The following is a 230,686-nucleotide window of genomic DNA, read 5'->3' as shown; positions in this document are numbered from 1 at the left end:
AGTTCCCATACGTCTTCGCCCCGCTTGCGTCAATCGGCCGTTTTTGGTTTTGTCGGCGGCGAAAAAAGGATGAAGGCATGGCGCGCGACACGGGCATTCTGGCGGATAGCGCAATCGCTTCGCTGTTCGACGACGGCCGCCTTCTCAGCGAAGGGCCGCTGGACGAGGACCAGATCCAGCCGGCGAGCCTCGACCTGCGGCTCGGTGCCCGGGCCTTCCGCGTGCGCGCGAGCTTCATGCCCGGCCCCGGACATCTCGTCGCCGACAAGCTGGATCGCCTCAAGCTGCATGTCATCGACCTCAGCGAAGGCGCGGTTCTCGAAACCGGGTGCGTCTACATCGTGCCCCTGATGGAAAGCCTCGACCTGCCGGCCGCCATGTCGGCCTCCGCCAATCCGAAAAGCTCGACCGGCCGGCTCGATATCTTCACCCGTGTCATCACCGACCGCGCGCAGGAGTTCGACAAGATCCCCGCCGGCTATCGTGGTCCGCTCTATCTGGAAATCAGCCCGCGTACCTTCCCGGTCATCGTGCGTCGCGGCTCGCGCCTGTCGCAGATCCGCTTCCGCATCGGCCATGCGCTGCTGACCGAGAGCGAGGTTCTGGACCTTCACCGCACGGACACGCTGGTCGCCAGCGATACGCCGAACGTGTCGGGCGCCGGCATCGCGCTGTCGATCGATCTGAAGGGAACCGGCGCCGATGGCCTGATCGGCTACCGCGGCAAGCATCACACCGCCGTGGTGGATGTCGATCGCAAGAACGCGCACGGGATATATGATTTCTGGGAGCCGCTCTACAGCCGCGGCGCCGATGAGCTCATTCTCGATCCCGACGAATTCTATATCCTCGTCTCCCGCGAGGCGGTCCACGTGCCGCCGCTGTTTGCCGCGGAGATGACGCCCTTCGATCCCCTGGTCGGCGAATTCCGCGTCCATTATGCCGGTTTCTTCGATCCCGGCTTCGGCCATGCGCAATCCGGCGGCACCGGCAGCCGTGCCGTGCTGGAGGTGCGAAGCCATGAGGTGCCCTTCATCCTCGAACATGGCCAGATCGTCGGGCGTCTCGTCTACGAGCACATGATGGAGCGACCGAAGGGCCTCTATGGTCTGGGCGTCGGATCGAACTATCAGGCGCAGGGCCTGAAGCTGTCCAAGCATTTTCGCGGCTGAGACGCGCCTTTCGCCGCCCCTGAGCCTTGCTGAAGGATTGACACGCGGCCGCTTCTGTTGGAAGTCTGGCGCATCGGCGGGTGTAGCTCAATGGTAGAGCAGCAGCTTCCCAAGCTGAATACGAGGGTTCGATTCCCTTCACCCGCTCCAGCAAATTCGATGTTCCCAATACGTCGGCGGCTCACGCGAGCCGATTGAGGCCGTCGTGCGACGGCAGCAAATCGGGCGCGGAACAGATTGTGCCTGCTGACCGGACGAACTTTGCCATCGCGTTATAGCAGGCTGCGAGAAGGCAGAGCCTTTCGGATAATCTCAGAACAACATGCATGCCGCGCCGCAGCATTCGCGTGCCGAAATCTCTGCGGATCGTGGAGAGCCAATCATCAATGCTTGTTCGACGAAGATGAATTGCGAACGCCTTGGGCAAGCTACTCCGTTTACGTCATCTGACATAGAGCTCTAGCACACGTGCCACGAAAGGCCAGGACTTCGATGGATAAGGCGACATTGGAAAACCCGGAATTCATGCAATTCCTGCTTCTGGTCTATGATCACGCTCTGGCAAATCCGCGAGGAGATGCTTTTGATCTCGATAAGGTCGCGAAACTGTCCGCCGCTGTGTCCTCGTCGCAATATCTCTACTCGCACATGCTGGGCGCCAAGCGCTTCGAGACCTCGGGCGACGTCCTCGATTACGCGGTTTCCTGCGCGACGGTCGAAGGCCTCTCGCTCGAATTTGGCGTCTTCTCCGGCCGCTCGATCAACCGGACGGCCGCAGCACGGCCGGCCGACACGATTTACGGATTCGACAGCTTCGAGGGTCTGCCGGAAAGCTGGCGCGACGGCTACGACAAGAGCGCCTTTGCGCGGGACGATCTTCCGGCGGTGGCCGACAATGTCGAGCTGGTCGTCGGCTGGTTCGACCGGACGCTGCCCGGCTTTCTGGATGCCCATCCCGGCCCGGTCTCGTTCCTGCACGTCGATTGCGATCTCTACAGCTCGACGCAGACAGTGCTGACGCAGCTGCGAGAACGCCTCGTGCCTGGAACGATCATCCTCTTCGACGAATATTTCAACTATCCCGGCTGGGAGATGCACGAGTTCAAGGCGTTTCGGGAGTTCGTGGAAAGCACCGGCCTGCAGTACGAATACATTGCCCTGCACCCCAAGCACCAGCAGGTCGCCGTCCGGGTGACGGGCATCTACAATCGACGGCACCACGTCTGAGATGTTCCGTTGAGCCGATATCGGCGCAGAATGATTTCTCAAAAGAAATGCGGCTTCGACTTGAAGCCGTCACATTCGGCTCCTATATCTCTCTCATCGGCAACCGGTCGAGCCTGTCTGAAAAGATAAGTTCTCGGGTCCGATACAAGCTTTCGTCGATTTGACCACGGATGTACTGGCAAACTGATAAAAGCGAATGAGGAAGGTCGGTGCGGTTTCGCCCCGGCCTTTTTTATGTCTTGGCTGACGGGCACGGCGTGCGCCGCGAACCCGGCGACTACACCAGGGTCACGCCATGCAGACGCGAAAGCTCGTCGCGCACGTTTGCGATTTCCCGTTCGATCGTCTCCTCGGTCCAGCCGAGCGCCTGTCCGGCAATCTCCGAGATGCGACGCAGAAGGCGCACCGTCAGCGTTCCCGTCACGGCAAGAGCGGTGCGGCGAAGCACGATATCCCCCAGCCGCCCGACCTGCTCGTTGCGAACGAGATAATCGATTTCGCCTTCAAAATAGTCCGGCGCATCGGGAAGCGGGGCGGTGCTCGTTGCGCCGATGTGGCGCGCGACGGCGCGCGCCGTCGTTCCATAGCGGGCAAGCAGGCTTGCCGCCTGCGCCTCGGCAAGTCCTGATGTCGCGGCAAGGTCGGCCACCAGCCGCAGGCGGCCGGCCTCATCGCCGGGATAGTCCCGGCCACCGCCGATCGGCATCGCCACCGTCGACACCTTGCGGGACTGGCCGAGACGCGTGAGAACCGTCTCGGCGACCTCTTCCGCATAGCCGCGAAACGTCGTCCATTTGCCGCCGACCAGCGACAAGACGGGGAAGGGGCGGTCCACCGTCGGTTCAAGAACCGGCGTCACGTGGTCGCGGCTGATCAGGCCGGGATCGCTGGCATTGTTAGCCGGCAAAGGACGAATGCCGCTATAGGTATAGACGATCTGGCTGCGGTCGAACTGCATCTTCGGCAGGAGCTTGCTGAGGCTGTCCAGAAGATAGTCGATTTCATCGTCCTCGCAGCGCACGCTGTCCGGCTGGTCGGCCTTGATGTCGGTGGAGCCGACCATGGCGCGGCCGAGATAGTCGAAGACGAGGCAGATGCGCCCGTCGTCCGCCTCGAAGTAGATCATCCGACCATCGAGTTCCCGCAACAGCGCATCGTGGCGCAGCAGGATATGCGAGCCTTTGGTGCCGCCGATCATGCGCGACGTCTCGCCAAGCGTCGCGTTCACCGTATCGATCCACGGACCGCCGGCATTCACCACCAGGCGCGGCTTGACGCGCAACGTCGCCCCATTGAGCAGGCTGGAGACGACGAGCGTATCGCCGTCGCGGCCTTCGAGGCGGACATGGTTGACGGCGGCCGAGGCCGGGCTTGTCGCAAGGCCGTCCCAAACGAGTTCGGCCACCAGCCGCTCGGGATGCGTCACGGTTGCGTCGTAATAAGTGCCGGTCGCAACGATGCGCGGCGTCAGCGCCGGCAGGCTGCGCAGCGATGCGGCCTTGCCGGCCATCGTGTGACGCGGCATCACCCGCTGGCGCGCACCATAGGCATCATACATCGAAAGCCCGGTCTTGATCAGCAGCGCACCCCGGCTGCGCGGCGTTCCCTTGGCGCCGAACAGCGTGCGCACGGCCGAGAAGACCCCCTTCGTCCAGGAAAAGATGGGAATGACCGTTGCCAGCGGCTTCACATAATGCGGCGCGTTGCGCAGCAGCAGGTTCCGCTCGTAGGTCGATTGCGCCACCAGCCGAAGCTCGCCCGTTTCCAGATATTTCAGACCTCCATGGATCAGGCGCGAGGGGGCGGCACTGGTACCGGAGCCGTAATCCGACTTGTCGAGGATGAGGCAGGTCAGCCCCTGTGCGCAGAGATCGCGAAACAGCCCGGCACCGTTGACGCCCGCGCCGATAATGACGACATCGACGGTCTCGGTTCTGGCGATCGCATCCATGCGCTCCGCCATATCGCCCGGCCACTGCATCTCGTTGACGGTCTCGCTCATGATGTCCTGCCTGTTCTGGTGATGCTGAGGGGAACGCCGCGCGCCAGAAGATCCGCGCGGACGGTGTCGGCCAGCCGGTCCGTGGCTAGGACGGCATCGAAGGCCGTGAGGTCGGCAAAAACGTTCAACGCCACCTTGCCGAACTTGGAAGCGTCGAGCAGCAGGATACGGCGCGAGGATGCGGCCATCATCGCCTGCTTGACCTTGGTCACCTGCGCATCCTGAATGAACGCGGTGCCGCCCTCGACAGCAGAGGCCGAACAGAAGAAGACATTGGCCCGCAAGGCCGTAACGGCGCGCTCGGTCGTCAGCCCGATAAAGGCATTGAACGTGCGATGATAGGTGCCGCCGAGGCAGAGCACCTCGATCTCGTCGATGTCGATCAGCCTGTTCGTGGAAACCAGCCCGTTGGTGATCACCGTCAGCGGTCGGACCCCGGCCAGGAGGTCGGCAAGGGCAGCGCCGGTCGTACTGTCGTCCAGCATGACGGCCTGTCCCGGTTCCACATGGGCAAGGGCTGCGCGCGCCAGTGCCGCCTTTTCCGCCTTGCCCACGGTCTCGCGGTAGCGGAAGGCGCTTTCGTAAAGGCCGGACGGCTGAACCGTCACAGTACCGTGCAGCTTGCGCAGCACGCCCTGGTGGGCGAGCCGATCGACATGGCGGTGGATGGTCATGCGCGACACGCCGAAATGCGCGACGAGATCCTCGATGCGCGCCTGTCCGGCCTGCATGATGTAGTCGGCGATCTCGTCCCGGCGCGCGTCGCCCTTCATGGGGAGATCGCCCCTCGAGACCCTTCCGCCAGCCGCTCGATCGCCTGCCAATGCGGCTGCATCGCCTCGGCCATGTCGCGGTAGAGCGTGTAGCGCGCCGCAAGCGCCGCTTTCCGCTCCGGGTCCGGCACGTGGCTGCGCAGGATCGTCGTGGTTTCCCGGGCGCCGGCCTGCGGGCTCTCGTAGAGACCGATCGCGGCCCCGGCCGTCAGCGCCGCGCCCCAGGCGGCGGCCTCGTCCGCCGAGGTCACATGCACCGGCAGGTCCAGCGCGTCGGCAAACATCTGCGACAGCGCGGGATTTCGCGCGCCGCCGCCCGAAATCCGCGCCTCGGTCACCGGCATCACGCTTCGCAGATCGTCCACATGGGCCTTGTGGTTGAAGACGATGCCTTCCAGCACGGCCTTCAGCATATCGCCGCGATCGTGCCATCCGTGAACGCCGAAGAAGCCGGCGCTGGCCGAACTGCCATAGGGAGAGCCGAACAGATAGGGGTGAAAGAGAATGTCGGACGGCCGGCTGAATGCGGCATCGAGCTCCGGCTTCAGAAGCTCATGGACGCCCGTGCCGCTTCTCGCGGCTTCGGCCTGCTCGGCGCGGCAGAACTGGTCGAGAAACCAATCGTAATTCGCCGTCGATGCCGGGGACACCGCCATGTTGTTCCAGTGTCCGGGCGCGATGCCGCTGCGGCAGTGCCATCGCGGATCGGTGACGGGCTTGTCCGTCACCACCTCGTTGATCGAATAGGTACCGGCAACGATCGACAGCAAGCCGGTCTCATGTCCACCGATTCCCAAAGCGGAGGCTGTCACGTCGTGCAGGCCGGCCGCAACCGGCGTTCCCTCCAGAAGGCCGGTGAGCGCCGAGGCCGACGCGGTAACACCACCAACGATCGCGGCGGAAGCGGCCATGTCGGGGAGCGCGTCCCACAAGGACTCCAGGCCGAAAAGCGCCAGTGCGTCGCGGTCGAAGGCCTGTGTCGCGACATTCGTGAAAGAGATGCTCGCTTCGGTCCGGTCGGTGCCGATCGTGCCCGTCAGGCAGAACCGGAGCCAATCCTTGCAGGCGATCACATGGCCGATGCGGGCAAACCGCTCCGGCTGATGGTCGCGCATCCAGGCGAGGATGGCCGATGGTGCCGAGGCGTGGGGGGACTGTCCGGTGAGCGCCAGCGCCTTCGCGGCAATATCGGTCGCGTTCCACGCATCGGACAGGGCGCCTGCGCGGCTGTCGAGCGACAAGATCCCGGGTCCGAGCGGCCGGCCACCGCGGTCGAGCACGTACACGCCGTCGCCATGAGCCGTCGCAGCGACGGCCTTGATGTCGGAAGGGCGACAGCCGGCCGTCGTGATCGCTTCCCGAATGGCCTCGGCCGTCGCCGTCCAGAGGCCGTCCATATCACGCTCCACCCATCGCGGGTGTGGAAGGGATTGTGCCACCCGGCGACGCGCCACCGAGATCGGCGTTCCATCGCGCCGGAAGACCACGGCCTTGGTCACCGTCAGCCCATTGTCGATGCCGAGCAGGCAATCCATCGGTTCGTCCTCCCATCCTCGCGCCGAAGGCCTGCGGCTATCGGTTGGTCGGTAACGTACCGTTGTGTGATATTCCCGTCAATCGGTGGGACGAATGGGGATGGCAGTGTCGTTGCGCCGGGCTCAGCAGGCCGTCGGCATGTGCGGCGTCTTGTTCCAGGCGAAAGGCTTGCGGTAGAGCTCGATGATGGCCGCCCAGGCGGCAGCCGAGATCATCAACCAGTAGAGAGGCACGGCGCGCCACTTGCTGCCCACGGCACGCCGCTCATCAGCCTGCATCGGCTTGCAGCCGAGCTGGATCATGATCGCGTAGCTGCCGACGAGGTTGAGGACGTCGAGAAGCAGAAGGCCGGAAGCGAGGGCCGTATCCCCGGTCGAAAGGTCTCCCGCTGTCAGTGTCCAGCCGAGATAGGCGAGGAAGGCGATGATCAGCGGATGGCTGAGCGCCGACAGGATCAGGCCGGCCACGAGGATCTGGACGGTCGCGAAAGCCTTCCATCCCATCTGCCGCGCGAGACGCGACGGTTCGCGCATCAGCACGAGCCAGGTCTGCATCCAGCCCTTGTACCATCGCGTCCGTTGCGCAAACCAGACGCGCGTCTCCGTCGGCGCATCCTCGAAGGTCGGCCGGTGGATCATCTGCGACAGGTAGCCGAGGCGCGCGAGCCGCATGCCGAGATCCGCATCCTCCGTCGTGTTGTAAGGATCCCAGCCGCCGACGGCTTTCAGGACATCGACGCGAAAATGGTTCGAGGTGCCGCCGAGCGGCAGTGGCAGGCCGCGCGATGCGAGATAGGGCAGGAGGCCACGGAACAGGCTGGAATATTCGAGTGCGAACATCGTGCTTAGCCATCCCGCACCGGCATTGGTGACGACGAGCGGCGCCTGAAGGCAGGCGACGCGCGGGTCTGCTGTCAGGAAGGCGGCATGGGCCTCGCGCAACTGGCCGGGGTCCGGCCGGTCTTCCGCGTCATAGATCGTGAGGAACCTGCCGCGCGCGCCGGGAAGTGCGTAGCTCAACGCCTTGGGCTTGGTGCGCGGTAAGGCGGCGGGAACGCGCACGATCTCGTATTCGGATGAGAGCGGCAGCGCTTCCAGCGCCGCGAGCGTCTCCCCGTCGTCTTCCTCGCAGATGAGCTTGATGTCGAGGCGCGACCGGGGCCAGTCAAGTCGATCGAGGGCATGGATCAGTTGCGAAACGACCTCCGCCTCCCGGTAGAGCGCGACGAAGACCGAATAGACCGGTAAAGGCGCGGACGGGTCTGCGGCACGCGGTGGAGGCAGGGCCGGTGCGATCGCCGGTCTCTTCAAGCGCAGGAGCGCGCGTGCGCGCAGAAACAGCTGGCAGAAATAGAGGCCGGTCAGGAGGAGATGCGTGACGAGAAGCCAGGCGAAGGGTGCGAGGAGGGCGGAGGTCACGAAGAGGGACACGCCAAGGCCGGTATAAAACCCTTGCTTGCCCCAGAAGACGATGCGGGCACTGTGTATCGGCGCCGCGTCGAAGAGACGCGCGAGGGTGTCGCGCACCCGCCGTTGCCGGCCGGCGGCCCAGGTCGCCTTTCGCACGGCCGCCGGCGTCGAAACAGCGAGCATCTGGCGAAGTGCGGGCCGTTGATCGAGCGTCGATGCGATGTCGCCAAGGCGCTCGAGCGTCGGGACGATGACTGTGATCGGCGAACGGCTGGAGTGGTAGAGGCGCAGCATCTGCGGGAACACCAGCTGCGTATCCAGCCTCTCGGCATCATGGACCTGATCCGCGTCGATCTCGGCCTGAAACGGGAGCCCGAGAAGGTCGGCCATCGCTTCGAAATAGAGGCGATCGACGATTTCACCGGATGCGAGCAGTTCCTCCTCGACCGTCGTTCCGTTTTCGTCCGCCTGCAGCATCATCCGTGCGATCGTCGGTTTGCCGATGCCGAGCTTCAGAAGCAGGCGGCCTTCCCGCAACAGATCGACGGAAAAGGCTGGCAAAGGCGATTTTTCCGAAACGGTCCGCTCGTGTCGAGTAGCCAATCCGGGTGGTGACAGATAGTCTGGCTGGCGCATCAACACCTCGTCGCAAACAGCGTCGGCCCTTGCAGACCGGAACTCGAAATCTGATGAGAACGATACGGATGTTTTCGATCCAGCCGATCATTAGGAATATCTTAAGCATCTTTGCGGTGGCTTGGATAGGTGGTTCTTCGGTGCAGGCGGCAGAGCCCGTGCGGGAGCTTCCGCTTGCCTTCGATGTGCGCGAGCGCATTGCAAAGCCGGACCTTGGCGGTCTCGCACGGCTGCGATTTCTGACGACGGTGGACTTTCCGCCCTTCAACTTCATCGACCAGTCGCAAAAGCTCTCCGGCTTTCATATCGATCTCGCCCGCGAGATCTGCCGAATTCTGGACATCGAGGCGAAGTGCCAGATCCAGGCCGTGACGTTCGAGGAATTGCAGCCGGCATTGGAGGACGGGCAGGGCGAGGCCGTCATCGCAGGCGTCGCGATGACCGACGAGCTTCGCCAGCGTTTTGCTTTCACGCGGCCCTTCCTGCGCCTTCCAGCCCGCTTTGCCACGAGACTATCGCCGGGTGTAGGCGGTGGCGCCGGCGGGAAGGCAGAACTGTCAGCCGTCCTCGCAAAACCGATCGGCGTCGTCGCGGGCACAACCCATGAAGCCATGCTGAAGGCGTTCTTCCCGGCGACGACAGCGCAGGTCTTTCCCGCTCGCGCGGCGATGCTTCAGGCGTTGAAGGCCGGCGAGGTGAACGCGGTGTTCTCCGACGGCCTGCAGCTTTCCTTCTGGGCTGCTTCCCCCGATGCGGCGGCGTGCTGCAGGCTGGTCGATGGCGCCTATGTCTCCGAACATTTTCTCGGCGAAGGCTTGGCGATCATGAACCGGAAAGGCGATCCGGCGCTGACGCAGGCTCTGGATCACGCCCTGCTGGAGTTGACCCGCAGCGGGCGCCTGAATGAAATTTACCTCCGATATTTCCCGACCGGGATCTACTGAGCCGACCTTCTGGCGCCCTTCAGTGGCGCATGCGGGCCTGAGCACCGCGCTCGATGGCGGCGCAGACAAGCTTGTCAAGGCCGAGCCGGTCGCGCAGCAGGGCAAGGAGCCTCAGTTCTTCGGTTCGGACGCTGCGGTCGACCGCGGCGATATCGACGGCCAGCGCATAGGCGGTCTCGAACAAGCGCTGTGGCAGGGCCTCGCGCACCAGTTCCAACAGGATGTCGAGCCCTTCCGGCGCCGAGAGCAAGGTCGCGCTGCTGCGTGCCACGGGCACGAGGCTCTCCGGATCGAAATCGTCGAAAACGGGCAGAATGCGGGAAAGCTTGCCGATCCGCTCCATCTCCTCGTCGCTCATGGCACGGTCCACGGCCGACATCATCACCATCACATGGATCAGGGCTTCCTGGTGGGTCAAAGCTTTGGGCATACGTTCTCCGGGGTTCATCCGTCCCGCAGGTATGGTCTCAGGCGCATCGTTGCAAGGCACCGGCTCAAGCTGCCGCGACCGAAAGAGAGGAGCCCTGCCGGCGCGTCAGATCAAGGTGCCGGACCGGGCGAGGGTGGAGTGGCCTCGGAGCCGGCGCGGTAAAAACCCTTGGCCGTCGCCTTGGCCGCTTCCAGTGCTGCGGTCAGGTCGGGATCGTTTCCATCCACCTCCGCCCATCCGTTGCGGGCAAGCCAGAGCGCAGGATCGTCGGTGCCGACCCTGCAGCTTGCCGTCACCGTGTCGTTCGCGTCACCTGCCGGCACCTGACAGGTAAAGGCGCGTGCGCGGATGAAATTGCGGAAGGCGGTGCGGGCGACGGTGCCGCACGGCCAGTCGCCTCTTGTCGATGTGCAGATCCGGTCGGCCGATTGCGGCTTGATGCCCGCAAGCTGGATCGTCCGTCCGTCGAACTGGATCAGGCCTGCCGACAGCGCCACGGGATGCCGAAGAATAGCCTCCGTGAGAGGTGCTGGGGAAGGCGCCGGATCGGCTGGCGCAGCACTTGGCGGCGCAAGCGGTGCGGTATCGACGGCGGGCGGTTCCGGAGCGACCTTAGGGCTCACGCCACCATTCGCCGTCGGCGCATCGGGCGAAAACGGCATCGCCTCCATGCCGGGATCGGCGGGCACGTCTGCGCTCCCGGCGGGCTCTTCGCCGATCGTGGGAACGTCGCTGAGGTCGGGCGTTTCCAGCGCCATGTCGGGCACGGCCGCACTCTCCACGCCCGTGATGGCCGATTTGCCGGCCAGAAGCAGGCCGATGGTCAGGATGACGCAGAGCGTAGGGCCGCCGATGCGGAGCAGGGAAGCGTGCATGAGGAAAACGGTCCTACTGGCTCGCCCAGATGATCCGGGCGATCCACTCCACCTCGGAAAGGTCGAAGCTGCGGTTCGGATGCTCGGGGTTGAGGGAGTGAAGATCGATGCTGCGCGCGCTCTGGCGCATCAGCACCTTGGCCATGACCTCGCCTTCGGTGGTCTTGACCACGACACGGTCTCCGCGACGGACCTGCGCGCCAGGCTCCACGATCAGAACGTCGCCGTCCCGATAAAGCGGCTGCATGCTGTCGCCCTGGATTTCCAGCGCATAGACGCCCGCCTTCGTGCCGGCTGCAGGAAAATCGACCACATCCCAGCCCTGGCCTGCGGGAAAGCCGCCATCGTCGAAAAAGCCGCCGGCACCCGCCTGGGCAAAGCCGAGAAGCGGAATGGCGCTCGACGGCGCCAGCGTCTCCACGCCGTTTACTCTCTTGTCGCCCTCCGGGCGCAGGAATTCCATGAACTGACTGATCGTCGAGCCGGTGGCGTCGAGAACCTTGGCAATGGATTCGGTGGACGGCCAGCGCTCGCGTCCATCGGCGGACTGGCGCTTGGATTTGTTGAACGATGTCGGATCAAGGCCGGCACGGCGGGCAAGTCCCGAGGGCGACATCTGGTGCCGCTCCGCCAAGGCGTCTATCGCATGCCAGATACGCTCATGTGACAGCATCGACCCGATGTCCTGGTGGAAGGTCCGGATGCTCGATCCGGGGAAGCGGAACCTCTCCTCTATCCGGAAGGACACTAGCCAAAAATCAGCATCAAGTAAAGAATGCGAGGAAAATAATCCTTGATCGCTGCGCAGGGTGGTTTCGTTGAAATGCCGGTCGTGGCACCTATACTTGCATTTTCAGACCATTGAAGGCCGTTCGGGCCGCATCAGCATCCAGACGAGCGAGGCGCCGTGCTTTCCACCCTCATCCGCTCAGAGCGGCTTATTCTCGTTGCGATCGCGGCCGGTATCGCCGGATTTTCGGCCGAACACAGCCTGATCGGCATGGGGCAGGCCGCTTCTCTCGCCGGTGCCGTGTTCCTCATCGCCGCCATCATCCTTGCATCGATGCGGGTCGCGCACCATGCGGAACGGCTGGCGACCAAGGTCGGAGATCCCTATGGCACGATGATCCTGACACTGTCGGCGGTGCTGGTCGAAGTGGTCATTCTCGCGATCATGATGAGCTCGTCGGAAAGCTCGCCGACGCTGGTGCGCGACACGATCTATTCCGCCGTCATGCTCGACATCAACGGCATTCTCGGCATCGCAGCGCTCCTCGGTGGACTGAAGCATGGCGAACAGCCCTATAACGACGACTCCAGCCGCACCTATTGCGTGATGATCCTCACGGCCATGGGCATTTCCATGATCGTGCCCGAGTTCATTCCGCAGGCGAAATGGCACTTCTATTCCGCCTTCACCATCGTCGCCATGATCATGCTCTACACCGTGTTCCTGCGCATGCAGGTCGGCGCGCACAGCTATTTCTTCAGTTACAGCTATCCGAAGACACGCCGCGAAAGTGCTGCCGGTCATGTCGATGAGCCCCAGAGCACGACGCTCTCGATCGGCATTCTCGTCTTCGGCATCGTCGTCATCGGCGTCCTCGCCGAAATCATGTCGACGCTGTTGAATACCGGGCTGGAGGGAACGGGCGCGCCGCCGGTGCTCGCCGCCATCGTCGTTGCCGCCATTTCGGCCGCGCCCGAGATCATGACGGCCATGCGCTCGGCGCTTGCCAATCACATGCAGTCGGTGGTCAACATCGCCCTCGGCGCCTCGCTCTCCACGGTCATCCTCACCGTTCCGGTCATGGAGGCGATCGCCCTCTATACCGGCCAGCCCTTCATTATGGCGATGACCCCGGTGCAGACGGTGATGATCACCATCACGCTGATCGTCGCCGCGATCAATCTCAACGACGGCGAGACCAATGCCATCGAGGGCATGACGCATTTCGTGCTGTTCGCCACCTTCATCATGCTGTCCTGCCTGGGGCTCTAGAGCCTTCCAGCCGAAGCGGGATCGCTTCGGCGTCGGACCATGCGGCAAAAACAAAGATCGCGGAAATGTCCTAGGACCGGTCGGCGATCAGCCGGCGAAAGGCGGCGAGCGTCTCGTCGCTGACATGGTGCTCGATGCCTTCGGCATCCACGCGGGCCGTTTCCGGGCTGACCCCGAGACAACGCAGAAACTGTTCCACGGTCTGGTGCCGCTCGCGGCTTTCGGCGGCCATCTTCTGCCCGGCCTCCGTCAGGAAGACACCGCGATAGGGCTTTCGCGAGACGAGACCATCGGCCGCGAGCCGCGCCAGCATCTTGGCGACGGTCGGCTGCGCCACGCCGAGGCGGGCGGCGATATCGACCTGCCGGGCTTCGTTGCCGTCATCGATCAGGTCGGCAATCAGCTCGACATAATCCTCGACAAGGGCGCCGCGCAGCGCCTGCCGCGTCTGGCGGAAGCCTTCGGAGTGCGTGTCCGCGTCGGGAAGGGGATCCGCGCGGGGAATGGTTCTGCGCGCCACGTATTCCTGATCCTTCGAGTTCGCATGTCAAACGTCACATGCATCCGGTTTTCGCGTGTCTAGCATGCAAGCCGGGATTTGCCGAATGGGTTTCTGCGCGCCTCCACAATCGGGCGAGGGTCTGCCGTGCGAGGGGCAACAGAGATTGACGCTGCACTGCGGAAAAAAGCAAGGTCGATGAAATATAGCCTATTGCATAATGTTGGGGCCTGCCCTAGTTTTGGCCTATTGACGCCGATCCGCATCCGGAGACTGCCCCGATGGCCACCCCCGAAATTCTTCTGAACCAGCGCGAAACCCGCCCCAGCTGGCGTTTCAATCATTCGGAAGAAGAGGGGCGGCAGAGCCTCGCCGACGTGCATTCGACCATAGCGGTGCCGACAGGCGGTACGTGGTTCCGGCGGTTCCTTGCCTTCGTCGGCCCGGGCTACATGGTGTCCGTCGGCTATATGGACCCGGGCAACTGGGCGACCGACATCGCCGGTGGCGCCCAGTTCGGCTACACGCTGCTCACGGTCATTCTTCTCTCCAATCTCATGGCCATCCTGCTGCAGGCGCTGGCCGCGCGTCTCGGCATCGCCACCGGCCGCGATCTGGCACAGGCCTGTCGCGATGCCTATCCGAAGCCCGTCGGCTTCGTCCTCTGGATCGCCTGCGAACTCGCCATCATCGCCTGCGATCTTGCCGAGGTCATCGGCACGGCGATCGCGCTGAAGCTACTGTTCGGCATACCCCTGATCGCCGGCGCGCTGATCACCGCTCTCGACGCGATCCTGCTTCTCTATCTGATGCAGAAGGGCTTTCGCTTCCTGGAAGCCTTCGTCATGGCACTGCTCGGCATCATCGCCCTCTGCTTCGTCGTCCAGATCGCAGCGGCGGCACCGCCGGTCGCGGCCGTTCTCCAGGGCTTCCTGCCGTCGACGGAGGTCGTCACCAATCCGGCCATGCTCTACATCGCCATCGGCATCATCGGCGCGACCGTCATGCCGCACAATCTCTACCTCCACTCGTCCATCGTCCAGACGCGCAAGTTCGAGCGCACCGAACCGGGCAAGCGCGAGGCTATCAAGTGGGCAACGCTCGACAGCACGATCGCCCTCATGCTGGCACTGTTCATCAATGCCGCCATTCTCATCGTCGCGGCCTCCGTCTTTCATGCCAACGGCCGCACCGATGTCGCGGAAATCGAGCAGGCCTATGAGCTTCTCTCGCCGCTGCTCGGTCTCGGCATCGCCTCGACGCTCTTTGCCGTGGCACTTCTCGCCTCCGGCCTCAACTCGACGGTGACCGCAACGCTCGCCGGCCAGATCGTCATGGAAGGGTTTCTGCGGCTGACCATCCCCAATTGGGCCCGCCGTCTGATCACCCGCGGCATCGCGATCGTGCCGGTCGTCGTCATCACCTATCTCTATGGTGAAAGCGGCACGGCAGAGCTGCTGGTGCTGAGCCAGGTCGTGCTTTCCATGCAACTGCCCTTCGCCGTCATCCCGCTCGTCAGCTTCGTCACCGACCGCGAGAAGATGGGCACCTTCGTCGTCTCTCGCTGGGTCGGCGCGCTCGCCTGGATCGTCGCCAGCATCATCGTCGTGCTCAATCTCAAGCTGCTCTACGAGACGTTTCTCGCCTGAATCGGGTCTCGCCCGAATAAGGTCTCGCCTGAATCCGAGCCGCGACTGACGGGGATGTGACGGAACGCCGTGCGGCTGCGCGGCGTTCCGTGTTTAAAGGAGATCACCGATGATCCGCATTCTGAAGGCAACAGCCCTTGCCATTCTCGTTGCCGGTGGCCCGTTCCCCGCCGTCGCTGCCGGTCTGGATGCCTTCGGCTGGAAGAACCGTGTCCTGATCGTCTTCGCAAACCCCGGAAATTCCGATGCCGCCGAGCAGAGACGCCTGCTCCTCAAGGATCGACCCGCCCTCTCGGAACGTGACATGGTCATCATCGAGGTCAGCGGCGACGCGGTGAAGCCCATCTTCGGCGCAGCCGGCACCGCGACGGCGGCAGAGCTGCGCAAGGACGCCGGCATCGAGGAGGACACCCGCTTCGCCGCGATCCTCATCGGCAAGGACGGCGGCATCAAGCTCCGCGCCGACAGACCAGTGGCCCCGGACCAGCTGTTCGGCCTGATCGACAGCATGCCGATGCGGGCAAACGAGGCGTCCCGATAGACTGAGGCCAAAGCGCGGTCTGCAGCAACCCGGCAGACTTCATGCTCCCGTCATCGCAGCTTCACGGCGCTGTCACGGCCGGATTCTAAGCCCAGCGGACCCGCAACCGTCCAAAGGGCTTGCACGATGCGCTGGACCGGTGTCCTTCTTTCCGCAGTCGCCTGCTGCGTCGCCGTCGTCGCCACCTGGCCAGCTCGGGCGGTCGATAATACGCGGACCATCCAGATCCTCGACCGGCTGCAGAATGCCAACGCTTGGCGCAGCCATATCCTGGTGGTCGCGCACCGGACGGGCTGGAAGGAAAACGGCCGCATGATCCGGGCGGAGAATTCGCTTGATGCGATTCGCAACGCCATCGCGCTCGGTGCCGAGATGATCGAACTCGACATTCGCAAGTCATCCGACGGCACGCTCGTTCTCATGCATGACGACTTTCTCGATCGCACGACGACCTGTCGCGGCGAAACCCGCAAGACGCCGCTGGCGACGCTCCGGACCTGCCGCCTCGTGGTCGAAGCCGATGGTCGCGCGACGGAGGAGACGGTCCCGACCCTGGAGGAGGCCCTGCTGGCGACCCGCGGCCGCATCCTTGTCAACATCGACAACAAGCTGACGCCGGACATCCTGCCCGAGGTCGCCATGCTCGCCCGTAAGCTGGGCATGGCGGAGCAGATCCTCGTCAAGGAAAACCTCTGGAACGACAAGCGGATCGCCGAGGCAAAAGCGGTGATGACCGCGATCGGTCCCGATGTGACCTTCCTGCCGATCCTGGCGGACGACGCCGTGCACGATGCGGATTTCATGGCGAAGGCAACGGCGAGCTTTGGCGCGCCGGCGGCGGAACTGGTCAACTGGCACGCCGACGACGCACCGCAGACGACCGATGGCGGCGTTCTCTTCTCCGCAAAGGCCCGCGCCGCCGCGATCCGGGGAAACTGGCACCAATGGGTCAACACCTATACGATCATCAACCGGGCGCCGGGCATGCAGGCGGGCGGCCGCGGCGACGAGCGGGCCGTGATTGAGGGCAAGCCGTTGGAAAGCTGGGGCTTCTGGATCGACCGCGGCGCCACCATCATTCAGACGGATGAGCCGAAAGCCCTGATCGCCTGGCTGGAGACGAACGGCTACCGCGTTCCTTACGACCTCACGAACTGACAACGGCGTGGAGGGACGGAAGGCGCAGCCCGCGTGCGAACGCCGGGATCGTGACGGGAAACCCTCTCACGGGCGATGCCGTTTTCGTGAACGCGGCGCAAAACCCTTTCAAGACGCCGTGCTTATGCCCATATATCCAGCATGCGGGTCTCTCGACCCGGTTGAACGATAATGGGGATGAGGCATGTCAGGATTGAAGAAGTTTGCGGTTTTGTCGGCGGTTGCGATGACGCTCGTCATCACGGCGACGGATTTCGCCGAAGCGCGCCGAGCAGGTGGCGGCTTTGGTAGCCGCGGCACGCGCACCTTCTCTGCACCGCCCGTCACCCGCACGGCGCCGAATACCACGGCGCCGATCGACCGCACCATGACGCCGCAGGCAACGCGCCCGAATGCTGCCCAGAACCAGCCGGGTGCTGCCCAGACTGCGCCGGCGCGTCGTCCCGGCGGCTTCTTCGGCGGCTTCGGTGGTTCGCTGCTCGGCGGTCTCGCGCTCGGCGGTCTGCTCGGCATGATGATGGGCAACGGCTTTGGCGGTGCGGCTGGCTTCCTCGGCATGCTGCTGCAGCTGGCGCTGATCGCCGGTGCCGCGATGCTGCTGATGCGTTTCCTGCGCAATCGCCAGCAGCAGCCCGCGACCGGTCGTGCCGGTGCCGGTGCTGGCGCTGCCGGCGGCAATCCGAACAACAACGGCTATAACGGCTATGCCCGCGAGGCGGCAAACGATCCGCAGCGCGGCAATGCACAGGCCGCGCGCGGTCCCGGTTTTGCCATCCCGCGGATCGGCGGCGGTGCCGTACCGCAGGCGCAGCCGGCCCGCTCCGCCGCCGTCTCGGACGAACTCGGCATCGGTCAGGCCGATTTGGAACGTTTCGAGACCATGCTCAAGGATGTTCAGACAGCCTATGGCGCGGAAGACTATGGTGCGCTGCGCCGCCTGACGACACCGGAAGCCATGTCCTGGCTCGCGGAAGAACTGAGCGAGAATGCCACGAAGGGTCTGCGCAACGAGGTTCGCGATGTCCGTCTTCTCCAGGGCGATCTGTCCGAATCCTGGAGAGAGGACGCCGGCGAGTTCGCAACGGTTGCGATGCGCTACGAGAGCATCGACGTGACCCGCGACCGCGACACCGGCAAGGTCGTCGAAGGCGACCCGGATCGCCCGACCGAAGCTACGGAAGTCTGGACCTTCTTCCGCCGCCCCAACACGCAGTGGCAGGTCTCGGCCATCCAGGCAGCTTGAAACTGATCGACTGAATAACTGAATAACGGAAAAGCCGGCGCAGGTGATGCGCCGGCTTTTTCATGCGGTCGGGTGTTGGGAGGCGTCGGCGGCGCAGGCAGCGAAACGATGAAACCCCAGGTAATGATGCCTGGGGTTCGATAGCGTTGCGAGCGATGCGAAGGGTCGCTGTCAGCCCGATCAGGCTGCCGCCGCGATCTTCACATAGGGATCGAAGCGGCCGTAGAACGTCTCGCCCTTGGCCGCCATGTCCTTGAGCAGGGCTGTGGGCGCGAAGTGGTCGCCATAGTTTGCGGCAAGCTTTTCGCAGAGCGCGACGAAGGCTTTGGCGCCCATGCCGTCGATGTAGGACAGCGTTCCCCCGGTATAGGGCGCAAAGCCGAAGCCGAGGATGGAGCCGACATCGGCTTCCCGCGGATCGGTGACGATGCCTTCTTCGACGGTACGAGCGGCTTCGAGCGCGATGGTCACGAGGAAGCGGTCTTTCAGTGTCTGCACGTCGATACCGTCCGCCGGCTTCTGCGGATAGAGATCCTTCAGCCCGGCCCAGATGTGCTTCTTTGCCGGCTTTGCGGGATAATCGTAAAAACCTCTGCCGTTCTTGCGTCCGCGCCGGTCGAGATCGTCGACCAGTTTGTTGACGAGCGACAGATGCGCCGGATCGACGGCCTGCTCGCCGAGATCGGCAACGGTCGCCTTCAGGATCTTCTGCGACAGGTCGATCGCCACCTCGTCGTTGAGCGACAGCGGGCCGACCGGCATGCCGGCCATCTTGGCAACGTTCTCGATCATCACGGCCGGAACGCCTTCGATCAGCATGTCATAGGCTTCGTGGATATAGCGGAAGACGCAGCGGTTGACGTAGAAGCCGCGCGTGTCGTTGACGACGATTGGGGTCTTCTTGATCGCCGCGACGTAATCGAGTGCCCGGGCAAGCGCCGCATCGCCGGTTTCCTTGCCCAGAATGACCTCGGTCAGCATCATCTTCTCGACCGGCGAGAAGAAGTGGACGCCGATGAACTGGGCGGGACGCTTGGAATTGCCGGCCAGACCTGTGATCGGCAGCGTCGAGGTGTTGGATGCGAAGATCGCATCGGGCGACAGCACGGCTTCGACGGCTTCGATCACGTCCTTCTTGACCTTGCGGTCTTCGAACACGGCCTCGACCACGAAGTCGGCGGTCTTCAGGTCCGCGTAATCGGCCGACGGGGTGATCAGCGCCAGAAGCTGCTCGCCCTTTTCCTGCGTCATCCGGCCCTTGGCCACGCCGTCCTTCACGAGACCTTCGGAATGCGCCTTGCCCTTGGTGGCCGCTTCGATATCGCGGTCGATCAGCGTGACGGGAATGCCGGCAGCGGCCGTGACATAGGCGATGGAGGCGCCCATGAACCCTGCGCCGACGACACCCACATGCTTGAAATCCGCTTTCGGAACGCCGATCGGCCGGCGTGCGCCCTTGCCGAGTTCCTGCGTGGAAATGAACAGCGAGCGGATCATCGAGAAGGCCTCGGTGGTCTGCAGGATCTGCGTGAAGTAGCGCTGCTCGATCCTCAGGCCCGTGTCGAAGGGAACCTGGAGGCCTTCATAGACGCATTTCACGATGGCGAGCGCGCCTGGGTAGTTGCCGGAGGTCTCGCGGCGCAGAATGCCGGAGGCCGCAGGCCAGAGCTGCGCACCCGCCGGGCTCCAGATGGAGCCGCCCGGCGCCTTGAAGCCTTTTTCGTCCCAGGGTTGGACCGGCTTCAATCCGTTCTTGATCATCGCTTTGGCGGCATCGATCAGCGCCTGCGGGTCCGCAAGCTCGTGCACCAGGCCCATCGCCTTGGCACGTTGCGGTGTCAGCGTCTGCCCGGTCGTCATCATCTGCAGCGCATCCTGCGCATTCGTCAGGCGCGGCACACGCTGCGTGCCGCCGGCGCCGGGAAAGATCCCGACCTTGACCTCGGGCAGGGCGATCTTCACCGCCTTGGAATTGGACGCGACGCGACCGTGGCAGGCGAGTGCCAGCTCGAAGGCACCGCCCATGCAGGTGCCATTGATGGCAGCAACCCATGGCTTGCCCGAGGTTTCGATCGTGCGGAACAGGCCGGACATCTCGCCGCAGAGGTCGAACAGCTTCCGGGCCGCCGCGTCGGGGTCCTTCTTTCTCTCTTCCGCCTGAAAGGTGAACATGCCTTTGATCATCGAGAGATCGGCGCCGCCCGAAAAGGCCGACTTGCCCGAGGTGAAGACGACGCCCTTCACGGCCTCGTCCTTGACGATCTCCGCGTTGACGGCAGTGAGTTCCCTGAGGACGTCGGGGGTAAAGACGTTCATCGACTTGTCGGGCATGTTCCAGGTGACGAGAGCAATGCCGTCGGCGTCCGTTTCGATGGTGAAATTGGTGTAAGTCATGATTGTCTCCCCCTCAGACGCGTTCGATGATCGTGGCGGTGCCCATGCCCGCGCCGATGCAGAGCGTGACGAGGGCTGTGTTGAGGTCGCGGCGCTCCAGTTCGTCGAGCACCGTACCGAGGATCATTGCGCCGGTCGCGCCAAGCGGGTGGCCGAGCGCGATCGCGCCGCCGTTGACGTTGATCGTGTCGTGCGAAATGTCGAAGGCCTGCATGTAGCGCAGCACGACGGCGGCAAAGGCCTCGTTCAGCTCGAACAGGTCGATATCGCCGATGCTCATGCCGGCCCGCTTCAGGAGCTTTTCCGTCACGTCCACGGGGCCGGTCAGCATCAGTGCCGGGTCGGAACCGATATTCGCGAAGGCCTTGATGCGCGCGCGGGGCTTGGCGCCCATGCTGTCGCCGCCGGCTTTGGAGCCGAGCAGGACGAGGCCGGCGCCATCCACGATGCCCGAGGAGTTGCCGGCATGGTGGACATAGTTGATCTTCTCGATTTCCGGATGCGCCTGGATGCCGACGGCTTCGAAGCCGCCCATCTCTCCGGGCATCTGGAAGGAGGGATTGAGCCCTGCCAGGTTCTGCATCGTCGTCGTCGGACGCATATGCTCGTCCTTGGCGAGGATGACGATACCGTTCTGGTCCTTCACCGGAACGACGGACCGGTCGAAGTAACCCTTCTCCCATGCGACACCGGCGCGGCGCTGGCTCTCGACGGCATAGGCATCGACATCGTCGCGCGAGAAACCGTATTTCGTTGCGATCAGATCGGCGGAAACGCCCTGCGGCATGAAATAGCCGGGGAAATTAACGGACGGGTCCATGTACCAGGCGCCGCCCGACATGCCCATGCCGACGCGCGACATGCTCTCGACCCCGCCGGCGATGACGATGTCGTCCGCGCCTTGCGAGATCTTGCCGGCGGCGAGATTGACGGCATCGAGACCGGACGCGCAGAAACGCGAGATCTGCATCCCGGGCGCCCGGGTCGAATAGCCCGCTTCGAAGGCCGCAGCCTTGGGGATGACGGCACCGGCTTCGTACACCGGATCGACGCAACCCATGATGATGTCGTCGACGGTGCTGGTGTCGATGCCGTTGCGATCGCGCAGCGCCTCCAGCATGCGGGCGGCAAGGCGCGGCGTCGGCACCTCATGCAGGGCACCGTCCTTCTTGCCGCGACCCCGTGGCGTGCGCACATGGTCGTAAATGAATACGTCAGTCATGATCCCGTTCTCCCAGTCGGCCCGAAGCCGTCGATGTCTTCGTCGAGGCAATGAAATGTGAGGTTGCGGCAGCGTATCAGAATGCAGCGGCGTCGAGCGCCATCAGCGTATCCGATCCCGCCTCGATGCGCGAGCGGCGCAGAGCCGTCTCGGGCAGGATGCGGTCCATGTAGAACGTCGCCGTCACCAGCTTGTTCTTCAGGTAGGCCTCGCGGTCGCCGGCACCCGAAGCCAGGAGGCCCTGTGCCGTTTTCGCCATCTTCGCCCACATATAGCCGAGGATGACGAGGCCGCTGAGGTGCATGAAGTCGGTCGAGCCGGCGCCGGCATTGTCGGGCTTCGCCATCGCGTTGGACATGAACCACATGGAGGCCGACTGCAGGTCGTTGAGGCTCTTCTTGAGCGCCTTGGTGTAGGCGGTCATCTGCTCGTCGCTGCGGTTCTCGTCGCAGAAGTCGCCGATTTCCTTGAACAGCGTCATGATGGCGCGTCCGCCGTTCAGGCCAAGCTTGCGGCCGACGAGGTCGAGCGCCTGGATACCGTTTGCGCCCTCGTAGATCATGGCGATACGCGCATCGCGCACATACTGGCTCATGCCGTGCTCTTCGATATAGCCGTGCCCGCCATAGACCTGCTGCGCCATGACGGCATGGTCGAAGCCGCGATCCGTCAGCACGCCTTTCAGGATGGGCGTCACGAGGCCGAGCAGATCGTCCGCCGTCTGGCGTTCCGCCTCGTCCTGCGAGCGATGCGCAATGTCCGACTTCAGCGCGGTCCACAGCGTGAACGCTCGGCTTGCCTCGTTGAAGGCGCGGATCGTCATCAGCACGCGACGAATGTCGGGGTGGACGATCAGCGGATCGGCCTTCTTGTCCGGCGCCTTGATGCCCGACAGCGAGCGGCCCTGAAGGCGCTCGCGCGCATAGGCGACGGCATTCTGGTAGGCGACTTCCGAGACGGAGAGACCCTGCAGGCCGACGCCGAGACGGGCTTCGTTCATCATCACGAACATGGCGTTCAGGCCGCGGTTGGCGGCGCCGATCAGGTAGCCCGTCGCGTCGTCATAGTTCATGACGCAGGTCGAATTGCCGTGGATGCCCATCTTGTGCTCGATGGCGCCACAGGTCGCGCCGTTGCGCGCGCCGGGCGTGCCGTCTGTTCCCACAAGGAATTTTGGGACGATGAAGAGCGAGATGCCCTTGATTCCCTCGGGCGCACCTTCGATGCGGGCGAGAACGAGATGGATGATGTTGTCCGCGAGGTCGTGTTCGCCGGCGGAGATGAAGATCTTCTGGCCGGAAATCTTGTAGCTGCCATCTGCCTGCGGCACGGCCTTGGTGCGCAGAAGCCCGAGATCAGTGCCGCAATGCGGCTCCGTCAGGTTCATCGTTCCCGTCCAGTCGCCGGCGATCATCTTCGGCAGATAGGTGGCCCGCTGCTCGTCCGTGCCATGCTCGATGATGGCGGCGATGGCGCCCTGCGTCAGGCCCGGATACATGATGAGCGACATGTTGGCCGAGGACATATATTCGCCGATGGCCGTATGGAGCGTATAGGGCAGGCCCTGGCCGCCGAATTCTTCAGGCGCGGCCAAGCCCAGCCAGCCGCTTTCGCGGTAGAGATCATAGGCGTGCTTGAAGCCTTTGGGCGTGGTGACCGAGCCGTCGGGATGGCGGACACAGCCTTCCTGGTCGCCCGAGAGGTTCAGCGGAAACAGTACTTCCTCGGCAAGCTTGGCCGCTTCGCCGGCAATGGCGTCCAGCATGTCCGGCGTCACGTCCGAGAAGCCGGGGAGGTTATTGTAGCGCTCGATGCCGAGCACGTCGTTGAGAATGAAAAGCGTATCCTCGACCGGAGCCTTGTAGATGGGCATCGACTGTCTTCCTCCCTGCGGACCTCATAAAGGCCATTCATGAGGGCACTCTATTAAAAACTGACGTGCGCGTAAACGTCAAATTTAACGGCCCTGATATTTTGGCCGAGAAATCGGACGATAACCGATCCCGTAACGTTGGTAGACGCTAACCTTTTTGCGGCTCACTCCGGAAATCGGGTCAGAGGTTAACGGCTTGTTTACCACGTTCCGTGAAAGTGGCGCGAGAGGTCAATGCTGCTTGTTCCGTTCTGAGTCGTCCGCAGCCTTGTCCACCGGCTCAAGGGGCCTGACCCTTCGGCCGCGTTCGGGGAATGCCAGGCAAGAGGCGAAAGCACACATGAACGGATCGCGATCAACTCCTCCCCGGATGGGCACCCCGGCCGATGACCGCCTCGACGGTCGCCACGGCGAGCGCTCCTCGCTGGAAGCCCTGAACCGCACGATCGAAGGGCTGGAAGCCCGCATCGAAGGCCTGATCGCGCCGGCCAAGCGCGAAACCCGCCCGCCGGAAGCCGCCCGTATCGAAGCCGGTCCCGCGGCCGAACGCCCGGTCTCCCGGGCCGACGCCATTTCCGAGATCCTGCAGCGCCAGCGCGCCCTGAGCGCCACCCGCCTCGAAAAGGCGACCGAGCGCCATCGCATCCAGACCCGTGCGCCGTCTGCGGATGCACCTGCCTATTCCGAACCGGCTCCTTTCCTGGTGCCGCCGTCGAGCCCCGCCGTCTCGCGCACTGTCGACCGCAATGTCATGCCGGCCTATGACGACGACGCGTCCCTGCGGAGCGCCCGCGAGCCTGCCCGCGCCGCGCCGCGCCCCGTTCCACAGCCCGCACCCTCCGCCATGCCGGATGCAGCCGTCCGCGATATCGCCACGGCTCTGGTCGGCCTTCGCCAGGACCTGAAGCGCGACATCGAGCAGGGTCTTTCGCGCGAAATGTCGTCGCTGCGCAACGAGATGCACGGCATCGCGGCTGCCGCCACCCAGGGCGATGCGCTGGCGCAGGATATCCGGAAGGACCTGCAGCGCCTGTCGCTCTCGCTCGGCAATCTCGGTCGCCAGCCCACGACGTCCGAGAGCCACGCCCTGCGGGCCGATCTCGACGAGATGCGCGCGATGATCGACGGTCTCGCCCGCGAGGACAGCGTCCGCCGGATGGAGAGCCGCTGGACCGGCGTCGAGGACCGGCTGAACGTGTTCGATGCCGCCCGCGACGACGAACTCGTGGCGCTCGCCTACCGTTTGGATGAGATCAAGTCGCAGCTCGGCACCATGAACAACGGCCCGGCGCTTTACGCGCTGGAAGACAAGCTCGTGGCCGTTGCCCAGGCGATCGACCTCATCGGCCGGCACATGCAGCCGGACGACCGACGCTTCCAGGAACAGTTCGCCGATCTCGATGCGCGTCTCGACGAGATCAGCCGCGCGATCGTCGCGAGCGGCCGCACGGCCTCGGCCTCCGACAGCCCGGGCGTCACCCGCGTCGAGACCCGGCTCGTCGACCTGTCGCGCCAGATCGAAGATCTTGCCTATCCCGCCGATCACGGCCTTGCCGCGCGCATCGAGGCGCTGTCCGCGCGTGTGGAAGACCTCGTCACCGCGGAAGCCGCCGCCCGCCTCGAAGAGCGGCTCGATCATCTCTCCGCCATGATGGAACGCGCCGAGCGCGCCTCCGCCCAGCCCGACCTCACCGGCCACCTGGCCGATATCTCCGCCAAGATCGACGCGCTCGACACCGGCGATGTCAGCGATACGCTCGCCCGCCGCTTCGACGATCTCGCGCGCCGGATCGACAATCTCGATGGCCCCGCGCCCCTGTCGGACGATCGCTTCCTGCGGCTCGAAGGCCAGCTGTCGGGCATCGCGCAGCGTCTCGACGAGACCCATGCGGCGCCTTACGACGATGGCGAGGTGCTGCGCAGCCTGCAGGACCAGATCGCCAATCTCTCCTTCCTCATCAGCCAGCCCCGCGAGACGGCACCCGCCGTGCCCGCAGAGGTCGAGGGGCGCATGAATGCGCTGGAGGATTATCTCGCCTCCAGCGACGAATACATCATCGAAGCGGCCCGTCAGGCGGCCGAAGCCGTGATGGAAGCCTATACGCGCAACGGCATGACGCAGTCGGCGTCCCCGGCCATCGCCGATATCGCCGCCATCTCGGCGCTTGCCGATGACCTGAAGACGCTCGAAGACCTGAGCCGCTCCAGCGACGAGCGCACCGCCCGCACCTTCGAAGCCCTGCACGAAACGCTCGTGCACATCGCCGACAAGCTGGAGCGCATCGAGGAGCGCGCCTTGGCGACGGCGCTCCGCGACGAGCCTGCGCCCGCCTTCGGTCGCCGCGACACGGGTGCCCCGATGCCGCGCGCCGAAACGCCGGCCTTTCTGGAGCGCGACGAGGGTGACGACAGCTACGCCGACCTGACGCGCACCATGCGCGCCACCGTCGCGATGCCCGCCGACATGTCGGCGCGGATGCCGATGGACCTTCGCGACCACGACCCGCGCGTCTCCGAAAATGCTGGCGCGGAAGCCCCGCATTTCGGCGTTGCCGAGTTGCGCGAGCCCGCAGATCTGGTGCCGGCCGACGCCCCCCACGCCGATGCGCCTGCTGCGCGCACCGGCCTTCTCTCCGGTCTCACCAGCCGCTTTTCGGCCAAGCGTGCCAAGCAGGCAGCTCCCGTCGAGCGCCGCTTCGTCGACCCGACGCCGTCGATCGATGCGCTTGAGACCATCAATCCCGATGCCGCCAATCAGCTCCTGGAGCCGGGCTCCGGCACGCCGGATGTCAAGAAAATCCTGGAGCGCGTGCGCGCGGGCCAGGCGGTGCGCCCGCCTGTCGCAAGCGAAAGCGACAAGTCGGATTTCATCGCGGCAGCCCGGCGCGCGGCCCAGCAGGCAGCCCAGGAAGTCGATACCGGCAATCGCACGGCGGCGCGTCCGGGGGCGGCTCCGAGCGCTCTTGCCCGTCATCGTCGTCCGATCCTCATGGCCGTCGGCGCCGTGCTGCTCGCCATCCTTTCCTATCCGCTCGTCAGCACGCTGATGAAGAACGAGCAGGCCGCAGCGCCGGTCACCGCCATCGAAACGCTGGCTGATCGCGATGCGGCTTCCGCTGAACAGGCCCCTATCGAACAAGCACCAGCCGAGCCGTCACCGAACGGCGCCTCCGAAACGGCGCCGGCGCTCGCCGCGCCCACGAACGATGCCGCTCCCGAGGCCAGGGATGAAGGCGTCGCGCCGCTCAGTTCGTTGCAGCCGCAGGGCGAAGCGTCGGAGGACGCAGCCTCCATGACCGCGCAGCCCGAGACTGAGGCGATGGCACCGGCCGCAGAAGCCTCAACTCCCGGAGCCTCTTCGACGGAGGCACCCGCGGCAGCAACCAGCATCGACGTCCCCGCCGAGATCGTACCGGCAGCACTCGCCGATGCGGCCCGCGCCGGTGATCCCAAGGCCTATTTCGAAATCGGCGCGGTCTATACCGAAGGCCGCGGCGTCAAGGCCGACTTCGCCAAGGCTGCGGAATGGTACCAGCGCGCGGCGGATGCCGGCGTGATTCCCGCGCAGTATCGCCTCGGCAGCCTTTACGAAAAGGGCACCGGCGTTCCCCGCGATCCCGCCAAGGCCCGCGCGCTCTATCAGCAGGCGGCCGAAAGCGGCAACGCGAATGCCATGCACAATCTCGCAGTCATGCTGGCCAGCGGCAACGGGACCAATCCGGACTTCACGCTTGCCAGCATGTGGTTTGCAAAGGCCGCCGATCTCGGCGTGCGCGACAGCCAGTTCAACCTCGCCATCCTCTACGCCCGTGGCAATGGCGTCGCCAAGGACCTCGTGGAATCCTACAAATGGTTTGCGGTCGCGGCTGCCGATGGCGATACGGACGCGGCGCAGAAGCGCGATCAGGTCGAAAAGGAACTGTCGCCCGACCAGATGACGGCCGCCAAGGCCAAGGTCGCCGCCTGGAAGCCCGCCGCGCTCGATCCGAAGGGCAACGATACGACCGTTCCCGATACCTGGGTTGGCAAGGGCACCAAGACGTCCTCGGTCGATATGAAGAAGGCCGTCCGCAACATCCAGGCGATCCTCAACAATAACGGCTTCGATGCCGGCACGCCGGACGGGGCGCTCGGCGCCAAGACGGTCACCGCCATCAAGGCGTTCCAGACATCGATCGGCCAGGAGCCGAACGGCCGCATCACCGACGCGCTCGTCAAGGAACTGTTGAAGCGCAACGGCTGAAGCAAAGTCTGAAAATCGGCCGTCGTTTAGACATTATCCAGCAGCCCGGTGCATAGTGAGGCAAACGGCGCGACCTCTGAGCGGTCGCGCTGCCGCGTTTGCGAACTGTTTGATGCTTGAGGTCCGGCCGTGACGATCTACCTGCCCATTGCGGAACTGTCGGTGAACGTGCTGATCATCCTCGGCATGGGGGCGGCCGTCGGCTTTCTCTCCGGCATGTTCGGCGTCGGCGGCGGATTTCTGATCACGCCTCTCCTGATCTTCTACAATATACCGCCGGTCGTTGCCGTCGCCACCGGCGCAAACCAGGTCGTCGCCTCCTCCATCTCCGGCGCCATCACCCATTTCCGCCGCGGCACCATCGATATCAAGCTCGGGACCGTTCTCCTGCTCGGGGGTCTGGCTGGCGCCACCCTCGGCATCTGGATCTTCGCCGCATTGCGTCGTATCGGTCAGCTCGATCTGGTGATCTCGCTTGCCTATGTGCTGCTGCTCGGCTCCGTCGGCTCGCTGATGCTGGCCGAAAGCATCAATGCGCTGCGGCGCGCCAAGCGCAACGAGGCCATGCCGCTCCGCCGTCCCGGCCACCACGGCTGGATCCACCGGCTGCCGCTCAAGGTCCGGTTCAAGAAATCGAAGATCTATCTCAGCATCATTCCGGTGGCCGGTCTCGGCTTCTGCATCGGCATCCTCACCTCCGTGATGGGGGTCGGCGGCGGCTTCATCATGGTGCCCGCCATGATCTATCTCCTGCGCATTCCGACCAACGTCGTCGTGGGGACGTCGCTGTTCCAGATCATCTTCGTCTCTGCCTACACCGTCATCGTCCAGGCGACGGCCAACTACACGGTCGATATCGTGCTCGCGTTCGTGCTGATGATCGCCGGGGTCATCGGGGCGCAATATGGCGTACGCGTCGGCCAGAAGCTGCGCGGCGAACAGCTGCGCGCGCTTCTCGCCCTGCTGGTCCTTGCCGTCGGTATCCGCCTTGCGGTCGAACTCGTCCTGCCGCCCGCCGATATCTATTCGGTCATCTCGTCGGGGACCGGCTTCTGATGCGCCCCCTTCTCGCAGGCCTTTTCGCAATCCTCATGCTCTCAGTCCCCGCAGCGGCGCAAACCGGTGCCGAGGAATTCGCGGAAAAGCTCGATATCGGTATCTCCACCGACGAGATCGCCATCACCTCCGACTTCCGCGGTGCCGACCTGACCATCTTCGGGGCGATCGACGGTTTCGCACCCGATCTCCTGGCGCAGGGGAAATACAATATCGTCGTCTCGCTGGAGGGGCCCAAGGAGAGCGCGACCGTCCGCAAGAAACGCCGCGTCTTCGGCATCTGGGTCAACACGCAGTCGATGACCTTCGAACTCGTGCCGGAGTCCTATTCCCTGTCGAGCACGCGCGACATCGATGCCATCGCCCCCGCCAATGAGATGAACAATATGGGCATCGGCGTCTCGCACATGACGCTGAGCCCGATCGGCTATATCGGCGATGGCAGCAGCGTCACCGAGTTTCGCAGCGCCTTCCGCCGCCTGCGCGAAACGAGCGGCGTCTATCAGCGCGATCCCGGCGGTGTGCAGTTCATCTCCGCCAGCCTGTTCAAGGCCTCCGTGCGCCTGCCGGCCGACGTGCCCAACGGCGTTCACGTCGTGCGCGCCTACCTGTTTCGCGATGGCGTGTTCGTGGCCGCCAAGGCCCTGCCGCTTCGGGTCGTCAAGACCGGTCTCGAAGCCGCGATCACCGAAGCCGCCCACAAGCAGCCCTTCTTCTACGGTCTTTTCGCCGTCCTCCTCGCCGTCGTCACCGGCTGGGCCGCCAGCGTGGCGTTCCGGCGCGATTGAGACGAGACGGTTGTCTCTTCTCCTGCGGGCCGGATGCTTCAGGCATGAGGCACGGTTCCATAGGCCGCGATTCTGCCCTATGTCGTCCGAAACATCTCAAGGACCAGCCACCATGAAGCCGATCTTCGTTCAGCTGCAATGCGCCCCCGGCAAGACCTACGAGGTCGCCGACGCGATCTACCGCAAGGAAATCGTCTCGGAAATGTACTCCACATCCGGCGACTACGATTTGATCATCAAGGTCTATATCGAGGAGGGCCAGGACATCGGCAAATTCATCAACGACAACATCGCCACCGTCCCCGGCATCACCCGCTCGCTGACGACGCTGACGTTCAATGCCTTCTAGGTTCGTAAACGGCGGAAGCCCCTCTGCCGCACATCCCTTCGCCCCGCCTGGCGGGGAAAAGGTCGCGGCAACGGGATGAGAGGCGTCCGCGCCCGCTGCCTTCGCCGAACTTACCCCCGCAAATTCGCAAACCGCACCGAATAGATCCGGTCGCGGCCGAGCATATGCGCGGTCAGTCTCGTCTGGTCGAACAGGCCGCAGATATTGGGGTGGGCGAGGTCCATGCCGCCGGTGGTGACGCCGAAGGCGGGCATGACGAGGCGGGTGCCGTCGGTGGCGAAACAGGCGCGGCGCACGGATTTCTCGCGGCGGCGGACGATGGCGGCGGGGTGAAGATGTCCGGCGATCTCGCCCGGCACCGCATCGGGGCTCGGCTCGTGCCGGAAGGTGAGCCCACCCAGCCGCAGCTCGTCGAGGGATGCGCCCGGCAGGGTCGCGGCACCGTCCGGATCGTGGTTGCCGTTGATCCAGATCCATTCCCGACCGCGCGCCATGTCCACGATCATCTGGCGAAACATTTCCGGCATCAGTGCCGAGCCGACGCGATCGTGAAAATTGTCGCCGAGGCTGATCACGGTCTTCGGATTGTGGCGCGCGATGATCGCCTGCAGGATCCTGAGTGTCGAGAGCGTGTCATAGGGCGGCAGCATCATGCCGCGCCGGGCGAAGGCCGAGCCTTTTTCCAGGTGCAGGTCGGAAACGACGAGCACGTCGTCGTCGGGCAGGTGCAGGCCGCCGAGCGGATCGCAGACGGCGGCAACGCCGTTGATGGCGATGCGCTCGGACAGGGCAGGATAGGCATCGGCCGCGGTGCGGCCGGCATGGTAAAGGCGGTGCATCAGTGCGTCGTTCCCACCGGTCAAGATCCCGGCTTGTCAGAGTCGTCCGAAAGAGCCGGCATGCCGAGCCCCCGCGAGAGGCCCTGGATATCGGCATGTTCGCCCATCGCCTCGGAGATCAGCTCGTCTGCGGCTTCCGCCAGCAGCGCATCCGGTGCCTGGCCCGGCACGGATTCCCGGCCGATTTCCAGCATGATCGGAACGGCGAGCGGGGAGACCTTTTCGAGCGGCCTGTGAACGATGTGGCTCTTGATTCGCACCAGCATATCGCCAAGCCGCCCGATATCCAAAAGCCCTGTTGCCGCATCGTTGCGGGTCGCTTCCAAAAGAATGTGATCCGGCTCGTGGCTGCGCAGCACGTCGTAGATCAGGTCGCTGGATACGGTCACCTGCCGGCCGGTCTTCTCCTTGCCGGGGTGGCGGGGTTCGATCAGCCCGGCGATGATGGCGCAGTTGCGGAACGTGCGCTTCAGCAGATAGCTCTCGTCCAGCCAGGCCTCCAGGTCGTCGCCCAGCATGTCCTCGTCGAACAGGTCGGCAAGCGACGGATGACCCGCCTGAAACGCCTGCGTCATATCCTCCATGCCCCAGATCGCCAGCGAATAATCCGTCGCGACGAAGCCCATCGGGTTCAGCCCCGCCCGGTCGAGCCGGCGCGTCAGCAGCATGCCGAGCGTCTGGTGCGCGAGCCGTCCCTCGAAGGCATAGGCGACCATGAAGTAGCGGTTGCCATAGGGGAAGGTCTCGATCAGCAGCTCGTCCTCGCGCGGCAGCATGGAGAGGTCGCGCTGGATCGCCAGCCAGTCGCGCACCTGCTCCGGCAGGTCGGCATGGGCTTCGGGGTCGGCGAGCATCCGGCGAACCTGGGCCGCGAGATAGGTCGAGAGCGGGAATTTGCCGCCGGCATAGGAGGGGATCTTGGGGTCGAGCTTGTAGCCCTGCGTCACAAGGCACTCGTTTTCATGAATGCCCTCGAAGCGGATGACCTTGCCGCCGAACAGAAACGTGTCGCCGGGCGAGAGCATCTCCAGGAAGAATTCCTCGACCTTGCCGAGCGACAGGCCGCCGCGTCCCAGGCGCGCCTTGCTCGCCATCTTGCCGACCAGCCGCACGTTCAGCATCGGCGATTCGATGATGGTGCCGATGTTCAGCCGGTATTGCTGCGCGACCTTGCCGTTCGAGACCCGCCACAGCCCGTCCTCCGTCTTGCGAATGCGGGCATAGCGCTCATAGGTGCGCAGCGCATAGCCGCCGGTCGCCACGAAATCGATGATGCGCTCGAAGGTTTCCCATGGGAGTTCGGCATAGGGCGAGGCGCTGGTGATCTCGTCATAGAGTTCGAGCGGATCGAACGGCGCGGCGCAGGCCATGCCGAGCACATGCTGGGCCAGCACATCGAGCGCTCCCTGGCCGACCGGCGGCGTGTCCTGCGCGCCCAGATAATTGGCGTCGAGCGCCGCCTGGCACTCCATCACCTCGAAACGATTGGCCGGCACGAGGATCGCCTGGCTCGGCTCGTCCATGCGGTGGTTGGAGCGGCCGATCCGCTGGGCGAGGCGGCTCGCCCCCTTCGGCGCGCCCACATGGATGACGAGATCGACATCGCCCCAGTCGATGCCGAGATCGAGCGTCGAGGTGGCGACCACGGCGCGCAGGCGGTTCTCCGCCATGGCCGCCTCCACCTTGCGCCGCTGACCGACATCGAGCGAGCCGTGGTGCAGGGCGATCGGCAGGTTGTCGTCGTTGATGGTCCAGAGCGCCTGGAAAAGACGCTCCGCCTGATTGCGCGTGTTGACGAAGAGGAGGGCGGTGCGGTGCCGCTTGATCGCCTCGTAGACCTCCGGCATGGCATAGCTCGCCGTATGCCCGGACCACGGCACGCGCACCTCGCTTGCGAGGATGGAGATGTCGGGTTTCGCTCCGCCCGCAACGGTGATCAGACCCGCGGCCGCCTGCTCATCGGGGGATTGCGCCACGAGCCAGCGCTGGAGGTCCATCGGGTCGGCCACCGTTGCAGACAGGCCGATCGTCTTCAGCGCCGGGGCAAGCCGTCTCAGCCGCGCGAGACCGAGCGCCAGAAGATGGCCGCGCTTGGAGGTCACCAGCGAATGCAGCTCGTCGAAGATGACATATTCGAGGTTCTTGAAGAACCGCTCGGCCTCGCCATTGGCGATCAGGAGCGCCAGCTGCTCGGGCGTCGTCAGGAGGATATCCGGCGGATCGAGCTTCTGGCGCTGGCGCTTGGATTGAGGCGTATCGCCGGTCCGGTTCTCGACCCGGATCGGCAGGCCCATCTCGCCCACGGGCGTCATCAGGTTGCGCTCGATATCGACGGCCAGCGCCTTCAGCGGTGAAATATAGAGCGTGTGGATGCCGTGAAACCCGGAGCCGGGTGGGATGCGGCCGCGTTCGGTGAGCGACACGAGCGAGGGCAGAAAGCCCGCAAGCGTCTTGCCGGCCCCGGTCGGCGCGATCAGCAGCATGCTCTCGCCACCGCGCATCCGCGCGAGCAGATCGAGCTGATGCGCACGGGGCTGCCATCCCTTGCGCGAGAACCAGCGCAGGAACGGTTCGGGCAGGGCAAAGGCCGGCGATGCGGACTGGACGGACGGGATCTGTTTCACGGGTACGAATGTAGAACGCAGGCACCGCTCTTTCCAGACAGGCGTTCAGCTTTGCATGGGAAAGGGACGGTCCGAAACCGTTCAAGGAACCATCGAATTCACCGCTCGTTTCTCTTGGTCGCCAGAAAACTGGTGGGGAGACGTGGAGAGGACGGCATCATGGACCAGAGAGACAAGACACCGACCGACGACAAGATCCTTCAGGAGCCGGCGGAAGGCGACCGCGCCACGATCGATCGCGAACTGGCGCGCAAGGATGGCGGCAATGCGGCGCATCACGATGGCGAGACGGATCCTGAAAAGGACGCCGACATTCATGAGACGGTGCGCAAGGCCATGGACGAAGCGGCGCCGCAGACAGGCGTTCGGCCCGGTCCTTGAAATGCAGAAACATATTTCACGAATATATGATAGAAGAGGGCAACCTGAACATTAACCGAAAAGGAGAGAGCCGATGACATTCGTTGTGTCAGGCAGTGTGCCGGAATCGCGCGCAGACGCGACCCTCCCGCGGATCGACGAAAAGCGGGCGCCGCCCGTTCTGGCGACCTTGCGCAGGATCGAGGCGAAACTGAAGGAAGGCCTGCCGAAGCCGGACGATACGGCAGACGTCGAGCCGACGCTGACGCCGGACGATGCGGCCCGTCTGCGATGCGAGGGGCGCAATGCGGCATTTGCTGGGCTGTCGGCGCGCTCATGCCCCTATGCCACGTCCAGCCGCGCAAAGCGCGAGGCCTGGCTGGAGGGCTACCACACGTCGAAATGAAGCCGTACGGCGTTTCCCGCCGGCTTCGATCCTCATGGCATCTTACAAGGCGATGTAGCGGTCGGCCCGGTGATTGATCGTGAGGAACAGATTGAGCGCGACGGCGCCAAGCACGGAGTAGAACACCACCGAGGGCAGGGTGACGAAAAAGGCAGCGGTGAGGACGCAGAGATCGATGGCAAGCTGGACCAGCCCGGCGCGGATGCCGAAACGTTCCTGCAGGTAGATCCCGAGAATGCCGACGCCGCCGAGACTGGCGCGGTGGCGATAAAGCGCCAGCAGCCCGTAGCCGAGCAGGAGCCCGCCGAGGAGGGCGGCCCAGGCCGGATGAATGCTTGAAATCACGAAGAAGCGCGACTGCATGTCGGCGATGACCGACGTCAGGCCGATGGCGATGAAGGTCTTGATGGTGAAGGCCCAGCCCAGCCGCTTGAGCGAGAGATAGAAGAACGGCAGGTTGAGCAGGAAGAAGGCGACACCGAAGTTCACGTCCAGCGCATAATGCAACAGGAAGGCGATGCCTGCCGTGCTGCCTGTCAGAAGCCCGGCGCTGGCGAGGATGTAAAGCCCGAGCGCCGAGATCAGGCTGCCGGTAAATACCCCCTGCACATCCTCGATCGGCGTATGGCGTGCTGCATTGGTATTCCAGAACCCGAGGGCGGAAATCAAGGACATGGCATTCGCTCCGAAAAGGCATTGAGGTCGATGTCGACAGGCTTTGTGCCTGATCCGGGGTCAGAAATGCTTGTCGTTTCGACGGGACAGCCACTGTGCTCCGTGTCCTGGAAACACCGATATCATCGGCCTTTCCAAAGACTTTGCAAGGCAAATACGTAAGGGATACTGACCTATCTCAACTTCGCAACAAAGCGTCGTTCAGAGGCCCCTGCGCGAAAGAAACAGGATGCCGGCGACATCTTGCGCGCCATCTTTGCGAATGACGGCGCGCGCCATGTCCAGCACCTCCAGGCCGGCAGTCCGGCAGAGGTTGCGGACGTAGCCTTCGGAATGGGCGTAGCGGAGCGAGGGACGCAGCACGAAGCCCTCGGACGCACCACCGGGTACGACCTCCGGCACGGATGCCTCCGCATCCTCGACGGAGAAGGCAAAAAGCCCGTCTGCCTTCAAAAGAGCCGGCACGATGGCAAAGACCGCCAGGAGATCGCCGAGATACATCAGCACGTCGGCAGCGACAGCCAGATCCGCGCGACCTTCCGGGAAGTCCGGGGTGACCAGACCGGAGGTGTCGAGAGGCCGGGAAAGGTCGGCGTCTCCGAGATGGTCGTAGAGATGTTTCTCCGCCGCCTTGGCCAGCATGTTGGAGGAGAGGTCGTAACCCTCCAGCATGCCCACGCGATGCCGGATTTCCGCACCGAACAGGCCGGTGCCGCAGCCAAGATCGATCGCTCGCTCCAGCGTCGCGCCGCCTGTGAAGCGCTCGACCATGGCGGCCAGCCGGCCGGGAACCGTATAGTCCAGCCGCTCGACGAGGGCGGCATCGAACCGGTCGGCATAGTCGTCGAAAAGCCTTGCCACATAGGCGCTTGGGGCCTGTCCGGGCACCGCGTCGGCACCCAGCACGGCGCGTTTCAGGCGGGCGCCGAACATGTCCTCCGGATTGAGCTCGAGAACGCGGGCGAGCGAGGAGGCCGCCGCCTCGCGCTCTCCGGCCTTCTCCTCGTGTTCGGCAAGCCGGAACCAGCCGGCGGCCCAGTCGGGCACCCGCTCCAGCGCCTGGCGCATGAGATCGGCGGCCTCCGCATGGTCGCCGCTTGCCGCCAGCATTTGGGCATATTCGGCGCGCCGGTCGGCGAGAAGATCGCCGGAGGACAATTGATGCGGGTTCATGGGCGGGCTCCAGCGCGAGAGGGCGCGCGATCACATAGGCTCTCGCCGAAAGACTGAAAAGCGATTTCGCGTCCTGGCGCGCAGACGCCGCGATTCCGCCCACAATGCTTGCGACAGGAGGCCTTGGCCGCTACATGCGGATGAAGGCCGTGAGCACGGCGCTGGAACATGTCGCGCGAGACCGCCCGAGGAGACGCTTGAGTATGGCTGATGGATTGAACAGGTTTCTCGGCGATTCGCCCGGTCGGGTGATCGTGAAGCTCTTGGTCCTGTCGCTGGTCGTCGGCTTCGTGATGACCGTGTTCGGCTGGACGCCCTATGGCATCTTCCGCAGCATCCGCGATTTCTTCCTCGAGCTCTGGTATACCGGCTTCGATGCGCTGGGCGATGTCGGCGAGTATCTGCTGATCGGCGCGGCGGTGGTCATTCCAATCTTCATCGTGCTTCGGCTCCTGAGTTTCCGTCGATAGAGATGCCGTTTCCCTCACCGCAGAACCGCCGCACGTTTCTGACGGCCGCGAGCCTCCTCGCGCTTGGCGGGCTCGCCGGCTGCAATACGACCTCCGTGCTCTCACCGCCCGGCGACGGCAGCGACGAAACCGAAGCGACGCTCGGCCTCATCAATAGTCTGCGCAAGGCGCGCGGGTTGAGCCCCCTGTCGCGTGACCCGGCAGCCGCAAGTGCCGCCCTTTCGCAGGCCGGGCGCATGGCGAAAGCCGGCAAGATGGCTCATCTGATCGGCATCACCGACAGTTTTGGCGCACGCATGAAAAGCCAGTCGGTCAGCCTGCCCGCGGCCGAGAATATCGCGGTCGGTCAGGCGGACGCGCAGAAGGCTTATCTTGCCTGGCTGAACTCGCCGAAACATCTCGAAAACATGCTCGGACCCGGCTATTCAGGTCTGGGCGTTGCCGTCATGCGCAATCCCGCCTCCGGCAACCGGCCCTATTGGGCCATGGTGCTCTCCTCCGGCACCTGAGCGGCCGGAGATGTCGCTGCGTGACGTCGGGAGAGGATGGACATGCAGGCAGAAATTCCCGGGCATGACGGTGTGGCCATCGGCGAAGCCGCAGGCCCGTTCCGGGTCACCCACCGGCTCATTCTCTCCATCGCCGTTCCCATGACGCTCGGCTTTCTCACGACGCCGCTCCTCGGTCTCGTCGATACCGCCGTCGTCGGGCGCCTCGGCGATGCGACGCTGCTGGCGGGGCTCGCGGTCGGGGCCGTCGTCTTCGACCTCATCTTCGTCACCTTCAACTTCCTGCGGTCGGCAACCACGGGACTGGTGGCGCAGGCTTTCGGGCGCGGCGACCGGCGGGAGGAGCAGACCGTCTTCTGGCGCTCGATGATCATCGCGCTCACGGCGGGTTTCGCGACCATCGCCCTGTCGCCGCTTCTTCTCTGGGCGGGGCTGGCCTTGCTCGACCCCGGCCAGGCGGTGGCCGATGTCACGCGGACGTACTTCCTCTGGCGCATCCTCGCCGCCCCGGCATCGCTCGCCAATTACGCCATCCTCGGCTACGTCCTCGGGCGCGGGCAGGCGACGCTCGGCCTTCTGCTGCAGACGCTGATCAATGGCGTCAACATCGTGCTGTCGATCACGCTCGGGCTTTATGTCGGCTGGGGCGTGGCCGGCGTCGCCATCGCGACGCTGACCGGCGAAGGGGTCGGCGCCCTCGTCGGCTTTGCGATCGTCGTGTCCCGCTTCGACCCGATGGCGAAGCCCACCTGGCGCGCGATCGCCGAGCGCAGCGGGCTGACACGCCTCTTCGCGCTGAACCGCGATATCATGATTCGGTCCTTCGTCCTCCTTGCCGTCTTTCTGGTGATCACGCGGGTCGGCACGTCCTTCGGGCCGGTGACCCTTGCGGCCAATGCCGTGCTGATGACGATCTTCCTCGTCGCCGGCTACTACCTCGACGGCCTGGCCAATGCGGCCGAACAGTTGACCGGTCGCGCCATCGGTGCGGGCTATCGCCCTGCCTTCGACCGCGCCTTGAAGATGACGGCGCTCTGGTCCTTCGCGCTCGCCGCGCTGACGACGCTCGCCTTCTTCGTGTTCGGAGACGACATCGTCGATCTCCTGACCACGGCGCCCGACGTGCGCAGCGTCGCCCATGCCTATACGCCGTGGGCGGCCCTGACCGCGATGACGGGCGCGCTCGCCTTTCTCATGGATGGCGTCTTCATCGGCGCGACGTGGTCGCGCGACATGCGCAACATGATGCTGGCCGCCTTCGTGATCTATATCGCAGCGCTCCTCGCCTTCGTGCCGGTCTTCGGCAATCACGGCCTTTGGGCGGCGCTGAACCTGTTCCTGCTCTGCCGCGGCCTGCTGCTCTTGTCGCGCGTGCCCCGGCGGTCGGCTCAGACCTTCGCGGCCCAGTAGGCGGTGCGCGAATTCCGGATGTCGCGGATCGAGCTCAGGCCCTCGCGGTCGCAGAGGCGCGAGAGGCCGCTCACGATACGGCTCGGCAGCCCGGGCCCCTCGAAGATCATGCCGGAATAGAGTTGGACCAGATCGGCCCCCGCCCGGATCTTCTCGGCCGCCGTCTCGGCCGAATGGATGCCGCCGACACCGATGATCGGCAGATCGGGACCGACGCGCTGGCGCATTTTCGCCAGAACCACCGTGGAGGCATCGAACAGCGGCTTGCCGGAAAGACCGCCGGCCTCCGCCGCCTGTCGCGTGTCGGTCAACCCGGCTCGCGAGAGCGTCGTGTTGGAGACGATCAGCCCGTCGAGCGGGTGGGCCAGCGCTTCCGCGGCGATATCGTCCAGACCCTCCTCGCTGAGATCGGGCGCGATCTTCAGGAACACCGGCAGCTTGCGTTTCAGCTTGCGCGCCTCGATGTCGCGCGCCTCCAGCACCGCCGTCAGCAGAGCGGACAGGCTGCCGCGGGCCTGCAGGTCGCGCAGGCCGGGTGTGTTGGGCGAGGAGATATTGGCGGTAAAATACCGGGCGACCGGCGCAAAGCAGCGAATGCCGAGCACATAGTCGTTCACCCGGTCGGTGCTGTCCTTGTTGGCGCCGATGTTCACGCCGATCAGCGGATCGGCCCGGCAGGCTTTCAGGCGATCGAGAGCCGCGGCATGCCCCTCATTGTTGAAGCCCAGCCGGTTAATGACGGCCTCGTCGCGGACCAGCCGGAAGATGCGCGGCCGGTCGTTGCCCGCCTGCGGGCGGGGGGTGACGGTGCCGATCTCGGTAAAGCCGAAGCCGAGGCGCAGAAGCGATTCCGGCACCTCGGCGTTCTTGTCGTATCCGGCGGCCATGCCCAGCGGATTGGGAAAGCGGATGCCGGCGACCGACTGGTGCAGCCGTGCATCCGCGGGTGCCGCATGCGACGGCACGAGGCCCGAGCGCAGGGCCTTGATGGAAAGCCCATGCGCCATTTCCGGATCGGTGAGAAACAGTGCGCGCCGCGCGAGGGCTTCGAGATGCGCTTTCATGCTTCGAGCTCCGGAAAGAGGTGGCGGCCATCCGGCGACAGCGGCAAAGCCTGCTCGAACAGGACGGCGGTCATGGGAAGCGGACCGTAGAGATGCGGAAACAGCGCGCCGCCGCGGGAGGTCTCGTAGACCAGCGCTTCGCCCAGCCTGTCTCCGTCGATGCCGACCAGCAGCAGGTCGTCCTGTCCGGCAAAGTGCCGCCGTGCGGTCTCCGCGACCTGGTCCGCCGTCGAGAAGTGGATGAAGCCGTCGGCAAGATCGACCGGCGCGCCTTCGAACGTTCCGGCAGCCTGTGCGTTTCGCCACAGAGACGTTGGTACGATTTTGTAGATGATGCCGGACATGGTGCTTGCTCCTCGTCGCTCTGATACACTGCAACGCTGGGCGGAGAGATGATCCGCAACATGCGTGCAGCGCTTCGGGTCCCGTCCTTGGGGCCGGTCTCGGGTCGCAAGGCTCTCGTCGATGGACCGACCGGCGCTGCGACGAGACGGGCCCGGGAACCGGTCGCCTCCGATGTCGTGGACTTGCCGCAAAGCGCCGTAAAAGTCCACCACTCGTGCGACACGCGTCTCACATGACGTGTCCGAACGCCAACCGCGCCCGACGATGACCGATCAAGGAGCCTGCCGCCATGTCCAACCCCGTACCCATCCGTCGCCTTACGCCGCAGGGTCTGCCGCTTGCCGTCGTCGCACTTTTGATCGGCGTTACCCCGGCCCTGTCGCAGGCGCCGGCGCCCGGTCGCTACAGCATGCAGAAGACCGATACCGGCATCGCGCGACTGGACACGCAGACGGGCGAGGTCACGCTCTGCCAGGAAAAAGCCGGCGATCTCGTCTGCCGGATGGCCGCCGACGAGCGGACGGCCTACGATCTGGAGCTCGATCTGCTCGAAAAGCGCGTCGAAACGCTGGAAAAAGCCGTGAAGGATGCGCCGGAAGGCTTCTCGCCGCGGCTCCCGACGCAGGAAGAGATTGACCAGACCATGGGCATTATGGATAGAATGTTGCGCAGCTTCATGGGGATCGCCCGGGACTTCGGACGCGAATGGCAGGGTGAGGAGAAAACCCCGCCGGCGCCTGACCCTGACGGCGACCTGCGAAAGACGTGATCCGGGCGACTGCCGGAACGGCAAGGACGGCCGGAAGGTTTGCGGGAAAGACGAGACATGACGCCGGCTGACGGGTTGGAGGACCTGACGGCCGGTCGCTCGAGGAGGGAGCATCATGGCACAGGGTATGACCATCATCGTTGCGGACGACCATCCGCTCTTTCGCGGGGCGATGCGGCAGGCGCTGGCGGCCATGCCGGGGGCGCCGGATATCGTGGAAGCCGGCGACTTCGGTGCCGTGCGCGTTGCGGCGGCACTGCATCCCGATGCCGATCTCCTGATGCTCGATCTCACCATGCCCGGCGTCAGCGGCTTTTCCGGCCTGATGGTCCTTCGGACCGAGTTTCCCTCGCTGCCGATCCTGATCGTCTCCGCCCATGACGAGCCGGCCACCATCACCCGCGCGATTGATCTCGGCGCCTGCGGCTTCCTGTCGAAATCGGCCGGAATCGAGGATATCCGCGGCGCGATCGATACGGTGATCGCCGGCAATCTCTATACGCCGGCGGGTTTCCGGCGCGGCATGAGTCATGAGCCCGACGTGGCCGACCTCATCCAGCGGCTGAACACGCTGACACCGCAGCAGTCGCGCGTTCTCGCCATGCTGGCCGAGGGCCTGCTCAACAAGCAGATCGCCTATGAGCTCGGCGTCTCCGAGGCGACCATCAAGGCGCACGTCTCGGCGATTCTCCTGAAGCTCAATGTCGACAGCCGCACGCAGGCGGTCATCCAGCTCGGCAAGGTCATGGCCGTCGCGGCGTGATCTCACGCCGCCGCCGCGTGAGGATCACGCCACCGCAACCTGATCATTCGGCTGCCGCCTTCGGCATGGCCGCCGAGCGGGTCAGCCAGGCCCGCAGCGCTGCCGGCCGCACCGGCTTGTTCTGAAGCGCGATGCCGTCGCGCTCCGCGGCGGCCCGAACCTCGACCGATCGATCCGCCGTGATCAAAAGCGCCGGCACGTCGCGGCCACAGGCTGCGCGGATGTCGCGGATCGCATCGATCCCCGTGGTGTGATCGAGATGGTAATCGGCGATGATGGTATCCGGCATGTCGCGGATCTTGGCCGACAGCCAGAGTTCGGCCGAGGCCGCCGTCATCACGCGGCATCCCCAATTCTCCAGAAGGCTGCGCATGCCTTCGAGAATCCGCGGCTCATTGTCGATGCAGAGAACGGCGAGCCCGTTCATCGGCATTGCAGGTCCGGCATTGGCGATATCCCCCACGGAAGCAGGCTTCGCAAGCGCCCCCGCCTCGATCGGCAGCGTGACCCGAAACCGGGTGCCCTTGCCCGGTCGCGACTGAAGATCGACGGCATGGTGCAGGACGCGCGAGATCCGGTCGACGATCGAGAGGCCCAGCCCGAGCCCGGAGGCCGTTCGCGCACCTTCCTCCAGCCGCGCGAATTCCTTGAAGACGGTGCGGAATTTCGAGGCGGGAATGCCGATACCGGAATCGATCACCTCGATCACGGCCTCCGCCCCCCGGCGCCTGACCCCCACGAGCACGCGCCCATGCGGCGTGTATTTCACCGCATTCGACACGAGGTTCTGCACCAGGCGTCTGAGCAGGTTCGGATCGGTGCGGACATGGAGCGAGGTCGGCATGACGGTCAGCTTCAGGCCGCTCGCCTTGGCGACGGGCGCAAAATCGGTCTCGATGCGCCGCAGGAAATCGTCGAGCGGAACGGTCTGCAGTCGTGCCTTCATGGCGCCTGTGTCCAGCCGGGAGATATCGAGCACTGCGCCGAGAATGGCCTCGACGGACTCGAGCGAGGAATCGATGTTCTGGACCAGAAGCCGGTTTTCGGATGCCCCCAGACGCTCGACCAGGGATGAGGAATAGAGCCGCGCCGCATTCAGCGGCTGCAGGATGTCATGGCCGGCCGCGGCGAAGAAGCGTGTCTTCCCGTTGTTGGCCTCCTCGGCCGCGGCGCGCGCCTCCGCCACCTCGCGGTTGACCCGCGTCAGTTCGGCCGTGCGCTCGGCCACGCGGGCCTCCAGCGTCTCGTTGGCCTGCAGCAGCGCGATATCGGCCGCCACCCGCTGGGTGATGTCGGTATAGGTCGTGACCAGGCCCTTGTCCGGCATGGCATTGCTGCGCACCTCGATGATTCGCTCGCCGCCCGACAGCACCAGCTGGAACGGCTTGTCGAGGGCGAGGAAGCTCGTGAGCAAGGCCGGTTCGCCGTCGCGCACCCGGTCGCCGCGCTGCGTCAGGATCGCGACGATCTCCGACAGGGGAAAGCCGACCTGCCCGGACGCCTCGGGCAGATCGAGCAATTGCCGGAAACGGCGGTTCCAGATGATCAGATGGTTGGAACTGTCGAAGACGGCGATGCCCTGGTCCATCTGCGACAAGGCGGTCTGCAGCATATCCTGATTGTATTGCAGCGCTTCGCTGGCCTGATCGAGCAGGATGGCCGTATCCGGCGAGGTATCATCGAGCCGCTGCAGCACCAGCGACAGCACGAGCCGCGCCGAAGACGAGCCAATGGCGCTGCCGAGGATCTGTTCGGAGAAATGGATGAGCGCCATGTCGGCCGGCTGCCCGTCCTCGAGCCGTCGTCCGCTTTTCTTCGCATAGGTCTCGAACGACCGTTGCATTCGCTCTTCGCCGAGATAGCGGGCGATGGTGCTCTTCAGGTCGAGCACGGTAATCTTGGTCTTGCGGCCACGAAAGGCGCGCTCCGTGCGCGATGCCCGGCGGATGAACAGCCCGGCCTGCAGCCGTTCCAGCGGTTTTGGCGCGCGCGACAGGGAGAAGACCACATAGGCTATGGTGTTGAACAGGAGGCTGAGCGCCGTTGCATTCACGAGGGGATCGGCGGTCTCGGCCGTGAACATGTTGGCAAAGGGAAACAGGAAGCCGAGAATGGTCGCCGCCACCTGCGAATTGTCGGGGCCGCCGAGGCTCGGCAGGAACAGCAGATAGGCCCAGACGAAGAAACCGATGGTCATGCCGGCGATGGCGCCGCGCGCATTCGCCTGCCGCCAGACGAGCCCCCCGAACATGGCCGGCGCCATCTGGGCGATCGCGGCAAAGGACAAGAGCCCGAGCGATGCGAGCCCTGCGGTGATGTCGGCCGCCCGATAATAGCCGTAGCCGAGCAGCAGCACCGCGAAGATCGCCATGCGGCGAACGTTCAGAAGCGTGGCGCCGACATCCTTGGAGCGGCCTCGACCCGTCAGGTTTCGCCGCAGGAAGATCGGCATGACGATGTCGTTCGACAGCATGATCGACAGGGCGACGGAGGCGACGATGACCATGGCGGTCGCAGCCGAGAAGCCGCCGATGAAGGCGACGAGAGTGAGGATCGGCAGGTCGTGCGACAGCGGCAGCGTCAGGAGATAGAGATCCGCGACGCCGTTTCCCTGAAATGTCAGCATGCCGGCGATTGCGACCGGCAGCACGAAGAGATTGATGCCGATGAGATAGAGCGGAAAGAGAATGCCCGCCGTCCGCAGTTCGCCGGCCGTGCGATTTTCCACCACCGTCACATGAAACTGGCGCGGCAGCAGGATGATGGAAACGGCCGAGAGAACGGTCAGCACGATCCAGCGCGCCATGGGCGTCTGGTAGGTCAGGGCGTCCATGACGGCGCTGTTGTCCCGGGCGCGGGTCAGCATGTCGGTCGGGCCGTCGAACAGGAAGAAGACGACGTAGAGCCCGACGGTGACGAGCGCCACGAGCTTGACGACCGATTCCATGGCGATGGCGAGGATCAGCCCGTCCTGATGCTCGGTCGCATCCGTGTGGCGGGTGCCGAACACGATGGCGAAGCAGGCGAGAAACAGCGTGACCAGCAGGGGAAGATCGATGAAGGCCGCTCCGCCGTCGAGCCCATAGGGCCGGGTATCGACCAGCACGGCCATCGAACTCGACACGGCCTTGAGCTGCAAAGCGATGTAGGGAATGGCCCCCACCAGCGAAATCAGCGCCACGATGCCGGCAACCGTCGGGTTCTTGCCGTAACGTGCCGCGATGAAATCGGCCACCGATGTGAGCTTCTGCGATTTGGCGAGCGTCGTGATGCGGCGGATGATCGGCAGTCCCAGCGTGAACATGAGGATCGGGCCGATATAGATTCCGGTAAACTCCAGCCCGCGTTCTGCGGCAAGGCCGACGCCGCCGAAATAGGTCCAGCTGGTGCAGTAGATCGCGAGGCTGAACGCATAGACGACGGGGCGGCCACGCGCAGCCACGCCGCTCGACGCCGCCTTGCGCGCCGCCCGGTCGCCATAGCTGGCAACGGCGAAAAGCAGCAGCAGGTAGGTGAAAGCGGCCGCAAACACGACCGTGCCGGATAGCATGGTTTCCTCCTCCACCCTGCGCTCGATCCGGATCATAGGTGAAAGACGCGACCAAGAGAATTGCCTTGGGTTTGGTCTTAAGTCGAAGCCGCCCCTGCATGAGAAAGCGCCGGATCACGAAAGCGTATCGTTGCGGCTTTCCTTTCTACCGAAAGGCGATAGGTTCCAGTCGGGGATCGGCGCGTCTGGCGCACGTCAAAGGAGAGTTGGGATGTTGAACGAGTTCAAGCAATTTATCGCCCGCGGCAATGTGATGGATCTGGCCGTCGGTGTGATCATCGGTGCCGCCTTCAGCAAGATCGTCGATTCCGTCGTGAACGATCTCGTCATGCCGGTCGTCGGCGCGCTGACGGGCGGCGGCTTCGATTTCTCCAACTACTTCTTCGTGCTCAGTGGCAACGTGACAGCCACGACGCTCGCCCAGGCCCGCGAGCAGGGCGCCATCTTCGCCTATGGCAATTTCATCACCGTCTTCATCAACTTCCTCATCCTCGCCTGGATCATCTTCATGATGATCAAGGGCGTGAACAAGCTGCGGGCATCCGTCGAGCGCGACAAGCGCGAGGGCAAGGAAGAAGAGGCTCCGCCGCCGGCAGACGTTCAGCTGCTGACCGAAATCCGCGATCTGCTGCGCGCACCGCGCGTCTGAGGCGACACATCACGAAAATCGATCGGACGGCCAGCGATTATCGCGTGATCATCCGGTCGAAAGGCGTTAGGAGGTCGGTGTCGCCAACCGGACCCTAGCCAGCCATGTCGTCATCCTCGTCGCAGTCCCCATCTGACACCTCCGCATCGACAGGCCCAGCATCATCTGGCCCCATGGCCGGCTCCATGCCTGGCCTCAGCGCCCGCGCGCTTGCCGCGCCGCAGAGCGGCATCGTCGAGGTCGTGAACTATGCGCGGGGTCGCGAAGGGCTCATTCCGCTCTGGGTGGGCGAGGGCGACCTGCCGACGCCGGATTTCATTTCGCGGGCGGCGCGGGACTCCCTGACGGCGGGCGAGACCTTCTACACCTGGCAGCGCGGCATTCCGCAGCTTCGCCAGGCGATCGTCCGCTATTACGACCGGCATTTCCACAAGACGCTCGGCATCGACAACGTCTTCGTCACCGGCTCCGGCATGCAGTCGATCAAGCTGTCGGTCGAAGCGGTGGCGTCCCCGGGCGACGAACTTCTCTTCCTCACGCCGGCCTGGCCGAACTTCGCGGCCTCCGCGGAGCTTTCGGGCGCGCGCGCCGTGGGCGTGCCCCTGTCGTTTACGGATGGAAAATGGCAGCTCGATCTCGACCGGATCGCGGCGGCGATCACCCCGCGGACCAAGGCGATCTTCGTCAACACGCCGTCGAACCCGACCGGCTGGACGGCGACGCAGTCCGATCTCGTCGCCCTTCTCGATCTCGCCCGCCGCCATGGGCTCTGGATCATCGCCGACGAAATCTATGCGCTCTATTTCTACGCCGATGCGCGCGCGCCGTCCTTCCTCGACGTCATGGAGGATGAGGACCGGATCATTTTCGTCAACTCCTTTTCCAAGAACTGGTCGATGACCGGCTGGCGGGCGGGCTGGATCGTTGCCCCGGCCGAAATCGGGCAAGCGCTCGAGAATCTCATCCAGTACTCGACCTCGGGCGTGGCACCGTTCATTCAGGCCGGCGCCTGTGCGGCGCTCGACCATGGCGATGAATTCGCCCGCCAGAACGTCGTCAAGGCGACCATGTCGCGCGATATCCTCTGCGACGCGCTGATTGCGACGAACCGGGTCGAGACGCTGCGCCCTGATGGCGCCATCTACGCCTTCCTGAAGATCGACGGCATCACCGACGTGCGCGCGGCAGCGCTCGACATCGTCGATCGGACGCTGGTCGGTCTTGCGCCCGGCACGGCGTTCGGACAGGGCGGTGCGGGCTTCATGCGGGCCTGCTTCCTGCGCGACCCGCTCCACATCCGCACGGCGGCGGACCGGCTGGCGAGTTACATCGCGGCCCTGCTTCCTGCGCGACCCGCTCCACATCCGCACGGCGGCGGACCGGCTGGCGAGTTACATCGCGGCCCTCTGATATTTGACCGCATCGCACCGCGCTCTACCTCCCATCTCACAATGACGGAGGTCGGAAGACGATGCGTTCGATAAGAGATGCCGCACACGGTGCGAAGCGCGCCGCGCCATTGGCCGGAGGTGTCCGGTGAAGGCCGTGATCCTGGCGGATGGCCCGGACCTTCGTTTTCCCGGCCCTGGCAATATCTCGAAATCCATGGTGGAGATCGGCGGGCGACCGCTGATCTGGCACATCATGAAGATCTATGCGGCGCACGGCATCAGCGACTTCGTCCTATGCTGCGGCGCGAACGCGGCTGAGATCAAGACCTTCTTCGCCGGCTATGCACTGCACACCGCCGACGTGACCTTCGACCTGTCGCTCAAAAGCACCGACATCCATCTTGCCAGCGTCGAAGACTGGCGGGTGACCGTGATCGACACGGGCGACGCGGTCTCGAGCGACCAGAGACGGCAAAAGATTGCGGCTCACCTCGAGGGCGAGGAGGCCTTCTGCCTCGCCTATGGCGATAGTCTCGCAAGCATCGACATCGGCGCAAGCCTCGCTTTTCATCGCGCGCACGGCCAAGGAATGACGGTTGCGGCCGTTTATCCCCCGGCACGCTACGGTGCGCTTCACCTGGAAGGTGTCGAGGTGCGCGCACTTTCTGCCAAGCCGGAATCCGGCTTTGTCAACGGCGGCTTCCTCGTTCTGTCGCCGTCGTCTCTGAGCGCGATCGCGGACGTGTTCCTCTCGGATCGCACAGCGGAGCTGGACGCACTTGCCCAGACGGGTCAGTTGCGCGCCTACCTGCATGAGGGTTTCTGGCAACCTGTCGATACGCGCCACGATGTTGTTCGCCTCGAAAGCCTCTGGAAAGAGGGTATGCCGCCCTGGAAGGTCTGGTAGAGCCCGGCCGCCTCAGGCGGTCCGGCCTGTCTCCTGCGGCCCGAGAATTTCTTCTTCCCGCACGATGCTGTGGCGGATCAGTTGCGCCCAGACAGAATCGTAGAACGCGGGGTCGAGGCCGAGATCGGCCGCATGACGTCGGATATTGGCGCGAACCTCATCGACGCGGCTCGGGATATCGGCCGGCAGGCCGGCTTCCGTCTTGATCTCCGCCGCACGGCCGATATAGCTCCAGCGCTCAGCCAGAAGCCGCATGATCGTCTCGTCCAGCCGGTCTATCTCCGTCCGGATATCCGCCATCGATTGGCATTCCGCCGCCGTTTTCATTGCTGCCATCCTTCCCGCCATCCGGGCAAGCGTCCGCCGCGCCTTATGCCGTGGTCGCGCTCTGTCATTTCAGACTGCAGTAGCGCATGTCGCGCGACACTTGAACCGTGATGCCGGGAAAATGATCGCTGGAGGGCAGGCGATGGGGGGAGATGCCGGCGGGCGGATCGGGTATCCGCATGGTGCGGACATGCTGGACGCCCGATGCCCGCCGGCATGCGAGGAAAGCTATCGTCGCAATCTTGAGCCAGGCTGCAGCGGTCGGCGTGAAAGCCCGCACTCGATAAAATTGTCCCGATCCGCTTAAAGTTCCGCACACGGGCGGTCGTTAAAGTGCGGCGATCGATGCCGTACCCCCGGTGTCGATTGATAGACTGTCCCGATTTTTTGAGCCGCAGGAACGTCCCGTCCTGCGGCTTTTTTTTCGAGGTCTTGCCGCCGTCCGGATCCTGCCTATGATCGCCGCCGCGCCGCCGGGCGCTTTGATCGGCAAGGAGTGACCATGGCGGAATTCGGCGTTCGAGATATGTCGTCCCCTCTCAAACAGGCTCTGATGCGCCGCCCGGGAAAGAGCCTGATGGCTGCCGACGCCGCGGCCTGGCACTATGGCGCGGGGTTCGATGCCGAAAAGGCGATCGGGCAATATTCCGGTTTTACATCGCTCATTGAGCAATCCGGCACCGAGATCCTCTGGATCGAGGATAAGGGGGATGGTCTTGCGGATGCGATGTTCACGCAGGATCCGCTGCTGATGACGCCGCAGGGGGCCGTGCTTTTGCGGCCGGGCAAGGACGGGCGGCGCAAGGAAGTGGCGCTGCATGAAGCCGCCTGCAAGAAGGCGGGCATTCCGATACTCGGTCGGATCGACGGCTTCGGCGCCGTCGAGGGTGGCGACACCATCTGGCTGGATGCCGAAACGCTGCTGATCGGCCGCGGACTGCGCACCAATGACGAGGGTATCGCACAGCTCGCGACCATTCTCGCTGCCCAGGGGGTCGATGTTCTCAGCTACGACCTGCCGCTCTGGAACGGGGACGACGCCTGCTTCCACCTGTCCTCGATCGTCAGTCCCGTGCGGCGTGATCTGGCCCTGGTCTACGCGCCGCTTCTGCCCGTGGCGCTCTACCAGATCCTGCAGGAATGGGGCATCAGCCTCATCGAGGCGCCGGCCGACGAGTTCCATGCAAGCAACGGTGCCAGTCTGCAGGTTCTCGCGCTGAAGCCCGGCCAGATCGTGATGATCTCGGGGTATCCGAAGACGCAGGCAGCTCTCGAAGCGGCCGGCTGCACGGTTCAGACGTTCGACGGCGACGCGCTCTGCGTGGCCTGCGAAGGCGGTCCGACGGGCCTGATCTGCGCGCTGCGTCGCAGCGCCGGCTGACGCTGGCGCAATGGCTGCTCGGGCCTCGCCCTGCAGCGGGAGGCAGCGTGATTTGACTTTGCCGGCCGGGAATGATTGTAAGGCCCGCAGGAACGGATCGCCGGGACGCGACCCGCAGGGAAGGACATCCCCGTGAACGACGGGTTCGGCAGAACGAAGCGCCGCCGGCAATGGGACCGGGCCGTGTGGGGAGCCTCGACCAGGCTTCTGGCGCTGCTTTGGCTGTTTGCCGCGGTGCTTGCGATGCCGCTCGTCGCCTCTGCCCAGCTCGTCGCGTCCGGAACCGGCGCGTTCTTGCGACCGGGTGACGTTTCGGGTCGGGAAAACCGGGATGGCCGCGCGGCCGAACCGGCACTCTCGCGGCAAGCGCTGCGCGCCGCCCAGCCGGCCGATGTGCGGTTCACGGCCGAGCGGATCGATGCGAAACCCGTGCCCGGCGGCCCCGATCCCTTGTCTCTCGCGGTGTTCCGTGCACCCGATCTGCTGCGCCCGGCAGCCTTCATCGCGACCGCCGGCCGCAGCCACCGGCTGGACGGCGGCGTCTCCGAGGCGGCGGAAGCCCGCGCGCCGCCGGCTCTTGCGCCATCCCGCCGCTGACGCGCCGGCGCTCTTCGCGTCACATCCTTTCGGCCTTCACGACCCGCCGAGCCCTTTGAGGTTCAGGGCGGACGATATTGGAAAATCTTCATGCGCACATCGAAATGGGCCATTCTGGCCTATGTCGCGATCACCCTCTTCGGGATCATCGCGGCGCTTCCCAACGTTCTCTCGGTGGAAACGCAGCAGCGTTACGCCGCCTATCTCCCGGTCAAGCCGGTCACTCTCGGTCTCGACCTCAAGGGCGGCTCCCACCTCGTGCTCGAGGTGGATGCCGCCGGCCTGCGACAGGCCCGGCTGAACACGCTGCTCGATGACATCCGTGGCGTGCTGCGCACGGAGCGCGTCCCCGTCTCGTCCGCCCGGATTGCAGGCGACGCCATCGTCGTGACGATTGCGGACGCCGCCGCGCGGGATCGCGTTCTTCCCAAGATCAATGCGCTCGCCGCGCCGGCAAGCCCGCTCGGCTTCGGCACGGCCGCATCCGACATCGACATCACCAGTGCCGATGCCGCCATCACGGTTCGCCTGACACAGGCCGGCCTTGACGAGCGCATGACCGCTGCCGTCGACCAGAGCCTCGAGATCATCCGTCGACGCGTCGACCAGGTCGGTGTTGCCGAACCGCTGATCCAGCGCGTCGGCTCGGACCGCATCCTCGTCCAGCTGCCCGGCCTGCAGGATCCGACGCGCCTGCGTCAGCTTCTCGGCTCTACCGCCCAGATGAGCTTCCACATGGTCGATCAGACGGTCGATCCGAACGGTGTCGCGCCGCGCGGCGTCGATATTCTCGTCGGCGCCAACGACCCGGCCAAATATGCGGTGGAGACCCGCGTCGCCATTTCCGGCGAGCGTCTCGCCGACGCCAAGGCCGGTTTCAACCAGCAGACCAACGAGCCGATCGTCTCTTTCTCCTTCGACGCACAGGGCGCCCGCCAGTTTGCCGAAATCACGCGTGACAATGTCGGCAAGCCTTTCGCCATCGTGCTGGACGGCAAGGTCCTGACCGCGCCGGTCATCCGCGAGCCGATCCTCGGCGGACAGGGCCAGATTTCAGGCAACTTCACCGCCCAGGAAGCGACCGTGCTCTCCGCGCTGCTGCGCTCCGGCGCGCTGCCGGCACCGCTCACTATCATCGAGGAACGCTCCGTCGGCCCCAATCTCGGCTCCGACTCGATCCGGATGGGCATCTATACGGGCCTCGCCGGCTTCATCCTCGTCGTCACGCTCATGGTCGTTCTCTACGGCTCCTGGGGCATGATCGCCAATATCGGCCTGCTGCTGCACACGATCCTGACGATCGGCGTGCTCGGCATGCTCGGCTCCACGCTGACGCTGCCCGGCATCGCCGGTATCATTCTCGGCATAGGCATGGCCGTCGATGCCAACATCCTCATCAACGCCCGTATCCGGGAAGAAACCGCAGCCGGCGTCGGCGCCATGAAGGCGCTCGATATCGGCTTCAACAAGGCCTATGCGACCATCATCGACAGCAACGTCACGACGCTTTCGGGCACCGTGCTGCTGTTTGCCTTCGGCTCCGGCCCCGTTCGCGGCTTCGCCGTGACCATGATGCTCGGCATCGTCATCTCCATGTTCACCTCCATCACCGTCGTCCGCCTGATGATGCGGGAAATGGTCGTGCGCCGGAAGATGAAGAAGCTCGACATTCCCTCGCTGTTCGGCAAGGTCCGGCATCTTCCTGCCTTCTCGTTCATGCGCGGCCGCTACATCGCCATCGCGACGTCAGCTTTCCTGTCGATTAGCTCGATCATCCTGTTCTTCACGCCTGGCCTCAATTATGGCATCGACTTCGTCGGCGGCATCCAGGTGGAAACCACGTCCCAGACGAAACTCGACCTGCCGAAGCTGCGGGAAAACCTCGAAGGCCTGAACCTCGGCGAAGTCGCGCTGCAGGAATTCGGCCAGGGCACGTCCGTTCTCATCCGCGTCCAGCGCCAGCCGGGCGGCGAGCAGGAGCAGACGGTCGCGCTGAATGCGATCAAGGGCGCCGTTGCCAGCACGATTCCCGATGCCTCGTTCGAGCGGACCGAAGTGGTGGGTCCGACGATCAGTGCCGAACTCGCACGCTCCGGCTTCCTCGCCGTGTCGCTCGCCATGATCGCGATCCTGATCTACATCTGGTGGCGGTTCGAATGGCACTTCGCGGTGGGCGCCATCGCGGTTCTGCTGCTCGACATCACCAAGACCATCGGCTTCTTCGCGCTGACCGGAATCGACTTCAACCTCACGGCCATCGCCGCCGTGCTGACGATGATCGGCTACTCCGTCAACGACAAGGTCGTGGTCTACGACCGCATGCGAGAGAACATGCGGAAGTACAAGTCGATGCCGTTCTCCGAACTGATCGACATGTCGATCAATCAGGTCCTTGCGCGATGCATCTTCACCTCCATGGCAACGGCCCTGTCTCTGGTGCCCATGGCGATCTGGGGTGGCGATGCCGTGAAAAGCTTCGCCTGGCCGATGATCTTCGGCGTCATCGTCGCGACGACGTCCTCGATCTACATCGGCGGCCCGATCCTGCTGTTCCTCAGCCGCTGGTGGAAGGATCGCGAAACGGCCCGCGGCGCCGGCGCACCCGGCGAACCGGTCAAGGGCTGATGGAATCGGGCTTTCGATCCCGAATCTGAAACGTCATGAAAATTTCATGGGGCGGCCTTACGGGTCGCCCTTTTTTCATGCGAGAAGCACACTAGATCTGCCGCATGCGCCTGACTCGTGGCACTTGGTTGAATCAGCATAATTTTTCGAAAAGTGGCAAAAATCGGAATGAGACGTTCGATAGGGGCGGCATATTGAGTTTTTTTGGAATGAAATTGCGCCGTGATTTAATTTGTATTTGACTTCGGAACTAGACTGCACTAGTTTGAGACCATCCGCAGAGACAGTGTCAGCGGTGTGTTTCAGATCCGCTCCCTTCGGGCGGTTTCAGCCAGAGGAGAAGGCATGTTGCAATTTGACCGTACCGCCTTCCTCTGCGCCTCGCGTTCCCTGTGTCGTGAAGCAGTGGCAGACCGGTGGATGTGTTCGCTTTCGCGAATGTGACCTCGGATTAAACCTCCCCTATTTGCGAAACTGACAGACACTCCCGCCTTCGGCGTGGAAGGAGCGTTGACTATGGAAACCGAAAAGAACAACGCGAATGCGACGCACAAGCAGGTCATCGAGATCAATGGCGAAGCCGTTGGCGTCGTCGTACCCGATGCCGGCACGTTGAAGTTCGTTGCCGTGAAGTATCATGTCTGGGAACTCGACGCACAGCGCTTCGCCAGCGCGGACGCTGCGCGGCACGCTGTCCTGGCGCATCTCGGCGGCGCTTCCGTGCCGCGTGGGCGTCTGTCGGGCCTGGCTGCCTGAAGCCTGTTGCTCGTCCCGAACGGCATTTTGCAGCTGTTCCGGTAAAAACCTCGCTACGAGGTTGCTCACCTATGTCTGAAAGGCATCAAACGTGCTAGGCTGCGACGGCAGCGTGCCTGAATAGGCGGGCATGGTGCCTCTCAGGACGAGCAAGCGGAATGTTGACGAAAAAAGGGAAGTACGGATTGAAGGCGCTGGTCGATCTGGCGCACCTGGATCCGGGTGAGACGGCTTTTATCACCGAGATTGCGACCCGCAACAACATTCCGAAGAAGTTCCTCGACGCCATTCTGCTCGAATTGCGCAATGCCGGCTTCCTGAAATCCAAGAAGGGGCCGGGCGGCGGCTATTCCTTGTCGCGCCCCGCGTCCCAGATCCGCATCGGCCAGGTCGTGCGAACGCTCGACGGCCCTCTCGCGCCCATCCGCTGCGCCAGCCGCACCGCCTATGAGGTCTGCGATGATTGCAACGATCCGGAAACCTGCGAGGTGCGGCGGTCCATGACCATCGTGCGCGACGCCATGGCCGATATCCTCGATTCCATGACGCTCGAGGATTTCATCGCCAATCCCGAAAAACAGCGCGCGGCACTGCCGGACGAAACCATCGTCAAGCGCGTCAGTTGAGCCGCCGCCGGTCTCCGATCTTGCCTGAGGGCCTTGCTCCAGCGACAGCCTCGCTTGGGCCTGTCCGTTTCATGCGTTGATCTTTCTGTGCGCAGGGAGTAACCCGCGGGAAGATTGCCGGGAGAGACAGAATGAGCCTCAGATCCATCGACGCCAGCCTGACCGAGCACAGCGCCGTTCTCGATTCCATCGGGCGGTCGCTTGCCACCACGGTCGACGGCGTAAACGCGCTCGCCACCAGCTTTGCCAATGATGCCGTCTTCGCCCGCAATCTGGCCGATGCCGTCGCGCTGATCGCCGACCGAAACGGCCGCGTGGTCGTCTCCGGCGTCGGCAAGAGCGGGCATATCGGCCGCAAGATCGCGGCTACCATGGCCTCCACGGGAACGTCGGCCTATTTCGTCCATCCGACGGAAGCCAGCCATGGCGACCTCGGCATGATCACGTCGGACGATCTGGTCATCCTCCTGTCGTGGTCGGGCGAAACGGTCGAACTCGGCAATATGCTGGCCTATGCGCAGCGCTTCAAGGTGCCGGTGATCTCGCTGACGTCCAACCGCGACAGTCTTCTCGCCCGTCATTCCACCGTGCCGATCGTCATACCCAAGGTCAACGAGGCCTGCCCGCATGGCTTGGCGCCGACCACATCGGCTTTGCTGCAACTGGCCGTCGGTGATGCTCTCGCGATCGCGCTGCTCGAGCGCCGCGGTTTCTCCGCCGAGGACTTCAAGACGTTCCATCCGGGCGGCAAGCTCGGCGCCCAGCTGCTGCGCGTCGGCGAACTCGCCCATCACGGCGGCGCCCTGCCGCTTCTCCCCGTAGGTGCCCCGATGGGGCAGGCGCTGATCGAGATGTCGTCCAAGGGTTTTGGCGTTGTCGGCGTGGTCGACACGGACGGTCGGCTTGCCGGCGTCATCACCGATGGCGACCTGCGCCGGCACATGTCGGATAATCTTCTGCAGGAGACGGTCGAGGCGATCATGTCGCTCAAGCCGCGGGTCATCTCTCCCCAACTGCTCGCCAGCGCCGCGATGCAGGTCATGCAGTCGAGCAAGGTGACGGTGCTCTTCCTCGTCGATGACACCGAAATGCCGGTCGGCATCCTCCACATTCACGACCTGCTGCGCGCCGGCGTCGCCTGAAGCGCGCCGCGATCTTTCCGCTCAGCGCGTTGCGCTTCGGGTCCGTGACGACCGCATATCGGGCGTCGCAAAAGCGCTGCATACGTTTGCGCGACAGGCACAAGGGCTTGGCTCACCTGCGTGCCCGCTTCTCCGGACGCTTGCGCGGTGGCGGATCGATGAAGGCATCGGGTTCGTTGACGGTGCGCGCATGGAGACGCGCGGCGATCGCATCCGCGCCTGCATCCGTTCCGACCTTCGAGTAGAAATTGCCGCGAACCTGAATGGCAGCGGCCACCAGCCGGAAGAAGGCATCGCAGACGTCCGCATCGGGCAGACGCGGCGCCCGCCAGAACAGATCCAGCGGCTGCCTATCCGTCAGCCTTTCCACATCGAACATCGCGACTCCCAGCACCTTGACAGGCTTGCGCTGCTGCAGCGCATGCAGTCCGACGGTGGAATTGACGGTGACGATCCCTGCGCTCAGGCGGATCAGAGCCGTCAGGTTTCCACCGTCGAGAAACGAGACGCGCGGGCCAATGCCGAGCCGTGTCGCTGTCTCGGCGATCGTGCCGGCCCAGTCGATGAGACCATTGTCGAGCGGATGGACCTTCACCACGAGCCGCGCATCGCGTGGCGCAAAGCGGGAGAACGAGGTCAGCACCTCCTCGATCGCCTGCTGCTGGTCGTGAAAGGGCGAATGGGCCCGAAGCTGGAAGTCCGTCTGCAACTGGAGAGGAAAGATGAACAGCGGCCCCGGGCCCTCTTCCAGCCTGGCGATCGTGGCACGCGCCTCATGACCGCGACGCTTCTCCCGCAGGAGCCGCGGGATCCAGCCGGCATATTCCACCAGCGGATGGTAAAGCGCATGGCGGCGATAATGCGGATAGAGAAACCAGAGGAAGGCGTTGGGCAGATTGTAGAGGAGATCGTAAGCCGCCTCTGCCTGAAACGTCTGAAAATACCGGCGCGTCCAGTCCGGCTCCGGCAGATCGCGGGCAGCCTTCAGGATGTGGTCGGGATCATCCGGAAAATGTGAATTCGTCGACATGCCGTCGCGCTCAAGCGTCAGCCAATCCGGGCGCAGATATCCCATCTCGACCACATAGACGTCGACCGACCGTCGCTTTGCAGCCTCCGTCGCAAGGCGGTGATAGGGACGCTCCTCGCCGAGAAGCACGAGATCGGTCACCTCGTGCCGGGTCAGAAAGTCGCCGATCCAGCGGGGCCAGGCCTCGGGCCGGCCCCGAAACGCGTATCCACCGCGCCGACGCCAGAATATGCTGTCGCCGATGTTGAGGTTGACCCGCAGGCAGACATGCCCCATCGCCTCCAGCCGATCGGCGATCTTCATGAAGAGCGGTGACGAGGGACCTTCGAGAAACAGGAACACCCGTCGTGCTGTTCCGGATGCGGGCGGGCGGGCGCCGGTCATCCCGTCTATTTCAACTCGTCCTTGTGAAGGTTCGCATGCTTCAGCATGGCCTTCAGCAGGTTCCAGGGCTCTTCGTTGCGCGGAAACACCGGCGCCTGCTGCGGGGTGCGGGCGGCACCCAGCGGCGTGATGAAATAGTCGGTTCTCGGGTCGGGAAAGGGATCGGCAAAGGACTTCAACAGGGGCGCATGGTCGCCGTAGAAGACGAGCCAGACCGGCCGGTCAAGCTTGTTCAGATGGTCGATCAGCTGGCCGAGCGCCTTGTCCGATTGTTGCAGGATTTCGAGATATATGCTGACGGGATCGATGTGGCCGGGAACCCGCCCCGGTTCCCACGGGCCGTGATTGGCCATCGACGCGACGAAGATGAAGCTGCCCTTGTCGTCCTTCTGACGATCCACTGCCTCGATCACCTTGCGCGTCAGCGCGGCATCGGAGACATAGGGCCCGTCCCGCGCAGGGTCGTGATCGAACGCGTCCAGCATCGTCATCTCTTCGAAGCCGAGCAGCGGCATCGCCTTGTGGCGCAGAAAGAACGTCCGGTCGTAGGGATGGATGAAATGCGTGCGCCAGCCCGCCTTCTTCAGCTTCGTCGGCCACACCACATCGGTATAGTGCCGCGCACGGAGGTATGGATAGCTCGCATCGACATGGATATCGTCGGGCTGCAGCCCGCTGAGGACCGCGAACTCGGTGCGCAACGTGTAACCGCCTTCAAACACGGTCGCGATGCGTCCCCACTGCGTGGAGAGCTTCTGCAGGCGGTCGATATTGGGGAGGCGGACGGCGTTGACGCCGTAATGCCGCATGTCGAGGAAGGACTCGGACTGCCAGACGACCACCAGCGGGGCCTTGTTTTCGGCATTGTGGCCGATGAGATCGTTGACCGCGGCAAAGAAGGCGCCGGAAAGCTCGCTGACGATCTTCTCCCGCCGGACACCCAGCCAGATGATGAAATGAAAGACGACCGATGAGAAGGTGCCGAACCGGACCGTGCTGATCTTCGCGTTCGGTTTGCCGACGAGCCTCTGCACGAGATCTGCGGTCGGCGCGTTGACCGGACCCCAGAAGAGCGAGATCCAGGGGAAGGCGGCCGCAAAGACCATCAGCACGATGTAGAACGCTTCGGCATGGTCCGGCAGCACGTCCGGCTCGAAATACATATAAAGGCCGGTCACGCCGAAGACATAGCCGAAGGCGACGATCCAAAAGACGATGTTCAGCGAGTTCGCGTAGAAGATCGATTTGTATTTGAACACGTCGGCGACCAGCGCGATGTCGGAAAACACCAGCGGCTCGCGGATGAAGCGAAACTTGGCGCGCGAGATCGCCGTGAAGATGATGAAGAAGCTCATGCAACCGGCAGCACCATAGAGCGGGCGCCAGGAGATCGCGAAGAAGAAGGCATAGATGATGGCGACGACGGGCAGACGGGCCAAGCCGTCGCGCAGGCTGTGCCACAGCGTCCGGCCCTTGGGCATGTTGCGGCGACGCTCGCGCGCCGGCAGCGCGAACCTGTCGGTGAACCACGCGACGAAGAATGAGAGCGCGAAGCAGACGAGGATCAACGAGAGCGGGTAGTCGTGAAGCTGGAGTGATGTCGACGGCAAACGAAACCCTTTGAATCCGCGGCGTGAGCGCCGCCACGTCGCGCCCGAGTTCTAGTGACATTCCCGTGAGGTGACAAGCTGTGTCACGTCGACGTTACCTCTGTACACCCCGAATAAGGCGATCGAAGTACCGATCGACGAACGGCCGGACGAGCGGCGCGAGCCTGCCGAGGGCAAGAAGCGTGAGGCCGAAATAGACCTCGAAACGTCCCTGGTCGAGCGCCCGGACCATCTGGCGCGCCACGGCTTCCGCTTTCCAGGGCTTGACCTGTCCCATGATCACCTCGGCTTCTGCCGGGCGTGCCGCGCGTTCGCGTTCCAGTTGCGGTGTCTGTGTGTCGGGCGGAAAGCAGATGGAGACGACGACTCCTCTCGGCTTTGCTTCCGAGCGCAAGGCCTCGGCAAAGCCGCGAAGCGCGAATTTTGAGGCGCAGTAAGCGGCATAACCGGGAATGCCCATCAGGCCGGCACCGGAGGAGACCAGCATGATGCGCCCCTGGTGACGGGCGAGCATGGACGCATAGACGGCGCGGACGGAATGCATGGAGCCCGAGAGATTGACGGCCACCTGCCGGTCCGCGTCCGCTGCCGTCTGGTCTTCGAACCGGGCAGGCGCGACGATGCCAGCCGAGCAGATCAGGATATCGCAGGGGCCGAACACCGTCTCGCAGGCCCGGATCGCTGCCTGAACGGCGTCCGCATCCGCGACATCGGCCGCGGCAACCTGCACCTGGCCTCCGCCTTCGGTTTCCAGAGAGACCTTCGCCGCGTCGAGAGCCGCCAAACCCCGCGCGATCAGCGAGACCCGATGGCCGCGGCCGACATAGATGCGCGCCACCTCAAGGCCGATGCCGCTCGATCCGCCGGTGATCAAGACATGCGTCATGACGCGGCGCGCCACGTCGCTATGCGCCGGACGAAAAACCGTTGCGCCGGTGTCACCGGGCCGCCAGCATTTTCATCATCTGCTGAAGATCGATGGAGGCCAGCCCGAAGTTCCGGTCGGTCAGATCCTTGAGCTTTGCGGCCGTCAGCGTCACCGTCTTGCGGATCTGCTCTTCCGTATGCTCGCTGGTGATGAAGAAGCGCAGGCGGGCAAGGCCCTCGGGCACGGCGGGATGGATGATCGGCAGGGCATTGACGCCGGCGGCCAGAAGGTCGTTCGACAGCTGCACCGCGCGCAGGCTGTCGCCGACGAGAACCGGCACGACGGAGAAGCCGGCGCTGAGCCCGGTGTCGAGCCCGGCCTCCTGTGCAAGCTTCAGGAACAGCGTACCATTGTGGCGAAGGGCTGCGGCGCGCTCGGGTTCCGCTTCCAATATATCGAGGCTGCCAAGGGCGGCGGCCGTCAGCGCCGGCGCAAGACCGACGCTATAGACGAACCCGCCGGCGGTCGCCTTCAGCACGGATGCGAGGGCCGCATTGCCGGCAATATAGCCGCCACAGCTCGCAGTCGTCTTCGACAGCGTGCCCATCCAGATATCGACCTCCTTCGGATCGACGCCGTAATGCTCGAACGTGCCGCGCCCCCGGCGCCCGAGGATGCCGAGGGAATGGGCCTCGTCCACCATCAGCCAGAACCCGTATTCGGCCTTGAGCTTGAGGATCGCGGGCAGGTTCGCCACGTCGCCATCCATCGAATAGATGCCTTCGACGATCACGAGGATGCGCCGATAGTCGCCGGAGACGGTCCGCAGAACCGTTTCGAGGTCGTGCGCGTCATTGTGCTTGAACAGCCGGCGCGTGGCGCCCGAAAGCTTGATGCCGGCAAGGGCGCTGTTGTGGATGAACTCGTCATGGACGACGAGATCCTTCGGGCCGAGCAGGCAGCTGATCGCCGCGACGTTGGTCAGGTAGCCGCTGACGAAACAGACGGCAGCTTCCACACCGTAGAAATGGGCGATCCGCTCTTCCAGCTCCCCATGAACCGGACGCTCACCGGCCACGAGGCGGCTCGCGGACGCCGAAATGCCATAGGTGCCGATGGCGTCCGCCGCCTTTTCCAGGACATGCGGATGCCGGTTGAGGCCGAGATAGTCGTAGGATGCGAAATTGATCAGCTCGCGACCATTGATGATGGTCGTGGCCCCGGCGGCCGTCGCATGTGCGCGGTAGAACGGATTTTCGATGCCGAGCTGGGCGCTTGCGGCCTCCTGCGTCTGGACCTGCTTGTATTCCGGCAGATCCTCGAACCGCATCTGCGTCCGGCGAACCGGCGTCGGCACATCGCGTTCCGACCGCGCCATCCGGTTGCGTTCGGACGATTGATGCGTGTTGCGCATCCGGTCGAGCAGGTTCTCCCGGATGCTGCTGTTCATTTTCGTCGCGGCGGGCTGCCGGTCGTCACTCATTGGCTTGCAACCTTTTCCGGAGACGTTGCCTTATGGCGCTGTGTCAGTTCGGCCAGGATCTTGTCTTCGGTCGGCGGTTCGTCCTCGCTGCTTCCCTGATCGCGCTTGCTGACCTTTTCGTACAGCTTGTGCGCAACGTCGCCGACGGTCGTATTGTCGGCGACACCGGAGAGCGGCATGTCGAAGCCCGTGTTCTGCTGGAAGCTGATGCCGAGTTCGACCGCCATCAGACTGTCCAGACCGATTTCCTTCAAGACCTTGCTTCGCGAGATCGTATCCTTGGAAACCCGCAGAATTGCGGCGATTTCACTGGCGACAAGCTCATAAAGCAGGTCTTCGCCCTCCTGCGGCGATTTGCCCTCGATCATGGCGACGAGATCGAGCATGCTGCCATCGCTGCTGCCGGTATGCTGGTCGGCCGTGCGCATCACGACCTCGAACAGCGGCTGCCGAACGACAGGAAGGTTGCGCGCGGCAGACCAGTCGAATTCCGCAATCATCGCGGTCGCCGCATTCACCGTGCCGGGGTCGGCCGCGATATAGGCTTCCACCTGGTCGAGCGCGGCCTGCGCCTTCAACGCCGTCTTGCCGATGCGCTTCGACAGGATGTCGTTGACATCGGTGTTTTCGGCGAGATAGCCGGTGTCGGCGATGGCGCCGAAGCCGATCGCAAGCCCTTTCAGGCCCGCTGCCCGGCGTGCCCGTGCGAGCCCTTCCAGATAGCCGTTGGCCGCGACGTAGTTGCCCTGTCCGGGGTTGCCGACCAGCGTCGTTGCCGAGGAGAACAACAGGAAGAGGTTGAGATCGTCGCTCCGGGTCAGGCTGTCGAGCACGGCGGCACCCTTCGCCTTCGTGTCGATGACGGGGCGGTTGCGGGCGCGATCGAGATTGGCGATCAGCGCGTCGTCCAGCACCATTGCAGCATGCACGACGCCCTTCAACGGGCCGTCGGCCCGAAGCGTTGCGAGCATTGCGGCCGTTGCCTTGGCGTCGGTCACGTCGCAGGCATGCAGGCTGGTCACGACCCCCCTGGCGTCCCAGCGCTTGATCGCGTTCAGCGTGTCTTCGCCGGCGATACCGCGACGGGTGACGAGCGCCAGTCTGCGCGCACCCTTCTCGACCAGCCAGTTGGCAGCGGCAAGGCCGAAGCCGCCGATGCCGCCGACCACGATATGCACGCCGTCTTCGGAGATCGTCATGCGCGCGGGCGCGGCGGCCGAGACGGAGTGGCGACCGGAAACCGGCGGCAACACGATGATCTTGCCGATATGCCCGGCATTCTGCATCAGCCGGAAGGCGTTGCCGATCTCGTCATGGGCAAAGGCGCGGTAGGGAAGGGGCACGAACTTGCCCTCTTCGAACAATTGACCGACTTCCGTGAAGATGCGCTTGGTGAGGTCCGGCTGGTTGACGAGCAGCTGGTCGGCATCGATGCCGAAATAGCTGATGTTCCGGCGGAACGGACGAAGTCCGATCTTGCTGTCGGCGAAATAGTCGCGCTTGCCGAGTTCGAGGAACCGGCCGAACGGCTTCACCAGCGACAGGCTCTGTTCCATTGCCTCGGCAAAGAGCGAGTTCAGCACGAGATCGACGCCCTCGCCGTTCGTCACCGCACGGATATCCTCGACGAAGGACAGAGTGCGCGAGTCGAAGACGTGGTCTGCACCGAGCATCGTCAGGAAGTGACGCTTCTCGCGGGTGCCCGCGGTGGCGATCACCTTGGCACCGGCATATTTTGCCACCTGCAATGCGGCAAGGCCGACGCCGCCGGCCGCGCCGTGGATGAGGATGGTTTCACCGGCCCGGATGCGGCCAAGTTCGATCATCGCATAATAGGCCGTCAGGAACGCGACCGGGACCGTTGCGGCGGCAACCGGGCTCACCGTTTCCGGCAGCCTGGCGATGCCGGCACGGGCAACGACGGCATGCGTGGAGAAAGCGGCCGAGGCCATGGCCATGACCGGATCGCCGATCGACAGATCGGTGATCTCGCTGCCGAGGGCGACCACGTGGCCCGAGAGTTCCATGCCGATCGTGGCGCCGGCAAAGCCGTCTTCCAGCGCTTCCTCGGGAAGGAGGCCCATGGCCCACATCACGTCACGGAAGTTGAGGCCGGTGGCGGCGACTTCGACGACGACGTCTGTCGGGCCCGGCTTCGGCAGGCTGGTTGCTTCCCAGGCGATGCTGCCGACCTGCGAGGCGACCCGCTGGCGGATGGTGGCCGCTTCGAAAGACTGCGTCTGGCGGAGCGTGCCTTCGACCGGACCGGGCACGGCCCGGATTTCCTGGGCGAGACCGTCGATCACCGCCCACTCGCGATTGTCAAATCCGCGATCGATCAGCGTTGCGGCGAGGCTCAGAGCGCTTTCCACCTCGGACGCGGTCGATGCCGGAGCATCGATCGCCTGCAGATCGATCAGGTCGTATTCGTTCTGCAGGACGCGGCAGAAGGTCCACACGCCGCTGTTGAGCGCCGAGGTGGCGGAAACCGGTGAGCCGCCCGGGGCGACCAGTGCCAGCCGCGGGCGCTCGTCACCCGAAGGCTCGCGATCCGCATGATGCTCCCGCACCGCTTCGCCGAAGGCGCTGAGCGCGAGGACGATGGTCTGGAGCGTGTCGGAATCGTCGAGCCGGTCTTCAGACGCGGCCGGTGACAGGCAGACGGCGCGAATGGCGCGGTTCTGGAAGGACGTGAAGGCCTTGAGGAGTTCTGCCTTGTCGGAAGGCTCGCCTGTCAGCGTCAGGCCGACGATCGGGCATTCGCCGATGGACGATGGCAGGACGGACGCCGACGCGGATGCCTGGAGCACGAGGATCGGGTGATGCGACACGAGCGCTGCATTGTCCTGGAGCGGTGCGTCGGCCGCGGACCGGGCGGCTCTTGCTTCCAGAGCGACCAGAGCGCCGAACGCGCCTTCGCGGTCTTCCACCACGATATCGGCAAGCCGGAGATCGGCAAGACACTTTTCCCACTGCGACGCGGTTGCAAACCGTCCGACGGGGAATTCCGGCGACTGGCTGCGGGCAAACCAGCCATCCGTCAGACCATAGGCGAAATCGCTGAAGACGGTCGGTGCCGTCGTCGCGGCGATGAAAGCGCCACCCGGGCGCAAAGCATGGCCGAGAATGCCGCGGACGGCGGGATCTTCGTCCACGAGGGCAAACAGCATGTCGGACGCGCTGACGACGATATCGATCGTCGTGACCGACTTGAACGCGTCCTTCTTCAGGACGGAGACGCGGGCATCTTCCTCGAAGGCGATCTCGAGGTTGCGCTGCGCGTTGTCGCGCGGCTCGATGACGGCAAGGCTGGCGCCGTGGCGGATCGCAAGGGTAGCGAGGCGCCGTGTGAAGCTCGCCGATACCGTGCCGAGTTCGATGATGCGGAGGCCGGTTCCGCCCGACGAAAGGGCCTGCTCCAGCGCCTCATAGACCATCTCGGTCCGCTGGCGGGTGGCGAGCGAATGCACGGCCTGGTGATCGAGCGTCGCTTCGCTGATGAGGCCCGGGCTCCGAACCGGGGCGTCGTCACCGATCTTGCCGGACAGTTCCGCGGCATAGAGCGCCGACAGGCGGTCGAGTGCCTCGGTATAGGCGTTGTTGATCAGCACGGCCTCGACGGCGCGGGCGGCATTCTCGGCGTAGATCTCCTTGAGGATCTCGCTGACCGGAGGCAGCGCGAATTCCGCATTGACGGTCCAGCGATTGTCGGTGTGCTCGGCAAGGCCTGCATCCTCGAGAACGACGAGGCAGTTGCTGAGGAAGCAGCGGAACCCGACATCGCCGGGGACCAGCCGCATATCGACCTGGTTGCCGCCGCGCGCGAGTTTCAGCGCGATTTCGTGGCAGGCCCGATAGACCGCGGCGTTGAAGAGCAGCGTCGTGTTGTCGATCCCGTCGCCGCGATCGGCCGGCAGAAGCACGGTCGGCAGTGCGTTCGACGCCGCAGGCCGCAGGTCCGCAAGTGCATCCGAGGGAACGGATTCATAGTGATAGGACAGCATGTCCAGCGTCTTGTGCTGGCGCAAATAGGTGCGGCGGAAGCGGCAGTCGTCGAAGGCCGCGACGAGCTTGCCGTCGTCTCCGTAGAAACGGAACTTGGCCTTGATGGAATTGGCGCTGACCCGCTCAACCTCTGCGATCGCCCGGGTGATCACCTGACCGGAGGCCGCCAGCCGGACGGAGCCGAAGCGGACGGGAATGTAGGGTGCGCCGCCCGCCTCGCCGGTAAACCGGCCGAACAGGGCCACCATGCCGTGGAAGGTCGCATCGACCGAAATCGGGTTGAGGCTGTAGGAGACGAAGGGATGCCCGGCTTCGGCCGGCGTTTTCAACGTGACGTCGATGAACTTGTCGCCGAAGGCAACGGCCTTCGACATCAGCTGGAACCGCGGACCATAATCGAGGCCGAACTGGCGCGCCGTCTCGTAGGCTTTCGCGGAGAGAACGGTTTCCGTCTGTTCGAGCCCCTTGAAGTCCGGCCGGATATGGTCGTTGCGCGCGATGGGCTTGCGGCAGCGGGCCACGGCGTGCACGGCCCAGTCGTCTTCGGTCAGGCGTTCGCGGGAGCGGATTTCGATGTCGCCGGTCTCCGGGGAGAGAATGGTCGACAGCTCCATGATCCTGCTGTCGCCCAGTTCGAGCGGCCGCACGATTTCGAGATTGGTAATCTCGACCTCGCTGGTGCCGTAGAACTGCTGCGCGGCAGAGATCGCGATCTCGATGAATCCGCTGCCGGGCAAGATCGGCTTGCCATCGACGATATGCTCGGCGAGGTCCGGGAAGAGATGCCCGTCGATATGGTTCTTCCAGCTGCTGCCGTTGAGATCGGCGCGCCAGCCGGCGAGGGTATAAGGCACGCGCGAGCCGCGGCCGAAAAGGTCGGCACTGTCGCTGGTCACGGTCGGACGGAGTTCGGTCGGCTCGAACGGCAGGATGGGCAGGCGGACCGAGGCGTTGCGCTTGCCGAAGAGCCGGGCCGAATTGAAGGCGGCTCCATGCGCGATCGCACGCGCCATGGAACGCGAGACCGGATCGATGCCCTTGGCAGACGGGTCCTTGAGCAGGGTGGGAACGACCACGCCCGGCGCGGTAGCCGCTTTGATCGTTTCCTTGAGGTAGGACGACAGGATCGGCCGGGGCGAGACCTCGATGAACAGCGTGCAGCCGAGTTCAATGGCGGCTTCGGTCGCGGCCTGGAAGCGAACCGGTTCGCGCACGTTCTTCCACCAATAGTCAACGTCCAGCTGCGCCCCGTCGAGGCGCTCGCCGGTGACGGTGGAGAGATAGGCGATGTCGGTGGTCCGCGGCGACAGGTCCGGAATGTCGCCCATGAAGGCCGTCTTTGCCTGATCGATGATCGGGTGGTGGAACGGGTAGTTGATGTCGAGGATCTGGACGGGGATCTTCGCCTTGCGGGCGGCATCGCGGAATGCGGTCACCTCGGCTGCCGGACCGGAGATGGTCACCGAATTGCGCGCATTGACGGCGGCAACGCAGACATTGGCGATTCCGTGCTTCTCGGCGAACGTCCGTGCGGCCTCTTCGCCCAGCATGACCGCCGCCATGATGCCTTTGCCGGCCAGAAGGTCCTGATGCAGCGACCGTTTGGCGACGATGGCCACCGCATCGACCAGCGACAAGGCGCCGGCCGCATAAGCTGCCGCGATCTCGCCGACGGAATGTCCGAAGACGGCCGTCGGAGTGATGCCCATGGCGACCAGAGAATCGGACAGCGCCGCCTGAACCGCAAACAGCATCGGCTGGGCGATCTTGGTGTCGGCAAGCTTCTCCGCGAGGTTCGGATCCGTCAGCAAAGCGGCGAGGTCGAGATCCGCATGGAACCGGAACAGGGCGCTGATCGACGTGAAGCACTGGCGGAAATGCAGGTTTTCGCGAAACGCATCCGCACCCATGCCGGCCCATTGCGAGCCGTTGCCGGAAAAGACGAAGGCGACCTTCGCGTCCCGGGTCGCGGCCTCGCCGGTCTCTCCGAGGTCGGAGGCCGGCTTTTCGATATGGCTCGAGATCGCCCGGATGATATCTTCGGGGTTCTCGCTGCGCGCCGCAAACCGGTGACGCATGGGCGTGCGGTTGGCGCCGGACGCGGCAATGATCGCGCGCGCTTCCTCGCGCGAGGCCTTGGCGAACGAGGACTTGTAGGCGCGCAGAAGGTCTTCGAGGCTGCTGGCCGTGTGTGCGCTGGCGATGAACATATGACCGGCGGCTGTATTGCGCTGGCGGTCCTCGGTCACGGGTTCGGGATCCGAAATCACGACATGGGCATTGGCGCCGCCAAAGCCGAAGGAGTTGATGCCGGCCAGGCGCGCACGCTTGCCACGCAGAAGCTCGATCGGATTGGCTGTGACGCGAACGTTCAGCCCATCGAAATCGATATTCTCGTTCGGCGTATCGAAATGCAGCGAGGCGGGGAGATAATTGTTCTCGAGCGCCATGACGGCCTTGAGCATGCCGAAGAGGCCGGAAGCCGGCTCGGTGTGCCCGATGTTCGACTTGATGGAGCCGATCGGCACGGGCGCGCGACGGTTGGTGCCGATGACGGTCCCGATCGACCAGACTTCCGCCGGATCGCCGACCTTGGTGCCGGTTCCATGGCCTTCGACGAAGGCCACCTGGTTGGCGTCGATATTGTTGCCTTCGTAGATCGACCGCAGCAAGGCCGCCTGGGACTCGCGCGATGGCAGCGAGATGCCGTTCGTGCGGCCGGCCGAGTTCGTGCCCGTCGCGACGATGCGTGCGTAGCTGCGATCCTTTTCCTGGCGGGCGCGGTCGGAGCGACGCAGGACGAACACGACGCCGCCTTCGGCGCGCACATAGCCGGCGCCGTCATTGTCATAGGCGCGGCAGAGGCCTTCGGGAGATAGCATGCGCGCCTGCGCAAAACCGACGAAGGGAAGGGGGTGGGCCAGGATGTTGATGCCGCCGACGATCGCGGTGTCGATCTCGCCTGCGTTCAGAGCCCGCATGGCCTGATCGAGAGCGACGATCGAGGACGAACAGGCCGTGTCGATGGTCATCGACGGGCCGCTGAGCCCGAAGATATGGGAGATCCGGTTGGAGATGACGGAAAGCGTGTTGCCGGTCATGAAGTAGGGGCCGGCGGCCGCGGGGTCTTCGACCGTCAGATTGGCATGGTCGAGGCTCGATGCGCCGACATAGACGCCGACATTCTCGCCCTGAAGCGAGGTCAAAGAGATATTGGCATCCTCGATCGCGCGCCAGGCCAGCTGCAGAAGGACGCGCTGCTGCGGATCCATATACATGGCTTCGCGCTGCGACATGCCGAAGGCCGCGGGATCGAAGTCATAGATGTCGTCGATGACGCCGGCCGCGAACGAATAGGTCTTGCCCGGGTTGCCCATTTCCGGGTGCCAGAAGCGCGCAAGATCCCACCGATCCGAAGGAATCCGCGTTACCGCACTTTTGCCTTGGCGCAGGAGCCGGAACAGCGCTTGAGGCGAGTCAGCTCCCGGAGCGACGCAAGCGCGCCCAATTATCTCTGCTGTCATCTTTTATCGCACGCTCTGGAATGTCTGCAATGTGATCTGCTGATTGCATTTGAGGTCCGAAAAATCAATCGGAACTTCTCGCGACCCGCAATCTGTGGTCAAGAAACGGAACGCTACAATGACGAATATGAAAGACGGAGCTAAACCATAATGGAGGAATATAGAACGTGCCGAGCGTTTCGCTTTTCGCATGACACGAAACGAGATTCGCGGGTTGGCATCAGGTTTCCTCGTCTACCGCGCGTCGTCTCTCTCTTCAGTCGTCATGCGCGAAAAGATACAGTTCTGTCATGAACGGAGCCTGAATGTATTCGGGGCCGGTGATCGTCATCGCGAAAGATCGCTGTTTTCTAAGTCTTCCAGAAGCGCCTCAATGGAGCCAATCCTTCGAAGAAAATCCGAGCAGAACGTCGTGCAGCTACAGATTTTCGATCCGAAAACCAACGACAATCGATCGGAATGCGATCATCGGCCATCCTGGATACACCGTTAAAGCGCTTGGGTGCCCCGGTCGTACTGTCCTTAAGAGCGAAAAACCCGGTGATAATCTTTGCGATCAGATCGTCACCTGTTCGCCCAGCTCCACGACACGGTTGGCTGGCAGGCGGAAATAGTCCGAGGGATCGATGCCAATGCCGGCAAGCGCAATGTAGAGGCGGTCCTGCCAGCGGGGCAGTCCCGAATTCGGATCGCTGATCAGGTTGCGCCGACCGACGTAGAACGAGGTCTGCATGATCTCGAACTTGAAGCCTGCCTTCTTGCAGAGCGCCAGTGCCTTGGACACGTTCTGGTCGTCCATGAATCCGAATGTGATCTGGATGCGCAGGAAGCGCTCGGAAATTCGGACCAGTTCGATTCGCGCGGAAGGTGGCACATAGGGCGTATCGGACGTCCGCACGGTCAGGATGACGTTCTGCTCGTGCAGGACATGGTTGTGCTTGATGTTGTGCAGCAATACGGCCGGCGTCTTGTCGGGCACGCTGGTCAGAAACACGGCGGTGCCGGGCACCGCGACCGGGGCGTGATCCGACTTCTTCTCGATGGAGCGGATAAAGGTTTCGAGCGGGATGTCGTTGCGCGCGGTCTTTTCGCGCAGGATCATCGAGCCTTTTCGCCATGTCCACATGATGACCATGATGGTGGCCGCCAGCAGCACCGGCACCCATCCCCCATCGTGGATCTTCAAAAGGTTGGCCGCCAGGAAGACCGTTTCCAGAAGCAGCAGCGGCAGCAGGATGGCGCCGGCCGCAACGGCACTCCACTTCCAGACCGAGCGCAGGAACTGGAACGCCATCAGCGTCGTCACCACCATGGCGCCCGTCACGGAGATGCCATAGGCGGTCGCCAGCGACTCCGAGTCCCCGAAGGTGAAGATGAGCACGAGAACGCCGACGAAGAGGAGCGTGTTGACGGCCGGCACGTAGATCTGTCCGGTATTGGTCTCCGAGGTGAACGTGATCTGCAGGCGCGGGAGGAAGCCGAGATGGACCGCTTGGCGCGCGAGCGAGAAGGCGCCCGTGATGACGGCCTGGCTGGCGATGATGGTGGCGGCTGTCGCCAGAAGCACGATCGGCAGCAGGGCCCAGTCCGGATACATCAGATAGAACGGATTTTCCGCCGCTTCCGGGTTTGCGAGGACGAAGGCGCCCTGGCCGAGATAGTTCAGCGCCAGCGACGGGAAGACGAGGATGAACCAGGCGACCTGGATCGGTTTGCGCCCGAAATGGCCGAGGTCGGCATAGAGCGCTTCGGCACCCGTCACGGTCAGGAACACGGCGCCGAGCACGATGAGCCCGACGAACCCTGCATGGGTGATGAACCACACGGCGTTGACCGGGTTCAGCGCTTCGAGGATCGTGTAATCGTCGCCGATATGCAGGAGGCCGCCCCAGGCCATCGCCAGGAACCAGAGAACCGTGATCGGGCCGAAGAAATTGGAGACGGCCGCGGTGCCGCGCGACTGGACGGCGAAGAGGCCGACCATCATGGCGGCCGAGATTGGCAGGACATAGCCGCCGAGAGCCGGCGTCACGAGCTTCAAACCTTCGACGGCCGACATGACCGACAACGCCGGCGTGATCATGGCGTCCCCAATGAACAGGGCAGCGCCGATGATGCCGGCGAAGAACAGCACGGGCATGTACCGTCCGGTCTTCTTCATCAGCAAGGCGAGAAGCGACAGCGTCCCGCCTTCGCCGTCATTGTCGGCGCGCAGGAGAAAGAGGACATATTTGAAGGTGACGATGATCGTCAGCGTCCACACCATCAACGAGATCAGGCCGATGACCTCGTTATGACTGATTCCGTCATGCGAGAAGGGGCGCAGCGCTTCGCGAAATGCATAAAGCGGACTGGTTCCGATGTCGCCATAGACGACGCCGATGGATCCCATGAGCAGAACGAGGAATTTCTTCGTGCCTGCGGTGTCCTGCGGGGCAGGGCCGTCGGATGCGGTCATGGAATGTCAGACTTTCTTTCACGTCTCGCAGCGGGCGAGACACTATTACACGCTCGAAACCGCCCACTTCGCGGGCGGCGTCCTGCAGCCTCGTGCCCTTCAACGGCGATCTTCCGCTGACACGCATGAGGCAAACACCGAAGGCAACCATCGTGCGGCGGATACGATACGGGCCGTTTCGAACACACCGTTACAATTTTTGCCCGGTCGCGAGCAAGCGCGAAGACGGGGCCGCCGCCGATGGCCTGAAATGTTGCTGCTCCAGTGCTTGCACATTCTGTTGCGCTGCACAAGAATAGGTGAATGCGCCACGCCGATCTCACGATCCTCGTCATTGATGAAAACGCCATCCGCTCCTCGATCATCGAGGAGGGGCTGCGAGAGGCCGGACATCTGAAGGTGACCGTCATCCACGAGGTCAACGGCGTCGCCCGCATCATCGAGACGCTTAAGCCGGATGTCATCATCATCGACCTCGAAAACCCGAACCGGGACATGATGGAGCATCTGTTTCAGCTGACCCGCACCGTCAGCCGTCCCATTGCCATGTTCGTTGATCGGTCGGACACGGCCTCGATTGAGGCGGCCGTCGATGCCGGCGTCTCCGCCTATATCGTCGATGGTCTGCGCAAGGAGCGGGTGAAACCGATCCTCGACATGGCCGTCAGCCGGTTCAATGCCTTTTCCAGACTGCAGCGGGAGTTGGCGGAAGCCAAATCCGCCTTGGAGGAGCGCAAGGTCGTGGAGCGCGCCAAGGGCATCATGATGAAGATGCGCGGTCTTTCTGAGGAGGAAGCGTTCGCTCTTCTGCGGCAGACCGCCATGAACGAGAAGAAGAAGATCGCCGATATCGCGCAGAGCGTCGTGACGGCGGCGGGACTGCTGACATGAGCGAGTCCCTGCGCCGCCACGTCGCCCACCGGAGGAGATGCCGATGACCTCAACGCTTGTGGCGCCTGCCCCCGCGCTCAACGCACCGGCGCAGGGCGCAAGGAGCGAGGGCGCCCGCGTTCTCAGGGCCGGCTTCATTCCGCTGGTCGATGCCTCCGTGCTGATCGTGGCCGCCGAGTGCGGTTTTGCCGCCCGCGAAGGGCTGACGCTCGATCTCGTGCGCGACGTGTCCTGGGCCAATGTGCGCGACCGACTGGCGTTTCGCCAGTTCGACATCGCCCATATGCTCTCGCCGATGCCCGTCGCCTCGATGCTGGGGCTCGGCTCGAACCCGTCCCCGACGATCACGCCGTTTTCGCTCGGGCGCGGCGGCAATGCGATCACGCTGTCCACCCGTCTCTTTGCCCGCATGCGCGATGCGGGCGCCCCGGAGGTCGGCGATGCGTTGACGAATGCCCGGGTGCTCCGCCGCGTCCTCGACGACATGCGCGAGGCCGGCGAAGCGCCACCGACATTCGGCGTGACCTATCCGTTCTCATCACACAATTACGAGTTCCGCTATTGGCTGGCCGCCGGCGGCATCGATCCGGATCGGGACGTCAAGCTGGTCGTCGTCCCCCCGCCCATGACCTCGGACGCGCTGGCCGCGGGTGCCATCGACGGCTTCTGCGTCGGTGCGCCCTGGAATATGGTCGCGTCGGAGCGCGGCGTCGGGCGCATCGTCGCCGCCAAGCAGGACATCTGGCCCTCGGCGCCTGAAAAGGTCGTCGGCATGCGGCCGGATTGGGCGGAAAGCCATCCGGAAACCGTCTCCCGCCTGCTCGTCGCGCTGGATGCGGCCGCACGCTGGTGCGACGGAAGCGAAAATCACGACGACCTCGCAGCGCTTCTCGCGCAGCCGAATTATCTGTCCGCTCCGGTCGATATCATCCGCCGGGTTCTTGCCGGCGAGTTCAGCCTCGACGACACGGGCGAGCGTCGCGTCATTCCCGACTATTTCACCTTCCATGGCGGATTTTCGAACTACCCCCGGCCAAGCCATGCACTCTGGACCTACAGCCAGATGCTCCGCTGGGGGCAGGTCGAGTGGTCGCAGGCGTCTGCGGAGAAAGCCCTGTCGGCTTACCGGCCCGATCTCTATCGCGCGGCACTCGGCACGGGTCCCGAAGATGCCGACCTCCGGACGGAAGGCGTGGTTTACGGCGATCGCTTTATGGATGGCTTCACCTTCGATCCGCGGGCGATTCCGGATTATGTCGCTGCCTTTCCCGTTCGTTACGAGCAGGTTTCAGGTCCGGTCAACGACGATGCCTGACGGCAGCCATGCCGTTTTGCGATGCACGCTTCACGCTGCGCTGCAGGCATGTGGCTAGAAGATAAGCATTCTGGGTGCTGATCGTTTCTGAGGCATTCGAGATTTTATCTCATTAAAACAAGTTCTTGAGACTCCTCAATCCAACTGGCACGCCGTTTGCTTATAAGAAATTGCTCAGTCAACGGCGATTGAAGCGAAAGAGCGCAAGACGCGCTCACCCATGACACCGACGTCGCAAGGTTTTTGCTCCAGAGCTCCAGGCTCTTCGAGATGCATTTTCCGAGCGGCGTTTTTTTGTGCCCGAATTTCTAGCTTCCGCCCGCTTCACCAGAGGATATCTCCGATGACCCGCATTTTGACCCAGTCCCTCAACCGCCGTTCGATCCTGAAGGCCACCGCGACCGCAGCACTCCTCACGGCCGTCAAGTCTGCCTTCCCCGGCGGCGCTTTTGCGCAAGGTGCAGGGCCGGAAACCACCAAGGCGACCCTCGGATTCATCGCGCTGACCGACAGCTCGCCGCTGATCGTCGCCAAGGAAAAGGGCTTCTTCGACAAGCATGGCATGACCGAGGTCAATGTCGTGAAGCAGGCGTCGTGGGGCACGACGCGCGACAATCTGGTGCTCGGCTCGGCCGGCAACGGCATCGACGGCGCGCATATCCTCACCCCCATGCCGTACCTCATCTCGGCCGGCAAGGTGACCCAGAACAACCAGCCGCTGCCCATGTCGATCCTCGCCCGCCTCAATCTCGATGCCCAGGCGATTTCGGTCGGCTCGGCCTATGCGGACCTGAAGGTCGGCCTCGACTCCGGCGTGCTGAAGGAAGCCTTCGCCAAGAAGAAGGCGGACGGCGCGCCGGCCAAGGTGGCGATGACCTTCCCCGGCGGCACACATGATCTCTGGATCCGCTATTGGCTTGCGGCCGGCGGCATCGATCCGGACACGGACGTCGAAACCATCGTCGTTCCCCCGCCGCAGATGGTCGCCAACATGAAGGTCGGCACCATGGACTGTTTCTGCGTCGGCGAGCCTTGGAATGCGCAGCTGGTCAACCAGGGCATCGGCTATACCGCGGTCAACACCGCCGAGATCTGGGACAAGCATCCCGAAAAATCCTTCGCGATGCGCAGCGACTGGGTGGAAGCCAATCCGAACGCCGCAAAGGCGCTCACCATGGCCATCATGGAAGCCCAGCAGTGGTGCGACGAGATGGGCAACAAGGAAGAACTCGCCGCTATCATCGGCAAGCGCGCCTGGTTCAACGTGCCGGCCAAGGACATCGTCGGCCGCCTCAAGGGCGAGTACGACTACGGCAATGGCAAGGTCGTCGTTCAGAGCCCGCACCTCATGAAGTTCTGGGCCGACCACGCCTCCTACCCCTACCAGAGCCACGACACCTGGTTCCTGACCGAAGACATGCGCTGGGGCAAATATGCGGCCGGCACGGACATCAAGGCGCTGGTCTCCAAGGTCAACCGTGAGGATATCTGGCGCGCCGCCGCCAAGGATCTCGGCATCACCGACGTGCCCGCCTCCACGTCGCGCGGCATCGAAACCTTCTTCGACGGCAAGACCTTCGATCCGGCAAACCCGGAAGCCTACCTGCAGAGCCTCTCGATCAAGCGCTTCGCCTGACCGGACCCGATCGGCCGGCGCCGCGCGCTCCGGCCGCAACCCTTAGTTTCAGGAGACCGGCATGTCCGTCACCAATCTCAATACGGCCCCTGCAAAGGCGAAGCCGAGCGCCCAGGTCGTCACCTTCTCAGGCACGGTCAAGCGCCCGGCGCCCACGCCCTTCATGCGCCGCCTGTCCGCCATCGCAAGCGATCTCGTGCCGCCGCTCGTCACGCTGCTCGTGCTGCTCGCCGCCTGGGAGCTGATCTGTTCCTCCCCGACATCCAGCCTGCCATCGCCCACACGGGTCATGGCCGAGAGCTGGGACCTGATCGTCAATCCGTTCTACATCGGCCAGGGCACCGACCAGGGCATGGCCTGGCACATCATGGCGAGCCTCCAGCGTGTCGCGGTCGGCTATGCCATCGCGGCCGTCGTCGGCATCGCGATGGGCGTGCTCGTCGGTCAGAGCCAGTGGGCGATGAAGGGTCTCGACCCGATCTTCCAGATCCTGCGCACCGTACCGCCGCTCGCCTGGCTGCCCCTGTCGCTCGCCGCCTTCCGGGACGGCAATCCCTCGGCCATCTTCGTGATCTTCATCACCGCGGTCTGGCCGATCATCATCAACACCGCCGTCGGCATCCGCAACATCCCGCAGGATTACCAGAACGTCGCCAAGGTGCTGCGTCTCAACCAGCTCGAATACTTCGCCAAGATCATGCTGCCCGCCGCCGCCCCCTACATCTTCACCGGCCTGCGCATCGGCATCGGCCTCTCCTGGCTCGCCATCGTTGCGGCTGAAATGCTCATCGGTGGCGTCGGCATCGGTTTCTTCATCTGGGATGCGTGGAATTCCTCGCTCATCAGCGACATCATCGTCGCCCTCATCTACGTCGGCGTCGTCGGCTTCTTCCTCGATCGTCTCATCGCATTCATTGGCCGCGCGGTCACCCGCGGCACCGCAACGGCCTGAAGGAGGACGTTCCCATGGCAAAAGCCTATCTCTCCATCGAAATGGTCGACAAGTCGTTCGAGCGTAACGGCCAGGTCTCCGAAGTCCTCAAGCAGGTCTCGCTCGGCGTCGAAAAGGGCGAGTTCATCTCGATCATCGGCCATTCCGGCTGCGGCAAGTCCACGCTGCTCAACCTCGTCGCCGGCCTGACCAAGGTCACCAGCGGCGCGGTGCTGCTCGAGAACAAGGAAGTCTCCGAGCCCGGCCCGGAACGCGCCGTGGTGTTCCAGAACCATTCGCTGCTTCCCTGGCTCACCGTCTATGAGAACGTGTCGCTGGCCGTCGACAAGGTGTTCTCCCGCAAGAAAACGAAGGCGGAACGCCACGACTGGGTCATGCGCAATCTCGATCTCGTGCAGATGACGCATGCCAAGGACAAGAAGCCCTCCGAAGTCTCCGGCGGCATGAAGCAGCGCGTCGGCATCGCCCGTGCGCTCGCCATGGAACCCAAGGTCCTGCTGCTCGACGAGCCCTTCGGCGCGCTCGATGCGCTCACCCGCGCCCATCTGCAGGACCAGGTCATGCAGATCCACCAGAAGCTCGGCAACACCGTGCTGATGATTACTCACGACGTGGACGAGGCCGTGCTGCTTTCGGACCGCATCGTCATGATGACCAACGGTCCGGCGGCCCGCATCGGCGAAATTCTCGACGTGCCGATCGCCCGTCCGCGCAACCGCATCGAGCTGGCCACAGACCGCACCTACCTGAAGTGCCGGGAAGCGGTCCTGAAGTTCCTCTACGAGCGCCACCGCCTCGTGGAAGCCGCATAAGGAGAGGATGACATGAAACAGAAACTCGTCATCATCGGCAACGGCATGGCGCCCGGCCGGATGCTGGAAGAGCTCTTCGAGCAGGCCCCCGGTCTCTACGACGTCGTGATCTTCAACGCCGAGCCGCGCGTCAACTACGACCGCATCATGCTGTCGCCCGTTCTCTCGGGCGAGAAGCTCTACGAAGACATCGTCATCCACGGCGATGACTGGTACGCCCGCCACGGCGTGACGCTGCACAAGGGCGCGAAGGTCACCGGCATCGACCGCGCGGCCAAGACCGTGACCTCTGCAAGCGGCGTGACGGAAAGCTACGACAAGCTCGTCATCGCCACGGGCTCGCTGCCCTTCATCATCCCGGTCCCCGGTCACACGCTGCCCGGCGTGCTGGCCTACCGCGATCTCGACGACGTCGAGAAGATGCTGGATGCCACCAAGCGCGGCGGCCGGGCCATCGTCATCGGCGCCGGCCTGCTCGGGCTCGAGGCCGCCTATGGCCTCAAGCGCCAGGGGATGGACGTCACCGTCATCCACATCATGCCGACGATCATGGAGCGCCAGCTCGATCCGCCGGCCGCCTACCTGCTTGAAAAAGCCCTGAACGATCGCGGCATCGAGATCATCACCAAGGCGAACACCAAGCGGATCGTCGGTGAGGACAAGGTCGAGGGCATCGAGCTCGAAGATGGCCGGGTCATCGAGGGCACCATCGTCGTGATGGCCGTCGGCATCCGTCCCGCAGCCCAGCTGGCCAAGGATGCGGGCGTCGTCACCAACCGCGGCATCGTCGTGGACGACGGCATGATGACGTCGGACGGGTCGATCTACGCTCTCGGCGAATGCGCCGAACACCGCGGCGTCTGCTACGGTCTTGTCGCGCCGCTCTACGAAAGCGCAAAGACGCTCGCCGATCGCCTGATCGGCGGCGCCTCGGAATATCGCGGCTCGGTCGTCAATACCAAGCTGAAGGTGACCGGCATCAACCTGTTCTCGGCCGGCGACTTCGCCGAAGGCGAGGATCGCGAGGAGATCGTGCTGCGCGACGCCACCGCCGGCGTCTACAAGCGCCTCGTGCTCAGGGACAACCGCATTGTCGGTGCCGTGCTCTACGGCGAAACGGCAGACGGTGCCTGGTTCTTCGACATGATCAAACGGGGCACCGACATCTCCGAGATGCGCGATACCCTCATTTTCGGCCAGGCCTATCAGGGGGGCAGCCCGCTGGACCCTACGGCGGCCGTTGCAGCCTTGCCGGATGATGCGGAAATCTGCGGCTGCAACGGCGTCTGCAAGAGCAAGATCGTCGGCACGATCACGGCCAAGGGCCTGACATCGCTCGATGATGTGCGCGCCCACACCAAGGCCTCCGCCTCCTGCGGCTCCTGCACCGGCCTTGTCGAGCAGCTGATGGTGCTGACGCTCGGCGACAGCTACAATCCGGCCGCCGTCCAGCCCATGTGCACGTGCACAGAACTCGGCCATGACGACGTGCGCCGCCTGATCGTCGCCAAAGGCCTGAAGACCATTCCCGCCGTCATGCAGGAACTGGAGTGGAAGACCTCCTGCGGCTGCGCCAAGTGCCGCCCGGCGCTCAACTATTACCTCGTCTGCGACTGGCCGGACGAATATGCCGACGACTACCAGTCGCGCTTCATCAACGAGCGCGTCCACGCCAACATCCAGAAGGACGGCACCTATTCCGTCGTTCCCCGGATGTGGGGTGGCGTGACCAATGCCGGCGAGCTGCGGGCCATCGCAGACGTGGTCGACAAGTTCGAAATTCCCATGGTCAAGGTGACCGGCGGCCAGCGCATCGACCTGCTCGGCATCCACAAGGAAGACCTGCCCGCCGTCTGGGCGGATCTCGGCAAGGCCGGCTTCGTCTCGGGTCAGGCGTATGCCAAGGGCCTGCGCACGGTGAAGACCTGCGTCGGCACCGACTGGTGCCGGTTCGGCACGCAGGATTCCACCGGCCTCGGAATCCGGCTCGAGAAGTTCATGTGGGGCTCCTGGACGCCGGCCAAGCTGAAGCTTGCCGTTTCCGGCTGTCCGCGCAATTGCGCGGAAGCGACCTGCAAGGACATCGGCGTCATCTGCGTCGACAGCGGCTACGAGATCCACTTCGCAGGCGCGGCCGGCCTCGACATCAAGGGCACCGAAGTGCTGGGGCTCGTGGCCACGGAAGAGGAGGCGCTCGAACACATCGTGGCGCTGGCGCAGATGTACCGCGAGCAGGGCCGCTATCTCGAACGCATCTACAAATGGGCAAAGCGCGTCGGGCTCGATGAGATCCGCCGCCAGATCATGGGCGATGCCGAGAAGCGCAAGGGCTATTTCGATCGCTTCGTCTTCTCCCAGAAGTTCGCACAGGTCGATCCCTGGTCGGAGCGCGTCTCCGGCAAGGACAAGCACGAGTTCAAGCCCATGGCCGTCGTCGGCATGGCGGAAGCGGCGGAGTGATGGCGTTGGAAACGAAGATCATGAGCAGGAGCGATGCGGACGCCGTCACGAGCGGCTTCGACAGGGACTGGGTGGATATCGGCGTCATCCATGAGATTCCCGTGCGAGGGGCGCGCTGCGTCCGCACACCGCAGGGCCGGATTGCCGTGTTCCGCACGGCGGACGATCAGGTGTTTGCGATCGAGGACCGCTGCCCCCACAAGGCCGGTCCGCTTTCCCAGGGCATCGTCCACGGAACATCGGTCACCTGCCCGCTGCACAACATGGTGTTCTCGCTGGAAACCGGACAGGCGCAGGGTGCCGACGAAGGCGAGGTCCGCACCATCCCGATCCGCAATCGCGACGGCCGACTGTCGATCGCGGTCGACAAGCTCAGCCTGCTGGTCGCCGCCGAATAGCGGCGACCGGTCGCGGGACTGTCCTCACGTCAACCTTGGGAAAAATGCCGATGCCCGTTGAGATCAAGACGACCTGTCCCTATTGCGGCGTCGGCTGCGGCGTCATCGCTCGCGTCGAGGAGGCCGGGGCCGTCTCGGTACGCGGCGATCCCGACCATCCGGCGAACTTTGGCCGGCTCTGCTCGAAGGGCTCGGCGCTGGCCGAAACCATCGATCTCGACGGTCGCCTGCTGGTGCCCCACATCGCCGGCGCGCCGGCGTCCTGGGATACGGCCCTCGATCTCGTGGCCACGACGTTTGCCGACACGATCCGGCAACATGGACCGGATTCGGTGGCCTTCTACGTCTCGGGCCAGCTTCTTACCGAGGACTATTACGTCGCCAACAAGCTGATGAAGGGCTTCATCGGCTCGGCGAACATCGACACCAATTCCCGTCTCTGCATGTCGTCCTCGGTTGCCGGCCATCGGCGCGCCTTCGGGTCGGATACGGTGCCGGGCACCTATGCCGATATCGAGCTTGCCGATCTCGTCGTCCTCACCGGTTCAAACCTCGCCTGGTGCCACCCGGTCATCTATCAGCGCCTCGCCGCGGCCAAGGCTGCCCGACCGCAGATGAAGGTCGTCGTCATCGATCCGCGCCGCACCGCGACGAGCGATATCGCCGACCTCCACCTCTCGATCCTGCCCGACGGAGACACGGCCCTGTTCGGCGGCCTGCTCGCCGATCTCGCCGCGAAAGGCATGCTCGACCGGACCTTTATCGAGGCGCACACGCAAGGCTTCGATGCGGCCCTGTCCCGCGTCGCAAATCTCGGCCTTGCCGAGGTGGCGGAGGCGACCGGCCTCGATAGCGCTGACATCGAGGATTTCTATGCGCTGTTTGCGACCAGCGAGCGCGTCGTCACCTGCTACAGCCAGGGTGTCAACCAGTCCTCCTCCGGCAGCGACAAGGTCAATGCCATCATCAACTGTCATCTCGCCACCGGCCGCATCGGCAGGCCCGGCATGGGCCCGTTCTCGCTGACCGGCCAGCCGAATGCCATGGGCGGACGCGAGGTCGGCGGTCTCGCCAACATGCTCGCGGCCCATATGGCGATCGAGGATGCGCAGGATCGCGACACGGTCCAGCGGTTCTGGCAGTCGCCGGTTATCGCCGGCAAGCCCGGTCTGAAGGCCGTGGATCTCTTCCGCGCGGTCGCCGATGGCCGCGTCAAGGCGATCTGGATCATGGCGACCAACCCGGTCGTCTCGATGCCCGAAGCCGATCTCGTGCGCGCAGCACTTGCCGCCTGTCCCTTCGTCGTCGTCTCCGACGTCATGGCCGAAACCGACACGACGGCGCTTGCCCATGTGCTGCTGCCATCGGTCGGCTGGGGTGAAAAGCAGGGAACGGTGACGAATTCCGAACGCCGCATCTCCCGCCAGCGGACGTTTCTCGACGTGCCGGGCGAGGCAAAAGCCGACTGGTGGCAGATGGCGCAGGTCGCCCGGCGCATGGGCTTTGACGCGGCATTTACCTTCACCGACGCAGCCGCGGTTTTTGCCGAACACGCCGCGCTCTCCGCTTTCGAAAACGACGGTTGCCGCGATTTCGATATCGGCGCGCATGCCGACATGTCTACGGACGCCTATGAAGCGCTCGCGCCCTTCCAGTGGCCGCAGCCGGCCGGCATGGCCCCGCGTGAAACAGACAGCCGGTTCTTCGCGGATGGTCGCTTCTATCATGCGGATGGCCGGGCGCGCTTCGTGCCCGTTACTCCCGCGCGCGATCGCCGGACGACGGAGGCGCATCCCTTCGCGCTCAACACAGGCCGTATCCGCGACCAGTGGCACACGATGACGCGGACGGGCAAGACCGCGCGGCTGACCGCGCACTTCGCCGAACCTTTCGTGGAGATCCACCCGGACGACGCGCGGGCGCTCGATCTGACGCCGGCCGATCTCGTGGTGCTGGAAAGCCCGCAGGGACGCGTCGTGCTGCGCGCCCTCGTCACCCCGCGCCAGAACCCCGGCCACCTCTTTGCGCCCATGCACTGGAACGACCAGTTCGCTTCTGCTGCCCGCATCGATGCGCTGGTGCCGGGGCTGGTGGACCCGGTGTCCGGCCAGCCCGCCTCCAAGCATGTGGCTGTCGCGGCGGCCAAGCTGGACGTCGGGCTTTACGGCTTTGCCATCTCGGTGGAAAAGCCGAAGGTTTCTGGATTGTCCTCCCATCCGCTCGCCTACCATGCGCTGGCACGCGCGTCCGGTGGCTGGCGCATGGAGTTTGCGGCTGCACCCCTGTCTCTTGAGGAGGAGGGTGGGGTGCAGGATCGCGACTGGACCGGGTGGAGTGTCGAGACGCTCGGCATTCCCCCGGGCCTTGAACCCCTCGGCTACCGCGATGCCGTCACCGGCCAGATCCGGATGGCCTTCTTCGACGGCGAGCGTCTGCTCGGCGCCGTCTTCCTCAGCCCGCGCCCGGTCGCGGTCGCCCGAAACTGGGCCATCTCCCAGCTGGGTGACGTCCATTCCGATCTGCGGCGTCGCTTCGCCGTGGTTGCCGGCCGTCCGGGTGCAGAATCGATCGACCCCGGCGCCACGGTCTGTTCCTGCTTCAATGTCGGCATCAACCAGATCGTCACTGCGGCGGCCGGCGGTTGCTGCACGGTCGAGGCCATCGGCAAGGCGCTGAACGCCGGCACCAATTGCGGCTCCTGCCGCGCAGAGATCAGGGAGATCCTCAATGGAACGCGTATCGCTGCTGCGGAGTGACGACAACACGTCCCGCGAGGGATCGACATCGAAGGCGACGGCCCGCGTCGAGGCCCTGGCCAAGCTCCCCGTCTTCTGGGGCCTTGACGGCAAGCGCGTCATCCTTGCCGGCGGCACGGAAGGAGCGTGCTGGAAGGCCGAGCTTCTCGCCGCCTGCGGTGCCGAGGTTCACGTCTATGCGCCCGACGACACGCTCTGCGACGTCTTCGCCGACATGCTCGCGCGCCATGCGGATGAGCGCGCGGCGGGCAGGGCGCGCGGTGCCTTCGTGCAGCATGCACGGGCGTGGTCAGCCGATGTCCTGCTCGGTGCAGCCCTCGCCATTGCCGATTGCGAAGAGGAAGACGAGGCGCGCGCGTTCTACGATGCCGCGATCGCGGCGGGCGTGCCGGTCAACGTCATCGACAAGCCGGCCTTCTGCCAGTTCCAGTTCGGCTCGATCGTCAACCGCTCGCCGGTCGTCGTCGCCATCTCCACCGATGGCGCCGCGCCGATCCTGGCGCAGGCGATCCGCCGCCGCATCGAGACGCTGCTGCCGCAGAGCATCAAGGGTTGGTCGATGCTCGCCCAATCGTTGCGCGATGCGGTCGCCGCGCGGCTGCATCCGGGGCCGGAGCGGCGCGCCTTCTGGGAGCGTTTCGTGGACCGGGCTTTCACCAGCCTGCCGACGCCCGAAAGCGGCGCCGACCTCATCGCCGAGGCCGATCGCCTGGCCGCCGGACGCAAAGGCACGCGGGAGGGGCCCGGCATCGGCAAGGTCACGCTGGTCGGCGCCGGTCCGGGCGATGCGGAACTGCTGACCTTGAAGGCCGTCCGCGCGCTTCAGGCGGCCGACGTCATCCTGTTCGACGACCTCGTTTCCACCGATGTGCTGGAGCTGGCCCGCCGGGAAGCCAAGCGCATGCTGGTCGGCAAGCGCGGTGGGCGGACGAGCTGCAAGCAGGAGGATATCAACGCGATGATGGTCACCTTCGCCAAGGCGGGCAAGACCGTGGTGCGGCTGAAGAGCGGCGATCCCATGGTGTTCGGCCGGGCAGGGGAGGAGATCGCCTGCCTGGAAGCGCATGGCATTCCGGTGGATGTCGTGCCCGGCATCACCGCGGCCAGCGCGCTCGCCTCGCGGCTCGGCGTGTCCCTCACCCATCGCGATCATACCCATGCCGTCCGCTTCATCACCGGCCACTCGCGCAACGGCTGCCTGCCGACCGATATCGACTGGCGCGCCTGCGCCGACCCGCGCACGACCACCGTCTTCTACATGGGCGGACGCACGGCGCCTGCCATCGCCGAGCGCCTGATGGCCGAGGGCATGAGCGGCGATATGCCGGTCGTCATCGCCTCCAACATCAGCCGCGCGGAAGAACGGCGCTGGCATGGCACGCTCTCGACCCTGCATGTCGGGATCGCCGACATCGGCTACGACAATCCCGTTCTGATCGCCGTCGGCAGCGTCTTCCCCGGAGCGGCCATGGAGACCGCATGTTTTCCGCAGGACGCGGAGGCCGCGCTGCCGCGCATGGCTATTTAGCCGGCAACATATCCGGTTCAACAGCCACGGCCAGGCCCTCGCCGCGTGGATCGTGCGCCCCTTCGAGCGTGCCGTCCGCATTTATCCGGATCACGCCCGCCTGTCCGGCAATCGGGCTGAGTGCGGGCAGGGGCGACAGCAGATGGCCCCGGCCGGCCAGCGTTTCGAACACGGTCTCGCCGGCATCCGCCTCAAGCTTCAGGCTGTCGCGGCTGTCGGAAAACGTCTTGCCGAGCAGGAAGCGCGGCCCGACAAGCGCTTGCGCGGGATCCTCGCCGAAATCGATCAGCCGGGTGAGAAGCATCGCCAGCGTCTGCGGCTGCCCATCGGCGCCTTGCGTGCCATAGATCAGTTCCGGACGCCCGTCGCGCAGGCCCATGCCCGGATTGAGCGTGTAGAACGGCCGCTTGCCCGGCGCCAGCACGTTGGGATGGTCGGGTTCGAGCGAGAAGGCCGCGCCCCGGTTCTGCCAGAGAATGCCGGTATCGCCGACGACGACCCCGCTTCCCCAATCGAAATAGGTGCTCTGGAGCACGCTGACGCTGCGCCCTGCCGCATCCGTTGCCCCGAAAAACACGGTATCGCCAGTGCGAAACACATGCGGCCAGGCTTTTGCCTGCGTCCGATCGATGCCCTTTGCCCGGGCGGCGAGGTGCACGACATCGAGAAGCGCGTCGACCGGCTGGGCGCGCGCATCGGGATCGGCAAGCCCGTGCCGATCGAGAAAGGCCTGTTTCACCGCCTCCACGCAGAGATGGAGATGATCGGCGCCTCCGGCCTCAAGCGCGGAGAGATCGAAATGCGAGAGAATCCCCATGATCGCGAGCGTCGTCACGCCCTGCGTCGGCGGGGGCGGCGCCAGCAGTTCCAGACCGCGATAGACGAGGCTCGCCGGCGCCTCTTCCCGCGTTCGCGTTGCCGCCAGATCCGATGCCGTCAGCGGAGATCCGGCCGCGCGCAGACCATCGGCGATCACCTGTGCCAACGGGCCCTCGTAGAACGCACGTGGCCCCTCCGCCGCCAGATGTTCGAGCGTTCGGGCAAGCTGCGGCTGCCGGAAGATCGCGCCGACCTCCGGGGCGACGCCGCCGGGCATGAACAGCGCGGCAAAGCCCGGCCAGCGCACCGCCTCGGCCTTGCGGAAGTCGAGCCAGAAGGCTTGGGACGCCGTCACCGGAAATCCATCGCGCGCAAAGCCGATCGCATCGCCGAGCAAGCTTGAGAAGCTGCGCGTGCCGCCCCAGTGCTTCTCCGAATAGGCGAGCGCATGCCCCCAGCTGTCGACCCCGCAGGCGCTGGTCAGGATCGAGCCGGCGCCACGAAGGGGAATAGCGGTTTCGCCCGCCGCTCGCTCCGGCAACCGACGCGCCGCCTGCCCGATCCCGAGAAAGCAGCGTCGCCGCCCATCCGGATCGGCGACGATCCAGACGGCATCGCCGCCGAGACCGCAGAAATGCGGATAGAGCACGGCAATGGCAGCGCCAGTGGCAATGCAGGCCTCGAGCGCGTTGCCGCCCTCGCGCAGCACACGGGCGCCCGCGTCGCTCGCCAGCGGGTGCGGACTTGTCACCATGCCGCCGCGCCCGCGCGAAAGGCTTGGCCGCGCCGCGCCCGACGTTTCCGTGGATTGCCGTCTGCTCATCGCACCATCGCCATCTCCGGCCTTGCGTTCCCGCAAGAACCCGTTTCAACTTCGCCGACCCCCTGTCCCAGGACTTTAAACCCGCAGGACTGTAAACCCGCAGGGCGGATCAGGGCTCCAGCGATCGCGAGGCAACAATGACCATCGATTTCGTGATCCGCAATGCCCGCCTGCAGGGAAGGGAAGGCCTCGACGACATCGCCTTTGCAGGCGGCCTCATTGCCGGCATCGCCGAAAGTGCGGCAGGCTCCTTCGTCTGCGATGCGCCGGAGCGCGACGCACTGGGCAATCTCCTCTGTCGCGGCCTCGTCGAAACCCATCTCCACCTCGACAAGGCGGGCATTATCGGCCGGTGCACGCTCTGCACCGGCACGCTGGCCGAAGCCGTCGCCGAGACCTCGCGCGCCAAGGCCGCGTTCACGCAGGCCGATGTCTATCAACGGGCCGCCCACGTCGTGGAGCAGGCGATCGTCAATGGCACGAACCGCCTGCGCACCTTCGTGGAGATCGACGGACGCGCCGGCTTCCGCTCCTTCGAGGCGATCAAGCGCTTGCGCGCGGATTATCGAGCCCTGATCGACATCGAAATCTGCGCCTTTGCCCAGGAGGGGCTGACCAACGATCCGGGCACGCTGGAAATGCTGGATGCGGCCTTGCAGTCCGGCGCGGATATGGTCGGCGGTTGCCCCTATACCGATCCCGATCCGCAGGCGCATATTGCCGCCATCTTCGACCTTGCGGAGCGCCACGGCGTCCCGGTCGATTTCCACCTGGATTTCGATCTTGATCCCGAGGGGTCCAATCTCCCGACCGTCATCGCAGAGACCGTGCGGCGCGGCTACCAGGGCCGCGTCTCCATCGGCCACGTCACCAAGCTCTCGGCACTCCCGCTTGAAGCCTTCGCGGTGACCGCCCGAGAGATCGCGGACGCCGGCATCGCCGTCACCGTCCTGCCGGCCACCGACCTTTTCCTCACCGGCCGGGATGCCACGCACCTTGTTCCCCGCGGCGTGGCACCGGCCCACCGGCTCGCAAGCCACGGCGTGCTGACGACGATTTCCACCAACAATGTTCTCAACCCCTTCACGCCCTTCGGCGACATGTCGCTGCTCCGCATGGCAAATCTCTATGCCAACATCGCGCAACTCGGCACGGATCAGGCGCTTGCAGGCGTCTTCGATATGATCACGGTCAATGCAGATCGGCTGCTGGGGCGAAGCGCCCTGCCGCCCGCGATCGGCGATCCCGCCACGCTCGTCCTCCTCTCGGCACCGTCCGCCGCAAACGCCGTCGCAGGCCCGGCAACGGCAACCGCCGCCTGGAAGAACGGCCACCAGACATTCGACCGCCCCCCGCCCCGTCTCTTCCGCAACGAGCCGCCAGGCTGAAACGCAGGCTCAGCCATCAAGGAGAACGCCAAGACAAGGTGACGTACACACCCCTGCGCGCCATGCGTAGCAGCTGAACACGACGCCACCGTCGTCACTGCCTGTGGGTCTGTAAGAGTAACGACTTGTGGAAAAATGGTGCCCGGAGGCGGATTTGAACCACCGACACGCGGATTTTCAATCCGCTGCTCTACCAACTGAGCTATCCGGGCATACCGGCTTCGAAGGCCTTGTGAGGCCGTGGGGCTTTGGTTTTCCCCGGGAAGCGAGCGGGGTTATAACATCTTGTTCGGAGGTGTCCAGCGCCAGATGGCGTTTTTCTGACAGAAAGTTCGTTTGCGGAACAAGCTGTTGATAGAGCTCAGCTTCTCAAGAGGACCGAGAGGCTGGGGAGGGACGGAGTGCCCGATTACGGTCTCCACGAGGCGCCTGCGAGGGCTGCGAGAGGCTTGGAGGTCGTCCGGAGGGATCGAGGACGGGACAGCCTTTGGCGCTGCTGCACGTCTCGCTGTGCGGCGGCCGGCCCTCTCTCCTTCAGTGGTCCCTAGTCGTCGTCGCGCGTGCCGTTCTGGAGCGTGTCGTCGGGGTTGTCCTCGTCCTGGGAGACGGGGATGGCATAGGCGCCGGTGAGCCAGCGGCTGAGGTCGAGGTCGCGGCAGCGATTGGAGCAGAAGGGATAGTGCTCGCGGTGGGACGGGCGGCCGCATTCCGGGCAGGGCACGGTCTTGCGCAGCGGAGCGACGTTCGAGGCGGGCTTGGCCTGTGCGGCGGGGCTGTCGTTCGCAGGATCGTTCGGGGTCTTGCGGCCGCTTGTGGCTTTCGGGGTGTCGTTGCTCATGGTGTCATCCTTCGAGCCAGGCATCGTGCACGTTGAAGCCTTCGCCGGAGAGCAGGGCGACGGTTTCGGTCAGGGGTAGGCCCACGACATTGGTGTAGGAACCGACGAGCTTGACGACGAAGCTTCCGGCAATGCCCTGGATGGCATAGCCGCCCGCCTTGCCGCGCCACTGGCCGGAGGCGAGATAGCTCTCGATATCGTGGGAGGTCAGGCGGCGAAAGCGGACCTTCGTGTCGATCACCTTCTGTCGAACGGAGCCGTCCGGCGTGATGAGGCAGATGCCGGTATAGACCCGGTGGCTGCGGCCGGAGAGAAGCGTCAGGGCGGCCGTGGCCTCTCCAAGGCTTTCCGGTTTTTGCAGGATGCGGCGACCGACGCTGACGACGGTATCGGCTGCCAGAAGATAGGCGCCGCGCGCCTCGTCCATGCCTTTCAGCGTCGCTGCCGCCGCTCGCGCCTTTTCGGCGGAAAGCCGCCAGGCGAGCGAGCGCGGATGCTCCGTGCGCCGCGGGGTCTCGTCGAGATCCATCGGCATCAATCGCCTCGGCTCGATGCCGACCTGCGCGAGGAGCTCGACGCGGCGGGGCGAGCCGGATGCCAGGATAAGCGTCTGATCGTTTGCCATCGTCTGTCGTTCCCGGATCTCTGCGCAAGGATCTCCCGACCGGAACCGGTTTGACGGAACGGGCGCATGCGGCAGCTTGCATGGCGGAGCGGTGTCGGTTCTGGCCATGCCCGCTTGCGCTGCCTTCATGCCGTCCCCGAGCCGAAACGGGTACGATCTCGCAGCGCTGTGATGTGCGGCGGCGCATGACAGGATGCGATGCGTCTCGGCGCGCCGGCCCGGCTTCACCCCGTGCCTGTCTTCGCGCGCCTTACTTGAAGCGGTAGGTGATGCGGCCCTTGGTCAGGTCGTACGGGGTCATTTCCACCAGCACCTTGTCGCCGGCAAGAACGCGGATGCGGTTCTTGCGCATGCGGCCGGCGGTGTGGGCGATGATTTCGTGTTCGTTTTCCAGCTTGACGCGGAACGTCGCATTGGGGAGCAGTTCGGTTACGACGCCCGGGAATTCGAGGACTTCTTCTTTCGCCATTGACGATTTGTCTTTCCGAGTTTCATGAAGGCCCTGGGCCTCTTTAAAAAATTTGCCGGAAACTACACAATCACCGTCCGTTTGTGAACAGCGGCGTTCCGGTTTTCGATCTTTCCGTCAGCGGCCGGGGGTTCGGCAACGGCAAAACGGCGTCTTTCGACGCTGCAGGCCGGGCACGAGGGCGTCGACGAGGGTCCGTGCGGCCACCGGAGAACGCCTGTCCTCGCATGCGCGGCTGCGCGTAACCCGCTCTATGGCATCTTGTTCGGCGATTGTCCAAGCAAACGATGCCGGATGAGACTTTCCAGATGGTCGCGCACATCGCGATAGGCCCCGACGATCTGGTCGCGCGTGCCGATGGCGGCCGTCGGATCTGCCGTCGGCCAATATTCCACATCCACGGCCATCGAGCGGGTCAGCTCCAGCGCGCGGTGATGCGCCTCCGGGGCAAGGGTGACGATCATGTCGAAATAGTCGTCCTCGAGCTGGTCCAGCGTGTGCGGCTCATGGCGTCCGGCGGTCAGGCCCAGCTCGTCCAGCACGACATCGACGAAGGGGTCGCGCTCGCCGGTCTTGACGCCCGCCGAGGCGATGTAGGTCCCGGCCGGCAGCAGCGCCTTTGCCAGCACCTCGGCCATGGGAGAGCGGATGGCATTCATGCCGCACATGAACAGCACCGACCGCGGAGGTCCGGTGCCGTCGTCTCGCGGTTCAAGCCCCGGCGCCATCGCCTACCCCCGCCAGTAGAGCACGCAGACGAGGGTGAAGAGTCGGCGTGCCGTGTCGAAGTCGAGCTTGATCTTGCCGGAAAGGCGATCCATCAGCGTCTGCGAACCCTCGTTGTGAATGCCGCGCCGTCCCATGTCGATCGCTTCGATCTGGCTCGGCGTCGAGCTGCGGATTGCCTCGTAATAGCTCTCGCAGATCATGAAATAATCGCGCACGATGCGGCGGAACGGCGTCAGCGAGAGAATATGGGTGATGACGTCGCCGCCCGCCTCGGTGGTCACGTTGAGCACGAGCTTGCTGTCCATCAGCGACAGTTTCAGCCGGTAGGGGCCACCGTCATGGCCGATCGGCTCGAAGCTGTTTTCCTCGATCAGGTCGAAGATGGCGACGGCCCGCTCATGCTCCACATCGGGCGTCGAGCGGCCGATCGTCTCGTCCAGCACCACGTCGCAGAGGCGAAAAGCGGGCGCCTGGCTCATCCCGTCTCTCCAAGGTTGAGGCGGATCGCCACCGAGCGCGCATGGGCCTCCAGACCCTCCGCACGGGCGAGCGCGATGGCGGCGGGGCCAAGATCGCGCAGCTGTTCGGTGCCGAGCCTGAGGATCGAGGTGCGCTTCACATAGTCGAGCACGCCGAGTCCGGAAGAGAAGCGGGCCGAGCGCGCCGTCGGCAGCACATGGTTGGAGCCGCCGACATAGTCGCCGATGACCTCGGGCGTGTAGCGTCCGATGAAGATCGCCCCCGCATTGCGGATCTTGGGGATCATCGCATCCGGATCGGCCAGGGCCAGTTCCAGGTGCTCGGCTGCGATCCGGTTGGCAAGGTCCGGTGCGCTGGCAAGATCCTCGACGAGAATGATAGCGCCGAAATCGCGCCAGCTGCTGCGCGCCGTCTCCGCGCGGGGAAGCGTGGCGAGCTGCCGCTCGACCGCCCGTTCGACCGCATCGGCAAACGCGGCATCGTCGGTGATGAGGATCGACTGCGAATTGATATCGTGCTCGGCCTGCGCCAGAAGGTCGGCGGCGATCCAGTCCGGGTCGTTGTCCTTGTCGGCGATCACGAGAACTTCGGATGGGCCGGCGATCATGTCGATGCCGACCGTGCCGAACACCTGGCGCTTGGCGGCGGCCACATAGGCGTTGCCCGGACCCATGATCTTGGCGACCGGTGCGATCGTGGCCGTGCCATAGGCAAGGGCCGCGATGGCCTGCGCGCCGCCGATCCGGTAGATCTCGGACACGCCGGCCATGCGGGCTGCGGCGAGAACGGCGGGATTGATGTTGCCGGCCAGCGCCGGCACGACCATGACCACGCGCGGAACGCCGGCGACCTTCGCCGGCAAGGCGTTCATCAGCACGGAGCTGGGATAGCTCGCCGTGCCCCCGGGAACGTAGAGGCCGACCGCATCGATCGGCGTCCATCGCGAGCCGAGGCCGACGCCCATGGCATCGGTATAGATGTCGTCTTTCGGCAGCTGGCGGGCATGGTGCGCCTCGATCCGCACGGCGGCGACCTTCAGGGCGCCCAGCACTTCGGACGGCACGGCTTCGATCGCGGCATCCACCTCCTCGGCCGAGACGGCCATGGCGGTCGTGGCGTGGTCGAGCTTGTCCCATTTCAGCGTATATTCGGACAGGGCGGCGTCACCCCGCTCGCGCACGTCGGCGATGATCCGGCGCACGGTCAGGTCGACATCCTCGGAGACCTCCCGCTTGGTGGTGAGAAAGGCCGCGAATGCGGCCTCGAAATCGGAAGCGCGGTGGTCGAGGCGAATGGCCACTGTGTCGGGATCCTTCGTGTCGGCGGACGTCATAGGGAATTCGGGCATGCCAGACGGAACAGCGCCGTTGGGGTCGCCGGCGTCATTGGCCTCTCCCCGTCAAGCGCCGGCCGGCACCGTCTCAGCTTTCCGGATGGTGAGGCCTGAAAGCGGTTTCCCACGCCCCGCCCGTATCCGCAAGCTGTACCTCGATACATTCCACATTCAGCGCGATCGTCGCATCGCCGGCCAGCACCAGTTCCAGCACGCCGTCCGGGCCCTCGCCCTTGGGCTCGAACCGCAGGGCCAGCAGCGACAGCACGGCGTCCGTGTCCGTCCTCGAAAAGCCGATGGAGCGCACGGACGTCACGCGGTGGAAGCCGATCACGGCGCGGCGGCGCTCATTGGTCTTCTTCTTGGCGGCGGCCGCATCGCCGCCCACCGTCTTTTCCCAGACGAAGCGGTTGACCACCAGCGCGAAGCTGCCGGTCCGGGGCGTGTAGGAGATGCCCTCGACCTTGAAGACCGCATCCTGCACATGTGCGGAGATGATCTCCAGGTCCTGCGCGTCCAGCGCCATGAGCTTCAATGTGTCCATGAGGTCCTGCCTGTGAGATCTGGCCCTTCGGGTTCCGGGGTCCGGAGCAGAGATAGGTCGCGGCGGCGGCTTGCGCAACGGGCCGCGACCCGCCGCGCATCAGTCGGTCACGCGCTCGACGATCGCGCCGCAGCGCGTCAGCTTCTCTTCCAGCCGCTCGAAGCCGCGATCCAGATGATAGACGCGCGACACCATCGTATCGCCTTCGGCCACCAGGCCGGCGATGACCAGCGATACGGAGGCGCGAAGGTCTGTCGCCATGACCGGCGCACCTTTCAGGCGCGGCACGCCCTCGATCTTCGCCGTCTGCCCGGACAGGGTGATGCGCGCGCCGAGCCGGGCGAGCTCCTGCACGTGCATGAAGCGGTTTTCGAAGATCGTCTCGGTGATGTGCGAAACGCCGCTGGAACGCGTCATCAGGCCCATGAACTGCGCCTGCAGGTCGGTCGGGAAGCCCGGAAAGGGGTCGGTGACCACATCGACCGGCTTGATGCCGCCGCCATTGCGATAGACCCGGATGCCGGTTTCCGTCGGCGTGATCTCGGCGCCCGCACGGCGGATCGCTTCGAGCGCCGTGTCGAGCAGGCTCGCATCGGTGCCTTCGAGGATGACATCGCCGCCGGTCATGGCCACGGCCATGGCATAGGTGCCGGTTTCGATGCGATCGGGCAGGACGCGGTGGCGCGCGCCCGAAAGCGAGGTGACGCCCTCGATGGTGATGGTGGAGGTGCCGGCGCCGGTGACCTTCGCGCCCATGGCGTTGAGGCAGTTCGCGAGATCGACCACTTCCGGCTCGCGCGCGGCATTGCCGATCGTGGTCGTGCCATTGGCCAGCGTCGCCGCCATCATCATGACATGCGTCGCCCCGACGGAGACTTTCGGAAACACGTAGCGTGCGCCGATCAGCCCGCCTGCGGGGGCCGTCGCATTGATGTAGCCGCTGTCGATCTCGATATTCGCGCCGAGCGCCGCAAGGCCCTCGATGAAGAGATCGACCGGCCGCGTCCCGATGGCGCAGCCGCCGGGCAGCGACACGCGCGCCTTGCCCTCGCGCGCCAGAAGCGGTCCGATGACCCAGAAGCTGGCGCGCATCTTCGAGACCAGCTCATAGGGCGCCGTGGTATCGACGATGTTGCGGCAGGTGAAGTGGATCGTGCGCGCATAGCTTTCGCCCTGCCGCTCGCGCCGGCCGTTGACCGAGATGTCGGCGCCGTGATTGCCGAGGATGCGGATGAGCTGCTCGACATCGGCGAGATGCGGCACGTTTTCCAGCGTCAGCGTGTCGTCTGTGAGGAGCGATGCGATCATCAGCGGCAGGGCGGCGTTCTTGGCGCCGGAAATCGGGATGATCCCGTGAAGCTCGTTGCCACCGGTAATTCTGATGCGATCCATGATCAGTCCTCGTCGGGGCTGAAACGCCCCTGCATGATAGATATGCCGTTCGTCGGCAGGAAAGCGGCTTCCATAAAGCAAGCCAGGGCAAATGAGAAGCGATCCGCAGGACGCGGCGGCGCGAGCGGTTTGCGTGGGCGATGCTGGCACCCGGAAAGAGGGGCGCCGCGCCGCATTATCTTGAGGATTGGTCCGGATTTGCGGCAGGATGCCGATCGACACCGCCTGCGGGATCGATCTCGCCATCGCTGCGATGCGCGCGCTCGTCGTCCGCAGCCGATTCGGCCTCGGCAGGTTCGGGGTCCGCGGGAAGAGGCGTATCGCCACCGACGTCGACAAGCGCCTCGCCGCTGGCCGCCGGCAATCCCACGGCCTCGTCGGCATCGCCGGCCCGTCGCGCGCGTCCCTGCTGCTTGCGCCGCTGGAGGTTCTCCCGCAACGTCCGCGCCGCCCGTTCCCGCCGCGCCTGTGCCTGCCGTTCCGCCTCGCTCATTTGCCGCTCCCGTCCCTTTAGACCATGGCCGCATCCGAACGATCGCGTGCATCCGACCGTCCGCACCGCACCGCCACGCCGCCTTCCTACAAAATCGCCGCGCCGCGCGAAACCCAAGCCGTGCCCTCGGGCCGCCTCCAAATGCTCCAAACACAAGAAAACCGCTTCCCCTGCCTTGCGCTCCCCGAAAACCTATGGCAATAGGCCCTCGCTCCGACACGGTCGCCTCTGCGCCGCCGCTGTCTTCAGTGCTGCTATAGCTCAGGGGTAGAGCACTCCCTTGGTAAGGGAGAGGCCGAGAGTTCAAATCTCTCTAGCAGCACCATTCTTCTCTCCCTTTTTTCGAAGATTATCCGGGAAAACCGTGATCTCGACCGCGTCCATCGGACTGTCTCGCGCGTGCGATGGACGACCCGTGTTTTCCGCCATCGGCCATCACGAAAAAGAGCCGGCTTTTGGCCGACTCTCGCTTTTCGTTCGATGCTTCGGGCGATCAGAAATCCATATCGCCCATATCGTCGCCACCCATGTCGTCGGCGCCCGTGTCTTCTGCCGGAGCTTCGGCGGGCGTTTCCGCCGCGTTGGCTTCGCCGCCGGAGAACATGCTGCCGATGGCGCTGCCGAGGAGCATGCCGCCGGCGACGCCCATGGCGGTCTGGGCCGCACCTTGCAGAAAGCCGCCACCAGCCCGTTGCCCTTGCTGAACACCGCCCTGGTTACCCCAGGGGCTGTTGGATGGGCTGTTGGGCTGGGCGCCCGGCTGGCCTGCCGGCTGTTGGCCCATGGCGGGGCTGGCCTGAGCATAGCCGCCTTGCGGGGGCTGCTGCCCATAGCTGTTCGCCGGTGCTGCATGGCGGGCAGGGGAGGCCTGGCTTCCGCCACCGAACAGGCTGGAGAACAGCCCGCCGGAAGAGCGACCGGACGACTGGCGCTCCAGTTCCTGGATCCGCTGCTCGGCCGCCGCCAGAGCCTGGTCCTGGACGACGATGGTCTGCGCCATCAGGTAGGCGGCCGTCGGCTGGGCGGCGATTTTCTGGCCGATGAAGGCATTGGCCTCCTGATCGAGCGGGCCGGATTGGCGCTCGACCTCGGCAATGCGGGAAAAGAGCCCGTCGATCGCCTGGCGGTCATTGCTGTCCATGGTGATGTGTCTCCGTGATCTCATGCGCAACGCGACTGTTGCAGGAACGGCTTGAAGGGATCCCCCCGGCCCGCGGGCCGGAAGGAGAAAGACGGGACGTCGGACGCGACTATTCGCGCTCGCCGGTGAAGTTCAGCAGGAGCTGGAAGATGTTGACGAAGTTCAGGTACAGCGACAGGGCGCCGAAGACGGCAAGCTTCTGCTGCGATTCCTGGTCCATGTTCTCGGCAAACTGTTCCTTGATGTTCTGCGTGTCGTAAGCCGTCAGGCCGACGAACACGACGATGCCGATGACCGAGATGGCGAACTGCAGGGCGGACGAGCCGAGGAAGATGTTGACGACCGAGGCGATGACCACGCCGATCAGGCCCATCATCAGGAACGAGCCCATCTTCGACAGGTCGGCCTTGGTCACGTAGCCGTAAAGGCTGGTCGCGCCGAACATGGTCGCGGCGATGAAGAAGGTGCGCGCGATGCTCGTTCCGGTGAACACGAGGAAGACGGAGGCGAGCGACAGGCCCATCACGGCGCAGAACGCCCAGAACATGGCCTGTGCCATGCCCGCCGACATGGTCTGCAGGCGGAACGACATGAACAGCACGAAGCCGACCGGCGCGAGCATGACGACCCACTTCAGCGGCGACTGGAAGATCGGAACGTAGAGCGCCGGCGTCGTGCCGACGATGAAGGCGACGAGGCCGGTGACCACGAGGCCGAGACCCATATAGTTGTAGACGCGCAGCATGTGCTGGCGCAGCGCCTGGTCGAGGAAGGCGCCGCTCTGTGCCGTTGCGCCGTAGCGGGGGCCGGGATTGCTGAAACTCATCGGGGGTCTCCTTTTGGATGAGAAAGTGGGGATGGTTGGATCAGAAACTGTGAAGGACGTCGGCACCGGAAGGCCCAGGGGCCGGTCCGGGGTCAGTCCGGTCCGGGGTCAGTAAAGGGTTTTGGAGAGGCGCTCCGCCGTCTGGGTCAGCTTCGCCTCGCCGGTCGCGGAAACCAGCGCATAGGCGACGTCGCCGATCTGCCAGTCCGCCGCCTCGATGCCGTCGATCGCGTAGGTCTTCACCGGCCGCACCGAAAAAGCGCCCGGTCGAACGGCGAAGAGCGACATCTGCGCCTTGTCCGGCGTGCGGATGGCGAGTTCGACGCTTGGGCCGAAGCGCGAGGGGAACACCTGCACATCGACCACGGTCCAGCTGTCCGGCAGCGCCGGCATGACGATCGCGGTCGCGGCGCGGATGTCCTCGCGGTCGTAGGTGTGCACCTCCGGCTGCGACGACATGGTTTCGCGGATCTCCGCCGTGCGGTGTGCCCGGACGGCTTCCTCGACATGGGCCGGCGGCGGCTCGGAGGCCACGACCTCCGTCACCTGAAAGGGGCCGAAGCTCGTGCTGGCGACCCAGCCGGCACCGACGAGCAGGCTGACGGCGGCCACGCGTTGCAGTTGCTGGCCGAACCGGGGAAAACGCAGACCGCTTTCCAGCCGCCGCGCCGCATCGCGGGTCTGGCGCGTGCCGCCGGGATCGACGGTCGCCTGCAGCGACAGGCGCAGTTCGCCGCGCATGTGCAGATCGCCCATGACGCGGGCGGCGGCCTCCGGGTTCTGCGCCAGATGCGCTTCGACCTGCAGGCGCCGCTTCGGCGTCAGCTGGTTGTCGACATAGGCATCGAGGTCGCTGTCGAGAATCGGGTCAGCCACGGTCATTGTCGGTACCTCCAACGATCTTGAGGTGCGGCGGCGCACGGCCTTCCTCGAAGGCGCGCAGGCGAGCCCGCGCGCGGGAAAGGCGCGACATCAGCGTCCCCACGGGAATATCGAGGACGCGCGCGGCATCCTGGTAGGACATGTCGTCGATGGCGACGAGATGAAGCGCTGCACGTTGCTCTTCCGGAAGGCTGAAGAAGGCTTCGCGCAGCTGTGCGAGACGAACCACATCTTCCGCGTCGCCATGATGCAGCCCTTCCGACAGCAGCGCTGCCTCCTCCACGCGCCGCGCCTGCGAGCGCTTGCGGCGCAGGCTGTCGATATGCGTGTTGTGAAGGACGGACATCAGCCATGTCCGCAGGTTCGCACCCTGGCGAAAGGTCGGCCGGCGTTCGTAGGCGCGCATCAGCGCGTCCTGCACCAGATCCTCCGCATCGTGCGGATTGCGCACGAGCGATCGGGCATAGCGCCGAAGAGCGCCAAGCTGGCCGATGACATCGAAAGGGCTTTTCCTGTCGTCCATGCCTCATATACGCACGGCGACGAAGGTTTATTCCCATACCCCGGAAAAGAATCTTTCTTCACACGAGCGCTTTAAAATTGATATTAGGAATACCTAATATGTGCTAATCCGGTGCAGGTGCCGCGAACTGTTAACGGATGGACGATATGCTCGTTAACGCAAGGGTGAAGACCCCTGACGACGGACCGGCCTTGGAGGAGGCGATCCGCAGATGAGGGGTGATCGGGAACGACGGAACCGTCCGGTGCCGATACCGGACGCACGCGGGGAGGATGTTGATATGGCCGCACACATGATGCGCACGCTGCTGACCACCATGGCATTCCTGACGGTCTCGATGGGTCTCGTGCTCTGGGCTGCCAATTAGGCGGGTCAGCCGGCTTTCGCGTGACCCTCGAAAGATCCTGCGTCAGGGATAGAGATAATGCCGTTCCCAGGCGTCATGCGGGATCTGGCTGCCAATCTCGTATTTGAAGGATTCCACATCGATGTGATCCGGGCCGGTCGTGCAGCGGAATTTCAGCCGATACCACTCGCCTTGGCTCCGAAACACCGCCCCCGGTGCCGTGATCGTGTTCGTGCCCGTCACCGGATCGCCGAAGGCATAGGCGATCACCTTGTCGGGACGGTAATGGTTCTTGTCCTTGTTGATGCGTTCCATCGCTTCGGTATCGCAGCGCTGCTCCAGCCTCGTGGCCGGGTCGAGTTTCTCGAACTGGCGAACGAGCCTCTGATCCATGGCGGCCGTCGAGGTGGCGGCGCCTGCCGCCAGCAAAGCCGACAAGGCTATCCTGTTCATGCGTTGATTCTTTCACTATCGGTCGAAGATCTGCTTCAAGGCGATTTTCTTGTCCATTCAATGGCTGAAAAGAGGCGAGGGCGCCTGAGGCCGAAAAAGTGCGTGTAAACTTACGCCTTCGTTCCGGTCTATCGCCTTGAAAAGAAAGATCGTTTTGAAAAGGCAGCCGATCAGCGGATTTATGACGCTGCCGCCACGTCGATCCACGTCGCACCGGTGATCTCCGCCATGCGCTCGGGCGAAATCCGCACCGCCGCGTTGATCGCTCCGGCTGCGGGCACCACGATGTCGAAGGCGCGCAGCGACACGTCGCAATAGACCGCGATCGGCCGCGGCAGGCCGAAGGGGCAGACTCCGCCGACCGGGTGGCTCGTCTCGGTTTCGACATCGGCAAGGTCGAGCATCCGGGCCTTGGTGCCGAACTGCGCCTTGAACTTCTTGTTGTCGAGGCGCGCTTCGCCGCCGGTGACGATCAGGATCACCTCCTCGCCCGCCCGCAGCGCCAGGGTCTTGGCGATCTGCGCCGGCGCGACGCCATGGGCTGCCGCCGCCATCGCGACGGTCGCCGTGCTCTCGTCGAGAACGATCACGTGAAGATCGGGCGCCGTCTCGGCAAGGAAGGCGGTCACGGAGGAGAGGCTCATCAGGCTATCCGCTTTTCCAATGTTGGTTCGACCCGCGTGCCGACCCCAAGGCCGGTCCATGCAGACATGAAAGGCGGATCGTTCGACCCGCCTTCACACGTCCGGATACCGCGTGGTTCAATCGTCGTTCGTGGCGTCGAGATCTTCGGGACGCGTGCCCGTCTGGCCGTGCGGCAGGTAGCCATGGCTCGTGAACCAGTTCTCGAGAATGGCGGCAATCGCCGCGTCCCGGCTGTCGATCTCCGGATGGTCGGAGATGAACGAGGCGAGTGCGGCTTCGATTTTGGGATCTGTCGTGCGGGTCATGGATGTCGCGTCCTCAGGCTCGCTTGATCACGCGAATGAGCACGAGCAGAATGATCGCGCCGAGGGTGGCATGGATGATCGCGGCGAGAATGCCGCCGCCGATCACGAAGCCGAGACGAGGAAACAGCCAGCCCGCGATGAAGGCGCCGAGAATGCCGACGATGATGTTGCCGAACAGGCCGAAGCCGAAGCCCGAGACGATGAGCCCGGCAAGCCAGCCGGCGACGGCCCCGATCAGCAGAAAGATGAGGATGCTTTCGATACCCATGGATGGTTCCTTTCCGAATGGATGAACCATGAGATAGGGCGGAGCGGGCCCGGGGTTAGATCTTCAGCGACACGAAATATGCCGGAAAGGATCGGTCCCGCAGGACGTCAGAGCACCCGGGATGGGAGCGTGACGCGGCCGTCCTCGATATTGAGAAGAACGGAGACGGCAACGAGCGTCAGGCATGCGATGAGGGTGGCGCTCAGTCCGAGAACAATCATTGCCCGTTTCCTTTTCGCGTCATCGTCATGATGCCCGCTGGATCCTTCCCGTAAGACACGCGACGGTGCCGGAACGACCGGATTGCGTCTCTCATGACGCGGGTCGCTCGGGGCCGGACGTCGTGCCGGAAGCGTCCTCTTTCTATGCGCGCGTGACCACCGCCACAATTGCAAGGATTGGGGGGTGAAAACCTGTATTCACAGGCGTTTGCGGCTTTTGTCCCAGGATCGTTCAGCATTCTGTGGAATAGGGGTCGGCCGTTAACCTTCAAGCAACGAATTAACCATAAACATGGTCCCTACACGTCGAAGTGGGGACCCTTGTCCTCTCCCGGGCATGATGCCGATCCGACGAGCCGGTTCCAACCCGGTATGGGACGTTAACGGGCTTTGTACCGTTTTCGGCCAAATTGGCATCATCGTGCGCCACAGGCGCACATTCTCATATCGTTCGGCAGGCGGTGATGGTCACCGATCCTGACGGGAGACCTACGGGACCGGGGACAAGCGTGGCACAGGAAGCGGTGGCGGACCAGAATCGGAGGGCGCAGGCGGGAAGCCTGGTCGAGCGCCTGCGGTTTGCCGGGCTGGATTCCGGCGAAACGGATATCCTGCGTCGTCACCGTCAGGCCCTTCAGCCCCAGGTCGATCTCGCTTTGCGCGATCTTTTCCAGCGCCTTCAGACTTTCCCGGAAGCCTCGCGCCATTTTTCCAGCGACCGCCAGATCGATCGCCTGCATGACCTCCATGCCTCCCATTGGGGCGTGTTGACGGATGCGCGGTTCGACAGTCTCTATGCCGAGCGCGTCAAGGTTCTGGCCGATGCGGAAAGCCGCATGGGCCTTGATCCCCGCTGGCAGATCGCCGGCCACGGCGTCATTCTCGAACGGCTCATCGTCGCTGCCGTCGAGGCCTTCTGGCCGAAATCCATGCTGTCGACCGGCAAGGGCAAACAGCAGGAATTGACGGAGCTCGTCTCCGCCTTGGTGCGAACCGTGTTCGTCGATACCGAAATCGGCGTCACGCTGCGCTTCAACGAACAGCGCCAGGCCCATCAGCGGCAGATTGCGGAAACGCGCACCGCGTCCGAAACCGAACTTCTCGCAGCCTTCGCCGGCATTGCCGATGCCTTGTCGCTGGGCGATGTCTCGGCCCGCACGCCGGCCGATGTTCCGGATGCCGCCGTTCCGCTCGCCCGCTCGCTGGATGCGGCTCTCGACACGATCGAGGCGAATCTTCGCACGCTCGATGCGGGCATATCCTCCTCCGCCACGGCCGGTGCCGCGCTGGCCGAAGGCACCGAACGCCTGGGATCGTCCGCGCAATCCGAGGCGGCGGCTCTGGACTCGGTTGCGCAACGGCTCGAGGCCCTGGTCGCCCGCGTTCGCGAAAGCGCGCGCGAGAGTGCCGAGGCCGAAAAAGCCGTCGCAGCCACCGGCCATTCGGTCGAGCGCAGCGGCGAGATCGCCGGCCTTGCCATCGCGGCGATGGCCGACATCGAGACCTCCGCCGAAAAGATCGGCCAGATCATCGGCGTCATCGACGAAATCGCCTTCCAGACCAATCTTCTCGCCTTGAATGCCGGGATCGAGGCCGCGCGTGCAGGCGAAAGCGGTCGCGGTTTCGCGGTCGTCGCCCAGGAAGTGCGGGCACTCGCCCAGCGCTCCGGCGATGCGGCCCGGGAAATCAAGCAGCTGGTCACGGGCACCAAGGCCCAGGTCGATGCCGGCGTCGAACGCGTCGGCCGCACCCAGGCCGCGATCGGCAGCATCGTCGAACAGGTCCACGGCATCCAGTCCGCCATCACCGGCATCGCCCGGCAGTCGGGCGAGGATCTGTCGAGCCTTGAGGATCTGCGCACCGAGATCGGCCGTTCCGGCCGCGCGCTTGCCGGCCTCACCAGCGACGCGGAGCGCACCAGCGACGCCGGCCGGACGGCCCGGCTGGTGACGATCGAGCTCGGTGAGACCATTCGCCGCTTCACGCTGCGCCCCGAAGGCACGGGCGCACGTGCGGCAGCCAATACGATGGCCGCCGCCACGCAACCGCGACAGGCCCTGGCCGCGCCGGTGACGAAGGCGGAGGCCTTTCTCGATGACGAGGACGACATGGCCTTCGGGCGTGTGTCGGCATGGGGGCGATCATGATGATGCTCCCGGCTCTGCGTCCATGCCCGTGCCGCCTGCGTGACACCGCCCTTGCGGGCGTTGGCAGACGGGACGGTTTCGTTCGACAGGTCAATCTCCTCCAGGTGACACAAGGAAAGGCGCCGTGATGGCCCCAAAGAAAGCCGCATCGAAGACGCTCAATCTCGCGCCGGTCCTCGACCTCAATGAGGCAAGCGCCCTTCACAGCAAGCTGACGGAGATGCGTGGCAGCAACATCGTCATCGATGCATCGGCCGTCGAGCGGGTCGGAGCGCTCTGCGTGCAGGTCCTGATGGCCGGTGCCAAGAGCTGGGAACAGGACAAACACGCCTTCACCATTTCCAAGGTGTCGGACGCTTTTACCAAAACGACGCAGCTCATCGGGGTCAATGTCGACCACCTGATGGCCAAGGAGATCTGAAAATGAAGAAGAAGGTTCTCACAGTGGACGATAGCCGGACCATCCGGAATATGCTCCTCGTGACGCTCAACAATGCCGGTTTCGAAACCATTCAGGCCGAAGATGGCATCGAAGGTCTCGAAGTCCTCGAAGACTGTAACCCCGACGTCATCGTCACCGACATCAACATGCCCCGCCTCGATGGCTTTGGCTTTATCGAAGGCGTCCGTCGCAACGAGAAGTACCGCGCCATTCCGATCCTGGTCCTGACCACGGAGAGCGACGCGGAAAAGAAGAACCGCGCCCGCCAGGCCGGAGCGACAGGCTGGATCGTCAAGCCCTTCGATCCGACCAAGCTGATCGACGCCATCGAGCGCGTAACCGCTTAAAAAACACCCTCGCCAGGATTCCAGCTATGGATATGAATGAAATCAAAGAGATCTTCTTCCAGGAATGTGAAGAACAGCTCGCAGAACTGGAATCCGGTCTCCTCCGTTTGAATGACGGGGATCGTGATCCGGAAACGGTCAATGCGGTCTTCCGGGCCGTTCACTCCATCAAGGGCGGTGCAGGCGCCTTCGGACTGGATGATCTGGTCTCGTTCGCCCACGTGTTCGAAACGACACTGGATTGCGTGCGCTCCAACAAGCTGGAACCGACGCAGGAGGTTCTGAAGGTCATGCTCAAGTCGGCCGACGTCCTGGCCGACCTGACCAACTGTGCCCGCGACGGCGGCAGCGTGGACGAAGCGCGTTCCAAGCAGCTGATCCGCGAACTCGAAGCTCTGGCGCACGGCACGCCGCTCCCGGGTGCTGCCGAAGCGCCGGCTGCAAAGGCTGCCCCGGCCAAGCCCGCGGCGCCCGCCAAGCCGGCTGCTCCGGCACCCGTCGCTGCGGCGCCGAACGATCAGGGCTTCGTCCCCGTCGCCTTCTCCTTCGACGACTTCGGTGGCGACGCCGCCGCCGAGACGTCCGCGATGCCGACCTTCGAAATCTCCTTCAAGCCGAATGCGGACCTCTACCGCAAGGGCAACGAGGCGACGCTGCTTCTGCGCGACCTCTCGCGCCTCGGTGAGATGAGCATCCTCTGCGACATGGACAGCCTGCCGTCGCTGGAGGCCCTGAACCCGGAAGACGCCTACTTCTCCTGGAAGATCTCGCTGCGCACCGACAAGGGCGAAGATGCGATCCGCGGCGTGTTCGAATTTGCCGAGTGGGATTGCGAACTTGAGATCGCCGAGCTTGCAGAGGGCGAGCAGCCCGTTGCCGTCGACGGCGAAGCCCCGATGCAGGCCGTTCCCTTCGATCTCTCCATTCTCGACGATGAACCAGCGCAGGCCCTCGGCGTGGTCGAGGAAGAGGAACAGATCGCGGCTGCCACCGCTTTGGAAACCGCCAGCAACGTTCTCAATCTCGCCAGCGCCGCTGCCAAGGCAGCGGAAGCAAAGCAGGCGCCGGCCAGTGCCGCCAATGCCGCCAGCGCGCAGCAGGCCGCAGCAGCAGGCCAGACGATCCGTGTCGATCTCGACCGCGTCGACCGCCTGATCAACCTCGTCGGCGAGCTCGTCATCAACCAGGCGATGCTCTCCCAGAGCGTCATCGAAAACGACACCAACGGCACGTCGTCGATCAATATGGGCCTCGAGGAGCTGCAGCAGCTCACCCGCGAGATCCAGGATTCGGTCATGGCCATCCGCGCCCAGCCGGTGAAGCCCGTCTTCCAGCGCATGGCCCGCACGGTGCGCGAAATCGCCGATATCACCGGCAAGTCGGTTCGCCTCATCACCGAGGGTGAAAACACCGAAGTCGACAAGACCGTCATCGACAAGCTCGCCGAGCCGCTGACCCACATGATTCGCAACGCGGTCGATCACGGCCTCGAAATGCCGGAAAAGCGCATCGCCCTCGGCAAGAACCCGGAAGGCACGGTCCGCCTGACCGCCAAGCACCGCTCGGGCCGCATCATCATCGAACTTGCGGACGACGGCGCCGGCATCAACCGCGAGCGCGTTCGCCAGAAGGCGATCGACAACGACCTGATCGCTGCCGATGCCAACCTGTCGGACGAGGAAATCGACAACCTGATCTTCCATGCCGGCTTCTCGACAGCTGAGAAGGTCTCCGACCTTTCCGGCCGCGGCGTGGGCATGGACGTGGTCAAGCGCTCCATCCAGGCGCTCGGCGGACGCATCAACATCTCCTCGAAGCCCGGCCAGGGCTCCGTCTTCACCATGAGCCTGCCGCTGACGCTCGCCGTCCTCGACGGCATGGTCGTCACGGTGGCCAGCCAGACGCTGGTGGTGCCGCTGACCGCCATCGTCGAAACCCTGCAGCCGGATGCCGCCTCGATCCATTCCTTCGGTGCGACGCAGCGCCTGATCTCGATCCGCAACTCCTTCTGCCCGCTGGTCGATGTCGGACGGATCCTCAACTTCCGCGCCACCCAGGCCAATCCGGTCGAAGGCGTTGCCCTGCTGGTGGAATCCGAAGGCGGCGGTCAGCGCGCGCTGATGGTCGATGCGATCCAGGGCCAGCGCCAGGTGGTCATCAAGAGCCTCGAGGCCAACTACACCCATGTGCCCGGCATCGCCGCGGCGACCATTCTGGGTGACGGCCGCGTGGCGCTCATCCTGGATGTCGACGCCGTCGTTGCCGCCTCCCGCGGCCAGCCCCTCAGGCTGGAATCAGCTCTGGCCGCTGTGGGATAAGCCATGACGACGCTCGCAAACACCATGACCAGCGGTGCCCGCGAACTGATCGCCTTCAGGATCGGCGACCAGGAGTTCTGCGTCGATATCATGTCCGTCCGCGAGATCCGCGGGTGGACGCCTGCGACGCAAATGCCACACACGCCGAGCTACATGCTCGGCGTCATTAACCTGCGGGGCGCCGTCCTGCCGATCGTCGATCTGGCCGCGCGCCTCGGAATGAACCCGGCCGAACCCACCGTTCGGCATGTCATCATCGTCGCACAGTCCGGACACACGATCGTCGGACTGCTGGTCGAGGCGGTGTCCGACATATTGAGCGTGACGAACGACAACATACAGCCGACGCCCGATGTCAGTTCCGATTTCGAGCGAACCTTTGCCCGCGGCGTCCTTGCCATCGAGAAGCGCATGATCTGCCTGATCGAACTGGACGCCGTCTTTCCTCATACCGAAAGCGAAGCCGCATGAGCAGAATGGCCGCATTCGACACGAAAGCGTCGCCCGACGAGTGCCTGGCCAGCGGCGAATACCCGCTGACGCGCCGCGATCTTTCCGAGATCGCAGCGATGATCTACGCCGATGCCGGCATCTACCTGAACGAGTCCAAGGCCTCGCTCGTCTATTCGCGCCTGTCGAAACACATCCGCAATCTCGGCCTCGGGGGCTTCCGCGAGTACTGCAGTCTCGTCTCGTCTCCGGCCGGTGCCGCCGAGCGCCGGGACATGCTGTCGCATCTCACGACCAATTTCACGCGCTTCTTCCGCGAGAACCACCATTTCGAGCACCTGCGCGATGCGGTCCTGCCGGGCCTGATCGCCCGTGCCAAGGCCGGCGGTCGCGTCCGCATCTGGTCCGCCGCCTGTTCCGACGGGCAGGAGCCCTATTCGATCGCGCTGACCATTCTGTCGGTCCTGCCCAATGCGGCCGATTTCGACATCCGGATCCTCGCGACCGATATCGATCCGAAGATCCTCGCGATCGCCCGCGCCGGCGCCTATGACGTCAACGCGCTGGAAACGGTGACGCCGCAGATGCGCAAGCAGCATTTCCAGCAGACCTCGATCAACGGTCGCGAGAAGTGGCAGATCGACGACAAGGTCAAGCGTCTGATCACCTTCAACGAGCTGAACCTCATGGCGCAGTGGCCGTTCAAGGGGCCGTTCGACGTGATCTTCTGCCGCAACGTCGTCATCTATTTCGACGAGCCGACCCAGATGAAGATCTGGTCGCGCTTCGCCACGATGCTGGACGGCGGCGGGCACCTCTATATCGGTCACTCCGAGCGCGTGTCCGGCGATGCGAAGGCCGTGTTCGACAATATCGGCATTACCGCCTATCGCTATACCGGCAAGCACGGGGGAGGCCGCTGATGACCGCGCCCGCTCGCGTCCTCGTCGTCGATGACAGCGCCACGATGCGCGGTCTCATCACGGCCATTCTGAATGCCGATCCCGCCGTCAGCGTGGTCGGTCAGGCGGCCGATGCGCTGCAGGCGCGCCAGGCGATCAAGGATCTCGATCCCGACGTCATCACGCTCGACATCGAGATGCCCAACATGAACGGTCTCGATTTTCTCGAGAAGATCATGCGGCTGCGCCCGATGCCCGTCATCATGGTCTCGACGCTGACGCACAAGGGTGCCGAGGCCTCGGTGGCGGCGCTCGAGATCGGCGCGTTCGATTGCGTCGGCAAGCCTCTGCCGGGCGATCCGCACCCCTTCAGCGATCTCGCCGAAAAGGTGAAGGCCGCGGCGCGCTCGCAGCGCAAGTTCATCCTGTCCGGCAACAAGGTTGCGGCACCCAGCGCTGCCAACACCAATGCCACGGCCGTCGACTACCGGGCGGCCCGCCGGATCATCGCCATCGGGTCCTCCACCGGGGGGGTGGAGGCCCTGATCAACGTCTTGCAGAAGTTTCCGAAGAACTGCCCGCCGACGGTGATCACCCAGCACATGCCGGTCACTTTCACGAAAAGCTTCTCGGAGCGTCTCAACCGGCTTTGCGCCCCAACGGTCGAAGAGGCCTTCGACGGGGCAAAGCTCGAGATCGGCAAGATCTATCTCGCCCCCGGGGGAGATCGTCACCTCCAGATCGTCAATCCGTCCGCACCCACGTGCCGGCTGATCGATCGGGAGCCCGTCAACGGACATCGCCCGTCCGTGGACGTTCTGTTCGACTCTGTTGCCGAACTCGCCGGCCGCAATGGTATTGGCGTCATCCTGACGGGCATGGGGCGCGATGGCGCCTCCGGCCTTCTGCGGATGCGTCAGGCCGGAGCCCGGACGTTCGGCCAGAATGAAAAGACCTGCGTGGTCTATGGAATGCCGAGGGTGGCCTACGAGATAGGCGCCGTCGAAATGCAACTGCCCCTCAACTCCATCGGGGAAGAAGTTCTGAAATGCGCTGCGACCCGAAGGGAAGGATCTGAATAATGTCTATCGCCGAAAAAATCAAAGTGCTGATCGTCGACGATCAGGTTACCAGCCGGCTTTTGCTGGGCGAAGCTCTGCAGCAGCTGGGCTTCAAGCAGATCACCGTTGCCGCCGATGGCGAGCAGGGGGCCAAGATCATGGCACAGCAGCCGCATCACCTCGTGATCTCCGACTTCAACATGCCGAAGATGGACGGTCTCGGTCTGCTGCAGGCCGTTCGCACCAACCCGGCAACCAAGAAGGCCGCCTTCATCATGTTGACGGCCCAGGGCGACCGGGCACTCGTCACCAAAGCGGCAGCGCTGGGCGCCAACAACGTCCTGGCAAAGCCCTTCACCATCGAAAAGATGCGGGCGGCGATCGAAGCCGTGTTCGGAGCGCTCAAATGACCTTAGACGCTGCGGTTAAGCGCGTGCATGTTATCCAGGGCGAGTACAAGGTCGTAACGGACCCGGACGTGGTTCTCTCGACCATTCTCGGCTCCTGCGTTGCTGCCTGCATGCGTGATCCCGTGGCAGGCGTGGGCGGCATCAACCATTTCCTGCTGCCCGGTTCCGCCGAAGCGATGTCATCGGGAGGGGACGCCACACGTTATGGCGTCCATCTCATGGAATTGCTGATCAACGGTCTTCTCAAGAAAGGCGCGCGGCGCGATCGGCTCGAGGCCAAGATCTTCGGCGGCGCCAAGACCATTGCGCGCTTTTCCAATGTCGGCGAGCAGAATGCCCTGTTCGCCCGCCGGTTTCTGCAGGACGAAGGCATCCCGATCGTCGGCGAGAGCACCGGCGGCGAGCATGGCCGCAAGCTGGAATACTGGCCGGTGACCGGCCGGGCACGTCAATACGCCCTGACCGGCGTCGAGACGCAGAAGACCGTGGCCCAGGAGCAGCGCCCGGTTCCGGCTCCCAAGCCCGCAGACAATTCGATCGAGTTCTTTTAATCAGCAACCGCGCCGTCCGGCGCGCGGTCAGGGGACACCATATGCAGAGCGAGCGAAAAGAGATCCCCCGGGATATGGACGAGGCCCTTCCGGACGTCATGATGCGTGTCGTTTCGGAATTGCATGACGTCGCCTACCTGATCGAGCGGATCGAGCCGATGCTGGGCGAGCTTGCGGGCGAACCTCAGGCCAATTCGGCCCACCGCATCCAGGTTCTGCAGGGCATCGACCTTGCGGTCCAGAAGACGCGCGGGCTCGCCGAGTTCATCGACACGATCACGGCAGCGCTGCCGGAATCGTGGCTGGTGGATATCTCCACCGCCCTGAACCTCGTGAAGCTGGCGGACATGCAGAAGTCGCTCGCAAACGGCCTGCGCCATGGCCATTCGCAGCCTCTGACCGAAGCCGCCGGCGACTTCGAGGCCTTCTAGCCCACGTCCGTCTTCGAAGGCAGGAATGTACCCCAAAAAACGCACCTCCGGTTTCAGCCGCAGGTGCGTTTTCGCGTGTCGCGACTGGGATCGAGACCGGAGCCCGGCGGGAAACGACAAGTTCGCGCAAGCTTCGCATCCTATTCTCCAAACGGGTCAGATGGATCTGTGCCCGCATGTGCGAAGGTTTTCGCCCAGAGCGGCCGGATCGGACCCTGATGTTGGGACTGCGCAATGAAGCTTTGTCCGTGCAATCTCGCGCGGTGAAGTGCGCTACTGGGTGCGAAACAGAATGAATCTGTTAGATCAACTTTCGTCGGTCACGAAAAATTTGACGAGCCTGGGGCAGGGCAAGCTGATCGCCATGGCGGCGGCGGCCCTCGTAACCATCGGGCTCGTTCTGGCAGCCGGGTTCTATGTCAACAAGCCGGCCTTCGAGACCCTGTACGTCAATCTGGAGTCGGGAGACCTCAACCAGGTCACCATGGCGCTGGCCGAGGGCGGTATCGCCTTCGAGGTCGGCACCGACGGGAAGAGCGTTCAGGTCCCGGTCGGCAATACGAGCAAGGCACGCCTGTTCCTCGCCGAGCGCGGCCTCCCCAACAGCGCCAATGCCGGCTATGAGCTCTTCGACAATGTCGGCTCGCTCGGCCTGACCTCCTTCATGCAGGAAGTCACGCGGGTCCGCGCTCTGGAAGGCGAAATCGCCCGCACCATCCAGCAGATTTCCGGCATCACCTCCGCCCGCGTCCACATCGTCATGGCCGACCGCGGAAGCTTCCGCAAAACGGAGCAGAAGCCGACCGCATCCGTCATGATCCGCGCCAGCTCGACCATCGGTCGCGGTGCTGCCGCCTCGATCCGCCATCTCGTCGGCTCCTCCGTTCCGGGCCTGTCCATCGACGACGTGACCATTCTCGATAGCGCCGGCCAGCTCCTGGCCTCGGGCGACGATCCGCAGAACGGCGCGATGAACCAGTCGCTCTCCATCGTCCAGTCCGTCCAGGGCGAAATCGAAAAGAACATCGACAAGGCCCTCTCGCCCTTCCTCGGCGTCGACAACTTCCGCTCCAGCGTCACCGCGCAGCTCAACACCGACACGCAGCAGGTTCAGGAAACCACCTACGATCCGGAATCGCGCGTCGAACGCTCGACGCGGGTCACCAAGGAAGAACAGAAGTCGAGCCAGCAGCAGGCCGACAACGCGACGACCGTTCAGCAGAACGTGCCCCAGGCCGCCCCCAAGAGCGGTGGCGCCGGTCCGCAGTCGAACGACCAGGCCGAGAAGAAGGAAGAGCAGACCAACTACGAGATCAACTCGAAGACGATCGCGACCACCAAGAACAGCTTCAAGGTCGAGAAACTCTCCGTCGCCGTCGTCGTCAACCGCGGCCGGGTTGCCGCCATGATCGGCGAAGGCGCCGATCAGGCCAAGATCGACACCTATCTCGCCGAGATGCAGAAGATCGTCGCCTCCGCCGTCGGCATCGACGCTGCCCGGGGAGACGTGGTGACGCTGACCGCCATGGACTTCGTCAACACCGAGCTGCTCGATGCGCCGGTAGAAGGCCCAGGCATCATGGAGACGCTGACGCGCAATCTCGGTGGCATCATCAATGCACTCGCCTTCATCACGGTGGCCGTCCTCGTCGTCTGGATGGGCCTGCGTCCCCTGGCACGGTCCATGGGCTTCGGCGGCCCGGGCACCCTGACGGAGACCGAGGCTGTCGGCCTCGAACTGCCGGACTTCTCGCCGGCCCCTGCAGGTGCCGCGGGTGGTGCCCTGATGGAAGGTTTCGGTTCGGATTTCGGCTTCGACAGCACCGACGACCTCCTCAGCCTCGGCGAAGACGGCGGCGATTTCAACCGCCGCGTCAAGGAAGGTCCGGAGCGGCGCCTGGCCCGCATGGTCGAGATCAACGAGGAACGCGCGGCCAAGATCCTGCGCAAATGGGTCGCAGAAAAAGCCGCCTGACCTCGAAAGACGCCGCCAGCGAAAAAATCCGCCCCTCCGGCGGATTTTTTTTGTGCAAGCCTTCCGACCGCGCGCGGCAGAGCGATCAAGAAACGGTGCCTGACGGGGTGGGTTCTTTCAGGCTTGGAGAGGTCACGGACGGCACCGAGCGGAGTCTTCGTGTCATTTGGCACAGTCCTCTCCGTATCGCGACGGTCGACGCGACACGTGCACGATTCCTCTATTTAACCAATTGGTCACTTTTTTATGTGGAAAGGTCGATTTGCTTGCTTGCGGATGCGGCTCGACTCCGGGTGCGTCAAAAATGATTGTATCAGCCCAAGAAAATATCTTTCGAAAACTGGTATAGTTCTTCGTTTAATCAAAAGTGTGCTTCACAACGAACGCTATTGTGCTCGAAACCATTCTGATGCAATTGCGCAACATGGACTTCGCAAATACAAATCCGATTCGAAACATGACTCAGGCAGGCGTCGATTTTCGTATGGTTGCAACGCCGGAAAACGCGATTCACCGCCATTATCGCCCGCGACGGCCAATATGGTTGCTAGAAAAATGGATAATTATCAATGATTTAAAAGGATGGTTCCCGTTTGTTCACGGTGAACGACAGATTTGTAATGTCTTTTGTCCGAATCACTTCAGGTTATTAACAAAAAGTAAATCCCGATAAGCCGGCAGTAGTTTTTTGAGTTCGGGCCTGTATAGTTTTGATAGTGATTCGCATGGTGATGTGTGCTCGTCGGGGAAAGCGGATCCCCGGCCGCGTTTGCTGCCCTTGGCGGCGCGCGTGCACAGGTTGCATGACCGGATCCGTCACGGGGAAAATGTCATGGAAGCTCTTCATACGGAGATTGCGGGACGACCGATGCCGGTCGCCTCGATGCGAGCAGCGCTGGCGGGTTCGAGCCCGGCAGTTCACGCAGGCCCAGCAGTTCACGCAGGCCAGTCGGTTCCGATCAGTCCGGTCGGCCATCCCGCAGCCAAGCGCCAGCTTCTGGAGAAGCTCGGAGATTGCGCTGCGCGCGGTCAGCTCAACAAGGCGCTTGCGGCGCTGACGGATTATGTCGGTGCCAGTCACTATCTGCTGGCGCGCTACGACCTGTCGCAGGACAGCGGCCTCGACTTCGTCATGGTCTCGGATTGGCCCTTCGATGTGGTCAAGCGGCTGGGCCAGGTCATGCAGGGCCTCCACGCCAAGACCAACGAGCAGGAAAAGTGCCTCTCGCTGTTGCACCCTGTCTTCATGCGCCTTCCCGAAGAGGTCGTCCTCGGTCGCGGCATCAGCCGCGAATATTGCGCCATCACCTTCTCGATCGGCCGGCTTCGCCTGTCGCTGATGCTGCTCTTTCCGCAGGACCTGATCCTGTCGCGGGAAGGCCTGCGCGACGTCGGCCTCCTCACGGGCTATTTCGCCAGCCTCGCGCGGGACGTCTCGCTGCGCTCGGAGCGCGATTTCGACCTGACGGAACGCGAACTCGAATGCCTTTCCTGGATCGCGGAAGGCAAGACGAGCGAGGAGATCGCCCTTATCCTCGGCATCTCGCGCAATACCATCAACAACTACATCACCAGTGTCATGCGTAAGACGGCGACCAAGACGCGCTCGGAAGCGATTGCCTGCGCGGTTCGAAACAACCTGGTATAGGAACGCGGATGGTCATCTATATTCCAGGAGGACGGAGCGGCGATGAGAGCCGCAACGGCCGCCAGACACGGGCCTCGCGCACGGCCCTGCTCGTTGCCCGCCTGCAGGTGATGCAGAAGGATATCGAGGCTCGAAACTTCGCCGTCTTCCGAATGAACGGAAACGGTCTGCCCGCTTCGCGCAAACTGACCTGCGTCCTCGACAACTGGGGAACCTCAGCGGAAGAGATGACGCAGGACGTGGTCTCGACCTATGGCGACGAGATGAAGCAGCATCTCGACACGTCGCTCCTGCCGCTCCTCTGGAACGGCGCGGACAACCGGCAGACGGCGGAGACGATCGATTTCGATCGCTTCGTTCTCCGCATGAAGCCGCGGACGCTGTCCTATGCGGGGATCGCCTTCCCCGTCCGCCTCGGTGCGCAGGGAAATGGCTATGTCGCCTTCATGGCGCCGTCGCTCGACCTGACAAGCGAGATCATTCTCGATCTCCACGGCCGAAGCTGCCACCTGATGACGGACCTGTTTGCCGCCGATGAGCGACGGCTGCAGCCCGCCGAAGCGCTCAGCGAACGCGAGATCGGTTGCCTGCAGATGGCGGGCGATGGTTACATCAGCGAAGAGATTGCCGAAAAGATGGGTCTCTCGGTGCACACCGTGAACGCCTATCTGGGCGCGGCCACCGCCAAGCTCGACTCCGTCAACCGAATCCAGGCGATCGCCAAGGCGATCCGCCTTGGCTATATCAGCTGAAAAGCCTTCTTAACTGGCGAGTGCCGTCGGAAAGGTTTTCATGAATTTGGCCGCATTCAAGCTGCGGGCGAGAAACGCCGTGTTCTCGTCCGGATCGACCGACGGCTTCTTGAAGGCGATATGGTTGATCTCGATCGCCGCGGAATCGTCCCGCAGGGCAAGCTGCGCATAGACGGTCACGCCGTCGGGCTTCAGCTCCAGGTCGAGAACGATTTCCGGGCTGCGGTTCCAGTCGAGCATGTAGTTGCCGCCAATGCCGAAATTCACCGTACCCGGAACGAAATAGAGCTCGGCCGCCGACGACACGAGGTCGGCCAGGCTGCCATGCGATTCATAGCGCAGCAGCGCGATGAAGTCCGCGGCATCGATGAGACGGAGTTCGGTTGCGACCGGACGGATGGCATCCGCAACGATCTTTTCGCGCTGTTCGGAATATTCGCATTTTTTCATCGCAATCAGTTCATCCGTGTCGGGTTCGATTTCGTTGCGTAGACCCGGTGGATGAGTTCGGCGACCGCCTTGTAAAACACCGGTGGAATGACACTATCCACCGAGACTTGCGCAAACATTGAGCGAGCGAGGGGCGGGTCCTCGAAGACCGGAATGTTGTTTTCCTCCGCAAGGGCGCGAATGCGCAACGCAACGAGGTCCTGCCCCTTGGCCACCACGACCGGGGCGTCGCCTTCTTCCCGCACATAGCGCAGCGCCACGGCAAAGTGGGTGGGGTTCGCGATGACTAGCGTTGCGCGCGGAACCGACGAAATCATCCGGCGCCGCGCACGGTCGCGAGCGATGGAGCGTAAGCGTGCCTTGACGATGGGGTCGCCCTGCGTCTGCTTCATTTCCTCCTTCACTTCCTGCTTGGTCATGCGCAGCTCGCTGTACCAGTGGTGCCGCGTCCAGAAGAAGTCGGCAATGGCGATGACGGCCGTGGAGAACAGGACGACGTTCATGATCTTGTTGAAGTCGCGGCCGATGATCTCGAAGATCGTGAACGGATCGGAGAACATGGCATCGAGCGTCGCGTAGAAGTCGTCCGACAGGGTGAGCGCGACGATGCCGGAGATGACGGCGATCTTGAAGAACGACTTTGCGAACTCGACAAGGCCGGGAACGCTGTAGATCCGCGATACGCCGGCAATCGGCGAGATCCGGTTGAGCTTCGGCGCGATCCGGTCGAGTACGGGGCTCGGAAGGTTCTGTAGGATTGATGAGCCCACGCCGAACGCGATCATCAGCACGAAGATCGGCACGACCAGGGAGCCCGACGCCCAGAGGAGTTTCGAGATCAGCGCCGACGCATCGTTCGACGTCGTGATTCGCCAGGCATCCGGTTGCTCGAAAACATCCTTCAGCGCTTCGGCCATGCTCCGAAATCCATCCGGCAGGAAGAAGACCACATAGATGTAGATGGCGAGCGTGGAAGCGAACATCGTGACTTCGCGGGAGAAGGGAACATTGCCCTTCTCCACGGCATCGCTGAGCTTTTTCTCGGACGGCGATTCGGTTTTGCTGTCTTTATCCTGATCGTCCGACATGGAAACGGTCCTTCACGACGGCGCGCCTGCCGGGTCGGATCATCCCGGGCCGGCGGGCGCTGTTCGCCATGTTGTGGGCCGACGGGCCGCATCTGGCAAGGGCCTCGTCCGGGTCGGCCGGGGATGGGTTCAGCCCCGTTGAACGCGAAAAGCCCGCCGCGACGCAGGTCGCAGGCGGACTTCCGATGTCTTGGCGCTGAAAGGCTCGACAGCCTTAAGCGGCGACCGATTCCTTCGGCTTCAGTTCGATCTGGCCGCTGGCGGCGAGCCGGATGGCTTCCTGCGTGACGGAGCGGCGGGCAACGGCGATGTCGCGCGGATTGATGCCGGTATCGCCGGAGCCCAGATCCGACTCGATCATGCGGCGCTGGCGGGCGCCGATCGAGGCGAGCACGCATTCGCGCAGTTCCATGCTCGATCCACGCAGCGCCATCGTGATGATGTCGCCCGAGATGTCGTTGAAGAGCGCGACGCGGCTCCTCTGCGGCATGAGGAGGATGTCGTCGAAGAGGAAGATCTTCGGCCGGACTTTCTTGACCGATTCGGTGCTGATCGATTCGAGCGAGGCAAGCAGCGTGTCGACGTCGTTCTTCTCCATCTCGTTCATGACTTCGGCAATCTTGACCGAACCGGCGGAGTTGCGGTCGGCATCCATCTCGCGCAGCAGTTCCACGACCCGCGTCTCGATGATCGCGGCGGCCTTCGGCGCCACGTTCTTCATGTTGACGGTCCGGTTGATGATGTCGGCGCGCCCGTTTTCCGGCAGCTGCAGCAGAACCTTGGCGCCGAAGGTCGAGGGCATCATGGAGAGGATATAGGCGATGGTCTGGGGGTGTTCGCGCGAAAGATGCTGCGAGACGAAGGTCGGATCGGCATCCTGCAGCCTGTCCCAGATGCTGGTCTCGTAGGACTGGAATGCGGTGCGGCGACCGAGCAGGCCATCGACCTCGTCGGGCGTCAGGCCTTCTTCCAGAATGGCCTCGATGGCCTTGGCATTGTCCATCAGGCCCGCACCTTCGGTGAACAGGTCTTCGAACTCGTTGACGAGGATTTCCAGCTCGTGCGGCGGAATGGACCGCAGCGTCTGCGCGGAGGCGATGATGCCCTGCAGCTCGCTCTGCGTGAAGAACTTCAACAGTTTCCCGGCAATCGGCTTGCCCATGCTCAGGAGCACGGCGGCAGCCTTGTCCATCTGGGTCAGGGGGCGCGTCAGCGCCGATGCTTCGAAATCATCGTAATCCATCATGGATCCTTCCTTGACGGCGTCGCGCTCAGTCGCGACGTCGAAACGCTCTCACTCGGCTGCCGTGGTCTCCGGGCCCTGATGGTCCGGACGGCGTGCAGTCGCCCTTGCAGGATCTGAAAGCCGGCCGTCATGACCGCCTTTCACACGTTCTCAAGGCCCTCAGGCCTTCTTTCCGCTGTTCACCTCGATCAGCCTGACGCCGAACCGGGTGTCGTCTTCTTCCAGGACCGTGATCTCGCCACGGCCGATCACCCGGCCGTTGACCATGATCTCGACCGGCTCGCCGATCTTGCGGTCGAGCGCGATGGTCGCGCCTTCCGTCAGACCCATCAGGCCGGAAACCTGCATGCGGCTGGAGCCGAGCACGATCTGGACGTCGATCGGGATGTCCATGATCAGGTCGAGATTGCCGTGCATCGTCGCGCCGGCGGTGGCCGAGGGCGTCGCAAAGCTGTCCTCGAACGCATCGTCACCGCCGCCGAAAGCCGTGTCGGCAAAGGCCGTCGGCTCGGAGAAGGTGCCCGCGAAAGGATCTTCGTCCTGCGAGACCGCGCCGAAGTCGCTCATGAAATCGGGTTCTGCCGCAGGGGCCGCGCCGAAATCCATGTCGAAGCCGGTATCGGGAAGTCCGCCCTCGGCATCCGTCTTCAGAACGCCGCGCAGGTCATCGATCGCCTGGTCGAGCTCAGCATCGCCCGCTCCCGCGCTCATGTCTTCTGTAATGGGTGCTTTTCTGGGTGCCATGTCGAGAGTATTCCAGTTGAAACTTGCCCCAAGCCTGTCGCGGGCCGGGGGAGCGGCGGATTAGCGCGTGAGATGCTCGAGCAACTCGTCTTCGGACCCGTAGGTGTCCTTGACCCGCACGGTGTAGCGTGTGCCGGAGCGTCCGAATTCGCAGACATAGAGATCGCGGCCGTTCGCCTTCACGTCGACGCGCACGTCCTTCGGGTCGTGGAAGGGAATGACGTCGCCCGGCTTCAGCTTTGTAATCGCGGCAAGCGTCAGCTCCTCGAGCCTGATATGCGCCTGCAGCTCGACCATGGAGCGGCGAACCTGCTGTTCGACCTGTTCGGCCCAGGCCGACTTCTGGCGGCGGGCCTGCCCGATACCCTTGGGAAACACGATCGTCGTCTTCAGCAGCGTCTGCTGCGGCACGAGGATCGAGAAGGTCGAGAGCACGGGTCCGACGCCGAGCGAAATGTTGACGCAGGCGGCAAAGACGTCCTCGGCCTCCTTGTCGGCCGCCGGGCGGTTCTCGGCATTATAGGCCTTGCCGACATTCGGCTCGAAGCCGCCAGCCGCGTTCACGGCGGACTTCAGAACCCCCGCCACCTTTTCGAACACGATGGCCGCGACATCGAGCTCGATGCCCGACAGATTGCGCGGCCGCGGTTCCTCGATCGATTCGGCCGGAGACCCCAGCAGCATTTCCATCATGGCGATGATCGCCGGGCTGTCGCAGCTGATGGTGAAATCGTTGCACCAGTTGCGCAGCAGACAATCCGACAGCGCGACCCCGTCGCCGAGCTTGCGGATCAGCTCGCTCTTCAGGCCGGTGTCGAAGCCGGCATAGCCGATGGTCAGGTCGAGCCCGGTTTCGCTCTGCAGCAGGTCGGGCAGGAACTCGCCGAACACCTGGCCGAGATCGGCGCAGATCTTGCCGATCGTCTTGTCGTCGCCCAGCGCACCCGTCATGCGGGCCAGCAGTCTGCGATCGAAGGAGTAGATGTTTTCGCTGGTCATGGATCAGGCCGCCTTGCTCTCGCCGCCACCGCCCGGGTTCATCATTTCCTGCTCCACGGCGTCGATCGACGGACGCTCGTAGGAGGAGATCGTCTTGCGGCCGTATTCGAGCGCCACCTGCGGCACGGAGCCGTTCATGTAGGCGAGCAGCGTCTGCTTGACGATGATGTAGAGGCGGTTCTGCTTTTCGCGCACATGCTTCACGTTGGCGATCAGCGGGCTGACGATGCAGTAGGACAGGAAGATGCCGAGCATGGTGCCGACGAGCGCGGCTGCGATCTTGCCGCCGAGAACTTCCGGGCTTTCCGTGATGGCGCCCATGGCCTTGATGACCCCGAGAACGGCCGCGACGATGCCGATGGCGGGGAAGGCGTCGCCCATCGTCGCCAGCGAGTTGTAGGAGTGCATCTTGTCGTGGGTGATCGTGTTGATCTCCTCGTCCATCAGCGCCTCGATCTCGTGGCTGCGGGCATTGCCGATGATGATGAGGCGGACATAGTCGCAGATGAAGGCCGTCAGGTCCTTGTTCTTCAGGACGGTCGGGGCCTGCTGGAAGATCGCGGATTCGTCGGGATTGTCGATATGGCTTTCGATCTCGTTGCGCGACTTGGTGCGCAGGTCGCGCATCAGGCTGTAGAGAACGCCAAGCGTATCGAGATATTCCCGCTGCTTGGGCACCTTGTGCTTGAAGGCCTCGACGAGCGCCTTTCCGGCGTCCTTCACGGTCTTCATGGAGTTGCCCATAATGAAGCCGCCGATACCCGCGCCGCCGATGATGACAAGCTCGAAAGGCTGGTTGAGAACGGCCATGTGTCCGCCCATCGCAATGAAGCCGCCGAGAATACAGCCCATTGTCATGACGAGCCCGATGATGATGTTCATGTCTCTACCTGCCGCAGTGGTGGATTGTGGTGTCCATCCCTAGGGTTCGTTGCTTGCGTGAGGCTGGCTGCAACCCCGGCAAAGGGCGGGCGAAAGCAAGATGGAAAAGTGCAGGTCGCCCCATCAGGTTCGCGCAAGCCGTAAGGTCCAGCTTGTCGAGCGAACAGGAGCCGGGCCCGAGCCATGCGCTTCGCCATCGAGGACATGCCTTGACCACCACCTTCACCAGCTACAGGCAGATCACCGCGGACCTCACGACGTCGCTGAAGCGCGTCACGGAGAAGCCCGATGTCGCCCGGGAAACCGAGTATTATCTCGCCCATATCGGCAATGTGAAATCGATCGACGACTTCTTCGCCGACAGCCGTCTCTATGACTACGCGCTGAAGGCGCACGGGCTGGAGGACATGGGTTACGCCAAGGCCTTCATGCGCAAGGTGCTGACCGAAGGCGTGGCCAGCGACGACGCGTTCGCCAACAAGCTGTCCGACAGCCGCTACACGGACCTCGTCAAGTCGCTCAACTTCGCCGCGGACGGCGCTGCCGCCACCGCGTCCGACAAGGCCCGCAAGGGCGTGACGGACAAATATGCGCGCCAGACGCTGGAGCAGGATGCGGGCGAGGACAATGCCGGCGTCCGCCTGGCGCTCTATTTCGAACGCATGGCGCCCGGCGTCAGCAATGCCTACGGGCTCCTGGCCGACGAGGCCATGGGGCAGGTTGTTCGCACGCTCATGCAGGTGCCCGAGGCCTTCGCGGCGGCCGACATCGACAAGCAGGCCGATGCCGTTTCCAAGGCGATCGACCTCAAGGATCTGAAGGATCCGCAGAAGCTGTCGAAGCTGATGGAGCGCTTCACCGCGCTCTGGGAGCTGGACAATGCCACGAGCAGCTACGACCCCCTCGCGCTGTTCGGCACGCAGAGCGGCTTCGGCATCTCGTCCGACCTGCTCCTGTCCATCAACACCCTGAAGCTCGGAGGTCGATGAGCATGCAAACCGGTCTGTACGTCGGCGTTTCCTCGCAGATTGCGCTCGAAAAGCGCATGAACACTCTGGCCGACAATGTCGCCAATTCCACCACCGTCGGCTTTCGCGCCACGGAAGTGAAGTTCAACACGGTGCTCGGCGACACAAAGCCGAACAAGGTCGCCTTCGTCGGCGAGGGCGCGGAGTTTCTGAACACCAAGTCGGGTGGTCTCTCCCACACGGGCAACACGCTCGACGTCGCCATCAAGGGCGATGCCTGGCTGTCCATCGAGACGCCCGCCGGTCCCGCTTTGACGCGGGACGGACGCTTCTCGCTGACGGAGACCGGCGATCTCGTCACCCTGCGCGGCTATCCGGTTCTCGATGCCGGCGGCGCGCCCATCCAGCTGAACGCCAATGCCGGCGAGATCTCCATCGCCAATGACGGCGCCATTCGCCAGAACGGCAACCAGGTCGCCGCGCTCGGCCTCTATGAGGCCAATTTCGCCAATGGCTTCAGCCGCTACGACAATTCCGCCATTCTTCCCAATGCCGCCTCGGAGCCGGTCGTCGACCGCATGGATGTCGGCGTGATGCAGGGTTATGTCGAGGAATCCAACGTCAATCCCGTTCAGGAAATGTCGCAGCTGATCACCGTCTCGCGCGCCTTCGAGAGCATCGCCTCCCTGCTGCGCGACAGCGAGACCTCGCTGGATGAGGCGATCAAGACGCTCGGTGGCAGCAAGTGACGGTCATCAACGATCAGCCGCTGGATGTCCGGCAGGCCTCGACCGCGCTGTCGGCGCTCGCCGGTCTCGTCGATCGGTATTCCCGGCCCGAGCATGCCGTGGCGCCCGGCGGCCATGTCCAGACCATCTCGCCCGGCCACTACACGGTCAGCGGCCTGTCCCGCCATGTTCGCCTCGGCGAGTTCGTCGCCCACAAGAGCGCGACCGGCATCCATCTCGGCGAGGTCGTCAAGGTCGAGCCCGAAACCGTCGTCGTCTGCCCGATCGAGCCGGGCGAGCCGATCGGCATTCACGACACGGTCATCCGCAAGGGCGCCTTCCGCGTCGCGCCCACCGCCAGCTGGTGCGGCCGCACCATCAATTCGCTCGGCGAGCCGATCGACGGCCGCGGGCCGATGATGCAGGGCGACGTCCGCCGGGCGATCTCCACCGCCGCGCCGCCCTCCATGACGCGCCAGCGCGTCGAGCACGGCTTTCGCACCGGCGTCCGCGCGGTCGATATCTTCTCGCCGCTCTGCCTCGGCCAGCGTCTCGGCGTCTTCGCCGGCTCCGGCGTCGGCAAATCGACGCTTCTGTCCATGCTCGCGCGCGCCGACGCCTTCGACCGGGTGGTCATCGCGCTCGTGGGCGAACGCGGTCGCGAAGTGCGCGAATTCATCGAGGATACCCTCGGCGACAATCTGAAGAAGTCGGTCGCCGTGGTCGCGACCAGCGACGAGAGCCCGATGCTGCGCAAGATGGCGCCGCTGACGGCCATCACCATTGCCGAGCATTTCCGCGACCAGGGCGACAACGTCCTCCTCATCATCGACAGCGTGACCCGCTTCGCACACGCCATCCGCGAAGTCGCGACCGCATCCGGCGAGCCGCCAATCGCGCGCGGCTATCCCGCGTCCGTCTTTACGGAGCTGCCGCGCCTTCTGGAACGCGCCGGCCCCGGTCCCGAGGGAACGGGCACGATCACCGCCATCATCTCGATCCTCGTCGATGGCGACAATCACAACGACCCGATCGCGGACTCGACGCGCGGCATTCTCGACGGCCACATCGTCATGGACCGCAGCCTTGCCGAAGAGGGGCGTTATCCCCCCATCAACCCGCTGTCCTCCGTCTCGCGTCTCGCGCGCAAGGCCTGGACGCCGGATCAGGAAATGCTGGTATCGCGGCTGAAGTCGCTGATCCATCGTTTCGAGGAGACCCGCGATCTGCGCCTCATCGGCGGCTATCGTCCAGGCTCCGATCCGGATCTCGACATGGCCATCAAGCAGGTGCCGGTCATCTACGACATCCTGAAACAGACACCGGGCGAACGCCCTGCCTTCGACGCCTTCACCGACCTCGCCAATGCGCTGAAGGCCGGAGCGGGCGCGCAGCAGGCGCGTCGCTGACGAGGAGAGGGGCCGCTATGAACGACACGGACGCAGACGAAATCGTCCGGCAGCGCAAGCTCGCCGATCGCATGCCCGTCATCGACAAGGCTTTGGCCGGCACGGGCATCGCCCTTGCGGGTCTCGCCATGTTCTTTCCGTGGTACGCCTTCCTGCACCAGGAAAAATTCGCGCTTCCCGCCCTTTGGACCGGTGCCACCCGCGATCTGCCGCAAAAGATCGGCACGCCGGGCATGGCGTCCGCTCCCCAGGCCTCCCCGTTGGAGCCGGCAGGTTCGCTGACGGCGGAAACCCAGGCTGCCGTTGATCGGCTCACCACGGCAACCGTCCCCGCACCGCCGTCGAAACCGGGCGAAGCCGACGCGCCGATGCTCGACCAGCCTTTCCCGGGATCGAGCACCTTCAAGCTCATCCACGTCGCCGGCGGTCGCGCCCTGATCGAGGACGTCAGCGGCATGTATATCGTCCGGGTTGGCTCGCCCCTGCCGGACAACAGTCGGCTCGCCACGCTCGAAGAGCGTGACGGCAACTGGGTGATGATCACGTCAAAGGGAGACGTCTTCAAGGCGGAATGACACGTTCCGCCTGTCCCTTTCTTCCGCTTGCATGATGCTTGCGCGGGCTCGCCATCTCCAGGGATGGCCGCGGCACCCTTCGCGTTCTCGTGACGCCGGGTCCGCCACGCCCCGGAGGCCAGCCCCGAGTTTCGCCCCCGCTCCCCGCCATGACGGCCCGCCCACATCTTGGTCGAAGGCCGATTTTCGCGCGTTTTTCACGCGCCGAAAGCCTGCAAATCTGCGCCAGTCCCACGCAAGTTTACGCGCCTAGTGTCTCCATCAACAAGCATGGAGTCGCATGATGCAACCTATTCAGCTGTTCGAACTGGCATCGAGGCAAGCACAGTGGCTCGCCGTCCGCCAGAATGTCGTCGCAGGCAACATCGCCAACGCCAATACGCCGCACTACGCATCGAAGGACATCAAGCCGTTCGATAGCGTCATGAAGGAAACCGGCTTCCAGCTGGCGGCCACCAATCCCGCGCACTTCACCAGCGGCCCCTTGAGCAACCAGGTCACGGAGACGTCGCTGGTCGAGGATGGCGAGGTCCAGCAGTCGGGCAACAGCGTCGAGATCGAGAAAGAGCTCATGAAGTCCGGCGAGGTGAAGCGGGATTACGAACTCAACACCGGTCTGGTGAAGTCCTTCCATCGCATGATGCTGATGGTCGTCAGGAAGTAATGGTCATGGATCCTCTCGTCTCCGCTCTCAAAGTCGCAGCCTCCGGTCTCGAAGCCGAGTCCACGCGCCTGCGCATCGTGTCCGAAAACATCGCCAACGCCCGTTCGACCGGCGATACCGCCGGTGCCGACCCCTACCGTCGCAAGACGGTCAGCTTCTCCGCCGAGGTGGATCGCGTCAGCGGCGCGTCGAGCGTCGAGGTCCAGAAACTGGGCGTCGATCAGTCCGACTTCACCGTCGAGTTCGATCCGGGCAATCCGGCCGCCGACTCCAAGGGCATGGTCAAGCTGCCCAATGTCAACGTGCTGATCGAAATGGCAGACATGCGCGAAGCCAACCGTTCCTACGAGGCCAACCTGCAGACCACCAAGCAGGCCCGCGACCTCATTTCCCAGACAATCGACCTCCTGAGGGCCTCGCAATAATGATCGACGCAATCAAGACCATCGGTGCGGCACTCTCCACCGCCACCGAAAGCACCACCAACGCCACGGGCTCCGCGGCTTCTATCGCCTCCCAGGCTCTGGGCGGCGCAGCGCCGGCCGGGCAGAGCTTCTCGGACGTCTTCAGCGGCATGGCATCGGAGATGACCAATTCGCTGCGCTCTGCGGAAACCTCGTCCATCCAGGGGATCAGCGGCAAGGCCAACACCCGCGAAGTCATCGATGCCGTCATGAGCGCCGAACAGTCGCTCCAGACCGCCATCGCCATCCGCGACAAGATCGTCACGGCCTATCTCGAAATTGCCCGTACACCGATCTGAGGCGCGGATCTAAAGGAATAGTACCATGAAGGCTCTCTCCATTGCCGCCACCGGCATGAACGCCCAGCAGCTGAACCTCGAAGTGATCGCGAACAATATCGCGAACATCAACACGACGGGCTACAAGCGGGCACGCGCCGAGTTCTCCGACCTTCTCTATCAGACCGAGCGCGCGGCCGGCGTCGCCAACCGGTCCAACCAGGCGATCGTGCCCGAAGGCGCCAAGGTCGGCCTCGGTGTCCAGACGTCCGCCGTGCGCAACCTGCACATTCAGGGCAGCCCCGTTCAGACGGGCAACGACCTCGACGTGATGCTGATGGGCAAGGGCTGGTTTCAGATCGAAATGCCCGATGGGGAGATGGCCTATACCCGGGCTGGTGCCTTCAACACCAACGAGACGGGACAGCTCGTCACCATCGACGGGTATACCGTCTCTCCCGGCGTCACCATTCCGCAAGGCTCGACCGATATCACCATTTCCGGGTCCGGCCAGATCATGGCCCGTCTGAACGGCGCCTCCATCCCCGCCCAGGTCGGCCAGCTGACCATCGCGAACTTCATCAACGAGACGGGTCTCGATCCCCAGGGCGACAACCTCTTTAAGGAAAGCCCTGCATCCGGCCCTCCGGTCGTCGGCACGCCGGCCGATCCGGGCTACGCCTCCATCAAGCAGAAATATCTCGAGGCGTCGAACGTCGATCCGGTCAAGGAAATCACCGACCTCATCTCGGCGCAGCGTGCCTATGAGATGAACTCCAAGATCATCCAGGCCGCCGACGAGATGGCCTCCACCGTCAGCAAGAACCTGAGATAAGCGGCCAGAGCCCGGAAGACACGGAAGGAGCGGCAGACATGATGTTTCGCCCGATGAACAGGTTGAGAACGGTGAGGTCGGCGGCGCGCTTCGTGCAGCCCGCACTCCGGCGCCTGATGGCCACGATGCTGTGCGCTGCCGCCCTTTCGACGATGACGATCACCGGTGCCAACGGCCAGGCCGGCAGCCAGACGGGTGTCCGGGACGGGGCACAGCCCGCATCGAAGACGGCTGTCATCCCCACGGAAACCATCTATCCCGGCCAGACCATCGAGGAAGGCCACCTGCAGGTGGTCGCCGTGACCAATCCGGACCTGTCCGGCGATTACGCCTCCGGGCTTGAGGAAGTCGTCGGCAAGATCACGAACCGGACGCTTCTCGCCGGCCGCGTCATCTTCGTCGCCGGACTGCGCGAACCCTATGCCGTGGAACGCGGCAAGGCCGTGCGGATCGTCTATTCGAACGGCTCGCTGACGATCAGTGCCGGCGGCTCGCCGCTCGACAATGCCGCCGTCGGCGACCTCATTCGCATTCGCAACACCGATTCCGGCATGATCGTATCGGGCACCGTCATGGCAGACGGAACAGTTCACGTGGTGGCAAAATGATCGTTTCCATGGCACGGCGCCTCATTGCAGTGGTTGCGGCGCTCGCTCTCAGCCTGCCGCTCAACCTGACCCTAGGCGTCGAAACCGCATCCGCGGCCGCCCGCATCAAGGATGTGGCCTCGCTGCAGTCGGGTCGCGACAACCAGTTGATCGGCTACGGCCTCGTCGTCGGCCTGCAGGGAACGGGCGACAGCCTGCGCTCCTCGCCCTTCACCGAGCAGTCGCTGCGCGCCATGCTGCAGAACCTCGGCATCTCGACGCAGGGCGGCGAGTCGCGGTCGAAGAATATTGCGGCCGTGCTCGTCACCGCCAACCTTCCCCCTTTCGCCAGTCCCGGCAGCCGCATCGACGTCACCGTCGGGTCGCTCGGCGACAGCACGTCGCTGCGCGGCGGCACGCTGGTCATGACCTCGCTCTCGGGCGCGGACGGACAGATCTATGCGGTGGCCCAGGGCTCCGTCGTCGTGACCGGCTTCAGTGCCCAGGGCGACGCGGCAACTCTTCAGCAGGGCATCACGACGGCCGGCCGCGTGCCGAACGGCGCGATCATCGAGCGCGAGCTGCCGGCGAAGTTCAAGGATGCGATCAATCTCGTCCTGCAGCTTCGCAACCCCGACTTCTCCACCGCCGTCGGCATGGCCGCGGCCATCAACCGCTATGGGCGCGAGCAATTCGGCGGCCAGATCGCCGAGGCCCGCGACAGCCAGACCGTCATCATCGACAAGCCGAAGATGGCCGATCTCGCACGCCTGATGGCCGATATCGAAAACCTCGTCATCGAAACGGACGTCCCCGCCCGCGTCGTCGTCAACGAGCGCACCGGCACGATCGTCATCGGGCAGGATGTGCAGATCTCGCCTGTCGCGGTCAGCTTCGGCACGCTGACGGTGCAGGTCACCGAAACGCCGACGGTCGTCCAGCCCGAACCCTTCTCTCGTGGCGAGACCGCCATCGAGCCGAACACGCAGATCGATGCCAGCCAGGCAGGCGGCAAGGTCGCGATCCTCAACGGGTCCAATCTGCGCACGCTCGTCTCGGGCCTGAATTCGATCGGCGTGAAGCCGGACGGCATCATTTCCATTCTCCAGGGCATCAAATCGGCCGGTGCCCTCCAGGCGGAGCTCGTTCTGCAATGATCGCGAAACATATGTCTTCCGCGCGCCTGCGCCAGCTGCTTATCGGCGCCGCAACCAGCCTCGTCCTGACGATCCCGGGCGCATTCGCCCAGGAGGTCGCATCCCCGTCCGGCACGGGCGCCCCCGAGGGCGGCGAGATCCAGCAGTTCTGCACCAATATTGCGGATGCCGCCCGCGACCAGCGCTATCTCCTGCAGAAGCAGCAGATCGAGCAGCTGCAGGCCGGCGTCGACGAGCGCATCGCCCTTTTGGAAAAGCGGCGCGCGGAATACGAGGACTGGCGCAAGCGCCGCGACGAATTCCTGAAGCAAGCCGAGCTCAACCTCGTCGACATCTACAAGACCATGAAGCCGGATGCGGCGGCGAGCAAGCTGTCGCTGGTGCGCGCCGAAATCGCTGCCGCGGTCATCATGAAGCTGCCGCCCCGCCAGTCCAGCCTCATCCTCAGCGAGATGAGCGACGAGAAGGCGGCCGTCCTGACCAACATCATCTCCAGTGCCGCCGATCCGAACACATCGAAGGAACCGTCATGAAAATTCGCCTTTCGGCCGCCCTGGCCGCAAGTCTTCTGACCGGTTGCCAGTCGTCCCTGCACGATGTCGGCCGCGCCCCCGCCATGAGCCCCATCGGCAGCGGCCTGCAATACACGCAGACGCCGCAGCTCGCGATGTACCCCAAGGAGCCGCATCAGGTGGCGAGCGGCTATTCGCTGTGGAGCGACCAGCAGTCGGCGCTCTTCAAGGACGCCCGCGCCATGAAGATCGGCGACATCATCACCGTCGATATCCGCATCGACGACAAGGCGAGCTTCGACAACAAGACCGACCGCAAGCGGACCAACGACAGCGGCTACAATCTCGGCGCGGCCGGCAATTCCCAGACGAGCGATTTCGCCTGGAAGGGCAATCTCGATTACGGCTCCAACACCTCGACGAAGGGGGAGGGGACGACGGAGCGATCCGAAAAGCTCGTCCTTCTCGTCGCCGCCGTGGTCACGGGCGTGCTGGAAAACGGCAACCTCTTGATCAGCGGCTCGCAGGAGGTTCGCGTCAATCACGAGCTCCGGATCCTCAATGTCGCGGGTATCGTGCGGCCGCAGGACGTCGATGCGAAGAACATGATCTCCTACGACAAGATCGCCGAGGCCCGCATCTCCTATGGCGGCCGTGGCCGCCTGACCGAAGTGCAGCAGCCGCCCTGGGGTCAGCAGGTCATGGACATCATATCGCCGCTCTGATCGCGCTTCGACCGGCAGGTGCCGGCGGACGGAACGGAACGGACATCGGGAAGGCTTGAGCGAGGCGAGATGGACGAGATCGAAAACGGCACACCGCCGAAAAAGAAAAGCGGCATGGTCATGACCATCGCGGCGGTCGCCATCGTCTCCGTGCTCGGTGCCGGCGGCGGCTGGTTCCTCGGCAGCATGCTGGCGCCGGAGCCGCTGACCTCCGACGAGGCCCGCGTGCTTGAGGAAGCCAAGGCGACCATCAGGACGCGGGAAGCCGCAGAAGCCGCCAACGAGGCCGCGCCTCCGGGCGGCGGGCACGGCGAGGCCAGTAAGGAAGACAAGGACGGCCTGCCGAAGGCCTCGACCGAAGCCAACGGCGTCCTGCAGCTCGACCCGATCACCACCAACCTGTCCTATCCCACGGAGAACTGGATCCGCCTGGAGCTGGCGCTTCTTTTCAAGGGCACGCCGGACGTCGCCATGGCCCAGCAGATCCACGAGGATATCGCAACCTACCTGCGGACCGTGTCGCTGCAGCAGATCCAGGGCCCCCGCGGCTTCCAGTATCTGAAGGACGATATTCAGGAACGGGTTGACCTGCGCTCCGAAGGGCGCGTAACGAATGTGATCTTCAGAACATTCGTGGTCCAATGATTCGTCTGGTCGCATTCATAGCCGCCATGGTCGCCATGACGGGGATCGCAGGGGCGCAGGGCTTCCCCTCGCAGATCTTCAACCAGCCGATCGACGGCTCCGCGGCCTCGTGGATCATTCGCACGTTCGGGCTTCTGACGATCCTGTCGGTCGCGCCCGGCATCCTCATCATGGTCACGAGCTTCCCGCGCTTCGTCATCGCCTTTGCGATCCTGCGCACAGGCATGGGTCTCGCCACCACCCCCTCGAACATGATCATGGTCAGCCTCGCGCTGTTCATGACCTTCTACGTCATGGCACCCACATTCGACCGGGCGTGGCGGGAGGGCGTCGATCCGCTCATCCAGAACCAGATCACCGAGACCGAGGCGCTCACGCGCATCAGCGAGCCCTTCCGCGAGTTCATGCTCGCCAACACGCGCGACCGGGATCTCCAGCTCTTCGTCGAGATCGCCCAGGAGAAGAACCAGACCGTCGTCGTGGATGGTCGCGTCGACCTGCGTGCGGTCATCCCCGCCTTCATGATCTCCGAGATCCGGCGCGGCTTCGAGATCGGCTTCCTGATCATGCTGCCCTTCCTCGTCATCGACCTGATCGTGGCGACCATCACGATGGCGATGGGCATGATGATGCTGCCGCCGACCTCCATCTCGCTGCCGTTCAAGATTCTCTTCTTCGTGCTGATCGACGGCTGGAACCTGCTCGTCGGCAGTTTGGTGCGCTCGTTCAACTGACCTTGCGGGCGTGGTTAACCAAGTACTGTTCGGCACGGTATATTTAGTCTTAATCCGTTTTCTAAGTTATTGTTATAAAACGAATATTCTGCGGCGAGATGGGAATCCGCCGCGGACGGAGCTGCCCTGCGCCAAAGGTCGATTTAAGCAAATCGCAAGCTTTGAATGCGATATTACGCTTACATGACGGGTTTGGTTCTCCTGAGGAATAGCAGGCACCGAGTGGCATGATGCCGAACCGTTATCACCGGTAAGTTAGTCCGGTATGTCCCTAAGTTTTTTGTTTTGTGTACCTTAGAGGGACAGTCTAAATGTCAAGCATCAATACCAACGTTTCCGCAATGGCGGCACTCTCCACGCTGCGCACCATCAGCAACGAAATGGAGACCACCCAGTCGCGCATCTCCTCCGGCCTCAAGGTCGGTTCGGCTTCCGACAACGCCGCCTACTGGTCGATCTCCACGACCATGAAGTCGGACAACAAGGCTCTGGCCACGGTTCAGGACGCCCTCGGCCTCGGCGCTGCAAAGACCGACGTCGCCTACACGGCGGTCGATGCCTCCATCAAGGTCGTCGATGAAATCAAGGCCAAGCTGGTTGCCGCCAGCGAGCCAGGCGTCGATAAGGGTAAGGTGCAGAAGGACATCACGGAACTTCAGAACCAGCTTAAGTCGATTGCAAAGTCGGCATCTTTCTCCGGCGAGAACTGGGTTCAGGGCGCCGCAGGCGGCGCAGTCAAGAACGTTGTCGGCGGCTTCAACCGTGACTCCAGCAATGCCGTCAGCCTGACGACTCTGGATTTCGACACGAACAAGAGCCTTCTGATCGCGGTCGACGGCACGGGTGCCGCGGTTACGGGCGGAAAGCTAACGACCGACCTTACCGGCGCAAACATGACCGGCAAGACGGTTCTGAACCTTGATATCACAAGCCTGTCCAATGTCGATCTTGCCACGGCCCTCTCCGGCGTTGACGCCGTCCTGCAGAGCATGACGGATGCCGGCGCTGATCTTGGTGCACTCAACAAACGGATCACGCTCCAGACCGATTTCGTCAGCGATCTGACGGCTTCGTTTTCGAAGGGCATCGGCCGTCTGGTGGACGCCGACATGAACGAGGAATCGACCCGCCTCAAGGCTCTGCAGACGCAGCAGCAGCTCGGCATCCAGGCGCTTTCGATCGCCAACTCGGACTCGCAGAACATTCTGTCGCTCTTCCGTTAATCGCGGCGGGCTCAGCCCGACACGAACGAACTCGACCAAAGGCCGCGTCTCGCAAGAGACGCGGCCTTTTCTCGTCTGATCGAAAATGTTTTCTGGCCTTAGCTGTTCTTTAACTCTGATAGTGTTTTCTATGGTTATCGAGACAGCGGGTTAACCAAGAGAATTAACACGTTAGCAGGCATGAAGCTGGCCGCTGTCTCCCGGTATAGGCCGGAATGTCCCTTCCATTTTTCCTGTTCAAGAGGGGCAGATCACGATGACGAGCATTCTGACGAATTCTTCCGCAATGGCGGCACTCTCCACGCTGCGCCAGATCGGCGCTGACATGGAAACCACCCAGGGCCGCGTGTCCTCGGGCCTCAAGGTTGGCGTTGCCGCCGATAACGCCGCCTACTGGTCGATCGCAACGACCATGAAGTCGGACAACAAGGCGCTCGGCACGGTCCAGGACGCCCTCGGCCTCGGCGCTGCAAAGACCGACGTCGCCTACACCGCCATGGACTCTTCCATCAGCGTCGTTGACGAAATCAAGGCAAAGCTCGTTGCCGCCAGCGAGCCGGGTGTCGACAAGGGCAAAGTCCAGAAGGAAATCGACGAACTTCAGAACCAGTTGGTCTCGATCGCCAAATCGGCTTCTTTCTCGGGCGAAAACTGGGTTCAGGGTACGGCTGGTGCCTTAAAGAACATCGTCGGCGGCTTCAACCGCGATTCCGCCAACGCCGTCAGCCTGACAACGCTGGATTTCGATACGTCGAAGAGCATGCTGATCGAAGTCGATGCCTCGGGCAATCCTGCGGCAGGCGGTACCGCCGGAAAGCTGACGACCGATCTGGCTGGCCTGACCAACATGAGCGTTCTGACTCTTGATATCTCCGCCCTGACACCCGCTCTGCTGTCAGCCGCTATTTCGGGCGTCGATGGCGTTCTGCAGACCATGACCGACGCCGGTGCAGACCTCGGTGCCCTCAACAAGCGCATCGATATGCAGGCCGACTTCGTCAAAGACCTCAGCTCGTCCTTCGAAAAGGGTATCGGCCGTCTGGTGGATGCCGACATGAACGAAGAATCGACCCGCCTCAAGGCTCTGCAGACGCAGCAGCAGCTCGGCGTCCAGTCGCTCTCGATCGCCAACTCCAACTCCGAAAACATCCTGTCGCTCTTCCGTTAAGAGAAGCAGGAACGCGGGACAGCGTTTCATGCTCCCCGAACAAAGGACCGTCTCGCAAGAGGCGGTCTTTTTTTGTTTGTATTCAACATATTAATCCGCTGGTAATATGGATTGAGATCTGTTCATAAAGATTGACGGCCAAGCGCCGCGCTTAAATCTTTGTTAACCATAACACGATTAAATCATCCTTAAGACGAAGCGCTGCCGATCGGGTAAATCGGGTAGCTGCATGACGCTCCTTCGTCGTCGCGGGCCATCGGCCGCATGCTTTCGATCTTCCAAAAAAGGGTGAACCCCAATGACCAGCATCATGACCAATGCCGCAGCTATGGCTGCGCTGCAGACGCTCCGCACGATCAGTACTGCCATGGAAGAGACCCAGGCGCGCGTTTCCTCCGGCTACCGTGTCGAAACGGCGTCCGACAACGCGGCCTACTGGTCGATCGCAACGACCATGCGCTCCGACAACATGGCGCTCTCCACGGTCCAGGACGCGCTTGGTCTGGGTGCCGCCAAGGTGGACACGTCCTATTCCGCCATGAGCTCCTCGATCGACGTCATCACCGAGATCCAGTCCAAGCTCGTTGCGGCCAGCGAGCCGGGCGTCGACAAGTCCAAGATCAACAAGGAACTCTCCGAGCTGAAGAACCAGCTCGCCGCCGCCGCACAGTCGGCCTCCTTCTCCGGTGAAAACTGGCTCTACAATGCGGGCTCGACCGCTGTCGGCGTCAAGTCGATCGTCGGCTCCTTCAACCGTTCGTCGGACGGTTCCGTTTCGGTGACGACGCTGGATTACGACACGTCCACCTCGATCATGATCGATCTTCAGGACCCGACCCGCGGTCAGCTGACCAAGGACATCACGGTCGATCAGCCCGACGGCACAGGCGGCACCGTTCCGACCGAATACCACTTGATCAACGCGCAAGGGGGCACGAGTGCCGCCGGGTCGGTGATCGAACTGTCGCAGGCGACGACGCCGCAGCAGATTGCCGGCATGCTGTCCGCCGTCAACGAGATCCTGTCCGGCCTGACGGATGCAGCCTCCACGCTCGGCGCCATCACCAAGCGCATCGACCTGCAGGAAGGCTTCGTCGCCAACCTGATCGACGTGATCGACAAGGGCGTCGGCCGTCTGGTCGATGCCGACATGAACGAGGAATCGACCCGCCTGAAGGCTCTGCAGACGCAGCAGCAGCTCGGCGTGCAGTCGCTCTCCATCGCCAACACCAACTCCGAAAATATCCTGCGCCTCTTCCAGCAGTAAGGCCGGACAAGGCCTTGCCTCCGCCGTCGTCGGGGGACGAGGCCGTCATTCGCCGGAGCCGCGGTCATCGGCTTCGGTGGATCGGTTGGACCGCGTTATTGCCCGAGCGCGGTCCAACACCCTTCAACCCTCGCACAAGTTTGACCCGCTAGTCTCCTCTCGCAGCCCCGTCTCCGGCCCGTGCTCGCCTCCCAGGCGCGCCGTCCGGACCAAAGATCCCGCACAGTGCGGGGCAGGGCCGCCGGTGCATCCTGTCCTTGTACCGCCGCTTGCAGCCTTCCGGATCCCGTTCCGCCTGTCTGCTCAACGAGATGTCCGGGCTCTGCCGACACGGCACGGGCCCAGAAGGAGACGGTCGGACGTGCCCATGACCCGTTGTTTCGGCCCCGAAAGCCTGTTGTCCCCAGCCCGCAAACCCTGTGTCCGCAACGATGCGGGACGGGCGATGCCGGAGATGCAACGATGACGGCGCCACTCTCCCGATATCTCAAGGATTTCAGCGCGCCGAAGGTGGACCTGACGCGCGTGCCGAAAACCTATTTTCCCGACATCGAAGAACCCGTCTCGCGCGACACGCGCCCGGTCGTCAAGGCACCGCCGGAGCCGGTCATCGATATCGAGGCCGAACGCCAGAGCGCCTACGGGCGCGGCCGCGAACATGCCGAAATGGAGATGCGCGCCCGCCACCAGGCGGAGATCGCCGCCTTGCGCGCACAACACGAAGCCGAGTGCGAAACCATCCGCGAGCGCCTCGAGAACCAGGCCGCCGCGATGATCCATCAGCGCTTCAGCGAGATCGGTTCGCTGCTCGCCGGCATGATCTGCGAGCAGACGGCCCAGGTTCTCGCGCCGATCCTGCAGGAAACGCTGACCGAAAAAGCCGTGGAGTCGCTTGCGGCCGCCATCCGCCATTCCATCGATGGCGACGCGGTGAAGATCACCGTGCGCGGCCCGGCCCGGATGTTCCAGGCGCTCGAGACGCGTCTTTCGGACACGGAAGTGACCTTCCGCCATGTCGAAACCGATGACATCGACCTCTCCGCCGAATTCGGCGATTCGATCCTGATGACCCGGCTGTCGGCCTGGGCTGACACCGTACGGAAAGTGATAGCATGAGCGAGAGCAACAGCCATCACGGCAAGAACGAAATCATCATCATCAAGCGACATGCGGCCGCCCATGGCGGCAGCCATGGCGGCGCGTGGAAGATCGCCTATGCCGACTTCATGACCGCCATGATGGCCTTCTTCCTGGTCATGTGGCTGATCAATGCGTCAAACCCGAAGACCAAGGCCGCCATCGCCTCCTATTTCAATCCGGTCCAGCTGACGCAGCAGGAGCCTTCGGAAAAGGGTGTGAAGGAGCCGGCCAAGGACGCCCAGGGCGAAGAGACGCAGGCGCGGTCCAAGGTCGATGGCAACCAGCCGAAGAGCGGCGGATCGGCGAAATCCGGCGAGGACGAATCCGCGACCTCCGGCGAGGAAACGAAGTATTCCGACGCCGACTTTTTCGAAAACCCCTATTCCGTGCTCTCCGAAATCGCCAGCGAAGTCGGGCGCGAAACCAATATCAGCTCCAAGGGCGATGGCGGTGCCTCCACATCGGGTCCGGCCACCGGCGCCTCCGGCGGCGAAGCCTATCGCGACCCGTTCGATCCCGATTTCTGGGCGAAGCAGGTTGAGCTGAAGAAGGTCGCCGAGACCGGATCGGCGGCCGGCGACAAGACCGGCAACGGTGCGGCTGACAATGTCGGGGACGGCAAGAGCGAAGCCAAGGGCGATGCGATGGTCGCCGCCAACGACCCGGCAACGCCGAAACCCGCGCCGTCGGTCGCCGAGACCAAGGCGGCATCCGAACTGAAGGAAGCGATCGAGAAGGAAATCGGCGGGGCGGCCGGCAAGCTTGCCGAGGGCCTCCTGGTCACGCCGACCGAAGGTGGATTGCTGGTCTCGATCAGCGAGCAGAGCAATACCCCGATGTTCGGCCTCGGCTCGGCCGTTCCGGAGCGCGAGACGGTTCTTGCCATGGAGAAGATCGGCAAGCTGCTCTCGACCCGGTCCGGCGCCATTGCCATCCGCGGTCATACCGATGCACGTCCGTTCAAGGCCGGCGGCTACGACAATTGGCGCCTGTCGGCTGATCGGGCGCAGAGCGCCTATTACATGCTGATCCATGGCGGCCTTGCGGAAGACCGCGTCAGCCAGATCAGCGGCTTTGCCGACCGGCGCCTGCAGGTTCCCGAGGATCCGAACGCCGCCGCCAACCGGCGTATCGAAATCCTCATCCAGTCGAATCAGGGCTGAGCCATGACGAAGGCCCTCCGTTTCCTCTTTCTCGGTGCCTGCGCATCGGCCGCGTGGCTCGCAACGCTGTCGAGCGTCCGTGCGGCCGGGGAACAGGACGAAAATCTCCCGCCCTACAAGATGATCCGCTCGCTGCAGCTGGTGCAGGACGGCATTGTGCATGGCGATCTCTCCGCCGCCGATATGCAGCAGTTCATGCTGGGCGCCATCGACAAGCGCCTGATGGCGGCCGACCGCAGCGTCTTTGCTGATCCCCGCAACGTCGATGCGGCGCTGATCTACGCGATGAGCGGCGGCAATCCGAAGACGCTCGCCTATCTCGCAAGGCGCGACATCGACGGCAACTTCGACAATCGCATCACAGATTCTCTCGGCCAGTACCTGAACGGCAAGGGCGGTCTGGTCGTGGAAACGCTGTCGAAGACCATCGACGAGTACAAGAACGCGCCGATCGGTCCCTATCTCTTTCTCGTCTATGGCAATGCGGTGTCCCAGCAGGATCCGCGCAAGGCCGTGAAGGCCTATGACTGGGCCCGGCTGGTCGCGCCAGGCACGAATATCGAGGAAGCAGCTCTCCGCCGATCCCTCATGCTCAGCACGCGCGCCGGCAAGATCGACGAGGCGTTGCGCTATTCGCTTTCCTACACGCGCCGTTTCATGACATCGCCCTATGCCGGCCAGTTCGCCGATATCTTCGTGGAACTTGCGGTTGCGAGCTATGGCGATCGCACGCGGGAGAGGATTGAGGAGATCCTGTCCTTCATGGACAGGCCGCGCCAGCGCGAAGTCTTTCTGCGCCTCGCGCGCAATGCGGCGATCGCGGGTCTGAAACCGTTGACGAAGCTTGCCTCCGAGCGGGCCGCGGCCCTGTCCGCGCCGGCGGATACCGAGCCGAACGCGCTTGCAAGCTTCTATTCGAACCTTGTGGACGTGCCGACGACCGGCATTCTCGACGCGGTCAAGGACATCGAGTCCATCCCCGATGCCGAACTCTCGGCGCGTGACCGCAGCCTGAAAGAGGCCGCCCAGACGGTCGCGCGGGAGGTCCTGCGCGCTCCGGTTCCAAAGGTCGAGGCGTCGATCGACAGTTCAGCACAAGCTCAGGCTGATACACCGTCGTCACAAACATTGTCTCCCGAAGTCCTTTCGGGATCCGGCAGCAACGACAGCCCCTTTGCAGCCCCGGCGGTGCCCACGGCGTCCCAGACGGCGCAAGCCGAAGCCGGGCCATCGGTTGCGGCGGATGCCGATCCGGCGCTGGCGACATTTCTGACGAGCGGAAAGAACAAGCTGGGCGAGATCGACGCCTTGCTTCGGGAGGATATGTAGAATGAATTCCCTTGATGAAGCGCTGCCGGCAGCAAGAACGCCACGCGCCAGCGTTTCCGCCGTCAAGAGCCGCCAGGGCGATGCCGAAGGCGGCGCGGCTTTTCAGAAGGCCTTTGCCGATCTCGAGAACGGACGCGAGACGACTGCAACGACAGACACATCCGCAAACCAGATCGCGGACACACGGGATGAGCCCCTGAAGGAGACGTCCGCCGAAAGCGCCGGCAGCCGGAAAGGGCTGCTGACGGAAGCATCGACCGCAAATGTCTTCGGGAACGCCGAGGGCGCCGATCGGAAGAGGCCGCAGGCAGCCTCCGCACCGTCGGTGCGGCTGTCGGCCGCGGCCACACTCTCTGCCACCCTCGCTTTGAAGGCCATCAAAAACGAGACGGCTTCGAATGCCGCTGCAACGTCCGTCGATGATGCGAAAGCGCCGAGCGCCGACACGGCTGCAGCACCAGAGCGTCTTGCCGAGAAGGCCGATCGCCTGCAGGCTGCCGCTTCCCGAACGGCGAAAGCATTGCTGGCTGCGAACGAGGCGGCATCGATCGTCACAGTGAAAGACGCCACGCCGGAGCCGGACTCCCAGCTGAAGGACGCCGCACTCTCGGCGATCAAAACCGCAGAGGCAACGTCCGTCGTAACGCCTCTGCCGACCGGGCCAGCGCAGACGGCGGTCGACACGTCCGGCGAGACCGCCGACGCGACCACCGACATCGATCGGGAAACGGCTCACGAATCGAAGGCCTCGGGCACCGATCAGCGTGCGGTGAATGAGACCAAGCCGGAGGCTATGACCATGGCGGCGGATGCCGCAGCGGCGACGCCGGCGGCAGAGGCCGATATTCGCAGCCTCATGGCCATTCTCGGTCCGGTCACGACGCCGCCTGCGCAGACTACGCCGGTCGAGAAAACAACCCTGGCGTCGGAGACCGGCCCGAGAAGCGCGAAGCTCGCGGGCGAGAAGACGAACCAGGCGATGCCGGCGGCATCAGCGCATGCCACAACCCTGCCGACATCGACGGAGGGCGCCGACCAGGTGTTCCGGTTCGCGCGTGCGGATGGCAAGGTCGTACCGATGTCGCTGCGGCCGGATGCCGAACGGACGGTGTCCACCCCGGCAAATGAACAGGCAAGCGCCAAGGCCGATACCGTCACCGTGCTGGATGCCCGCCGCTATCTCGGCATCGCGCCGACGCTCGGCAGCTCCCTGCCGATGACCGCCAATGCCCAGGCCGTTGCCGCGGCCATTACCGGCAATGGCGACCCCACGCAGTCGCTCCAGGCCAATACGAGCCTTCCGGGTGCCGATGGCGCAACAGGCAAGGTGGTCAACACCCTCAAGATCCAGATGCATCCGATCGACCTCGGACTCGTCACGGCGACGCTGCGTCTCCGAGACGACGAGCTGCAGATCGATCTTCGCGTCCAGACGGGCGAGGCCTACCGCCAGCTCACCGACGACCAGGATGCGATGATCAAGGCGCTGCGCGCACAAGGCTTCCAGGTCGATCAGGTCAACGTCATCTTCACGCCATCCGACAGCGCGAGCGGCAATGACGGCTCTTCCCAGCCGCAGGGCAACCAGCAGCAGCCATCACAGAACGGACGCGACACCCAGGGCGGCCTTGCGGCCGGCAATGGCGGAGAAGGCCGGAATGGCACGGGACAACGGAATGCGGATGACGGGCGGACAAGACAAGACGCGCTTCGCGAAGCCTCTGCTGCGCCTCAGCCTGGCCCTTCTGACGAGCTTTATTTCTAGCGCTCCAGTCTCCGCGCAGGCGGCATCCGGCTCCGGGGCGGGTTCGGGCGCGGGCTCGGATGCCGGCTTGTGCGAAGGCCAGATCATCGCGGCGGCGGCCAAGTACGGAATTCCCGAGGGCATCCTCTATTCGGTGGGGCTGACGGAGACGGGCCGCAAGGGGTCGCTGCAGCCTTATGCCATGAACATCGACGGCAAGGCGGTGTTCGCCTCCAGCGCGGCCGAGGTGCTGCAACGGTTCCAGACGGCGAGGGCGGAGGGCGCAAAGCTCATCGATCTCGGTTGCATGCAGATCAATTATCGCTACCACGGAGAGAATTTTGCGTCGCCCGAGGCGATGCTCGACCCTCGCTCGAACGTCGAATATGCGGCCCGCTTTCTGGCAAACCTGCATGCGCGACACGAGACATGGACCATGGCTGTCGCCCGATATCACGCCGGGCCCAACAACGATCCCGCGCAGAAGCGATATGTCTGCCGGGTGATCGCCAATCTGGTCGCGACAGGCTATGGGAAATGGACCCCCAACGCGGCGTCGTTCTGTCAGTAGCGTGCTTCATAGAACAACCTATGCGATTTCAAACCTGTCATTTCTTGGCGTGCTTCGGCGCAGATTTTTTGGCGCAATTGCGGCGCGTGCAATGGCTGACATTAACACGCGTTAACCTTTCCACAGGATTTCTAGTCGTTGTGCCGAAATGAGCCACTATATCTTGATCAAATCGGTGTGAGACCCCGCAGCTAGTACCATTTCTACCCACCCAAACCCTCTAATTGTGACAAGACGCCACGATTCGTACCAATGACGTATTGGAAAACACCATACTGATTCGGAGCGGACGAATGATCGTAGTGGTTGATGAACGTGAACTTGTAAAAGACGGATATACCTCTCTCTTCGGACGGGAAGGTGTACCCTCCACCGGGTTTGATCCCAAGGAATTCGGCGACTGGGTTTCCACCGCCGCCGACAGCGATATCGACGCTGTCGAAGCGTTCCTGATCGGTCAGGGCGAACGGGCCATGACCCTTCCCCGGGCGATCCGCGATCGGTCCACGGCACCGGTCATCGCCATCAGCGACACCCCGTCGCTGGAAGCCACGCTCGCCTTCTTCGACTGCGGTGTCGATGATGTCGTGCGCAAGCCGGTCCATCCCCGCGAGATCCTCGCCCGTGCAGCGGCGATCCGCCGCCGCCTGAAGTCCCTCTCCAACTTCACCGATATCGGTGCGATCCGCGTCTTCTCCGACGGTCGTGATCCCGAAATCGAAGGCGACACCTTCGCCTTGCCGCGCCGCGAGCGCCGCATCCTGGAATATCTGGTCGCAAACCGCGGCCGTCGCGTCTCGAAGTCGCAGATCTTCAACGCGATCTACGGCATCTTCGACGAGGACGTCGAAGAGAACGTCGTCGAAAGCCACATCAGCAAGCTGCGCAAGAAGCTGCGCAAGAAGCTCGGCTTCGACCCGATCGATAGCAAGCGCTTCCTGGGCTACTGCATCGACTGGAGCTGAGCCTCCAAACTCTGCCCGGTTTCCAAAGGGAGCCATGGCATCTTTCGAAAGCGAACGACGAGGGTTCGCAATCGGAGGACGCCATGGCTCCCTTTCCGTTTCAAGATCTTGTTTCTGTTTGAAAAAAATAAGCGCAAACCGTCGCTCGACGGCCCGGACGGACAGCCTGAACAGGTTCACGCAAGGCTTGCTTCCTAGTGTCACCAGGACGAACGAAACGAGGATTGGACATGAGTCTCTACGGAATGATGCGGACCGGCGGATCCGGCATGAATGCACAGGCTAACCGCCTGAGCACCGTCGCGGAGAACATCGCGAATGCCAGCACCACCGGCTACAAGCGCACCTCGACGGAATTCTCCTCGTTGATCCTGCCGACCACCGGCGGGAGCTACAATTCGGGCGGTGTCGAGACCAAGATACGTCGCAGCATCGACGACGAAGGCGCAACGACGGCCACCACCTCCGGCTCCGACATGCGCATCAAGGGCGAGGGCTTCTTCGTCGTCGCCGATGCAACCGGCAAGAATTTCATGACCCGCGCCGGCGCCTTCACCAAGGACGATGCCGGCAATCTGGTCAACGCGGCCGGCTACAAGCTGCAGGGCTATGCCTATGAGAACGGTCAGGCGCCGACCGCCGTTGCCAACGGTTTTGGCGGTCTGACCGACATCAACCTCCAGGCGGGTGGGCTCGTGGCCACGGGCACGACCAAGGTCGCTCTGGGGGCGAACCTCGACATGCGGACGCTCGACAATGCTCCGGCATCGGCGACGTCCATCGAAGTCTTCGACACGCAGGGCAACAAGCGGATCCTCGATGTCGCCTACACGAAGACGGCGACCAACACCTGGCGGGCCGACGTGACGGATCGCGTCTTAGGCACGCAGATCGGCACGACGGCGTTGACCTTCGATGACCGCGGGACCCTGACCTCGACGCCCCTTACCGTGGCGACCACATCGATACCGGTCGGCGGCGCCACGCTGGAGTCGATCGAGATCGACCTGTCCAACACGACGCAGCTCGGCGCCAACTTCACGCCGGTGCCCGGGAATAAGAACGGCAACGCGCCGAGCGCCGTCGCCGGCTTCGAGATCGACGACGAAGGCATCGTCTACGTCCGCTACGCAAACAACGATCTGGACCCGCGCTATCGCCTCGCGCTCGCGACGGTTCAGAGCGTCAACAATCTCGAGCCGCAGGCGGGCAACGTCTATCTGGCGGGTTCCGCATCCGGTGAGGTTTCCCTCGGTTATGCAGGCACGGGCCAGTTCGGCGGCGTCCAGACCAATGCCCTTGAAAGCTCCAACGTCGATATCGCCGACGAACTGACGTCGATGATCGAATCCCAGCGCAGCTACACAGCCAATTCCAAGGTGTTCCAGACGGGTGCAGACCTCCTGGACGTCCTGGTCAACCTCAAGCGCTGATCTAGAAAAGGACGGGCTCCGTCATGTCTCTTGCTTCCGCCATCACCACGGCTCAGACGATCTTCAGCAATACCGGCAAGCAGACGGCCATCGTATCGCAGAACATCGCGAATGTCGGCAATGCCGACTACTCGCGTCGTCTCGCCATGATGGGCGTAGACAACGACGGCCAGCCTTTCCTGAAGGTGCAGCGCGCCCAGAACGAGGCGCTGTCGAAGCAGAACATCGCCAGCATCTCGGACAATTCGGGCCAGTCGCGATTGCTCTACGGCCTGCAGCAGATTCAGTCTGCCTTCGGCGGCGCGGATTATCCGACCGCGCCGGCGACCTACATGACCTCTTTTCGCAGCAGCCTTCAGACGCTTGCGTCATCCCCGAGCAGCATCACCATTGCCCGATCCGCCGTTTCGGAAGCGCGGGACGTGGCGAACGCGTTGAACTCCGCCACCACGGTGCTCAACGATGTGAAGGCGACGACGGACAAGGAAATCGGCGAGCAGGTCACCGAGCTCAACGAATATCTCGCAGCCTTCGAAAAGACCAACAACACCGTCGTCAGCCTGGTCGCCAATGGCAAGGATGCAGGCGACGCGCTCGACAAGCGGGATTCGCTCCTGAAGTCGATCGCCGCAATCGTCGGGATCTCCACCACCACCCGTGCCAGCATGGATACCGTCATCTACACGAGCGACGGAAGCGTGCTGTTTGAATCCTCGGCGCGCAAGGTCGAACTGGTCGGCGAGGATGGCAGTTCTTCTCCGCCCTTCCATGTCGAGGTCGACAACGAAGTGCTGAAGGCCGGCACCGGCGGCAACACGACGGCGCAGGGAACGCTCGCCGCTCTCTTCCAGCTTCGCGACGAGGTCGCGCCGATGATGCAGAAGCAGCTGGACGAGATCGCGCGCGGCCTCATCGTCGCCTTCCGCGAAACGGACCAGACGCTTCCCGTTGCAGACCGGGAACCGGGATTGCCGGGTCTCTTCCTGGACGGGACCAGCACGGACATGCCCACAGCGGCAACGATTTCGCCCGGTCTCGCCGGACGCATCTCGCTCAACGCGGCAATCGACGATAACCCGATGATGCTGCGCGACGGCGGTTTCAACAATACGGGAACCGCGACGAACTACACCTACAACACGGAAAATGTCGCAGCGTTTACCGGTCGCCTCAACGGCCTCATCGAGGAAATGGGGAAGCCGCAGGCTTTCGACGCGACAGCCGAAATCGGCAGCACTGCAACGCTCATGGGCTATTCCTCGAGCTCGATCGGCTGGATCGAGCAGCTGCGCAAGGCAGCGACGTCTGCCGACGAAATCAAGAGCGCCATGCTGGCGCAGACGTCGCAGACGCTCAGCAACGAGACCGGTGTCAGTCTCGACGAGGAGCTGTCGCTCATGCTCGACCTCGAGCAGTCCTACAAGGCGTCGGCAAAGCTGATGACCACCGTGGACGAAATGCTCAAATCCCTGCTGGACATGGTGAGATAATATGAAGACGTCGTTCATTTCCAACCTGGCGGTGCAGAACGCCATGCGGCTCAGCGTCCAGCGCGGCCAGCAGGAAGTCGTGAAGCTTCAGCAGGAAGCGACGACCGGCGTTCATGCCGATCCCGGCGCCTCGCTCGGCTCGAGCGCAGCGCGCCTGGTCAGCCTCAAGGACGAGCTGCAGCGTCTCGCCAACATCAAGGATACCAACGCTCTCGTCACGCAGCGCCTGTCGACGTCGCAGCTGGCCGTCGAATCGATGCGCAAGGCAGGCGAAGAGATGAACACGACGCTGGTCGGCGCCATGGGCGTGGAAGATGCGTCCCGCCTCGGAAACACCAAGACGGCGGTGATCTCGACATTCAACGCCTTCTTCGTGGCGGCGAACTCGCAGTCGAACGGTGAGTACCTTCTCTCGGGCGTCAATTCCGACGCCCGTCCGCTGCTGCCCTATGCCGAGAACGAGGCCGCCAAGAAGACGTTCTACGATGCGTTCGAAAGCTTCAAGCTGGAAAACAACGGCGACCCGGCCAATACCCCGATTGCGACCCTCAAGGATCTGTCGGCCGCACAGATGCGGGACTTCATCGATCGCAAGATCGTGCCGCTCTATGTCGGCGATACGAGTGCCGGCGAAAAGGCCGTTCCCGATCAGTGGATGACGGACTGGTCGAAGGCCTCGGACAGCAATGTCCAGAGCCGCATTTCCGGATCCGAAGTCGTCGCGTCGAACACGAATGCCAACGAGGCGGGCGTGCGCAAGATGGTGCTGGCCTCCGTGCTGGCCACCGAACTCATCGCGGCGGACCTCACCAGCGAGGCGCGCCTGGTCGCCAACCAGAAGGCGCAGAATTACACCCAGCAGGCCATTTCCGGCATGATCAGCATGGGCAGCGATCTCGGCACCTCCGAAGGTCGCGTCTCCAAGGCCAATACGCTGCTGGATTCCCAGACGAAGCTGCTCATCACCCATGTCAGCGATCTCGAGGGGGTCGATCCCTACGAGGCCACCACGCGGATGAAGGCGCTGATGACGCAGATCGAGACGTCCTACACACTCACGTCGCGGATGCAGCAACTGAGCTTGATCAATTTCCTCTGATGCGAAGAGGCTTAGACAAACATGAGGGATGTCTGAATGTATCAGTTTTCGTATGCCGAGATCATGGAGGATGGCGTTGTCGACTCCAAGGATCGTGAGCGACAGGTCCTCGACCGTTCGATAGCGCTTCTCGCATCTGCCGGCCGGCAGAAGGGATATTCCCGGGAAGCGATCGAGGCGGTCTACTACACGCGGCGCCTCTGGATCCGTTTTATCGAGGACCTGCGCGCGCCCGACAACCAGCTGGACGAGTCGCTGCGCGCCAACCTCATCTCCATCGCCATCTGGATTTTGAGCGAGACCGAGAAGATCCGCAAACGCGAATCCTCGAACTTCCAGGGCATCATCGACATCACAACCATCATCAGGGATGGACTGAAATGAAAAGCACACTGCGCATCTCGCTGAAGTCGGGCGAACGGATCTTTGTGAATGGCGCCGTTCTGCGGGTCGATCGCAAGGTTGCCGTCGAGTTCCTGAACGATGTCACCTTCCTGCTCGAAAATCACGTCCTCCAGCCGGAGGAGGCGACCACCCCGCTGCGTCAGCTCTATTTCATCGCCCAGATGATCCTGATCAATCCGGAAGGGGCCGAGCAGTCGACGATCATGTTCCGCAAGTCGATCGTCATGCTCCTCAACTGCTTCAAGAACGACGAGATCCTTTCCGAGCTGAAGCGCGTCGACGGTCTCGTCATGCAGGGCCGCGCCTTCGACGCCCTGAAGGCGATCCGCGGTCTCTATCCCATCGAGGACAAGATCCTCAACGCACAGGAAATGGCACCCGCCATGATCGAACATATCCGCAAGGAGATCGCACCATGGCGGTAGGCAGTCTGATCGGCGCGACAGCCGCCACGAGCACGACCACCACGACGACGTCGACGGCGAAGGACGCGGCCGCCGCGTCCTCCAAGGCCAACCTCAACTATGACAGCTTCCTGAAGCTGCTCGTCGCCCAGATGAAGAATCAGGATCCGACGCAGCCGATGGACAGCACGCAGCAGATCGCCCAGCTCGCGACCTTCTCCCAGGTCGAGCAGACCATCCAGACGAACACCAATCTGGAAAGCCTGCTGCAGCGCACCTCGCTCTCGGAAGCCAATGCCGTCATCGGCAAGACGGTGACGAGCGCGGACGGCAAGACGACTGGCGTGGTGAAAGAGGTCACGCTATACTCCGACGGAATCGTTGCGCTTCTGGAAAACGGCACCAAGCTTGCCATCGGTCCCGGCGTTTCGGTAAAGTAAACGTTTAGGCACAATAGCCGCGTCGGGCGGAACACCGCCCGATCCTCCGTCGCGAAGTGACAGTGCAAATGAATGAGGCCGACGCTCTCGACATGGTTCAGACGGCGATGTGGACGGTCGTCGTGGCGTCCGGTCCGCCCGTTCTCGCCGCCATGATCGTCGGTCTTGTCGTCGCCCTGATCCAGGCGCTGACGCAGGTGCAGGAAATGACCCTGACCTTCGTCCCGAAGATTCTGGCGGTTCTCGTGACCGTCGCCATCGCCGCGCCGTTCATCGGCTCGCAGGTGTCGATCTTCACGGACATCGTTTTTTCCCGCATCCAGACCGGCTTCTGATCTCTCGGTAACGCGCTGACGCGGCTCGTCGCGCATCGGCCGAACCGGATCGCCAGCCATCCCCGCGCAAGCTTGAGCGCCTAGAACGGTCGTCACAGGGGCGACAGGTATGAATGTCGCCCGCCTCTCATGACGAGACGGACATTCCGATGGCGCAACCTCCTGCAATTGTCATTCCCAAGATCGCCCCGAAAGGGCGCGATATCGGCTTCGCGCTCGGTATCGTCGCGATCCTGTCGATCCTCTTCCTGCCGATTCCGCCCTTCCTGATCGACATGGGCCTGGCCTTCTCCATCGCCTTTTCCATCCTCATCCTGATGGTATCGCTCTGGATCCAGCGGCCGCTCGATTTCTCGTCCTTCCCGGTCATTCTGCTGATCTCCACCATGATCCGCCTCGCGCTGAACATCGCGACGACGCGCGTGATCCTGTCGCACGGCCACCAGGGGCACGACGCGGCCGGCAGCGTCATCGCGGGCTTTGCCAGCCTCGTGATGTCGGGCGATTTCGTCATCGGTCTGATCGTCTTCCTCATCCTGATCACGGTGAACTTCATCGTCATCACCAAGGGCGCCACGCGTATCGCGGAAGTCGGCGCCCGCTTCACCCTCGATGCCATTCCCGGCAAGCAGATGTCGATCGACGCCGATCTGTCGGCCGGCCTGATCAACGAGAAGGAAGCGCAGCATCGCCGGCGCGAGCTGGAGGAGGAAAGCTCCTTCTTCGGCTCCATGGACGGTGCCTCGAAATTCGTGCGCGGCGATGCGGTCGCGGGCCTGCTCATCACCGGCATCAACGTGTTCGGCGGCATCATCATCGGCTATTTCCGCCACGGCATGTCGATCGGCGAAGCGGCCGACGTGTTCGTCAAGCTTTCGGTCGGCGACGGCCTCGTCTCGCAGATCCCGGCCCTGATCGTCTCGCTCGCGGCCGGCCTTCTCGTGTCGCGCGGCGGCACCTCCGGCTCGACCGACCAGGCGGTCGTCGGCCAGCTCAGCAACTATCCCCGCGCCCTGATGGTCGCCGCAGGCCTGCTCGGCATGCTGGCCATCATTCCCGGTCTGCCCTTCATTCCCTTCGCCACGCTCGCCGTCGGCATGGCCGCCATGGCCTATATCATTCCGCGCCGTGCCGCCGCCGCCAGCCAGCTGAAGCGCGAGCAGGACCTGCAGACGGCAGCCCAGGTGAAGGACAGCGAGAAGGACAGCGTCAAGTCGGTCCTGAAGACCGCGGAAATCGAGCTGCTGCTCGGCAAGCAGGTCTCGACCCGACTGCTCGGCGCCCACCAGGAACTCGCCTTCCGCGTCGGCAAGATGCGCCGCAAATTCGCCAGCCAGTACGGCCTCATCGTGCCCGAGATCAAGGTCTCCGACGATATCGCCGTGCCGGACAAGGCCTACCATATCCGCGTCCACGGCACGACGATCGCCTCGAACACGGTCCGTGTCGGCGAAGTCATCGTTGTCACCGGCGGCGGCCGGCGCCCGACGGTTCCCGGCGACGACATCCGCGAACCCGCCTTCGGCATGCCCGCCGTGTCGATCCTCGAAACCTTTACCGAAGACCTGAAGCGCGAAGGCTTCCACCCGATCGACAACGTGTCCGTCGTTCTCACGCACCTGTCGGAAGTCATCCGCAACAACCTGCCGCAGCTTCTGTCCTACAAGGACGTGAAGATCCTCATCGAGCGTCTCGATCCGGAATATCGCAAGCTGGCCGACGAGATCTGCACGTCGCACATGTCCTATTCGGGCCTGCAGGCCGTCTTGAAGCTGCTGCTCGCCGAGCGCGTCTCCATCCGCAACCTGCACCTGATCCTCGAAGCGGTGGCCGAACTCGCCCCGCATGTCCGCAAGACCGAGCATATCGTCGAGCATGTCCGCGTGCGCATGTCGCAGCAGCTCTGCGGCGATCTGTCCGACAACGGCACGCTGCGCGTCCTGCGCCTCGGCAACAAATGGGACATGGTGTTCCACCAGGCGCTCAAGCGCGATGCGAAGGGCGATATCGTCGAGTTCGACATCGATCCGCGCCACCTCGAAGAGTTCAGCGAGGAGGCGACGCGGGTCATCCGCGAGCATCTCGACCGCGGCATGCCGTTCGTGCTGGTATCTTCGCCCGAATCCCGCTCTTATGTCCGCATGATCATCGAACGCCTGTTTGCCACGCTGCCGGTCCTCAGCCATGTCGAGCTTGCAAAGGGGCTCGAGATCAAGATCATCGGCTCCATCTCATGATAACGGACCCGGAGGGCACGGTGCTCGCGCTGTTTGCGGCATTCTGCCGGATCGGCGCCTGCATCATGGTCATGCCGGGTTTTTCCTCGGCGCGCGTCTCCGTTCAGATCCGCCTCTTTACCGCGGTCGCGATCTCGATGGCGATCCTGCCGATCATGTGGAACGACATCTACCCGCAGATCGCCGGCAAGGGGCACACCTATATCTACATCATCACCACCGAGATCGTCATCGGCAGCGTGATCGGCCTGATCGCGCGCTACTACGCGCTCGGCCTGCAATTCGTCGGCTCGGTGCTCACGATGATGATCGGCTTCACGGCACCACCCGCCAGCGACGTTCTCGAAGACACCGCGGAAAACCAGGTGACCAACCTGATCTCGTTCGGCGGGCTGATGGTGCTCTTCATGCTGGATTTCCATCACGTGATCTTCGAGTCGATCTTCGACAGCTACAAGGCCATGCCGCTCGGCGTGGGCTTCGATCCGCAGGGCATCCTGATCACGATGACCAATGCGCTCGAAATGACCTTCATGATCATGCTGCGCCTGTCGAGCCCGTTCATCATCTACGGCCTGCTGTTCAACGTCGCCCTCGGCATGGTCAACAAGCTGGCGCCGCAGATGCCGCTCTACTTCATCTCGGCGCCCTACCTCATCATGGGCGGCATGTTCCTTCTCTATCTGGGCATCGCTGCCATGCTGCGGCTCTTCGCCGACGGGTTTGCCGTCGTCATGCAGGGAATCTAGCCATGGCCGGAAACCGTTCCGACAAGCTGAAGCGCCTCGTCGCCGTCCAGCGTCATCTCGAGCAGATGGCGGAAAACGAGCTTTCCGAAACCGCGCGGCAGCGCCGGGAGCTTGCGACCACGATCGACGTCGTGGCGGATGCCATGGGCTCGGCCAAGCCTCTTCACGCGATGTTTTCGGGTCATTACGCCTCGCAGCTCGGACGGCTCGCCCAGAAGGACCAGATGCTCGAAGGCATCCAGCAGGTGCACGAGGCGCGCGTGCTGAAGGAGCGGGCCAAGGGCGACCGGCTGGCCGAGCACATGAAGGATGCCCGCGCGCTCGAAGAGCGGGCCGCCGCGGACGATGCGATCTATGATCTTATCGACCAGCACGTCATGCAGGGCGCGCCAGCTTCCGGTAAGCTTGACCACTCATAGTGGCCGTATCGACTGGACGCGGCTTTCATCGCTCCGTTCACCCAAATACGGATTTTCATTGCAGATTTCGCGCCCATGTCAGGGATTGCGGACGGCATGACGAAGGAAGCAACCGGATGGCCATTTCTCCTCCGACCGATCTGGTGATGGATGTCCTGCGGGCGGCCGATCCGACGCAGGTCAAGGAAGCGCAGGCGCGTCTGCAGTCCAACCGGGCCGCCTTCCGCGCCTCGAGCCTTGCGGAAACGGGCAACGGCTTTTCCAACACGGTTGCCATTCTCAACCAGAACCAGGGCGGCTCCGGCCTCGGGGATATCAACAATCGCGCCGAGCCGAAAAAGGTGCCGGAAACCTACCGCAAGTTCGAGGCCATGGTGCTGCAGAACTTCGTCAAGTCGATGATGCCGAGCAACAGCGAGGACGTCTATGGCAAGGGTACGGCCGGCGACATCTGGAAGAGCATGATGGCCGAGCAGATCGGCAACGTCATGGCAAAGGGCAACGGCGTCGGCATTGCCGCCAGCATGGTTGCCGATGGTGCCGGCGGCACGAGCATGACCAATCGCGTCAGCGCTCAACTCGACGGCAACAGCGCCAACATGGCCCAGAGCATGGTGCAGGAATATCAGCGCAAGGCGCTGGAAGGCTTCCGGGCAGGCGACGCTCTGTCGGCCACGGACAGCAAGGACTGAATGGACGCCCGGCCCTGAAGGGGCGGGCGCTAAAATTCGGCGACCGGCATCATCGGATGTTCGGGCGCCGGCAGAGGTTCATGTTCCGCACGCGACGGCAGGGGGCTGGCCCCCAGGCGGTGAGACGCGCGGACAATCAGGAATGCAGGCGGCAGGGTGAGCGGCGATGTTCACGCGAGCGCCATGCCAAGACGGGAGACGTTCTATGGAAATTCATGCTTCGGGCGACGTGCGGATCCGCAATATTCTGGGTCGGCTCGAGATGATTCTCGACAATGAGAACGCCCGCATCGGCGTCGATCCGACCTTCGACCTCAAGGCCTCCAACCTGCGCAAGAGCCGGTGCCTCTACGAGCTGACCATGCTCAACCGCAAGGAGACGCCGGCCGACGCGACGCCGTCCTACGTGTCGCAGGCAAAGCATATCCGCAACAAGCTCGCGACCAATTCCGAAAAGGTCGAGGCGCATCTCGACGCGTGCCGTTCCGTGGTCGAGCTTCTGAAGACCGCTGCGCAGGATGCGGATGCCGATGGCATCTACTCCGAAGAGCAGTTCCGTTACGGCGCGATGTAATGATCAAGCTTCTCCTCGTCGGCGTCTGGGTCGCAGGCATCACGCTCGGATCGGTCTATGCCTCGATGCGCTACACATCCGCACCGGTGGAATCCAGTGAGGAGCAGGCGCGGCTGGCCGTGCAGGAATATCTTCCCGGCGAGATGATCACGGTTCCCGTCCTGCGCGATGGCGGCGTTCAGGGGTACTTCCTGACGAAGCTCTCGTTTGCCGTCGACAAGACGAAGGTGAAGACGTTGCAGGTTCCCTTCAAGGAAACCGTCACCAATGCGCTGTTCGACATTCTCGTCGGCAAGCAGCTGATCAATGTCGAGGACAGCAAGTCCTTCGATCTTGCGAACTTCAAGTCCGCCGTGAAGGCGGGCCTGAACGAGCAGATGAAGAATGAGGTCGTCTTCGAGGTTCTGGTCGAGCAGCTCGAATATCTCTCCAAGGCGGACGTCGCGCGTGTCGCCAACCCCGACACCCGTAAGCAGCCCGAGCCCGTCGCCCTCGTCGATCGCAACGGCAACACCGCGCACGACGTCATTCCCGGCGCCAAGGAGAAGATCGCCGCAGGTCACTGAATCCCGTTTCTTTCGCTTAATGTTCGTAAGCAAAGTCTTAACGCGCGAAAACGCTTTTGATTGAATGGTTTAAACGCGATTTCAGACCGCTTTGCTAGTGTGCCGTCATTGATCTGAGGATCGTGACCGCACTTGCACCGGGGAATGTTCGTATTCGCTGGCCACGTCGATATCGCGCAAAGCGATGTCACGAAGGCCGTGAAAGACGAATGAGGGACGATGCTGTGTGCGTGCGTGATGCTCCTTGATGGAGGATTGCCTGCATGAAGTATTTTCCGCCTGTCTCGCTGCAGCCGTCCCATCGCGATATCCTCGACCTTGCGGTCTGCGATTTCGGATGGGAGGAAGCCTTCACCTTCGTGGACGAAGTCGCTTCGCTGCCGATCGGGCAGACGATCATTTCCTTCCTGAATGCCAACAATGCGAACTACATGATGACGGATCCGGATTATCGTTCGATCCTCGACCGGCACGTCGTCCTGCCGGACGGCCATGGCATCGACATCGCCTCCAAGATCTTTCACGGCAAGCCGTTCCCCGCCAATCTGAACGGCACCGATTTCGTGCCGGCGATGCTCACCTACATGCGCACGCCGCGACGGGTGGCCATGATCGGCGCGCGATCCGACGTCCTGCAGCGGGCGGCCGAGAATTTTGCCAGGCACACGCCCTGGCACACCTTCCTTCCGGTCTCGGATGGCTATTTCGATGTATCGGAATCGGACGCCGTGATGGCGAGGGTGCGCGAGGCGAAGCCGGACATCCTGCTGATCGCCATGGGCACGCCGCGCCAGGAAAAATGGATCGACCGCTATGTCGGCCCGGGGCACGCCCGGCTGGTGCTGGGCGTCGGCGCCCTGTTCGATTTCGTCGCTGGCGAGGTGCCGCGCGCGCCCGAATCGATCCGCCGCATGCGCCTTGAATGGCTCTACCGCATGACGATCGAGCCGCACCGCCTGTGGAAGCGTTACGTCATCGGCATTCCGCTCTTCCTGCGCTATGTTCTCTGGCGCAAGTTTGCCGGCCCGCAGACGGCGCGGTCCCAGCCGGTGCATCGGCTGACATCGCATTAGGGCGCGTCCCGGCCCTGCGCGTTGCACCGAAAACGGTGCACCGGGGAGCGATCTTCCGGCGCAGCCGGCATGTCGGCCTTGAAATCCCCGCGAAGAACAGCTTAGGACGCATTGAGGCGATCTGCCGGCGTCCCCGCCCTGTATGTCCCTCAGCTTGAACCAGATGCGCGAGGGCCCGATGAGCACCGTTATTGATGGAAAGACTGTAGCCGCGTCCGTTCTCGAGCGGGTCAAGACATCGGCGCGCGCGCTGGAAGAGCGCCAGGGCGTCAAGACGGGTCTGGCCGTCGTCATCGTCGGCAACGACCCGGCCAGCCACACCTATGTCTCGTCCAAGAGCCGCATGGCCAAGGAATGCGGATTTCTCTCGGTGCAGCACACGCTGCCGGAGGAAACGACCCAGGAAGACCTCGCCGCCATCGTCGATCGCCTCAATGCCGATCCGTCGATCCACGGCATTCTCGTGCAACTGCCGCTGCCCGAACATTTCGATGCCGATGCCATCATCCAGTCGATCAAGCCGGAGAAGGACGTGGATGGCCTCAACGTCGTCAATGCCGGCAAGCTCGCGACGGGCGACCTGAACGGCGGTCTCGTTTCCTGCACGCCGGCCGGCGCCATGGTTTTCGTTCGTCAGACGCACGGCGCCGATCTCTCGGGCCTGAATGCGGTCGTCATCGGGCGCTCGAACCTGTTCGGCAAGCCGATGGCGGCGCTGCTGCTGGCCGCCAACGCCACCGTCACGGTCGCGCATTCGCGCACCCGCGACCTGCCCGCCGTCTGCCGCAACGCGGATATTCTGGTCGCCGCCGTCGGTCGGCCGGAAATGGTGAAAGCCGCGTGGGTCAAGCCGGGCGCGACCGTCATCGACGTCGGCATCAACCGCATCGCGGCACCGGAACGCGGGGAGGGCAAGACCCGCCTCGTCGGCGACGTGGCCTTTGCCGAATGCAAGGATGTCGCCGCGACCATCACCCCGGTTCCCGGCGGCGTCGGGCCGATGACCATCGCCATGCTGATGGCCAACACCGTCATCGCCGCCCACCGCACGGCCGGCGTGGAAGCCCCGTCGTTCTAACAATGACGTTCTAGCAATATCGACAGGAACTCGCCCGAGGCACAAAACGAGACGATCTCAGCGCCGCGGTGCCGGCTTGGTCGAGTCGCGCAGGATCAGCTCCGCCTGCCAGATCTCGCGTTCCAGCGCGTCCTCCGGATTGAGCACATGGGTGATCAAGCGCTCGGCGACCCGTGCGCCCGCCGCCCGAAGCGACGATTGCGTCGTCGTCAGCGGCACGTTGAAATGCTCGGGTTTGAGCAGCGGCAGCACGTCGTCATGCGCAATCAATGAGACGTCGTCGCCGACCTTCAGCCCGGCGCGGTTCAGCGCCCGGACGACGCCAAGCGCCATGACCGTGCTCGAGCAGAGAATGGCGGTCGGCGGCCGAGCATCGGCCAGGAAGCCGGTCGTCGCCCGAAACCCGTATTCGTCCGTCATGAAGTCATGGGCGATCAGCACGTCGCGCGTCTCCAGCCCGGCCTCTTTCAGCGCAGCCAGCATGCCGGCCTTCCGGCGCATGGCGAAGGTCAGGTGCTCCTGCCCGTTGATGAGCGCGATGCGGCGATGCCCGAGCGAGATCAGCAATTGCGTCGCCTCATAGAAGGCGCCCTCGTTGTCGATGTCGAGAAAGGGGTAGTCCTCGGTCTGGCCGATGGCCCGGCCGTGCACGAGATAGGGGATCGGCAGCGACCGCAGCATGTCGATCCGCGGATCGTCCCGGCGGACGGAGGCGATGAACAGCGCATCGACATTGCCGCTGGCGGCCAGTCGGCGAAAGGTCGTCTCTTCCTCCTCCGGCGCGCTCGGGTTGATGACGAAATGAAAATCATGGCGAACCGAGGCCTCGCCCAGACCCGTCAGGAAGGCGCTGAAATGCACGTCCGCGTCGATATCGGGAGCAACCGTCATGACCAGCCCGATCGAGGCGGCGCGGCCCGTCGCAAGCCTCTGGGCCGCCCGGTTCGGCCGGTAGCCGGTGTCGCGGACCGCCTGCAGCACGCGCTCGCGTGTTTCCGCGTTCACTTCGGGATAGCCGTTCAGCGCCCGGCTGACCGTCGTCTGCGAAAGCCCCAGCATTTCGGCAAGCTGCTTGAGATTGACGACCATCCTCCAAACTCCTGCCAAAGCGCTTTGATCTCCTCCTCAAAGCGGTGTGATTGCTCAGTATCACCAAAGACTTGTCCGTGCAAAAGAGTTTCCCCATGCGGCATTGCAAACCTGTGCTGCACTGCGAGTTAACAACTTGCGATGGACGGTGACGCAAATTCTCTTGACTTGCAGCCTCGACCAATGATTTCCTACGCTTCTCAAAGCGCTTTGAAAGCGGGTGTCGATGGAGGATGCCGGCAGAGTGCAGCGGATTTTCGGGAGGAATCACGTGAAGACCAAATTGATCCTGGGCGCAGCCGCGCTTGCTCTGATTGCAGGAACGGCCTCGGCCGCGGAACTGAAGTTCAAGCCGGGCGAAGACGCCAAGTTCAACTGGAAGAGCTATGAGGACTTCAAGTCCGGGCACGACCTCAAGGGTCAGTCGCTGACCATCTTCGGCCCCTGGCGCGGCGAAGACCAGGTACTGTTCGAAAGCGTGCTCGACTATTTCCGCGACGTCACCGGCGCCGACGTGAAATACTCGTCGTCTGAGAACTACGAACAGCAGATCGTCATCGACACGCAGGCAGGCTCGCCGCCGGACGTGGCGATCCTGCCCCAGCCGGGCCTGATCGCCGATCTCGCCTCGAAGGGCTATCTGTCGCCCTTGAGCGAAGGCACCGACAAGTGGCTGCTCGACAATTACGCTGCCGGCCAGTCCTGGGTGGATCTCTCCACCTATGCCGGCAAGGATGGCCAGAAGGCGCTCTATGCCTTCCCCTACAAGATCGACGTCAAGTCGCTCGTCTGGTACGTGCCCGAAAACTTCGAGGATGCGGGCTATGAAGTGCCCAAGACCATGGAAGAGCTGAAGGCGCTCACCGACAAGATCGTCGCCGATGGAGGCACGCCCTGGTGCATCGGCCTCGGTTCGGGCGGCGCGACCGGCTGGCCGGCGACCGACTGGGTCGAGGACATGATGCTGCGCACGCAGCCGGCCGACACCTATGACAAGTGGGTCACCAACGCCATTCCGTTCACCGATCCCGCCGTCGTCGGTGCGATCGACGAATTCGGCTTCTTTGCCAAGAACCCGAAATATGTCGATGGCGGCACGCAGGCCGTCTCGTCCACCGACTTCCGCGACAGCCCGAAGGGTCTCTTCGCCTCTCCGCCGAAGTGCTACCTGCACCACCAGGCCTCCTTCATCCCGTCTTTCTTCCCGGAGGGCACGAAGGTCGGCGAAGACGCGGACTTCTTCTACATGCCGCCTTATGCCAGCAAGCCGGATCTCGGCAACCCGGTTCTCGGTGCCGGCACGCTCGCCATGATCACCAAGGACACGCCGGCATCGCGCGCCTTCCTCGACTTCCTGAAGACGCCGATCGCACACGAGGTCTGGATGGCCCAGTCGAGCTTCCTCACCCCCTACAAGGGTGTGAACCTCGACACCTATGCCAATGCGCCGATGAAGAAGCAGGGTGACATTCTCCTCAACGCGACCACCTTCCGCTTCGACGGCTCCGACCTGATGCCCGGCAAGATCGGCGCCGGCGCCTTCTGGACCGGTATGATCGACTATGTCGGCGGCAAGCCGGCAGCCGACGTGGCGGCCGACATCCAGAAGTCCTGGGACAGCATCAAGTAAACACCGTTTCGCAACGTCGCGCGCCGCCCGTCATCATGGCAGGCGGCGCGCACGGGTTGGATCTTGTGGGTGGAAGCCTGTCGGCCGCGACGCGGCTCCTGCATAAATCCTTGAATCGGAATCGATTTCAGGATGAAATTATGCAGCCGGTATAGAGCGTTACAGCGAACCTGAGGGCGCTGTAAAAGGGGGGAACATGCAGCAATTGTTGATGGCCGTCGTAACGATGGTGGCCGGCGTTCTCGCCTGCGCCGCTTACTTCTACGGAACGAACTTCCTCCTCGACCTCATCTTCCCGTCGAAGGGTCGATCCGGCGCCAAGGCATCGCGCAACCTGCGGATCAGCAACGCCATCCGCCCCTGGCTCTTCCTGTTTCCCGCACTCTTCGCCATGACGATCTACCTGATCTATCCGGTCATCGAATCCGTCTGGCTCTCGTTCCATGACCGTGCCGGGCAGAATTTCGTCGGCGGCGCCAATTATGCCTGGATGATCAATGACGGCGAATTCCGCCAGTCGATCTTCAACAATTTCCTCTGGCTGCTGGTCGTCCCGGCGCTCGCCACCTTCTTCGGCCTGATCATCGCCGCACTGACCGATCGCATCTGGTGGGGCAATATCGCCAAGACTCTGATCTTCATGCCGATGGCGATCTCCTTCGTCGGTGCATCCGTCATCTGGAAGTTCATCTACGACTATCGTGCCGCGGGCACCGAGCAGATCGGCCTTCTCAACGCGATCGTCACGGCATTCGGCTTCGAGCCGCAGGCCTGGGTGACCATTCCGCTCTGGAACAACTTCTTTCTGATGGCGATCCTCGTCTGGATCCAGACCGGCTTTGCGATGGTCATCCTGTCGGCGGCGCTGCGCGGGATCCCTGAGGAAACCGTGGAGGCGGCGGTGATCGACGGCGCCAACGGCTTCCAGATCTTCTTCAAGATCATGATCCCGCAGATCTGGGGCACCATTGCCGTCGTCTGGACCACCATCACCATTCTCGTTCTCAAGGTGTTCGATATCGTCCTCGCCATGACCAACGGGCAGTGGCAGACGCAGGTTCTGGCCAATCTCATGTTCGACTGGATGTTCCGGGGCGGCGGCGACTTCGGCCGTGGCGCGGCGATTGCCGTCGTCATCATGCTCCTCGTCGTGCCGATCATGATCTGGAACATCCGCAATGCCGCCAAAGAGATGAAGGGACACTGAGATGATCGCATCGAAACGCTCCCCGCTCGTTCTTCTCGTCCATCTCTCCGTCCTGCTGCTGGTCGTCCTCTGGACGATCCCGACGGCCGGCCTCCTCATCTCGTCGCTGCGCGACAAGGATCAGCTGGCCGTGTCCGGCTGGTGGACGGCGCTGTCCACCTCCAGCCAGAACCTGACGGTGCGCGCGCCCGGCCCCGAAACGCAGCAGCAGCGCGACGGCAAGTTCGTCATTTCAGGCAACGTGCTCGAAAATGCCGGCGCCAAGGTCTCCGCCTTCGGCTTCCGCACCCAGGAGCCCGCGGCCTTCGCGCCCGGTCAGACCGCGACGCTGAACGATGGCGAGCGCCTGACGGTGCAGGAAGACGGCACGTTCGAGATCGTTTCCGACGTCGCCATGGAAGGCTCGCGCGGCCAGCGTATCTTCGTGCAGGCCGCCGTTCCCTCGCGCTTCACCTTCGACAATTACCGGGAAGTCCTGAATGCGGAAGGCATCGGCGCGTCTTTCATCAACTCGCTCACCGTCTCCATTCCCTCGACCATCATCCCGATCTTGGTTGCGGCCTTTGCGGCCTATGCGCTCGCCTGGATGCCGTTTCCCGGACGCACCGTGCTCATCGCCATCGTCGTCGGCCTGCTGGTCGTGCCGCTGCAGATGTCGCTCATCCCGCTCCTGAAGCTCTATAACGGCGTCGGTGCGTTCCTCGGCGTGCCCGCCAAGACCTATGTCGGCATCTGGCTGGCACATATGGGCTTCGGCCTGCCGCTCGCCATCTATCTGCTGCGCAACTACATGGCCGGCCTGCCGCGCGAGATCATGGAATCCGCCCGGGTCGACGGCGCGAGCGATTTCGATATCTTCGTCAAGATCATCCTGCCGCTGTCCTTCCCGGCGCTCGCCTCCTTCGCCATCTTCCAGTTCCTCTGGACCTGGAACGACCTTCTCGTCGCCATGGTCTTCCTCGGCACCGGCAATAACGAGCTCGTGCTCACCGGCCGCCTCGTCAACCTGCTCGGCTCGCGCGGCGGCAATTGGGAGATCCTGACGGCCTCGGCCTTCATCACCATCATCATTCCGCTGATCGTGTTCTTCAGCCTGCAGCGCTATCTCGTGCGCGGTCTGCTGGCCGGATCCGTCAAAGGCGGCTGATGGCCGGACGGACGGCCGAACCCCGTCCTCCCAAACCCACGCGTCTTCCCGAACCCATCCGTCCCCGAACGACCCGTCCCCGAACTCCCGGTCCAAGGACTTGCCCCTTCCCATGAGCCTGCCCCTTTCCAAGAGCCAGACCGAACAGACGTCCACATTGCCGGCCGCCGATCGCGACTGGTGGCGTGGCGCGGTGATCTACCAGATCTATCCGCGCTCCTATCAGGACAGCAACGACGACGGCATCGGCGACCTCAAGGGCATCACGCGCCGGCTTCCCTATATCGCTTCGCTGAATGTCGATGCCATCTGGATCTCGCCCTTCTTCACCTCGCCGATGAAGGATTTCGGCTACGACGTCTCCAACTACAACGGCGTCGATCCGATCTTCGGCCTGCTGTCGGATTTCGACGACCTGATCGCCGAGGCGCATCGCCTGGGGATCCGGGTCATGATCGACCTGGTGCTGTCCCACACCTCCGATCAGCATCCCTGGTTTGCCGAAAGCCGCTCCAGCCGCTTCAACCCGAAGGCGGACTGGTATGTCTGGTCGGACTCCAAGCCCGACGGCACGCCGCCCAACAACTGGATGTCGATCTTCGGCGGCTCCGCCTGGGCCTGGGATCCGACGCGCCTGCAATATTACATGCACAACTTCCTGACCTCGCAGCCGGACCTGAACCTGCACAATCCCGAGGTTCAGGACGCGCTGATCGCCGTCGAGCGCTTCTGGCTGGAGCGCGGTGTCGATGGCTTCCGGCTGGACACGATCAACTTCTACTTCCACGACCCGCAACTGCGCGACAATCCGGCGCTGGCGCCGGAGCGGCGCAACGCCAACACGGCCCCGGCGGTCAACCCCTACAATTATCAGGAACATATCTACGACAAGAACCGACCGGAAAACATTGCCTTCCTTCAGCGGTTTCGCGCCGTCATGGACGAGTACCCGGCGATCGCCGCGGTGGGCGAAGTCGGCGACAGCCAGATCGGTCTCGAAATCGCCGGCGAGTACACGTCGGGCGGTGACAAGATGCATATGTGCTACGCCTTCGAATTCCTGGCGCCCGATCCCCTGACCCCGGCCCGCGTCGCCGAAGTGCAGCATGCCTTCGAGCGGGCGGCACCCGAAGGCTGGGCCTGCTGGGCGTTCTCCAACCATGACGTCGTGCGCCATATCTCCCGCTGGGGGCAGGGCGTCGCGGATCACGATGCGCACGCGAAATTTCTGGCCAGCATGCTGATGTCGCTGCGCGGCTCGCTCTGCATCTACCAGGGCGAGGAACTGGCGCTGACCGAGGCGGACCTCGCCTTCGAGGACCTGCAGGACCCCTATGGCATCCAGTTCTGGCCCGACTTCAAGGGCCGCGACGGCTGCCGCACGCCGATGGTCTGGGAGGCCGAGGCGCTGAATGGCGGCTTCGGCGACGGCCGCCCCTGGCTGCCGGTGCCACCCGAGCATCTGCCCCGCGCCGTCTCGGTGCAGGAGCAGGACATGCGCTCCGTCCTTCATCACTATCGCCGCTTCCTCGCCTTCCGCCGTCAATACACGGCGCTGTCGAAGGGCGAGATCGCCTTCAAGGCCTATGCCGCGCCGGTCCTTGGCTTCGAACGCAGCCATGGCAACGAAACGCTGCTCTGCCTCTTCAACATGAGCGGCGAAACGGCTTCGGTCGAACGGCCGGCCGAGCGCCTCGAGGTTCTCGCCGGTCACGGCTTTGCCTCGGAACTGGGCGACAACAGCATTACACTGCCCGCCTGGAGCGGATTTTTCGCGCGGATCGTCTGACGATCATCATTCGAGTGAACGGGGAGGGACCCATGTCCGGACTGGAACTACGCAAGATCCGCAAATCCTATGGTGCCGTCGATGTCATCCACGGCATCGATCTCACGATCGAGAAGGGCGAGTTCATCGTCTTCGTCGGCCCGTCCGGCTGCGGAAAATCGACGCTGCTGCGCATGATCGCCGGGCTCGAGGAGATCACCGGCGGCGAGATGTTCATCGAGGGGGAGAAGGTCAACGACACCCCGCCGTCGAAACGCGGCATCGCCATGGTGTTTCAGTCCTATGCGCTCTACCCGCATATGACGGTCTACGACAACATGGCCTTCGGCATGCGCATCGCCAAGGAAAGCAAGGAGGAGATCGATCGCCGCGTGCGCGCCGCGGCCGACATCCTGCAGCTCACCCAATATCTCGACCGCCTGCCGAAGGCCCTTTCGGGTGGCCAGCGCCAGCGCGTCGCCATCGGCCGCGCCATCTGCCGCGACCCCAAGGTCTTCCTGTTCGACGAACCTTTGTCGAACCTCGATGCGGCCCTGCGCGTCGCCACCCGCATCGAGATCGCCCGCCTGAACGAGCAGATGGCCGACACGACCATGATCTACGTCACCCACGACCAGGTGGAGGCGATGACGCTCGCTGACCGGATCGTCGTTCTCTCCGGCGGCCATATCGAGCAGGTCGGTCCGCCGCTCGAACTCTACGAGCGCCCCGCCAACCTCTTCGTCGCCCAGTTCATCGGCTCGCCCGCCATGAACATCATCCCCGCCAAGATCGTCGCCACCGGCGTCCAGACGACGGTCGAACTCGTCGGCGGCAAGCGCGACATCCTCGACATCCCGACGCCCGAGACAGAAATGGGGCGACAGGCAAGTTTTGGCGTCCGCCCGGAAGATCTCCAGATCACCACCGGCGACAGCTTCCTCTTCGAAGGCACCGTCTCCATCGTCGAGGCGCTCGGCGAAGTCACCCTCCTCTACATCGAAGGCCTCGTTCCCGACGAACCCATCATCGCCAAACTCGCCGGCATCCAGCCGATCAAACGCGGCGACCGCGTCCGCTTCACCGCCGACCGCGCAAAGCTGCATCTGTTCGACGGGGAGGGGAAGACGTATCGGCGGTAAGTCGCCGCGACATCGGACCTCCAGCGCGTCTCCCGGAACCAAACCCTGTCTCCCGGAATTGGGTGAGGCGAGACAGAAAAGGAGTTCCGCATGGCGTATATCGACGCAAAAGACGGCACGAAACTACATGTCAAGGATATGGGGCAGGGCCGTCCCGTCGTCTTGATCCATGGCTGGCCCCTGACCGGCGATATGTTCGAGTATCAGACCGTGGCGTTGCTGGAAGCGGGCTATCGCGTGATCACCTACGACCGCCGCGGCTTCGGCCAGTCGGGCCACCCGGCGACCGGCTATACCTACGATACCTTCGCCGACGATCTGGCGAGCGTCATCGAGGGCCTGGACCTCCGTGATGTTTCGCTCGTCGGCTTCTCCATGGGCGGTGGCGAAATCGCGCGCTATCTCTCCCGTCACGGCGCGTCGCGCATTTCCAAGGCCGTGCTCGTCGCCTCCGTCGCCCCCTATCTCTTGAAGGACGAGAGCAACCCGGATGGCGTCGACGGCAGCGTGTTCGAGGACATGAAGAAACAGATCCGCGAGGATCGCTTCGCCTTCCTGCAGAGCTTCGCGAAGACGTTCTACGGCGTCGGCCTGGTCAGCCGCCCGGTCAGCCAGGGCGTGCTCGACTGGTCCTTCGTGCTCGGCGTCATGGCAAGCCCCAAGGCGACGATCGATTGCGTGACGGCCTTCGGCACGACCGACTTCCGCCCCGACCTCGCAGCCTTCACCATCCCCACGCTCGTCGTTCACGGAACGGCCGACAAGACGGTTCCCATCGACCCCTCAGGTCGTGCTGCTGCCAAGGGCATCGCCGGGGCAAAACTGATCGAGTACGACAGCGAGCCCCACGGCCTGTTCGCCACCGTTCCGGACCGGCTGAACAAGGATCTGCTGGAGTTTCTGGCCTAAACGAAAAGAGCGCGCGTCGGTATGTCGGCGCGCTCTCACGCTGCGTCTCGAACCAAAAGGTCGACGTGCAGCCCGGCGCGTGCGAGCAGCGTCACGAGTGCGTCGATTGAAAACAAAGTGATTTTTCCCTGCAAAAGCTCGGAGATACGCGTTCGGGGAACGGCCAGTCGGTCTGCAGCCTCGGCCTCGGTCCAGCCTTCGGAACGGATATGTTGCTCAAGAGCGCTCATCAGTTTCGATCGAAGCTTCAGATTTTCCGCTTCGGCGGGCTGGTCCTCGATGGCATCCCAGACGCTGGCGAATGTTTCGTTCATCATGGGTCGAGTTCCCTGAACAGATCGCGATAGCGCTGCGTCGCCATGTCCAGATCCGTTTTGCCTGTTTGCTGCGTCTTTTTCTGAAAACAATGTCGCACGTAAACCGCATCCGAAAACCGGGCGACAATGATCACACGGAAAGCGCCGGATTCGTCCCGGACTCTGATTTCCTGTGCGCCCTTGCCGATGGACGGCATCGGTTTCCAGTCAGAAGGCTGTTGTGCGTTCTGCACTTTCTCGAGTTGGTAGCCGACCACACGCCGGACTGTATCGGGGAAGGCCCGCAGATCTCGGAGACTGTTGCCGCAGAACGTGAGAACCTTCATTCCTGAAATATACAAGGCCTGCATATTTTAGGAAGTTGCATCAGGGAAACCTAATGGAAAAACACGCTCGCCCCGTGGTCCGCGGCACCCGTCAACGCCCGGAACGGTGCGAACAACTCGCGGCCCATACCGAATTCATTGCCGTCCAGATCGGCTTCGGCCGGCGGACGGGCGGCCAACTCCACGTCGGAGACGAGCACATTGATCTCCCCCGTCGTCGCATCCAGGCGAATGATGTCGCCTTCGCGGATCTTGGAGATCGGGCCGCCGTCCTTGGCTTCGGGCGTCATGTGGATGGCGGACGGCACCTTGCCGGAGGCGCCGGACATGCGGCCGTCGGTGATGAGCGCCACCATCTGGCCCCGGTCCTGCAGGATGCCGAGCACCGTCGTCAATTTGTGGAGTTCCGGCATGCCGTTCGCCTTCGGGCCCTGGAACCGGACCACGGCAACGAAATTGCCTTCGAGCTTGCCTTCCTTGAAAGCGTCGTTGAGGCTGGCCTGATCGTGGAAGATCTTGGCCGGGGCCTCGATGATGTGGCGCTCCGGCTTGACGGCCGAAATCTTGATGACGGCCTTGCCGAGATTGCCGGTAAGCATCTTGAGCCCACCCGTCGCCTGGAAGGGCTTGTCGATGGTGGCCAGCACCTTCGGGTCGTGGCTGACCTCGGGTGCGCGCTCGCGGGCGACCGTGCCCTTCTCGCCGAGCTTGACGTCGATCGCATAGGCCTGAAGCCCGTGGCCGAAGACGGTGCGGACATCCTCGTGGATCATGCCGGTCTTCAGCAGCTGGCCGATGAGATAGCCGATGCCGCCGGCCGCGTGAAAATGGTTCACGTCGGCAAGGCCGTTCGGGTAGACGCGGGCGAGCAGCGGAATGATGTCCGAAAGCTCGGAAATATCCTGCCATGTCAGCTGGATGCCGGCCGCGCGGGCCATGGCGACGAGGTGCATCGTGTGGTTGGTCGAGCCGCCGGTCGCGTGCAGGCCGATGACGCCGTTGACGATCGAGCGTTCGTCGATCATCTCGCCGGCCGGGGTGAACTCGTTGCCGAGCGCGGTGATCGCCAGTGCCCGCTTCGTCGCCTCGCGCGTCAGCGCGTCGCGCAGCGGCGTGCCGGGGTTGACGAAGGACGCGCCGGGCATGTGGAAGCCCATGATCTCCATGACCATCTGGTTGGAGTTGGCCGTGCCGTAGAAGGTGCAGGTGCCAGGGCCGTGATAGGATTTGGACTCCGCTTCGAGCAGCTCGTCGCGGCCGATCTTGCCTTCGGCATAGAGCTGGCGCACGCGGGCCTTTTCGTCGTTCGGCAGGCCTGTGGTCATGGGACCGGCGGGAACGAACACGGCCGGCAGGTGACCGAATGTCATGGCGGCGATCATCAGGCCGGGCACGATCTTGTCGCAGACGCCGAGATAGACCGTGCTGTCGAACATGTTGTGCGACAGGCCGATGCCGGCGGCCATGGCGATGAGGTCGCGCGAAAACAGCGACAGCTCCATGCCGGGCTGGCCCTGCGTCACGCCATCGCACATGGCGGGCACGCCGCCGGCGACCTGCGCGATCCCGCCGGCTTCCGCCGCCGCTTCCCGGATCATCGCCGGATAGGTTTCGAACGGCTGATGCGCCGAGAGCATATCGTTGTAGGAGGTGATGATCCCGAGATTGGGCACGGTGTCTCCCGACAGCGCCACCTTCTCGGAGGGGGAACAGACCGCAAAGCCATGGGCGAGGTTGCCGCAGCCGAGCACGGAACGATGCACGCCCTTGGCGGCGGCGTTGCGCACGCGGTGCAGATACAGGTCGCGCGAGGGCTTGGAGCGCTCGACGATGCGGGCGGTGATGGCTGCGATGCGGGGATCGACGGTCATGGCCTATCCTTCCGGGGCCCTCCGGGCCCCTGTCTCAGATGTGGATCATCGGTATCGGCGCTGGTCTAAGCGCCGGTTGTGTCAGGTTTCGCGCCACAGGCCGGTGACCGGAACGGCGCACCTCATTTACGAGGCCCAGTAGATCTCGACCGGCGAGGCGGCGCGGCGCAGGATGGCGCGCACCGGCATGTCCGTCTCCGGCCCGCCGCCTTGCGCCGTTTCCAGCACCGTCTTCTTGGCGTCGCCCTCGATATGCAGCACCAGAAGCCGCGCATCCGCAAGGCTCGTAAAGGTATAGGTCAGCCGCGGCTCGCCGGCGCCGTCCGCCTGCATGGTCATCACGCCGCGCGGCGTCTGCGGGTCGAGCGCTTCAGCAAGGCGCGATCCGCCGGGAAAGAACGAGGCCGTGTGCCCGTCGCCGCCCATGCCCAGCACCACGACGTCGAAGGGGCGGCCGATCCGGGCCGTCTCCTTGGTTGCGGTGGCAGCGGCTTCCTCGGCCGTGGCCGTGGGGTAGTAGAGCGGTTGGAAGGCGGCAGCGACGGCAGCACCCGTGAGCAGATTGTCGCGCACCAGCTTCTCGTTGGAGCGGTCGCTCTCCGGCGGCACGAACCGCTCGTCCACCAGCGTCACCGTCACCTTGCTCCAGTCGAGCGCGGCGTTGGACAGCGCCTTGAAGAACGCCTTGGGCGTCGAGCCGCCGGAAACGGCGATGGAAGCGGACCCCGTCGCGGCGATGCTGGTGGCAAGGGCGTCGGCAACGGCCGCCGCCAGCTTTTCGGCAAGGATGGCCGGTGTCTCGAACGTGTGGAGCTGGACCGTCATGGCTCAGACCACTTCGTGCCAGGTGCGGCCGTCCCGCTCGATGAGCGCGATGGCCTGGCTCGGGCCCCAGGTGCCGGCCGTGTAGGATTGCGGCTTCTGGCCCACTTCGTCCCAGGCCTTGAGGATCGGATCGACCCAGCGCCATGCGGCTTCCACCTCGTCGCGGCGCATGAACAGGGTCTGGTTGTTGCGGATCACGTCGAGCAGCAGGCGCTCATAGGCATCGGCGCTGCGCGCCTTGAACGATTCGGCAAAGGTCATGTCCAGCGACACGTTGCGCAGGCGCATGCCGCCCGGGCCCGGATCCTTGATCATCAGCGACTGCTTGACGCCCTCGTCCGGCTGCAGGCGGATGATCAGCTGGTTGGCCTCCACGCGCCCGGCCGCCTCGTCGAAGATCGAATGCGGGATCGGCTTGAAGGAAATGACGATTTCCGACATGCGGGTGGCCATGCGCTTGCCGGTGCGGATGTAGAACGGCACGCCCGCCCAGCGCCAGTTGTTGATCTCGGCCTTGATGCCGACGAAGGTCTCGGTGTTCGACACGCCGCCTTCGAGCTCTTCGAGATAGCCCTTGACCGGCCCTCCGGCCGATGCCCCGGCCTTGTACTGGCCGCGCACGGTCATCTTCTCGACATTGGCGGCGGTGATCGGCTTCAGCGCCCGCAGCACCTTGAGCTTTTCGTCGCGCACAGCCTCCGCGTTCATCGACGGCGGAACTTCCATGGCGACGAGGCAGAGCAGCTGGAGGATGTGGTTCTGCACCATATCGCGCAGCGCACCGGCCGTGTCGTAATAGCCGGCCCGGCTTTCGAGCCCGACGGCTTCCGCCACCGTGATCTGGATATGGTCGATATAGGACGCGTTCCACAGCGGTTCGTACAGCGTGTTGGCAAAGCGTAGCGCCATCAGGTTCTGCACGGTTTCCTTGCCGAGATAATGGTCGATGCGGAAGATCTGCTCTTCCTTGAACACCTTGCCGATCGTGTCGTTCAGCTCCAGCGCAGAGGCGAGGTCGCGACCGATCGGCTTTTCCACCACGATGCGGGTGGTCCTGGTGATCAGCTTGTGGTCGCGGATCTTTTCGGAAATGGCGCCGAAGATGCCGGGGGCGACGGCGAGATAGAAGGCGCGCACGCGCTCCTTGGCCTCGTCCAGGAGCGCCTTGAGCTTGTCCCAGCCCTGGTCGGTCTTGGCGTCCACGGAAATGTAGAACAGGCGGTCGGTGAAGGTCTTGACCTGCGCCTCGTCGTATTCGCCGGCCTTCAGATGTTCCTTGAGCGCATCGCGGCCGAACTGGCGGTATTCCTCATGCGTCATCGCGGTGCGCGAGGCACCGATGATGCGGGTCGGGTCGGTCAGCTGGCCATCGAGCTGGCGGTGATAGAGGGCTGGAAGGAGCTTCCGCTCGGCAAGATCGCCGGTGCCGCCGAAGACGACGTAGTCAAAGGGTTCGACGGGAATGATCTGGCTGCTCATGGGATATCGATCTCTCTCAGGTCGGGCGTTTTATAATCTAATCGATTTAAAGGCGCTAGTGCTGCGTTGCAAAAAATGCGCCGGGGGAGGGTCAGAGCTTGTCGCGGAGAGCATACCAAGTGAGCGCCAGGAACAAAAGCGGCGATCGAAACCGGCGCCCGCCGGGGAAGGCGGGGATGCGCAGCGCCTTCAACAGGTCGAGATCCGAACCGCGTCCGAGGACGAGATCGGCATAGAGCTTGCCGCAATGGTTGGACAGCATGACGCCGTGGCCGGAAAACCCGCCAATGGTGGTGACGCCGGGCATGACCTCGCGCACGAAGGGCTGTCGCGGCAGGGTGATGCCGACCGATCCGCCCCAGGCATGCGTCATCTCGACGTCGGCAAGGTCCGGATAGATCTCGGCGATCTGCCGCCGGATATGCGTGGATATGTCGCGCGGATTGTCCGCCGTATAGGCCTCGCGACCGCCGAAGAGCAGCCGCCCGTCCCGCGACCGGCGAAAGTAGCGCACCACGAAGCGGCTGTCGGCAACGGACTCGCCACCCGGAAGGACAGGAGAGGTCTCCCTGAGCGGCGCCGTCGCGCCGATGAAGGAGCGGATCGGCATGACATGCGAGGCGGTCACCGGCTCGAGACTGCCGATATGGGCATTGCAGGCGATGAGGGCCCGATCGGCGCGGATGGTGCCGCGCGCGGTCTCCACCAACACCTTGCCCTGGGAGATCCGGATATCCGTCGCATTGGTGTTCTCGAACAGCTGCGCACCGGCCGCCTGTGCGGCGCGGGCAAGCCCCACCAGCAGCTTCATCGGCTGGATATGGCCGGTGCCGGTGTCGCGGATGCCGAGCACGTAGTGCCGGGACCCGAGCCGTTCCGCCGTCTCCGCTGCATTCATCACCTGCATGTGCGGATAGTCGTAATCGCGGGCCATGCTGTCGACATAGGCCCGATAGTCCGTCTCGGACGATGCCTTGTGCGTCACCGAGAGGTGGCCCGGTCGGTACTCCATATCGATATCGTGACGCGCGGCAAAATCGAGGAGGCCGCGCTTGGCATTCTCCGCCATGTCGAAGAGGGCCTTCGCCCGCTCCCGGCCGTATTGCTTTTCGAGTTCGTCCACCTCGGCGCGCTGCCCGGTGCCGAACTGGCCACCATTGCGCCCCGATGCCCCGTCTCCGAAGCGGCAGGCGTCGATCAGCACGACCCGCACGCCGCCGGCGGCAAGGTTATAGGCCGCCTGCAGGCCGGTGAAGCCGCCGCCGATCACGGCGACATCCGCGATCATGTCGCCGTCGAGCGTTGGATAGGCAGGTCGCTCGCCGACGGCATCTTCGTACCACGAGATCCCGGGCGAGATCGGGCTCTGCCACTTTTCCGGAGAGGTCATGTCCCGGCTCACACGTTGAGAAGCAGATATTCCCGCTCCCAGGGGCTGATCACCTGCATGAACGTCTCGAACTCGCCGCGCTTCACGCCGGCATAGATGGCGATGAACTCGGCCGAGAACACGTCATGGAAGGCGGGTTCCGCTTCCAGTGCCGCGACCGCTTCCAGAAGACCGCGCGGAAGCTCGATCGCCTTGGTGTTGACGCTGTCGTCGGCCGGTGCCGTCGGCTCCAGGCCCTGTGTCAGGCCGAGATAGCCGCAGCCGAGCGAGGCCGCGAGGGCGAGATAGGGGTTGGCATCCGAACTCGGCAACCGGTTTTCCACCCGCCGCGCGGCCGGCTCGGAATCCGGCACACGAAAGGCCGTCGTCCGGTTGTCGTAGCCCCAGGCATTGTTGACCGGTGCCGACATGTCGGGCGTCAGCCGGCGATAGGAGTTGACGTAGGGCGCCATCATCGACAGCGCCTTCGGAATGTAGGTCTGCATGCCTCCGATGAAGTGGAAGAACTCCTTGGAGGCCGTGCCGTCCGCATTCGAAAACAGGTTGCGGCCGGTGTTCACCTCGACGATCGACTGGTGAATGTGCATGGCCGAGCCCGCCTGGCTCTGCATCGGCTTCGCCATGAAGGTCGCGTAGATCCCGTGCTTCAGCGCGGCTTCGCGGATCGTGCGCTTGAACAGAAACACCTGGTCGGCCAGCTCGATCGGGTCGCCGTGCCGCAGGTTGATCTCGAGCTGCGCCGGTCCCTCTTCGTGGATCAGCGTATCGATCTCCAGGCCCTGCTTTTCGGAGAAGTGATAGATGTCGTCGATCAGTTCGTCGAACTCGTTGACGCCGGCGATCGAATAGGCCTGTCCCCCCTGGATCGAGCGGCCGGAGCGGCCTTTCGGCGGATGCAGCGGATAGTCGGGATCGTCGTTCTTGGCGACGAGGTAGAACTCGATCTCGGGTGCGACCACCGGCTTCCAGCCTTTCAGCCGGTAAAGCTCCAACACGTGTTTCAGCACGTTGCGCGGCGTATAGGGCACGTTCTCGCCTTTGGAACCGGCGATGTCGCAGATCACCTGCGCGGTCGGGTCGGTCTCCCAGGGCACGATCGAAAGTGTGGAGAGGTCCGGCACGAGCTTGATGTCGCTGTCGCGGCTGTCATAGCGGAAATCGCCGGTCTCCTCGGGATACTCGCCCGAAATCGTGTGCCGGTAGATGGCGGAGGGCAGAGCGAGCGAGGTGTTGGAGGTGAACTTCGAAGACGGCATCATCTTGCCGCGGGGAACACCGGCGATATCGGGGGTGATGCACTCCACGTCCTCGATGCCGCGAACCTTCAGCCAGTCGGCGGCCTCCTTCCAGGTCTTCACGCCGCGCGGCGCCTGGAGGGCGGATGGGATCTTGTTGCTTTTGCTGGATTTCGTCGTCGTGTTGGCGATGGTTTTCTTCGCAGGCATAAATCACCGGGGTTCTTTCGGATATCTCTATCATAGACGGTGTTTAAGGATTGGCCAGCTTGCACGCGCCGAAATCGCTGGCGACGACGTCGCATTGCCGTTATCCGGACGTGAAAGACGAAAAGGAGACGCGACGTGGCGAAAAGCTTCGACGTGGTGATCATCGGCGCAGGCGCTGCGGGAATGATGTGCGCAGCGGAAGCCGGTCGCCGGGGCCGCAGCGTGCTCGTCCTCGATCATGCCAAAGCGCCGGGCGAAAAGATCCGCATCTCCGGCGGCGGCCGGTGCAACTTTACCAACCTTCACACGGCGCCCGCCCATTTCCTCTCGCAGAACCCGCATTTCGCCAAATCGGCACTCGCCCGCTACACGCCGCGCGATTTTGTCGCTCTGGTCGAGCGGCACGGCATCGCCTGGCATGAAAAGACGCTCGGTCAGCTGTTTTGCGACGACACGGCCCGCGACATCGTCCGCATGCTTCTGGAGGAGATGCGGGCCGTCGGCGCGGTGCTCCGGCTGGAAACCGAGATTACCGGTGTCGAAGCCGCCGCCACCGGCTTTCGCGTCGTCCTTGCCGAGGAGACGATCGACGCCCGTGCGCTCGTCATCGCCACCGGCGGCAAATCGATCCCGAAGATGGGCGCGACCGGTTTTGCCTATCGTGTCGCCGAGCAGTTCGGCCTCGGCCTGGTCGAGACGCGCCCCGGCCTCGTGCCGCTGACGGTGGCCGATGCCGTGAAGGAAAGCCTCGGCGCGCTCGCGGGTCTCGCCGTCGATGTGCGCGCCGCCTGCGGCAAGACGACGTTTGATGAGGCGATGCTCTTCACCCATCGCGGCCTCAGCGGGCCGGCGATCCTGCAGATCTCGTCCTACTGGCGCGAGGGTGATGAAATCCGCTTGGCCTTCGAGCCCACAACGGACCTCGGCGGCGCGATGAAAGCGGCCCGCCACACGCAAGGCCGGCAGGCGGTGCAGACCGTGCTCGGCGAACATCTGCCGAAACGCCTCGCCCAGCATCTCGCTTTGGAGGCCGGACTGCTCGACAAGCCGGTGGCCGACCTCTCCGACAAGACGATCGACCGGCTCGTGGCCCTCGTCTCCGGCTGGTCGCTGAAGCCGGCGGGGTCGGAAGGCTACCGGACGGCGGAGGTGACGCTGGGCGGCGTGGATACCCGCCATCTGGAGTCCCGCACCCTGATGGCGAAAGCCGTTCCCGGTCTTTTCTTCATCGGCGAATGCGTCGATGTCACCGGTTGGCTCGGCGGCTATAACTTTCAATGGGCCTGGGCCTCCGGCTTCTGCTGCGGACAGGCCGTCTGAACGGCATGCATGACGATCACATTTCCGTGATCGTCATTCGGCGATCACGATGACGCGACGACGGTGGGCCAGGACAGGCCGGGTCTGCCGGATATCGGGATGCAGCATTGTCGCGCCCGCCCGGACACGCGCACGCCTCTCTGCTGGCTATCCCCTTGTTTTTATCAGGATAAATCGCTGATGCGATATGGCTCCCACCCGGGAGAATGCGGAATGCCGAAAGCGTGAGGGAGCGTCAGGTCTTGTTAACGAAACGCTCCGACCCTACCTGACGACTGGGAACGGATTGTCCCCGCAGTGGCGCGATTCTCGCATTTTTAACGGGTGCGGCAGAAAGTGTCTGGTGGATCGTCTCAACCGGGTCTATTCTCTTCGGACGGAAGGACATGATATCATGAACCAGCATAGCCGACGCAATGCCCGTGCCATCGCCATCGCAAAGGCCGATGACAGCCGTACACAGCGGATTCTCGCGCTGACCTATACGGCCGCCGCCATTCTGACCGCGGTTGCCATTCTCGGTCTCGCGACGCTCGGCTCGTTCTGAGCCAACACGCAGCGGCGATTTTCCTCTGGGCTGCATCGTGTCTGCAGCCCGATATCGCTCGACGTTCTCAAGTCGTGTCGAGAGCAGTCACGGTCTGCCTCAAGCATACGCGCAATTCTCCGACGACGTGGCCCCTCGCGGGCCTTTTTCTTTGACGTCCATCCGCCTCGCACGTGCAGGGCCGAAGAGCGCGTTGCTGCCTTCTGCCACGCCGACATGGCAGCGGCATGACAGGGTCAATTCCCGCTTACATGAAATTAACGCATCTGGTTCAAGCTGGCGCCATTGAGGAGCAGGCTTGGACGACGCGACCGGAGGGGCGCGGCGTCCTGCAATGATTGCGAAGCGGCTGGCGGCATCCCCGCATTCTTTCAGACCATGATGACGGCCTGACATGAAGCGCACCGATGAAGCCGATGACGGCCCTGGGGAGGCGTATGCAGGCCTGAAAGCCAGGACGCGCCCATGTTCATCGACAAGATCCTTGCCCGCTTCAAGATTCAGACGAAGGTTCTCTTCTTTATCCTGCCTTTCGTTGTCAGCATCTGCGCCGTCGGGCTGACGGGGCTCTACGCGTCCGGCCTGCTGCAGGGGCGCATGGAAATTTCCAACAGCGTGCTCCAGTCGCTGTCCGGCTTCCGCGACGTCTATGCCGGCATGAACGCCTTCCTCACGGATGCGAGCGAAAAGACCCGGGAAGACGTCGTCCTGAAAATCACCAATCAGGAGCAGGTGCTGAACGCGACGCGCGCCCAAATGGAGAACAGCGAGGGTGCGAGCCAGCTCGACAATGCGATTGCCGGTACAGCCAAGATCCGCGAGCGCGTCGGCGAACTCTGGAAGCTGCATGAAGGGGAAGTCGCGCTTCGCACATCGATCACCAAGAGCATCCGCCTTCTCCTCTCGACGCAGGGCAAGCTGGTCGAGGAGGCGACCTCCGTCGAACAGCGCGTGCGCGACGACGAGACGAAGGCGAAGTCGCTGCTGCGCGAGGCCGAGCGCCTGACGGCATCCAGCGATCTTCTCACCGGCATCACCTCCGATTTTGCCCGCGCCGCGACGCCGGAAGCCAAGATCAAGGTGGCGCGTGACGGCCAGGCAGCCCTCGAACAGGTGCTCGTCCAGATCGGCACGGCGCTGCCGGCCAACCAGAAAGCCGTGGCCGATACGTTCAAGGCGACGATCGGCGAAATCCGCACGCTCGCCAGCAACGGTGACGTCAGCGACGAGAACGCCAAGGCGATCGGACGGCTGCTCGCACGCTTCCGCCAGGCCAGCATCCAGTTCCAGACGGCCGCCACCGCCACGATGCGCAACGCGACGGCAACCTTCGGCAAGCTCGATGCACCGCTGATCAAGGCCAACAAGATCCTCGAAAACGCGCGCGCCATCGTCAATGCCGTCTCCGGCATAAGGCTTGCGGCCAGCAGCTTCCTCGAAACGTCCCAGCAGACCGACCAGGCGCGGCTGGCCCGCGAGATCAACGTCCTCAACCAGGAAGTCCTCAAAATCGCCTATACCGCGCCGGAAATGCCGTTCTTCGCGGGCCTCGCCGCAAAGGTTCAGCCTGTCGCCGACAAGATCAAGGCCGACAGCATGTCGCTGATCGGTGTCAGCGCGGCGCGCCACAAGGAATTCGCCGATGCCGCTGCCGATATCGACCAGATCTGGCAGCAGCTCGTCGGCTTTGCCGAGGAGCAGAAGACCAATGCCGCCATCGAGCGCGAAAAGGCCAATCAGGTCTCGGTCTTCGCGACCGGCGGCGGTGTCGTCATCGCCCTTCTCGCCGGCATCGCTCTGGTGCTGACGCTGAAGGGCCCGATCGGCCAGATCACCGCGGCCATGCGGAGGCTGGCCGACGGCGCGCTCGACACGCGCATCGACGGCGATGCCCGGCAGGACGAGATCGGCGACATGGCCCGTGCGCTCGGCATCTTCAAGGAGAACGCCCTGTCCAAGGTGCGCATCGAGGCGGAGAGCGAGGAGCAGCGGCTGCAGGCCGATGCGGAGCGCAGCCGCAACGATGCCGAGAAGCGCGCGATGGACAGCCAGATCGATTTCGCGGTGAGCCAGCTTGCCGCCGGTCTCGGGCGGCTTGCCCAGGGCGACCTGTCGCAGCAGATCGAGACACCCTTCAACGGTCGCCTCGAACAGCTGCGGGTCGATTTCAACGGCTCGCTCATCCGCCTGCAGGATACGCTCCTGCAGATCCGCAACAACGCCGTCCATATCCAGCGCAGCGGCAACGACCTGCACGCCTCCGCCGACAGCCTCTCGCGCCGCACCGAGGCCCAGGCCGCGTCGCTCGAGGAAACCGCCGCCGCCGTCGATCAGATCACGGTGACCGTCCGCTCCTCGGCCGAGCGCGCGCATGAAGCCAACGTCGCCGTCTCGCACACGAAGAAGAGCGCCGACAGCTCGGGTATCGTGGTCAGCAATGCGATCTCGGCCATGAGCCGCATCGAGGAGGCCTCGCGCCAGATCGAGCAGATCATCGAGGTCATCGACGAAATCGCCTTCCAGACCAATCTTCTCGCACTCAATGCCGGCATCGAGGCCGCGCGGGCGGGCGAAGCGGGACGGGGATTTGCGGTCGTGGCGCAGGAAGTGCGCGAACTCGCCCAGCGCTCGGCCGGTGCCGCCCGCGAGATCAAGGGTCTCATCAACAAATCCACGCTCGAAGTGACCGCAGGGTCTCAGGCCGTCCGGGAGACCGGCGCCGTGCTCGCCTCCATCAGCCAGCAGATCGTCACCGTCAGCAATCATGTCGACATGATCGCCACGGCCAGCCGCGACCAGGCCTCTGCGCTCCACGAGGTCAACGGCTCCGTCAACCAGATGGACCAGATGACTCAGCAGAACGCGACCATGGTCGACGAAGCGACCACCGCCAGCCGCAACCTCGCGGAACAGGCCGACACGCTGATGCAACTGGTCGAACAGTTCCGCCTGGAACCCGCAACCGGCCACCGGATGGGCCGCGCGGCGTGAGGGATCTGATGGCCGCGAGATCACGAACGCCGGGCTTTGTCCCGGCGTTCTGCATTATGGCAGCGGAACGAGCCCGGACCCATCAACACCGCACCTTAACCCGGCGCGAGAAAGGCCCCGCTCACCCCCCGGCAAACGCCGCGCGTTCGTCGCGTTCCCGCTGGATCTGCTGGCGGCGGGAGACGACGGAGGCGATGAGGACGCCGGTGGCGACGATGCCGATGAGGATGGTGCAGGCGGCGTTGATCTCGGGCGTGACGCCGAGGCGCACCTGGCTGTAGATCTTCATCGGCAGCGTCGTCGCACCGGGGCCGGAGGTGAAGCTCGAGATCACCAGGTCATCGAGCGACAGGGTGAAGGCGAGCACCCAGCCGGAGAAGACGGCGGGCGCGATGACCGGCAGCGTCACCTGAAAGAAGGTGGCGGTGGGCGTGGCGCCGAGGTCGAGCGCCGCCTCCTCGATCGACCGGTCGAAGCTCGCCAGCCGCGACTGGATGACGACGGCGACGAAGCACATGGTGAAAGTGATATGCGCGATCGTCAGCGTCCAGAAGCCGCGATCGAAGCCGATGGCGACGAAGAGCAGCAGCATCGACAGGCCGGTGATGACCTCGGGCATGACGAGCGGCGCGTAGATCATGCCCGAAAACAGAACGCGGCCGTGAAAGCGCTGATAGCGCGTCATCGCGAGCGCGGCCAGCGTGCCGAGAACGGTGGCGACCGTGGCGGAGAGCAGGCCGACGCGCACCGTCACCCAGGCGGCATCCATCAGAGCCTGGTTGCGGAAGAGCTGCGCGTACCATTGCGTCGAGAATCCGGCCCAGACAGTGACGAGCTTGGAGGCGTTGAAGGAGAAGACGACCAAAAGCACGATCGGCAGATAAAGGAAGGCAAAGCCGATGACGATGGAGGCGATGTTGAAGCGGGACCAGCGGTTCATGTCATCGTCCCTCGCGGTCGAGGCGCGACTGCGCGTTCTGGAAGAACATGATCGGCACCACCAGGATCATCAGCAGGATGGCGGCAACGGCCGAAGAAACGGGCCAGTCGCGATTGGCATTGAACTCGTTCCAGAGCGTCTTGCCGATCATCAGCGTTTCCGAACCGCCGAGAAGATCGGGAATGACGAACTCGCCGACCGCGGGAATGAACACCAGCAGGCAGCCGGCGACGACGCCGGGCAGCGACAGCGGAAAGGTGATGCGCCAGAAGGCCGAAATCGGCGTGCAGCCGAGATCCTGCGCGGCCTCCGTCAGGCTGTGATCCATCTTTTCGAGCGCGGAATATAGCGGCAGCACCATGAAGGGCAGGTAGGAATAGACGATGCCGATATAGATCGCCGTATTGGTGTTGAGGATGATCAGCGGCTCGCTGATGATCCCCGTCGAGAGAAGCAGCTGGTTGAGCAGGCCTTCCGGCTTCAGGATGGCGATCCAGGCATAGACGCGGATGAGAAAGCTCGTCCAGAACGGCAGGATCACCAGCATCAGCAGGGTCGGCCGCAGCGTGGCCGGCGCCTTCGCCATGCCATAGGCGATGGGATAGGCGATGAGGAGCGTCAGGACGGTCGAGATCAGCGCGATGGTGAGGCTCGAGAGATAGGCGTTGGTGTAGAGCGCGTCTTCCGTCAGCCAGACATAATTGTCGAAGGAGAACTGCCGGATGTTGTCGATGAAGCCCGAAAGGCCGTCCGCCCAGGCAAAGACCGGCAGATAGGGCGGCATGGCAACGGCGGCTTCCGACAGCGAGATGCGGAGCACGATGAAGAAGGGAACGAGGAAGAAGACCAGCAGCCACGCATAGGGGATGATGATCACGAGGCGGTTGACGAGGGCGGGGAGCAGCCTGTTCATCGGCTCAATCCTTCAGCACGACGCCGGCATCCCGGTCGAAGGAGATCCAGACCTTCTGGTCGTAGCCGAGCGGGTCCTCGACCGCGCGCACCGCGTTCAGCGACGAGGCCTTGACGATCTTCCCGCCGTTCAGCTTGACGTGGTAGACGGTCATGTCGCCGAGATAGGCGATATCCCAGAGCTCGCCCTCGGCCGCATTGACGGGGCCGCCGGCCGGCACCTGCCGCCCGACGCGGATCTTTTCGGGCCGGATGGCAAAGCCTGCCTTGGCGCCCTCGCTTGGATGTTCGCTGCTGGCCGCCTCGATGGCAAAGCCCGCATCCGCCTCGATGCGGATCTCGGAGGCCTGCGCCCGCGTGACGGTGCCGTCGAAAATGTTCACGTCGCCGATGAAGTCGGCCACGAAGCGGGAATTGGGCGCCTCATAGATCTCGGCCGGCGTCGCCACCTGGATGACCTTGCCATGCGCCATCACGGCGATGCGGTCGGCCATGGTCATCGCCTCTTCCTGGTCGTGCGTCACGACGACGAAGGTGAGGCCGAGATCCTGCTGCAGGTCCATCAGTTCGAACTGGGTTTCCTCGCGCAGCTTCTTGTCGAGCGCGCCGAGCGGTTCGTCGAGCAGCAGCACCTTCGGCTGCTTGGCCAGCGACCGGGCGAGCGCCACGCGCTGGCGCTGGCCGCCGGAGAGCTGGTGCGGCTTGCGCTTGGCGAACTGCTCCATCTTCACCAGTTTCAGCATCTGCGTCACACGTTCGGCAATCGCCGGCTTCGGCATGCCGTCCTGTTTCAGGCCGAAGGCGATGTTGGTCTCCACCGTCATATGCGGAAACAGGGCGTAGGACTGGAACATCATGTTGACGGGGCGGCGATAGGGCGGAATGCCCGCCAGGTTCTGCCCGTCGAGGATGATCTCGCCCGAGGTCGGTTGTTCGAAGCCGGCGAGCATGCGCAGCAGCGTCGATTTTCCGCAGCCGGACGCGCCGAGCAGAGCGTGGAACTCGCGCGTGTAGATGTCGAGCGAGAGATCGTCCACCGCGACGAAATCGCCGAACCGTTTGGTGACGTTGCGAAACGAGATGAAGGGTTTGGACGAGGGGTCCGTCCAGGGCGAGAAGGAGCGGCGAATGCTGCCAAGTGACTTCATGAAGGGTTCCCGATGGGCCGAGGCCGCGTGAGCTGAAGGAAGGACGCCGCAGGATGGAAAATGCCCGGAACTGAGAAGAACCGGGCATTGGAAGAGAAGGCTTACTGGCCGGTGAGGACCCGGGTCCAGAGCCGTGTCGCCACGCGCTGGGTTTTCGGGTCCCAGGGTGAGATGGTGTAGAGCTTGGCCATGGTCGCCTCGTCCGGATAGACCGCCGGGTCCTCGCGAACCTCCTTGGACACGAACGGCTGCGAAGCCTTGTTGCCGTTGGCGTAGAAGACGAAATCGGACGCTTTCGCGATCACCTCGGGCTTCATCATGTAGTTGATGAAGGCGTGGGCCTCTTCGACATGCGGCGCATCGGCGGGGATCGCCATCATGTCGAACCACATCTGAGCGCCCTGGGACGGGATGGAATAATTGACCTCGACGCCGGCCTTGGCTTCCTCGGCGCGCGAGCGGGCCTGCAGCAGGTCGCCGGAATAGCCGAAGGCCAGGCAGATATCGCCATTGGCCAGCGCGTTGATGTACTCCGAGGAGTGGAACTTGCGGATGAAGGGACGCGCCTTCAGCATCAGTTCGCCCGCCTTGTCGAGATCCGCCTGTTCGTGGCTGTCAGGGTTCAGCCCGAGATAGGTGAGGGCTGCCGGCAGCACGTCCTTCGGCGCGTCGAGCACGTAGATGCCGCAATCCTTGAACTTCGCGGCGATCGCCGGATCGAACAGGACTTCGAGGCCGGGACGCGCGTCGGAACCGAGGATTTCCTTGGTCTTGGCGACATTATAGCCGATGCCGTTGGTGCCCCACATGTAGTCCACGGCATATTCGTTGCCGGGATCGTACTTGGCGGTGCGCTGCATCACCATGTCCCACATATTGGCGATGTTCGGCAGCTTCGATTTGTCGAGCTTCTGGAACACGCCCGCCTTGATCTGGCGCTGCAGGAAGTCGGCCGTGGGCACCACGACATCGTAGCCGGTGCCGCCGGCCAGAAGCTTCGTCTCCACGATCTCGTTGGAATCGAACACGTCGTAGACGACCTTGATGCCGGTTTCCTTGGTAAAGTCCTCCAGAATGCTGGCATCGATATAGTCGGACCAGTTGTAGACATTGACGACGCGCTCCTGCGCGCTCGCAAACCCTGCGGATCCTGCCAGGACAAGGCTGGTGACCAGGCCGACGATCTTCAACGACATGCTATTCCCCTTTATTGTTCGCGACCTGCGCCGCGATTGTTCGCGCCCTCGGGCGCGTAACGAAAGGTTAAGCAGCTTTCAGGCGAAGCTCAAGGCCTTTCGCACCTGCGAAGGTCACGCTGGAGCACCATCCAAGCCAAGCCGGTGGTGCCATGGTTCGCCTCGCCTTCACTGGAAGTCGAAGACGCTCAGTCCGGCCACCATCTCGTCCAGCCCGAGCGGCCGCGTAACCGGCGGTTCGGCCCGCGCGAGACAGCCCTGGCGTTCGCAGAGGCGACAGGCGGTGCCGATGGCAAGCGGGGGCTCACAGACCGCGGCATAGGCCGTCTCGGCGGCTTGGGCGCCCTCGCAGCCGAGCAGAAGTGCGGTGCGCCGCACCCGCTCGTTGAAACCCGAACGCGGCCCGTCCGTGGTGCGCGCGACGAGCAGGAAGCCGACGCCGCCCGGCATCTCGGCCCGCTCGACCAGGATCTGCCCCGGCTGGGCAAAGGTCGCGTGCACGTTCAGCTTCACGCATCCGCCGCCGAAGGCCCGGTGCGGAAAGCCGGTCGCGCCCCGCGCGCGCAGCCGGTTGCCGGCATGGTCGATTTCCATGAGGAAGAAGGGAGGCCCGAGCGCACCGCTCCGCTGCAGCGTCACCATGCGGCTGGCCGCCTGCTCGAAGCTCACCCGCATCCGAACCCGCACGAGGTCGATGTCGAACCGGACGCGCCGACAGAGGTCGAGAAAGGTCGCATACGGCATCATCAGCGCCAGAGCCGCATAGCGGGCAAGCTCGAACCGGGCGATGCGCCGCGCCTCGCCGGAGGTGAGCGGCAGCCCCTCGAGCTCTTCGGCCAGTGCCTCCGGCATGGCGAAATGCGCGGCTTCCATGGCGATCTCGCAGAGCTGGTCCTCGGCCGAAAGCCGCTCCGACAGGAACAGGCGCAACGAATGCCGATCGAACCGGCGGCGAAGATCCGGCATGACATGGATCGGCAGAGTGCGCACGACGAGGCCATGGTCACGCCGCAACCAGTCCTTCAGCACCGTCTGCAGATCGTCGCCGGGGCTCAGTCGCTGATGGAACGCCTCGGCCGCGGCATCGATCTGCGGGAAATGATAGGGCCGGTTCTCGAAGATCTCGCGCACCTCGTCCATCGGCAGGCGGGCGCCGCTGAGCGCTGCGGCCTGGTCCTGCCCGGAGAGCAGGCGCGTCAGGTCCTTCAGCCGGGAACCCTGCTCCTGATAGGCCCGGTAGAGCTTGATCAACCCCATGGCCGCATTCGGCGCTGCTTCCGCGATCTCGATCAGCTCCTGATCGCCCGGCAGCTCGCCCGACAGCAGCGGATCTGAAAACACGGCACGAAGCTCGCCGAGACTGTCGCCAGCCTGTCCGCGCAACTCGGCAAGGTCGATCTGGTAGACGGCGGCGAGCTTCAGGAGGAGCTGAACCGTCAGCGGCCGCTGGTTTCGCTCGATCAGGTTGAGATAGGACGGCGAAATGCCGAGCGCCTCGGCCATCGCCGTCTGCGTCAGCGAGAGCCCGTTGCGGATACGGCGGACCCGCGGCCCGGCAAAGATCTTGTTTTCGGCCATTACACCTTTGACACCGCGCTGACCCTCAGGGCTTTGACTATTTTTACAATATTACAGAGCCGTGATGTAAAAGACAAGACAGCATAACCTCTTTCGCTATCTCAAACCTATGAAACCATTGGCGAAAGAAACCGCGCTCCGCTACATCTCCGAATATGGAACGTGAGTGGGATGGAGACATCCTTCGCAGCGTTCCAGAAGAGAGGAGGATCCCATGACCGAATTTGACACGACGATGCCATCCGCCTTGAGCAGGAATGTCGGCGCCATCGTGAAACGCTTTCCGGTGAAAGATATGGCGCGCCTTTTTGGCCTGGTCGCCGATCGCTTCCTGCCGGCCTTCAACGGCGCGAACCGCCTCTGGAAGGACCTCCGCCAGAGAGATTTCGTCCCTGCCTTGGTTGCAAGGTCCGGCGATCAGGCAACGAAGCCGGTTCGCGCCCGCCTTCGCGTCAATGGCCACACGACGACCATCCATGCCCGGCCCATCACCTGAAACGCTTCAAAACGCCGATAAGAAACGCCAATAAGAAAGGACGACGACGATGACGATCCAGACCCGCGTCAAGGAACGCGCAGACGAACAGGCATCCAGCATGACCACCGATCAGCAGGCTGCGATCCGCATGGTCGCCAACGATCTGCACCGCCTGAACCACACCATCATGAAGGCCGTCGAGGCCGGCGTTTCGGTCGAGCTCGTCCGTTCCGCCCGCCACCACGCCGGCGAAGGCAACTGGGGCGACCTGATGATCCCTGTCATCGTGACCCAGGGCCGCGGCTGATCCAGCCGCCGGTCGTGATCGAAAGCCCGGCAAGACCTCTGCCGGGCTTTCGTCATGTGGAGAGAAGAGACAGGCGCGACACCGCCGCACAGTTCCACAGAGGTCGATGGAGGATAATCCGCGCCGTGTGCGCTTTCGAGGCGCGCGAAGCGTCATTTTGCCGGCTACCGTTTCCGTCCGCTCTGCATTCTCTCTTCCGCGGGCATCACGGGCGTACCGAAATGCATGGCGCATTCGGCCGATGGCACGTCCGTCCAGTATCTGAAGGGCCATGTCCTGCATTGCGGCCTGACGACCGGCGAACGGCTGTTCGACTCCACCACCGTGGCTGGATTGATCGGAACTGGCTGGCGTCGGGCCTCCCGCGAGATCGTGCACGGGCGTCTCGTGAAGAATAGGGAGGCGCTCGGCAATCCGGAGGTGCTGGACCTCTAAGATCTCAAGACATCTAGCCTGTCACGCAAATGTGTCCGACGGCCTTGCGGGACGTGGGGAAGGTCCAAGGACCGCGCAAGGCCCGGTCCTGTCGGATTGCGACACGCTCTGGATGTTTCGGATCGTGTTTCAATCACACGATTGCAGGGAGCCGGCGTTAAGACTTCGTTATGCCGCCATGCGCATTGTCGGGCTCTCGCGTGGCCATGATGCGCCATGTGCCGGCAAGGCCGGATCTCCGACATGATGTCGTCTGTACGTGTTCGAAAGCATTCAACTTGAGGCAGCCTTTCATGGCTGCCTCCCTTTCGAAATGCCTCCCTTGCGGAATACCTGCCTTAGCGAAGGCTTCGCAATCAGTTGGCCAGCACCCGCTGCGACGGGAAGGTGATCTCCACAAGCGTTCCCTCGTTCGGCGCCGAGTTGATGGAAAACAGAGCGCGGTTGGCTTCGGCCATGGCCTTCGTCAGCGGCAGGCCGAGTCCGGTTCCTTCGCCCCGCTTGCGGGCGCCGGTCGTGACCTGGCGGAATGGCTTCATCGCCTGTTCAAGCTCGGTCCGCGTCATGCCGACCCCGGTATCGCGGATGCGCAGCATCACGCTCCCATTCGCCTCATAAGCGGTGGACACCACGATCTGCCCGCCGGCCGGCGTGAAGCGGATGGCGTTGGCGAGAATGTTGAGCGCGATCTGCTTGATCGACCGGTTGTCGGCAACGACGCTGGGGACCGAGGTCGACAGCGAGGTGCGGATGATGACACGCTGCGCATTGGCCTGCGGCTGCACCAGCGATACGGCTTCGGAAACCGCCTCGTTGATCTCGACGGCGGCAAAGTCCAGCTCCATTTCGCCGGCTTCGATCTTCGAGATATCCAGGAGATCGTTGACGATATCAAGCACATGGCGACCCGAGCGACCGATGTCGCTCGCATATTCGATGTAGCGGGCGCTGCCGATCGGGCCGAAATGCTCGCTCGCCATCATGTCGGAAAAGCCGATGATCGCATTCAGTGGCGTGCGGATCTCATGGCTGACGCGCGCCAGAAAATCGGTCTTGTGCGCATTGGCCGTTTCCGCCGCGCGCTTGGCGCTGCGCAGTTCTTCCTCTGTGCGCTTCCACTGCGTGATGTCGCGAATGACGGCGCAGTAGCCATTGGAAGAGGAGAGGCGGCCCATGGTCATGAACAGCGGTATGAACCCGCCGGAGGCCTCCCGGCCGATCACTTCGCGTCCGTCGTTGAGCACGCTGGCAACCCCATGGCCGGCGAGGCCCGCGAGATAATCCATCACCGCACGCTGGCTTTCATGGGCAAACAATGTAGCAAATGGCTTACCAATGACATCCGCATCATTGTAGTTGAACAGCGCGTTGGCCGAGCGGTTCAACGAGCGGATATCGCCCTCCGCGCCCATCACGACCACGCCGTCCGTCGCCGTTTCCAGAATGGCGCGAAGCTCCTCGGTCTCGATCCGAAGCGCCTCGGCCCGCGCCTCCGCCGCCACGATGGCGTCGTTATTGGTAAGTATTGTCGAACCTAAAGCGGTCGCCTCAACGGTCTCGGCCGTGCTTGCCTCAGGCTCGGCAAAAGCCAATTCCTCGATCGGCGTTTCGCCCGCATCGGGAGTCGTCTCCGCCGGCGTTTCCGCCACGGCCAGCGACATCATCAGCGCAACGCCCTTGTCGTCGAACCGCATGGCCTGCAGCCGCGCCGTCACCGGCACGAGGCGTCCGTCGTTGCGGATCATCATCATGGCACCCGGGGGCACGTCGAGAATGCCTTCATCCTCGCCGACGAACAGCGCGTCGATGCCGCCCTCAACGCGCAGATCCTGCAGCGTCTGATAGCCGGTCAGCGCGAGAAAAGCAGCGTTCGCATGATAGAGTTCGTCGCCGCTATGGATCAGCACCGCGCTCTCCATGCGGTCGATCATCGCCGGGCTCAGCGCCACATCCCGATCATCCGTGGCGCCGGCCGCGGCGGCATCCCCGTCGATTGCTTCGTCGGCTACCGTCGTGTCGTCGGGCTCAGGCTCGGCCGCAGCTCCAGCCTCCTGGAGGGGCGCGGCATCGGCCTCCTCGTCGGACATCGATCTTGCATTGTCGTCGGCAATCTCGGCGCCGACCGCATCTCCCGATGTCGCCGCGTCACGGATTTCCAGCTCCGCCGCCACGGGCGCGTCCTCACCTTCCGTCGCCGCAGCCTCGTCCGTCAGCGCATCCTCACTCTGCGTTTCGTCGCGAAGGCGCGTGCTGTCGTCGGCCCCGACATCCGGCGCGCCAGCGTCCGTCCCGTCCTCGACCGGCGGCTCCGTCCGCTTGCCGAAGGTCGTCGTCAATTGCCGCGCGATCTCGCGGAAGGCGGCCTGCTCGCTCCGCGTCAGGGTCTCGCTGCCCGCCAGGCGGGCGTTGTCGATCGGCACGACCTTGTCGGAATGCCGCCGCAAGGGCGTTTCCACCAGCTTGAGGGCCGGGCGTTCGCCCATGAAGGGATCGCGCGGCAGCCCGTCCTCGGCAGGGTCGGGGCCATCCGTCTCGGACGCGGCGGCATTGGCCTCTTCGGCCGACGACGTCGCATCGTCCGTCGCAAGGAAGAAAGATCCGTCATCCTCAAGCGTCTCGCGCCGCGCATCGCCTCCGGCATGTTCGTCCGGCACGGGCGCAGTCTCGTCCGTGCGCGTCAATTCTGCGTCTTCAGCGGCAAGCGCCGGATGAGCGATGGCGGGCAGCGCGGCAAGGTTGAGCCCACGGGCCGAGGGGTCTGCGACAGCGTCGGAAACCCGCACGATGCCGAAGCCGCGGAAACCGTCGAACTCCCGGTTGCGCGAGTATGTCGGCAGAGCCGCGAGGTCGACGGGAACGCACAGCGCTTCGCCCTCGACCGGCCACAGCACGGTCTTGCCCGACCAGGTATCGCGCCGGTTCAACAGATCGACGATGGTCCTGTCGGGGTCGAGCGCGAAGCGCGCGGCGAGATCCGCAAAACTCTGCCCCAGAACATCCGCGGCCTGCGGGCCGACGGCGAGCGCGAACTCGCGCGAAATTTCGCTGAAGCGCCCGTCGGCCCCGATCTTCCAGACAAACCGGATGGAGCGCATGGCCGGATCGAACACGAAGCCCGCGGGCTCAAGACCGGCGACCTCGTCACTTTCGTCCGCGCCGTCCGTCGGAATCTCCGCCGTGTCGGCGACCGCGCCCTCGGCACTCAGCGCGTCATTCGTCGCGGCGACCTCGACAGGCTCGTCGGCACGTTCATCATCCTGCGCGTCGGCATCGGCCGTGTCGATGCGCGCATGTTCCGCGTCATCGCTTTGGGTGGCAGTGCCGAGCGGTACGACATCCGCAGGCTCTTCCACCGGCAGACGGTCGTCAACCGTCTCCGTCACCGCATCGCCGGGCACCTCTTCCTCGGAGCCGTCAGCGATGCTTTCGTCCTCATTCCCATGGATGGCGTCTGCCGGCGCGTCCGCACCGTCCTCGTCCGCATCCTCATCGTGCAAGGGCGCGATCGGCTCGACCAGATCGGCGACCGCCGTGTCGGGTTCAACATCGGTCTCGGTCGGCGCTGGCGCCGCAATCGTTTCCGGCAGTTCCTTCTCGCGCGGCTCTGCGATCGTATCCGGCACCAAAACCGCCTCCGGCGCAGCCACGGCTTGCGCCGGCGCGCCAATGTCGGTCGTCGCATCCATATGCCCGAGGATCGTCTCCACCGCGAAGAGCAGGTGCAGCGCCGGATCGGCCGAAACCTTGCCGATGGCTGCCGGCAGCGTACCCTTGCCGGTCAGAACGGGACGCTTCAGCAACCAGTCGCTATCGCGGCCGACGGCTTCGACCAGCGACAGAAGCGTCTGCTGCGTCATGCCGAGTGCCTGAAACTGCGGCGAGGCGGCAAGCACGGCCCCGTCGCCATCGAGCACCGCCATATGCGTGTCCGGGTCGTCGAAGCCGGAAATCATCCGCGCGGCGGTGTCCGAAACAGAGGCGGGGAGGCCGCCCCGTGTGGGGGCTGCGCGCGGCGCGGTAAAGAGGATCGCCCGTTCGCCCGCCCGCACATGGATCAGCGCCAGCGCGGCGTTCACGGTCGTGCTCCGGAAGCCTGAGGACAGGCGCATTATAAAGCGGCGCGTTTCCCCGATCTCCCGCAGCTGGCGCGCGGTCGCCTGCAACTGCCGGAAGGCGACGCCCGCCACGCCGGCCCCGCCGTCCAGTCCGCTATCGAGGAAATCATAGATAGACCCCAGCCCGAACAGCGCGGCACCTTCGCCATTCGACCACAGCACGCGCGAAAGATCCGGCGCAAACAGAATGGCCGCGTCGCCCCGCGCAAAATGCTCCCGCACGCGGTCATGCACGGCGATGTCGATGAAGGGGTAGGATTTCACGGGCATACTTCTATCCGGCTCTTGCGGAGGTCTCGGGTCTCCGGATGCGTTAATAGACTATTAATACCCGCGACCCCCGGAAGGGTCCAGTTTGCACGACGCTTTCGCAGTGAAAACCGGCCTCTTTCCTAATGCAAGGTTAATGTACCGAAATGGCGCATGGTGCGATGCAAAATTATGTTGCACTGCAACATAAACGATGCTAGAGAGAGTGCAGAGACGAAAAACCGTTGTCGCTCGACAGCGGGCAGCCACACCAGCCAGCCAAACCAGCCAGGACAAGCCGATGACCCAGGACATCTTCTCCACCGCGAATTTCGACCCGAACAAGGTCACCGAAACCTTCCGCGACTTCGCCGAAAAGGGCGCGACCCAGTCCCGCGAAGCCTATGCGAAGATGAAGACGGCGGCGGAAGAAGCCGGCAAGACGCTGGAAGCCACGGTCGAGAGCGCCCAGTCCGGTACGGTCGAGCTGAGCCTGAAGGCCATCGACGCGCTGCGCACCAATGCCGAAACGTCGCTCTCCCACATGGAAGCGCTGATCGCCTGCAAGTCGCTGTCGGAAGTCTTCGAACTGCAGACGGCCTTCATCCGCAAGCAGGCCGAGCTTGCCATGGAGCAGGCCCGCGCCATGCAGGAAACCACCCGCAAGGTTGCCGAAAACCTCGTCAAGCCGACCAAGGACGCCGCCGAAAAGGCCATGTCGGGCATCACCCGCACCTGATCGAGCCGCCTTGAACGCTGTCTGAATCCAGAACCGGACGGGAAACCGCCCGGTTTTTTGGCGAATAATCGAAGTTCGGACTTGCCAAACCGAACCCATGGCCGTAATGACGCGGCCAAGCGACATGCTTGTTCGTGCGGTTGTAGCTCAGTTGGTTAGAGCGCAGGTTTGTGGCACCTGAGGTCGGAGGTTCGAGACCCCCCAACCGTACCATTTTTCCACAATAAAATCAGAGACTTGAAAATCTGAATAGTTCTCGCGGCGGGGAGTGTCGTACCGTTTGTGATACGAAGGCAATAGAATGTAGTGAGAGTACGTACTACGAACCTGCTGCTGCCATGACAATCTGCACGAACGCCATTAAAAGCCCAGCAATTCCAGTTATTCCGGAAAGCGTCGGAGAGCGTAGGAGACGCATGATTTCGGGCCATAGAGGGTCGGGGGTCTCAACCAACTTCTCGGCCGACTCTATCAGTGCCATCGCATTTGCGGTACGAGCATTTGACAGCCTAGATGTTTCGATGATTACTCGCATTTCTCTAAGAATGCGTCGTATCTCAGATTTTTGATTTTCCGAAAGATCAAAACGGCCAGTCCACGCTGCACTGTCTAACCGGACTGTAATATTTCCGTTCTCAACTGCATCAAACCCTGCAGCAGTGATCTGAAATAGTCTGCCGCCGGACATTTGGTATGCCTGACGAGTGATAACCAAACCCGCGGATTCTAAGTCATCCGTAAGGGCTAGTAGGTATTGGTTCGAATTCTCAAGCCCCGTATTTTTCTTGATTGTCGCTATCGTGCAGTACCGCGAATCTCCGTTAGCTAAACGCTGATGCAGATACCTGAGAATAGCCAATTGGTCACTCGTGGCGCTCACTAGAATTCCTCTGTATTTAGATGGCACTCTGGCATCGAATAAATCGTTGTTATCACGCTTGGCTAGATGCGCCATCGGTGAGAATGAAACTACAACTTCGTTGCTCTGACTGCGGCAAGCCGATCAGTGTCGTTAGTTTCTTCCAGCAGCCGCGCCACCCATTCGTCCGAGTATGTGTAATCTTTATGAGCAGGGTGGTAGATGCAGTATCGCTTGTCTGTGTTGCCTGGTTGCCCCGCGCCATTCTTCGGCCTAACCTTGAAGAGCTTCCAAGCCTTGATGTGGTCATTCGAGGTAAATGGGACACCCGCCTGCGCGGCAACTAAGGAAACAACGACAGAGGGCTTATGCGGGAAAAGCTCGTCAGCCGCGACCTTCTTCGCAAGAACGTTGTGGATTTCCTTACCTGCCTGTGATTCCGGGTTCACGAACTGGAAATGCGCGTGCGACTTCGAAGCGGCATCCAGCGTGTAGATGACCCGGAACTGAAATTCTATGCTATTAATTTGATCTGGTGTCATGCCTTCCCTAACGTTCGCATCAATAGCGTCGATGTGACCCGGTAGTTCGTATTGGTTGAGCTTGGATGCCTGCTCAAGGTTCATCTTCGCGAAATGAAGCGCGAAGGAGAGTTCGGCGGCGAGGCTCAAATGCTCGCCAAACAGCTCACAAATTGTCTTATTGAAATTCAGGCAGCATGCCTGAAAGATCCCAATCCACTTTATATCTGCCTTACCGAGGAGCTTGTGCTCCACCTCATCGCGCAAAATTTTCAACGCTCGGAGGTTCTGCTTGATACCCTCGCTCGTCGGAAAGTCATTGCGGCTACAGAGCTCCGAAAGTGCCATGGTCTTGCCATCGGGCTTTACGATGTTCACCGCCTGACGCGTGTAGTGTTCGTGTATGAGGTATGTCCAGGCAACATTCGCCAGCATGCAAAAGACTTCGGTTTTAAACTTTAAGCCCGCGCTGTTGAAGACTTGGACGGCTAGTATCGTCGCTTCGCGTGCGCGAATGAGGTGTTCATGGTCGTACCGATTTAGCCCAGTCTGAGGGTCGATGGCTTTTTTCCATTTAAGCCAATACTCCACCTCTCCTGGTGTGGCAGCTTCCTGTTGTGTGTCCGTTTTGACAGCCGAGATGCGCGCTCCGTTCACGGTTCCGTTGCGGCCTTCGTTAACGCGGGCTTGAATGTCTTGGTTGCGCCAGTTTTGGGCCAAAAGGCCTTTAACAATTCGCTTTTCAGCCGCAGTAAGCGCGCCTTCCTTTTTTTTCTGAGCCACCGCTTCATCCTTTACAGACGATTTTCAGTATCGATCTTTGTTCTGTAAAGCATACGTATTGAGGGTTGCGAACTGTTTATTTTGGGGTTGTGGTTGGATTGAGCACTATTTGCATTCAATCTGCCGAAGAAGTAATAGCGAGACTAATTCACTAGATGACAACTACGCGATTGCCTCGTTGTCAGCGGTAACAATCAGGCCCCGCCGGGTCTCTAAGAAATGGCCGATGCTTAGAACGCAGTGATAAGCTGTATTCGGTCTATACAGTTCACTTTCTGTTGCCCTGGTCTCCGCCGGTAGGCACCATTCGGGTATTCGTTTGAGTATCCCCATTTGGCCTACCAATTCGCGCGCATCGAGCTCTACAGCCGTTCCGGCAAGGACGGGCGGACAACGGATTACATCTTTGACGAGGTCACCCGGGTTCCTCGGCGTCTGTTCATGTGCCGTTGCCGAAACCTCCCGTCAAACTGACCAACACGCGCCACAATGGAAAACGCCACCCGCGATGTCTCGCGGATGGCGTCGTCATGCTGTCGACCTTCCGTCCAGTGGATCAGAAGTCTTCCCAGGTCTGCTGCACGGCGGCGTTGCCGGCGAAGGAGCGGGCGATCTGGGTGTTCATCTTGCGGGCCGGGGAGGGGGCGGGGCGGTGGCTGGCATTGGCGGCGGCGACGGGCTCCCGGGAGGGGGCGCGTTTGATGTCGCCGAACTGGAAGCGGCTGATGAGGTCGCGCAGGCGTTCGGCTTCGCCGGCAAGCGTGGCGCTCGCCGCATTGCTTTCCTCCACCATGGCCGCGTTCTGCTGCGTCACCTGGTCCATCTGGTTGACCGCCGTGTTGACCTCCGAAAGGCCGACCGACTGCTCGCGGGCCGATGTGGCAATCGCGTCCATATGCTGGTTGATGGTGACGATGTAGCCTTCGATGGTCTTCAGCGCCTCGCCCGTTTCGCTGACGAGCTTCACGCCGCCCTGCACCTCGACCGAGGAAATGCGGATCAGGTCCTTGATTTCCTTGGCAGCCTTGGCCGAGCGCTGGGCGAGTTCGCGCACTTCCTGGGCGACGACGGCAAAGCCCTTGCCGGCTTCTCCGGCGCGTGCCGCTTCGACGCCGGCGTTGAGCGCGAGCAGATTGGTCTGGAAGGCGATCTCGTCGATGACGCTGATGATGTTGGCGACCTGGCTCGAGGACTGCTCGATCTTCTGCATGGCATCGACCGCGTCCGCCACGACCCGTCCGGAATGTCCGGCGCTCGTGTTCGCCTGCACGGCGACCGAGCGGGCCTCTTCGGCGCGTTTCGAGGAGTTCGTGACGTTGACGGTGATTTCATCGAGCGCCGCGGCGGTTTCTTCCAGCGATGCGGCCTGCTGCTCCGTCCGGCGGGAGAGATCGTCGGTGCTCTGGCTGATCTCGCGCGTGCCGTTGTCGATCTGCGTCGTCGCCTGGGCAACGGAGAGAAGCGTGGCGGACAGCTGGGCGATGGCGCCGTTCAGGTCGTGGCGAAGCGCCTCGAAATCCTGTGCGAAGGCCTGATCGAGCTGGAAGCCGAGATCGCCGCTCGCAAGACGGCGCAGGCCGGTGGCGAGGCCCGACGTCGCCTGCTGCATGCGCTCGCGGGCAGAGGCCTCGGCTTCGGCCGTCAGGCGCTCGCGTTCGGCTTCGGCGTGGGCGCGGGCGGCTTCCGCTTCCTGCTCCAGCCGCTTGTTGCTGATGGCGGACTGGCGGAACACCTCGACGGCGTCGGCCATCTCGCCGATCTCATCCTTGCGCGCGGTGTGGCCGAGCACGATGTCGGTCTGGCCGGCCGCCAGCTGGCGCATGGCCTGCGTCATCAGGCGGATCGGGCGACCGACGCTGCGCACCAGAACGATGGCGGATGCGATGAGAAGGAGAATGATCGCCGCGTTGATGGCCAGCGAGATGGTGCGGGCCTGCGCGACCATCGCCTGCAGCGATGCCTTCGCTGCGGCGGTGATCTCGGTCGCGGTCTTCACGGCGTCGTTGATGAGCTGGTTTGCGGTTTCCGCAACCTTCGTGTTGTCGGTCGCGGTGGTGGCGACGGCGGCCGCCATCTCCTCGAGCGTCAGCTTTCGGCCGCCAACCTTTTGAAACGCCGCCAGAATATCGCCGGTGCGCTTCTGCGAAATCGTCTGGTAATCCGTCAGCCGTGCGGCGATCTGCTTCAGCGTGTCGCGCTCCGGCGCCACCTCGAGCGGCTTCTGCAGCCCGGCGATCCCGTTGTCGAAATAGGTCTTGACGTCGGCCATCGCCTTTTGCGCTTCGGCGTCGCTGTTGACGAGACGCAGCCCGCGCGAGGCAAACCGCATATTGCTCAAGGCGAGCTTGGCATTGACGACTCCGTCGAGAACGATCTGCTCGCGCTCCAGGAGAGCATTGCCCTCGGCCGTTTTCGCATCGCTGATCGTCTGGTTCGAGATCATGCCGATCACGAGAAGAATGCTCACGCCGGACGTGATCATCAACTTGGTGCCGACCTTGGCATTTTCAAAAAGGGACATGGGCTCTCTCGATGCGCGTTGCGGGCAAATTCGGGGCGTGGGGGCATAAGGGGGATGCAAGAGGGGGCATGGGGAATGATGGCCGCACGAAGGCTTTGCCGGCCCCCGGCAGGGCGGCAGCAGAATCCAGTGCGTCATGGGATGCTGTCGGACCTGCCGGCATCATGCCTGCAGCCCGTTCGCTAAAACTTACAGCGACAAGCTAAAGAAAGTTTGAATTTTTTAGTACAACGTTAGGCAGTGAGAACCTTGCCGATTGTCTGCCGAAATGGCGCCCGCTCACTGTCTTGCGCTGATGGGGCTCCGCCTTTTGGGGTGCCCGCTGACATGGCACTCGCAGACATGGCACCCGCAGACACGGCATCGGCGTGCGAGGAGCCGCCGATCGGGCGCAAGCGTCCGGCCGGCGAACCGTCGGTCCGTGCTGTCAGGCGCGGATCGGGAGAAATCTAGAGGGATCTGGCTGTGCGCGCCCCGGCACCTCGAGGAAACGGCGCCACGAGGAAACGGCGCGCGCGGCGCCGTTTCGTTTTCGTCGCGTCCTGCCGTTATCGGCGGCGGGGATCAGCGGATGCAGGGATATTCGCAGATATCCACGGGGCGGCGGGGCACGCGGCGATCGTCGTCGCGGTCGCGGCGGTAGCCATTGTCACCGGCGTCGCGGTCTGCCGCTTCCCGGCGCACGCGGCGGTCGCTGCTGTAGCGGTCGCGGTTGTCGTCCCGTGTACGGTCAGATCGGTCGGAGCGGTCATACCGGTCATAGTTGGGACGGCGGTCGCGCTCGACATAGACGGGCGTGCGATAGGTGTCGTAGCGCGACTGGCGGATGTAGACGCCGCTCGACGAATAGCGCGGGCCGCTATCGTAGCGAACGCCGTTGCCGACGGAGCCGTCATCGACGCAGCCGGCGAGAAGCGCGGTGGAGGAGAGAAGAAGGACAGAGAGCACGGCACGCATGGGATCAACCTTTCAAGGTGGCAATCGGCAAGACAACGAGCGCAAAACGGAACGTCCCCTGTTGCCGCCTTCGGCAGAGAGATGTCGTCGTCCTGTGTGCGCCCTCGAATATGAACGGCAGCCGAACATCATCCTTGTCAGGACGGGGCAGGATTGCCAAACCCTCCAGGCTGATGCATGGAGCGTCTGAAGACGGATATGCATCACACCTTAAAAAGAGCAAGTCCGGTGACGAAGCGGCGGCATGCTTTGGCCGCACCACATTCCGCTCGGTAACCGCGGGGGCGCAGTCCGGTCTCCGGAAGAACGATGAGAGTGGGTTTATGATCCAAGGCGACGCATCCATCGTCCGCAGGCGGATCGTCCTGCATTTCCCGGGCTTCGAGCCGCTGAACGCGCAGGCGCATCGGGCGCGCTATGCCCGGGCCGCAGCCCAGAGCGCGCGCGTCTGGGACCTGTCGTTCGACGTCGGGCCTCTCGTGGACGGCGCACATGTCCCCTTCTTCGATGTCACCGGCGCATTGCCGGGCGCCACGGGGACGGGCGCCACGGGGATGGCCGGTACGGAAAGCCGCGTCCACATCTTCGATCATCACCGGCTGGTCGCCCTGCTGGCGGAGAAGCCGTTTCATCGGCGGCTGCTCGCAGGTTATGCCAGTGCGGCGCGGGTGGTCCGGCAGGGCGGGCTCAGCGGCTATTTCCGCCATGCCTGGCGCTTCGGTCTCTTCTTCGTCTTCCCGTTTCTGCTGGTCGCGCTGGCAGTCCTCGCGTCCCTCGGCGTGGCACTCGCTCCGCTGGTCCTCGGTTTCCCCGCGTGGAACCTCGTCTGGAGCGTGCCGGCCGCCGCCGCGCTGTTCCGCTACGGTCTCATGCCCCCCGCCGAGCGGCTGCACACGCTCCATCTCTTTGCCGATTGGGAGCTTGCCGTCGCCATGGCGTCGCTCGATCGTCCGGATGTCGACCGCTGGCTGGAAACAGCCATCGCGTCCGCGCGCGCGGTGCTTGTCGAGGCACGCGACACGGGCTGCGACGAGGTGTTGGTCACGTCGCACAGCATGGGCTCCACCGTCGCCGCCCATGTCATCGGCGCTCTGCTGGAGCGCGAGCCGGCTTTGATGCGCGGGCACCGCATCACCTTCGTCACGCTCGGCGGCGCCATCCTGCAATGCGCGCTGCTTCGCCCGGCCACCCGCCTGCGCGCCCGTGTCGGCCTACTCGCACGCGCGCCCGGGCTCGACTGGCTGGAGGTCCAATGCCTGACGGACTCGATCCATTTCTACAAGGCGCAGGTGGTCGCAGCCTCCGGCCATCCCGATGCACCGCCGGCGCGCATCGTGACGATCCGGCTGAAACACATCCTGACGGCCGAGCGCTACAAGCGCATCAAGCTCGATTTCCTGCGGGTGCACCGGCAATACGTGCTCGGCCCGGACCGCAGAGCCTCGTTCGATTTCACCCTCATGACGGCCGGCCCGCTGCCGGCCTTCGATTTCGCGACGTTCTCGCAGGCGACTTTGCCGCCGATCCCCGCCGTCGAGAGCCCCGCATCTTGAAGCCTGGCGCTGGCCACCAGACGCGATTATCGCTGAAAAATTTCCCTCTCGCGCCCTGCGCCGCGATATGGTTTATCCCTCTCTGCAGAGCGTGACGGGCCGTTGACGACCGGCATGCCATGACGCACAAGCCGACGACCGGAAGGATTTCCCCATGACTGCCCGCTTCGATGTCGCCATTGTCGGTCTCGGTGCCATGGGCAGCGCGGCCGCGGCCCATCTGGCCGCCCGCGGCGTCTCGGTCATCGGGTTCGATGCCTCTTATCCCGCCCATGGGCTCGGCTCCTCCCATGGCGATAGCCGGCTCATTCGCCTCGGCTATTTCGAAGATCCCTCCTACGTGCCGCTGCTGCAGCGCGCCTATGCCAATTGGCGGGCGATGGAGGGCCGGCTGCGCGAGGATATCTTGACGATCACCGGCGTGCTGCAGATCGGCCTGCCCGACAGCAAGATCGTCAGCGGCACCCGCAAGAGCAGCGAAATCTACGGCCTGTCTGCCGAAACGCTGGACGCGGCGACCCTGCGCGCGCGCCATCCCGCCTTTGCGATCGATGACGACGAGATCGCGGTGCTCGATCCGCAGGGCGGCTATCTCCGGCCGGAAGCCGCCGTCATGGGCTATGTGAAGCTCGCCGCGAGCGATGGCGCGGCCCTGCATTTCGGAGAGAAGGTCATCGCCATCCACCCGGAAACCGATGGCATCGCGATCGAAACCGCCACCGGGCGCATCAGCGCCGGCAAGGTCATCGTCGCCACGGGATCGTGGATCGCCGACCTCGTTCCGGATCTCGCCGGCAAGGCCGTGCCGATCAAGCAGGTCGTCGCCTGGTACCAGCCGAAGGACGGCTTCGTCACCACCCCGCAGCGCATGCCCGCCTTCATTCGCGACGAGGGCGAGGGGGGCTCCTATTTCGGCTTCCCGGCCATCGGCGTCGATGGCATCAAGGTCGGGCGCCACGCGCATTTCATGGAGGAAATCGACCCGCATGCGCCCAATCCGCCGGTCGATGCGCGCGACACGGACCTGCTCGACGCGTTCGTCCGCCACCGGCTGCCGGTTGCGGCCGGCCTGCGCGTCCGCGCGACGACCTGCCGTTACACCATGCTGCCGAGCGAGGACTTCCTGATCGACCTCCTGCCGTCCGACCCGCGCATCGTCGTGGCGTCCCCCTGTTCCGGCCACGGCTTCAAGTTCACCAGCGTCGTCGGCGAAATCCTCGCCGACCTCGCCCTCGACGGCGGCACGCCCCTGCCCATCGAAGCGTTTTCGTTCGAAGCCATGAACCGCTTCATCGCCGCAAAGGGCACGCAAGCGGACCTCGAAAATCCGTCGCTCTGAGCGGCGAGACGGACCCATTCTCCTCCCGTCTTTCGGACGTGATCCGGAACCCGGCCATCTCACCTCCTCGAGATGGAAAGATTGCTAAACCAGCCGCCGAAGCGCGCGGGATCAAACAGCCCACGGGAAATGACAGGGACGGGGCCACCCGTCAGAACCCCTCCGCCGTATCGATCCGCACGAGAAAAACCGCCACCGGCTCAGCGGCCGCAACGGTGACGTCGCCCTCCAGCAGCATGGCATCGAGACGACCGAGCCGCACCGAACCCACGCGGATCTCACCCATCGACAGCAGCATCAGCGTCCCGCCCCGATGCGTCACCGCCGTCGCGCCGTCGATGATGCGCCGCTCGACGGTATGCCCGAACGCCCCGCGCCGTGTCATCACGTTGAGATCGGTGATCGCGCCATCCACCAATGTCGCGTCGGTCGCGGCATCGGCGGGAAAGGCCAGCGGCGCATCCTGCACCGTCAGTGTTACGGGTTCGCGCCCCGCGATCTCCAGCACCATGCCCCGACCGTCCAGGATCGACAGGGTCCGGTCCACACCCGAAAAGATCGAGAACGGCCCATCCGTCGCGACCGAAGCCATGCTGATCCGCCAGCCGAACGTCTCCAGCGAGGCGCTCGGCGGAAAGACGGCGATTTCCACGGTCTCGCCGCCGCCGTTCTTCCACGGCATGCGGCGATGGTCCCTGTTGCGAAGGACCTTCATGTGGAACCGTGTCCCGTCATCAGTTGCCGAGAATGCCCGGCAGGCGCAGGCCCTTGTCGCGAGCGCAATCGAGCGCGATGTCGTATCCGGCATCCGCATGGCGCATGACGCCGGTCGCCGGGTCGTTCCACAGCACCCGCTCGATGCGGCGGTCGGCATCCTCGGAGCCGTCGCAGCAGATAACGACGCCGGAATGCTGGCTGAAGCCCATGCCGACGCCGCCGCCGTGATGCAGCGACACCCAGGTCGCGCCCGAGGCGGTGTTGAGCAGCGCGTTGAGGAGCGGCCAGTCCGACACGGCATCCGAGCCGTCCTTCATCGCCTCGGTCTCGCGGTTGGGCGAGGCGACGGAGCCGCTGTCGAGATGGTCGCGGCCGATGACGATGGGGGCGGAAAGCTCGCCGGTGCGCACCATCTCGTTGAAGGCGAGGCCCAGCCGGTGGCGATCGCCAAGGCCCACCCAGCAGATGCGCGCAGGCAGGCCCTGGAAGGCGATGCGCTCGCCGGCCATGTCGAGCCAGTTGTGCAGATGCTTGTTGTCGGGCAGCAGTTCCTTCACCTTCGCGTCGGTCTTGCGGATATCCTCGGGATCGCCGGAGAGCGCCGCCCAGCGGAACGGGCCGATGCCGCGGCAGAACAGCGGACGGATATAGGCCGGTACGAAACCGGGGAAGTCGAAGGCGTTTTCGAGGCCCTCGTCCTTGGCGACCTGCCGGATATTGTTGCCGTAGTCGAAGGTCGGAATGCCCCTCTGCTGAAACGCGATCATCGCTTCCACATGGTCGCGCATCGAGGCACGGGCGGCCTTTTCCACGGCTTTCGGATCGCTTTCGCGCGTCTCGCGCCATTGCGCCATGGTCCAGCCCTTCGGCAGATAGCCGTTGATCGGATCGTGGGCGGAGGTCTGGTCGGTCACCATGTCGGGCCGGATGCCGCGACGGACCATCTCGGGGAAGATATCCGCCGCATTGCCGAGCAGGCCGACGGATTTCGCCTCGCCGGCAGCCGTCCAGCGCTGGATCATCTCCATCGCCTCGTCCAGCGTCTCGGCGCGGGCATCGACATAGCGGGTGCGAATGCGGAAATCGATGCTGTCGGGGTTGCACTCCACTGCGAGGCAGCAGGCGCCGGCCATGACGGCCGCCAGCGGCTGCGCGCCGCCCATGCCGCCGAGCCCGCCGGTCAGCACCCAGCGCCCGGTCAGATTGCCGTCATAATGCTGGCGCCCGGCTTCCACGAAGGTCTCGTAGGTGCCCTGCACGATGCCCTGGCTGCCGATATAGATCCACGAGCCCGCGGTCATCTGGCCGTACATGGCCAGGCCCTTCTTATCCAGCTCGTTGAAGTGATCCCAGGTCGCCCAATGCGGCACGAGGTTGGAATTGGCGATCAGCACGCGCGGTGCGTCCTTGTGCGTGCGGAAGATGCCGACCGGCTTGCCGGACTGCACCATCAGCGTCTCGTCTTCCTCCAGATCGCGTAGCGACGCGACGATCTGGTCGAAATCCGCCCAGGTGCGCGCCGCCCGGCCGATGCCGCCATAGACGACCAGCTCGTGCGGGTTCTCGGCGACATCGGGGTCGAGATTGTTCATCAGCATGCGCAGCGGCGCTTCGGTCATCCAGGATTTCGCGGTCAGCTCGGTGCCGCGGGCAGCGCGGATCTCGCGGATATTGTGGCGCGGGTTCGTCATCGGTTTTCCCCTTTTATGAGTGTGCGAGCGTGGGCGCGATGCGCGCGATGCGCTCGAGAATGTCTTTCAAATGGCGGCGAAGCGGCTCGGCCTTTTGCGGGTCATAGGCAAAGGGTGGCGCTTCGGTCGCCAGATGCGTGGATTGCGCCAGCTCCATCTGGATCGCATGGACGCCTTCGGTCGGCCGGCCGTAATGTCGCGTCGTCCAGCCGCCCTTGAAGCGGCCGTTGAGCACGCTGTCATAGCCTGTCGCCGCCTTGGCGATCTCGACCGTGGCCGTCTCTATCTCCGGCGCGCAGGTCCGGCCGTTGTCGGTGCCGATGTTGAAGTCCGGCAGCTTGCCGGAAAACAGGAAGGGAATATGCGACCGGATCGAGTGGCAGTCATAGAGGATCGCCACGCCATGCAGCGCCTTCACCCGCGCGATTTCGGCGGCGAGCGCCGCGTGATAGGGCTGGTGGAAGGCGTGCAGGCGCGCTGCGATGTCGTCGATTGTCGGCTCCGAACCTTGCTGCCAGATCGGCGCGCCGTCGAAGTCCGTTTCCGGCACCAGCCCCGTCGTGTTCTGTCCGGGATAGAGGCTGCCCCCGTCCGGATCGCGATTGGCGTCGATCACGTAGCGGTGGAAGGTGGCGCGCACGGTGGTGACGTCGGCAAGCAAGCCGTCATAGAGCCTGTGGATATGCCAGTCGGTATCGGCAAGGATCCGGCCATTGTCGTTCAGCCGCGCGGCGATGTCGGCCGGCACGTCCGTTCCCGTATGCGGAAAGGCGAGAATAACGGGCGAGGTGCCGCGGTCGATCTCGAAAACGGCCATCTCAGACCTCCAGAACCGGCAGCAGACCATCGGACACGGCGGCGTTCAGCCGGCCGTCGGCGACGATGTCGCGCGCGGCCTTGAGGTCGGTCGCCATATAGCGGTCGGTCTCGAGCGTCGGCACCACGGTGCGGATCGCGGCGATGACGTTCGACAGTTCGGGGCTGGACACCAGCGGCGCGCGGAAATCGATGCCCTGTGCGGCCGTCAGCGCCTCGATGCCGATGATGGAGAACAGATTGTCCGTCATCTGCAACAGCCGCCGCGCGCCGTGGCAGGCCATGGAGACGTGGTCTTCCTGATTGGCGGAGGTCGGCGTCGAATCGACCGAGGCCGGATGCGACATCTGCTTGTTCTCGCTCATCAGCGCCGCGGATGTCACCTCGGCGATCATCAGCCCGGAATTCAACCCCGGCGTCTTCGCGAGAAAGGCCGGCAGGCCGTAGGAGAGGGCGGGATCGACCAGAAGCGCGATGCGCCGCTGGGCGATCGCCCCGATCTCGCAGACCGCCAGAGCGATCTGGTCGGCGGCAAAGGCCACCGGCTCGGCATGGAAGTTGCCGCCGGAAACGACCGAATTGTCGGAGAGCACCAGCGGATTGTCGGTCACCGCATTGGCCTCGATCTCCAGCGTGCGGGCGACGGAGCGCAGCAGGTCGAGGCAGGCGCCGTCCACCTGCGGCTGGCAGCGGATGCAATAGGGGTCCTGCACGCGCTCGTCGCCCTCGATATGGCTTTCGCGGATCACCGAACCCTTGAGCAGGCTGCGAAGGGCGGCGGCCGCGTCAATCTGGCCCTGATGGCCGCGCAGCGTGTGGATATCCGGATGGAACGGCGCCGAAGAGCCCATGGCCGCATCGGTCGACAGCGCGCCGGTGATTAGCGCCGATTGCGCCGCGCGATGCGCCCGGAACAGCCCGGCCAGTGCCAGCGCGGTCGAAACCTGCGTGCCGTTGATCAGCGCCAGCCCCTCCTTGGCGGCAAGGACCACGGGCGCAAGGCCCGCCCGTTCCAGCGCGGTGCGCCCATCGAGCCGTGCGCCGTCGAAGAAGGCCTCGCCTTCGCCCATCATGACCGCGGCCATATGCGCGAGCGGCGCGAGATCGCCGGATGCGCCGACGGAGCCTTTTTCCGGGATGACGGGAATGACGCCCCGCTCCAGCATGGCCTCGATCAGCCGCACGAGTTCCAGCCGCACGCCGGAGGCGCCGCGCCCGAGCGAGACGAGCTTGAGCGCCATGATCAGCCGCACGATGGTGTCGGCCAGCGGCTCGCCGACGCCGCAGCAATGCGACAGGATGAGATTGCGCTGCAGCGTCGCGACATCGGCCGCATCGATGCGGATGCTCGCCAGTTTGCCGAAGCCGGTATTGATACCGTAGACCGGGGCATTGCCGCCGGCGATCTCGGCGATCCGCGCCGCAGCCTTTTCGATGCCGGCATCAAACGACGGATCGAGCCGGGCGGGCTCGCCGGTCCAGTAGAGCGTTTCGAGGGTGGAGAGGGGCACGGAGCCCGGCTGCAGAACAAGCGTCATGGCGAAGTCCTAAAGGTCTGGCGGGACGGGGCCCACGCGATCAATGTCCGTTGCGGATTCGGGCATGGAGCGGGTTGAACCCCATGCGGTAGACGAGTTCGGCCGGGCGGGTCACCGACCAGATCGCGAGATCGGCCCGCTTGCCCACCTCCAGCGTTCCCACCTCGTCGACGAGCCCCAGCGCCCGAGCCGCCTCGCGCGTCACCCCGGCGATGCACTCCGTCACGGTCATGCCGAAGAGCGTTGCGGCCATGTTCAGGGTGAGGAGAAGCGAGGTCAACGGCGACGTGCCCGGATTGTTGTCGGTCGCGATCGCCATCGCGACGCCCGCCTGCCGGAAGAGATCGATCGGCGGCTTCTTCGTCTCGCGGATGAAGTAGAAGGCGCCGGGAAGGATGACGGCCACGGTGCCGCTTGCGGCCATGGCCTCCGCGCCGGCGGCATCGGTATATTCCAGATGATCGGCCGACAGCGCGCCATAGTCGGCGGCAAGGGCCGCGCCATGCAGGTTGGAAAGCTGGTCCGCATGCAGCTTGACCGGGATACCCAAGGCCTTGGCGGCATCGAACACGCGCCGCATCTCGGCGGGCGAGAAGGCGATCCCCTCGCAGAACCCATCGACCGCATCCGCGAGCCCCTCGGCGACGAGCGCCGGCAGCATCTCGTCGGCCACTTTGGCGATATAGCCCGTGCTGTCGCCCTTGAACTCCGGCGGCAAAGCATGCGCGCCGAGAAAGGTCGTGCGCACGGTAACGTCGCGAAGTTCGCCGAGCCGGCGCGCGGCCCGCAGCGTCTTGCGTTCATGGGGAAGGTCGAGCCCGTAGCCCGACTTGATCTCGACGGTGGTCACGCCCTCGGCCATCAGCGCGTCGAGCCGGGGCAGGGACTGCGCGACGAGATCGTCTTCGCTGGCCTCCCGGAGCGCCCGAACGGAGGAAACGATGCCGCCGCCGGCCCGCGCGACCTCTTCGTACGTTGCGCCGGCGAGCCGCATCTCGAACTCGTTCGCCCGGTCGCCGGCATGCACCAGATGCGTATGGCAATCGATCAGCCCCGGCGTGATCAGCCGCCCGCCGCAATCGACGACACGCCCGGCGGCCTCACGTGCAAAAGGAAGGTCCGCTTCCGGCCCGGCATAGACGATCCGCCCGTTTAAAACGGCGATCGCGCCCTGTTCGACAAGGCCGAGGCCGGGCAAGGTGGGGTCGAGCGTGGCGAGCTGGGCATTGTGCCAGAGCGTGTCGCAGGCCGAGGCGCCCGACGCTGCCGATGGGGACTTCATGGAAGACATCGCTTTTCCCGCCTTTCCTTCGCTCATCATTATGTATATACAAATGATCACGGAGCGCAAGCCTCATTCTGGAGCTGCCGCGCGGTCGGGACCGGGAGCAGGACGATGGGAAGCCAGGCAATGGGACGGAAGGAAACGGGTCAGCTGAGAGACGGGGCGGCAGGAGAGACGACCACGATTTTCGCGGAATCCGCCCTTTTGCCGAATGGCTGGCATGACAATGTCAGGATCTCCTTTGCCGACGGCCGCATCGTTTCCGTCGAGGCAGAGGCAAAACCCGATGCCGGGTTGGAGGCTCGCGAGGAGCGCCACGCCGTCCTCGTCCCCGGCATGCCGAACCTCCACAGCCATGCCTTCCAGCGCGGCATGGCGGGCCTTGCCGAGGTGCGCGGCCCCGGCGCCGACAGTTTCTGGAGCTGGCGCACCGTCATGTACCGCTTCGCCCTGACGATGACGCCGGACCAGGTGGAGGCGGTCGCGGCCCAGCTCTACATGGAAATGCTCGAACAGGGCTTTTCCCGCGTCGGCGAATTCCACTATCTGCACCACGCCATCGACGGCCGCCCCTATGACGACAGCGCGGAAATGGCCGTCCGCATCGCCGCCGCCGCCTCCGACACCGGGATCGGCCTGACGCTCCTGCCGGTGTTCTACGCCCATTCCACCTTCGGCGGTGCCGCGCCGAGCGACGGCCAGCGGCGGTTCATCAACACGCTCGATGGTTTTGCCCGCCTGCTGGAGGGCTGCCGCACGGTCGTGGCCGGCCTGCCGGCCGCCCGCGTCGGCGTTGCCCCGCACAGCCTGCGCGCCGCGACGCCGGAGGAGATCGCGGCCGTCGTCTCGATGGCCGGGCAGGGGCCGATCCACATCCATGTCGCCGAACAGGTGAAGGAGGTCGAGGACTGCATCGCCTGGTCCGGCGCCCGCCCGGTCGAATGGCTGCTCGATCATGTCGGGCTCGATCCGCGCTGGTGCCTCATCCACGCGACCCACATGACCGATGACGAAACGGTGCGCATGGCCGCAAGCGGCGCGATCGCCGGCCTTTGCCCGATCACCGAGGCCAATCTCGGAGACGGAACGTTCAACGCCACCCTGTTCACGAAGGCCGGCGGGCGGTTCGGCATCGGCTCGGACAGCAACATCCTGATCGGCCTGCCGGACGAACTGCGCCAGCTCGAATATTCGCAGCGCTTGGCGCACCGCTCGCGCAATGTCCTGGCGGCTGCCGGGCAGTCGACCGGGCGGGCGCTCTTCGATGCTGCGGGGGCCGGCGGCGCCATCGCGCTCGGTGCCGATCCGGCCGCACCTTCAGGCCTTGCGGTCGGTGCTGCGGCCGATCTCGTCGCCCTCATGATGCCCGAGAGCGGCGCGCGACAGGACGCCGTGCTCGATGCCTGGCTGTTTGCCAACGGGACGCGGCCCGACAGCGTGTGGGTGGCCGGCAAACGACAGGTGACCGCCGGCCGGCATCATGCCCGCGCCCGCATCCTTGATCGCTTTTCGCGGGTGATGCGGGCTCTTGCGGCGCAACACGATCAGGTCTTGCCGGCAACCACCTAGAAATCAGTGCGCTGGCTTTACCGCGTATTAACCTTTCTGCCCGCACCGCGTGCCGGATAAGGGCATTTGTAAGGTCTCGTTAACGCCTTGCCGGCTAGACTTCGGCTGTTCGATGGAGAACCGAGGCGCATGATGCGCAGCTCGAAAACAATGGTGGATGATGTGCATGACGTGCAAAACGGGTCTGGCAATTCCGGCCGGCAAGGCCGGGATTGCCTGATAGACCGCCGTCTTCCCTGATCTCCAGACCCTCTCTCCTCACACGAAGATCGCCGTCTCCGCGGTCACCAGCTCCTGCAGAAAATCCACGACCGTGCGCACCCGCAGCAGGTCCCGCGCGCTCTCGTGATAGGTCGTCCAATAGGCGCGCCGGATGGTCGCCTCGGGCAGGATGCGGCGCAGCTCGCCGTGCTGGCGGGCGATGTAATTGTGCAGGATGCCGATGCCGGCACCGGACCGTACGGCCTCCGTCTGCCCGGTGGCGCTCGAAATCTCGAAGCCCGCATCCCAGTTGCGCATTACCTCGCCGGTAAAATCGAGCGAGGCCGTCCAGAGAAGATCCTCGACATAGCCGATCCGCCGATGCCGCTTCAGCGCCTCGATGCTGTCGGGCGTGCCGTGCTCGCGCAGATAGGCGTCGGAAGCATAGATACCGAGCGTGTAGTCGGTGAGCTTGGAGGAAACGAGGCGTCCCTGCTCGGGCCGCTCGAGCGTGATGGCGATATCCGCCTCGCGTTGCGACAGCGAGAAGGAGCGGGGAACCGGCACGAGCTGAATGCGCAGGGCCGGAAAACGAGCTGTCAGCCGGCCGAGCCGCGGTGCCAGAAAGGATACGCCGAAACCGTCCGGCGCCCCGATCCGCACCGTCCCGGCGACGGCGGTATCGACCCGGCCGACATGCGCCTGCGCCGCCAGCATCTCCGTCTCCATCCGCTCGGCGGCGTGAAAGAACACTTCGCCCTCCGCCGTCAGCTCGCAGCCATTGGTCCGCCGCACCAGAAGCCGGGTCTTCAGCGCCTCCTCCAACGCCGTCACCCGCCGGCTGAGCGTTGCATGGTTGACGCCGACGCGCTTCGACGCAGCCAGGATCTGCCCGGTGCGCGCGACCGCGAGAAACATCCGCACATCGTCCCAATTCACGCGACGAGACCTCCGTGTGTCGATTTCTGCACAACCGTTCCGGGTTTTCGCATGTTGATTTGTGCAGACTGTAGTGCGATCTTCCCGACAACAGCAACGACAATCTGGAGGAGACAGCCATGTACGAGATCGGTCATTTCATCGGCGGCGCGAAAGTTGCCGGCACCAGCGGCCGCACGAGCAACATCTTCAATCCGGCAACGGGCGAAGTCCAGGGCAAGGTGGCGCTCGCCAGCGACGCCGAACTCGCAGCAGCGGTCGAAAACGCCAAGGCGGCACAGCCGAAATGGGCGGCCACCAATCCGCAGCGCCGTGCCCGCGTCTTCATGAAGTTCGTGCAGCTCCTCAACGACAACATGGACGACCTCGCCGAAATGCTCTCGCGCGAGCACGGCAAGACCATCGACGACGCCAAGGGCGATATCGTCCGCGGTCTCGAAGTCTGCGAATTCGTCATCGGTATTCCGCATCTGTCGAAGAGCGAGTTCACCGAAGGCGCCGGCCCGAACATCGACATGTATTCGATCCGCCAGCCGGTCGGCATCGGCGCCGGCATCACGCCGTTCAACTTCCCGGGCATGATCCCGATGTGGATGTTCGCCCCGGCCATCGCCTGCGGCAATGCCTTCATCCTGAAGCCGTCCGAGCGCGATCCGTCCGTGCCGATCCGCCTGGCCGAACTGATGATCGAAGCGGGCCTGCCCGCCGGCATCCTCAACGTCGTCAATGGCGACAAGGGCGCGGTCGATGCGATCCTGACGCATCCCGACATTTCCGCCGTCTCCTTCGTCGGTTCCACGCCGATCGCCCGCTATGTCTATGGCACCGCGGCGATGAACGGCAAGCGCGCCCAGTGCTTCGGCGGCGCCAAGAACCACATGATCATCATGCCGGATGCCGACCTCGACCAGGCCGCCAACGCCCTGATGGGCGCGGGCTATGGCTCAGCCGGCGAGCGCTGCATGGCGATCTCGGTGGCCGTGCCCGTCGGCGAGGAAACCGCCAACCGCCTGATCGAGAAGCTGACGCCGATGGTCGAATCCTTGCGCATCGGCCCCTATACCGACGACAAGGCCGATCTCGGCCCCGTCGTCACCCGGGAAGCGCGCGACCGCATTCTCGGCCTGATCGACAAGGGCGTGGAAGCCGGCGCCGATCTCGTGGTCGATGGCCGCGGCTTCAAGCTGCAGGGCTATGAGGACGGATATTTCGTCGGCGGCTGCCTGTTCGACAATGTCACGCCGGACATGGACATCTACAAGACCGAAATCTTCGGCCCCGTCCTCTCCGTCGTCCGCGCCAAGACCTATGAGGAAGCGCTCGACCTGCCGATGAAGCACGAATACGGCAACGGCGTCGCGATCTACACCCGCGACGGCGATGCGGCCCGCGACTTCGCCTCGCGCATCAACATCGGCATGGTCGGCGTCAACGTTCCGATCCCCGTTCCGCTCGCCTACCACTCCTTCGGCGGCTGGAAGTCCTCGTCCTTCGGCGATCTCAACCAGCATGGCACGGACTCGATCAGGTTCTGGACCCGCACCAAGACCATCACCAGCCGCTGGCCCTCGGGCATCAAGGACGGTGCCGAGTTCGTCATGCCGACGATGAAGTAGACGCAAGCCTTTTACGCGGGCCGCACCGACCTTCGTAGCGGCTTTAAGAAAGCGACAGGCTTAAGTCCAAGGCCCTGAAGCGCAACGAGCGGATCTGAAAGACCGCGACGCGCTTCAGGCGATTTCGAGAAAAGGGCCTCGCAAGGGGCCCTTTTTTTCATGAGCATCTTTCTCGACATTCCGTCGTTTTGGAATTGTTCCAAACTGGCTGCCGTTCTATATGTAGCGGCGACAGGGAGTGGCGATCGATGGATTCGCCGGCGTCCGAGCATCGGAGTGAAGAATGCGCCTGACCAAGCAGACCAATTATGCCGTTCGCATGCTGATGTATTGTGCCGCAAACGAAGGCCGTCTGAGCCGCATTCCCGAGATTGCGCGCGCCTATGGCGTGTCCGAACTGTTTCTGTTCAAAATTCTCCAGCCGCTCAACAAGGCGGGTCTCGTGGAAACGGTCCGCGGCCGCAATGGCGGCGTCCGCCTGCCGAAGCCCGCCTCGCAGATCACGCTGTTCGATGTCGTCAAGGTGACGGAAGACAGCTTCTCGATGGCCGAATGCTTCGATGCGGGCGAAGTGGATTGCCCGCTGGTCGACAGCTGCGGCCTGAACACCGCGCTGCGCAAGGCGCTCAACGCCTTCTTCGACGTGCTCTCGCAATATTCGATCGACGATCTGGTCAAGTCCCGCCCGCAGATCAACTTCCTGCTGGGCCTTGATCCGCTTCCCTACGTCGCGCCGCCGGCCCAGCCCCAGACAGCTGCCTGAGCCTGCGCTCCAGACGATCGACATCCCGGAAAGAAGAGCGACGCGCCTGAAAAGACGCGTCGTTTTCGTGTCAGGATTTGACCAGATATTCCTGCAGCAGGAATTCGATGGCGGTCGGGTCCAGCTCGGCCTTGTCGAGCCGGAAATCGACGCCGTATTCCTGGAACGACTGAAAATAGGCGTCATCGAGCGAACCGGAGATCACGCCGACGGGGCCGATAAACCCTTTCTGGCGGATCAGGGGAACCGTCTCGCGAAAATCGCCATGCGGCGGCAGCCGATTGTCCACCAGCACCATGGCAATCGGGGTGCCGGAGCCGATGACATCGACCGCGGCTTCGATCGTATCGGAGTAGTGCAGCTGGATGGTGAAGGACTGAACCTTCGTCATCAATCGCCGCAGGATGACATGTTCGGACGGCTCGTCATCGATCAAAAGGATATGCAATATCGTCATCGGCTCAAATATTCCGGTTTCTAAAATGCCTAGTATAAGGTCGGATATGGAGGTTCAGGCGATCGGGCTTTCAAAGACATTCATTGGATGATTTGTTCCCTGATAGCCTTGGCGACCATTTGCGTTCGATTGACGACATCGAGTTTTTTCAGGATCGTCGCCGTATGAGAGTTGATCGTGTGTTCCGACACCGAAACGATCAGCGCAATCTCGCTGGCCGTCTTCCCATGGGAGATCCATCTGAGAATCTCGGTTTCGCGGGCCGTCAGGCCCATGCCGACCCGCGTCGCCAGGACGAACCGGTAGAAATAGTCGAACGCCGTGATGGAATTGTAGCAGAGCTCGACATGGCTCGTGCGGTCGATGTCGTCATTGTCCCCGAAATAGAGCACGACATAGCGCGTACCGACGATGCTGTGAACCGGCACGCAGGCCACGAGGTCGAAGCCGATCTGTGCGAGAAAGTCCGTTCCCGCCTTTGACGGCGCGGCATCCTCGGATGCGGCCGACCAGACGGAGGGCACGGTGGAGGCGTGGAGGCTTTTGAGAAGCAGGCAATCGGAAAACCGGTATCGCCGGTCATATTCCTCGGTCAGCCCGCTCGGCAGGTCGTGCAGAACCAGACGCGTGGAGAGCAGGGCGGGCTCCGCCTCCTGGCCGAGCTGCAACACGCCGAAGTGATCGAACCCGGCGCCCAGAGCCAGCATGTGGAAAACGCGGAAGAAATCGACGCGGTTCAGCGCTTTTTCGAGATCCTTCTGGAAATCGTAGCGTCTATAAGTATCCAGCAACGCTCCCACGTCGATGTTGCCCCTCTGACTGCCGGAATACTAGTTTAGCGGGCATTTGCGGCTTGGCAACTCCCCTAAAAAAGGTAAGTCGCGCCCGAAACAGCGCGCCGCCGCCCTTCCGCGGGCATCCTGCGCCCTCGATAACAGGAGCTTTCAGCCGACGACCGCGCCGCTGCGGTGGCTGTCTCGCTGCGGTCAGCGGCCTGCGCCGGCGCCAGGCGGTTGCGCTCGCAGAGCTGCAATCCGGAATGATATCGCTGTAATGTCTTATATATTGGATAAATTTTCCAACTGGACAAAAGAATGGAGCGGGTTATTGCAATGCCGCAGCAAATGTCGTTCCTTTCCGGTCTGACCGGTTGCGGCTGCGATCCGGATCATTTGCAGATAAGAATGTTTCAAGAGAACACAAGAAAACTGGGAAAAACGGTGATGAAAAAGCTCTCTACTCTTCTCGCGGCGACGGCTGTCGTAACGCTGATGGCTGGCAGCGCCTGGTCGAAGACGCTGGTTTATTGCTCCGAGGGCTCGCCCGAAGGTTTCGACTCCGCGCTCTACACGGCCGGCACCACGTTCGATGCCTCCTCGCGCACGGTTTACAACCGCCTCGTCGAATTCAAGAAAGGCAGCACGGAAATCGAGCCGGGCCTGGCCGAGAGCTGGGAAATGTCGGCTGACGGCACGCAATATACGTTCAAGCTGCGTCCGGGCGTCAAATTCCAGACCACCGACTTCTTCACGCCCACCCGCGAGCTGAACGCCGACGACGTGATCTTCTCGTTCGAGCGCCAGTACAAGGCCGACAATCCCTGGAACAAGTATGTCGCCGGTGCGAGCTACGAATATTTCAGCGGCATGGGCTTTCCCGAGCTGATCAAGTCGATCGAGAAGGTCGATGACCTCACCGTCAAGTTCGTTCTCAACAAGTCCGAAGCGCCGTTCCTCGCCAATCTCGGCATGGACTTTGCCTCCATCTATTCGAAAGAATATGCCGACAAGCTGCAGGCCGACGGCAAGATGGAGATGATGAACCAGCAGCCGCTCGGCACCGGTCCCTACACCTTCGTCGCCTACCAGGCCGACGCTGCCATCCGCTACAAGGCCAACCCGGATTATTGGGGCGGCAAGCAGAAGGTCGACGACCTCGTCTTCGCCATCACGACCGACGCGGCCGTGCGGGCGCAGAAGCTGAAGGCCGGCGAATGCCACATCATGCCCTATCCGAACGCGGCCGATGTCGCCGAGCTGCAGAAGGATGAGAACCTGACGGTCCTCAAGGAAGAAGGCCTGAACGTCTCCTACCTCGCCTACAACACGCTGGTTGCCCCGTTCGACAAGCCGGAAGTGCGCAAGGCGCTGAACATGGCCGTCAACAAGCAGGCGATCGTCGATGCCGTCTTCCAGGGTGCGGCGACCGTCGCCAAGAACCCGATCCCGCCGACGATGTGGTCCTATAACGACGCCGTCGAGGACGACAAGTACGATCCGGACGCGGCCAAGAAGATGCTGGAAGCGGCCGGCGTCTCCAACCTCAAGATGAAGATCTGGGCCATGCCCGTATCGCGTCCCTACATGCTGAACGCCCGCCGCGCGGCCGAACTCATGCAGGCCGACCTGGCCAAGATCGGCGTCGAGGTCGAGATCGTCTCCTACGAATGGGCCGAATACCTGAAGCTCTCCTCCGACAAGGCCCGCGACGGCGCGGTCATCCTCGGCTGGACCGGCGACAATGGCGATCCGGACAACTTCCTCGACACGCTGCTCGGCTGCACCGCGGTCGGCGGCAACAACCGCGCGCAATGGTGCAACAAGGAGTTCGACGATCTCGTCAAGAAGGCCAAGCTGACGCCGGACCAGGCAGAGCGCACCAAGCTCTACCAGCAGGCCCAGCTCGTCTTCAAGAAAGAGGCGCCGTGGAACACCATCGACCATTCCCTGGTCTTCATGCCGATGAGCAAGAAGGTCTCGGGCTACGTGCAGGATCCGCTCGGCATCCACCGCTTCGACGGCGTTGATATCGCCGAGTAATATCGCCACCTCTGCCGCTGTCGCGGTGTCTCCGGCGGTCCGATCGTTTCGGGCCGCCGGTTTTGCAATCTTACGGAACGCTCATGCTGCGCTTCATTTTCGGGCGGCTCGCCGTCCTCATCCCGACCTTCGTCGGGGTTTCCATCATCGCCTTCTCCTTCATCCGCCTGCTTCCCGGCGATCCCGTCATGCTGCTCTCCGGCGAGCGCGTCATGGCGCCGGAGCGGCATGCGCAGATCATGGCCGAGCTGGGTCTCGACCGGCCGATGTACGTCCAGTATTTCGACTATCTGGTCGGTCTGCTGCAGGGCGATTTCGGACGCTCCATCATTTCCAAGCGCCCGGTCATCGATGATTTCATGACGCTGTTTCCGGCGACCATGGAGCTTGCGATCTGTGCCATCATCCTCGCGGTCTGTCTCGGGATCCCGGCCGGCGTGGTGGCGGCGGTCAAGCGCGGCACCTGGCTCGACCAGACCATCATGGGCACGGCGCTCGTCGGCTATTCCATGCCGATCTTCTGGTGGGGCCTGCTGCTGATCATCTTCTTTTCGGGCACGCTCGGCTGGACGCCGGTCTCCGGCCGCATCTCGTTCCTCTATTTCTTCCCGCCCGTGACCGGCTTCATGCTGATCGACAGCCTGCTCTCCGGCCAGAAGGGCGCCTTCGCCTCGGCGGTCAGCCATATGATCCTGCCGACCATCGTGCTGGCGACCATTCCGCTCGCCGTCATCGCCCGCCAGACCCGGTCCGCCATGCTCGAGGTGCTGAGCGAGGATTATGTGCGCACGGCCCGCTCCAAGGGCATGTCGCCCTTCCGCATCATCGGCGTCCACGCGCTGCGCAATGCCATGATCCCGGTCATCACCACGATCGGCCTGCAGATCGGCGTGCTGCTCGGCGGCGCGATCCTCACCGAAAGCATCTTCTCCTGGCCGGGCATCGGCAAGTGGATGGTCGATAGCGTCTTCAAGCGCGATTACGCCGTCGTCCAGGGCGGCCTCATGATGATCACGCTCGTGATCATGTTCGTCAATCTGATCGTCGACCTTCTCTACGGTTGGGCGAACCCCCGCATCCGGCGATAGGAGACGCGACCGATGTCATCTGTCGAAACCAAATCCGTATCACCCGCGGCAGCCGCTGCCGCCACCCCGTCCGCGCCGCCATCCGGCTTTGCCGAGTTCTGGTTCTATTTTTCCGCCAATCGCGGCGCCGTTCTCGGGCTCGTCGTCTTCGTCGCCATCCTGTTGATGGCGATCTTCGCGCCGCTGCTCACTGCGCATGATCCGATCATCCAGAATCGCGACGTGCTGCTGCTGCCGCCGGCCTTTGCCGAAGGCGGACGCGCCGAATATCTGCTCGGCACCGATCCGGTCGGGCGCGATATCCTGACCCGCCTGATGTACGGCGCACGCTTCTCGCTGTTCGTCGGCCTCATCGTCGTCACGCTGTCCGTCGTTTCGGGCGTGCTCATCGGCCTTCTCGCCGGCTTCTTCCGCGGCACGGTCGATACGATCATCATGCGGCTGATGGACATCATCCTCGCATTCCCGTCGCTGCTTCTGGCGCTCGTCCTCGTCGCCGTGCTCGGCCCGGGCCTCGTCAATGCGATGATCGCCATCGCCCTCGTCAACCTGCCGCATTTCGTGCGGCTGACGCGCGCCTCCGTCATGACGGAGCGCAACAAGGACTATGTCATCGGCAGCCAGGTTGCCGGCGCCGGCACGCTGCGCATCATGTTCGTCACCATCCTGCCGAACTGTCTGGCGCCGCTGATCGTGCAGGCGACGCTTGCCTTCTCCGCGGCCATCCTCGATGCCGCGGCGCTCGGCTTCCTCGGCATGGGCGCCCAGCCGCCGACGCCGGAATGGGGCACGATGCTGGCCGAAGCGCGCGAATTCATCCAGCGCGCCTGGTGGGTCGTCACCTTCCCCGGCCTTGCCATTCTCATCACCGTGCTCGCCATCAACCTGATGGGCGACGGCCTGCGCGATGCGCTCGATCCCAAACTGAAGAGGTCCTGATGCCGCTTCTCGATATCCAGAACCTCACCGTCGAGTTCCAGACCTCGACCGGCACCTTCCGCGCGGTCGATGGCGTCTCGCTCACCTGCGACACCGGCGAAATCCTGTCGATCGTCGGCGAAAGCGGCTCCGGCAAGTCGGTCTCCATGCTCGCCGTCATGGGCCTTCTGCCCTGGACGGTGAAGATCACCGCCGACCGCATGGCCTTCAACGGCCAGGACCTTTTGAAACTCTCGCCCCGCAACCGGCGCAAGATCATCGGCAAGGACATGGCGATGATCTTCCAGGAGCCGATGTCGAGCCTCAACCCGTGCTTCACGGTCGGCTTCCAGCTCGGCGAGAGCCTGCGCATCCACATGGGCCTCGACCGTGCCGCGCGTCGCGCCCGCTCGATCGAACTCCTGCAGCTTGTCGGCATTCCCTCGCCGGAAGACCGGCTGTCGAACTTTCCGCACCAGATGTCCGGCGGCATGAGCCAGCGCGTCATGATCGCCATGGCGCTGTCCTGCAATCCGAAGCTCCTCATCGCCGACGAGCCGACGACGGCGCTCGACGTCACCATCCAGGCCCAGATCCTCGACCTGCTCGTCCGCCTGCAGAAGGAAAACGGCATGGCGCTGGTGCTCATCACCCATGATATGGGCGTGGTGGCGGAAACCGCCGAGCGTGTTCAGGTGCAGTATGCCGGCCAGAAGGTCGAGGAACAGCCGGTCAAGGCGCTCTTTCGCGATCCGCATCATCCCTACACCGCGGCCCTGCTGGCATCCCTGCCGGAGCGCGCCCGGATCGGCGAGCGTCTGCCGTCGATCCTCGGCGTCGTGCCGGGGCAGCATGATCGGCCGCAAGGCTGTCTGTTCTCGCCGCGCTGCGCTTTTGCCACCGACCTCTGTTCGCGCTCCGTCGTGCGCCAGGGGCCGGAGCTCGGTCGCGCGCTGTGCAATTACCCGCTGATCGAGGGTATTCCCCAGAACCACCCGACGATGACCGTCGAGCTTGCAGGAGAGGGCACGCGATGAGCGAGACCGAACTCAGCGAAACCTCGAACAAGGAAGCGCCGCCCGCATCGCGACCGGTGCTCGAAGGCCACGGCCTCCAGCGCTTCTATTCCGTCTCCCGCGGCATGTTCAAGCCGGCGGCCACCGTGCGTGCGCTGAACGGCGTGTCCTTCTCGCTCCACTCCGGCCGCACGCTGGCCGTGGTAGGCGAAAGCGGCTGCGGCAAGTCCACGCTCGCCCGCCTCGTCACCATGATCGAGGATCCGAGCGGCGGCGAATTGCTGATCGACGGCAAGCCGGCCCGCGTCGGCGACGCCTCGTTGCGCAGCCTCGTGCAGATCGTCTTCCAGAACCCTTACGGCTCGCTCAACCCGCGCCAGAAGGTCGGGTCTCTGCTGGAAGAGCCGCTGAAGATCAACACCACCGACGATGCCGCGACACGGAGGACCAAGGTCGAGGAGATGATGCGCAAGGTCGGCTTGCGGCCCGAGCATTACGACCGCTACCCGCATATGTTCTCCGGCGGCCAGCGCCAGCGCATCGCCATTGCCCGCGCCCTCATGCTGCGGCCGAAAGTGCTGGTGCTGGACGAGCCCGTGTCGGCGCTCGACCTGTCGATCCAGGCGCAGGTGCTCAACCTCCTGATGGACCTGCAGAAGGAGATGGGGCTCGCCTATCTCTTCATCTCGCACGGCCTGTCCGTCGTGCGGCACATCGCCGACGATATCATGGTCATGTATCTCGGCCGGCCGGTGGAAACCGGCACGGCGGAAAGCGTGTTCACCAATCCGCAGCACCCCTATACCGCGGCCCTCCTGTCGGCGACCCCGGTTGCCAATCCGGAAGGCAAGCGCCAGCGCATCCAGCTCCAGGGCGAGCTGCCGTCGCCGCTGAAGCCGCCGAGCGGCTGTCCGTTCAACCCGCGCTGCTGGCGCGCGACGGATCTCTGCCGCGAAAAGATGCCGGCGCTCGACGGTCCGGCGGACCATCTGTTCGCCTGCTATCATCCGCTCGACGACGCCGCGCCATCCGCACCCGCGGACTGAGGTCCCGCAGCCGACGATTTTGCAACGCTTCGAGCAGTGTCCGACAGCCATATGACGGCTAGGGATCGGCATATGCCCAGGGTCCGGCTCTGGAGATTGCTGATGCGCCGCCTGTTCTGTCTCGTCGTTCTCGTCTCGCCTCTGGCACTGCCGGCCGGCCTGGTTTTCGCCGGCGATCGCACGGCGGATTGCACGCAGGAGCCGCAGGCGCGCTGGATGAGCCCCGCGGCCATTTCGCAGAAGGCGGTGGCTGCGGGCTATCCCGATATCCGCCATGTGGTGATCATCGGCTCCTGCTATGAGATCGAGGCGCTGACTGCCCGCCGACGGCGGGCCGATGTCGTCATGGATCCGATCACCGGCGACGTCGTCGCGGCCTCCATGGGCAGCGATCCCGAATGATCGGGAAGAGGCGCTGTCGCGCCGCGCGAAACCTGCTAGGTTCGCGTCGGTTCCGACGTTCCAACGTGTGAGACGAGATGCATGCGGCTGCTGCTGGTTGAAGACAGTCCCCGGCTCGCCGAGCTTCTGGGCGAAACCGTCCGGGAGGCCGGCTGGCGGCTCGATGTCGTGACGACGATCGCCGATGCCACGGTGACGCTGACCCTGCGGGAGCATGATCTGGTGCTTCTCGATCTCGGCCTGCCGGATGGCAACGGGCTCGAACTCCTGCGCCAGATCCGCAAGACCTACAAGGACCTGCCGGTCCTCGTCATCACGGCCCGCGGGTCGATCGAGGAGCGGATCGAGGGACTGGATGCCGGCGCGGACGACTATCTCGTCAAACCGTTCCATCACCGAGAGTTTCTCGCCCGCTGTCGCGCCATGCTGCGGCGCAGCCCGACCTCGCTGCAGCCGGTGCTCGAATGCGGGCACCTGCGTTACGATCCCGCCACGGCGGAACTCTCCTGCGACGGCAGCATCGTGGCGCTGCCGCCGCGCGAGCGCGCTCTGGCCGAGCTTCTGATGCGCGACGCGGGCCGGGTGGTGCAGAAGCGCAAGCTCGAACTGGCGCTGTCGGAATTCGGCGAGGAGATGACCGCCAACGCGCTGGAGCTGGCCGTCTCGCGCCTGCGCAAGAAGCTGCTGCCGTTCGAAACCGGCGCAGATCTCGTCACCGTGCGGGGCGTCGGCTACATGCTGCAGGCCGCATCATGAAAGCCGCCCGGGATCGCTCGCTGATCGGCATCGTCTCGCTGCGCATCGTCACCTTCACGGTGCTCGCCATGATGCTCGAATTCGGCATCGTGCTCACCGAATACTGGTCGAACGATGCGGATCTCGGCGGCTTCCTGATCGGGCAGGAGGCGGAGACGCTGGCCGAAGGCATCCACGTTTCAAAAGACCGCATCTCCTTCCAGATGCCGCCGGCGCTCGCCGAACGCTATACGATGCGCGACGACGAGCGCGATGGCGACATCTTCGTCCGGGTTCGCACCTCCACGGGCGAAGTGCTGTTTTCCAATTGCGAGGCGCTCTGCCAGCGCCATTTCCTGCCGATCGAGATCAACCCGCCCACCTTCTGGCAGCGCGAGATCGCGCCCGGCAAGCCGCTCAGCGTCGCGGGCGGGCGCTCCTTCCGCTTCGGCACGCAGGAGGTTTTCGTCGAGCTTGCCGTCCTGCGCGATCCCCATGGTTTCGTCACCAGCGTGCTTCTGCACGAGCTGCGCGACCATTTGATCATCCCCATGCCGCTGATGTTCGGCCTCGTTGCCGGCGCCACGATCCTCTCCGTCCGGCGCGCACTGAAGCCAGTGGTCGAGGCCGGCAAGGCGGCGGATGCCATCGATCCGCGCGCGGCCTTCAGCCCGCTCTCGACCGAGGGCATGCCGCGCGAGATCGCCAATTTCGCCAATGCGGTCAACCGGCTGCTGGTTCGCGTCGCCGACCTGATCCAGGCGCAGAAGATCTTCTCCACCTCGATCGCCCACGAGATCCGCACGCCCGTCGCCGTCGTGCGCATGGAGCTTGAGCGGATCGACGATCCCCGCGCGCGCAAGGCCGAGAAGGATCTGGAGGCGCTGACCCATATGCTGGAGCAATTGACCTCGCTCGCCAAGCTCGACGTGGTGGATGCCGCCTCGTTCAGGCCGGTCTCGCTGGCAGGGCTGGCCAGCGACGTCGTCGCCCAGCTCGCGCCCTTCGTCTTCAACAGCGGCCGGACGCTCGAATTCGTGGAGGAGGGCGGCGGCGAGATCCGTGCCGTGCCGGCGCTGGTCGAAAACACGATCAGCAATCTCGTCGAAAACGCCGTGAAGCACACGCCGAAGGGAACGCGCATCTCCGTCCGCACGGCGGAAACCGGCCTGCTCGAGGTTGCCGACGACGGCCCCGGCTTCGGCCGGTCGCCGAGCCATATTCTCGACGGCGGGCGGATCAAGAGTTCGGACGCGCTCGGCGTCGGCCTGAAGATCGTGGAGCGCATCGCCGAACTGCACGATGCCGCGCTGACCGTGGACTCGCAGCCCGGGGAGGGAACGCGCGTGCGCCTCGAATTCCCGCCCCTGCCGGAAGCGGCCTGAGACGGCGGTGATGACGTCTCGAACGGTGGAGTTTTCAGGCCGGCGGTTTTCCTCGGCAGCGTTCTCCTGTAAGCCCGCGGTGGTCTGCGCTTCGGCGCCACCCTATCCGAGCAAGAGGAACTTCACGATGGACATCACACGCTTCGAGACCGGCCCGCGCATGAGCCAGGCCGTCGTTCACAACGGCACCGTCTATCTCGCCGGCCAGGTCGGCAATGCCGGCGACGACGTCGCCACGCAGACGGCCCAGGCTCTGGCTTCGGTCGATCGCCTACTGGAACAGGCCGGCACCGACAAGACGCGCATCCTCAACGCCACGATCTGGCTTGCCGACATGGCCGACTTCCCGAAGATGAACGCCGTCTGGGACAAGTGGGCACCGCAGGGCAATACGCCGGCGCGCGCGACGGGCGAAGCCAAGCTCGCGACCCCGGACTATCTGGTCGAAGTCATCGTCATCGCCGCCCTCTGAGGGCGCGAGCACCGGGCGGCGATGCCGTCGCCCGGTCGCATCTCTCAAGAGCAGAAGCCTGTCAGCCGAAACACCCCTGACGGGACGTCAGTTGCCGATCCGCGCGACGCCGGTCTCGCCATTGTCGCGCACCCATTTCACCTTGTCGGCGCCGGTCGGCGTCAGGTCGAAGCACATCTTCGCGCCCTTGTACCAGGTGTTGAACTGCTGGCAGAGCTTGTCGTCGGCGATCCACCATTTGCCGGTATCGCTCGGCTGGATCAGCTTGCCGATCCCGAGCGCCTTGCCATCCCCATCGACCACGCCGGATGTCCGATAGTTCAGCGGAAATTCGCCGCCCATCGGCGCCGCGAGAAAGATCGTGCGCCCGATGATTTTTTCGCGAATCTCCGCCTCGGTCATCCCGGCCGCAAGGGCCGCGCTGCTGGCGGAGACGAGAAAGACGCTGCCGATGGCCAGCAAGAGGCGAGTGGAGGCAAGTCTGGTCATGGCGCGGGTTCTCTGTTGCGTTTGCAGAGACGTACGGCGCGCGAAATGCGCCGGATCACATGTCCATTGATCGGCATATCGCAAGCTTCGCGAAAGCTTGGGAACAAATCGGCAAATCGCGCCGTTGTTAGGCCAGAATTAACACTTCCGAACATCGAAGGACGCTCCCATGCTTTACTGGCTGCCCAGGCTCGGCCTGATCCTGCTCGTCTGCGCCGCACTTGCCGTGGGCGTTGTCTCCGCAACATCCGACGACGTCGCCAACACGCTTCTGGTCGTTCTCCTCGGTCTCGGCCTGTTCTCGCTGACCCTGCGGATTTTCCCGCCCGAGAAGTACTGATCCGCGCGGACATCGTCGTTCGGCGTTGAAAAACACCATTTTTGGTGGAAACGTAAGCGCTTCCTGCCGCTCACGGGAACTTTTCGTCCCGAAATCGATTGAGCGGCGTCCCGGTTATCACACTCCGCAACCATGTGTCTGCAGGGTGTGAGATCGAGGGACGTCATGCAGGACATCGCGGCAGCTTCTGGCCCGCGCTCATTGCGAGTGGAGGTCGGACGTGAACGCTGCCATACCGGAGCGAGCCTTGTTCAAGGCGAAGAAGAAAGCGCAGATCGAGAACCCGCCCGTCTCGGAGGCGACCGCCTTGGTCGATCCGAAAAGCGGCCTCGATCTCGTCGTTGCCTGGAGTATCGTCGGAACCTTCGTCATTCTGATGTCCGGCGTGATCTATGCGCTCGAATCCATCCTGATGCCCGTCACGCTGGCGATCGTCGTCGGCATGGTTCTGGGCGTCGCCGCCGACAGATTGTCCCGCTTCGGCCTGCCGCCCGTGCTCGGAGGCCTGTTCTTCGGCCTCGTCTTCGTCGTGCTGGTTTTCTTCCTCGTCAACGCGCTCATCGAGCCGGTCTCGATGCTGACAGAAAAGGCGCCGGCCCTGATCGAGGGTGCGACCGAACGGTTTCTGCCGTTTTTCGAGCGGTTCGAGTGGGTCAAGAGAGCCATCAACGGCGCCAACGAGAAGGCGATCTCGGACATGGTCATGGCCAATGCCGGCGCCATGCTGGGCATCGTCGCCACGGGCCTGACGCCTGCTTTCGTCCAGACATTGATCTTTCTGGCTGCACTGGGGCTCTTTCTCATCGGGCGCACGCATCTGCGCAAGACCATCATCCTCGCCTTTGCCACGCACGAGCGCCGCCTCACCGCCATCCGCGTCATGAACGCGACCGAGAATGCGGTCGGCTTCTATTTCTCGACCGCCAGCCTGATCTACATCTCGCTCGGCACGATCACGGCACTGATCGCCTTTGCCGGCGGCTTGTCGGGCGCCATCCTCTGGGGCCTCTTCGCCTTCGTGTCGAGCTTCATCCCCTATCTCGGCGTCACCGCCATGACGATCGCTCTCACCTGTGCCGGCCTGATGACGCATGACAGCATGATCATGGCGCTGCTGCCGGCGATCTGCTTCTTCCTGCTACATCTGGTCATGGAAAATCTGGTGACGCCGGCGATCCTCGGCCATCGCCTCGAGATCAACCCGTTCCTGATCTTCATCGCCATCATCTTCTGGACATGGATGTGGGGCGCGGTGGGCGCGATGCTCGCCATGCCGCTCGCGCTGATCGGGCTCACCATCTTCAACGAGGTGCGCACCCGGCCGCCGGAACGCCAGCTGCCGGGCTGAACCGATCGCTTGGCTGAAGCCTCACGCCTCTCCGGCGTGAGCGTTCTCGTCAAAGAACAGCGCCTGGCTGATCAGGGCCTTGACCATATCCGGATTGAACGGCTTGGTCACGAGGAAGGCGGGCTCCGGCTTTTCGCCCGTCAGCAGGCGCTCGGGGAACGCCGTGATGAAGATCACCGGCACCGTCGCCGTCGACAGGATCTCGTTCACCGCGTCGATGCCGGAGCTGCCGTCCGCAAGCTGGATGTCGGCCAGCACCATTTTCGGCGAGGTCCGTTTGAATAGATCGACCGCCTCGCTATGCGTGCGCGCGATGCCCGCGACGCCATGGCCGAGGCTGCGCACCATGTCCTCGATATCCATGGCGATCAGCGGTTCATCCTCGATGATCAGGATGTCGGTGACGACCTGGCGGGCGATGTCCTGCGAGGCCTGCTGGATCAGCCCGGCAACCGCCTCGGGCGTCACGTCGAGAATCTCGGCCGTCTCGTCCTGCGAAAACCCTTCGACGGAAACGAGCAGGAAGGCCTTGCGCGCGTCGGGCGAGATCCGTGCGAGGTTCGCGGCAGCCTTCTTTTCCCAGGCATAGGGCGAATTGACCGCGTCTTCGTCGATCTTGATGGTGACCTTGTCGAACTGGGAGCAATAGAGCTTGAAGACGCTGACCCGATCGCTGGACGCCTTGGGGAAAAGCTCGATATTGGCGATCAGCGCTTCGAGAACGGCCGCGACATAGGCATCGCCCGATGTCTGCGATCCCGTGATGGCGCGGGAGAAGCGGCGCACATAGGGAAGGTGAGCGGCAATCCGCATGGAAAGTGACATGAAAGACGTCCTTCGATATATTGGCGCCGAAACCGGACAGAGTGTGATCGTTCGACGAGTCGAGACAGGGACGTTTGACCATGTTTCCCGCCGCGTGGAAAGTTTGATCGGTAAGAATTGCAAAGCATGAGGTCGATGTGATCGCCTTGAGGATGCTGAACGCGCGGACTGGCCTGGCCGCCGCCGGAATTGGGACGAAGCGGACCTGAACGCATGGCGGATATGACAGACCCCAAACCCCGCTCGGCCCCCAAGCCTGGGAATGCCACCCACCACAAGAGCTTGGACCGGAACAGCCAGATCGTCTCGAAACTGCGCGCGCTCTACAGCGCCGTGGAAGAAGAGCCGTTGCCGGACGCCTTTGTCGATCTGCTCCAGCAGCTCGACAGCGTCGAAAAGGCGCGCAAGGGCTGACGCACAGAAACCGAGACACAAAAAAACGGGCCGAGGCCCGTTTTTCCGTTTTCGTTCGTAACCGATCGGCTGATCAGCAAGCAGCCGTGTAGCGGCGGCCATAGCGGTCGCGATAGATGCAGCGGCCCGGCTCGTTGGCACGGCCGATCAGCGCGCCTGCAACGCCACCGACGGCTGCGCCGACAGCGGCACCGCGGACGTTGCCGGTTGCCACGCCGCCGATGATGGCGCCCGACGCTGCGCCGATGCCGGCGCCACGTTCGGTCTGCGTGCAGGCTGCGAGCGGCATGATCAGGGCGACGGCGAGAATTGCTTTTTTCATGGTGATATCCTCCGGTTCAAGATGTGTTGATGGCCCTCTGGGAAAGCCTTTGGTCTTACTTAGATGCGTCCCATGAGGACCAAGACAAGAAGGATAACAACCACAAGGCCCAATCCGCCGGACGGCCCATAACCCCAGCTACGGCTGTGGCCCCACGTCGGCAGAGCGCCGATGAGCAGGAGAACAAGGACGATCACGAGAATTGTGCCGAGCATGGCGGTTCCTCTTTGGGTTCATTCGGAATGCGGAGCGTAAACGTGCCGTTTGCGAAATTGTTCCAGAACGCGATCACGCGATTTTGAGGTGTCTGTTGATCGCCGCTTGCGGTGGCGTCCTCTCTCCCACGCACTTACCTGCTTCTCAACTGACTGACGTGCTCCTCTAAAGGACCCAACCGGGTAGGGTTGCGGCGCGGGCGTCGCGCCTCGACGGCGGCAAAGACATCCGCGGGAACGCCGGAACATTTTCGGCCTCCACCGCGTTTACGGCGCTGTGTGGATGTGAGGATAGTAGGATGTGGCTGACCGGCTTGCGACCGCCGACATGTCCGACGTCGGCGAAAGTCTGATGGTCTGACCCGCGACACGAAGTCGGCCATGATGGCCGCCGGAACACGCCTGAGACGCTGTTCCGCCTCCCACATGTTTCCCTTCATGCGTGACAGAGCCCGGCGAACGCACCACCCCGTCGCGTCGCTGTGTCTCGCAACTTAAGCCTTTCGTTGCCTTTTGACCCGTCGCTTAAACCAATTACCTGTGTAAGGAGCAATCCGATGCTGAAGACCCTTCTGGCAAGCACCGTTCTTGCCGCAACGCTCGCCGGAACGGCCTTGGCGCAGCAGACGCCCGCGGCACCGGCAGCCCCTGCGGCTCCTGCCGCCTCGGACGCAACCGCGCCCGCCGGCGCTGCGGCGACATCTCCCGGCGACGACATGCTGGCCTCCAACGTCATCGGCAAGACCGTCTATACCGGCGTCGATGAGGAGGGCGAGGCGATCGGCGAGGTCAAGGACGTCGTGATCAATGCGGCCGGCGCAACGGAAGCACTGGTGATCGGCGTCGGTGGCTTTCTCGGCATCGGTGAAAAGGATGTCGCCGTCAATTTCGATCGGGCGTCCTGGTCGGATCGGGACGGAACGAAGATTCTCGTCGTCTCCATGACCAAGCAGGACCTCGAAAAAGCACCGGCTTTCCAGCGCAAGGCGGTGATGGATGGTGCGGTGACCAAGGACACGGCCGCCGCCACGCCTGCCGCACCTTCGACGTCGACCGCCGCGACGCCTGCGACCCCGGCCGATGGCGCCGCGACGCCGCTTGCGACACCTGAGAACACCGAGGTCCCTCTGGACGCTGCCGGTGCCGACCCGGCCCTGCCGCAGACGGGGACGACGCCGCAGATGACCGATCCGGATCTCGCACCCGATGCCGCGACCACGGCCGAGCCGACAGAAGAACTGAAGCCCGTCGATGCCGCCATGCTGTCGGCCGACAAGCTGATCGGCACGCCGGTCAAGGTGGCGGACGATACCAAGATCGGCGAAGTCGGCGATGTGATCCTCGGCAAGGAGGGCAAGCTCGAAGCCTATATCATCGATGTCGGCGGCTTCCTCGGCATCGCGCAGAAGCCGGTCGCCATGAGTGCCGCCAACATTCAGGTGATGGCCGACGCGAAGGGCGCGATGACGATCTATTCGCCCTACACCAAGGAACAGCTGGAAGCCCAGCCCGCCTATGATGCCGCCGCCTACAAGGCCAATCCGGGCAGCATCGTCCTATCGAACCCGAAGCCGTGACGGCAGGACAGACGCGCGAGGCACGCCGTCGCTCGGCGGTCTCGCTCTCGACCTGAACAGACGACAAAAAAAGGCGGCCCGATGGACCGCCTTTTTCTCGATGTGATGAAGACCGATCAATGGCGCTCGCGGCCGCCTTCGGAGGAATCGAGCTGCTCCAGCAATTGCTCGAATCGTCCATCCGTGGCCGGCATGTTGCCGTTGAAGTAGAGGTCCTTCAGCGTCTGCCCGATATGCAGGTTCTTTTCGTTCGATCGCGATGCAGGCCGCGCCGAGGCCGCAACGGACTTCCAGATATGTGCGTTCGATACAGTCATGATGATGTCTCGCCTCAATCAATTGTGAACTCAACGCCGCTTGCACGGTGAAGTTCCGCATTTGCTGTGGCGGGCGCGTGTCAAAATGAACCAGTGTTGCCGGTATGGTAAACGAAGACTGAATGGCGGCTGTCCGAACGCGATGCTAAAGGCTGATCGACCTTTTCGGAACCTTCATCGTCCGGACCCCGGCGGAACAATAAGACACGTCATGCGTTAATCGGCATGTTCTAATTGGAGGAGCGTGTCATGCTTTATTACGCACTTGTCTTTCTCGTCGTGGCCATCATCGCAGGTGTCCTTGGCTTTGGCGGTATTGCCGGCGCATCGGCCGGTATCGCGCAGATCCTGTTCTTCCTGTTCCTGGCCTTCCTCGTCATTTCGCTGGTTGCAAGCTTCATGCGTCGCCACACTTAAGCGCGGCCCAAGACCTACGAACAGGAATTCATTGCAGAAGGGAGCGGTTCGCCGCTCCCTTTTTCGTTGTGCGAAGGCGTCGGTGACGGTGTCGATTTGCACCGCGCCCTGTTGCGGAACGCCGGGAAAATGCTGACAGTGGCAGACAGACGCAAAGCGCGCCGGGAGCAGGAGTTGATCAGCATGAAGACGGATGTGGCGGTTCTGGGTGCGGGGATTGTCGGCCTTTCCACGGCCATTCATCTGGCGCGGCGCGGAAAATCGGTCCTGCTCGTCGATCGCCGCGGGGCAGGGGAAGAGACGTCCTTCGGCAATGCCGGGCTCATCCAGCGCGAAGGCGTCGTGCCCTATGGCTTCCCGCATGATTTCGGCGCCCTGTTTCGCTATGCGCTCAACAACACGATCGATGCCCATTACCATCTGAAGGCCCTGCCGGGTCTCGTGCCCTTTCTGGTGCGCTACTGGTGGAATTCCGGTTTTACCCAACACCAGCACATCGCCCGGCTCTATGCGCCGCTGATCGAGAATTCGATCACCGAACATGCCGATCTCATCAAGGCGTCCGGCGCGGACAACCTGATCCAGCGGGATGGCTGGATGAAGGTGTTCCGCACCGATGCCGCCCGCGATGCCGCCTACAAGGAAGCCGAGCGCCTGTCGGCCGGCTTCGGCGTCAACCATCAGAAACTGTCGCCCAGTGACATCAAGGCACTGGAACCTTCCATCCGCATCGATCTCGCCGGCGGTCTCCGCTGGACGGACCCCTGGTCGATCCGCGATCCCCACAGCCTCAACAAGGCCTATCTCGCCTACTTCCAGTCGCTCGGCGGGCGTCTGGTTGCGGGCGATGCGGCAACGCTGGAGCATGTTCTGGAAGGCCCGGGCTGGCGGATCGCCTCGCCCGACGGGCCGATCGAGGCCGCGGAGGTGGTCGTGGCGCTCGGCCCCTGGGCGGATACCGTCACCCGCAAGCTCGGCTACCGCTTCCCGCTCGCGGTCAAGCGGGGCTATCACATGCATTACGGCACGCAGGAAGGCGAACGGCTGAACAACTGGGTGCTCGACGCGGAGAAGGGCTATTTCCTCGCGCCCATGCTGCGCGGAATCCGGCTGACGACCGGGGCGGAATTCGCCACCCGCGATGCGCCGAAGACGCCGGTGCAGCTTGCCCGTGCCGAGCGCGTGGCGCGGGAGTTCTTCCCCCTGGCCGAACGTCGCGACGAGGAGCCCTGGATGGGCGCGCGACCCTGCACGCCGGACATGATGCCCATCATCGGCAAGGCGCCGCGACACGAGGGCCTGTGGTTCGCTTTCGGTCATGCCCATCACGGCATGACGCTCGGTCCGGTGACCGGCCGCGCTTTGGCCGAGAAGATGACGGGTGAGCGAACCACCATCGTGGATCTCGGCCCCTACCGTCCGGAACGCTTCGTCGCCTGAGGCGGCGAAACACCTGGACGCGATCCGATCAAACCTGCCGGGAATGCGGACAAGTTTGTTTGATTTCGGACACGGAACGATGGGTCGCGCCTGCCGTTTCCCCGTCGCCGCACACGACACAATGGCGTGCCTGCGACGGGATAGGGCTGCCGGATGATGGCGGCAGGAGATACGCATGCAGAAACACATCGTTGAGATATCAGGCGAAGCCGTGGGCACCCTGATGCCGCACGCTCGCGGCCTGCGTTTCATGGCCGTGAAGTTCCATGTCTGGCCGCTCGACGGGGAAGTCTATGCCGATCCCGCAACCGCGCATCAGGCGGTCTGCGACCATATCGCGGCGACCCGCAAGGCCATGGCGGAGCGGATGCATTAAGCCTTCACAAGCCACGGAGAGCAGACGTCTCAAGGATCGCTATAGCCGGATGCCCGGACATCGAGCCGGGAGGCGCCGGGATCGGCGGAAAACAGCAGGGCACCCTCCACCTGGGACTGGGCGGGAACGTAGTCGATCGTGACTTCCCGGGTCTCCACCGGCTGTTGCCCGTCGTTCAGAAGACGCCCGGTCACGGGCACCCCGGCCGCTGTCTTCTTGCCTGTATTGGAAACGATGAACGACACCTCGAAACCTTGCGCCGTCGGCCGCTGCGCCGTCACCGTGACGGCAAGCTCCGGTGCGGCGTCCTTCGCCGTAAAGCCGTGATAGAGGATCATGCCGGTCATCGTGGCGACCAGAGCGGTCGAGAGGAGGCCTGTGGTCCACTCGATCCAGTGCGGATGGCGGCGGACGATCTTGCGGCGGGACGACGCCATTCAGCACCTCACAGGATGAGCCGGGCGGCGGCGGCGCCGATGGCACCGGGGAAGCCGAGCACGATGGTGGACATCAGCGCCGGCATGGAGCCGGATCCGTCGAGCCTGCCGAAACTCCAGAGACAATAGAGGCTGACCAGCAGCGCGATCACATAGCCCGGCAGGGTGAAGCGGATCAGCGCATGCCAGCCCGGCGTATCCTCCAGCTCGTGCCCGCCCTCGAACGAGACGGCATAGACGAAGGCGTGCATGACGAGGATGGAAAGGACGATGGTCGCCAGCGCGTGCCACGGCGTCATCTTGTAGGAGATCAGGATCATCTCCTCGGTCGGCGCCATGTTGAGATTGAGGAACAGCGCGCCGACGGCCATCATGAAAAGTTCGGCACCATAGCCGCTGTCCGGATCATCCTCGGCATCATCCGGATCGGCGCCAAGCTGGCTGCGGCCGAGAAGCGCGCCGATCCCCGCGGGAACGGCCTGAAGCGCGATCTTGCCCAGAAAATCCTGCTCCGACGTTTCCGGTGTCAGAAGCTTGAACAGCGTCAGGATCATCGCGCTGGCGAGGATACCGATCGCATAGGCGATCATCGCGTCGCGGATATCCTCGCGCCAGGACACCGTTTTCTCGAAGCCGATGCGATGGGCGATGCCGATCAGCAGCGGCACGGTGAGAATGAGCAGCAGAGCGAGACGAAAGCGATCCATGGCAAAGCCCAGATCCCACATTTCCATCGTCATCTGCATCGGCAGGGCAAACAACAGGGCGCCGGCGATGCCGCGCGCAAGTCCCGTGACGAAATCCGTCGTGCGAAACGCGGTCTCACCTGCCGCCGCGCGTGTCTCCCCAGATCCCCCCATGATCACTCCAGACATTTGACGCAGGAACAGCGCGGAAAACAGGAACTGCACGCTAAACAGAAACTGCGCAGTCTTGTAGACCGCGCAGATATTGTAACCGATGACTGACATTTTGGAAACGCGACCGGCGGCCGGGACGCACGACGCATTCTCCGACGAACCGCCTGTGCCGCTTGGCCACGGTTCAGTCGTTCAGGCCGCTCGGCAAATTCGCATCGACCGCGATGGTCGTCAGCGCGTTGCGGACCTTGGAGATGCCGGGAATGCGATAGGCGAGCTCCTCGATTGCCCGTCGATCGGCTGCGGTCTCGACCTCACCGGAGAGTTCCGCCACGCCCCGCAGGACCTTGATCTCGACGGATGACGTGTCGATCTCATGCTCTTCGAGTGCATTGGACAGCGCTTCTTCCATGCCGTCGTCATCGGTATCGGCCTCCGGATCGTCGCGCAGGATATCCGGGCCACCATGACCGACCCGCGCCGTCTCGTCCGACGTCTCGAAGCCGGGATTGCCGGACTCGTCGAAGCTTTCATCCGTCTCGCCGTAAGAGCGATTGGCAACGTCGGTCGGCGAACCCGAAACGTCATCGGCATAGGGCCAGCCGTCCTTCAGGTCGCGGTCTTCATAATCACGGTAGTCTTCTTCGCGGCGTGTGGTCTTCTCGATCATCGTCTGATCCTCGATCTTGTCGTTTCACGAGGGATAACCGCTGAGCCGCGCTTTGGTTCGACCGGGCAGGCGATAATGTCTGACCGAACCACTCGGAGCGATCGTCATTCAAGACGCACGGAACCACGAGGCAACAAAAAAGCGGGACCATCTGGCCCCGCTTTTCTCAACAATGTCTGGCGGTCTTTCAGCCGAAACCGGCTTACGGAGCCGTGCCGGTTGCCGGAGCCGTGCCGGTTGCCGGAGCGGCGCCCGTTGCCGGAGCCGGAGTTGCCGGAGCCGTATCGGTGGCAGCCGGCGGTGTTGCCGGGGTGACCGGAGCTGTTTCAGCCGGTGCCGTTGCGGCAGGCGCGGTGGTGGACGGCGCGGTTGCGGCAGGCGCCTCGGCGGCCGGCGGCGTTGCCGTCTGGCTTGCCGGAGCCGGCTGCGTTGCCGTGTCGGACGCGTCGTTCGACATTTCTGCGGGCAGCCAGACCAGAAGCGCCAGAACCAGGCCCGCAAGGAGAATGATCAGCACAGGCCAGTTGCTGCGGCGGGTCCGCGCCACCGGCGCTGTCGGATCCAGCGGACGCTGCGCCAGGGGATCCCCGAGCGGCGCCCCGGTCACCGGATCGATGCCGGCCGTTGGCCGCATCGTTGCCGGGTCGGTGCGGGCTGCCTGCTCGGCGCGCGCGGCGTCGTCTGCAGGCCAGGACGTGGGATTGGCGGGGCGATTTTCGTTCGGATCAAAACGCTGGTTCATGGTGTGCTTCCTCCTTCTTGTTTCGCCGAATATCGGCACATGAAGAGCAAACGCACCGCTTGGCCTTAAGTTCCGGGATCATCTTGGGCCCGCATATAGACGCCGAACGCGAGAAAGCGGATGGGGTTCAACCACCATCCGCTTTCTGCCAAACGCCTTTCGGCGAACGGGCTAACCCTGCTTGCGCAGGAAGGATCAGTCCTGCTCGCGCATGCCGGGCGTTGCCTCGCGCTGGTCTGCGTCCTCGAGATCGGAGCGCACCAGGAAAACGTCGCCCTTCAGGCGAGCGGCCTCACGACGTGCGGCACCCGACATCATGTCGTCCGGCTCCACCTCGTCCGCATCCTTGCCCTTCAGCTCCGCCTCGCTCCCGATCGGCGTCACGTCCTCGTCACGAATATCGAGAGCCCCGTCGGTTTCGGTCCTCGGTGCGGATGTCTTGGTGTCGGCCATGTCGCTTCTCCTTGAATTCGCAAATCAACGTCCGCCACCGGCCAATGTTCCGGGCGTCGAGCATCGAAGCAGCGTCGCCTCGACCGTGCAAAGAGAGGTCGCTCGTTCTCAGGAATTCGATTTGAGAATTAGAAAAATCTTTAACAGATTTTCCTTTTGTCTTATTCCCATGTTGAGCAAGCAGGAAGAGGTTTGTCATGATGATCGATGTATGCGTTGTCGCCGGTCGCAGGCCGGACCTGCTGGAAGCGACCTTGACCGACTTTCAGGAGAGGTGCTTCCGCCACCTCGACGTCTCCCGCTGCCTCGTCAATATCGATCCGATCTTCGGCGATGCAGACGATGCGGCGGCCTGCCTGTCCATCGTTCATCATCTTTTTCCGCAAGCGACCGTCTTTCAGCCGGAGACGCCGAATTTCTGTTCGGCCGTCAGGCGCTTGTGGTCGAACACCTCGGCCGATTACGTCTTTCACCTCGAGGACGACTGGCGCACGCTGACCGAGCTCGATCAGGCCATCCTGGCGCCCTTCGCAGATCCGTCCATCCAGCAGGTTTCGCTGCACACGATCAATCAGAACTGGGACATCCGGCGAAAAGGGCATCTCTATCAGAAACGTAGCTTCAAGCTCTTCGGCGTAAAGCTTCCCAGACTCCGCACGAAGCCCCTGTTCTCGACCTCCCCCTCCGTCCTGCGCGGCGATTTCGCCCGCCTCGCCGCAGGTCTCCTCGATCCGGCCCTGGATCCTGAAAAGCAGTTCTACTCCAACACAAACATGGCCCTTGAGGCCAGCGTCGCACGATACAGGACCTATATCTACTCGCCGCGCCTGACCCCGGTCATCGAAGACACCGGCCGCAACTGGCGCGACGAGCGCCGGATCAGAAAGGATTTTGCCAACGGGCAATCCATCTGGACAAGCGAGGGCGAGGGGGAGAGTGTCGGCTGAACGCCGGCTATTTGAGTGTATGTGTTGAGAAGCATGGTTTCGCCGGCTCGGAAGTACGCATCTATGCCAAGGGTCAGCAGACTTGCGAGCGCCTCGCACTGGCAATTGAAGAAGGCGGCGAAACTCAGCCCGGCTTTATCCGCTATCTCAATGCTCTTCACGGCCTTGATACAAATCAGTTGGAGGCATTCGGCTACTCACTATCTCGCAGATCTGACGATGTTAATTTTCGCCCTTGAGGCAATCGACAACCCCGAGTGTTTATCAGGCGTCGGGGCAGGGTTTTCGCCGCGTCATAAGAGATCGGAAGGTCGCGTAATGTCCTTACCCATCATCGCCTTCCTTACCTTAAAGTCATCCTCAAAGGCGTCGTGCCGAGGCGCACCAGTCGTGGTAGAGCGGATACACGTCAGTATCCCAAGCATGCACGTAGGCATCATCAATGCGGCTACCTAGCTGTTCTTTGGAGCTCATATACCTTCCTTAGTTGCGTCTCTGAATTTAGAACAGAGATTGAGCCGTTCGCACGAATGATCGTGGGGTAAGTGCTACCCGCTCTTCGAGCCATTGAGGACCCTCGGCAAATGCGTCGAGCGGCTCGACCACCACGCGCTTACGATTATCGCCTTCTCTCAGGTGGACAATCAGCGTGTTTGTTTCGTCATCTGGGCACTCGATAACGACTGCCTTGACCGTGATCGTTTCCATCAAGCGAGCGCTGTTTTCGATAGCGCGCAAAACCTTTCTGACATTGTCCGACGGAGTATGTGGATCGAGCCAGTCGGAGATATCTTCAACGATAGAAGTGTGACTGGCTGGCGGTCTCTGGCTCGCGCGGTCGCCAACATGACGCCGAGCCAGCACGGAGGCTTGGGCCAAGTCCTCAGCGCCAAACACATAGTCCGTGTTGCAGGGCCGTCTGTGAGTTGCATCACCTCGGACGATAAACAATCCTGTTTCTAAGAATATCCTAAAATACTGCATAAGCCCCTCTGTCACGTAGAGTTTTGTGAGCGCAACGAAAGGTACAATTGATCCTTGAGTCTGCTACCTCGCATCCGCGATATCCACAGCGAGGCGAGCTACGGCAGCATGCGCCGGAAGAGTGTTACGGTTAGCGTATTCTGATCAACGCTAAGACACTGTAATGTAATGGAAAAAAATCGATGGCTGGGGAACCTGGATTCTCACTGACTTCTCAAGGGCTTAGCAGAGACCCTGAATTCGCTGTGTTTCTCCGGCCGCGAACGACCTTGGATGCCGCCTTTGTGCCCTGGCTGTGGGCATCAGTCAACCGGTAGAGCGCACGGCAATAATTTCCGCTCTTCGACTTTGCGCAACCAGCCTGTCGACAGGGCTTCCTCGGGTACAGCAAATGCAACTGTCAAATATCCGCGCGGCGTAGCTGTCACTTGCAGGCATTGGCGCGGACGGCTTGGCCTTCACTTGCCGCGTTATGAGCGCCAGAGCGCCGCGCTTCATCGAATGACTTATAAGGGGCCGCTTCCCGACCGTCCGGTTTTGGGCGTTGAGGATGAATAGCTGCCAGGTTCCGAGCAGCTTCGCCGTGACGTCGAACCGGATAACGCTGATGACCGAACGTCGCATGCCCAGCTTCGATTGAATTCAGCCGGCAAACGACGAAATTGCATAGACAACGTGGTATCTAACGTACAACTTCCTAACTCCTGACGCGCCGCCTCCTCCTACCAACCGACCGCACTCGACCTTCATTTGAGGAACTGAATGAACCCGAAGCGCCGAACCGCACTTATCAGCCGGCTGGCGAATGGGATAGGCTACATAGCTACCGATTTCGAGAGGTTTGGCGGCCTGTTCGTCCAGGCCCTGCTTGAGCTGCCGTTGGACCACCGGGGACTGAATTTGCTCGGCTATCCTGTCGCAGGCGTTGTAGACACCACGAACGGCGACGGAAAAGTCGCGGTCGAGTACTCCGACCGCAAGGATTATTTTAGCGGGGACATGGATAAGGCGCGCGGCGACCTCGCCCACGCTCTGGCCGGCGCGCCCAGTGCCGAAAAGATATTCCTCCTATCCGGACAGCCGAGCCGACCGCAGGTCGCTCAGGAGTTTGAGCGTTCGATGCTCGATCTGCCCGAGATGAAAGGCAAAACCCTCTATCTCTGGGGCGCGGTGGAAATCGCGACGCACTTGGTCGACCATCTAATCCTGAGCGATTCGGTGGTACGCAGGCTCTCTCCATACCTTCCGGATCTGGAGCGGATTCGAGAGGAGGAAGCGGCGGGCCGAATGATGCCAGAGCCACTGCCGAGCTGGTTGCCTCGAGACGATATTGACAGGGCGATCGTTGAGCGACTGCGACAGAAGCCTGTTTTGGCCATCGGCGGAGTGGGTGGAATTGGGAAGACCGCGACCCTCCAGGCTTTCGCCCATCGGCATCAGGACGATTACGAAGTCCGCATCTGGCTAGACGGCGATGAAATTCGCAGAGCGGATGATCTGCAAGCGGTCCCGCTCTTACGCGCGGGCGAAAGCCGCAACATCGTAGGATTGATGCAAACGTTGCGATGCCTGCTTGTGATCGATGACGCTCCGGCAAATCTGGATATGACGGCGTTGGAGAGAATCTGCGGCAAGGGCACCCACGTACTGTTGACCCAACGCTCGACCGACACGCAATCGTTCAACCTGCCCATGCTGGATCGACTACAATCCTCGGCGCTTCTAGGGCTTGCCCCAGTGAAGTGCCCGGAGTCGGTGTTCGACAAGGTCTGGGGAACGGTGAAAGGTCATCCGCTGACGCTTTCGCTCATCCTTGCTGCGGTGCGCGAAGGAGCGACGTGGGATGACATCCTTGAAGATTGCGATGTCATCGGCGATATGGAATTCGGCGGGCGGCGATTAACCGATGTCCTTCTCGAGCGGTTGCGGCCATCGCTGACCAAGGAATTATCGGTGTTCGCCTGGTCGGGCCTTCCTGTTTGCGACGAGGATTTCCTCAGTTTCGCTATCAAGCCGCTGGGCATTCGAAAGTTGAAAGGGAACAGCCTCACGGCCCCGGATCGCAACAGGGCCGTCCGCCTGCACGACGTGGTCCAAGCCTCCCTCGACGGAAGCTGGTGCACTAACGAACGCGCCGTCGAACTGGAGCATCTGCTGGACACCTATTTTGTCGAAGCTGTTGATTTCCACTGAGAGCTGACCCGGCGCAGCGTTATATTTCCATTGAGAATTGACCCATGTTTCAACCGTCCCCTGCATGTTTTCAGCGGGGGCTCTGGAGTGATCG

The 230,686-nt window shown here is 63.7% G+C and carries 207 protein-coding genes, 4 tRNA genes, 5 pseudogenes and 1 riboswitch (1 of these 217 cut by a window edge); of the genes and pseudogenes, 129 read left to right on the top strand and 87 right to left on the bottom strand.

The annotated features are described in order from the left end of the window. Positions 1–4, bottom strand: a riboswitch (SAM riboswitch); it reaches 75 nt to the left of the window's first position. Positions 5–77: 73 nt separating this feature from the next. From ASG39_RS11800 to ASG39_RS11790, 3 genes are all read left to right on the top strand, one after another. After that, positions 78–1,172: a 2'-deoxycytidine 5'-triphosphate deaminase gene (locus ASG39_RS11800; RefSeq protein ID WP_062595187.1), complete on the top strand. Its 1,095-nt coding sequence runs from the start codon at positions 78–80 to the stop codon at positions 1,170–1,172. A gap of 76 nt (positions 1,173–1,248) precedes the next feature. Beyond that, positions 1,249–1,322 (top strand) — tRNA-Gly (locus ASG39_RS11795). Between the two features lie 342 nt (positions 1,323–1,664). Further along, the gene (locus ASG39_RS11790) at positions 1,665–2,399 is read left to right on the top strand and encodes a class I SAM-dependent methyltransferase (protein ID WP_062595186.1); all 735 of its coding nucleotides are present in this window, start codon (positions 1,665–1,667) and stop codon (positions 2,397–2,399) included. Positions 2,400–2,676: 277 nt separating this feature from the next. Here ASG39_RS11790 and ASG39_RS11785 read toward each other — a convergent pair whose 3' ends face one another. The 4 genes from ASG39_RS11785 to ASG39_RS11770 form a co-directional block, all read right to left on the bottom strand. Continuing rightward, positions 2,677–4,380 (bottom strand): glycerol-3-phosphate dehydrogenase/oxidase, encoded by a 1,704-nt coding sequence (locus ASG39_RS11785; RefSeq protein ID WP_082477242.1) that lies wholly within the window; start codon positions 4,378–4,380, stop codon positions 2,677–2,679. Positions 4,381–4,397: 17 nt separating this feature from the next. After that, positions 4,398–5,174, bottom strand: coding sequence for a DeoR/GlpR family DNA-binding transcription regulator (locus ASG39_RS11780; RefSeq protein WP_062595185.1), 777 nt, complete (start codon positions 5,172–5,174; stop codon positions 4,398–4,400). Continuing rightward, positions 5,171–6,709 (bottom strand): FGGY-family carbohydrate kinase, encoded by a 1,539-nt coding sequence (locus ASG39_RS11775; RefSeq protein ID WP_062595184.1) that lies wholly within the window; start codon positions 6,707–6,709, stop codon positions 5,171–5,173. Before ASG39_RS11775 ends, ASG39_RS11780 begins: the two co-directional genes overlap by 4 nt. A 123-nt stretch (positions 6,710–6,832) precedes the next feature. Continuing rightward, on the bottom strand, positions 6,833–8,680 hold the full coding sequence (locus ASG39_RS11770; RefSeq protein ID WP_244481215.1) for a glycosyltransferase family 2 protein: 1,848 nt from the start codon (positions 8,678–8,680) through the stop codon (positions 6,833–6,835). Positions 8,681–8,823: 143 nt separating this feature from the next. Here ASG39_RS11770 and ASG39_RS11765 point away from each other — a divergent pair, with 143 nt between their 5' ends. Next, positions 8,824–9,699 carry a transporter substrate-binding domain-containing protein gene (locus ASG39_RS11765; protein ID WP_156468148.1) on the top strand — a complete coding sequence of 292 codons (876 nt, stop codon included), beginning with the start codon at positions 8,824–8,826 and terminating at the stop codon, positions 9,697–9,699. A 19-nt stretch (positions 9,700–9,718) separates the two neighbouring features. Here the strand turns inward: ASG39_RS11765 and ASG39_RS11760 are convergent, their stop codons facing one another. The 3 genes from ASG39_RS11760 to ASG39_RS11750 all read right to left on the bottom strand — a co-directional run bounded on the left by ASG39_RS11760 (position 9,719) and on the right by ASG39_RS11750 (position 11,677). After that, on the bottom strand, positions 9,719–10,129 hold the full coding sequence (locus ASG39_RS11760; protein ID WP_062595181.1) for a tellurite resistance TerB family protein: 411 nt from the start codon (positions 10,127–10,129) through the stop codon (positions 9,719–9,721). Between the two features lie 110 nt (positions 10,130–10,239). Then, positions 10,240–11,004: a hypothetical protein gene (locus ASG39_RS11755; RefSeq protein ID WP_062595180.1), complete on the bottom strand. Its 765-nt coding sequence runs from the start codon at positions 11,002–11,004 to the stop codon at positions 10,240–10,242. A gap of 13 nt (positions 11,005–11,017) precedes the next feature. Then, a complete protein-coding gene (locus tag ASG39_RS11750) occupies positions 11,018–11,677 on the bottom strand; it encodes a helix-turn-helix transcriptional regulator (RefSeq protein WP_062595179.1) in 660 nt (219 codons plus the stop codon). Between the two features lie 234 nt (positions 11,678–11,911). Between ASG39_RS11750 and ASG39_RS11745 the strand changes: the two genes are divergently transcribed. Continuing rightward, positions 11,912–13,006 carry a calcium:proton antiporter gene (locus ASG39_RS11745; RefSeq protein WP_062595178.1) on the top strand — a complete coding sequence of 365 codons (1,095 nt, stop codon included), beginning with the start codon at positions 11,912–11,914 and terminating at the stop codon, positions 13,004–13,006. A gap of 70 nt (positions 13,007–13,076) precedes the next feature. Here the strand turns inward: ASG39_RS11745 and mntR are convergent, their stop codons facing one another. Beyond that, the gene (gene mntR, locus ASG39_RS11740; RefSeq protein WP_062595177.1) at positions 13,077–13,526 is read right to left on the bottom strand and encodes a manganese-binding transcriptional regulator MntR; all 450 of its coding nucleotides are present in this window, start codon (positions 13,524–13,526) and stop codon (positions 13,077–13,079) included. Positions 13,527–13,786: 260 nt separating this feature from the next. Here mntR and ASG39_RS11735 point away from each other — a divergent pair, with 260 nt between their 5' ends. From ASG39_RS11735 to ASG39_RS11720, 4 genes are all read left to right on the top strand, one after another. Then, positions 13,787–15,154: an Nramp family divalent metal transporter gene (locus ASG39_RS11735; RefSeq protein WP_062595176.1), complete on the top strand. Its 1,368-nt coding sequence runs from the start codon at positions 13,787–13,789 to the stop codon at positions 15,152–15,154. Positions 15,155–15,263: 109 nt separating this feature from the next. Further along, the gene (locus ASG39_RS11730) at positions 15,264–15,695 is read left to right on the top strand and encodes a DUF4174 domain-containing protein (RefSeq protein ID WP_062595175.1); all 432 of its coding nucleotides are present in this window, start codon (positions 15,264–15,266) and stop codon (positions 15,693–15,695) included. A gap of 126 nt (positions 15,696–15,821) precedes the next feature. Continuing rightward, positions 15,822–16,853, top strand: a complete 1,032-nt coding sequence (locus ASG39_RS11725; protein ID WP_062595174.1) for a glycerophosphodiester phosphodiesterase family protein — start codon at positions 15,822–15,824, stop codon at positions 16,851–16,853. 184 nt (positions 16,854–17,037) lie between these two features. Further along, complete coding sequence (locus tag ASG39_RS11720; protein WP_062595173.1) at positions 17,038–18,096, top strand: Tim44 domain-containing protein; 1,059 nt, start codon at positions 17,038–17,040, stop codon at positions 18,094–18,096. Between the two features lie 180 nt (positions 18,097–18,276). Here the strand turns inward: ASG39_RS11720 and ASG39_RS11715 are convergent, their stop codons facing one another. The 3 genes from ASG39_RS11715 to ASG39_RS11705 all read right to left on the bottom strand — a co-directional run bounded on the left by ASG39_RS11715 (position 18,277) and on the right by ASG39_RS11705 (position 23,585). Continuing rightward, positions 18,277–20,490: an FAD-dependent oxidoreductase gene (locus ASG39_RS11715; protein WP_062595172.1), complete on the bottom strand. Its 2,214-nt coding sequence runs from the start codon at positions 20,488–20,490 to the stop codon at positions 18,277–18,279. Between the two features lie 13 nt (positions 20,491–20,503). Continuing rightward, entirely contained in the window at positions 20,504–21,712 is a 1,209-nt protein-coding gene (locus ASG39_RS11710) for an acetyl-CoA C-acetyltransferase (RefSeq protein WP_062595171.1), read from the bottom strand. Between the two features lie 76 nt (positions 21,713–21,788). Beyond that, a complete protein-coding gene (locus tag ASG39_RS11705) occupies positions 21,789–23,585 on the bottom strand; it encodes an acyl-CoA dehydrogenase C-terminal domain-containing protein (protein WP_062595170.1) in 1,797 nt (598 codons plus the stop codon). A gap of 340 nt (positions 23,586–23,925) precedes the next feature. On the opposite strand from ASG39_RS11705, the gene ASG39_RS11700 reads away from it, so the two are divergent. The 4 genes from ASG39_RS11700 (at position 23,926) to ASG39_RS11685 (ending at position 30,021) form a co-directional block, all read left to right on the top strand. Beyond that, positions 23,926–27,828, top strand: a complete 3,903-nt coding sequence (locus tag ASG39_RS11700; RefSeq protein WP_062595169.1) for a peptidoglycan-binding protein — start codon at positions 23,926–23,928, stop codon at positions 27,826–27,828. A 129-nt stretch (positions 27,829–27,957) separates the two neighbouring features. Next, complete coding sequence (locus tag ASG39_RS11695; RefSeq protein ID WP_062595168.1) at positions 27,958–28,884, top strand: sulfite exporter TauE/SafE family protein; 927 nt, start codon at positions 27,958–27,960, stop codon at positions 28,882–28,884. After that, positions 28,884–29,672, top strand: a complete 789-nt coding sequence (locus ASG39_RS11690; RefSeq protein WP_062595167.1) for a TIGR02186 family protein — start codon at positions 28,884–28,886, stop codon at positions 29,670–29,672. The genes ASG39_RS11695 and ASG39_RS11690 overlap by 1 nt, the downstream gene beginning before the upstream one ends. Positions 29,673–29,784: 112 nt before the next feature. Then, on the top strand, positions 29,785–30,021 hold the full coding sequence (locus ASG39_RS11685; protein WP_062595166.1) for an Lrp/AsnC ligand binding domain-containing protein: 237 nt from the start codon (positions 29,785–29,787) through the stop codon (positions 30,019–30,021). A 110-nt stretch (positions 30,022–30,131) separates the two neighbouring features. Here the strand turns inward: ASG39_RS11685 and pdeM are convergent, their stop codons facing one another. Further along, positions 30,132–30,860 carry a ligase-associated DNA damage response endonuclease PdeM gene (gene pdeM, locus ASG39_RS11680; RefSeq protein ID WP_062595165.1) on the bottom strand — a complete coding sequence of 243 codons (729 nt, stop codon included), beginning with the start codon at positions 30,858–30,860 and terminating at the stop codon, positions 30,132–30,134. Between the two features lie 95 nt (positions 30,861–30,955). Beyond that, positions 30,956–33,484: pseudogene (locus ASG39_RS11675) on the bottom strand (ligase-associated DNA damage response DEXH box helicase); the annotation flags it as partial. Between the two features lie 159 nt (positions 33,485–33,643). Between ASG39_RS11675 and ASG39_RS11670 the strand changes: the two are divergent. Together ASG39_RS11670 and ASG39_RS11665 are read left to right on the top strand one after the other, a co-directional pair. Then, complete coding sequence (locus ASG39_RS11670) at positions 33,644–33,865, top strand: hypothetical protein (protein WP_062595164.1); 222 nt, start codon at positions 33,644–33,646, stop codon at positions 33,863–33,865. Between the two features lie 73 nt (positions 33,866–33,938). Beyond that, positions 33,939–34,250 (top strand): Rmf/CrpP family protein, encoded by a 312-nt coding sequence (locus tag ASG39_RS11665; protein ID WP_062595163.1) that lies wholly within the window; start codon positions 33,939–33,941, stop codon positions 34,248–34,250. 42 nt (positions 34,251–34,292) lie between these two features. On the opposite strand, the gene ASG39_RS11660 is transcribed toward ASG39_RS11665, so the two are convergent. Both ASG39_RS11660 and ASG39_RS11655 read right to left on the bottom strand, forming a co-directional pair. Then, complete coding sequence (locus ASG39_RS11660; RefSeq protein WP_062595162.1) at positions 34,293–34,925, bottom strand: YitT family protein; 633 nt, start codon at positions 34,923–34,925, stop codon at positions 34,293–34,295. Positions 34,926–35,126: 201 nt separating this feature from the next. Then, complete coding sequence (locus ASG39_RS11655; RefSeq protein ID WP_062595161.1) at positions 35,127–36,098, bottom strand: methyltransferase domain-containing protein; 972 nt, start codon at positions 36,096–36,098, stop codon at positions 35,127–35,129. 203 nt (positions 36,099–36,301) lie between these two features. Here ASG39_RS11655 and ASG39_RS11650 point away from each other — a divergent pair, with 203 nt between their 5' ends. From ASG39_RS11650 to ASG39_RS11640, 3 genes are read left to right on the top strand one after another with little or no spacing between them, the layout of a single operon-like run. Next, a complete protein-coding gene (locus ASG39_RS11650) occupies positions 36,302–36,568 on the top strand; it encodes a DUF6460 domain-containing protein (RefSeq protein WP_062595160.1) in 267 nt (88 codons plus the stop codon). A 2-nt stretch (positions 36,569–36,570) separates the two neighbouring features. Further along, entirely contained in the window at positions 36,571–37,077 is a 507-nt protein-coding gene (locus ASG39_RS11645) for a CAP domain-containing protein (protein WP_062595159.1), read from the top strand. 42 nt (positions 37,078–37,119) lie between these two features. Continuing rightward, positions 37,120–38,487: an MATE family efflux transporter gene (locus tag ASG39_RS11640; RefSeq protein WP_156468132.1), complete on the top strand. Its 1,368-nt coding sequence runs from the start codon at positions 37,120–37,122 to the stop codon at positions 38,485–38,487. Here ASG39_RS11640 and ASG39_RS11635 read toward each other — a convergent pair. Together ASG39_RS11635 and ASG39_RS11630 are read right to left on the bottom strand one after the other, a co-directional pair. After that, a complete protein-coding gene (locus ASG39_RS11635; RefSeq protein WP_062595157.1) occupies positions 38,466–39,551 on the bottom strand; it encodes a quinone-dependent dihydroorotate dehydrogenase in 1,086 nt (361 codons plus the stop codon). The two genes, ASG39_RS11640 and ASG39_RS11635, sit on opposite strands and share 22 nt — an antisense overlap. Then, positions 39,548–39,895: a DUF952 domain-containing protein gene (locus ASG39_RS11630; protein ID WP_062595156.1), complete on the bottom strand. Its 348-nt coding sequence runs from the start codon at positions 39,893–39,895 to the stop codon at positions 39,548–39,550. Before ASG39_RS11630 ends, ASG39_RS11635 begins: the two co-directional genes overlap by 4 nt. A gap of 290 nt (positions 39,896–40,185) precedes the next feature. Here ASG39_RS11630 and ASG39_RS11625 point away from each other — a divergent pair, with 290 nt between their 5' ends. Beyond that, positions 40,186–40,665, top strand: a complete 480-nt coding sequence (locus ASG39_RS11625; RefSeq protein WP_062595155.1) for a hypothetical protein — start codon at positions 40,186–40,188, stop codon at positions 40,663–40,665. A gap of 115 nt (positions 40,666–40,780) precedes the next feature. Further along, entirely contained in the window at positions 40,781–41,428 is a 648-nt protein-coding gene (locus ASG39_RS11620; protein ID WP_082477186.1) for a response regulator transcription factor, read from the top strand. 43 nt (positions 41,429–41,471) lie between these two features. Here the strand turns inward: ASG39_RS11620 and ASG39_RS11615 are convergent, their stop codons facing one another. Then, positions 41,472–44,978: a PAS domain-containing hybrid sensor histidine kinase/response regulator gene (locus tag ASG39_RS11615; RefSeq protein WP_062595566.1), complete on the bottom strand. Its 3,507-nt coding sequence runs from the start codon at positions 44,976–44,978 to the stop codon at positions 41,472–41,474. Between the two features lie 211 nt (positions 44,979–45,189). On the opposite strand from ASG39_RS11615, the gene mscL reads away from it, so the two are divergent. The 3 genes and pseudogenes from mscL (at position 45,190) to ASG39_RS11600 (ending at position 47,925) form a co-directional block, all read left to right on the top strand. Next, positions 45,190–45,627: a large conductance mechanosensitive channel protein MscL gene (gene mscL, locus ASG39_RS11610; RefSeq protein ID WP_062595154.1), complete on the top strand. Its 438-nt coding sequence runs from the start codon at positions 45,190–45,192 to the stop codon at positions 45,625–45,627. Between the two features lie 185 nt (positions 45,628–45,812). Further along, a pseudogene (locus ASG39_RS11605) lies at positions 45,813–46,964 on the top strand (pyridoxal phosphate-dependent aminotransferase); the annotation flags it as partial. Between the two features lie 199 nt (positions 46,965–47,163). Continuing rightward, positions 47,164–47,925: a hypothetical protein gene (locus ASG39_RS11600; RefSeq protein WP_062595153.1), complete on the top strand. Its 762-nt coding sequence runs from the start codon at positions 47,164–47,166 to the stop codon at positions 47,923–47,925. A 12-nt stretch (positions 47,926–47,937) separates the two neighbouring features. On the opposite strand, the gene ASG39_RS11595 is transcribed toward ASG39_RS11600, so the two are convergent. After that, positions 47,938–48,252 carry a chorismate mutase family protein gene (locus ASG39_RS11595; RefSeq protein WP_062595152.1) on the bottom strand — a complete coding sequence of 105 codons (315 nt, stop codon included), beginning with the start codon at positions 48,250–48,252 and terminating at the stop codon, positions 47,938–47,940. 502 nt (positions 48,253–48,754) lie between these two features. On the opposite strand from ASG39_RS11595, the gene ASG39_RS11585 reads away from it, so the two are divergent. The 6 genes from ASG39_RS11585 to ASG39_RS11560 all read left to right on the top strand — a co-directional run bounded on the left by ASG39_RS11585 (position 48,755) and on the right by ASG39_RS11560 (position 55,379). Next, on the top strand, positions 48,755–49,633 hold the full coding sequence (locus ASG39_RS11585; RefSeq protein WP_062595150.1) for an arginine deiminase family protein: 879 nt from the start codon (positions 48,755–48,757) through the stop codon (positions 49,631–49,633). Positions 49,634–49,765: 132 nt separating this feature from the next. After that, complete coding sequence (locus ASG39_RS11580; protein WP_062595149.1) at positions 49,766–50,230, top strand: hypothetical protein; 465 nt, start codon at positions 49,766–49,768, stop codon at positions 50,228–50,230. Between the two features lie 90 nt (positions 50,231–50,320). After that, positions 50,321–52,855: a protein translocase subunit SecD gene (gene secD, locus ASG39_RS11575; protein WP_062595148.1), complete on the top strand. Its 2,535-nt coding sequence runs from the start codon at positions 50,321–50,323 to the stop codon at positions 52,853–52,855. Positions 52,856–53,371: 516 nt separating this feature from the next. Further along, complete coding sequence (locus ASG39_RS11570) at positions 53,372–53,611, top strand: hypothetical protein (protein WP_062595147.1); 240 nt, start codon at positions 53,372–53,374, stop codon at positions 53,609–53,611. 158 nt (positions 53,612–53,769) lie between these two features. Next, entirely contained in the window at positions 53,770–54,237 is a 468-nt protein-coding gene (locus ASG39_RS11565; protein ID WP_062595146.1) for an Rrf2 family transcriptional regulator, read from the top strand. 131 nt (positions 54,238–54,368) lie between these two features. Next, entirely contained in the window at positions 54,369–55,379 is a 1,011-nt protein-coding gene (locus tag ASG39_RS11560; protein WP_062595145.1) for a KpsF/GutQ family sugar-phosphate isomerase, read from the top strand. 112 nt (positions 55,380–55,491) lie between these two features. On the opposite strand, the gene ASG39_RS11555 is transcribed toward ASG39_RS11560, so the two are convergent. The 6 genes from ASG39_RS11555 to ASG39_RS11530 form a co-directional block, all read right to left on the bottom strand. Next, positions 55,492–56,793 carry a capsular biosynthesis protein gene (locus tag ASG39_RS11555; protein WP_062595144.1) on the bottom strand — a complete coding sequence of 434 codons (1,302 nt, stop codon included), beginning with the start codon at positions 56,791–56,793 and terminating at the stop codon, positions 55,492–55,494. Between the two features lie 5 nt (positions 56,794–56,798). Beyond that, positions 56,799–58,403 (bottom strand): LTA synthase family protein, encoded by a 1,605-nt coding sequence (locus ASG39_RS11550; protein WP_062595143.1) that lies wholly within the window; start codon positions 58,401–58,403, stop codon positions 56,799–56,801. 94 nt (positions 58,404–58,497) lie between these two features. Then, positions 58,498–59,289, bottom strand: a complete 792-nt coding sequence (locus ASG39_RS11545) for an SDR family oxidoreductase (protein ID WP_062595142.1) — start codon at positions 59,287–59,289, stop codon at positions 58,498–58,500. Between the two features lie 52 nt (positions 59,290–59,341). Next, on the bottom strand, positions 59,342–60,754 hold the full coding sequence (locus tag ASG39_RS11540) for an aminotransferase class I/II-fold pyridoxal phosphate-dependent enzyme (protein ID WP_062595141.1): 1,413 nt from the start codon (positions 60,752–60,754) through the stop codon (positions 59,342–59,344). Further along, entirely contained in the window at positions 60,751–68,283 is a 7,533-nt protein-coding gene (locus ASG39_RS11535; RefSeq protein WP_062595140.1) for a type I polyketide synthase, read from the bottom strand. Before ASG39_RS11535 ends, ASG39_RS11540 begins: the two co-directional genes overlap by 4 nt. Positions 68,284–68,839: 556 nt before the next feature. Further along, complete coding sequence (locus ASG39_RS11530) at positions 68,840–70,741, bottom strand: potassium transporter Kup (RefSeq protein WP_062595139.1); 1,902 nt, start codon at positions 70,739–70,741, stop codon at positions 68,840–68,842. A 303-nt stretch (positions 70,742–71,044) separates the two neighbouring features. Between ASG39_RS11530 and ASG39_RS11525 the strand changes: the two genes are divergently transcribed. The 9 genes from ASG39_RS11525 to cysG all read left to right on the top strand — a co-directional run bounded on the left by ASG39_RS11525 (position 71,045) and on the right by cysG (position 83,489). Then, a complete protein-coding gene (locus ASG39_RS11525) occupies positions 71,045–71,632 on the top strand; it encodes an ANTAR domain-containing response regulator (protein ID WP_062595138.1) in 588 nt (195 codons plus the stop codon). A gap of 43 nt (positions 71,633–71,675) precedes the next feature. Then, positions 71,676–72,947 (top strand): CmpA/NrtA family ABC transporter substrate-binding protein, encoded by a 1,272-nt coding sequence (locus ASG39_RS11520; protein ID WP_062595137.1) that lies wholly within the window; start codon positions 71,676–71,678, stop codon positions 72,945–72,947. Positions 72,948–73,290: 343 nt separating this feature from the next. Continuing rightward, positions 73,291–74,583 carry a CmpA/NrtA family ABC transporter substrate-binding protein gene (locus ASG39_RS11515; protein ID WP_062595136.1) on the top strand — a complete coding sequence of 431 codons (1,293 nt, stop codon included), beginning with the start codon at positions 73,291–73,293 and terminating at the stop codon, positions 74,581–74,583. A 61-nt stretch (positions 74,584–74,644) separates the two neighbouring features. Beyond that, positions 74,645–75,535, top strand: a complete 891-nt coding sequence (gene ntrB, locus ASG39_RS11510) for a nitrate ABC transporter permease (RefSeq protein WP_062595135.1) — start codon at positions 74,645–74,647, stop codon at positions 75,533–75,535. A gap of 14 nt (positions 75,536–75,549) precedes the next feature. After that, the gene (locus ASG39_RS11505) at positions 75,550–76,347 is read left to right on the top strand and encodes an ABC transporter ATP-binding protein (RefSeq protein WP_062595134.1); all 798 of its coding nucleotides are present in this window, start codon (positions 75,550–75,552) and stop codon (positions 76,345–76,347) included. A 12-nt stretch (positions 76,348–76,359) separates the two neighbouring features. Next, positions 76,360–78,807 carry a nitrite reductase large subunit NirB gene (gene nirB / locus ASG39_RS11500; RefSeq protein ID WP_062595133.1) on the top strand — a complete coding sequence of 816 codons (2,448 nt, stop codon included), beginning with the start codon at positions 76,360–76,362 and terminating at the stop codon, positions 78,805–78,807. 20 nt (positions 78,808–78,827) lie between these two features. Then, positions 78,828–79,205, top strand: a complete 378-nt coding sequence (gene nirD / locus ASG39_RS11495; protein WP_062595565.1) for a nitrite reductase small subunit NirD — start codon at positions 78,828–78,830, stop codon at positions 79,203–79,205. A 50-nt stretch (positions 79,206–79,255) separates the two neighbouring features. Next, the gene (locus tag ASG39_RS11490; RefSeq protein WP_062595132.1) at positions 79,256–81,961 is read left to right on the top strand and encodes a nitrate reductase; all 2,706 of its coding nucleotides are present in this window, start codon (positions 79,256–79,258) and stop codon (positions 81,959–81,961) included. Further along, on the top strand, positions 81,933–83,489 hold the full coding sequence (cysG, locus tag ASG39_RS11485) for a siroheme synthase CysG (protein ID WP_082477182.1): 1,557 nt from the start codon (positions 81,933–81,935) through the stop codon (positions 83,487–83,489). Before ASG39_RS11490 ends, cysG begins: the two co-directional genes overlap by 29 nt. Here cysG and ASG39_RS11480 read toward each other — a convergent pair. After that, positions 83,482–85,062 carry a gamma-glutamyltransferase family protein gene (locus ASG39_RS11480; RefSeq protein WP_062595563.1) on the bottom strand — a complete coding sequence of 527 codons (1,581 nt, stop codon included), beginning with the start codon at positions 85,060–85,062 and terminating at the stop codon, positions 83,482–83,484. The genes cysG and ASG39_RS11480 overlap by 8 nt on opposite strands. 206 nt (positions 85,063–85,268) lie before the next feature. Between ASG39_RS11480 and ASG39_RS11475 the strand changes: the two genes are divergently transcribed. Continuing rightward, the gene (locus tag ASG39_RS11475; protein ID WP_062595131.1) at positions 85,269–86,519 is read left to right on the top strand and encodes an amidohydrolase family protein; all 1,251 of its coding nucleotides are present in this window, start codon (positions 85,269–85,271) and stop codon (positions 86,517–86,519) included. 136 nt (positions 86,520–86,655) lie between these two features. Here ASG39_RS11475 and ASG39_RS11470 read toward each other — a convergent pair. From ASG39_RS11470 to ASG39_RS23885, 10 genes and pseudogenes are all read right to left on the bottom strand, one after another. Continuing rightward, a tRNA-Phe gene (locus ASG39_RS11470) sits at positions 86,656–86,731 on the bottom strand. A gap of 332 nt (positions 86,732–87,063) precedes the next feature. Continuing rightward, positions 87,064–87,270: pseudogene (yacG, locus tag ASG39_RS24540) on the bottom strand (DNA gyrase inhibitor YacG); the annotation flags it as partial. A 91-nt stretch (positions 87,271–87,361) separates the two neighbouring features. Continuing rightward, positions 87,362–87,982, bottom strand: a complete 621-nt coding sequence (locus ASG39_RS11460; protein ID WP_062595130.1) for a Maf-like protein — start codon at positions 87,980–87,982, stop codon at positions 87,362–87,364. 250 nt (positions 87,983–88,232) lie between these two features. Next, the gene (gene infA, locus ASG39_RS11455; RefSeq protein WP_004435948.1) at positions 88,233–88,451 is read right to left on the bottom strand and encodes a translation initiation factor IF-1; all 219 of its coding nucleotides are present in this window, start codon (positions 88,449–88,451) and stop codon (positions 88,233–88,235) included. Positions 88,452–88,702: 251 nt separating this feature from the next. Continuing rightward, positions 88,703–89,179, bottom strand: a complete 477-nt coding sequence (locus ASG39_RS11450; protein ID WP_062595129.1) for a low molecular weight phosphatase family protein — start codon at positions 89,177–89,179, stop codon at positions 88,703–88,705. Between the two features lie 3 nt (positions 89,180–89,182). Further along, positions 89,183–89,659: a UPF0262 family protein gene (locus tag ASG39_RS11445; protein ID WP_062595128.1), complete on the bottom strand. Its 477-nt coding sequence runs from the start codon at positions 89,657–89,659 to the stop codon at positions 89,183–89,185. Next, positions 89,656–90,960, bottom strand: a complete 1,305-nt coding sequence (gene hisD, locus ASG39_RS11440; protein ID WP_062595561.1) for a histidinol dehydrogenase — start codon at positions 90,958–90,960, stop codon at positions 89,656–89,658. Before hisD ends, ASG39_RS11445 begins: the two co-directional genes overlap by 4 nt. 121 nt (positions 90,961–91,081) lie before the next feature. Beyond that, a complete protein-coding gene (locus tag ASG39_RS11435) occupies positions 91,082–91,537 on the bottom strand; it encodes a DUF2948 family protein (RefSeq protein ID WP_062595127.1) in 456 nt (151 codons plus the stop codon). Between the two features lie 99 nt (positions 91,538–91,636). Then, a complete protein-coding gene (gene murA, locus ASG39_RS11430; RefSeq protein WP_062595126.1) occupies positions 91,637–92,929 on the bottom strand; it encodes a UDP-N-acetylglucosamine 1-carboxyvinyltransferase in 1,293 nt (430 codons plus the stop codon). A gap of 175 nt (positions 92,930–93,104) precedes the next feature. Continuing rightward, entirely contained in the window at positions 93,105–93,422 is a 318-nt protein-coding gene (locus ASG39_RS23885; protein ID WP_156468131.1) for a hypothetical protein, read from the bottom strand. A 250-nt stretch (positions 93,423–93,672) separates the two neighbouring features. On the opposite strand from ASG39_RS23885, the gene ASG39_RS11420 reads away from it, so the two are divergent. Then, a tRNA-Thr gene (locus tag ASG39_RS11420) sits at positions 93,673–93,747 on the top strand. A gap of 168 nt (positions 93,748–93,915) precedes the next feature. Here ASG39_RS11420 and ASG39_RS11415 read toward each other — a convergent pair. The 4 genes from ASG39_RS11415 to ASG39_RS11400 form a co-directional block, all read right to left on the bottom strand. Further along, positions 93,916–94,563, bottom strand: a complete 648-nt coding sequence (locus tag ASG39_RS11415; protein ID WP_062595124.1) for a DUF2076 domain-containing protein — start codon at positions 94,561–94,563, stop codon at positions 93,916–93,918. A 109-nt stretch (positions 94,564–94,672) separates the two neighbouring features. Next, positions 94,673–95,389: a Bax inhibitor-1/YccA family protein gene (locus ASG39_RS11410; protein WP_062595123.1), complete on the bottom strand. Its 717-nt coding sequence runs from the start codon at positions 95,387–95,389 to the stop codon at positions 94,673–94,675. 108 nt (positions 95,390–95,497) lie between these two features. Further along, positions 95,498–96,271 (bottom strand): zf-HC2 domain-containing protein, encoded by a 774-nt coding sequence (locus ASG39_RS11405; RefSeq protein WP_062595122.1) that lies wholly within the window; start codon positions 96,269–96,271, stop codon positions 95,498–95,500. After that, a complete protein-coding gene (locus tag ASG39_RS11400; protein WP_062595121.1) occupies positions 96,258–96,794 on the bottom strand; it encodes a sigma-70 family RNA polymerase sigma factor in 537 nt (178 codons plus the stop codon). Before ASG39_RS11400 ends, ASG39_RS11405 begins: the two co-directional genes overlap by 14 nt. A 244-nt stretch (positions 96,795–97,038) precedes the next feature. Between ASG39_RS11400 and ASG39_RS24705 the strand changes: the two genes are divergently transcribed. After that, positions 97,039–97,161, top strand: a complete 123-nt coding sequence (locus ASG39_RS24705) for a hypothetical protein (RefSeq protein WP_277995966.1) — start codon at positions 97,039–97,041, stop codon at positions 97,159–97,161. A gap of 42 nt (positions 97,162–97,203) precedes the next feature. On the opposite strand, the gene ASG39_RS11395 is transcribed toward ASG39_RS24705, so the two are convergent. The 4 genes from ASG39_RS11395 to ASG39_RS11380 form a co-directional block, all read right to left on the bottom strand. After that, on the bottom strand, positions 97,204–97,593 hold the full coding sequence (locus ASG39_RS11395) for a DUF930 domain-containing protein (RefSeq protein WP_062595120.1): 390 nt from the start codon (positions 97,591–97,593) through the stop codon (positions 97,204–97,206). Positions 97,594–97,772: 179 nt separating this feature from the next. Then, the gene (locus ASG39_RS11390) at positions 97,773–98,237 is read right to left on the bottom strand and encodes a YbaK/EbsC family protein (protein ID WP_062595119.1); all 465 of its coding nucleotides are present in this window, start codon (positions 98,235–98,237) and stop codon (positions 97,773–97,775) included. Positions 98,238–98,354: 117 nt separating this feature from the next. Next, a complete protein-coding gene (locus tag ASG39_RS11385; RefSeq protein ID WP_062595118.1) occupies positions 98,355–98,543 on the bottom strand; it encodes a hypothetical protein in 189 nt (62 codons plus the stop codon). Between the two features lie 13 nt (positions 98,544–98,556). Continuing rightward, on the bottom strand, positions 98,557–98,811 hold the full coding sequence (locus ASG39_RS11380; RefSeq protein WP_062595117.1) for a GlsB/YeaQ/YmgE family stress response membrane protein: 255 nt from the start codon (positions 98,809–98,811) through the stop codon (positions 98,557–98,559). Positions 98,812–99,541: 730 nt separating this feature from the next. On the opposite strand from ASG39_RS11380, the gene ASG39_RS11375 reads away from it, so the two are divergent. The 13 genes from ASG39_RS11375 to ASG39_RS11315 all read left to right on the top strand — a co-directional run bounded on the left by ASG39_RS11375 (position 99,542) and on the right by ASG39_RS11315 (position 112,466). Further along, positions 99,542–101,179, top strand: coding sequence for a globin-coupled sensor protein (locus ASG39_RS11375; RefSeq protein WP_062595116.1), 1,638 nt, complete (start codon positions 99,542–99,544; stop codon positions 101,177–101,179). Positions 101,180–101,306: 127 nt separating this feature from the next. Continuing rightward, positions 101,307–101,600: an STAS domain-containing protein gene (locus tag ASG39_RS11370; RefSeq protein ID WP_062470379.1), complete on the top strand. Its 294-nt coding sequence runs from the start codon at positions 101,307–101,309 to the stop codon at positions 101,598–101,600. A gap of 2 nt (positions 101,601–101,602) precedes the next feature. Further along, positions 101,603–101,968 (top strand): chemotaxis response regulator CheY1, encoded by a 366-nt coding sequence (gene cheY1 / locus ASG39_RS11365; protein ID WP_062470377.1) that lies wholly within the window; start codon positions 101,603–101,605, stop codon positions 101,966–101,968. Between the two features lie 26 nt (positions 101,969–101,994). Further along, positions 101,995–104,286 (top strand): chemotaxis protein CheA, encoded by a 2,292-nt coding sequence (locus ASG39_RS11360; protein WP_062595115.1) that lies wholly within the window; start codon positions 101,995–101,997, stop codon positions 104,284–104,286. A gap of 3 nt (positions 104,287–104,289) precedes the next feature. After that, positions 104,290–104,757 carry a chemotaxis protein CheW gene (locus ASG39_RS11355; protein ID WP_062595114.1) on the top strand — a complete coding sequence of 156 codons (468 nt, stop codon included), beginning with the start codon at positions 104,290–104,292 and terminating at the stop codon, positions 104,755–104,757. After that, on the top strand, positions 104,754–105,659 hold the full coding sequence (gene cheR, locus ASG39_RS11350; RefSeq protein ID WP_062595113.1) for a protein-glutamate O-methyltransferase CheR: 906 nt from the start codon (positions 104,754–104,756) through the stop codon (positions 105,657–105,659). The genes ASG39_RS11355 and cheR overlap by 4 nt, the downstream gene beginning before the upstream one ends. Further along, positions 105,659–106,720, top strand: coding sequence for a chemotaxis response regulator protein-glutamate methylesterase (locus tag ASG39_RS11345; protein WP_062595112.1), 1,062 nt, complete (start codon positions 105,659–105,661; stop codon positions 106,718–106,720). The genes cheR and ASG39_RS11345 overlap by 1 nt, the downstream gene beginning before the upstream one ends. Further along, entirely contained in the window at positions 106,720–107,109 is a 390-nt protein-coding gene (locus ASG39_RS11340; protein WP_062470356.1) for a response regulator, read from the top strand. The genes ASG39_RS11345 and ASG39_RS11340 overlap by 1 nt, the downstream gene beginning before the upstream one ends. Further along, positions 107,106–107,660, top strand: a complete 555-nt coding sequence (cheD, locus tag ASG39_RS11335; RefSeq protein ID WP_062470351.1) for a chemoreceptor glutamine deamidase CheD — start codon at positions 107,106–107,108, stop codon at positions 107,658–107,660. Before ASG39_RS11340 ends, cheD begins: the two co-directional genes overlap by 4 nt. A 41-nt stretch (positions 107,661–107,701) precedes the next feature. Continuing rightward, positions 107,702–108,091, top strand: coding sequence for a hypothetical protein (locus ASG39_RS11330; RefSeq protein WP_062595111.1), 390 nt, complete (start codon positions 107,702–107,704; stop codon positions 108,089–108,091). Between the two features lie 292 nt (positions 108,092–108,383). Next, positions 108,384–110,066 carry a flagellar basal-body MS-ring/collar protein FliF gene (fliF, locus tag ASG39_RS11325; RefSeq protein WP_062595110.1) on the top strand — a complete coding sequence of 561 codons (1,683 nt, stop codon included), beginning with the start codon at positions 108,384–108,386 and terminating at the stop codon, positions 110,064–110,066. 832 nt (positions 110,067–110,898) lie between these two features. After that, entirely contained in the window at positions 110,899–111,714 is an 816-nt protein-coding gene (locus ASG39_RS11320; protein ID WP_244481214.1) for a helix-turn-helix transcriptional regulator, read from the top strand. An 8-nt stretch (positions 111,715–111,722) separates the two neighbouring features. After that, the gene (locus ASG39_RS11315) at positions 111,723–112,466 is read left to right on the top strand and encodes a helix-turn-helix transcriptional regulator (protein ID WP_062595109.1); all 744 of its coding nucleotides are present in this window, start codon (positions 111,723–111,725) and stop codon (positions 112,464–112,466) included. Between the two features lie 9 nt (positions 112,467–112,475). Here the strand turns inward: ASG39_RS11315 and ASG39_RS11310 are convergent, their stop codons facing one another. The 6 genes from ASG39_RS11310 to motA all read right to left on the bottom strand — a co-directional run bounded on the left by ASG39_RS11310 (position 112,476) and on the right by motA (position 117,875). Continuing rightward, the gene (locus tag ASG39_RS11310) at positions 112,476–112,916 is read right to left on the bottom strand and encodes a hypothetical protein (protein WP_062595108.1); all 441 of its coding nucleotides are present in this window, start codon (positions 112,914–112,916) and stop codon (positions 112,476–112,478) included. Positions 112,917–112,921: 5 nt separating this feature from the next. Continuing rightward, positions 112,922–114,004: a flagellar biosynthesis protein FlhB gene (flhB, locus tag ASG39_RS11305; RefSeq protein WP_062595107.1), complete on the bottom strand. Its 1,083-nt coding sequence runs from the start codon at positions 114,002–114,004 to the stop codon at positions 112,922–112,924. 214 nt (positions 114,005–114,218) lie between these two features. Continuing rightward, positions 114,219–115,250 (bottom strand): flagellar motor switch protein FliG, encoded by a 1,032-nt coding sequence (fliG, locus tag ASG39_RS11300; RefSeq protein WP_062595106.1) that lies wholly within the window; start codon positions 115,248–115,250, stop codon positions 114,219–114,221. Between the two features lie 159 nt (positions 115,251–115,409). Beyond that, positions 115,410–115,994, bottom strand: a complete 585-nt coding sequence (gene fliN / locus ASG39_RS11295) for a flagellar motor switch protein FliN (protein WP_062595105.1) — start codon at positions 115,992–115,994, stop codon at positions 115,410–115,412. A 60-nt stretch (positions 115,995–116,054) separates the two neighbouring features. After that, entirely contained in the window at positions 116,055–116,993 is a 939-nt protein-coding gene (locus tag ASG39_RS11290; protein ID WP_062595104.1) for a FliM/FliN family flagellar motor switch protein, read from the bottom strand. Positions 116,994–116,996: 3 nt separating this feature from the next. After that, the gene (gene motA / locus ASG39_RS11285; protein WP_062470323.1) at positions 116,997–117,875 is read right to left on the bottom strand and encodes a flagellar motor stator protein MotA; all 879 of its coding nucleotides are present in this window, start codon (positions 117,873–117,875) and stop codon (positions 116,997–116,999) included. Positions 117,876–118,084: 209 nt separating this feature from the next. On the opposite strand from motA, the gene ASG39_RS11280 reads away from it, so the two are divergent. The 38 genes and pseudogenes from ASG39_RS11280 (at position 118,085) to folD (ending at position 151,720) form a co-directional block, all read left to right on the top strand. Then, positions 118,085–118,864: a DUF1217 domain-containing protein gene (locus ASG39_RS11280; RefSeq protein WP_062595103.1), complete on the top strand. Its 780-nt coding sequence runs from the start codon at positions 118,085–118,087 to the stop codon at positions 118,862–118,864. A 2-nt stretch (positions 118,865–118,866) separates the two neighbouring features. Next, positions 118,867–119,592, top strand: a complete 726-nt coding sequence (gene flgF, locus ASG39_RS11275) for a flagellar basal-body rod protein FlgF (protein ID WP_062595102.1) — start codon at positions 118,867–118,869, stop codon at positions 119,590–119,592. A 5-nt stretch (positions 119,593–119,597) separates the two neighbouring features. Further along, positions 119,598–120,980 carry a flagellar protein export ATPase FliI gene (gene fliI / locus ASG39_RS11270; RefSeq protein ID WP_062595559.1) on the top strand — a complete coding sequence of 461 codons (1,383 nt, stop codon included), beginning with the start codon at positions 119,598–119,600 and terminating at the stop codon, positions 120,978–120,980. Positions 120,981–120,997: 17 nt separating this feature from the next. Next, positions 120,998–121,555: a hypothetical protein gene (locus tag ASG39_RS11265; RefSeq protein ID WP_062595101.1), complete on the top strand. Its 558-nt coding sequence runs from the start codon at positions 120,998–121,000 to the stop codon at positions 121,553–121,555. 283 nt (positions 121,556–121,838) lie between these two features. Beyond that, positions 121,839–122,219 carry a flagellar basal body rod protein FlgB gene (gene flgB, locus ASG39_RS11260; RefSeq protein ID WP_062595558.1) on the top strand — a complete coding sequence of 127 codons (381 nt, stop codon included), beginning with the start codon at positions 121,839–121,841 and terminating at the stop codon, positions 122,217–122,219. A 5-nt stretch (positions 122,220–122,224) separates the two neighbouring features. Beyond that, positions 122,225–122,644 (top strand): flagellar basal body rod protein FlgC, encoded by a 420-nt coding sequence (flgC, locus tag ASG39_RS11255; protein WP_062595557.1) that lies wholly within the window; start codon positions 122,225–122,227, stop codon positions 122,642–122,644. Next, entirely contained in the window at positions 122,644–122,982 is a 339-nt protein-coding gene (locus ASG39_RS11250) for a flagellar hook-basal body complex protein FliE (protein WP_062595100.1), read from the top strand. Before flgC ends, ASG39_RS11250 begins: the two co-directional genes overlap by 1 nt. Positions 122,983–123,007: 25 nt before the next feature. Further along, positions 123,008–123,796 (top strand): flagellar basal-body rod protein FlgG, encoded by a 789-nt coding sequence (gene flgG, locus ASG39_RS11245; protein ID WP_062595099.1) that lies wholly within the window; start codon positions 123,008–123,010, stop codon positions 123,794–123,796. 38 nt (positions 123,797–123,834) lie between these two features. Further along, positions 123,835–124,404, top strand: coding sequence for a flagellar basal body P-ring formation chaperone FlgA (gene flgA, locus ASG39_RS11240; RefSeq protein ID WP_244481213.1), 570 nt, complete (start codon positions 123,835–123,837; stop codon positions 124,402–124,404). A 98-nt stretch (positions 124,405–124,502) separates the two neighbouring features. Continuing rightward, positions 124,503–125,540 (top strand): annotated as a pseudogene (locus ASG39_RS11235) (flagellar basal body P-ring protein FlgI); the annotation flags it as partial. Next, positions 125,537–126,073, top strand: coding sequence for a MotE family protein (locus tag ASG39_RS11230; protein ID WP_062595097.1), 537 nt, complete (start codon positions 125,537–125,539; stop codon positions 126,071–126,073). The pseudogene ASG39_RS11235 and the gene ASG39_RS11230, both read left to right, overlap by 4 nt. Continuing rightward, entirely contained in the window at positions 126,070–126,777 is a 708-nt protein-coding gene (gene flgH, locus ASG39_RS11225; protein WP_062595096.1) for a flagellar basal body L-ring protein FlgH, read from the top strand. The genes ASG39_RS11230 and flgH overlap by 4 nt, the downstream gene beginning before the upstream one ends. 69 nt (positions 126,778–126,846) lie before the next feature. Then, the gene (locus ASG39_RS11220; protein WP_062595095.1) at positions 126,847–127,422 is read left to right on the top strand and encodes a flagellar basal body-associated FliL family protein; all 576 of its coding nucleotides are present in this window, start codon (positions 126,847–126,849) and stop codon (positions 127,420–127,422) included. Next, entirely contained in the window at positions 127,419–128,156 is a 738-nt protein-coding gene (fliP, locus tag ASG39_RS11215; protein ID WP_062470289.1) for a flagellar type III secretion system pore protein FliP, read from the top strand. The genes ASG39_RS11220 and fliP overlap by 4 nt, the downstream gene beginning before the upstream one ends. A gap of 311 nt (positions 128,157–128,467) precedes the next feature. Beyond that, positions 128,468–129,379 (top strand): flagellin, encoded by a 912-nt coding sequence (locus ASG39_RS11210; RefSeq protein ID WP_062595094.1) that lies wholly within the window; start codon positions 128,468–128,470, stop codon positions 129,377–129,379. Positions 129,380–129,635: 256 nt separating this feature from the next. Next, a complete protein-coding gene (locus tag ASG39_RS11205; RefSeq protein WP_062595093.1) occupies positions 129,636–130,547 on the top strand; it encodes a flagellin in 912 nt (303 codons plus the stop codon). A 298-nt stretch (positions 130,548–130,845) separates the two neighbouring features. Continuing rightward, on the top strand, positions 130,846–131,814 hold the full coding sequence (locus ASG39_RS11200; protein WP_062595092.1) for a flagellin: 969 nt from the start codon (positions 130,846–130,848) through the stop codon (positions 131,812–131,814). 462 nt (positions 131,815–132,276) lie between these two features. Beyond that, positions 132,277–132,930: a hypothetical protein gene (locus ASG39_RS11195; protein WP_062595091.1), complete on the top strand. Its 654-nt coding sequence runs from the start codon at positions 132,277–132,279 to the stop codon at positions 132,928–132,930. Then, positions 132,927–134,117, top strand: a complete 1,191-nt coding sequence (locus ASG39_RS11190; protein ID WP_062595090.1) for a flagellar motor protein MotB — start codon at positions 132,927–132,929, stop codon at positions 134,115–134,117. Before ASG39_RS11195 ends, ASG39_RS11190 begins: the two co-directional genes overlap by 4 nt. Before the next feature lie 3 nt (positions 134,118–134,120). Continuing rightward, on the top strand, positions 134,121–135,446 hold the full coding sequence (gene motC / locus ASG39_RS11185) for a chemotaxis protein MotC (RefSeq protein WP_062595089.1): 1,326 nt from the start codon (positions 134,121–134,123) through the stop codon (positions 135,444–135,446). A 1-nt stretch (position 135,447) separates the two neighbouring features. Continuing rightward, positions 135,448–137,211 (top strand): flagellar hook-length control protein FliK, encoded by a 1,764-nt coding sequence (locus ASG39_RS11180; protein ID WP_062595088.1) that lies wholly within the window; start codon positions 135,448–135,450, stop codon positions 137,209–137,211. Next, positions 137,129–137,761 (top strand): transglycosylase SLT domain-containing protein, encoded by a 633-nt coding sequence (locus ASG39_RS11175; protein ID WP_082477176.1) that lies wholly within the window; start codon positions 137,129–137,131, stop codon positions 137,759–137,761. The genes ASG39_RS11180 and ASG39_RS11175 overlap by 83 nt, the downstream gene beginning before the upstream one ends. A gap of 293 nt (positions 137,762–138,054) precedes the next feature. Then, positions 138,055–138,726 carry a response regulator transcription factor gene (locus ASG39_RS11170; protein ID WP_062595087.1) on the top strand — a complete coding sequence of 224 codons (672 nt, stop codon included), beginning with the start codon at positions 138,055–138,057 and terminating at the stop codon, positions 138,724–138,726. Between the two features lie 230 nt (positions 138,727–138,956). After that, positions 138,957–140,159, top strand: a complete 1,203-nt coding sequence (locus tag ASG39_RS11165; RefSeq protein ID WP_062595086.1) for a flagellar hook protein FlgE — start codon at positions 138,957–138,959, stop codon at positions 140,157–140,159. A gap of 23 nt (positions 140,160–140,182) precedes the next feature. Next, positions 140,183–141,649 carry a flagellar hook-associated protein FlgK gene (gene flgK / locus ASG39_RS11160; RefSeq protein WP_062595085.1) on the top strand — a complete coding sequence of 489 codons (1,467 nt, stop codon included), beginning with the start codon at positions 140,183–140,185 and terminating at the stop codon, positions 141,647–141,649. A gap of 1 nt (position 141,650) precedes the next feature. After that, entirely contained in the window at positions 141,651–142,748 is a 1,098-nt protein-coding gene (locus ASG39_RS11155) for a flagellar hook-associated family protein (RefSeq protein ID WP_062595084.1), read from the top strand. A gap of 36 nt (positions 142,749–142,784) precedes the next feature. Then, on the top strand, positions 142,785–143,132 hold the full coding sequence (gene flaF / locus ASG39_RS11150) for a flagellar biosynthesis regulator FlaF (protein ID WP_062595083.1): 348 nt from the start codon (positions 142,785–142,787) through the stop codon (positions 143,130–143,132). Further along, a complete protein-coding gene (gene flbT / locus ASG39_RS11145) occupies positions 143,129–143,578 on the top strand; it encodes a flagellar biosynthesis repressor FlbT (RefSeq protein WP_062595082.1) in 450 nt (149 codons plus the stop codon). Before flaF ends, flbT begins: the two co-directional genes overlap by 4 nt. Then, on the top strand, positions 143,569–143,997 hold the full coding sequence (gene flgD / locus ASG39_RS11140; protein ID WP_062595081.1) for a flagellar hook assembly protein FlgD: 429 nt from the start codon (positions 143,569–143,571) through the stop codon (positions 143,995–143,997). The genes flbT and flgD overlap by 10 nt, the downstream gene beginning before the upstream one ends. A gap of 68 nt (positions 143,998–144,065) precedes the next feature. Continuing rightward, on the top strand, positions 144,066–144,332 hold the full coding sequence (fliQ, locus tag ASG39_RS11135) for a flagellar biosynthesis protein FliQ (RefSeq protein ID WP_062595080.1): 267 nt from the start codon (positions 144,066–144,068) through the stop codon (positions 144,330–144,332). 149 nt (positions 144,333–144,481) lie between these two features. After that, entirely contained in the window at positions 144,482–146,569 is a 2,088-nt protein-coding gene (gene flhA, locus ASG39_RS11130) for a flagellar biosynthesis protein FlhA (protein ID WP_062595554.1), read from the top strand. Beyond that, positions 146,566–147,318: a flagellar biosynthetic protein FliR gene (gene fliR / locus ASG39_RS11125; RefSeq protein ID WP_062595079.1), complete on the top strand. Its 753-nt coding sequence runs from the start codon at positions 146,566–146,568 to the stop codon at positions 147,316–147,318. The genes flhA and fliR overlap by 4 nt, the downstream gene beginning before the upstream one ends. 2 nt (positions 147,319–147,320) lie before the next feature. Beyond that, complete coding sequence (locus ASG39_RS11120) at positions 147,321–147,737, top strand: hypothetical protein (protein WP_062595078.1); 417 nt, start codon at positions 147,321–147,323, stop codon at positions 147,735–147,737. 116 nt (positions 147,738–147,853) lie between these two features. Beyond that, positions 147,854–148,429 (top strand): rod-binding protein, encoded by a 576-nt coding sequence (locus tag ASG39_RS11115; RefSeq protein ID WP_062595077.1) that lies wholly within the window; start codon positions 147,854–147,856, stop codon positions 148,427–148,429. 205 nt (positions 148,430–148,634) lie between these two features. Further along, on the top strand, positions 148,635–149,003 hold the full coding sequence (locus ASG39_RS11110) for a hypothetical protein (RefSeq protein ID WP_062595076.1): 369 nt from the start codon (positions 148,635–148,637) through the stop codon (positions 149,001–149,003). After that, positions 149,003–149,569 (top strand): hypothetical protein, encoded by a 567-nt coding sequence (locus tag ASG39_RS11105; protein WP_062595075.1) that lies wholly within the window; start codon positions 149,003–149,005, stop codon positions 149,567–149,569. Before ASG39_RS11110 ends, ASG39_RS11105 begins: the two co-directional genes overlap by 1 nt. Positions 149,570–149,832: 263 nt before the next feature. Further along, on the top strand, positions 149,833–150,642 hold the full coding sequence (locus ASG39_RS11100) for a WecB/TagA/CpsF family glycosyltransferase (RefSeq protein ID WP_062595074.1): 810 nt from the start codon (positions 149,833–149,835) through the stop codon (positions 150,640–150,642). A 178-nt stretch (positions 150,643–150,820) separates the two neighbouring features. After that, a complete protein-coding gene (gene folD, locus ASG39_RS11095) occupies positions 150,821–151,720 on the top strand; it encodes a bifunctional methylenetetrahydrofolate dehydrogenase/methenyltetrahydrofolate cyclohydrolase FolD (protein WP_062595553.1) in 900 nt (299 codons plus the stop codon). A gap of 57 nt (positions 151,721–151,777) precedes the next feature. Here folD and ASG39_RS11090 read toward each other — a convergent pair whose 3' ends face one another. Further along, entirely contained in the window at positions 151,778–152,809 is a 1,032-nt protein-coding gene (locus ASG39_RS11090) for a substrate-binding domain-containing protein (RefSeq protein ID WP_062595073.1), read from the bottom strand. A 271-nt stretch (positions 152,810–153,080) separates the two neighbouring features. Here ASG39_RS11090 and ASG39_RS11085 point away from each other — a divergent pair, with 271 nt between their 5' ends. The 6 genes from ASG39_RS11085 (at position 153,081) to ASG39_RS11060 (ending at position 160,612) form a co-directional block, all read left to right on the top strand. Continuing rightward, positions 153,081–154,439 carry an ABC transporter substrate-binding protein gene (locus ASG39_RS11085; RefSeq protein WP_062595552.1) on the top strand — a complete coding sequence of 453 codons (1,359 nt, stop codon included), beginning with the start codon at positions 153,081–153,083 and terminating at the stop codon, positions 154,437–154,439. A gap of 196 nt (positions 154,440–154,635) precedes the next feature. Then, on the top strand, positions 154,636–155,646 hold the full coding sequence (locus ASG39_RS11080) for a sugar ABC transporter permease (RefSeq protein ID WP_062595072.1): 1,011 nt from the start codon (positions 154,636–154,638) through the stop codon (positions 155,644–155,646). A 1-nt stretch (position 155,647) separates the two neighbouring features. Next, positions 155,648–156,793 carry a carbohydrate ABC transporter permease gene (locus tag ASG39_RS11075; RefSeq protein WP_062595071.1) on the top strand — a complete coding sequence of 382 codons (1,146 nt, stop codon included), beginning with the start codon at positions 155,648–155,650 and terminating at the stop codon, positions 156,791–156,793. Between the two features lie 112 nt (positions 156,794–156,905). Beyond that, positions 156,906–158,582: an alpha-glucosidase gene (locus ASG39_RS11070; RefSeq protein WP_062595070.1), complete on the top strand. Its 1,677-nt coding sequence runs from the start codon at positions 156,906–156,908 to the stop codon at positions 158,580–158,582. Between the two features lie 32 nt (positions 158,583–158,614). Next, complete coding sequence (gene ugpC, locus ASG39_RS11065) at positions 158,615–159,703, top strand: sn-glycerol-3-phosphate ABC transporter ATP-binding protein UgpC (RefSeq protein ID WP_062595069.1); 1,089 nt, start codon at positions 158,615–158,617, stop codon at positions 159,701–159,703. 90 nt (positions 159,704–159,793) lie between these two features. Further along, positions 159,794–160,612: an alpha/beta hydrolase gene (locus ASG39_RS11060; protein WP_062595068.1), complete on the top strand. Its 819-nt coding sequence runs from the start codon at positions 159,794–159,796 to the stop codon at positions 160,610–160,612. 35 nt (positions 160,613–160,647) lie between these two features. On the opposite strand, the gene ASG39_RS11055 is transcribed toward ASG39_RS11060, so the two are convergent. The 7 genes from ASG39_RS11055 to ASG39_RS11025 form a co-directional block, all read right to left on the bottom strand. After that, the gene (locus ASG39_RS11055) at positions 160,648–160,929 is read right to left on the bottom strand and encodes an XRE family transcriptional regulator (RefSeq protein WP_062595067.1); all 282 of its coding nucleotides are present in this window, start codon (positions 160,927–160,929) and stop codon (positions 160,648–160,650) included. Beyond that, a complete protein-coding gene (locus tag ASG39_RS11050) occupies positions 160,926–161,255 on the bottom strand; it encodes a type II toxin-antitoxin system RelE/ParE family toxin (RefSeq protein WP_200943886.1) in 330 nt (109 codons plus the stop codon). The genes ASG39_RS11055 and ASG39_RS11050 overlap by 4 nt, the downstream gene beginning before the upstream one ends. Before the next feature lie 50 nt (positions 161,256–161,305). Beyond that, positions 161,306–163,126, bottom strand: coding sequence for a phosphogluconate dehydratase (gene edd, locus ASG39_RS11045; protein ID WP_062595065.1), 1,821 nt, complete (start codon positions 163,124–163,126; stop codon positions 161,306–161,308). 126 nt (positions 163,127–163,252) lie between these two features. After that, a complete protein-coding gene (pgl, locus tag ASG39_RS11040) occupies positions 163,253–163,951 on the bottom strand; it encodes a 6-phosphogluconolactonase (protein ID WP_062595064.1) in 699 nt (232 codons plus the stop codon). Positions 163,952–163,954: 3 nt separating this feature from the next. Then, positions 163,955–165,430 carry a glucose-6-phosphate dehydrogenase gene (gene zwf, locus ASG39_RS11035; protein WP_062595063.1) on the bottom strand — a complete coding sequence of 492 codons (1,476 nt, stop codon included), beginning with the start codon at positions 165,428–165,430 and terminating at the stop codon, positions 163,955–163,957. A 91-nt stretch (positions 165,431–165,521) separates the two neighbouring features. Then, complete coding sequence (locus ASG39_RS11030; RefSeq protein ID WP_062595062.1) at positions 165,522–166,820, bottom strand: FAD-binding oxidoreductase; 1,299 nt, start codon at positions 166,818–166,820, stop codon at positions 165,522–165,524. 8 nt (positions 166,821–166,828) lie between these two features. After that, a complete protein-coding gene (locus ASG39_RS11025; protein WP_062595061.1) occupies positions 166,829–168,265 on the bottom strand; it encodes a glutamine synthetase family protein in 1,437 nt (478 codons plus the stop codon). A 135-nt stretch (positions 168,266–168,400) separates the two neighbouring features. Between ASG39_RS11025 and ASG39_RS11020 the strand changes: the two genes are divergently transcribed. The 3 genes from ASG39_RS11020 to ASG39_RS11010 all read left to right on the top strand — a co-directional run bounded on the left by ASG39_RS11020 (position 168,401) and on the right by ASG39_RS11010 (position 173,123). After that, the gene (locus ASG39_RS11020; RefSeq protein WP_062595060.1) at positions 168,401–169,585 is read left to right on the top strand and encodes an NAD(P)/FAD-dependent oxidoreductase; all 1,185 of its coding nucleotides are present in this window, start codon (positions 168,401–168,403) and stop codon (positions 169,583–169,585) included. Positions 169,586–169,979: 394 nt separating this feature from the next. Next, positions 169,980–170,132, top strand: coding sequence for a hypothetical protein (locus tag ASG39_RS11015; protein WP_156468129.1), 153 nt, complete (start codon positions 169,980–169,982; stop codon positions 170,130–170,132). A 465-nt stretch (positions 170,133–170,597) separates the two neighbouring features. Next, positions 170,598–173,123, top strand: coding sequence for a methyl-accepting chemotaxis protein (locus tag ASG39_RS11010; RefSeq protein WP_062595058.1), 2,526 nt, complete (start codon positions 170,598–170,600; stop codon positions 173,121–173,123). A gap of 121 nt (positions 173,124–173,244) precedes the next feature. On the opposite strand, the gene ASG39_RS11005 is transcribed toward ASG39_RS11010, so the two are convergent. From ASG39_RS11005 to ASG39_RS10985, 5 genes are all read right to left on the bottom strand, one after another. After that, positions 173,245–174,063 carry an ABC transporter permease subunit gene (locus tag ASG39_RS11005; protein WP_062595057.1) on the bottom strand — a complete coding sequence of 273 codons (819 nt, stop codon included), beginning with the start codon at positions 174,061–174,063 and terminating at the stop codon, positions 173,245–173,247. 1 nt (position 174,064) lies between these two features. After that, on the bottom strand, positions 174,065–174,976 hold the full coding sequence (locus ASG39_RS11000) for an ABC transporter permease subunit (RefSeq protein WP_062595056.1): 912 nt from the start codon (positions 174,974–174,976) through the stop codon (positions 174,065–174,067). Between the two features lie 4 nt (positions 174,977–174,980). Beyond that, entirely contained in the window at positions 174,981–176,123 is a 1,143-nt protein-coding gene (locus ASG39_RS10995; RefSeq protein ID WP_062595055.1) for an ABC transporter ATP-binding protein, read from the bottom strand. Positions 176,124–176,224: 101 nt separating this feature from the next. Then, positions 176,225–177,319: a polyamine ABC transporter substrate-binding protein gene (locus ASG39_RS10990; RefSeq protein ID WP_062595054.1), complete on the bottom strand. Its 1,095-nt coding sequence runs from the start codon at positions 177,317–177,319 to the stop codon at positions 176,225–176,227. Between the two features lie 168 nt (positions 177,320–177,487). Beyond that, positions 177,488–178,897, bottom strand: coding sequence for an XRE family transcriptional regulator (locus ASG39_RS10985; protein WP_062595053.1), 1,410 nt, complete (start codon positions 178,895–178,897; stop codon positions 177,488–177,490). Between the two features lie 214 nt (positions 178,898–179,111). Here ASG39_RS10985 and ASG39_RS10980 point away from each other — a divergent pair, with 214 nt between their 5' ends. From ASG39_RS10980 to ASG39_RS10970, 3 genes and pseudogenes are all read left to right on the top strand, one after another. After that, on the top strand, positions 179,112–179,393 hold the full coding sequence (locus ASG39_RS10980) for a hypothetical protein (protein WP_062595052.1): 282 nt from the start codon (positions 179,112–179,114) through the stop codon (positions 179,391–179,393). Positions 179,394–179,442: 49 nt separating this feature from the next. Then, positions 179,443–179,682 carry a hypothetical protein gene (locus ASG39_RS10975; protein ID WP_062595051.1) on the top strand — a complete coding sequence of 80 codons (240 nt, stop codon included), beginning with the start codon at positions 179,443–179,445 and terminating at the stop codon, positions 179,680–179,682. 155 nt (positions 179,683–179,837) lie between these two features. Next, positions 179,838–180,044, top strand: a pseudogene (locus ASG39_RS10970) (acetoacetate--CoA ligase); the annotation flags it as partial. Positions 180,045–180,473: 429 nt separating this feature from the next. On the opposite strand, the gene ASG39_RS10965 reads toward ASG39_RS10970, so the two are convergent. After that, positions 180,474–184,502: a PAS domain-containing sensor histidine kinase gene (locus ASG39_RS10965; RefSeq protein WP_062595049.1), complete on the bottom strand. Its 4,029-nt coding sequence runs from the start codon at positions 184,500–184,502 to the stop codon at positions 180,474–180,476. 280 nt (positions 184,503–184,782) lie between these two features. Here ASG39_RS10965 and ASG39_RS10960 point away from each other — a divergent pair, with 280 nt between their 5' ends. Then, a complete protein-coding gene (locus ASG39_RS10960; RefSeq protein WP_062595048.1) occupies positions 184,783–185,220 on the top strand; it encodes a phasin in 438 nt (145 codons plus the stop codon). Positions 185,221–185,356: 136 nt separating this feature from the next. Beyond that, positions 185,357–185,433, top strand: a tRNA-His gene (locus ASG39_RS10955). A gap of 106 nt (positions 185,434–185,539) precedes the next feature. Here the strand turns inward: ASG39_RS10955 and ASG39_RS23880 are convergent. The 4 genes from ASG39_RS23880 to ASG39_RS10940 all read right to left on the bottom strand — a co-directional run bounded on the left by ASG39_RS23880 (position 185,540) and on the right by ASG39_RS10940 (position 190,861). Then, positions 185,540–186,100, bottom strand: coding sequence for a hypothetical protein (locus ASG39_RS23880; RefSeq protein ID WP_156468128.1), 561 nt, complete (start codon positions 186,098–186,100; stop codon positions 185,540–185,542). A gap of 89 nt (positions 186,101–186,189) precedes the next feature. After that, the gene (locus tag ASG39_RS10950) at positions 186,190–187,383 is read right to left on the bottom strand and encodes a DUF3644 domain-containing protein (RefSeq protein ID WP_062595047.1); all 1,194 of its coding nucleotides are present in this window, start codon (positions 187,381–187,383) and stop codon (positions 186,190–186,192) included. Positions 187,384–187,939: 556 nt separating this feature from the next. Next, positions 187,940–189,904 carry a HAMP domain-containing methyl-accepting chemotaxis protein gene (locus tag ASG39_RS10945; RefSeq protein WP_062595046.1) on the bottom strand — a complete coding sequence of 655 codons (1,965 nt, stop codon included), beginning with the start codon at positions 189,902–189,904 and terminating at the stop codon, positions 187,940–187,942. 564 nt (positions 189,905–190,468) lie between these two features. Further along, positions 190,469–190,861 (bottom strand): hypothetical protein, encoded by a 393-nt coding sequence (locus tag ASG39_RS10940; RefSeq protein WP_062595045.1) that lies wholly within the window; start codon positions 190,859–190,861, stop codon positions 190,469–190,471. A 323-nt stretch (positions 190,862–191,184) separates the two neighbouring features. On the opposite strand from ASG39_RS10940, the gene ASG39_RS10935 reads away from it, so the two are divergent. Together ASG39_RS10935 and solA are read left to right on the top strand one after the other, a co-directional pair. Beyond that, entirely contained in the window at positions 191,185–192,414 is a 1,230-nt protein-coding gene (locus tag ASG39_RS10935) for a hypothetical protein (RefSeq protein WP_062595044.1), read from the top strand. A 154-nt stretch (positions 192,415–192,568) separates the two neighbouring features. Beyond that, positions 192,569–193,753, top strand: coding sequence for an N-methyl-L-tryptophan oxidase (solA, locus tag ASG39_RS10930; RefSeq protein WP_062595043.1), 1,185 nt, complete (start codon positions 192,569–192,571; stop codon positions 193,751–193,753). A gap of 151 nt (positions 193,754–193,904) precedes the next feature. On the opposite strand, the gene ASG39_RS10925 is transcribed toward solA, so the two are convergent. From ASG39_RS10925 to hutI, 5 genes are read right to left on the bottom strand one after another with little or no spacing between them, the layout of a single operon-like run. Continuing rightward, the gene (locus tag ASG39_RS10925; RefSeq protein WP_062595042.1) at positions 193,905–194,468 is read right to left on the bottom strand and encodes a HutD family protein; all 564 of its coding nucleotides are present in this window, start codon (positions 194,466–194,468) and stop codon (positions 193,905–193,907) included. A 19-nt stretch (positions 194,469–194,487) separates the two neighbouring features. After that, entirely contained in the window at positions 194,488–196,161 is a 1,674-nt protein-coding gene (hutU, locus tag ASG39_RS10920; protein ID WP_062595041.1) for a urocanate hydratase, read from the bottom strand. Positions 196,162–196,174: 13 nt separating this feature from the next. Then, complete coding sequence (hutG, locus tag ASG39_RS10915; RefSeq protein WP_062595040.1) at positions 196,175–196,978, bottom strand: N-formylglutamate deformylase; 804 nt, start codon at positions 196,976–196,978, stop codon at positions 196,175–196,177. Between the two features lies 1 nt (position 196,979). Beyond that, the gene (gene hutH, locus ASG39_RS10910; protein WP_062595039.1) at positions 196,980–198,515 is read right to left on the bottom strand and encodes a histidine ammonia-lyase; all 1,536 of its coding nucleotides are present in this window, start codon (positions 198,513–198,515) and stop codon (positions 196,980–196,982) included. 40 nt (positions 198,516–198,555) lie between these two features. Next, a complete protein-coding gene (gene hutI, locus ASG39_RS10905) occupies positions 198,556–199,797 on the bottom strand; it encodes an imidazolonepropionase (RefSeq protein ID WP_062595551.1) in 1,242 nt (413 codons plus the stop codon). Between the two features lie 129 nt (positions 199,798–199,926). Between hutI and ASG39_RS10900 the strand changes: the two genes are divergently transcribed. Beyond that, positions 199,927–201,369: a formimidoylglutamate deiminase gene (locus ASG39_RS10900; protein ID WP_062595038.1), complete on the top strand. Its 1,443-nt coding sequence runs from the start codon at positions 199,927–199,929 to the stop codon at positions 201,367–201,369. Between the two features lie 258 nt (positions 201,370–201,627). Here ASG39_RS10900 and ASG39_RS10895 read toward each other — a convergent pair whose 3' ends face one another. After that, entirely contained in the window at positions 201,628–202,509 is an 882-nt protein-coding gene (locus tag ASG39_RS10895; protein ID WP_062595037.1) for a LysR family transcriptional regulator, read from the bottom strand. Positions 202,510–202,628: 119 nt separating this feature from the next. Between ASG39_RS10895 and ASG39_RS10890 the strand changes: the two genes are divergently transcribed. Beyond that, complete coding sequence (locus ASG39_RS10890; protein ID WP_062595036.1) at positions 202,629–204,125, top strand: CoA-acylating methylmalonate-semialdehyde dehydrogenase; 1,497 nt, start codon at positions 202,629–202,631, stop codon at positions 204,123–204,125. Between the two features lie 283 nt (positions 204,126–204,408). Beyond that, complete coding sequence (gene rirA, locus ASG39_RS10885; protein ID WP_062595035.1) at positions 204,409–204,888, top strand: iron-responsive transcriptional regulator RirA; 480 nt, start codon at positions 204,409–204,411, stop codon at positions 204,886–204,888. 70 nt (positions 204,889–204,958) lie between these two features. Here rirA and ASG39_RS10880 read toward each other — a convergent pair whose 3' ends face one another. Further along, positions 204,959–205,345, bottom strand: coding sequence for a response regulator (locus ASG39_RS10880; protein WP_062595034.1), 387 nt, complete (start codon positions 205,343–205,345; stop codon positions 204,959–204,961). 80 nt (positions 205,346–205,425) lie between these two features. Further along, positions 205,426–206,136, bottom strand: coding sequence for a helix-turn-helix transcriptional regulator (locus ASG39_RS10875; RefSeq protein ID WP_062595033.1), 711 nt, complete (start codon positions 206,134–206,136; stop codon positions 205,426–205,428). Between the two features lie 432 nt (positions 206,137–206,568). Between ASG39_RS10875 and ASG39_RS10870 the strand changes: the two genes are divergently transcribed. The 9 genes from ASG39_RS10870 (at position 206,569) to ASG39_RS10830 (ending at position 215,226) form a co-directional block, all read left to right on the top strand. Continuing rightward, the gene (locus ASG39_RS10870) at positions 206,569–208,164 is read left to right on the top strand and encodes an ABC transporter substrate-binding protein (protein ID WP_062595032.1); all 1,596 of its coding nucleotides are present in this window, start codon (positions 206,569–206,571) and stop codon (positions 208,162–208,164) included. An 83-nt stretch (positions 208,165–208,247) separates the two neighbouring features. Continuing rightward, positions 208,248–209,252, top strand: coding sequence for an ABC transporter permease subunit (locus ASG39_RS10865; protein ID WP_062470068.1), 1,005 nt, complete (start codon positions 208,248–208,250; stop codon positions 209,250–209,252). 12 nt (positions 209,253–209,264) lie between these two features. Next, positions 209,265–210,191, top strand: coding sequence for an ABC transporter permease subunit (locus ASG39_RS10860; RefSeq protein ID WP_062595031.1), 927 nt, complete (start codon positions 209,265–209,267; stop codon positions 210,189–210,191). Continuing rightward, entirely contained in the window at positions 210,191–211,207 is a 1,017-nt protein-coding gene (locus tag ASG39_RS10855) for an ABC transporter ATP-binding protein (RefSeq protein WP_062595030.1), read from the top strand. Before ASG39_RS10860 ends, ASG39_RS10855 begins: the two co-directional genes overlap by 1 nt. Next, a complete protein-coding gene (locus ASG39_RS10850) occupies positions 211,204–212,232 on the top strand; it encodes a peptide ABC transporter ATP-binding protein (protein WP_062595029.1) in 1,029 nt (342 codons plus the stop codon). The genes ASG39_RS10855 and ASG39_RS10850 overlap by 4 nt, the downstream gene beginning before the upstream one ends. A 102-nt stretch (positions 212,233–212,334) precedes the next feature. Then, entirely contained in the window at positions 212,335–212,634 is a 300-nt protein-coding gene (locus tag ASG39_RS10845) for a PepSY domain-containing protein (RefSeq protein ID WP_062595028.1), read from the top strand. Positions 212,635–212,715: 81 nt separating this feature from the next. Further along, on the top strand, positions 212,716–213,390 hold the full coding sequence (locus tag ASG39_RS10840) for a response regulator transcription factor (RefSeq protein WP_062595027.1): 675 nt from the start codon (positions 212,716–212,718) through the stop codon (positions 213,388–213,390). After that, positions 213,387–214,754: a HAMP domain-containing sensor histidine kinase gene (locus ASG39_RS10835; RefSeq protein ID WP_062595026.1), complete on the top strand. Its 1,368-nt coding sequence runs from the start codon at positions 213,387–213,389 to the stop codon at positions 214,752–214,754. The genes ASG39_RS10840 and ASG39_RS10835 overlap by 4 nt, the downstream gene beginning before the upstream one ends. Positions 214,755–214,881: 127 nt before the next feature. Continuing rightward, positions 214,882–215,226, top strand: a complete 345-nt coding sequence (locus ASG39_RS10830) for a RidA family protein (RefSeq protein ID WP_062595025.1) — start codon at positions 214,882–214,884, stop codon at positions 215,224–215,226. 87 nt (positions 215,227–215,313) lie between these two features. On the opposite strand, the gene ASG39_RS10825 is transcribed toward ASG39_RS10830, so the two are convergent. Beyond that, a complete protein-coding gene (locus ASG39_RS10825) occupies positions 215,314–215,715 on the bottom strand; it encodes a hypothetical protein (RefSeq protein WP_082477171.1) in 402 nt (133 codons plus the stop codon). Between the two features lie 169 nt (positions 215,716–215,884). Between ASG39_RS10825 and ASG39_RS24230 the strand changes: the two genes are divergently transcribed. Next, complete coding sequence (locus tag ASG39_RS24230) at positions 215,885–216,055, top strand: hypothetical protein (RefSeq protein WP_092932282.1); 171 nt, start codon at positions 215,885–215,887, stop codon at positions 216,053–216,055. Positions 216,056–216,275: 220 nt separating this feature from the next. Then, positions 216,276–217,403, top strand: coding sequence for an AI-2E family transporter (locus ASG39_RS10820; protein WP_062595024.1), 1,128 nt, complete (start codon positions 216,276–216,278; stop codon positions 217,401–217,403). A 21-nt stretch (positions 217,404–217,424) separates the two neighbouring features. On the opposite strand, the gene ASG39_RS10815 is transcribed toward ASG39_RS10820, so the two are convergent. Beyond that, positions 217,425–218,228, bottom strand: a complete 804-nt coding sequence (locus tag ASG39_RS10815; protein WP_062595023.1) for a response regulator — start codon at positions 218,226–218,228, stop codon at positions 217,425–217,427. 213 nt (positions 218,229–218,441) lie between these two features. Between ASG39_RS10815 and ASG39_RS10810 the strand changes: the two genes are divergently transcribed. Then, on the top strand, positions 218,442–218,642 hold the full coding sequence (locus ASG39_RS10810; protein WP_347360161.1) for a NepR family anti-sigma factor: 201 nt from the start codon (positions 218,442–218,444) through the stop codon (positions 218,640–218,642). A 73-nt stretch (positions 218,643–218,715) separates the two neighbouring features. Here the strand turns inward: ASG39_RS10810 and ASG39_RS10805 are convergent, their stop codons facing one another. Further along, complete coding sequence (locus ASG39_RS10805; protein ID WP_062595022.1) at positions 218,716–218,964, bottom strand: glycine zipper domain-containing protein; 249 nt, start codon at positions 218,962–218,964, stop codon at positions 218,716–218,718. 59 nt (positions 218,965–219,023) lie between these two features. After that, positions 219,024–219,179: a DUF3309 family protein gene (locus ASG39_RS23325; protein WP_082477169.1), complete on the bottom strand. Its 156-nt coding sequence runs from the start codon at positions 219,177–219,179 to the stop codon at positions 219,024–219,026. 557 nt (positions 219,180–219,736) lie between these two features. Between ASG39_RS23325 and ASG39_RS10800 the strand changes: the two genes are divergently transcribed. Beyond that, positions 219,737–220,756 (top strand): PRC-barrel domain-containing protein, encoded by a 1,020-nt coding sequence (locus ASG39_RS10800; RefSeq protein ID WP_062595021.1) that lies wholly within the window; start codon positions 219,737–219,739, stop codon positions 220,754–220,756. A gap of 116 nt (positions 220,757–220,872) precedes the next feature. Here the strand turns inward: ASG39_RS10800 and ASG39_RS10795 are convergent, their stop codons facing one another. Continuing rightward, complete coding sequence (locus tag ASG39_RS10795) at positions 220,873–221,073, bottom strand: hypothetical protein (protein ID WP_062595020.1); 201 nt, start codon at positions 221,071–221,073, stop codon at positions 220,873–220,875. Between the two features lie 249 nt (positions 221,074–221,322). Between ASG39_RS10795 and ASG39_RS23320 the strand changes: the two genes are divergently transcribed. From ASG39_RS23320 to ASG39_RS10785, 3 genes are all read left to right on the top strand, one after another. Then, positions 221,323–221,490: a DUF1328 domain-containing protein gene (locus tag ASG39_RS23320; RefSeq protein ID WP_082477167.1), complete on the top strand. Its 168-nt coding sequence runs from the start codon at positions 221,323–221,325 to the stop codon at positions 221,488–221,490. A 183-nt stretch (positions 221,491–221,673) separates the two neighbouring features. Next, positions 221,674–222,930 carry an FAD-binding oxidoreductase gene (locus ASG39_RS10790; RefSeq protein ID WP_062595548.1) on the top strand — a complete coding sequence of 419 codons (1,257 nt, stop codon included), beginning with the start codon at positions 221,674–221,676 and terminating at the stop codon, positions 222,928–222,930. Between the two features lie 175 nt (positions 222,931–223,105). Beyond that, a complete protein-coding gene (locus tag ASG39_RS10785) occupies positions 223,106–223,306 on the top strand; it encodes a hypothetical protein (protein ID WP_062595019.1) in 201 nt (66 codons plus the stop codon). Positions 223,307–223,335: 29 nt separating this feature from the next. Here the strand turns inward: ASG39_RS10785 and ASG39_RS10780 are convergent, their stop codons facing one another. From ASG39_RS10780 to ASG39_RS10760, 5 genes are all read right to left on the bottom strand, one after another. Further along, complete coding sequence (locus ASG39_RS10780) at positions 223,336–223,743, bottom strand: TIGR02588 family protein (RefSeq protein ID WP_062595018.1); 408 nt, start codon at positions 223,741–223,743, stop codon at positions 223,336–223,338. 8 nt (positions 223,744–223,751) lie between these two features. Further along, on the bottom strand, positions 223,752–224,603 hold the full coding sequence (locus ASG39_RS10775) for a TIGR02587 family membrane protein (RefSeq protein ID WP_062595547.1): 852 nt from the start codon (positions 224,601–224,603) through the stop codon (positions 223,752–223,754). Between the two features lie 184 nt (positions 224,604–224,787). Beyond that, positions 224,788–225,273, bottom strand: coding sequence for a BON domain-containing protein (locus ASG39_RS10770; RefSeq protein ID WP_062595017.1), 486 nt, complete (start codon positions 225,271–225,273; stop codon positions 224,788–224,790). A 202-nt stretch (positions 225,274–225,475) separates the two neighbouring features. Then, complete coding sequence (locus tag ASG39_RS10765; RefSeq protein ID WP_062595016.1) at positions 225,476–226,015, bottom strand: hypothetical protein; 540 nt, start codon at positions 226,013–226,015, stop codon at positions 225,476–225,478. Positions 226,016–226,210: 195 nt separating this feature from the next. Beyond that, the gene (locus ASG39_RS10760; RefSeq protein ID WP_062595015.1) at positions 226,211–226,468 is read right to left on the bottom strand and encodes a hypothetical protein; all 258 of its coding nucleotides are present in this window, start codon (positions 226,466–226,468) and stop codon (positions 226,211–226,213) included. Positions 226,469–226,665: 197 nt separating this feature from the next. On the opposite strand from ASG39_RS10760, the gene ASG39_RS10755 reads away from it, so the two are divergent. Beyond that, entirely contained in the window at positions 226,666–227,415 is a 750-nt protein-coding gene (locus tag ASG39_RS10755) for a hypothetical protein (RefSeq protein ID WP_062595014.1), read from the top strand. A 501-nt stretch (positions 227,416–227,916) separates the two neighbouring features. Here ASG39_RS10755 and ASG39_RS23875 read toward each other — a convergent pair. Beyond that, on the bottom strand, positions 227,917–228,399 hold the full coding sequence (locus tag ASG39_RS23875) for a hypothetical protein (RefSeq protein ID WP_156468127.1): 483 nt from the start codon (positions 228,397–228,399) through the stop codon (positions 227,917–227,919). A 762-nt stretch (positions 228,400–229,161) separates the two neighbouring features. Here ASG39_RS23875 and ASG39_RS10740 point away from each other — a divergent pair. Then, positions 229,162–230,592 carry a hypothetical protein gene (locus ASG39_RS10740; RefSeq protein ID WP_062595011.1) on the top strand — a complete coding sequence of 477 codons (1,431 nt, stop codon included), beginning with the start codon at positions 229,162–229,164 and terminating at the stop codon, positions 230,590–230,592. Positions 230,593–230,686: the final 94 nt, after the last annotated feature.

Origin of the sequence: Rhizobium sp. Leaf371 (assembly GCF_001424045.1) — a bacterium.
In the GTDB taxonomy this organism is placed as follows: Bacteria; Pseudomonadota; Alphaproteobacteria; order Rhizobiales; family Rhizobiaceae; genus Ferranicluibacter.
This window is presented reverse-complemented; position numbering and strand designations above follow the sequence as displayed.

Coding starts and splice junctions, on each gene's coding strand:
- ASG39_RS10785 (WP_062595019.1), top strand. CDS start 223,106: ATGCAGAAACACATCGTTGAGATATCAGGCGAAGCCGTGGGCACCCTG.
- ASG39_RS10935 (WP_062595044.1), top strand. CDS start 191,185: ATGATCCAAGGCGACGCATCCATCGTCCGCAGGCGGATCGTCCTGCAT.
- ASG39_RS11690 (WP_062595167.1), top strand. CDS start 28,884: ATGCGCCCCCTTCTCGCAGGCCTTTTCGCAATCCTCATGCTCTCAGTC.
- ASG39_RS11540 (WP_062595141.1), bottom strand. CDS start 60,754: ATGAGTGACGACCGGCAGCCCGCCGCGACGAAAATGAACAGCAGCATC.
- ASG39_RS11115 (WP_062595077.1), top strand. CDS start 147,854: ATGGCCATTTCTCCTCCGACCGATCTGGTGATGGATGTCCTGCGGGCG.
- flgK (WP_062595085.1), top strand. CDS start 140,183: ATGTCTCTTGCTTCCGCCATCACCACGGCTCAGACGATCTTCAGCAAT.
- ASG39_RS11345 (WP_062595112.1), top strand. CDS start 105,659: ATGACCGCGCCCGCTCGCGTCCTCGTCGTCGATGACAGCGCCACGATG.
- ASG39_RS10760 (WP_062595015.1), bottom strand. CDS start 226,468: ATGGCCGACACCAAGACATCCGCACCGAGGACCGAAACCGACGGGGCT.
- ASG39_RS11490 (WP_062595132.1), top strand. CDS start 79,256: ATGCCCGTTGAGATCAAGACGACCTGTCCCTATTGCGGCGTCGGCTGC.
- rirA (WP_062595035.1), top strand. CDS start 204,409: ATGCGCCTGACCAAGCAGACCAATTATGCCGTTCGCATGCTGATGTAT.
- ASG39_RS11390 (WP_062595119.1), bottom strand. CDS start 98,237: ATGAGCCTCTCCTCCGTGACCGCCTTCCTTGCCGAGACGGCGCCCGAT.
- ASG39_RS11155 (WP_062595084.1), top strand. CDS start 141,651: ATGAAGACGTCGTTCATTTCCAACCTGGCGGTGCAGAACGCCATGCGG.
- ASG39_RS11100 (WP_062595074.1), top strand. CDS start 149,833: ATGAAGTATTTTCCGCCTGTCTCGCTGCAGCCGTCCCATCGCGATATC.
- ASG39_RS10825 (WP_082477171.1), bottom strand. CDS start 215,715: ATGACCAGACTTGCCTCCACTCGCCTCTTGCTGGCCATCGGCAGCGTC.
- ASG39_RS11190 (WP_062595090.1), top strand. CDS start 132,927: ATGAGCGAGAGCAACAGCCATCACGGCAAGAACGAAATCATCATCATC.
- ASG39_RS11750 (WP_062595179.1), bottom strand. CDS start 11,677: ATGCTGTCACATGAGCGTATCTGGCATGCGATAGACGCCTTGGCGGAG.
- flbT (WP_062595082.1), top strand. CDS start 143,129: ATGAAAAGCACACTGCGCATCTCGCTGAAGTCGGGCGAACGGATCTTT.
- ugpC (WP_062595069.1), top strand. CDS start 158,615: ATGTCCGGACTGGAACTACGCAAGATCCGCAAATCCTATGGTGCCGTC.
- cheR (WP_062595113.1), top strand. CDS start 104,754: ATGAGCAGAATGGCCGCATTCGACACGAAAGCGTCGCCCGACGAGTGC.
- ASG39_RS11775 (WP_062595184.1), bottom strand. CDS start 6,709: ATGGATTGCCTGCTCGGCATCGACAATGGGCTGACGGTGACCAAGGCC.
- ASG39_RS10845 (WP_062595028.1), top strand. CDS start 212,335: ATGCGCCGCCTGTTCTGTCTCGTCGTTCTCGTCTCGCCTCTGGCACTG.
- ASG39_RS11435 (WP_062595127.1), bottom strand. CDS start 91,537: ATGGACACATTGAAGCTCATGGCGCTGGACGCGCAGGACCTGGAGATC.
- flgG (WP_062595099.1), top strand. CDS start 123,008: ATGAAGGCTCTCTCCATTGCCGCCACCGGCATGAACGCCCAGCAGCTG.
- flhB (WP_062595107.1), bottom strand. CDS start 114,004: ATGTCGGACGATCAGGATAAAGACAGCAAAACCGAATCGCCGTCCGAG.
- ASG39_RS11630 (WP_062595156.1), bottom strand. CDS start 39,895: ATGTCCGGCATCATCTACAAAATCGTACCAACGTCTCTGTGGCGAAAC.
- motA (WP_062470323.1), bottom strand. CDS start 117,875: ATGAACATCATCATCGGGCTCGTCATGACAATGGGCTGTATTCTCGGC.
- ASG39_RS11505 (WP_062595134.1), top strand. CDS start 75,550: ATGGCAAAAGCCTATCTCTCCATCGAAATGGTCGACAAGTCGTTCGAG.
- ASG39_RS11330 (WP_062595111.1), top strand. CDS start 107,702: ATGCAGAGCGAGCGAAAAGAGATCCCCCGGGATATGGACGAGGCCCTT.
- zwf (WP_062595063.1), bottom strand. CDS start 165,430: ATGAGCAGCCAGATCATTCCCGTCGAACCCTTTGACTACGTCGTCTTC.
- ASG39_RS11050 (WP_200943886.1), bottom strand. CDS start 161,255: ATGAAGGTTCTCACGTTCTGCGGCAACAGTCTCCGAGATCTGCGGGCC.
- ASG39_RS11560 (WP_062595145.1), top strand. CDS start 54,369: ATGAGCCTCAGATCCATCGACGCCAGCCTGACCGAGCACAGCGCCGTT.
- pgl (WP_062595064.1), bottom strand. CDS start 163,951: ATGACGGTCCAGCTCCACACGTTCGAGACACCGGCCATCCTTGCCGAA.
- infA (WP_004435948.1), bottom strand. CDS start 88,451: ATGGCGAAAGAAGAAGTCCTCGAATTCCCGGGCGTCGTAACCGAACTG.
- ASG39_RS23885 (WP_156468131.1), bottom strand. CDS start 93,422: ATGAGCGAGGCGGAACGGCAGGCACAGGCGCGGCGGGAACGGGCGGCG.
- ASG39_RS10890 (WP_062595036.1), top strand. CDS start 202,629: ATGTACGAGATCGGTCATTTCATCGGCGGCGCGAAAGTTGCCGGCACC.
- ASG39_RS11250 (WP_062595100.1), top strand. CDS start 122,644: ATGATCGACGCAATCAAGACCATCGGTGCGGCACTCTCCACCGCCACC.
- ASG39_RS11685 (WP_062595166.1), top strand. CDS start 29,785: ATGAAGCCGATCTTCGTTCAGCTGCAATGCGCCCCCGGCAAGACCTAC.
- flgD (WP_062595081.1), top strand. CDS start 143,569: ATGGCGGTAGGCAGTCTGATCGGCGCGACAGCCGCCACGAGCACGACC.
- ASG39_RS11395 (WP_062595120.1), bottom strand. CDS start 97,593: ATGAACAGGATAGCCTTGTCGGCTTTGCTGGCGGCAGGCGCCGCCACC.
- ASG39_RS11520 (WP_062595137.1), top strand. CDS start 71,676: ATGACCTCAACGCTTGTGGCGCCTGCCCCCGCGCTCAACGCACCGGCG.
- ASG39_RS10985 (WP_062595053.1), bottom strand. CDS start 178,897: ATGGCCGAAAACAAGATCTTTGCCGGGCCGCGGGTCCGCCGTATCCGC.
- cheD (WP_062470351.1), top strand. CDS start 107,106: ATGACCTTAGACGCTGCGGTTAAGCGCGTGCATGTTATCCAGGGCGAG.
- ASG39_RS11290 (WP_062595104.1), bottom strand. CDS start 116,993: ATGACCAGCGAAAACATCTACTCCTTCGATCGCAGACTGCTGGCCCGC.
- ASG39_RS11565 (WP_062595146.1), top strand. CDS start 53,770: ATGTTGACGAAAAAAGGGAAGTACGGATTGAAGGCGCTGGTCGATCTG.
- ASG39_RS10850 (WP_062595029.1), top strand. CDS start 211,204: ATGAGCGAGACCGAACTCAGCGAAACCTCGAACAAGGAAGCGCCGCCC.
- ASG39_RS10940 (WP_062595045.1), bottom strand. CDS start 190,861: ATGCGTGCCGTGCTCTCTGTCCTTCTTCTCTCCTCCACCGCGCTTCTC.
- ASG39_RS11010 (WP_062595058.1), top strand. CDS start 170,598: ATGTTCATCGACAAGATCCTTGCCCGCTTCAAGATTCAGACGAAGGTT.
- ASG39_RS11790 (WP_062595186.1), top strand. CDS start 1,665: ATGGATAAGGCGACATTGGAAAACCCGGAATTCATGCAATTCCTGCTT.
- ASG39_RS11705 (WP_062595170.1), bottom strand. CDS start 23,585: ATGCCCATCTACAAGGCTCCGGTCGAGGATACGCTTTTCATTCTCAAC.
- ASG39_RS11220 (WP_062595095.1), top strand. CDS start 126,847: ATGGACGAGATCGAAAACGGCACACCGCCGAAAAAGAAAAGCGGCATG.
- hutH (WP_062595039.1), bottom strand. CDS start 198,515: ATGACGCTTGTTCTGCAGCCGGGCTCCGTGCCCCTCTCCACCCTCGAA.
- fliR (WP_062595079.1), top strand. CDS start 146,566: ATGATAACGGACCCGGAGGGCACGGTGCTCGCGCTGTTTGCGGCATTC.
- ASG39_RS11615 (WP_062595566.1), bottom strand. CDS start 44,978: ATGCTATCCGGCACGGTCGTGTTTGCGGCCGCTTTCACCTACCTGCTG.
- ASG39_RS11105 (WP_062595075.1), top strand. CDS start 149,003: ATGATCAAGCTTCTCCTCGTCGGCGTCTGGGTCGCAGGCATCACGCTC.
- ASG39_RS11785 (WP_082477242.1), bottom strand. CDS start 4,380: ATGCAGTGGCCGGGCGATATGGCGGAGCGCATGGATGCGATCGCCAGA.
- ASG39_RS11720 (WP_062595173.1), top strand. CDS start 17,038: ATGTCAGGATTGAAGAAGTTTGCGGTTTTGTCGGCGGTTGCGATGACG.
- ASG39_RS11625 (WP_062595155.1), top strand. CDS start 40,186: ATGTCCAACCCCGTACCCATCCGTCGCCTTACGCCGCAGGGTCTGCCG.
- hutI (WP_062595551.1), bottom strand. CDS start 199,797: ATGAAGTCCCCATCGGCAGCGTCGGGCGCCTCGGCCTGCGACACGCTC.
- ASG39_RS11650 (WP_062595160.1), top strand. CDS start 36,302: ATGGCTGATGGATTGAACAGGTTTCTCGGCGATTCGCCCGGTCGGGTG.
- ASG39_RS11755 (WP_062595180.1), bottom strand. CDS start 11,004: ATGCACGCTTCCCTGCTCCGCATCGGCGGCCCTACGCTCTGCGTCATC.
- ASG39_RS11400 (WP_062595121.1), bottom strand. CDS start 96,794: ATGGACGACAGGAAAAGCCCTTTCGATGTCATCGGCCAGCTTGGCGCT.
- hutU (WP_062595041.1), bottom strand. CDS start 196,161: ATGACGAACCCGCGCCACAATATCCGCGAGATCCGCGCTGCCCGCGGC.
- ASG39_RS11080 (WP_062595072.1), top strand. CDS start 154,636: ATGCAGCAATTGTTGATGGCCGTCGTAACGATGGTGGCCGGCGTTCTC.
- ASG39_RS11525 (WP_062595138.1), top strand. CDS start 71,045: ATGCGCCACGCCGATCTCACGATCCTCGTCATTGATGAAAACGCCATC.
- ASG39_RS11175 (WP_082477176.1), top strand. CDS start 137,129: ATGACGGGCGGACAAGACAAGACGCGCTTCGCGAAGCCTCTGCTGCGC.
- ASG39_RS10870 (WP_062595032.1), top strand. CDS start 206,569: ATGAAAAAGCTCTCTACTCTTCTCGCGGCGACGGCTGTCGTAACGCTG.
- ASG39_RS11380 (WP_062595117.1), bottom strand. CDS start 98,811: ATGGGTATCGAAAGCATCCTCATCTTTCTGCTGATCGGGGCCGTCGCC.
- murA (WP_062595126.1), bottom strand. CDS start 92,929: ATGGATCGCATCAGAATTACCGGTGGCAACGAGCTTCACGGGATCATC.
- fliF (WP_062595110.1), top strand. CDS start 108,384: ATGAATCTGTTAGATCAACTTTCGTCGGTCACGAAAAATTTGACGAGC.
- hutG (WP_062595040.1), bottom strand. CDS start 196,978: ATGGCCGTTTTCGAGATCGACCGCGGCACCTCGCCCGTTATTCTCGCC.
- nirB (WP_062595133.1), top strand. CDS start 76,360: ATGAAACAGAAACTCGTCATCATCGGCAACGGCATGGCGCCCGGCCGG.
- ASG39_RS11620 (WP_082477186.1), top strand. CDS start 40,781: ATGGCACAGGGTATGACCATCATCGTTGCGGACGACCATCCGCTCTTT.
- ASG39_RS11030 (WP_062595062.1), bottom strand. CDS start 166,820: ATGACCTCTCCGGAAAAGTGGCAGAGCCCGATCTCGCCCGGGATCTCG.
- pdeM (WP_062595165.1), bottom strand. CDS start 30,860: ATGCACCGCCTTTACCATGCCGGCCGCACCGCGGCCGATGCCTATCCT.
- ASG39_RS11700 (WP_062595169.1), top strand. CDS start 23,926: ATGAACGGATCGCGATCAACTCCTCCCCGGATGGGCACCCCGGCCGAT.
- ASG39_RS10880 (WP_062595034.1), bottom strand. CDS start 205,345: ATGACGATATTGCATATCCTTTTGATCGATGACGAGCCGTCCGAACAT.
- ASG39_RS11110 (WP_062595076.1), top strand. CDS start 148,635: ATGGAAATTCATGCTTCGGGCGACGTGCGGATCCGCAATATTCTGGGT.
- ASG39_RS10945 (WP_062595046.1), bottom strand. CDS start 189,904: ATGTCCCTTTTTGAAAATGCCAAGGTCGGCACCAAGTTGATGATCACG.
- flaF (WP_062595083.1), top strand. CDS start 142,785: ATGTATCAGTTTTCGTATGCCGAGATCATGGAGGATGGCGTTGTCGAC.
- ASG39_RS11535 (WP_062595140.1), bottom strand. CDS start 68,283: ATGACAGCAGAGATAATTGGGCGCGCTTGCGTCGCTCCGGGAGCTGAC.
- ASG39_RS11200 (WP_062595092.1), top strand. CDS start 130,846: ATGACCAGCATCATGACCAATGCCGCAGCTATGGCTGCGCTGCAGACG.
- ASG39_RS11165 (WP_062595086.1), top strand. CDS start 138,957: ATGAGTCTCTACGGAATGATGCGGACCGGCGGATCCGGCATGAATGCA.
- ASG39_RS10925 (WP_062595042.1), bottom strand. CDS start 194,468: ATGAAGGTCCTTCGCAACAGGGACCATCGCCGCATGCCGTGGAAGAAC.
- mscL (WP_062595154.1), top strand. CDS start 45,190: ATGTTGAACGAGTTCAAGCAATTTATCGCCCGCGGCAATGTGATGGAT.
- ASG39_RS11725 (WP_062595174.1), top strand. CDS start 15,822: ATGCGCTGGACCGGTGTCCTTCTTTCCGCAGTCGCCTGCTGCGTCGCC.
- ASG39_RS11005 (WP_062595057.1), bottom strand. CDS start 174,063: ATGAACCGCTGGTCCCGCTTCAACATCGCCTCCATCGTCATCGGCTTT.
- ASG39_RS10975 (WP_062595051.1), top strand. CDS start 179,443: ATGACGATCCAGACCCGCGTCAAGGAACGCGCAGACGAACAGGCATCC.
- ASG39_RS11355 (WP_062595114.1), top strand. CDS start 104,290: ATGACGACGCTCGCAAACACCATGACCAGCGGTGCCCGCGAACTGATC.
- ASG39_RS11210 (WP_062595094.1), top strand. CDS start 128,468: ATGTCAAGCATCAATACCAACGTTTCCGCAATGGCGGCACTCTCCACG.
- ASG39_RS10995 (WP_062595055.1), bottom strand. CDS start 176,123: ATGAAGTCACTTGGCAGCATTCGCCGCTCCTTCTCGCCCTGGACGGAC.
- ASG39_RS11340 (WP_062470356.1), top strand. CDS start 106,720: ATGTCTATCGCCGAAAAAATCAAAGTGCTGATCGTCGACGATCAGGTT.
- secD (WP_062595148.1), top strand. CDS start 50,321: ATGCGCACATCGAAATGGGCCATTCTGGCCTATGTCGCGATCACCCTC.
- ASG39_RS11315 (WP_062595109.1), top strand. CDS start 111,723: ATGGTCATCTATATTCCAGGAGGACGGAGCGGCGATGAGAGCCGCAAC.
- ASG39_RS11230 (WP_062595097.1), top strand. CDS start 125,537: ATGATCGCGAAACATATGTCTTCCGCGCGCCTGCGCCAGCTGCTTATC.
- ntrB (WP_062595135.1), top strand. CDS start 74,645: ATGTCCGTCACCAATCTCAATACGGCCCCTGCAAAGGCGAAGCCGAGC.
- ASG39_RS10835 (WP_062595026.1), top strand. CDS start 213,387: ATGAAAGCCGCCCGGGATCGCTCGCTGATCGGCATCGTCTCGCTGCGC.
- ASG39_RS11265 (WP_062595101.1), top strand. CDS start 120,998: ATGAACGACACGGACGCAGACGAAATCGTCCGGCAGCGCAAGCTCGCC.
- flgA (WP_244481213.1), top strand. CDS start 123,835: ATGATGTTTCGCCCGATGAACAGGTTGAGAACGGTGAGGTCGGCGGCG.
- ASG39_RS23320 (WP_082477167.1), top strand. CDS start 221,323: ATGCTTTATTACGCACTTGTCTTTCTCGTCGTGGCCATCATCGCAGGT.
- ASG39_RS23875 (WP_156468127.1), bottom strand. CDS start 228,399: ATGCAGTATTTTAGGATATTCTTAGAAACAGGATTGTTTATCGTCCGA.
- ASG39_RS11595 (WP_062595152.1), bottom strand. CDS start 48,252: ATGAAAACGGCGGCGGAATGCCAATCGATGGCGGATATCCGGACGGAG.
- fliG (WP_062595106.1), bottom strand. CDS start 115,250: ATGATGGATTACGATGATTTCGAAGCATCGGCGCTGACGCGCCCCCTG.
- ASG39_RS10800 (WP_062595021.1), top strand. CDS start 219,737: ATGCTGAAGACCCTTCTGGCAAGCACCGTTCTTGCCGCAACGCTCGCC.
- motC (WP_062595089.1), top strand. CDS start 134,121: ATGACGAAGGCCCTCCGTTTCCTCTTTCTCGGTGCCTGCGCATCGGCC.
- ASG39_RS11415 (WP_062595124.1), bottom strand. CDS start 94,563: ATGGACAGCAATGACCGCCAGGCGATCGACGGGCTCTTTTCCCGCATT.
- fliQ (WP_062595080.1), top strand. CDS start 144,066: ATGAATGAGGCCGACGCTCTCGACATGGTTCAGACGGCGATGTGGACG.
- ASG39_RS10855 (WP_062595030.1), top strand. CDS start 210,191: ATGCCGCTTCTCGATATCCAGAACCTCACCGTCGAGTTCCAGACCTCG.
- ASG39_RS11735 (WP_062595176.1), top strand. CDS start 13,787: ATGGCCACCCCCGAAATTCTTCTGAACCAGCGCGAAACCCGCCCCAGC.
- ASG39_RS11645 (WP_062595159.1), top strand. CDS start 36,571: ATGCCGTTTCCCTCACCGCAGAACCGCCGCACGTTTCTGACGGCCGCG.
- ASG39_RS11655 (WP_062595161.1), bottom strand. CDS start 36,098: ATGAACCCGCATCAATTGTCCTCCGGCGATCTTCTCGCCGACCGGCGC.
- fliN (WP_062595105.1), bottom strand. CDS start 115,994: ATGGCACCCAGAAAAGCACCCATTACAGAAGACATGAGCGCGGGAGCG.
- ASG39_RS11025 (WP_062595061.1), bottom strand. CDS start 168,265: ATGCCTGCGAAGAAAACCATCGCCAACACGACGACGAAATCCAGCAAA.
- ASG39_RS11765 (WP_156468148.1), top strand. CDS start 8,824: ATGTTTTCGATCCAGCCGATCATTAGGAATATCTTAAGCATCTTTGCG.
- ASG39_RS11460 (WP_062595130.1), bottom strand. CDS start 87,982: ATGGCAAACGATCAGACGCTTATCCTGGCATCCGGCTCGCCCCGCCGC.
- ASG39_RS10810 (WP_347360161.1), top strand. CDS start 218,442: ATGGCGGATATGACAGACCCCAAACCCCGCTCGGCCCCCAAGCCTGGG.
- ASG39_RS11410 (WP_062595123.1), bottom strand. CDS start 95,389: ATGAGTTTCAGCAATCCCGGCCCCCGCTACGGCGCAACGGCACAGAGC.
- cheY1 (WP_062470377.1), top strand. CDS start 101,603: ATGAAGAAGAAGGTTCTCACAGTGGACGATAGCCGGACCATCCGGAAT.
- ASG39_RS24230 (WP_092932282.1), top strand. CDS start 215,885: ATGCTTTACTGGCTGCCCAGGCTCGGCCTGATCCTGCTCGTCTGCGCC.
- ASG39_RS11670 (WP_062595164.1), top strand. CDS start 33,644: ATGGACCAGAGAGACAAGACACCGACCGACGACAAGATCCTTCAGGAG.
- ASG39_RS10740 (WP_062595011.1), top strand. CDS start 229,162: ATGAACCCGAAGCGCCGAACCGCACTTATCAGCCGGCTGGCGAATGGG.
- flgF (WP_062595102.1), top strand. CDS start 118,867: ATGCAAACCGGTCTGTACGTCGGCGTTTCCTCGCAGATTGCGCTCGAA.
- ASG39_RS11055 (WP_062595067.1), bottom strand. CDS start 160,929: ATGATGAACGAAACATTCGCCAGCGTCTGGGATGCCATCGAGGACCAG.
- ASG39_RS11060 (WP_062595068.1), top strand. CDS start 159,794: ATGGCGTATATCGACGCAAAAGACGGCACGAAACTACATGTCAAGGAT.
- ASG39_RS10775 (WP_062595547.1), bottom strand. CDS start 224,603: ATGGGGGGATCTGGGGAGACACGCGCGGCGGCAGGTGAGACCGCGTTT.
- ASG39_RS11450 (WP_062595129.1), bottom strand. CDS start 89,179: ATGGCGCCGGGGCTTGAACCGCGAGACGACGGCACCGGACCTCCGCGG.
- ASG39_RS11120 (WP_062595078.1), top strand. CDS start 147,321: ATGGCCGGAAACCGTTCCGACAAGCTGAAGCGCCTCGTCGCCGTCCAG.
- ASG39_RS11585 (WP_062595150.1), top strand. CDS start 48,755: ATGGCGGAATTCGGCGTTCGAGATATGTCGTCCCCTCTCAAACAGGCT.
- flgH (WP_062595096.1), top strand. CDS start 126,070: ATGAAAATTCGCCTTTCGGCCGCCCTGGCCGCAAGTCTTCTGACCGGT.
- flhA (WP_062595554.1), top strand. CDS start 144,482: ATGGCGCAACCTCCTGCAATTGTCATTCCCAAGATCGCCCCGAAAGGG.
- ASG39_RS10865 (WP_062470068.1), top strand. CDS start 208,248: ATGCTGCGCTTCATTTTCGGGCGGCTCGCCGTCCTCATCCCGACCTTC.
- ASG39_RS11665 (WP_062595163.1), top strand. CDS start 33,939: ATGACATTCGTTGTGTCAGGCAGTGTGCCGGAATCGCGCGCAGACGCG.
- ASG39_RS10770 (WP_062595017.1), bottom strand. CDS start 225,273: ATGATCGAGAAGACCACACGCCGCGAAGAAGACTACCGTGATTATGAA.
- ASG39_RS11800 (WP_062595187.1), top strand. CDS start 78: ATGGCGCGCGACACGGGCATTCTGGCGGATAGCGCAATCGCTTCGCTG.
- ASG39_RS11075 (WP_062595071.1), top strand. CDS start 155,648: ATGATCGCATCGAAACGCTCCCCGCTCGTTCTTCTCGTCCATCTCTCC.
- ASG39_RS11360 (WP_062595115.1), top strand. CDS start 101,995: ATGGATATGAATGAAATCAAAGAGATCTTCTTCCAGGAATGTGAAGAA.
- ASG39_RS11320 (WP_244481214.1), top strand. CDS start 110,899: ATGGAAGCTCTTCATACGGAGATTGCGGGACGACCGATGCCGGTCGCC.
- folD (WP_062595553.1), top strand. CDS start 150,821: ATGAGCACCGTTATTGATGGAAAGACTGTAGCCGCGTCCGTTCTCGAG.
- ASG39_RS10840 (WP_062595027.1), top strand. CDS start 212,716: ATGCGGCTGCTGCTGGTTGAAGACAGTCCCCGGCTCGCCGAGCTTCTG.
- ASG39_RS11715 (WP_062595172.1), bottom strand. CDS start 20,490: ATGACTTACACCAATTTCACCATCGAAACGGACGCCGACGGCATTGCT.
- ASG39_RS11090 (WP_062595073.1), bottom strand. CDS start 152,809: ATGGTCGTCAATCTCAAGCAGCTTGCCGAAATGCTGGGGCTTTCGCAG.
- ASG39_RS11195 (WP_062595091.1), top strand. CDS start 132,277: ATGACGGCGCCACTCTCCCGATATCTCAAGGATTTCAGCGCGCCGAAG.
- ASG39_RS11385 (WP_062595118.1), bottom strand. CDS start 98,543: ATGACCCGCACGACAGATCCCAAAATCGAAGCCGCACTCGCCTCGTTC.
- ASG39_RS10755 (WP_062595014.1), top strand. CDS start 226,666: ATGATGATCGATGTATGCGTTGTCGCCGGTCGCAGGCCGGACCTGCTG.
- ASG39_RS10780 (WP_062595018.1), bottom strand. CDS start 223,743: ATGGCGTCGTCCCGCCGCAAGATCGTCCGCCGCCATCCGCACTGGATC.
- ASG39_RS11405 (WP_062595122.1), bottom strand. CDS start 96,271: ATGACCGTGGCTGACCCGATTCTCGACAGCGACCTCGATGCCTATGTC.
- solA (WP_062595043.1), top strand. CDS start 192,569: ATGACTGCCCGCTTCGATGTCGCCATTGTCGGTCTCGGTGCCATGGGC.
- ASG39_RS11635 (WP_062595157.1), bottom strand. CDS start 39,551: ATGAAAGCGCATCTCGAAGCCCTCGCGCGGCGCGCACTGTTTCTCACC.
- ASG39_RS11545 (WP_062595142.1), bottom strand. CDS start 59,289: ATGACGCATGTCTTGATCACCGGCGGATCGAGCGGCATCGGCCTTGAG.
- ASG39_RS11480 (WP_062595563.1), bottom strand. CDS start 85,062: ATGGTGACAAGTCCGCACCCGCTGGCGAGCGACGCGGGCGCCCGTGTG.
- ASG39_RS10795 (WP_062595020.1), bottom strand. CDS start 221,073: ATGACTGTATCGAACGCACATATCTGGAAGTCCGTTGCGGCCTCGGCG.
- ASG39_RS10960 (WP_062595048.1), top strand. CDS start 184,783: ATGACCCAGGACATCTTCTCCACCGCGAATTTCGACCCGAACAAGGTC.
- edd (WP_062595065.1), bottom strand. CDS start 163,126: ATGACCGTCGATCCCCGCATCGCAGCCATCACCGCCCGCATCGTCGAG.
- flgC (WP_062595557.1), top strand. CDS start 122,225: ATGGATCCTCTCGTCTCCGCTCTCAAAGTCGCAGCCTCCGGTCTCGAA.
- cysG (WP_082477182.1), top strand. CDS start 81,933: ATGGAACGCGTATCGCTGCTGCGGAGTGACGACAACACGTCCCGCGAG.
- ASG39_RS10805 (WP_062595022.1), bottom strand. CDS start 218,964: ATGAAAAAAGCAATTCTCGCCGTCGCCCTGATCATGCCGCTCGCAGCC.
- ASG39_RS11170 (WP_062595087.1), top strand. CDS start 138,055: ATGATCGTAGTGGTTGATGAACGTGAACTTGTAAAAGACGGATATACC.
- ASG39_RS10830 (WP_062595025.1), top strand. CDS start 214,882: ATGGACATCACACGCTTCGAGACCGGCCCGCGCATGAGCCAGGCCGTC.
- ASG39_RS11070 (WP_062595070.1), top strand. CDS start 156,906: ATGAGCCTGCCCCTTTCCAAGAGCCAGACCGAACAGACGTCCACATTG.
- ASG39_RS10900 (WP_062595038.1), top strand. CDS start 199,927: ATGGGACGGAAGGAAACGGGTCAGCTGAGAGACGGGGCGGCAGGAGAG.
- ASG39_RS11710 (WP_062595171.1), bottom strand. CDS start 21,712: ATGACTGACGTATTCATTTACGACCATGTGCGCACGCCACGGGGTCGC.
- ASG39_RS10790 (WP_062595548.1), top strand. CDS start 221,674: ATGAAGACGGATGTGGCGGTTCTGGGTGCGGGGATTGTCGGCCTTTCC.
- fliP (WP_062470289.1), top strand. CDS start 127,419: ATGATTCGTCTGGTCGCATTCATAGCCGCCATGGTCGCCATGACGGGG.
- ASG39_RS11000 (WP_062595056.1), bottom strand. CDS start 174,976: ATGAACAGGCTGCTCCCCGCCCTCGTCAACCGCCTCGTGATCATCATC.
- ASG39_RS11515 (WP_062595136.1), top strand. CDS start 73,291: ATGACCCGCATTTTGACCCAGTCCCTCAACCGCCGTTCGATCCTGAAG.
- ASG39_RS10980 (WP_062595052.1), top strand. CDS start 179,112: ATGACCGAATTTGACACGACGATGCCATCCGCCTTGAGCAGGAATGTC.
- ASG39_RS11015 (WP_156468129.1), top strand. CDS start 169,980: ATGAACCAGCATAGCCGACGCAATGCCCGTGCCATCGCCATCGCAAAG.
- nirD (WP_062595565.1), top strand. CDS start 78,828: ATGAGCAGGAGCGATGCGGACGCCGTCACGAGCGGCTTCGACAGGGAC.
- ASG39_RS23325 (WP_082477169.1), bottom strand. CDS start 219,179: ATGCTCGGCACAATTCTCGTGATCGTCCTTGTTCTCCTGCTCATCGGC.
- ASG39_RS11730 (WP_062595175.1), top strand. CDS start 15,264: ATGATCCGCATTCTGAAGGCAACAGCCCTTGCCATTCTCGTTGCCGGT.
- ASG39_RS10965 (WP_062595049.1), bottom strand. CDS start 184,502: ATGCCCGTGAAATCCTACCCCTTCATCGACATCGCCGTGCATGACCGC.
- ASG39_RS11760 (WP_062595181.1), bottom strand. CDS start 10,129: ATGCCCAAAGCTTTGACCCACCAGGAAGCCCTGATCCATGTGATGGTG.
- ASG39_RS11205 (WP_062595093.1), top strand. CDS start 129,636: ATGACGAGCATTCTGACGAATTCTTCCGCAATGGCGGCACTCTCCACG.
- ASG39_RS11570 (WP_062595147.1), top strand. CDS start 53,372: ATGGAAACCGAAAAGAACAACGCGAATGCGACGCACAAGCAGGTCATC.
- ASG39_RS10990 (WP_062595054.1), bottom strand. CDS start 177,319: ATGTCGTTGAAGATCGTCGGCCTGGTCACCAGCCTTGTCCTGGCAGGA.
- ASG39_RS11475 (WP_062595131.1), top strand. CDS start 85,269: ATGACCATCGATTTCGTGATCCGCAATGCCCGCCTGCAGGGAAGGGAA.
- ASG39_RS10815 (WP_062595023.1), bottom strand. CDS start 218,228: ATGTCACTTTCCATGCGGATTGCCGCTCACCTTCCCTATGTGCGCCGC.
- ASG39_RS11310 (WP_062595108.1), bottom strand. CDS start 112,916: ATGAAAAAATGCGAATATTCCGAACAGCGCGAAAAGATCGTTGCGGAT.
- ASG39_RS11370 (WP_062470379.1), top strand. CDS start 101,307: ATGGCCCCAAAGAAAGCCGCATCGAAGACGCTCAATCTCGCGCCGGTC.
- ASG39_RS11180 (WP_062595088.1), top strand. CDS start 135,448: ATGAATTCCCTTGATGAAGCGCTGCCGGCAGCAAGAACGCCACGCGCC.
- ASG39_RS10765 (WP_062595016.1), bottom strand. CDS start 226,015: ATGAACCAGCGTTTTGATCCGAACGAAAATCGCCCCGCCAATCCCACG.
- flgB (WP_062595558.1), top strand. CDS start 121,839: ATGCAACCTATTCAGCTGTTCGAACTGGCATCGAGGCAAGCACAGTGG.
- ASG39_RS11660 (WP_062595162.1), bottom strand. CDS start 34,925: ATGTCCTTGATTTCCGCCCTCGGGTTCTGGAATACCAATGCAGCACGC.
- ASG39_RS10860 (WP_062595031.1), top strand. CDS start 209,265: ATGTCATCTGTCGAAACCAAATCCGTATCACCCGCGGCAGCCGCTGCC.
- ASG39_RS11780 (WP_062595185.1), bottom strand. CDS start 5,174: ATGAAGGGCGACGCGCGCCGGGACGAGATCGCCGACTACATCATGCAG.
- ASG39_RS11445 (WP_062595128.1), bottom strand. CDS start 89,659: ATGAGCCAGGCGCCCGCTTTTCGCCTCTGCGACGTGGTGCTGGACGAG.
- ASG39_RS11640 (WP_156468132.1), top strand. CDS start 37,120: ATGCAGGCAGAAATTCCCGGGCATGACGGTGTGGCCATCGGCGAAGCC.
- ASG39_RS11530 (WP_062595139.1), bottom strand. CDS start 70,741: ATGACCGCATCCGACGGCCCTGCCCCGCAGGACACCGCAGGCACGAAG.
- ASG39_RS11555 (WP_062595144.1), bottom strand. CDS start 56,793: ATGACCGGCGCCCGCCCGCCCGCATCCGGAACAGCACGACGGGTGTTC.